Origin of the sequence: Sphaerisporangium sp. NBC_01403 (assembly GCF_045040145.1) — a bacterium.
Taxonomy (GTDB): Bacteria; Actinomycetota; Actinomycetes; order Streptosporangiales; family Streptosporangiaceae; genus Sphaerisporangium; species Sphaerisporangium viridialbum.
This window is the reverse complement of record NZ_CP109534.1, coordinates 1-230,686: the sequence shown is the minus strand read 5'-3', so window position 1 is coordinate 230,686 and position 230,686 is coordinate 1. Positions and strand designations below refer to the sequence as shown.

Sequence of the window (230,686 nt, the reverse complement as noted above, 5' to 3'; positions counted from 1 at the left end):
GAACGCCGTGGAGATCAGGTCGTTGGCGGTGTTGTCGTTGACGTTGAGCCAGTCGCCGTAGGTGTCCTGGTTGCGTATCAGATCGGCTCCGGCAGTGCTCCTGGAGTAGTCGACCCAGCGCTTCATCGCGGCGAAGTGCTCGTCGACGACCCGCACGTCGCCGTAGCGCTGCCAGAGGGTGTACGGGACGATGACGCCCGCGTCGGCCCAGCCCGCCTTGCCCGCCCCGCAGCAGACGTCGGGCGCCACGTCGGTGAACGCGCCGTCCGCGTGCTGGGCGTCGGCCAGGTCGTCGGCGAACTTGCCGAGAAGGCCCTGCACGTCGAAGTTGAAGGTCGAGGTTCCGGCGAAGATGCCGATGTCGCCGGTCCAGCCCAGCCGCTCGTCGCGCTGCGGGCAGTCGGTGGGGACCGAGAGCATGTTGGAGCGCGCTCCCCACAGGATGTTGTGCTGGAGCTGGTTGACCAGCGCGCTGGAGGTGGTGAAGCCACCGGTCGCCTGGCCGTTGGTCCACGCGGCGAGCCCGGTGACGCTGGCGGTCGTGGGCGTTCCGGGGAAGCCCGTGAGCTCGACGTAGCGGTAGCCGTGCACGGTGAACCTCGGCTCGTACACCTCGTCGGCCCCGGTGCCCGCGAGGGTGAAGCGGTCCGTCTGGCGGGCCGCGCGCAGGTTGGCGGTGTAGATGGTGCCGTCGGCGTTGAGCACCTCGGCGTGGCGCATCGTCACGGTGGTGCCCGCCGCGCCGCGCACGCGCAGGCGGTTCCAGCCCGCGAAGTTCTGCCCCATGTCGAGGACCCACACGCCGGGCTTGGGCTGGGTCACCGACACCGGAGTGATGCTCGCCTGCACGGCGACGCCGGGATCGACGGCGGCGACAAGGTGCGGCTTCACCCCGCCGCGGACGGTGACCGGGGCCCAGCCGGCGTCGTCGTACGCGGCGGTGTCCCAGCCCGCGCGGACGGCCCGCGCGTCGTACTCCTCGCCCTGGTAGAGATCGTCCGCGCCGATCGGGCTCGGCGCCGCCCGCCATGAGGAGTCGGTGCGCACGGTCTGCGTGCTGCCGTCGGTGAAGCGCACGCGGAGCTGGGCGGAGTACGACGGCCTGCTGCCGTACTTCTGGCTTCCCGCGAAGCCGATGGAGCCGGAGTACCAGCCGTTGCCGAGCAGCGCGCCGAGGGCGTTGTCACCCTGGCGGACCAGGGAGGTCACGTCGTAGGTGCGGTAGGCCAGGCGCTTGTTGTAGTCGGTCCAGCCCGGCGCCAGCGCCTCGGTGCCGACCTTCGTCCCGTTGACGCGGGTCTCGTGCAGGCCGAGCGCGGTGACCATCAGGCGCGCGGAGGCCACCGGCTTGCCGAGGACGAACCCCTTGCGGAGGTAGGGCGCGGGCTCGGCCACCGCGACGTTCGAGCTCCAGGGCCCGGAGCCGTAGGCGGCGGCGACGCGCGCGGCGGGCCACCCCGAGTCGTCGAACCCGGAGTCCTGCCAGCCGGACGGCCCGCTCTGCGCGGCCTTCCACCCGGCGTCGGTGACGAGCCTGGTGCTGCCCGCGCCCGCCACGTCGACCTCCAGCGCGGCGACCACCCCGGCCGGGGAGACGGTGGTGTTCTGCGCCGAGATCGCGAGGGTGTTGGCGCCCGCCCGCAGCCGGGCCGCGATGTCGACGACGGCGGCGGACTTCCACGAGTCGACGGCCCTCGGCGAGGAGCTGACCTGGATGCCGTTCACCCACACGTCGGCGGTGTCGTCACCGGTGACGGTGAGCCGTGCCCGGCCGATCGTGCCGGCGGGCAGCGTGAACTGCCGCCTGAGGAACCGGGTGCCCTGCGGCGCGCTGGACGCGGGGTCTCCCTCCGGATACCAGATCCAGCTCGCCCCCGCCAGGGCGGGCGCGCCGGCCGGGGCGCCGACGAAGTCGGCCTGCCACTCGGCCGACGGGTCGAGCAGGCCGGTCTCGAACCACGTGACCGGCCCCCAGGCGCCCGCCCTGCCCTGGGTGTCCCACACTCGCACCCGCCAGTAGTAGCGCGTGCCCGACGCCAGCGCCGCACCGCCGTAGACCGCGTCCACGGACCTGCCGGAGACCACCCGGCCGCTGTTCCAGAGGTCGCCGGTGCCGGACTGGGCGCCGCTCTCGGTTGAGGCGACGAGGACCTGGTACGCCGCCTGGACCTGCTCACCCGCGCCTCCGGTGAGCTGCCACCCGAAGCGGGGGGCGCGCGCGTCGATGCCGAGCGGGGTCGGCCGGTGCTCGGTGGTGGGGGCGGCCACGGTCAGCGGCGAGGCGGCGCCGAGGTCGGGAGCCGCCACACCGGTGCCCCAGGGAGCGGCCCCGTACGTGCCGGAGACCGCCGCCGCGGGCCAGGACCCGTCGGCGAACCCCGGCTCGATCCAGCCGGGGGTGACCGTGCTCGCGGCCTTCCACGCGCCGTCGGTGACCAGGTCGACCGTGCCTCCGGCGGTGGTCACCCTGAGCCTGGCGATCACGCCCGCCGGGCCCGCCGTGGTGTTGCGCGCCGCCAAGGCGATCGTGTTGGCGCCGGCGCGGACGGCGGACGCCAGGTCGACGTAGATCGCCTGCCGCCAGGAGTCGGTCCTCCGGGGCGAGCCGGCCAGCGGCACGCCGTTGAGCCAGACGTCGACCGTGTCGTCTCCGGTGACCACGAGCTGGGCGTCGGTGACCGCGCCCGCGGGGACGGTGAAGCCGCGCCGCAGGTAACGGGTGCCGACCGGCGCGGACTGGCTCGGGCTCCCCTCGGGATACCAGATCCAGGCGGCGCCGGACAGGTCGGGGACGGCGGCGGCCTGGGCGGCCGTCGACGCGGCGGGGATGGGGCCGAGCAGGAGTGCGACCAGGGCCAGGACGGCGGTCGCCAGCGTGCGTAGCCGGTGCGGACGAGCGGATGTGGGGGGCATGCCGACTCTCCTGGAGATCCGTGGGGGTACGGAACAGGTGGATCAGTGGCTGGTAAAACGGTTTAAGGCGATGCGACCTTCGTGGAATGCCGCGCCGGGGCTCCGGCCCGGCGGAAAGGATGCCGGGCGTTCCGGCTCTGACGTCGCGTCGCGGGCGCTTCCTGGGTTCTGACCACGGCGCCGGCAGGTGGCACGCGCATGCTCGACTCACCGACCATGAGCCCTCCAGAGGCAGCCCGCTCAAAAACGTTTTAAATTCGAGAGGACGATAAAACAGCCGGCCGCGAGCGTCAATAGCCGCTTGACGATTTCCCTTGACGACCCGAAGACAAGCCGGTGATTTTCCTGACACTCGCCCCGAATTCCGGGACTCCCGGCAGGGCCGGCCATCTCTGAGATCGCCGCGTCACTCCCTGTGCTATGTCACACAGCAGGAGCAAGGTGATGTCGAACCCATAAAGGGATCTTGTCGGCCATCTGGACATTAGCGGAGATTGTGGGTGTTCTCCCCATACCCTCCCAGGAGACTTCGCGTGCCAAAGTTAAGCGCAGTACTGGTCGCACTCGGCCTCGTCGCGGTCGGCGCGGTGGGCGTCACCCCGGCCCAGGCGAGTGCCGAGCCCTCCATCACCGTCCAGCAGGGCCGGACCCAGCCGGTCTTCTCCTACGCCGACGCCGTCCGCGAGCACGTCTATGTCGAATCCCCCGTCGACAGTGACTCCGACGGGAAGCTGGACCGTGTCCGCGTCGACATCATCAGGCCCAAGGAGTCGGGCCCCGGGCTCAAGGTGCCGGTGATCATCGACGAGAGCCCGTACTACGACAACTCCGGTCGTGGCAACGAGTCCGAGCGGAAGGTCTACGACGCAGAGGGGAACCTCGCCAAGTTCCCCCTGTTCTACGACAACTACTTCGTCCCGCGCGGTTACGCGGTGCTCAACGTCGACATGATCGGCACCACCAAGTCCGAGGGGTGCCCCGACGTCGGCGGGCGGGCCGACGTGCTGGGCGGCAAGGCCGTCATCGACTGGCTGAACGGCCGCGCCACCGCCTACCGTGAGGACGGCACGCCGGCGGTCGCCGACTGGACCACCGGCAAGTCCGCGATGATCGGCAAGTCCTACGACGGCACGCTCGCCAACGCCGTCGCGGCGACCGGCGTCAAGGGCCTCGAGACCATCGTCCCGATCTCGGCGATCAGCTCCTGGTACAAGTACCAGCGCTCCAACGGCGTGATCTACAACTTCGACTACATGTCGTACCTGGCGAGGGTCGTCGACACCGACCCCATCGCGAAGTGCGCCGCCGTGCGCGCGGGCATGGACGCGCAGGACGGCGACGACACCGGCAACTACAACGCCTTCTGGGCCGAGCGGGACTACATCGCGGGCACGCTGGGCGACGTCTCCAAGGTGCGCGCCAGCGTCTTCGTCGTGCACACGGTCAACGACCTCAACGTCAAGCCCGACAACTTCTCCACCTGGTGGAAGGGCCTGGCCGACAGGAACGTGCCCCGCAAGATCTGGGTCGGGCAGTACCAGCACGTGGACCCGTTCGACTTCGAGGGACGCCGCGACCTGTGGGTCGACACGCTGCACCGCTGGTTCGACTTCTGGCTGCTCGGCGTGAAGAACGGCATCATGAACGAGCCCCGCGCCGACGTGCAGACCGGGCCCACCAGCTGGACCACCCAGCGCGACTGGCCGGCCCCGCTCGGGGTGAAGCTCTCCCTGCGCCCCGGCGCGGACGGCTCGCTCGGCCTGCTCCCGGCCAAGAAGGACACGACGGCCACCTTCACCGACGTCCGCCAGTCCGAGGACGCGATGGTGGCCGACATCGGCACGGAGAAGCCGGGACGGGTGGCCTTCACCACCGGTGAGCTGCCGGCGAACCTGCGCCTGTCCGGCACTCCCGTCGTGGACCTGCGCGTCGCCCTCGACAAGCCCACCTCGAACCTGACCGCGCTGCTCGTCGACTTCGGCGAGGACAGCCGCGTCGACTGGCGTCGCGGCCAGGGCATCACGACCCTCACCGAGGAGACCTGCCACGGCGAGAGCACGGCCTCCGACGACGGCTGCTACAAGAAGGTCGTCGGCAACGTCGCCACCCGTCCGCTGGAGATCGTGGCCCGCGGCTGGATCGACGTGCAGAACCGCGACTCGCTCAGCACCTCCTCGCCGCTGCCCGAGGGCCAGTACGGCACGGTCAAGTGGGAGACCCTTCCGCAGGACTACACCTTCAAGAAGGGTCACAGGCTCGGCCTCGTCATCGCGGGCACCGACTCGACCTACTCCGGCGAGCGGGCCACCGGCGCGACGGTCACCGTCGACCTGAGCAAGAGCAAGGTGGAGTTCCCGCTCGCGCTCGGCTCCCTGATCTTCGACCTGGTCAAGGACAAGGTGAAGTGGCACGGGCCGAAGCAGCTCGACCTGCCGGTTCCTGAGGCTCGTCTCTACTGATCCCCGCTGACGCCGAGTTTCCCGGCGTCGACTCCGGGCCCGGCGGCCTCGCCGCCGGGCCCGTTGGTCTGTCCGGCCCGGTGACACCGCGTGAGCTTTCACGGGGTAATGGGATGGGTTCGGCGACCGTCCACTGAGTGCGCACCCAGGTAATCGCCACCCGAAGCATCCTCCGGCCCATATTGACAAGTGGCTGTAAATACCTCCGCCGTCCTCTTCGTCATGAAATATCCCGGCAATGGCGGTTCCTGAGGGCAACCGTCCCGTGCCGAATCCGTGTTCTGGAATCCAGTCATTCGATGGGGTTGAACCGTTCCAGAGCTGCCATCATCGCCGTGTGCTCGTGCCCCGCTCAGGCTCTGGAGACCACCGATGACGAAAAGACTGATCACCTTAGGCACCCTGATCGCGCTGAGTCTGGTGACGGCGCTCGTCGCCCCGGCCTCGGCCGCGCACGCCTCCTCGGCGAACGTCTACCGAGGCCGGGCCACCGTGACCCTGGAGAGCTACGACTACTGCGGCAGCGGCGGCGGGCGCCGGCTGACCGGCCGCACCTCCTACCGTGCCGCCGCGCAGTTCAGCACCGGCCCGCGCAAGACGTACGGCGGGTACGTCGAGCGCAATCCGTTCACCTGGCTGTTCTACGTCGGGAACATCGGCGCGACCGGATCGTTCCAGGTCGGGTCGGCGGCGGTGGCCAAGCCCCCGGGTGTGCTGCTCAACTACTGGACCAGTTCGTACAGCAGCGGCAGGTTCACCGGACGCCTCGTGGCCTCGCACTCGGACAAGGCCACCACCTACAACACCTTCTTCGGCCAGCAGGACCTGATTCCCTGCCGTTCCGGCCTCGGCACCATCCCCATGACCTACGCGCTCCAGGCCGGCACCCGCATCAGCGGCACGATCGGGAGCGGCGGGGCCCATCTGACGATGACCGGCGGGACGAACGAGGGCTTCTATGCGTTCCGCGTCGTCTTCTCGGCCTGACCTCGCGCGGCGGGCCGTCCCGATCGCCGGTCCGGCCCGCCGCGTACGAGGCGGTCTCCCGGCAGCCGCGCCCCTCGCGGGCCACCTCTCGTAGCGGGGCCGCACATGGCAGGCTCCCCGGACATCGTCGCCGTCTGGTCCCGGCGCGTCGCCGAGCGGGTCACCCCCGCCGAGGCCGCGTCCGCCGAGCGAGTCGGCGCCGCGTACGTCGCGGGCGGCGGGCGCCGCCGCGACCTGCTGCGGGCCGCGGCGGGCTCCGAGCCCGGAGGGTTCGGCGGCGGCCTCGGTCCGGGCGAGCTGCCGATCGTCCTGGACGGCCTCCGCCACCTGGCCGACCATCTGCTCGGACTGGCCTCCGGCCACCCGCTTGCCGACCTGCTCGCGCTGCTCGTCATGCGGGGGATCACCTCCGGGGCACCGGATGACGAGCAGCGCGAGCGGGCGGCCGCCGAGCCGGAGCTCGACCGGGTGATCGGCGCGTTCGGCGACCGCCTGCGCGTCCAGGGGGTCGCCCCCGAGCGGGCGCGGGAGCTCACCTACGACACTCTCAAGCTGGTCTTCCAGCACGACCGTGACACCCCCGAGATCGAGGCGTTCCTCCGGGCGCTCGCGGGCAGCCCTCCCGCCGCGCCGGTGCCGGGCGGCCCGCCGCCCGGGCACCCGCCCGCCGTCCGCGGCGACTCCACGGGATGGATGCCGCCTCCCTGGCTGTGGTTCTACTTCCTCGGGGTCACCGCCCCGTCCGTGCCCGGGCTCGTGGAGAGCTTCGAGGCCGACGCCGGCGGCGTCACCGCGCTCGCCGGGGCCCTGGCCGCCGGGGCGCGGCGAGCGGCCGTCGCCCTTCTCACCGGAGCCGGCCTGCTGGAGTTCTTCCCCGCCGCTCTCCTCCTCGCCGGCATCGCGGGAGTCCTGTTCCCCGGCGCGCGCGGGCGCTGGGCCGAGCGGCGGCACCACCTTTCGCCGAGCGGCGATCCGGTGATCGAGGAGATGTCCGCGTTCGTACACCGCCACGCCTCGGCGATCGAGCTGCGGCTCGGCGAGCGCCACGATCGGATGGCCCGCGTCTACCCCATGGGCTGGCGGGAGGCGCGCATCGCCGTCTATCCCCCGCTGCTGCGCCTGTGGCACGACGACCGGGAGGCGGCACGGGCCGTGCTGCTCCACGAGGTCGCCCACCTGCGGCAGGGCGACCACCTGATCGTCGGCCTCGCCGGCCCGTTCGGGTGGTTCGTCAGGGTGTGGAGCGTGATCCTCATCGCCCTCGCGGTGGTCGTGTTCGCGTTCTCGCTGTTCGCCGGGGGGCCGGAAAGCTCCGCGCTGCTCGCCTCCCTGCTCCACGACGCGGCCTCGATCCCGATCGGCCTGATCCTGCCCGTGGCGGGCCTGTGGGTCGCCGAGCTCAGCGCCGACCGCTTCGCGCTGCACGAGACGGCACCGGACGCGCTGCGCCGCGCCCTCGGCCCCGTCCGTGGCCGCCGCCCGGCCGCCAGGCTCCTGGACGGGCTCACCCACCCGCCCCTCCGGCTGCGGCTGTGGGCCACCCGCGCGGGGCCGGGCGGCATCGCGGCCCTCGCCGCCCTGTGGCCGGCGGCGGTCGTCGTGCGGGCCGGCGCCATAGCGCTGTTCGAGCTTGCCGCGTACCTGCTGACCGGGTTCTCCTTCGGCGACGCGCTCGGCGCCGTGGTCCACGACCTGCGGGCCGACCTGGCGTCCGCGCGGACGACGCTGATCGAGATGATCGTGCTGCTGGTCAACTGGCCGCTTCTCGCGCCGCTGTGGCTGCGCGTCTGGACGCCCGTGCGCGGCGTACGGCAGCGCTTCGCGCCCTATCTGCTGTCGGCCCTGATCCCGGGGGCTCTGGTCACAGGCGGTCTGACGAGCGGCGCCGTCGTCGGGGGCGAGATCCCCGCCGCCACGAGCACCCCCGCCCCTGCGGCGGCGCCGGCGGCCACACCTGAACGGACCGGCCTGGTCGATGACCGCCCATGGGACGGCCGGCCCCTGCCCGCCGAGATGCGGATCACCGCCTTCACCTCGCTCGCCCAGCAGGCCGGATCACCCGAGTGGAAGGGCGTCGCGGCGGGCTGGCTCGGAGGCGGCGTCTGGCGGGCCGAGAAGGACGGGCGGCTGACCTTCTCCACCATGGCGAGCCGCCCGGACCTGAGACCGGGCGAGGGCCACTGGCTGCGCGTGGGCGACAGGGTCACCTTCTGGCTGGCCGTCGAGTCGGACGTCCGGGGCGAGACCGTGACCACCGAGATCGGCGGCGACGTGGACCTCGGAAGGAGACCGGCCGTCATGAGCGCCCAGTGGGCCCCAAAGGTGGACGCCTCGCAGCTCACCGCGCTCATGTCGGCACCCGCCCTCGCGTTCACCGCCCCGCTGGACGTCTACCCCGCGCCCTAGCTCACCGGCACGTGGATCCAGCAGGGCTCGGCGAAGTCCTTGTCGGGGACCCTGGCGACGATCCGCTCGAAGCGCAGGCCGGGCTCGCCGGCGAAGGCGGTCTTCACCGAGCTGAGGTAGAGCCCTTCCGCGACGATCACGATGTGGTGTCCAGGGGCTCCGGCCAGCGCCGCCTTGGCCTCCGCGCAGTCACGCAGCCGGTGCGCCCGTATCACGCCGTCGCCGCCGAACCCGTTGACCTCCGGGTAGACCATGTCCTCGTCCAGCGCGACCCGCAACCGCACCGCGTACTCGGGGCGGACGTGGCGATTGGCCTCGGCGAGCGCGCTCGCCAGCTCGCGCAGGAACCGTCGGATCACCTGCGGCTCCTCGATGCCGGGGGGCATGACGATCAGGTGGCCGTCGCCCTGCCCCTGGCGGTCGCACTCCTGCGGGTCGACCCGCGCGGCGGACAGTGCCAGGTCGAGCACCCGCACGAGGACGGTCTGCACCCTCCCCTGCTCGCTCGCGTCGCGTTTGGCGGAACCCTCGACGTCGACCGTGACGCACATCCGCCTGGCGCCCCGGCGCGCCGGCTCCTCGCGCGCCGCGGGCGAGGCCGCCGAGAACGCGCCGTCCAGCAGGCTGAGCTCGAAAGACCGGGGCTCCCCGGTCGTGACGGGGACGTCGATACCCAGCTCGGTGTCCGCGAGCCTCGCCGACACCCCGATCGTCCCGGTCAGCGATGTGGTGTCCTTGGGCGCCTGCAGCAGCACTCTGGCCACGCGGCTCCCCTCGATCAGGGAGGCGCCGGGCTCGGGCCTGATGCGCCAGCGGAAGTCGCCTCGGCCGTCCCCGAACGTGGTCAGGGTGCCGAGCGCCTTGGGGTCGTCGTAGCGTACGGCGGTGAGCTGCCGCGCGACCACGTCGCCGTCGTCCAGGGCGACCTCGAAGACGGCCTCGACGTAGCTCAGGCCCGGCGCCGCCTCCTCCAGGTCGAAGGGGAACAGCACCTGCGTGTAGGCCCATCCCCCGGCGCCGCGCGACGCCGCCACCTCGGGCGGGAGGTCGCCGGGCGGCACGGCGACGACCATCGGACGGCCCAGCACGACCCCGGCCTCGCGGGTGAACCGCGTGCCCGCGCCCTGGAGGGTCTCCTCGGCCACCAGGTCGACTCGTGCCTCAATCGCGTAGCCAAGCTCGGTCACTCGGCACCTCCAGGATCATCAGGGTCAGTCGGGCAGCCCGAACAGCGTGAAGGCCGCCCAGTCCCGCGGGTCGTCGGAGCGGCCGGTGAACATCGAGCGCTGCGCCGCCCGCAGGGCCTGGGCGGTGCCGAGGCCGCCGTTCAGACGCAGGTCGCAGAAGCGCCGCAGCACGCGCAGGCTGTCGCGCTCGCGCACGGGCCACAGCGTCATGAGCACGGCGAGAGGCCCGGCCGCGAGGAAGGCCCGGCTGAGCCCGATGACGCCGTCGCCGGTCACCCGCCCCGCCCCGGTCTCGCAGGCGGCGAGGACGACCAGCCGCGCGGGCAGGTCGAGCTCGTGCACGGCGCGGGCCGTGAGCTCGCCTCCGGCCAGCGCGACGTAGGAGGCCATCGGATCGTCGGGCAGCGCCTGCGCGTGGGTGGCCAGGCAGAGCACCGAGGGCCGTACGGCCGCGCCCTCCACCATGGCCGCCAGCGTGGCGGCGGCACCGATATTGATCTCCGCGCCGGCGAAAAGGCCGGAGACCACGCCGAAGCGCTCGCGCAGGAGCGGAAGCGGCGGCAGGCCGCCGGGCATCGGCTCGGGGTCGACCAGCGCGCACAACCTCGGCGGCGCGGCCGGTGCGCCCGTACGCCGGGCCATGAGCGCGGGCAGGATCGAGGCGGCGGGCAGCACCGTCGTGGTGTGGCGCTCGGCGAGGTGAGGTCCCCCGGCGCCCACCAGCGCGTGGAACGGCACCCGCAGCAGCTCCTCATGGGGCACCAGCGCCACGGCCGTCTCGGGGTCACGGGGCAGCCACCTGGCCACCGGATCCCACAGGACGCCGCCGAGCAGGCGCAGCAGCTCACGCACCCGCGCCCGGTCGAGCGTCTCGGCCCTGAGGTGACGGTGCAGCTCGTCGACCCACCCCCGCAACGCGCCGCGGTCCACCCGCAGGTCGGCCGTCTCCATCCCGTGCGGCCCTGCCACGAAGACGACCAGCCGGTCACCGCGCAGGAAGTACTCCACGACCGGCCCGCCGTACTCCCCGAGCAGCGCCGACATCCGGGCCGGGGTGAGCACGGGAGCGGGCCGCCTTCCGCTCATCAGGTCGGCGAACGCGCGGGCGCGGGCCATCTCGGAGGCGACCAGGGCGGCCTCGCCGTCACCGAGGTCGAGGAAGAGGCCGGGCAGGTCCCCGAGGAAGGACCCGGCCTCCTCCATCATCTGGATGCGGTCCCAGTCGGTGCCGGCGCGCGCCCGCCACTGCTCGACGTACCTGGCCATCCGCGCCGTCGCCTCGGTGTTGCCCTCCCTCGTACGGCGCGCGTGCCCGACCGGGTCGAGCCTTTCGAGGTGGTCGCGATGATGTTCCAGCCGTTCGGCGGCACCCGTCAGGGCCACGGCTAGGTCGTCAACGGGGTCCACGAACCCGGCGGCCAGGGCCCGCTCCACGAGCGCGCGGAGCCGCACCGGGACGCGGGCCAGCGCCCCGGCCGCCTCGGCGACGCCGCCGGCCAGCCCGGCCGGGCCGTACGGCGCCGGGTCGAGGCGGCCGATCAGCCCGGCCGTGGACGCGATCTCGGAGTCCGCCGCCGCGACCAGGTCGCCGAGGTGCCCACGTGCCGCGATGGACGCGAGCACCTGCCGGTCGAAGGCGAGAGACTCCCGCACGCCGGCCAGGAAACGGCCCCACGCCCCGGTCACCGCGTCGCCGACGCTCAGCTCGCGGCGCAGACCGGCGGCCTCCCGCAGGTGGCCGACGAGCGCGCCGAGGTGGCCGGCGGCGAAGTCCAGCGAGATCTGCCCGGACAGGGCGTTGAGCCTGTTGATCGGTGACGAGGGGTCACCGGCCGGCTCCTCCTGGGCCTCCACCGGCGCCGCCGGAACCTCGCCGTGCCCGGCCGCGCGGCCGGTGACCGTGGCCTCGTAGCTCACCGGCCGGCCGTCGAGCGCCACTCCGGAGAACCGCACGATGCCGGAAAGCAGGTCACCATGCACGGACATGCGAGCCGTGCCCGCGCGGGCCTCGATCGGCAGGTCGAACCCGGCGCCCATCGGGCTCACGACGGCCGCCCACCAGATCGGAGGCGCCGTGGGGCCCTGCAACGGCCCGAGAGTCACCGTCACGCCCGCGTCGTCCGACGTCACCTGCGCGTCGTCGTCGCCGGCGACGACCCACAGCAGGCTGCCCGGAGCCTGGCCTGGAGAGGAGAGCATGAACAGCGGCGAATCGCCCCACTCCACGGAGACCTCGACGTCTGGGCAGGGCTCCCCGCCGATCAGAGGCGAGGCCGTGCCCGTGAATCGCCGCCACACACGGTCACCCGGCCGTTCCGCCACGATGAACGATGCTAGGGACTTCTGCCCGCCTCCGCCACAACGTGCGGAAGGGGCGTACCGCCTCGGATCAGGACGACGGGACGGTGATGATCAGCGCGTCTCCCTGGCCGCCGCCGACGCCGCCGCCCCGGAGGGCGGGGGCGGCCGGGGGCCGTTGGGTGATCAGGGGAGAATCAAGGATGTGGAGCGGATGAATCCGGACGAGCGGAGGCGGGGGTCCTCCTCCCGCGTACGGCTCCTGTCCGGGGAGCGTCCTGACGGCGAGGAGTCCACCGTCGAGCGCGCGGCATCCGCGAAGGCATCACGGGGTGAGGCCGCGGCGGCGGGTGGGCACGGCCGATGCTGAACCTGGACAGGCTGGTGAACGTCCTCGGCGGCTACGGGGCCCGCCTGTGCTGCGCCCCCGCGTCACGGAATGTGGAACTGCGCAGCGTGGTGGTGCACGATCCGACCGACACCCGCCCCGCGACCGGTGACGTGTTCCTGTCGGTCGGGGTGGAATCGGCGGCCGAGGCTGTACGGCTGGCGCGGTCGGCGCGTGCCGCCGCGGTGCTGGTGCGCGGGACCCCGCCACTCGACGAGACCGCGCGGGCGGACGCCGATGACGGCGGGATCGCCGTCCTGCTCGTGGAACCCGAGGTGTCCTGGAGCCAGCTCTTCGCCGTGGTGTACGGCCTGGTGCTCGAAGGCCGGGAGACCGAGGCGGGGCGTGGGCCGACCGACCTGTTGGCGTTCGCGGACACGCTCGCCGACGCACTCGGCTACGCGGTGACGATCGAGGATCAGATGTCGCGCGTCCTGGCCTACTCCGGCTCGCAGCACACCGCCGACCCGGCACGGCTGGAGACGATTCTGGGCAGGCGGGTGCCGGACACCATGCGCCCGCTGTTCGAGAAGCAGGGCGTCTTCGCGCATCTGGCGACCTCCGACGAGCCGCTGTTCGTCGAACCCTCACCCGAGCACGGCCTCAGGGGCCGCATGGTGGTCGCCGTGCGCGCCGGGCGTGAGCTGCTGGGGTCGATATGGGTCGAGTGCGAGCGCCCGCTGTCCGCCGAGCGCCGGACGGTCCTTGGTGACGGGGCGCAGGCGGTCGCGCTGCACCTGCTACGTTCCCGGGTCAGCGCGGACCTGGAGCGTCAGGTGGAATCCGATCTCGTCATCCGCCTGCTGGAGGGCACGGCCGACGCGCCCGCCGTGATCAGCAGGCTCGGCCTGCCCCAGGAGCGGTTCCGGGTGATCGCGCTCCAGGCGCACGTCGCCGAGGAGAGGCATGCCGCGATCCTGATGGCCTTCGAACGCGCGACCACGGGCTTCGGCTGGTCACGGCCGGGGCGCAGCGCCCTGTTCGGCAACACCCTGTACACCGTGCTGCCGTGCGACGACGTCACGCCTGCCCGCGCCTGGCTCACCGCGATCGCGAACGTCCTGCCACGACAGGTCACCGTGTACGCCGGCGTCGGCGGAGCCGCGGAGCCCGCCCAGCTGCCCGCGAGCAGGCAGGAGGCCGACGAGAGCCTCGCCCTTCGGACGGCACGGCCCGGCGACGCCCTCGCGGTCGTCTACGACGAGTCATGGGACGCGATCCTGCTGCAACGTCTCCGGGCGGCCGCCTCGGCGGGACGTACCCCCGCCCGCGGGCCGGTCGCCGAGCTGTCCCGGCGGGACGCCGAGCACGGCACCCGGTACATCGCGACGCTACGTGCCTGGCTGGAGGCACAGGGAGATCTGGCCGTCGCCGCGAACCGCCTCGACGTCCATCCGAACACCGTCCGCTACCGGCTCCGGAAGATGGCCGAGATCACCGACCTGCGGCTGGACGTACCGGAAAAACGGCTGGCCATGATCATCACGTTGGCCGTAAGCCAGGACACACAGCCTTGATCTCTCCGCCGTTGTCGTAAGCGGACAAAGCCCACCCTCGTGCTTGTCCGAACGCACAAACCGTCCTCAGGCCCCAGGGGCGATGCTCAGATGCAGGCGAGCGAGGCTCGCGACAGACAGAGCACGTCACAGGATGTCAGAGCGGAGATGTGGTCATGGGTATCGATGGTGGACCGCGCACGGCGGTGGTGATCGGCGCCGGCGTGGTGGGGCTGTCCACCGCGTGGTTCCTGCAGGAACGTGGCGTGGACGTCACCGTGGTCGACCGTGACGGTGTGGCCGCAGGCGCGTCGTGGGGCAACGCGGGCTGGCTCTCGCCGGGGCTCGCCATCCCGCTGAACGAGCCCGGAGTCCTGCGCTACGGCCTGCGCTCCCTGCTCGACCGGAGCGCCCCGCTGCACGTGCCGGCCACGCCCGACATCGGGCTGTGGTCGTTCCTCACGCGGTTCGCGATGAACTGCGGCTGGAAGTCCTGGGGCCGTGCCGTGAAGGCCAACCTCCCGTTGAACGAGGAATGCCTGGAAGCCTTCGACGTGCTCACCTCCAACGGCGTCGAGGCCCCCACGACGGAAGCCCCCATCATGGCCGCCTTCGAGAACCCGCGACAGGCCGTGGCACTCCTGCACGAGCTCGAGCGGATCAACCGGTCCGGGCTGGAGATCCAGTACAGCGCGTTCGAGGGCCACGACCTCAGCAGGCAGGCGCCGCAGCTCTCCGCCCAGGCGAAGGCCGGTATCCGGCTGGACGGGCAGCGCTACGTCGACCCCGGACGGTTCACGCACTCGCTGGCCGCCTCCGTCGTCGCCCGAGGCGGCACGATCCGGTCCGGTTTCCGGGTCACCGGGGTGGACACCGACTCCGGCGGGCTCTCCGTCCGGTCGAGTGAGGGAGACTCCGTCAGGGCCGACGCCGTGGTCCTGGCCACCGGCGCCTGGCTGAACCAGCTCGGCAAGGAGTGGGGGGTCCGCGTGCCGGTGCGCGCCGGACGCGGGTACTCGTTCACGGTGCCGACCGACCAGCCCGTGCCCGGGCCGATCTACCTGCCCGCCGTGCGCGTGGCCTGCACGCCGTATCAGGACAAGCTGCGCGTCGCGGGAACGATGGAGTTCCGCGACGCCGACGCCCCCCTGTACCAGAGGCGCGTCGACGCGATCATCGCGTCCGCCAGGCCGCTGCTGGCCGGCGTCTCTTGGGAGGAGCGCACCGATACCTGGGTCGGCCCCCGCCCCGTCACCCCGGACGGCCGGCCCCTCATCGGAGCCACCCGCGCCCCCGGAAGGTTCGTCGCAGGCGGACACGGCATGTGGGGCTTCACCCAGGGGCCGATCACCGGCCGCATGCTCGCCGAGCAGATCACCACCGGCAAGCAGCCCGCGGCCTTCCGGGACTTCGACCCCACCCGCTGACCCGCCACCCGCTGACCCGCCCACCGGCTCCGCCACGACGGGATCCGGCCTCCGGCGTGCCGCCTCGGGTCAGGAGGACGGGACGGTGATGATCAGGGCGTCGCCCTGACCTCCGCCACCGCAGAGGCCGGCGGCGCCCACGCCGCCGCCCCGGCGGCGGAGCTCGTGGGCGAGCGTCAGGACGATGCGCGCGCCGGAGACGCCGATGGGGTGCCCGAGCGCGATGCCGCCGCCGTTGACGTTGACCTTGTCCTGCGGCACCCCGAGCTCCTTGGACGACTGGAGCACGACCGCCGCGAACGCCTCGTTGATCTCGACCAGGTCGAGGTCCTCCACGCTCATGCCCTGCTTGCCGAGGGCCTGGAGGATGGCGTTGGCCGGCTGGGACTGCAGGGAGTTGTCCGGGCCCGCGACGTTGCCGTGGGCACCGATCTCGGCGAGCCAGGGGAGGCCGAGCTCCTCGGCCTTGGCCCTGGACATCACCACGACCGCGCAGGCGCCGTCGGAGATCTGGGAGGACGACCCCGCCGTGATCGTGCCGTCCTTGGCGAAGGCCGGCCGCAGCCTCGCCAGCGTCTCCACGGAGGTGTCGCCGCGGATGCCCTCATCGGCGGAGAACACGATGGGGTCGCCCTTGCGCTGCGGGATGGTCACCGGGACGATCTCGTCGTCGAACCTGCCGTCCTTGACCGCGGCGGCGGCGAGCTGGTGCGAGCGGGCGGAGAAGGCGTCCTGCTCCTCCCGCCCGAGGCCGAGGCGGGTGTTGTGCCGCTCGGTGGACTCGCCCATCGACACCTGGTCGAACACGTCGGTGAGCCCGTCGAAGGCCATCGAGTCGAGAATGTCGGACCCGCCGAACTTCACGCCCTTGCGCAGGCCGGGCAGCAGGTGGGGCGCGTTGGTCATCGACTCCATGCCGCCCGCGACGACGATGTCGAACTCGCCGGCGCGGATCAGCTGGTCGGCCAGGGCGATGGCGTCGAGCCCCGACAGGCAGACCTTGTTGATGGTGAGCGACGGCACGCTCATCGGGATGCCGGCCTTCACCGCGGCCTGCCGCGACGGGATCTGGCCGGCGCCGGCCTGGATGACCTGGCCCATGATGACGTACTCGACGAGCTCGGGCGCGACGCCGGAGCGCTCCAGGGCCGCCTTGATCGCGAGGCCGCCCAGCTCGGCGGCGGACAGGTCCGACAGCGAGCCGAGCAGGCGGCCGATGGGCGTGCGTGCCCCGGCGACGATGACGGAGCGCGACATGCCGGACGGGATGGCGGGAGAACTGGACACCAGGGCCTCCATGATGGGGTCTTCGGCGACTTTGCCACCATACCTAGGACGGGCCACACGACTTCAGAGAGGTCGCCGGGAACGCTCCCGGCCGGCGGTGGCCGCCGTACGACCAGGGAGGACACGCAATGCTGCTGAGAATCGACCATGTGGGCATCGCCTGCGAGAATCTCGACGAGAAGATCGCGTTCTACGAGGCGACCTTCGGCGTGACCGTGGTCAGCCGGGAGGTCAACGAGGAGCAGGGGGTGAAGGAAGCCATGCTGCACGTGGCGGACGGTGAGGGAGGCGGCTCCTATATCCAGCTGCTGGAGCCGCTGAGCGCGGACACCCCGGTGGGCAAGTTCCTCGCGAAGCGGGGTGAGGGCCTCCACCACGTCGCGTACGGGGTGACGGACGTCACCGAGGCGATCGAACAGATCGGCGGCGCGGGGGTGCGATTGATCGACAAACAGCCCCGCCACGGTGCAATGGGCACCTCAATCGCGTTTCTTCATCCGAAAGACGTGGGAGGAGTCTTGACAGAGCTGGTGGAGTCCCCCGTGCGCCAGTCGTAGCACCCGAAACTCAACAATGGCTTATTCGTAACAAGTCGCGCAGAAAGTCGGACGGGACCTCCAATTCGGCAACACCGGAGTACGCTGGCCTACCATCCGGACGTGGATCCCGCCATGGACGGGCGAGCCGAGCACGAGGATCCAGGGGTGAGCGAGAGCTCGCCCCTGCTAGCGAGTGCCCGAGCGAGCGCGACCGTTGGAAGCGGGTCCCCGCCTCGGATGTCCGCCCCCCGTCCGGCCCGTGTAGCCGTCTCGACAACCCAGGATCGAGCCTCATGCAGTCCGACATCGACGCCCAGCTGAACAATTTCTTTGAAGACGCCCCCACGCGGGAATTCGACGTGGTTCTCCGTGGCTACGACCGGCACCAGGTTCACGACCACTTGAAGCAGCTCGACACCGACCTGCGTCAGACCCGTGAGCAGCTCTCCGCGTTGCAGCGGGAGCTTTCCGACTCGCAGCGTCAACTGCAGGAGCAGGAGCGCCCGACCTACTCCGGGCTAGGTGCCCGCATTGAGCAGTTGCTGCGTCTGGCGGAGGAGCAGGCCACCGAGCTGGTGCAGGCCGCCAGGTCCGAGGCCAACGAGATAAAGGCCGCGGCGAAGGTTGACGCTGCGGATGTGCGGGCGGCCGCGGAGAACGAGGCCGCCGAGAAGCGCGCGCTCGCCACCCGCGAGACCGACGAGATGCGCACCATGGCCGAGCGGGAGGCCGAGGAGATCCGCTCGACCGCCAAGCGCGAGGCCGACGAGCTGACCTCCACCACCGAGCGCGAGGTCTCCAAGCTCCGGGCCACGGCCGACCACGAGGTGGCCGAGAAGCGCGCCGACGCCGAGCGCGAGATCGCCAAGCTGCGCACCACCACCGAGCGTGAGGTGGCCCAGCTCCGCGCCTCCACCAAGCGCGAGCGCGACGAGGTGCTCACCACCGCCAAGCGCCAGGCCGACGAGATGCGGGCCCAGGCCCAGCGTGTGCTGGAGGAGTCCGAGGCCAAGCGCGCCCAGGACGAGGCCGAGTTCGAGATCCAGCTCGCCGCCCGCCGCGAGGAGGCCGAGCGCCAGGAGTCCGAGCGCCACGCCACCGCCCAGGCCGCGACCCAGAAGCTCGTCGCCGAGGCCGAGCAGCGCGCCGCGACCGCCGAGCAGCGGGCCACCAAGGCCACCCAGCAGGCCGAGCAGAGCCGTCGCGAGGCGGACACCCACGCCAAGCAGCTGCTCGCGAACGCCCGCAAGAACGCCGACCAGCTGGTCGCCGAGGCCAAGACCAGCGCCGAGTCGATCGTGTCGGACGCCAAGTCCGAGGCCGAGCGCAACAGGACCGTCGCCCAGCGCCAGGTCGACGAGCTGACCCGCCAGCGCGACAGCATCACGAGCCACCTCGCGCAGCTTCGCCAGCTGCTCGGTGGCGCGGCCCTGCCGGGCATGGACGAGGCACCGGCGGTCGCCGCCGCGCCGCCGAAGCCCGCCCTCGCGGCCACGCCCGTCGCACCCGAGAAGCCCAGCCCCGCAGCGGCCCCGCAGCGGGCGGCCGCGTCGGCCGAGGACGAGTCCGAGTGGTGGCAGGAGTAGGCACCTCACCACATCAGGGGCGTTAGGGACGGCTACCAGGAGAGCCTGGCGATCACCATGGTCGCTAGGCTCTCCTCTGTTGTCCGCACCGTTTCCACCCCGTACGGCACGCAGACGGTTCCCGCAGTGGCAGCCCTCCCGCCGTCATCACCTCACCTCCCAACCCCTGACGCCGAGGAGCAGCCGTGCCAGAGCCCGCCACGGACGCGGTACCCGTACCCGATGTCCCCGGGAGGCCGGGAGCCGCGCGCGCCATGCCCGCGGACGCGGCGGAGGCGACCGACATCCTGCCCGCCGCCGTGCCCTACCCGTCCCGTACGGCCCCGCCGAGCCCGGGTCACCAGGCCGCGTCCAGGCCGGGCTCACCTGCCGGACGGGCGCCCGGGGCCCCCGCCAGGACCGCCGTCGATGGGTCGGCCGATCACGGTGAGGACGCCGTGCTGCCGTACGGCGTGCCGGGCAAGCCGCTGGCGCGGGGGCCGTTCCTCTGGGGCCTGACGGCGGCGCTCGGCGTGCTCACCGCGTGGGCGCTGGCCCAGGCGCTTATCAGCTCTCGCAGCGTGATCGTGCTGATCGTGGTGGCCGCGTTCCTCGCGGTCGGGCTCAACCCGGTCGTGGAGATCCTCCAGAGGCGGGGGCTCCCCCGGCGCTGGGCCATCTCGATCGTGTTCCTCGGGGTGATCGCGCTCTTCGTGCTGTTCGGGCTGGCGATCGTGCCGCCGGTCAGCCAGGAGTCCAGCGACTTCGTCAGCGCCGTGCCGGGATACGTCGAGTCCCTGATGGCGAACCCCACGATCAAGCAGCTGGACACCGACTACCAGATCATCGCCAACATCCAGACCTACATCACCAGCGGCGGCCTCGGCGCGACCGTGGCCGGCGGCATCCTGGGCGCGGGGGCGGTCGTGCTCGACGCGTTCTTCTCCGGGTTCACCCTGCTGGTGCTGACGCTCTACTTCCTCGGGTCGCTTCCCGTGATCAAGGAGTACCTGCTCCTGCTGGTGCCCGCCAGCCGCCGCCCCCGCACGCGGGCCATCGGCGACGAGATCCTCTCGGGCATCGGCGGCTACGTGGCGGGCAACGTGCTGATCTCGGTGATCGCGGGCGGCCTGTCCTGGCTGTTCCTGACGATCGCCGGGGCCAAGTACGCGCTGGCGCTGGCGCTGGTCGTGGCGGTCACCGACCTCATCCCGCTGGTGGGCGCGACGGTGGGCGCGGTGCTGGTGTCCGCCGTCGGGTTCCTCCAGTCGGGCACGCTGGGCATCGCCTGCGTCATCTTCTTCGTGGTCTACCAGCAGATCGAGAACTACGTGATCTACCCGCGCGTGATGAGCAGGTCGGTGGACGTGGCCCCGGCCGTGTCGGTGATCGCCGCCCTGTTCGGCGGCGCCCTGCTCGGAGCGGTGGGCGCGCTGCTGGCCATCCCGGTCGCCGCCGCGGTCGCGCTCATCGTCCGCGAGGTGGTCCTCCCCCGGCAGGCCCAGCTCTAGACGCCCGCGGATCAGGTGGCGGTGACGCCTCCGTCGATGAACAGCACCTGCCCGGTCATGTACGACGAAGCCGGACTGGCCAGGAAGACCGCCGGGTGGGCCATCTCCTCGGGGGTGCCCCAGCGGCCCATGGGCACCGACGAGATGGTGGCCCGGCTGGCGTTCTCGTCCTCCCAGAGGCTGCGGTTCAGGTCGGTGGCGGTCCAGCCCGGGCACAGGGCGTTGACGCGGACGCCGTTGCCGGCCCACTCCAGGGCGAGGCTCTTGGTGAGGGCGACCAGGCCGGCCTTGGCCGCGGCGTACGGGGCCATGAAGGGGGCGCCCTGGGCGGCGACGGACGCGACGTTGATCACCGAACCGCCCCCGCGCTCCAGCAGGTGCGGCGCGACGGCGTGGCACACCGCCATGGCCGAGTCGAGGTTGAGCCTCATGAGCTTGTCCCACCCGGACAGCCGCAGGTCCTTGAAGGGGACGATGAAGTTCGAGCCGCCCGCGTTGTTCACGACGATGTCGAGGTGGCCCAGGCTCTCGATCGCTTCCCGCACGGCCGCGCCCGCCGCCTCCCTGTCCGTGAGGTCGCAGGGGATGGCGTACGCCCGGCGGCCGAGGGCCTCGACCTCCTTGACCACCTCCGCCAGGGTCTCGGGCGACCGCGCGACCAGCGCGACATCGGCGCCCGCCTCAGCGTAGGCCAGGGCGATCGCCCGCCCGATGCCCCGGGACGCACCGGTGACGAGCGCGTTGCGCCCGGAAAGATCAAACGCCTGCACGGCGGCCTCCTCGCTAGAACCGAACAAGATTCTATGGGTCCGCGCCGCCCGGCGTCACGCTTCGGTGGGCAAGGGGCAGGCCGCCGGGTTCACCCGCTTGACGATCTCGTTCAGCACGATGCGCACGTAGGGCTCGCCGACCCACAGGTGCTTGGCGTTGTCCACGCCCACCACCTCGGCCTGCGGGACCCTGGCGAAGCGCCGCCGCGCCTCCTCGGGCCTGAGGTAGTCGTCGAACTCCGGCACCAGCGCGACCAGCGGGCGCCCGAACTCCGCCCAGGCGTCCAGGTCGGCGTCCCCGGCGCGGTTCAGGGGAGGCGAGAGCAGGACCGCGCCCTGCACGAGTGGATCGTGCCCCCACTTCAGCGCCAGCTCGGTGCCGAACGACCAGCCGAGCAGCCAGGGGTTCGGCAGGTCGTGGAACTCGGCGTACTCGAGGGCCGCCGCCACGTCGAACCGCTCCGCCTCGCCGTCGTCGAAGGCCCCCTCGGACTTGCCCCGGTCGGAGGCGGTGCCCCGGGTGTTGAAGCGCAGCACCGCGATGCCGGCGAGGGCGGGCAGCCGGTAGGCGGCCTTGCGCAGCACGTGGCTGTCCATCATGCCCTCGGCCGTCGGGAGCGGGTGGAGGCAGATGAGCGTGGCCACCGGGCGCCCCTCGGGAGGCAGCGCCAGCTCACCCACCAGCGTCAGCCCGTCGGCGGTGTGCAGCTCGATGTCCTCCCGTACGGCGGGCAGGACCGTCGACGAGCGAATCTCCAATGCCGGCTCCTCAAAATAGCGGTCTGTCGTTGGCGGCCCCGGGGCGTGAGCCGTTCAGTAGCGGGAGCGGCCGGGGCCCCGGTCGACGCGCTTGCTCCAGCAGGCGGTGTGCCAGTGACGGCGCTCACCCTCGCCACCGGTCCAGTTGGGCCAGCTGACGACGTGCGGCAGGCCCGGCCGGATCTCGTGGTCGCAGCCAGGGCACCTGTACACCTTCTCGGTGCTCGCGCCCGAGACCCTGCGCACCTTCCACTCGCCGTCCGGCCAGTCCTCTACCCGTTCCATCCCGCGGAGAACGCCGTCCAGGGGACGAGCGGGCTCGCCGCGCCGGCCCTTTCCCGAAGAGTCGATACGGCGGGCTCGGCGGGGGCTCATAACATCACAAACATCGATGTAAAGGGTGTTCTTCCGTCACCGGCCCCGAATGCTCGTCACCCCGGCGGTCACCAGGCGGTCGAGCAGCGGAGCTGGCGCGAAGGAGGGCTCGCGGTACTCGGCGTAGAGCGCCCGCAGACCGTCGCGCACGGTGGAGAGCCCGATGGCGTCCAGCGTCTCGAACGGCCCGGCGGGGTAACCGCAGCCGAGCCTCATCGCGGTGTCGATGTCCTCGATGGAGGCGTATCCCGAGTCGTACATGCGCACGGCGTCGTTGAGATAGGGATACAGCAGCGCGTCGACCACGAACCCGGCGCGGTCGGCGCACGGCACCGGGGTCAGCCCGAGCACCTTGACGAGGTCGTGCGCGGCCAGGGCCACCTCGGGCGAGGTGAGCGCCGTCGACACCAGCTCGGCCACGTCGCCCCCCACCAGGTGGAGCCCGACCAGGCGCTCGGGGCGCGGGAGCCCTGCGGCGTGCTCGACGACCGGGGTGCTGGACAGCGCGATCACCACGTCGGCGTCGTGCGCCTCACCCCGCTTGAACCCCGCGGCGGCGAGCCTGGACGACAGCTCCTCGGCGCCCTCCCCCATGACGCAGACCGACGCCACGCCCATCTTGACCGGGAACTCCGAGGCGGCCCGCGCGGGCGCCCCTTCGTAGTCGTGGAAGCCCCGCCCGCTCTTGCGCCCGAGCAGCCCGGCGGTGACCAGCTCGCGCAGGATGGGGGCCGGCGCGTGCACGCGGTCGCGGCTCTCCTGGAAGAGCACCTCGCAGACCTCGTGCGAGGTGTCCAGCCCGATGAGGTCGAGCAGCGCGAACGGCCCCATGGGAAGGCCGGCGCCGAGCTTCATCGCGGTGTCGATGTCGTCCCGCGATGCCACGCGGCGCTCCAGCAGCGTCGCGGCGTGGTTGAGGTAACCGAGGAGCAGCCGGTTGACCACGAACCCGGCCCGGTCGCCCACGGTCACCGGGGTCTTGCCGAGGCGCCGGGCGAGCGCGGCGACGTCGTCCGCGAGCCCGTCTTCCGTGACCACCGTGTGGACGACCTCGACGAGCTTCATCACCGGGGCGGGGTTGAAGAAGTGCATGCCGATGACCTGACCGGGGCGGGAGGTCGTGGCCGCGATCGCGGTGACCGAGAGGGACGAGGTGTTCGTCGCCAGCACGGTGCCGGGCCCGCAGATGCGGTCGAGGTCGGTGAACAGGGCGCGCTTGTAGTCCATGACCTCGGGGATCGCCTCGATCACCAGGTCGGCGCCGCCCAGGTCGTCCAGGGCGCCCGTGAAGGTCACCCGGCCGACGATCTCGTCGCGCTCGGCCGCGGTCAGCTTGCCCCGGCTCACCGCCCTGTCGGTGGACCTGCGGATGTGCCCCCGGCCGCGCTCCAGCGCCTCCGCGTCGACCTCCACGCCGATCACGCTCAGCCCGGCGCGGGCGAACACCTCGGCGATGCCCGCACCCATGGTGCCGAGCCCGACGACTCCGACGGTCTTGAACGCGCGCGCCATCCTGCCCTCCCTGTCCCGTTGCCCGCCAGTCTCCCAGAGGGCTCGCCGTCATCCCAAACGCCCCCCGCAGTACCCACGCAGGGCCTCCCGCCCGGCACCTTCGAAGACCGCCCGGCCCGGCCGGGGCGGGGGGGTTGGCGGTCATGCGGCTGGTCATCGCGCGATGCAGCGTGGATCACGTGGGGTTCTGGGAAGGGGCAGGAGGGCGGCGCACACATTCAGCGCGCTCTCGCCCTCGACCATAACCCCTGCTCATGGGGGGTAATGGGGGTAGTTAGTTCACAACCGCCGATCAGGTAGGTCTCACGAAAGGCCCCTTTGTGGGCCCTTCAGGTTGATCACCGCGAGGGTGCCCGCGGAGGCCGCCGCGATCCCCAGGGCGATCGACAGGCCGGACGCCAGTGAGTAGTACTCCAGCCATCCGGCGCTCCACGCGTAGAAGGGCGTCATGATCGCGTAGTAGGCGACGGCTGCGGTGGCCGTACCGATCGCCCAAACCCGCAGCCGGGTAGCGCCCCGCACCGCGCTCACGATCATGCTCGTCGCGCCGACGGGCACCAGCACTATGGCGAAGAGTACGGCGAACGGGTTGAACAAGATCGGCGTGTTCACCCCCGAATAAAACGACCAGACTCCCACCCACAGCATCAGCGCGGCCACGGCGAAGCCGAACCTTCGCACGCCGCATCCGAGCGCCACAAGTCCCGCCGCCAGGGCCGCCAGCAGCGCCGCCATGGGGACGGAGTCCTCGTATCTCCCCGGCGCCGTCAGTGACACCGCGCTCCCGGAATCGAACCCCTTCTCCGCCCAGCCCAGCCGGTGCCAGGCACCCGAGATGTCCCGCAGGGCGATCCCGTCCGCACCGTTGGCGACGACCACGACGTATCCGCCAGGGAGCTTCTGGATCGCGATCCCCAGGGACGCGACGGCCTCGGCGTCCTCAGGGCTCTCAGGTGCGTACGCTCTCGCCAGTCGATCTTGGTCGCTGGGAGAGATCTCCCACGCGGTCACCCACTGGCCATTCCTGGACTCCTCGACCTTGAGCTTGGCGGGGACGATCCGGTAACAGCGGTCCGGTTGGCCGGGCACGCAGGCCGACGTCCTCGGAAGGGGAGGCACTTGGACCACCCAGCTCAACCACGAACTCCCGGCATCGCTGGAGGCGTAGCCCCTCTCAGCGGGCCCCGCTGACAGGCCCCCGCGGGTCGCAACGACGATCATGCCGTCGATCACGTCGACCGCATAGGCGCTGTACGGCTTGACGATCTCCACCTGGCCTGTCGCCGCTACGGCCAGCACGGTGACGGGAATCACGACCACGGCCCGTGCCAGCCGTACGGCTCGCGCTTCGGGGTGGTTCCAGGTCCACCAGGTGACATACAGGGCGGGAAGGGCGATGAGGTCGGTGGGGTCGGCCAGGACCTGGGATGGGCCCCAGACGAGGGTCCAGGCTTCCGAGGCGAGGGCGGCGCCAATGGCGGTGGTCTTGACCAGGGTGAAGGCCGCGCCGGTGAGCAGTACGGATACGCGGGGGCGGCAGATGAACAGGTTGACCAGGAGCGGGGCGACGATCAGGCCGGCGACGTCGCTGAGCTTGCCGGTGACTGTGCCGGGCCACAGCGGCTTGAAGAGGTGGTCGTTGAGCAGCAGGAGTACCACGGCGATGACGGTCAGGGGGTGACCGAGCCAGGCCAGGGCCGAATTCCTCATGCCTGGAGAGATGAGACGAAGTCACGTGTTGTTCGCCCCGCTCCGCATTCGTGATCAAGCTGCCGCCGGGCCTAAATGTACGGCCCATCGGCTCGCCACAGCGGTGGCCGTGCCGAGGAGAGGGGCCCTGGGCATCCTCGTCACCCTGACCGCGGCGACGACCTCCCTCGGGGTCCCGAACAAGTACCCGCGCTGGTACGCCAACGACCTGGGCAAGGGGAGCCTCTTCCTCACCGCCCCCTGGTGCGCCACCTTCGTGGCCTGGGCCGCCGATGAGGCAGGTGTACGGGCCAAGGTTGGGACCGACGCCCGGCCCCCATAGGCAACAGCTAGGCTGGCTCGATGCGCCTAGTGATCGCTCGATGCTCAGTTGACTACGTCGGCCGCCTGTCTGCGCATTTGCCCTCCGCCCTCCGTTTGGTGATCTTGAAAGCGGACGGTTCGGTGTCCATCCATGCGGACGACCGGGCCTTCAAGCCGCTCAACTGGATGAACCCACCGTGCAAGGTGCGCGAGGAAGAAGGCACCTGGACCGTCACGCACGGCAAGACGGGCGAGAAGCTCATCCTGACGATGGAGGAGATCCTCCACGACTCCTCCCACGAGCTCGGCGTCGACCCCGGGCTGCAGAAGGACGGCGTCGAGGCTCACCTCCAGGAGCTGCTGGCGGAGCACATCCACACCCTCGGCGACGGCTGGAGCCTGATCCGCAGGGAGTACCCCACGGCGATCGGCCCGGTCGACATCCTCTGCCGCGACCAGCTCGGCGGCACCGTCGCCATCGAGATCAAGCGGCGCGGCGACATCGACGGGGTCGAGCAGCTCACGCGCTACCTGGAGCTGCTCAACCGCGACACGCTGCTCGCGCCGGTCAAGGGCATCTTCGCGGCCCAGGAGATCAGGCCGCAGGCGCGGGTGCTCGCCACCGACCGTGGCATCGGCTGCGTGACCCTCGACTACGACGCCCTCCGCGGCATCGAGCGCACCGACACGCTCTTCTGACCGCAGCGCTCACGGTTCGGGCGGCTCTCAGAGCCGAGCGCCGCGGTCCCCGCAGCGAAGATCATGGTGATTTCCTCCGGTTTGCCCCCGGAGTTCCCTCGTGCGCCACCAAAGTGCCACGTGGGACCAGCAGTGTGCTTGAGGTTTTCGGCAAGCCTTTGGAGTGCACACATGGATCATCATCCCGAACCCGGCGGAGTCGGGCGCCGCGCCCTGCTGCAGGCGGCGATCGCCGCCCCCGTCGCGGCGGCCGCCTCGACCACCGCGCTGGGCGCCACGCCGGCGTACGCCTCGTCGAACCGGCCCGGCCGCTTCGACGAGGACAGCCCTCGTTTCGCGGTCGCCGTGCTACCGGACACCCAGTACCTCTTCGACGAGGACAGTTCCGACCCGGCCCCGCTGCGGGAGACGTTCCGCTACCTGGTCGAGGAACGCAAGTCAGGAAATGTCGCTTTTATGACGCATCTTGGCGACGTGACCGAGCATGGCAGCGAGCACGAGATCGAACTCGCGGGCGACACGTTCCGGAGCATCGACGGAAAGGTGCCCTACAGCGTCCTCGCCGGCAACCACGACATCCGATCGTCCACGGACGACCAGCGTGGCGACTCGGCCTACCTGCGGGCCTTCGGTCCGCATCGCTTCGCCAAGGCGCCGACGTTCGGCGGCGCGTCTCCGGACGGCTACAACAGCTACCACGTCGTGCACGCCGCCGGTCGCCGATGGCTCGTGCTGGCGCTGGACTGGCGGATCTCGGACAGAGGGCTGGGATGGGCACAGGGCGTCATCGACGCCAACCGGACGCTTCCCGTCATCCTCACCACGCACGAGCTCGCCTGGGCGGACGACTCCGGACAGGCCTATCTCTCTGACTACGGGCAAAGACTGTGGGATCGGTTCGTCCGCCGCAATGACCAGATCTTCCTCACCCTCAACGGCCACTACTGGCCGCCGGGACGCACGGTCCTGAAGAACGACGCGGGCAACGAGGTCCACGTCCACATCACCAACTACCAGGACCGCTACTACGGCGGCGCCGCGATGATCCGTCTCTACACGTTCGACCTCGTACGCAAGGTGATCGACGTCGAGACGTTCTCGCCCTGGCTTCTGGCCCGCGACCCGGGGCGGCGGGCGCCGCTGGAGGCCGAGACGCTCGAACTGACCGGCCCCGCGGACCGGTTCAGCCTCGAGATCGACTTCGACGAGCGCTTCAAGGGCTTCGCCCCGCGCTTGCTCCCCGCGCCGCGGCCGGCCGCCGCGGTGATGCCGAAGGGCACCGTGGCGTACTGGCGATTCGACGAGTCCGGCATCCAGGGAACCGGGCGAGACGGCGGCGTGATCGCCGACGGCACCGTGGCGCGCGATCTCACCGGCAGGGGGAACGATCTCACCGTGGGCCGGCTGCATTCCAGCTCCCCTGAGGTCCTGACGTGGTCGTCCGGACATCACGAAGGGCAGCCGGCGCACGCGAGCCTTCGCTTCGACGGGGGGAAGAACCCTGATCGCGGCGCGGTGCTGAGAACGGCGGCGAACGCGCCGATCAACAGCACGAAGTTCGAGTCCGGCTACACGATCGAGGCGTTCGTCAAGCTTCCCGAGCCGTTCGAGGGCGACCACGCCTGGATGGGCATTCTGAGCTGGGAGGGACGCAACGGCGATGCGGGGAAGACGAGCGGCTGGTCACCGGACGAGCCGACCTGCAGCCTGAACCTCTCCCCCGAGCGGTTCCTGCAGTACGTCGTCTACCCCCTGCACCGTGACGCGGACCCAACCTCGTGGAGCCATGCCCTGCCCATCGGACGATGGATGCACATCGCGGTGGTCAACGACAAACGGCGCACCGTGATCTACGTCGACGGCTCGAAGATCGCCCGCAATCCGACCCAGGAGTCGAACGGCATCACCACGCTGGGCAAGCCCTTCACCATCGGCGGCACCCAGTTCGCGGAGCAGTACGGCCAGGGCTTCTACGGCTGGATCGGTGATGTGCGCATCATGTCGCGCGCGCTGAGCCCCCGCGAGTTCCTGGTGCCGTTCGCCTGAGCCCGCTCGGTCCGCGGCCGGCTCATCTGACGCCGCCCGCCGGCCTGCAGGGCGTGCCTTCCCGCGCGGAAGGCACGCCCGTACGGCCCGGCGGCGCCGATCGGCTACCAGTGCCGGCCCGTTTGGAGGTCACCGGCGTGCGGGGCCGACAGGTGCAGGACGGTGTAGCGGTCCGCGGCGGCGTCGTCGGGGACGGCGTCCCGCCAGAGGGTGAAGTGGACGAGCTCCCACCGCCGGGGATCGATCGCGAGCGCCGTCGAGTGCACCCCCGGGCTCCTCGCCTGATCCTTCAGGCCCGCGATCGCCCGGCCGAGGACGGCCGCGGGGTCGGCGCCGGGCGCGATGCGCTCGGCGGCGCGGGTGGCCGCGGACGGCGCCACCGCCCAGGCGGGCCCGCGCTCGAAGGCGACGCCCGTCCAGTGCTGGACGGCCGGCCGGCCGAAGTCGGCGCTGAGGCCCCGGAACCCGTCGCCCCACAGGAAGCCGTTCATGCCGGTCAGGGAGGTCCACAGATAGAACGGGGCGTACTGGTTGACCGGCGAGCCGCCGGCGCCGCGCTCGCGAACGGCGTACGCCTTCAGCCCGAGCCCGGGAAACGTGTCGAGAGCCGCTCCTTTGGTGGCTACCCGGTGGCGGATTATGGCCATGTCGTAATCGGCGGGCAGCGTTATCTCGTACTGCATGGCGTGCATGAGAACCTTCCGGTCGAATCCGCTTCAGCGGGCCTGCGAGGAGAGCAGCGCGAGCACACCCCTGATCGCCTGGTCGAACGGCTCCGCGGACCCGGCGGCCCGCGCCAGCACGTAACCTCCCTGCAGCACCGCCACGATCGTCGCGGCCGTCTCGGCGGGCACGAGCCCGCGCGGGAGCTCCCCGCGCGCCTGACCCTCGGCGAGCACCTCCGCGAGGCGCCCGCGCAACCACCCGAGGGTCTCGTCGAGCGGCGCGCGCAGGCTCTCGCTGGCGATCACGTCGGGATCCTGGGTCAGCCGCCCGATGGGGCAGCCGCGCAGCACCTCGCGCTCGCGGAGCAGGTAGGCGGAGACGCGCTCGACCGCGCCACCGGGAGCGGAGAGCTGCGCCTCCGCCTTCGCCCGCATCTCCTCGGCGCTGCGCCGCACCGCCGCCAGCGCGAGGCCGGGCTTGCCGCTGAAGTGGTGGTACATGCTGCCCTGCCCGACCCCGGCGCGCTGCTGGATCGCCTTCGGGCTGGTGCCCACGTAGCCGCGCTCCCAGAGAAGCTCCTGGGTGCTCTGGATCAACCGCTCCGCCGTGTCCATGATCCGAGTGTACATACTAGTAGGTACAATCCACCACGGCCTCCCGGTAAGTAGCTGTCCGACTACTCCGAGAATTTGTGGAAAACAAATGCAACGCTTCGGGTGCCGTCGATCGTCTAGATCATGAAAGCGGGGGCTGGTAAGGGGCGCTCTAACCGAATTCTTACCTGCCGAGGTGATGGGACTTACTACTCTCACCTCGAATTAAGCATGCTCCCGGCGATCCATGGCATATGACACACGAGGGGCATAACCATGACGTCACCCGGCAAGGAGTCTTCAGCGTGTTAGCGAGGGCACGGCAGGCTTTCGCCCGCGCGGCCCTAGGGCTGCTCGAGTTGGTCAACGGGAGGAGGGCACGCAGGGCGCCGGCACGCGGCACGGGGACCGTCCGGATCCTGCTGCTGCACGCCTACGGCATGGGAGGCACGATCCGCACCGTGCTCAATCTCGCCGCCTACCTGTCACGGGAGCGCGAGGTGGAGATCGTCAGCCTCGTCCGCACGGCCGAGGAGCCGTTCTTCGAGCTGCCTCCCGGGGTGAAGGTCTCCTTCCTGGACGACAGGACCGTCCCGCGCGGCCGGATCGCGGAGTTCCTCTCGCGCCGCCCCAGCAGGCTGGTGCCCGAGGAGGAGAAGGCCTATCTCAGCATGAGCCTGCTGACGGACCTGAGGCTGGTCCGCTTCCTGCGGTCACTGCGAGGTGGCGTGGTCATCGGGACGCGGCCGGGGTTCAACCTGATCATGAGCCTGTTCGCGCCGCCGGAGGTTCTCACCATCGGCCAGGAGCACGTCACCCTGGAGTCCCACGGGCCCGGCCTCCAGGCCCAGATCAAGAGGCGGTACGGCAGGCTAGACGCGTTCACCACGCTCACCGAGGCCGATCTGAAGCAGTACGCCAAGATGCTGAGGTCCCATCCGCCCAAGCGCCTGCTGCGCGTCCCGAACGCCATCCCCGACCTCGGGGGCGACATCTCGTCCCTGGACGAGAAGGTCGTCACCGGCATCGGCCGCATCGTGTGGGCCAAGGGATTCGACCGGCTGGTCAACGCCTGGAAGACCGTGGCGGAGGCGCATCCCGACTGGGTGCTGCGCATCTACGGAGGCGGCACGCCCGAGCGTGAGGAGAAGCTCCAGACCCGCATCGACAAGGCGGGGCTCTCGGACAAGGTCTTCCTGATGGGCAGCACCCCGGAGATCGGCGCCGAGCTGGCCAAGTCCTCGATCTACGCCGTGAGCTCGCGCTACGAGGGGTTCGGCATGACGATCCTGGAGGCGATGAGCAAGGGGGTGCCGGTGGTCAGCTTCGACTGCCCGCACGGCCCGAGGGAGATCATCACCCACGAGCACGACGGCCTGCTCGTCCGCTCCAAGAAGGCCGCCGCGCTCGGCGAGGGCATCCGCCGCCTCATCGAGGACGAGGAGCTCCGCCGCACGCTCGGCGCGAACGCCGTGGGCACCGCCGCCAACTACGACCTCGACGTCATCGGCGCCCAGTGGACGGCCCTGCTGGCGGACCTCGACGAGTCCGAGCCGAGGTCCCCGGACTGCTCCCTCGGCACCCCCGCGTAGCACGCGTGTCCACCGAACGGTGGACAGAGGGGTCGGCCCCTCGATGGTGCCGCGCGAGCCGTACGGGCACGATGATCGAGGCATGACGCAGACAGCGGTGATGGCCCGGGGCCTCACCAAGCGGTACGGCGACGTGCGGGCGGTGGACGGTGTCGACCTGGAGATCCAGGCGGGCGAGGTGTTCGCCATCCTTGGCCCGAACGGCGCCGGGAAGTCGACCACGGTCGAGATCCTGGAGGGCTACCGCAAGCGGGACGCCGGCGAGGTGAGCGTGCTCGGCATCGACCCCCAGCACCCGACCCGGCTCTGGCGCAGCCGGGTCGGCATCGTGCTCCAGACGGCGAACGACACGGCCGAGTTGACGGTCCGCGAGACCGTCCGCCACTTCGCCGGCTACTACCCGAACCCCAGGGACCCCGACGAGGTGATCGCCAGGGTGGGGCTGACGGAGAAGGCCGGCAATCGCGTCCGGCAGCTCTCCGGCGGTCAGCGACGGCGGGTGGACGTGGCCTTGGGCGTGGTCGGCAACCCTGAGCTGCTGTTCCTGGACGAGCCGACGACCGGCTTCGACCCCGAGGCACGGCGCGGGTTCTGGGACCTGGTCGAGAGCCTGGCGCACGACGGCACGACGATCGTGCTCACCACGCACTACCTCGACGAGGCCGAGGCCCTCGCCGACCGCGTCGCGGTCATCGCGGAGGGCCGCATCGTGGCCGAGGACCGGCCCGCCACATTAGGGGGACGCGCGACCGCCAAGGCCCGGGTGAGCTGGCTCGACGAGGGAGACCGCAAGCATCTCGACACCGGCACCCCCACGAAGACGGTCATGGAGCTGACCCGCCGGTTCGACGGCGAGGTGCCCGAGCTGACCGTCACCCGCCCTTCCCTGGAGGACATCTACCTGGAGCTGATCGGCTCCCCCCACCCCCAAGCGCCCTCCCCCGAGGTATCCCCATGAGCGACGTCGTCACCGCCTCCACGGCCACCGCCGCGGCCCCCCATCGCCTCCCCTCGGTCGTCGCCCTCGGCTGGTCGAGGGGCGTCGCCGAGACGAGGATGTTCTTCCGCGAGAAGGACGCGGTCATCTTCACCTTCGCCTTCCCGATCATCCTGCTAGTGATCTTCGGGTCGATCTTCCAGGGAACGTTCGAGGGCAGCCCGGTCACCGTCTCGCAGGTCTACACCGCCGGCCTCATCGGTGCGGGGGTCATGAGCGCCAGCTTCCAGAACCTCGGCATCGGCATCGCCGTCGACCGGGACGACGGCACGCTGAAGCGCCTCGCCGGAACCCCCCTCCCGCGCAGCGCGTACTTCATCGGGAAGATCCTGAATGTCCTGGTGGTGGCCGTGCTGGAGGTCGCGATCCTGCTGGCCATCGGCGTGGTGGCGTACGACCTGACGCTTCCCGCCGAGCTGTTCCGCTGGGCCACCTTCACCTGGGTGTTCCTGCTCGGCATCACCGGCTCGGCGCTGCTGGGCATCGCGGTCAGCAGCCTGCCCCGGTCCGCGAGGAGCGCGACGGCGGTGATCAGCATGCCGTTCGTGGTGCTCCAGTTCATATCGGGAGTGTTCATCCCGTCGACCGAGCTCCCCGGATGGCTGCTCAATATCGCCTCGTTCTTCCCGCTGAAGTGGATGTGCCAGGGCTTCAGGTCGGTGTTCCTGGGCGACGCGGGGACCGCCCTGGAGGTGACGAAGTCCTACGAACTGGACCGCGTGGCCCTCGTCCTGGCAGCGTGGGCGGTCGGAGGTCTTGTCCTGTGCCTGACGACGTTCCGCTGGAAGAGCCGCCGCGACGGATGACGTCCCGCACACCGCCGCGGGTGTTCCGGGGCCCGGCCGCGGCGGGCCCCGGAAGCGCGAGGATCCACGCCTGGGAGGCCTTCCGCGGCTGGGAGATCCTCTTCCTGGTGGCCTTCCTGGTCACCATCGTGTTCGTGGTGATCGACGGCGACACCGAGGTGGCCACCAAGGTGGTCGCGATCGTCCTGCTGACCGTCTGCGCCACCGCCTACCTCGCCGTCGGCCGCCCGGTGATCAAGGGAGACGAGTACGACCTCCGGTCCGGGCTGGTCTACGCCGGCTTCGTCGTCGTCGCGTTCGTCCCGGCCACGATCATCGTCCCCGCCTCCTCCTTCGCGCTCTTCGCGCTCTGCCCGCAGGCGTTCATGCTCCTGCCTCCCCGGTGGGCGCTCGGGGCCGTGCTGACCCTCAACATCTCACCGGCCGTCCGCTTCCTGGTGCGGCCGGACCTCGACCTGGCCGGGGTCCTCACCTTCATCGCGACCAGCGCGATGAGCCTCACGGTGGCGCTGGTGTTCGGGCCCTGGATCACGCGCATCATCCACCAGAGCGCCGACCGGGCCGATCTCATCGACGAGCTTTCTGCCAGCCGGGCGGAGATCGAACGGCTCTCCCGCGAGCGCGGGGCCCTCGCCGAGCGCGAACGGCTGGCCGGCGAGATCCACGACACGCTGGCCCAGGGTTTCACCAGCATCATCATGCTCATCCAGGCCGCAGAGGCGCAGGCCGACCCGTCCAGGCACCTCGCGCTCGCCGTGCGCACCGCGAGGGAGAACCTCGAGGAGGCGCGCGGCCTGATCGCCGCGCTCAGCCCCGCGCCCCTCGACGGATCCACCCTCGACGAGGCGCTGCGCAGGATCACGGCCCGGCTGGGCGAGGAGCTGGGCATGCCCGCGAGCTTCGCGACCGAGGGCGCCTCACGCGCGCTGCCGCCCGGCATCGAGGTCGTCCTGATCCGGGCCGCCCAGGAGGGCCTGGCGAACGTGCGCAAGCACGCGGCGGCGTCCTCCGCCGGCGTCCGCCTGGAGTACGGGGAGCACGAGGTGGTGCTTCGCGTCCGCGACGACGGCTCGGGCTTCGGCGGCCCGGCCACCACCACCGGGTACGGCCTGCGCGCCATGCGCAGCCGGGTGGAGCAGGCGGGGGGCACCCTTGAGGTGGACAGCGCACCGGGACGCGGCACCGAGCTGACCGTAAGGCTTCCCCACGAGGAGTGTCTCCAGTGATACGCGTGCTGATCGTCGACGACCATCCAGTGGTACGAGAGGGCCTGCGCGGCATGCTGGAGGCCGATCCCGGCATCAGCGTGGCCGGGGAGGCCGGATCGGGCGACGAGGCGGTGGCGCGCGCCCGCGAGCTGCGCCCCGAGGTGATCCTCATGGACCTGCGCATGCCGGGAGGCGACGGTGTGGGGGCCATCGCGCGCATCCTGGCCGACCGCGCCGAGAGCCGGGTGATCGTCCTCACCACGTACGAGACCGACCAGGACATCGTGCGCGCGGTCGAGGCCGGTGCCGCCGGCTACCTGCTGAAGGACACGTCGCGGGCCGACCTGGTGGCGGCGGTCTTCGGCGCCGCGCGCGGCGAGACCGTCCTGTCCCCCTCGGTGGCGACGAAGCTGGTCACCCGGATGCGCGCCCCGGCGGCCGAGTCGCTGTCCAGGCGCGAGACCGAGGTGCTGGCGCTGGTCGCGCGTGGCCTGACCAACGCCGAGGTGGGCAAGGAGCTGTTCATCAGCGAGACGACGGTCAAGACCCACCTGTTGCGGATCTTCGGCAAGCTGGGCGTCTCCGACCGTACGGCCGCCGTCACCACGGCGCTCGGCCGCGGCCTCCTGTGACCGCGCGGCCACGGGTTCCAGTACGCGAGAGATGGTTTGCCCCGCAACGAGGGGGCTATGGTGGCCCCAGATCCCCTGGCGGGAAGCAGTGTGGTCCGGGAAGCGCGGCCGCGAGGGCCGAGAAGGAGACGCCATGTCAACGGCTACCGAGCAGCGCACCTTCGACTCCGTGAACCCTGCCTCCGGGGTCGTCGTGGGCACCCATCCCCTCCATGACGCCGAAGCCGTGCGGGCCGCCGTGGAGAGCGCGCGGGAGGCGGCCGTCTGGTGGGCGGGCCTCGGGTTCGAGCGGCGCAAGCGGCGGCTGCTCGACTTCAAGGCCGTCCTCACCCAGAACCTCACCCGCGTCGCCACGCTGATCCACGAGGAGACGGGCAAGCCGATCGGCGACGCCACCCTTGAGACGGTGCTCGCCATCACCCACCTCGACTGGGCGGCGCGCAACGCGCGCAAGGTCCTCGGCCCGCGCCGGGTCTCCACGGGCATGATCGGCATCAATCTCGCCGCCACCCTGGAGTACCTCCCGCTGGGCGTCGTCGGGGTGATCGGGCCGTGGAACTACCCCGTCTTCACCCCGATGGGCTCGATCGCGTACGCGCTCGCCGCCGGGAACGCCGTGGTCTTCAAGCCCAGCGAGCTCACTCCCGGGGTCGGCGCGCTCCTGGCCGAGTTGTTCGCGCAGAGCGTCCCTGAGCGCCAGGTGTTCCAGGTGGTCACCGGCCTCGGCGAGACCGGGGCCGCGCTCGCCGCGCACCCGGGCATTCGCAAGATCGCCTTCACCGGCTCGACCGCCACGGCCAAGCGGGTCATGGCCGCCTGCGCCGCCAACCTCACGCCGATGGTGGCCGAGTGCGGGGGCAAGGACGCGCTGATCGTCGACGCGGACGCCGACCTCGCCGCCGCAGCCGACGCGGCCGTCTGGGGCGCGATGTCCAACGCCGGCCAGACCTGCGTGGGCGTCGAGCGCGTCTACGTGGTGGAGCGCGTCTACGACGACTTCCTGCGCGAGCTCACCGAGCGGGCGCGGGCCGTGCGCGGCGGGGAGGACTACGGGCCGATCACCATGCCCGCCCAGACCGACATCATCCGGCGCCACGTCGACGACGCCCTCGCCAAGGGGGCGAAGGCCGTGGTGGGCGGCGCGGAGTCCGTCCGGCCCCCGTACGTCGACCCGGTGGTCCTCACCGACGTCCCCGAGGACTCCAGCGCGGTGCGGGAGGAGACCTTCGGGCCGACGATCACGGTGCGGAAGGTCGCCACGGTGGAGGAGGCGCTGGAGAAGGCCAACGCCGTCGCCTACGGCCTGGGCGGCACCGTCTTCTCGGGCAACGCGCGCCGGGCCATGGAGCTCGCCCGGGCGATGCTCACGGGCATGACGGCGATCAACTCCGTCATCTCCTTCGCGGGCGTGCCCTCGCTGCCGTTCGGCGGGGTGGGAGAGTCGGGGTTCGGGCGCATCCACGGCGCGGACGGGCTGCGCGAGTTCGCCCGGCCGAAGGCGATCTCCAGGCAGCGTTTCGCCATACCGGGAATGAATCTGACGTCCTTCAGCCGCACCCCCGCTGACCTGGACCGACTCGTGAAGGTGGTCACCTTCCTGCACGGCAGGCGCAAGAGCTAGTTGTCCCGATACTTCCCGAAAAACGATCTTGCGTCCATAATGATGGGTTCCTACGGGGCCAGCAGGACGCGAGGTGTGCAGTGGCGACGGGACGCGACTACCGGGGAATGACGGCGGAGCAGCGATTAGCCGACCGCAGGGAGCGGTTGCTCACCGCCGCGTACACGCTGTTCGCCGGCGCGGGTTTCACCGCGACCACGATCGAACGATTGTGCGCGGCCGCACGCATCTCGAACCGTGCCTTCTATGAATGTTTCACCGGCCGTGAGGACCTGATGCGAGCGGTCTACGACCGCTGCGTCGGCGAGACCCTCCTCTCGGTCGCCAAGGCCATCGGCGAGGCGCCTCCCGACGCGGACAGCAGGATCCAGGCGGGCATCAGCGAGTACATCACCTTCGTCACCCGCGACACCCGGCGCGCCCGGATCATGCACCTCGAGGTGCGGCGGGCCGGCGACATCCTCACCGCCCACCGGCAGCGCGCGGTGACGGGCTTCACCCAGATGATCGAGGAGACCCTGGGAGACCTCCCCGGCGGCCTTCCGCACCGGACCCACCTGCTCGCCCTGGGGATGGTGGGCGCGATCCAGGAGCTTCTGATCGAATGGGTCCTGGCACCCACCCCGCCGCCCCTGGAGCACCTCATCGAGACGGCCGTGCACATCTTCCGGCGCTCCTTCGGCTCCTGACCACCCGGGCTCCTCAGAGCCCTGATGAGGCGGCGGTCAGGCCACGGCGGCGGCAGGAAGCTCGACCGTGAGCACCCGGTGCAGCCGGGTGACGGCGAGCAGCCGCATGACGCGCGGGGGCACTCCCCGCAGGACCAGGCGGCGCTCCGCGCGCAGTGCGCGGCGATGCGTGCCCACGAGCACGCCGAGCCCGGTGGCGTCGATCATCTCCAGGCCGGACAGGTCGACGATCATGTCACCGTCGCCGGTGTCGACCGCCTCGTGCAGGCGAGGACGCAGCCTCGCGACCGTCCCCACGTCCAGACGCGACCCGACGCGGACCACCTGGTATCCCGGAACACTCCGGCGTGGCATGCCGCCTCCTCCTGTCCGGCGACCTTGACAGGCCGCGTCAGATCCCTGCCCACCCTTCCGCGGCCTATGCCGATATCTGGCGGAATCCGGCCGAAGGCCGTCTCGGGGCGGCCCGTTACGCTGGGCGGCATGACGCGAGCTGACAACGACAAGCCGGTAGTGCTCTCCACGATCTACACCCGCACCGGGGACGACGGCACCACGACGCTCGGCGACATGAGCCGCACGCGCAAGACCGATTTCCGGCTGGCCGCGTACGCCGACGTCGAGGAGGCGAACGCCGCGATCGGCGTGGCGATGGCGCTGGGCGACCTGTCCCCCGAGATCGCCGAGGTGCTGGCCCGGGTGCAGAACGAACTGTTCGACGTCGGAGCCGACCTGTGCACCCCCGTGACGGAGAACCCGGAGTTCCCCCCGCTGCGGGTGGAGCCGTCCTACGTCGAGTGGCTGGAGACGCAGTGCGACCGGTTCAACGAGGAGCTGAAGCCGCTGCGCAGCTTCATCCTCCCGGGCGGCGCACCCGGCCCCGCGCTCCTGCACGTGGCCCGCACGGTCGTACGCCGCGCCGAGCGCACCACGTGGTCGGCGCTCGAGACCCATGACGACGTGAACCCGCTCACCGCGAAGTACCTCAACCGCCTCAGCGACCTGATGTTCATCATCTGCCGCACGGCCTCGAACGGCGAGGAGCTCCTCTGGAAGCCCGGCGGCACCCGTTAGCGCCGTGCCCCGAGCCCGCCGAGCGAAGCGAGGCAAGAAAACACATCTACGCCGCGTCGAGGTGGGCGCTGGGAGGGGCCGACTCGACCCAGGCCAGGAAGCCGGTGAGGGCGTCCTCGCTCATCGCGAGCGAGACGCCCGCGCAGTCGACGGTCCAGTAGCCGGCGGGGCCCTCCTCGCCGACGAGGGGGCGACGGGTGGAAACGGTGAGGCCGCGCCTCGCGATAGCGTGGCGCGGCCTCAGTCGCAGTCCAAGAAACGGGATCCAGTGGAGCTCTCCGCCCGCATAGCGGGCCACCCCACTCCTCCAGGCGCGGTCTTCCGTGCGGAGGCTACATACGACGTTGCCCCGCGAGCGTGCGAGCACGAGCCCGCGAAGGCAGAGGAGGACGGCGATCGCCACAACGCTTATCAGAATGTCCAGCGCCGCCATCGTCGCCCCCCACTTTCATGTTCGTTGTCGGTCAGACCTCTTCGCCGGCAGCACGCAGCCGGGCTCTGGCACGCTTGGCCTCGACCTGGGCGTCGGTGTCCTCACCGTCGGCGTCGACGGACGCGAGAGCACGCTGCAGCGCGTCACGGGCCGCGGCCACGTCGACCTCGGACCCGAGCTCGGCCGTCTCGGCCAGGACCGACACGTCGTTGTTGGCCACCGAGATGAACCCGCCGTGGACGGCGGCGACGATGTCGCCTCCCTCTGCGCGCTTCACGCGGAGGACACCGCCCTCCACGAGGACACCTAGCACGGGCGCATGATTCGGCATAATACCGATCTCGCCGTCCACGGTCTTGGCAATCACCATGTCGGCCTCGCCGGACCAGATCTCGCGTTCCGGCGACACGACGCCGATGCGGAGCTTTGCCATCACAAACCTTCCTCGAATGCCGGTACGGCCGGGCCGTACCGGCACCCAGTTGTCAGCGGGCCAGTTCCTTCGCCTTGGCGATGGCCTGGTCGATGCCGCCGACCATGAAGAACGCCTGCTCGGGCAGGTGGTCGTACTCGCCCTCGCACAGGCCCTTGAAGGAGCGGATGGTCTCCTCGACCGGCACGAACTCTCCCGGCTGGCCGGTGAACGCCTCGGCGGCGTACATCGGGTGGGACAGGAAACGCTCGATGCGGCGAGCACGCTGGACGACGACCTTGTCCTCTTCCGACAGCTCGTCGATGCCGAGGATCGCGATGATGTCCTGCAGCTCGCGGTACTTCTGCAAAATCCGCTTGGTCTCCTGGGCGACCCGGTAGTGCTCCTCGCCGACGATCTGCGGGTCGAGGATCCGGGAGCTGGAGTCGAGCGGGTCCACCGCGGGGTAGATGCCCTTCTCCGAGATCGGCCGCGACAGAACGGTCTGCGCGTCGAGGTGCGCGAACGCGTTGTGCGGGGCCGGGTCGGTGATGTCGTCCGCGGGGACGTAGATCGCCTGCATGGAGGTGATCGAGTGACCGCGGGTCGAGGTGATGCGCTCCTGGAGAACGCCCATCTCGTCGGCCAGGGTCGGCTGGTAACCCACCGCGGACGGCATGCGGCCGAGCAGGGTGGACACCTCGGAACCGGCCTGGGTGAAGCGGAAGATGTTGTCGATGAACAGCAGCACGTCCTGCTTCTGCTCGTCACGGAAGTACTCCGCCATGGTGAGCGCGGAGAGCGCGACGCGCAGACGCGTGCCCGGGGGCTCGTCCATCTGGCCGAACACCAGGGCGGTGTCCTTGAGGACGTCCGCCTCCTCCATCTCCAGCCAGAGGTCGTTGCCCTCACGGGTGCGCTCGCCGACGCCGGCGAAGACCGACGTACCGGAGAACTTCAGCGCGACCCGTCGGATCATCTCCTGGATGAGGACGGTCTTGCCGACGCCCGCGCCGCCGAACAGGCCGATCTTGCCACCCTTGACGTACGGGGTGAGCAGGTCGATGACCTTGATGCCGGTGGGCAGCATCTCGGTGCGCGACTCGAGCTGGTCGAACGCCGGGGACGGACGGTGGATGCCCCAGCGCTCGCTGATCTGCAGCGAGGAGGTGGGGGTGTCCAGCGCCTCGCCCAGGGTGTTCCACACGTGGCCCTTGACGACGTCGCCGACGGGCACCGAGATGGGGCCGCCGGTGTCGTTCACGACGGCGCCGCGCACGAGGCCGTCGGTGGGCTGCATGGAGATGGCGCGGACGAGGTTGTCGCCCAGGTGCTGGGCGACCTCCATGGTCAGCAGCTTGGTGTCCTCGCCGAGGGTGACCTCGGTGGTCAGCGCGTTGTAGATCTCCGGCATCGCCTCGACGGGGAACTCCACGTCGACGACGGGACCCGTGACGCGGGCCACACGACCTACGGCGGTCGCGACGGTCTCAACAGTCATTGTGGTTTCTCACTCTTTCCCCGCTGAGGCGTCGGCGAGCGCGTTGGCGCCGCCGACGATCTCACTGATTTCCTGGGTGATCTCGGCCTGGCGAGCCTGGTTCATCTGCTGGGTGAAGGTGCGGATGAGCTCGTTGGCGTTGTCAGTCGCCGACTTCATCGCCCTGCGGCGGGAGGCGTGCTCCGAGGCGGCCGACTGGAGGAGCGCGTTGTAGATGCGCGACTCGATGTAGCGGGGAAGGAGCTGGTTGAGCACCTCACCCGCGGTCGGCTCGAACTCGTAGTACGGCAGCGGACCCTCGGCCGGCTCTTCGGTGGTCTCCTCCACCTCGAGCGGCAGGATCCGCGTGACCTGCACCTCCTGCGTCAGCATCGAGACGAACCGGGTGTACACAACGTGGATCTCGTCGATGCCGTTCTCGTCCGCGAAGGCGCTGACCAGCGAGCCCGCGATTTCCTTGGCGTGGGCGTAGAGCGGGTTGTCGGAGAACCCCGACCACTCCCCGCTCATCTCCCGGCTGCGGAAGCGGTGCCATCCGATGCCCTTGCGGCCGACGACGAACGGCTTCATCGCCACGTTGCGGCCACGAAGGTGACCGGCCAGCGCCTCGGCCTCGCGCAGGATGTTGGCGTTGAAGCCACCGGCGAAGCCGCGGTCACTGGTCACGATCAGCACGCCGGCCGAGACCGGCTGGTCCTTCGCGACCGTCAGCGGGTGGTCGACGTCCGCCGTGTTGCTGAGGACGGCCGACACCGCGCGAGTGATCTCGCGCTCGTACGGTACGGCCGCCTCCATGCGCTGCTGCGCCTTGATGATGCGCGACGAGGCGATGAGCTCCTGGGCGCGGGTGATCTTCGCCGTGGACTTGACCGACCTGATCCGCCGCCGCAGCAGTCTTAGCTGGGCACCCATCGGCTACTTCTTCTCGGTCTTGCGGACGTGCTTCACGATCTTCTCCTGGCCGACCTCGTCCGCGCTGAGCGCCTCGACGGGCTCGTCCTGGATCAGCAGCTCGCCGGACGACGTCTGGAACGTCTTCTTGAACTCCGTGATCGCGTCCTTGAGGGTCGTGATCGTGTCGTCGTTCAGGTCCTTGGTCTCGCGGATGCTGTCGAGCACGCCCTTGTACTGCGAGGAGAGGTACTCGAGGAACTCGGCCTCGAAGCGGGCCACGTCCTCCAGCGGCACGTCGTCCAGCTCACCGCTGGTGCCGGCCCAGACCGAGACGACTTCCCTCTCCACAGGATACGGGGTGTACTGCGGCTGCTTGAGCAGCTCGACCAGGCGGGCACCGCGCTCCAGCTGGGCGCGGGAGGCCGCGTCCAGGTCGGAGGCGAAGGCCGCGAAGGCCTCCAGATCGCGGTACTGCGACAGGGACAGGCGCAGCGTGCCCGCGACCTTCCGCATCGCCTTGATCTGCGCCGATCCGCCGACTCGGGAGACCGAGACACCGACGTTGATCGCCGGACGGACACCCGCGTTGAACAGGTCGGTCTCCAGGAAGCACTGACCGTCGGTGATGGAGATGACGTTGGTCGGGATGAACGCCGACACGTCGTTGCCCTTGGTCTCGATGATCGGAAGACCGGTCATCGAGCCCGCGCCGAGGTCGTCGGAGAGCTTGGCGCAGCGCTCCAGCAGACGCGAGTGCAAGTAGAAGACGTCGCCGGGGAACGCCTCACGGCCCGGCGGACGGCGCAGCAGCAGGGAAACGGCGCGGTAGGCGTCGGCCTGCTTGGTCAGGTCGTCGAAGACGATGAGAACGTGCTTGCCCTGGTACATCCAGTGCTGGCCGATGGCCGAACCGGTGTAGGGCGCGAGGTACTTGTAACCGGCCGGGTCCGAGGCGGGGGCGGCGACGATGGTGGTGTACTCCATCGCGCCCGCCTCCTCCAGGCGGGCCCTGACCTGCGCGATCGTGGAACCCTTCTGGCCGACCGCGACGTAGACGCAGCGAACCTGCTTCGACGGGTCGCCGGTGGCCCAGTTCTCGCGCTGGTTGAGGATCGTGTCCACGGCGATCGCGGTCTTGCCCGTGCCGCGGTCACCGATGATCAGCTGGCGCTGGCCGCGGCCGATCGGCGTCATGGCGTCGATCGCCTTGAGGCCGGTCTGCAGCGGCTCCTTCACCGGCTGACGCTGGACGACCGAGGGCGCCTGCACTTCGAGGGGACGGCGCCCCTCGGCCTCGATGCCGCCCTTGCCGTCGAGCGGGTTGCCCAGCGGGTCGACCACGCGGCCGAGGAAGTTGTCCCCGACCGGCACGGACAGGACCTCGCCCGTCCTGCGGACCGACTGGCCCTCCTCGACTCCGCTGAAGTCGCCCAGGACGACGACACCGATCTCCCGGACGTCCAGGTTCAGCGCCAGTCCGCGCGTGCCGTCCTCGAACTCGAGCAACTCGTTCGCCATCGCCGAGGGAAGGCCCGAGATGTGGGCGATGCCGTCGCCGGCGTCGACGACGGTCCCGATCTCCTCACGCGCCCCGCCTTCCGGCTCGTACGCCTGAACGAACCGCTCAAGCGCGTCCCGGATCTCGTCCGGCCGGATCGTCAGCTCCGCCATCTCTACTCAGTCTCCCTATTCATCGGCCGCCTCGACACTCCTAGCCGGCCAACCGGCGGCGGACATCTTCAATACGTCCTGCGATCGTGGTGTCGATCAGCTCGTCGCCGAGCCTGACCGAGAATCCACCCAGCACCCGCGGATCCACCTCGGTGTTCAGGTGGATGTCACGACCGTACGTGGTGCGCAACCAGGTTGCGAGACGCTGCCTCTGGGCATCGCTCAGCGGAACCGCGCTGCGTACCACGGCGACAAGTTGCTGCCGCTGCTCCGCGACGAGCTGGATGTAGGTGTCCAGCCCCCGTTCCAAGCTACGCCCTCGCAGGTGCAGCACGAGCTGCGTGATCAGCCGCAGCGAGGCCGGCGCGACCCTGTCGCCCAGCAGCTCGGCGAGCAGCTGGCGCTTGGCCTCTCCTGGAATGGCCGGGTCGACCAGCGCCAGGCGCAGCGAGGGATTGGCCTCGACGATGCGGCCGAACCGGAAAAGCTCGTCCTCCACATCGTCGAGCCTGCCCTGCGACTCGGCCTCGGCGGCCGAGGCGATGACGCTGAGCCGCTCCAGCGCGTCCGAAAGGTCCGGGGACCTGGACCACTTGGCGGAGACGGCCGCGACGACCGTCTCCAGGGCGGCGTCACTGATCTTCCCGCCCAGCAGGGACCGCACGACCTCGGCCTTCTGCTCCGCGGAGCGGGCAGGGTCGGCGAGGTTGCGCCGGAGCCCGTGCTCACGGTCGAGCAGGACGGCGACGCCGTGCAGGTCCTCGGCCAGGCGGCCGAGGTCCGCCGTCGCGGCCACCGCGTTGAAACGCTCCTCGACTTCGGCGAACGAGGTGCGGCTCAGGCCCCTCATCAGCGCACCGCCGCCCCGCCTGCGGACTCGAGCTCCTCCAGGAACCGGTCCACGACACGGCTCTGCCGGGTTTCGTCCTCGAGCGACTCCCCGACGATGCGGCCCGCGAGCTCGGTCGCGAGGCGGCCGAGCTCGCCGCGCAGCTGGGCGAACGCCTGCTGGCGGTCGGCCTCGATCTGCGCGTGCGCGGCCTCGACCAGGCGCCTGGCCTCGGCCTGGGCCTCCTCGCGGAGCTCGACCTTGATCTGAGCGGCCTGCTCACGAGCCTCTTCCCGCATGCGGGCGGCCTCGTGACGAGCCTCGTTCAGCTTGGCCCTGTACTCCTCCAGCGTGCGCTGGGCCTCGGCCTGGGCATCTTCGGCCTTCTTGATGCCGCCTTCGATGGCCTCGGTCCGCTCCTCGAGAGTCTTCTGGATGCGCGGGGTGAGGATCCTGCCGACGACGAGGAAAACGACCAGGAACGCGAAGCCGCCGACGATGAGCTCATAAGCATGCGGGATGAGCGGGTTTTCCGCTTCCGCGAGGAGCCTGGCTCCCAGAGGCATGGCTGCAGCCTTTCGTCAGGGGTGTTCGCGTTACTTGATGCTCTGGAAGATGAACGGCGCGACCAGACCGATGAGGGCCAGCGCCTCGGTGAGGACGAAGCCCAGCAGCATGTTCTGGCGGATCAGGCCGTAAGCCTCAGGCTGGCGGGCGATGGCCTGCACACCCTGGCCGAAGATGATGCCGACGCCGATGCCGGGGCCGATGGCGGCGAGACCATAGCCGATGGCGGTGACGTTGCCGGAGACCTCAGCAAGAAGGCTCATTGTGATGCTTTCCTTTACTGTCGGCCGGTGAGGGGTTCACCGGTCTGGACTAGGTCAGTGGTGATCTCAGTGGTCGGGGTGCAGCGAACCGCCGATGTACATGGCGGCCAGCATCGTGAAGAGGAACGCCTGCAGGTACTCGATGAAGATCTCGAAGCCGGTCATCACGATCGTCATCAGCACGCCGAGGACGCCGACAGCGGCACCCGTGACGGTGAGCCTCTCGAACAGGAACCAGAAACCGACCGCGCTGAAGAACGCGAGCAGCATGTGACCGGCGAACATGTTCGCGAAGAGTCGGACGGCGTGCGTGAACGGCGCGATGATCATGTTCGAGAGGAACTCGATCGGGGCGAGCAGCACGTAGATGGGCTTGGGCAGCCCGGGGGGGAACATCATGTTCCTGAAGTAGCCGATGAACCCCTGGTGCTTGATCCCCAGGTAGATCTTGATCACGTAGATCGTGACCGCGAAGACGAGCGGGAAGGCGATGTGCGAGGCGATCGGGATCTGGACGAACGGCACGACACCGAAGACGTTCCAGAGGAGGATCAGGAAGAACAGGGAGAGCAGCAGCGGCATCCAGCGCTCGGCGTCCTTGCCCAGGAACGGGCGGGCCACCTGGTCGCGGACGAAGAGGTAGCCGAGCTCACCCATGTTCTGCAGGCCGCGGGGCACGAGTTTCGGCCTGGAGAAGGCGGCCCACCCGAGCGCGCACACGATAAGCGCGCCGACAACGGCGAGCAGCACGGGCTTGGACGCCCATTCCGGGGCGCCTGGCCAGAGCGGGGGGAAGTTGAAGATCGAAGGCCCGGGGGCCTCGAACTCTCCGTCGGCGAGGACCGTCAGCGCGCTCACGCGGCGTTCCCTCCAAGATGGTGGATCAACAGAAGACTGCGGGATGTGGTCGGCGCGCTCAGCGGCCGTACTTCACATAGACCAGGTAGACGGCGAGCACGACCCCGAGGATGACGCCTATCGGGAAAAACGCGCCCACGCCAGTCCAACGGTCCAGCAACCAGCCGATGCCGCCCCAGACCAGCATCCCGGCGATCAGAGTGCTCGGGATTGACCAGGCGGCATTGGCGAAGTCGCGGCCGTCTTCCTCGGGCTTGCGCTGCTCGCTCATCGCGGGCACGACGATAGCAGGCGTGCAGGGGACTAGTCATATCGGACCCCACACCGGCCCCGGGGAATCCTACGCTCATCGCCGGCCACCTTGTCCGGGGACCTTGGCATCCGGGTCGACGTAGAGCATTTTCAGTTTGAGGAAGGCGCGCACCTCGCCGATCGTCCACACGATCGTGCAGATGACGACGCTCCACCCGAAGGCCCCCGGCGCGAAGGCCGTGGCGTCCGAGAAGGAGCTCAGGAGCACCATCAGCAGGATGACCTTGACCAGGTAGCCCAGCACGGCGGCCAGCATCATCATCTGGGGCGAGACTCGGCCCGCCCAGGTGACGGCGACCAGGCCGGCGGTGAAGAACGCGGCGACCACGACGACTCCGATGGCCGCTCCCAGCGCACCCTTGGTTCCGGCCATCAGGGCGGCGACGACCACGACAACCAGCCCGACCGCGATGGTGGGTACAGCCGCGCCTTTGAGCGCGCGAACGTCGTTGGCCTGCATCGGTGCTCCAAGAAACAGTTGTCAAGCGAGCGATTGCTACCTTGCGAGGCGAGTCCTGCCCGCCCCTTGCTAGTGAAAGGTATCACAAGCTCAGGAATGGGCGCCTTTACCTGGGCTTTCGTGCAGGTAGACCGGCGAATCGATGATCCGCCGCCGAGTCTTGGCGAACCTGGTGGACCAACCTGTGGTCAGGAAGTGGACCAACCTGTGGTCGGCGGACCGCGAGATCAGCCCGTGGCCGCGGACGCGCGGGAACTGGTGGCCGCGCCCGGCACCGGCGGGTCCTCCGCTGCCGGCCCGGAGTCGGGCGCCGGCCCCCGCCGCGAGGCGTGGGTGCCCCCGCCTCGGCCTCCCCGGCCGGAACGCCAGAGCGGCAGGCCCATCATCACCAGCACGACCAGCGCGAGCAGCACGACGACGGGGAAGACGATCAACGGAACGCCGCCCACCGACAGGCCCACGACGGTCGCGGCGAACAGGAACGTCCACGCGTACATGATGAGGACGGTGCGCCGGTGCGAGTGGCCGACCTGCAGGAGCCGGTGGTGCAGGTGGCCCCGGTCGGGCGCGAACGGCGACTTCCCGTACGAGGTGCGCCGCACCACCGCCATGACGAGGTCCGCCAGCGGGAGCACCATCACCGCGAGGGGAAGCAGGATCGGCAGCACGACGGGGAAGCGGTTGATGTCGCCGGCGGCGCCGTTGTAGTCGACGGTGCCGGTGACCGTGACCACCGAGGTGGCGAGCACCAGGCCGATCAGCATCGCGCCCGTGTCGCCCATGAAGATCTTGGCGGGGTGGAAGTTGTGCGGCAGGAAGCCGAGGCACATGCCGATCAGGATGGCGGTGATGGCGGCCGTGACGCTGAGGCGGCCCTGGTCCATGCTGTCGGTGAGCGCGACGGTCCACGCGAACGTCGCAAGCGCGGCGATGCACACGATGCCGGCCGCCAGGCCGTCCAGGCCGTCCACGAAGTTCACCGCGTTGATGGCCACCACCACGATCAGGATGGTGATGGTCGTCTGCAGCGTGCTGTCGAGGCTGATGGTGTTGCCGTTGGGCAGGGGAACCCACAGAAGGGTGAGCTTGAACGCGACGAGCAGCCCGGCCGCGGCGATCTGCCCGCCGAGCTTGATGAAGGCGTCCATCCCCCACCAGTCGTCGAGGAAGCCGATCAGCACGATCACGCCGCCCGCGAGGGCCAGCGCGATGACGGTCTTGCCGTCGCCCATGCGGGGATCGGCCAGTTTGGGGCCGATGTGGTCCAACTGACTGGCGACGAACAGCCCTGCCAGCATGCCCGCGTACATCGCCAGGCCGCCGAGGCGTGGAGTGCGGACCGTGTGCACGTCTCTCTCGCGGATCTCCGGCGCGGCGCCGATGCGCAGCGCGAAAACCCTGACCAGCGGGACCAGCAGATAAGTGACCGCCGCTGCTACCAGCGCTATGAGAGTGTATTCGCGCACGAACCTAGTTTCCCGGATTGTCCGGTCAGATGTGACCGGAAAACTGCACAGAACAGCACATTAACCGCGTGGATACGCTGGATGACCCCGGGTGAGCTGCGTCACCCGCTCGGCCACCGACGCTACCGCACCCTGATCGCGCACCGCCTGCGCCACCATCGAGGCGATCTCCTTCATCTCGGTCACCCCCATGCCCTGCGTCGTGACGCACGGGGTGCCGATGCGGATGCCGGACGTCACCGTGGGCGGCTCGGGGTCGTACGGGATGGTGTTGCGGTTGAGGGTGATCCTCGCACGGGCGCAGCTCTGCTCGGCCATCGCTCCCGTCACCCCGAGGCCGCGCAGGTCGATGAGCGCGAGATGGGTGTCGGTGCCGCCGGAGACCGGGCGCATGCCCTCGCCCGCGAGCGCGTCGGTCAGCGCGCGGGCGTTGGCCACCACCTGCTCGGCGTACGCGCGGAACTCCGGGCGTCCCGCCTCGCCGAAGGCCACCGCCTTGGCCGCTATCGCGTGCATCAGCGGGCCGCCCTGGACGAACGGGAACACCGCTCGGTCGATCTTCGCGGCGAGCTCCGCCGTGCACAGGATGCCGCCGCCCCTCGGCCCGCGCAGGGCCTTGTGCGTCGTGAACGTCACCACGTCGGCGTGCGGCACGGGCGAGGGAGCCGCGCCGCCCGCCACCAGGCCGATCGTGTGCGCGACGTCCGCGAGCAGCCAGGCCCCCACCTCGTCGGCGATGCCGCGGAACACCGCGAAGTCGATGAACCGGGGGTAGGCCGTGGCGCCGCAGATGATCAGCTTGGGCTGGTGCCTGACCGCGAGCTCGCTGACCTCGTCGTAGTCGATCGTCTCGGTGTCGCGCCGCACCCCGTACGCCACGACGTCGAACCAGCGCCCGGAGAAGTTCACCTTGGAACCATGGGTCAGGTGGCCGCCGTGGGAGAGCTCCATCGCGAGCACGGTGTCCCCCGGCTGGAGCAGCGCCGCGTACGCGGCCAGGTTGGCCGACGCGCCCGAATGGGGCTGGACGTTGGCGTGGTCGGCCCCGAACAGCGCCTTCGCCCGGTCGATGGCGAGTTGCTCCGCGCGGTCGACCACCTCGCAGCCGCCGTAGTAGCGCCTGCCGGGATACCCCTCGGCGTACTTGTTGGTGAGCGTGGAGCCCAGCGCCGCGATCACCGCAGGGGAGGCGAAGTTCTCGCTGGCGATCAGCTGGAGGCCGCCGCGCTGCCGCGCGAGCTCGTCGAGCAAGATCTGGGCGATCTCCGGATCCTCCCGCTGAAGCTCGGAGAAATCGGGCCCGTAGAAGTCATCAGCGTGCTCGTGGTCGCGCCCTTTCGCGTGCATGGCTCGCTCACCACTCCTTTCGCGCGCGGAAACGCGTGCGTTGACATCCTCCCCGGCGTGAACGCCGGGGACTCCCCCACGTCGCCGTGGGGTTCTTACTGCTTCCGCTACGCCGCTTGCGCACCGTAGGTTCCGGGCGGTGCCAGGGTCGGAGTTGCCTTCCCTGGTCTTACCTGCCCTCCACAGTCGTTTATGCCGTGTCCAGCCAGCCCGGCGGCCACGGTCGTACCGGTGATGCGCTGCCCCTCAAGCAGAACGTTGATCGCCGCGGCGATGTCGCGGTCGTGGTGCTCACCGCAGGACCAACAGTCCCAATCTCGCACATCCAAAGGGAGTTTGCCGACCCCCCTCCCGCAGCACGGACACAGCTGAGAGGAGGGAAACCAGCGGTCGATCTTCACCAGGGCGCGCCCGTACCGGGCGGCCTTGCCCTCCACCAGGGTGACAAACGCCCCCCAACTCGCGTCATGCACCGACTTGGCCAACCGGCCCCGCGCCAGACCCCGCACCGACAGCGTCTCGACATGCACCACTTGGCTCTCGCGGATGATCGAGGTACTGGTCTGATGCAGGAAATCACGGCGCGCATCGGCCACCTTGGCATGCTGGCGCGCGACCCGCGCCCGCGCTCTGACCCGGTTGCTCGATCCCTTCTCCTTGCGTGACAGCGACCTCTGCAGCCGGGCGAGCTTCTTCTCCCTACGCCGCAACCACTTCGGGTTCGCGATCTTCTCCCCGTCACTGAGGACCGCATAATGGGTCAGCCCCAGATCGATCCCCGTCTCCGCATCGACCTCAGGCAGCACCTGAGCGGCATCGTCGACCTCCACCACGAACGAGGCGAAATACCGCCCCGCGGCGTCCCTGACGACCGTGACCGAGGAGGGAACCCCAGGCAGCCCGCGTGACCAGCGAACCTCCACCTGCCCGACCTTCGCCAGATACAGGCGGCCGTCGCCGGTCAATGAGAATGCGTTGGTGGTAAACCGGGCCGCCTGCCGGTGGTCGTGGCGGGACTTGAAAACCGGCAACCCCATCTTCGGGCCCCTGCGCCTACCCGACACCGAGTCGAAGAAGTTCTTGTAGGCGGTGTTCACATCGCGGACCGACTGCTGCAGCACGACCGAGGACACCTCGCCCAGCCACGCCCGCTCTGGGGTCTTCTTCGCTGCGGTGAGCACCAGACGCTGGATCTCGGCGTCCCCGATGAACGGCAGCCCGGCCTTGCGGGCAGCCCTGCGCGCCGCCAAAGCGTCGTTCCACACCACCCGGGCACACCCGAACGTCCTGGCCAGCATTTCCCGCTGAGGCGCGTCAGGGTAGAGCCGGTAGTTGTAACGCAGCTTCACCTCGACCCATCCCCAACCAGACCAGCAGCGACACCGCACCCACTAATCGAACACATTAACGTCTGGCCTATGACACTGGAGGCCGAATATCGACGCGGACGGAACGTAGTTACCGCGATGCATGTTCATCTGGTCTTCGTCACCAAGTACCGGCGCAACGTGTTCGACGACGCGATGCTGCGCCGCTGCGAAGAAATCATGATCGAGGTCTGTGACAGCTTCGAGACCGAACTGCGCGAGTTCAACGGCGAGCACGACCACGTCCACCTGCTCGTCCACTACCCACCCAAAGTCGCGATCTCCAAGCTGGTCAACTCACTGAAGGGCGTGTCCTCGCACTACCTGCGCAAAGAGTTCATCGGACAGGCCAACCGTGCCACCATGCACGGCCACTTCTGGTCGCCGTCCTATCTTGCCGCCTCCTGCGGCGGCGCGCCCCTCACGACCATCAAGCAGTACATCGAACACCAGCGCCGCCCCACCTGACATCACAGATCCCCGCCACGCGCTCCGGTTGTCCCGCCTGACGGCAGGCCATCCCCTAAAAGAAGCGGACCGCATCCATCCCCGCCCTGAAGCTGAAGGGACGGGGCCTTCTGCGGCTTCCCGGTAAAGACCACCGATCTCCCCACTTTATGCCTCGTGATGCCAGGTCACCGCACTTCCGCGGCGTGGATCAGCTGTAGGCGTGGGGAGCACTGGACGCGGTGGGCACCCAGCGGGGGGTGTCCGCCGCCTGGTCGCTGATCGCGGTCAGCACGGCCTGGCGGTACATGCCGAGCCGGTTGCGCCACTCGGTCATGTCCTGGACGTAGCGCTCGGCGACCGGCGCGTCCCAGACGTCCCGGCTGCGGGCCATCTGGTACGCCTTGTCGAGTGAGCTGGTGAGCCCTTCGAGCAGCGGTTGCGTCTGCTGCCAGAGGTCGACGAGCTTCTGGTACTCGGGGTTGAAGCGCCAGTTGCTCGCCTGGCCGTCCGGGCTGAACGGGTCGGGCGAGGACGACGCGGGCGGCGTCTCCCCTGGCTGGAGCGGCTGCGGCGCCGGCGGGTCGGCATACATCTCGGGCGGCCCTCCTCTACGAACCGGACGGCGACGTCACGCCGCCCCTACCCTCGGACAACGATCTCCCGCCTTCGGACGACGAACTCGTTCCCTCGGACGGCGAACTCGACCCCCACCCAGCCGGCGGCGACTCTCCATCACCCGAATACGCGCCCTCCGCCCGTCCCGCACCCTCCACATACGCCACATCCGCACTCCCCGGATACGCACCGTCCGCACTCCCCGGGTACGGGCCGTCCGCACTCCCCGGGTACGGGCCGTCCGCTTTGCCCGGGCTCACCGCTTCGGGGGAGCTCGCCTCGGCGTGGTGAGGGCCGTTGCCGCTGTAGTCGCCGTATCGGGCCCCGTCGCCGCCAGGGGCATAGACACCTGACTGAACGTGCTGACCGGCCTGAACAGCGCCCTGAGGAGCCGCCAGACCCTGCTCAGTCGCCTGCCCGCCCGAGTCCGGGGGCAGCGGTGCCGACGGCTTGGCCGAGCCGGACGGATCGCCGGGCTCGACATAGCCGACAGGCCCGTCCGCGTGGGGATGGCCGGGCGCGGCCCCGTCCGGAGGGACGACCACGGGCTGTTCCAACGGAGGGATCTTGTCCATGTTCTGCATCAGCCAGTGGAGGTGCTCCGCGCTCGGCGGTTTCATGGTGACCTCGACGACCCGCACGCCGTCGACGTCGATCACTCGCGTCCGCTCCTGCGTGGTGTCGACGTCGTGGGGATTGTCCTTGTTCAGCGTATCAAGCTGACCATCAGAACCCCCCTGCCCCCCGTCCCCAGCCGGAGGCACACCCTGCGACTCCCCACCATCGGGAACCCCCTCCCCAGTCGGACCCGCGTCAGCCCTCGGCACGCCATCAGCGTTAGGAACCGCGTCACCCGTCGGCGCCGGATCAGCCGTGGGAGCGGGGTCACCCGTAGGTGCGGGGCCGGCATTTGGAGCCGAGTCACTCGTCGGCACGGAATCAGCCCTGGGGGCGGGATCAGCGTTGGGAGCGGAGTCACCCGTCGGCGCGGAGTCAGCTCTGGGAGCGGAGTCAGCTCTGGGAGCCGAGTCAGCTCTGGGAGCCGAGTCGCCTGTGGGAGCCGGATCTGCCTTGGGGGCGGGATCGGACCTTTCGGCCTTCGGGCTGGGATCCGAGCCGTCGATCTTGTGGGCGTCCTGCTTGTCGGGCTTGTCCGCCTGAGGGGCACCCTGGTTGTCGGAATGCTGAGGCTTCGGAGCTGGATCTGATTTGTCGGCCTTCGGGCTGGGATCCGAGGTGTCACTCTTGGGCGCTTCGTGCTTCTCCGGCTTGTCGGCCTTCGGCGAAGGATCCGACTGATCGGACTTGGGAGACTCGTGCTTGTCGACCTTGTCCGCCTGCGGCGACTCGACCTTGTGCGTCTTGTCCTGCGGGTCGGCCTTGGGGCCATGGTCCTTGTCGGCCTTGGGCGCGGGATCCTTCTCAGCCTTGGGGGCGTGGTCCTTGTCGGGCTTCTCAGCCTTCGGGGTGTCGTGCTTGTCGGCCTTGGGGGTGTCGTCCTTGTCCGACTTCGGCGCGTGATCCTTTTCGGGCTTGTCGGCCTTGGGAGTGTGGTCCTTGTCGGACTTCGGGGGGTCCTGCTTGTGTGACTTGTCCTGGGTGTCGGCGGTGGGAGTGCCGTCCTTGTTGGCCTTGTCAGACTTGTCTGCCTTATCGGACTTGTCGTCCTTGGAGTTGGAGTCCTGCTTTTCGGCAGTGGTCTGCTTCATGCTCTTGGGACCGGTCGCCGGGTCGTTCTGCTTTTCCTTCTTCTCCAGAAGGACGAGCCGGGCGCCGACATCCTTGACCAGGGTTTCTCCCGCGTCCGCCACCTGGGCGGGCCGGTGGGTCGCCGGTACGGACAGACCGGCTCCGCTCGTCAGCTGGGTGATGCGGGACTCGACGGTGCGCATCTGCGCGCCCGCACGCCCGACCTCGGCCAACAGCTCACGGACCAGCTTCGGGTCCATTCCGTCCAGCTTGCCCATGGGCGTCTCCCGGTGCTCGTGGTCGCCGCTCCCCCTGGTCCGCTCTCTGGAGAGGGCTCGCGCCCGCTCGCAGCCATGCTCCCTCGCTCCCGCCCGTCGCTCAAGAGCACAGACGCACTTCACGGTACTGAGATCCACCGACCGTACGCCTCGGCGATAGCCATACGGCATGAGTCACGAGGGAAACGAGCGGCGCCTGAGCCGGAGCCCAGACGCCGCCATTCGCACTACCGCCCAGCGTCAGCCCTCATTCCACGCACAGACGACCGTCCTTCTCGGGAGACGACCGTGCTTCTCGTGGAGTCAGGGCCGACAGTCTTCCCAGCGTCAGCCGTCTTTTCTGGTGGCGTCGGCCGTGCCGGAGCCGTTGGACCTCGCCGAGTCGGCCACACCGGCTCCACCGACCTTGTCAACGGGGTCGACCGCAACAGGCTTGTCGCCCTTGTCGGCGGTCTCGGGCTTCTCGAGCTTCTCGGCGGTCTCGGCGGTCTCGGGCTTCTCGGCGTCCGCGAGCTTCTCGGGAGTCTCGGCGTCCGCGAGCTTCTCGGGGTTCTCGGAGGTTTCCGGCGCCCCGGATGGCCGGATGTCGTCGGCCGGAGCGGTCTTGACGATCGGGGCTTCCTCGACGACCTGGTCCGTCTCAGCAGGCTTGTCGGCCTGATCAGCCTTGTCAGCTAGGTCGGTCTTGTCCGAGAGATCCGTCTTGGCAGGAAGGTCGGTCTTGTCGGAGAGGTCGGTCTGGTCCGTCTCGGTGGCGGGGCCGGACTTCTTGAGGTCCAGTTCCTCCTCCGGGTCGGCGTCCGTCGCGACGTACCCGATCACACTCCGCAGCTTCTCGACCGAGATGGCGCCCTTGCGCAGCACCCGGGGCACGGGCGTCGTCAGGTCGATGATCGTGGAAGGCGTGCTGTCGGCGCACGCGCCGCCGTCGAGGTAGACCGCGACCGACTCCCCGAGCTGCTCCTCGGCGTTCGCCGCGGTCGTCGCGGGCGGCGCGCCCGACCGGTTGGCGCTGCTCACCGCCATCGGCCCGGTCTCCTTGAGAAGCTCCAGCGTGATCGCGTGCAGCGGCATCCGGACCGCGACGGTGCCCTTGGAGTCGCCGAGGTCCCAGTTGAGCGAGCGGCTCGCCCGGCAGACCAGCGTCAGCGGGCCCGGCCAGAACGAGTCGATGAGATCCTGCCCATGGGTGCCGAGATCCTCCACCAGGGCGCCCGCCGCGCGGACGGTGCCGACCAGCACGGGGACGGGCATGTCTCTGCCACGCCCCTTGGCCTCCAGCAGGGCCGCGACCGCCGACGGGGTGAAGGCGTCGGCTCCGATGCCGTAGACCGTGTCCGTCGGTATGACCACGAGCTCGCCGGCCCGGATGGCCGACGCCGCGTCGGCCAGCCCTGCGGCACGCTCCTCGATGTTCGAAGAGTCATAACGTCGACTCACGACTTTCATCCTCCCACGTGCGTGGGCCCCGACGCCGGGAGACCGGTGCGCGGGCCCTATTCCTGGCCGAATCGTGCCGTGACGAAACGATCGCGGTTGGCAAGATCGGCGTTGTTACGGGCGTCCCGCCAGCCGCGCTCCTCGGAGAACACGAGATAGACGGCCGAACCCTGCTGGTCGGCGTGCTCGACCGCGACGAGGCCGCCGGGACGGAGCAGCCGCCGGGCCGTACGTTCGACCGCGCGCACCTCGTCCAGACCGTCCTCCCCCGAGCCGTACAGGGCCCGGGACGGATCGTAGTCTCGAACCTCGGGATCGCGTGGCACGGCCCCCGGCGGGATGTACGGGGGGTTGGAGACGACGAGGTCAACCTGGCCGTCGAGCTCGGGAAGGCAGTCGGCGAGGTCCTCGGGGTGGAGGGAGACGCGGCCCTGGCCATGCTCCACGATGTTCTGCTTGGCCCAGCCGTACGCCACCGGATCGACCTCGACCGCGTGCACCTGGGCGAGCGCGACCTCCTGGGCGATCGACAGGGCGATGGCACCGGAGCCGGTGCCGAGATCGACCACGACCGGGGACGCGACGTCCATCTCGCGCAGCCGGTCGATCGCCCAGCCCGCGACCACCTCGGTCTCAGGACGCGGCACGAAGACGCCGGGGCCGACCTCCAGCGACAGATAGCGGAAGTAGGCGTGCCCGGTGATGTGCTGCAGCGGCTCCCGCGCCTCGCGACGAGCGATGCCCTCCCAGAACAGCGCGTCGAACTCGGAATCGGGCACCGTGTGGAGCTGGCCACGCCGCACACCATGGACGAACGCCGCGATCTCCTCAGCGTCGGTTCGCGGTGAGGGCACACCCGCCTCGGCCAGCCGGGCGGTGGCGAGCGCTATCTCGTCCATCAGCAGGGTCATGGGAGTTTTCGTCGATTGTGTCGTTACGAGTGGGAGGCGAGCTTGTCCGCCATCTCGGCGTCCGTCAGGGCCTGTATGACCGCGGACAGGTCGCCGTCGAGGACGTGGTCGAGGTTGTAGGCCTTGAACCCTACGCGGTGGTCGGAGATGCGGTTCTCCGGGAAGTTGTAGGTGCGGACGCGCTCGGAACGGTCGACCGTGCGCACCTGGGACTTGCGCTCGGCCGAGGCGGCGGCGTCGGCCTCCTCCTGGGCGATCGCGAGGAGCCGCGCGCGCAGGATCCGCAGAGCGGACTCCTTGTTCTGCAGCTGGCTCTTCTCGTTCTGGCAGGAGACGACCACACCGGTCGGCACGTGGGTGATGCGCACGGCCGAGTCGGTGGTGTTGACGCTCTGGCCGCCGGGGCCGGAGCTGCGGAACACGTCGATGCGGAGGTCGTTGGGGTCGATCTGCACGTCGACGTCCTCGGCCTCCGGGTACACCAGGACGCCGGCCGCCGAGGTGTGGATGCGGCCCTGTGACTCGGTGACCGGAACGCGCTGGACCCGGTGGACCCCGCCCTCGAACTTCAGGCGCGACCACACGCCGTCGGCGCCCTTGCCCTTCACCGCGACCGTGACGTCCTTGTAGCCGCCGAGGTCGGAGTGCTGCGCGTCGATGATCTCGGTCTTCCAGCCGACGCGCTCGGCGTACCGGAGATACATCCGGAGCAGGTCTCCGGCGAACAGGGCGGACTCCTCGCCGCCCTCGCCGGCCTTGATCTCCATGATGATGTCTTTGTCGTCGTTGGGGTCGCGCGGGACGAGCAGGTGCGTGAGCCGCCCCTCCAGCGCGGGGATGCGGCCTTCGAGCTCGGCGGCCTCCTCGGCGAAGGCGGCGTCCTCGCCGGCGAGCTCCTTGGCGGCCTGCAGGTCGTCGCGGACGCCTTCGAGCTCGCGGTAGGTGGAGACGATGGGCGTCAGCTGGGCGTAGCGCTTGCCGAGCGTTCGCGCCTGGTTCTGGTCGGCGTGCACGGCGGGGTCGGCGAGCTTCTGCTCAAGCTCCGCGTACTCGTTGAGCAACTCGTCGAGGTTCACCGTGCGTCCTTCTTCCTTCACCGACAGGCAAGAACCGGGGCCATCACCAAGAACGCCGACCCGGGCACGCCCCCCGGGAACGGGGGGCGATTCCGAGCCGGCGCTTCTTGCCGAGCTACTTGCTCGCGGGCTTCTTGCCGAAACGCTTCTCGAAGCGGGCGACCCGGCCACCGGTGTCCAGGATCTTCTGCTTGCCCGTGTAGAACGGGTGGCAGGCGGAGCACACGTCGGCGTGGATGACGCCGTTCTTGGCGGTGCTACGGGTGGTGAAGCTGCTGCCACAGCTACACGTCACCTGAGTGGTGTGGTACTCCGGGTGAATGTCGGGCTTCATGTCAATCCTCTCTGGCGCGGTCGCCGGGTCGCCTTCGTCTCTCGCGGTCAGGTGACGCGCGGGCGGGCGGGAACCGGAACCGCCGTGGTTCGGCTACCAGTGTGCCAGATCCTGTAACCACACCAGGCCATCGATCATTCCCGGGCGGGAGGGACCCGTTCCGGGGCGGGACAGGACCCTGACACGGCGCCGCCGGGGCGATCTCCGGCGGCCTGCCGAGCCTAGGTCAACGAACACCAATGTTTCCCCAAAATTACGCAGATGGACGCAAGGGCAGCGCAATGTAGGGGCCGCGCTTCCCTCACGACAGCTCGCGCGACGTACGACACCGGGGGCTGCGCCTGACCCGGGTGCGCCGGCCTAGGCGTGGCCGAGATAGGCCAGCACCGCGAGCACGCGGCGATGGTCGTCGGGCGTGGGGTCGAGGCCGAGCTTGCCGAAGATGCCGGAGATGTGCTTCTCGACCGCGCCCTCGGTGACGCGCAGACGCCCGGCGATCGCGTTGTTGGACCGGCCCTCCGCCATCAGCCCCAGCACTTCGGACTCCCTGGCGGTCAGGGAGTGCATCGGACGGTCGTGCCGGCGGCGGCTCAGCAACTGCACGACGACCTCGGGGTCGATGACCGTGCCGCCGGAGGCGACCCGGCGGACCGCGTCGAGGAACTCGGCGACGTCGGCGACCCGCTCCTTGAGCAGGTAGCCCACCGCCGCCGCGCCGCGCCCGATGAGCTCGGTGGCGTAGCGCTCCTCGACGTACTGCGACAGCACCAGCACGGGCAGGCCGGGCACCAGCGCGCGGGCCGCGAGCGCCGCCCGCAGACCCTCGTCGGTGTGGCTCGGCGGCATCCGCACGTCGACGACCGCGAGATCGGGCTCGTACGTTCGCACGGCCTCGACCAGGCCAGGACCGTCGCCCGTCGCGGCGACCGTGTCGATGCCTCCGTCGGCGAGCAGCCTGATCAGGCCTTCCCGCAGCAGGACGGAGTCCTCCGCGATCACCACCCGCACGGCGGCCGCCACATGAGGATCATCACCACTCGTACGGTAGCCGGGCGCGGACGAGCGTGGGGCCGCCCGGCGGGCTTTCGACGGTCAGCGCGCCGTCGATCGTCGCCGCGCGGTCGGCGAGCCCCGCGAGCCCGCCGCCCGGTCGCGCCTCCGCCCCGCCGATGCCGTTGTCCCGCACCTCGACCACGACCCGATCGTCCTGCCGGCTGACCCGGACCGACGCCTCGGTGGCCACCGAGTGCTTGGCGACGTTCGCGAGCGACTCGGCGACTATGAAGTACGCGATGCTCTCCACCGCCGCGGGCGGGCGTTCGGTGATCTCGACCGAGACGGCCACGCGCACCGGCGCCCGGGCGGCGAGCGCCGACAGCGCCGCGTCGAGGCCCCTGTCGGTGAGGATGGCGGGATAGATGCCGCGCGCGAGATCGCGTAACTCGGTGATCGCGGCCTTGGTGCCCGCGTGGGCCTGGGCGAGCAGCTCTCTGGCCTCCTCGGGATGGGAGTCGAGCTTCGCCTGGGCCCTTCCGAGGTCGAGGGCCACCGCGAGCAGCCGCTGCTGGGCCCCGTCGTGCAGGTCGCGCTCGATCCTGCGCCGCTCGGCCTCGGCGGCGTCCACGCCCCTGGCCCGGCTCGCCCGCAGGTGCATGACCCGCGCCTCGTCACCGGGACCGAGGAGCGCGGTGGCCAGCGTGCCGTGGAGCCAGGCCATGGCCCGGACGATGTAGAGCGTGGCGACCAGGAGGAGCAGGCCCACGAAGGCCCACGGCAGTGACCCGGGCACGCTTTCGATCACCAGGCGGTCGGTGAGCGTGGTCGTCTGACCCGACATCACGAGAAGCGGCTGGACCAGGAAGCCGATGGAGGACACCCACAGCGTCAGCGAGACGAGGAACTCGACCATGCCGAGCGGGAAAAGCAGCAGCAGGTAACCGAGGTCCCTCCAGGTGGCGGGATCGCCGAACAGCCACCCCAGATGGCTGCCCAGCCCCCGGCCCGGCCTCGGCCGGTACGGATCGGGGATGGTGACGCCCAGGGTGAGCCGCAGGAGGCGGCGCTCCAGCATGGCCCCAGCCCGCCAGAGCAGCATCGTCAGCACGAGCAGCGGCAGGCCGATCCAGATGATGATCATCGTGGCCGCGGCGGGCACGGCCGTGGCGAGGATCACGAACCAGGTGACGCCGGGGACCAGGCTGACCATCAGGTAGGGCGCGGCCCGCCAGGTCATGGGGTCGACGAGCAGGCCCAGAGGCCCACGCGGCCCCAGCGGCACGCGCTCGCGCAACGGCGGGCGCCCTGTCACCGCCGCCTCGGCAGTCATCCTGTGGCTCCTCCCGTCGGGCATCCTGTCGGGCATCGCGTCGGGCATCTGCCGGGCCGGGCCCGGGTGCCGTCACTCGACCGGATGGCACGAGCATGCCAAGCGCTCGGGCGCGACGCCATGTAGTGGGCCTGAGACCTCGGGTGGGGAAAACCCCCGCCTGGACGGGAGGCGCGCCGCCAAGCCCATCGTGCCTTCGGCGCCGCCAAGCCCATCATGCCTCGGCGAGGCCCAGGGGCGGGCGGTACGCGTTTCGGATCACGCGGACACGAAGAAGGGGCGGCGGGCCAGATGGCCCGCCGCCCCGACTCGGCGAAACGTGCTGGTCACCCGGGAGAACCGGGTGCCGTTGACGCTGGTGGTGCTAGTCGCGCTCGGAGCTGACCGTGGTCTTCTGGACCTGGAGCAGGAACTCCGCGTTGGACTGCGTCTCCCTCATCTTCTCCAGCAGGAGCTCCAGCGCCTGCTGCATGTCGAGGGCGTGAAGCACGCGACGCAGCTTCCAGACGATCTGCAGCTCGTCCCTGGACATGAGGATCTCTTCCTTACGGGTGCCGGACGCGTCGACGTCCACCGCGGGGAAGATGCGCTTGTCGGCCAACGAGCGGTTGAGCTTGAGCTCGGCGTTGCCGGTGCCCTTGAACTCCTCGAAGATGACCTCGTCCATCTTGGAGCCGGTCTCCACCAGCGCCGTGGCGAGGATCGTCAGCGAGCCGCCGTTCTCGATGTTGCGGGCGGCGCCGAAGAACCGCTTGGGCGGGTACAGCGCGGTCGAGTCGACACCACCGGACAGGATGCGCCCGGACGCCGGGGCCGCGAGGTTGTACGCGCGGCCGAGGCGGGTGATGGAGTCGAGGAGCACGACCACGTCGTGGCCCAGCTCCACCAGCCGCTTGGCGCGCTCGATGGCGAGCTCGGCGACGGTGGTGTGGTCCTCGGCGGGACGGTCGAAGGTCGAGTGGATGACCTCGCCCTTCACCGACCTCTGCATGTCGGTGACCTCTTCCGGACGCTCGTCCACGAGGACGACCATCAGGTGGCACTCGGGGTTGTTCCTGGTGATCGCGTTGGCGATCGCCTGGAGCACCATCGTCTTGCCGGCCTTGGGCGGGGAGACGATGAGACCGCGCTGGCCCTTGCCGATCGGCGCAACCAAGTCGATGATGCGGGTCGTCAGGATGCCCGGGTCGGTCTCCAGGCGCAGCCGCTCCTGCGGGTACAGCGGGGTCAGCTTGGAGAAGTCCGGCCGGTTGCGCCCCTGCTCGGGGTCCATGCCGTTGACGGTGTCGAGCCGCACGAGGGCATTGAACTTCTCGCGGCGCTCACCGTCGCGCGGCTGGCGCACCGCGCCGGTGATGACGTCGCCCTTGCGCAGGCCGTTGCGGCGGATCTGCGCCAGCGAGACGTACACGTCGTTGGAGCCCGGCAGGTAACCGCTGGTGCGCACGAACGCGTAGTTGTCGAGGATGTCGAGGATGCCGGCGATCGGGATGAGGACGTCGTCGTCACCGATCACGGGCTCGTTGCTGTCGAAGCGGTCGCGGCCACGACGGTTGCGCTCCCTGAACCGGCCACGGCGACCGCGGCGGTCGTCGTCGCCCTGCGGGTCGGGACCCTGGTCACGGCCCTGGCCACGGCTCTGGTCGCGCGTCTGCTCCCGGCCCTGGTCGCGGGACTGCTCACGGCCCTGATCGCGGGACTGCTCACGCCCCTGGTCACGAGACTGCTCGCGCCCCTGGTCGCGGCCCTGGTCGCGGGACTGCTCACGACGGCCCGGAGCGTCGCCCGCGTCGGCGGCGCGCTGCTCGGGACGGCTGTTGTCGTTGCGGTTGTCGGGGCGGTTGTCGCCACGGTCGCGCCGGTCGTTGCCACGGCCACGGCGCTCGCCGCGCTCGGCGCGGTCGCCGCGCTCACGGCGTGACTCGCCTCGCTCGGGGCGCGTCTCGGCCTGACCGGCCTCGACGGGCGCGGAAGCGGACGCGGACGCGGCGGCCACGGGGGCCGCCTGCTCGACGGGCTGCGCCTCCACGACGGGGGCCCGCTCTTCGCGGGTCTCGACGACGGCCTCGACCGGTGCCGGGCGGGAACGTTCCCTGCGGGTGCGGGCCGGGCGCTCGGCCACCGGCTCCGCGGTGACCGCGGGTGCCGCGGCGGCCGTGGGAGCCGCGGCGGCGGCGGGCTCGGCGGAGGTAGAGGCACCGTCAGCAGTTACGCCCTGCTTCTCCTGGATGGCCGCGATGAGCTGGCTCTTGCGCATCCGTCCGGTCCCGCTGATGCCCAGGCTCGACGCGAGAGCCTGCAACTCGGGCAGCACCATGGCGGACAGGCCGGTGCCGGAGCGACGGCGCGGCTTGGCCGCGGCGCGGGTGGGGGTGTCGCCGGCGACCGGCGCTGCGCCGGAGACGTCGGAGAGGAGTTCGGTGGTGTCGCTCAACTAAAAGGTCCTTCCCAGGGGTCGGGCGTCGGCCACGATCAGCCAGGCGTCCCGGTGGTGCGACCCGGCGGGACAGACCGGGTCGGGCTGTACGAATTTCTGAGGTGTCGGGAAGCCGGTGCGTCGAACCGGCACATGGCCGTCACCGTCGAGATTCGCGAGCCGTTGGGGGCCCGGGGGTCGCCCCCCGGCTGGTTACCGCCGACCAGATGTCGATGTCCGTCGAACGCGCATGTCCCCGATTACGCCGCTTCTCGACGCGCCAACCGGATGTGGACCAACCGGAGGTGATCAATTCGGGAAGCCCGCTGTGCGGCCCACGTCTTGCGACGGAAGGCGCGATCCAGCGATGTATGGCTGACAAGCACGCACCCGCAACGGGGGCATCTGGTGCGGCTATCAGCCTAACATCACCAGCGCACACTGCTATTCCCTGAAGGTCGAAGATGCATCAGCGTGTCTCGGGAAACTGAACGCTCGCGCCAGACTGGTCGACGTCCAATGGCTGGATGTGCCAGTCACTACCCACTTCCGACGCGATCAAATCATGGGTATCCGTCGTTCCGAACACGAGAACCGTCGGACCGGCTCCCGACACAACGGCGGGCATCCCTGCCACGCGGAGACGTTTTACCAGATCAGCCGTGCCCGGCATCGCAGGCGCGCGGTAGATCTGATGCAGACGGTCTTCGGTGGCGGCTAGCAACAACCCGCTCTCCGGCCGCTGGGTAAGCGCCGCGATGAGCAGGGCGGCGCGTCCGGCGTTCGCCGCTGCGTCGGCATGCGGCACGTCCTTCGGCAGAAGCCCGCGCGCCTCCTCGGTGGAGAGCCGGGTTCTCGGCACGCACACCACAGGTCGGACGCCCCCATGCGGGCTCAACTTCAGCTTACGCGGAGTTCCGTCCAGGTCGGTCCACGCGATGGTGAGACCTCCGGACAGGCACGGCGCGACGTTGTCGGGGTGGCCCTCGATCTCGGTGGCCAGCGCGAACACCTCGTCGTCCGGCATGCCGGGCGCGGCGAGCGCCCGGGCGGCCATGATGCCCGCGCAGATGGCGGCGGAGGACGAGCCCAGCCCCCGTGCGTGCGGGATGCGGTTGAGGCACCGCAGCCGGATGCCGCGCGGCTGCGGGACTCCCGCGCGGTCGAACGTGGCGCGCATCGCCCGCACGATCAGGTGACCCTCGCCGGTGTCGAGCTCCCCCGCGCCCTGGCCCTCGACCCGCACCTCGACGGCGCGGCCGCCCGAGGGCACCTGGTCGACGAGGCCGGCCTCGACCTCGTCGTACAGGGTGAGGGCGAGGCCCAGCGAGTCGAATCCCGGGCCGAGATTCGCGCTGGTGGCGGGCACGCGAACGACGACGGTGTTGCTCGTTGCCATGCGTTTCCTCGTTTTTCGTCGGTCTCGGGCGCTCTCGGACGCGTCAGGCGAGCTCGAGGGCGCCGGCGGCCGCGAAGGCGTCGACCGGGATCGTCAGCGGGGTGGGCGCTCCGGAGATCGCCCAGTCGGGGTCCTTCAGGCCGTTGCCCGTCACGGTGCACACGACGCGCTCGCCCTGGCGGAGAAGCCCCTGCTCGTGGGCCTGGAGCAGGCCTGCCACGCTCGCGGCCGAGGCCAGCTCGACGAACACGCCCTCCTCCTGCGCGAGGAGCTTGTACGCCGCGGCGATCTGCCGGTCGGTGACGGCCTGGATGGCTCCGCCCGACTCGTCGCGGGCGGCCTCGGCGAGCCTCCAGGAGGCCGGGTTGCCGATGCGGATCGCCGTGGCGATCGTGTGCGGGTGGGTGACCGGCGCGCCGTTGACGATGGGCGCCGACCCGCTGGCCTGGAAGCCGAGCATGCGCGGCGTCTTGGTGGCCATGCCGTCCGCGGCGTACTCGCGGTAGCCCATCCAGTACGCCGAGATGTTGCCGGCGTTGCCCACGGGGATGCAGTGCACGTCGGGCGCGTCGCCGAGGGCGTCGACGATCTCGAAGGCCCCGGTCTTCTGCCCCTGGAGCCGGTGGGGGTTGACCGAGTTGACCAGGGCGATCGGGTAGTTCTCCGCGAGCTTCCTCGTCATCTCGAGGCAGTCGTCGAAGGATCCGTCGACCTGGAGCAGCTTGGCGCCGTGGACGAGCGCCTGGGCGAGCTTGCCCATAGCGATCTTGCCACGCGGGACCAGGACCGCGCAGGTCAGCCCGGCCCGGACGGCGTAGGCCGCGGCGGAGGCGCTGGTGTTGCCGGTGGAGGCGCAGATGACCGCCTTGGCGCCCTCTTCGAGGGCCTTGCTGATCGCCACGGTCATGCCGCGGTCCTTGAAGCTGCCGGTGGGGTTGAGCCCCTCGACCTTGAGATGGACGTCGCACCCGGTGAGGGCCGACACGCGTCTCGCGGGGACCAGCGGCGTGCCGCCTTCGAGCAACGTGACCACGGGCGTCGTCGTGGTCACGGGGAGCCGGTCACGGTATTCCTCGATAAGGCCACGCCACGCCCTGAACATTTGTTGCTCCTCCCGCGCCCGGCCCAGCGCGAAGCGGGCCCGACAGCGCGTAACCATGGGTCCGCTGCCAGCGGTATCAAGCAATGAGTCTACGGGGGGCGCAAACCCCGCCGCGTCGCCCGTCCACAGGCTGGACCGCCTCGGCAAACCATTGACATCAATCCTCGGGCAGGCACCCTCGCGCCGGCCCCGAATGCGGCCAAGACCGCATCCCTGAAGAACCCTCGAAATCCTCACTGTCTCTTTAGCATCTTTTCCACCAGAATTGGGGAATCACCGTCCCCAAAATGGGGCCGACTACAGATGCCCGGAGGGGAAACGTCGCCGTGACCGACGACCAGATCTTCCACGCTTGTCACGGCACCGATGTGAACCCGGCCCGTCCTGACGCCGGGAACATCCATACGGCCCGCGAATCCGGGCACGCCGACCGCCTGCACTGGATTCTCGACCACCTGCCCGCGAGCCGACCCGGGCGTCCCGTCGCCGTGCTCGATCTGGGCTGCGACGACGGCGAGCTGTCACTGCTGCTCGCGGAGCGGGGCGACCGGGTGACCGGGATCGACGTGGAGCCGCCCGCCATCGCCCGCGCGCGCCGCCTGCGCGACCGGCTCCCGGCCGACGTGGCGTCGCGCACGGAGTTCGCGGTGGGCGACGGACACGGCCTGGACGGCGTCCCGGACGGGTCCTTCGACGCGGCCGTGGCCGGTGAGGTGCTCGACCGCGCCGGGGATCCCGTCCAGGTGCTCGGGGAGCTCCACCGGGCGCTCCGGCCGGGGGCCACGCTCGTGTTCACGGTGCCCTACGGCGTGAGCGAAGAGATCCTGCGGCTCGCCCAGGCCGGGAGCGCCGAGCCCGAGGACGACGGGCCGGCCGAGGTGCGCCCCGGGCCGGACGACGACGGCGAGCGCCGGCGGGTCTTCTACCACGGCAGCCTCCGCCACCTGGTCGAGCCGCTGTTCGAGATCCGCGAGCTGACCGTGCTGCGGCGGCACCTGGCCGGAGTGGCGGTACGCCGCGACGAGCAGCGCGGCACGCCCGGTTTCGCGCTGAGCCGTGCCGAGACGGCGTTCCTGCAGCGCGAGCGGCACCTGCACGGGGAGATCGGCGAACTGCGGGCGCGCTGCGCCGAGATGGCCGCGCGCGAGATCGCGCTCATGCGCGCCGGAGAGGACCTGCTCGGCCGCAACGCCGAACTGCGCGCCGAGGCCACCCGTCTCCGGCACCGCGTGGGCCACCTCGAAGGCCGCCTCGCCGAGTACCGCGAGCTGATCGCCCGGCTGCGCCGGTCGCGGGCGTGGCGGCTCATCACCGCCTACCGCCGCGTCCGCCACCCCTCCGGCGGGAAGGTCACGGGCCGGGACGCGGTCGCGCCGGTCGCCGCGAAGCTTCCCCTGGTGATCACGGCGTCCACAGGTGCCGCGCGGCCCGCCCTGCCGGCCCGTACGGAGGCGCCGGCGCCGGTGACCCCCGCGAAGTAGCGCGCTTCGGCCGCGAAGGCGCGCGCCAGGAAAAGGCTGTGCGTCAGGCGGGAAGGTGACCCGGGCAAGGTGGTCCGGAAAGGGTGTGCGCTCGGCGGGGAGGTGGCCCGGTAAAGGCGTGAGTAAAGCCCGCGTGGTTAGCGAGGGATCGCCGGGGGCATTGAAGGATCCGCAGGTGGCGGTCATCGTGAGCTGTCAGGGCCTCTTATGAAGCTCCCAGGTTCCTTGTATAGGGTCGGCTCCCGGCGGCCAACCGGAGCGACGAAGGAGCGATCATCTTGACCCGCCGCGTCGACCGCGCCACGACAGCACGTCACCGACGAACGCTTGAGGCAAGGGCTTCCTCCTCATGACTGATACCCCCAGAACCCCGAGACCCCCTGTTCCTGCCGGGGCGGGCGACCGGCCCGTCATCCGGCACAACGACTACTCTCCCCTGGTCCCGCCCTCGCTGGGCGAGTGGACGCCCCGCCTGCCGGTCAGCGTGGTCATCCCCGCCTACGGCGGCCGGCGGCGCCTCGACCTGACGCTCGCCGCGCTGGCCGCGCAGACGTACCCCTCGGGCCTGATGGAGGTCGTCGTCGTCGACGACGGCAGCGAGCCGCCGCTGCGGCTGCCCGACATCCGCCCGGAGAACACCCGCGTGGTCCCGAGCGCGCCCGGCGGCTGGGGTACGGCCCACGCGCTGAACACCGGGGTGCGCGCCGCGGAGGGGGAGATCGTCCAGCGCCTCGACGCCGACATGGTGACCTCCCGGGAGCACATCGAGGCGCTCATGCGCTGGCACCACCTCACCGACTACGTGGTGACGATCGGCGCCAAGGTCTTCGTGGAGGAGCCCGCCCTGACGGCGGCCGAAGTGCACGCGGCGGTGCGCGAGGGAGCGCTCGACACGCTTTTCGACCTGTCCAGGGCCGTCCCCAGCTCGACGGAGGCGACCATCCGCCGCCTGGACGGGCTGCGCGCCAGCAAGAACCCGTATCACGTCTGCACCGGGCCGACCGTCTCGTTCCGCCGTGCCCTGTTCTTCCAGGTGGGTGGCCTGGATCCCGAGGTGCTCAGGGGCGAGGACACCGAGTTCGCCTACCGGCTGGCGATGAGCGGCGCCGTGTTCGTCCCGGACATGGAGGCGCGGGCCGTCCATCTCGGGATGCCGGCGCAGCGCGTCGACAGGGAAGCGACCGTCCGGGTGGTGGCCCCCTTCCTGGCCCACCGGGTGCCGCTCCGCCGCGACCTGCGCAAGGAGCCCGGAAGGGGCTGGCTGGTGCCGTACGTCGAGGTGGTGCTCGACGCGGAGGGCTCCACCGAGCCTGAGGTGCGCGCGGCGGTGAGCGCGGCGCTGGGCGGGAGCCTGCCCGATGTGGCGGTCACGCTCGTCGGGCCGTGGGGGGAGCTGGCCCAGGGCCGCCACCCGGTGCTCGGTGATCCCGACTTCGAGCTGCGGCTGGTCCACGAGCAGTTCCGGTACGACAAGCACGTTCGCATCACCCCTGCGGCCGTCCCCGACCCGGCGCCCATCCCGTTCCGGTACACCGGACCGGTGGACGTGCCGCTGGGACGCCGTTCGCTGGAGCTGATGATCAAGGCCGTCACGGATGACCGGGCCGGGCTGCTGGTGGTGGAGTTCCCCGACGGCCGTACGGCCCGACTGGAACGCACCGACGCCCTCAACCGCGCCCGCCTGCTCACCGCACCGGGCGCGAATGTCCCCTCCGGGACTGGACCTCTCCCCCGGACGGACCATCTTCCCAGGGTCGGGGATCTCACCGGGGAGGATCTCGCCGGGGTGATCGAGCGGACCCACGGGGTGCGGCGCGGCCGGGCCGCCGAGTTCTGGCCACAGGCGACCGGCAGACCCAAGACGGTGCCGGCCGACGACGGCCGAGCCGGGGCCGGGCCGGGCACGCCCGGCGGAGGGGCCGCCGGAGGGGCCGCCGACCCCACTCCGGAGCGACCCCCTGGCGACAGGCCGGGAGCCTCGGAGCCGGCGGGCCACACGCGCCAGCCTGCCCGTACCGCCTCCGGGCCGGCCCGCGAGAAACTCACCAGCCGACTGCGTACAGCCCTCCGCGGACGCTGACAAGCGATCCACACGGCCCAAGGGGCCACCGGTTCAGACGGCCTAGCGGCTCAGACGGTCCAGCGGTTCAGGTGGTGAATCGCTAGGTGGTGGGCGTTGGGGAGGAGCCCTCGGGGGTCGGGGAGGTCGCCTGGCCGGTCTGCCCCTCGGGCGGCGTCACCGGGCCGGTCTCTCCCCCGGGCGGCGGGGACGACGGGGAGCCGTTGGCCGCGGGCGGCGACCCGGCTCGCCGGGCGGAGATGCGCTTGATCATGGTGCGCAGACGGCTCGCCTTGAGCGTGGCGACCTCCCTGCGCAGACCGCCGACCTCGCGGCGTAGATCGACGGCGGTCTTGCGCCACCGCCCGGACTCCTCGCGCCACTTGCCCACCTGGCCGCGCAGCCGCTCGACCTCCTTGGTGAGCCTGGCCACCTCGGCCTCGGTCTCCAGCCTGGCCCGGTAGGCCATCCTGCGGCCCCTGCCCGGGGAGGTCTCCGTGGACGGCACGAAGCCCAGCGTCTCGCCGTCGATCCACAGCGAGCCGAAGACGTCGTCGACCGCTTCGTCGTACCGCCCGGCGCCCGTTTCGGCGTACGGGCGGGAAGGGGGCTCGGGGGCCGTGACGAGGGCGGCGCGGGCGAAGGCGGCGCGGCGTTCCAGACGGGCCTCGGCCACGCCCTCGGCGGTCTCGGCGAGCAGCACGCTGACCAGCCCGTACCCGCCGTCCACCGCGAGGTCGAGCAGCCGGGCGAGGGTGTCCTCCCCCGGCACCCAGCCCGCGGGGAGGCGCAGCCGGAACGGTGCGAGGCGCTCGGCCTCGGACGCCGTGAGCCGCACCCGGCCCTCGTAGGCGTAGTGGCCGTGGACGAGGGTCAGGTCGAGACGGGAGTCGGTGAGGGGAGCCCGGCGCTCGGGGACCATGGAGTCCCAGGGGCCGGTCAGCAGCACCGAGACGTCGGGGACCGTGCCTGCGAGGACGGCGTCCACGGTGGCGCGGGTCTCCTCGTAGCCCTCGGCCTCGACCACGACTTCGAGGTACGGCACCTTCCACTGGCGCGTGGGATGACCGCGGAGCCAGCGGTACTGGGGGACGCGGTCGCCGATCAGGGCGTGGCTGACCCGGTCGATGGGCTGCTTGTCGCGCATGCGCATCGACGGCCCGAGGTGGAACCCGCGGGCCAGCGGCTCGGGGACGAACACCGCCCCCGCCTGCGCCAGGCGGTACCCCATTTCGGTGTCCTGGCCGAGGATGAGCTCCTCGTCCATGGGCCCCGCGTCGTCGATGAGCCGGCGGTTCACCGAGGTGGCGCCGCCCACGTGCAGGCTGAAGGCGCGGTTCGGGGTCTCGGTGAGGCCGTTGGTGCGCTCGACCAGGTCGACCAGCCACTCGTGCGGCTCGGCCGGCTCGAAGAGCTTCGCGAGGTCGTCCGCCGCCGCCACGACCTCCGGCGGGGGCAGCGCGGCCGTCGTGAACCGCAGGTAGCTGGTCACGACGAGGTACGGCGCGAGGTGGTGCCAGCGCATGTGCGCCTCGACCTCGTGCCGGTCGGCGACCACGTCGGAATCGAGCCAGTGGATCACCTCGCCGGTCGCGGCGGCGAGCCCGGCGTTGCGCGCGTTGGCCCTGCCGGGCGTGTCGCAGACGATCAGCCGGGTGCCGGGCGGGCGGATGCCGGGCAGGCGCAGGGCCGGGCTGCTGCCGTTGTCGACGACGACGACCTCGATCAGCTCCGCGGGGTAGCTCTGCGCGGAGAGCCCGGCGAGCACGAGGTCGAGCTTCTCCTGGCCGTTGTAGGCCGGCACCACGACGCTCACCCGGAGGCTCGGAGTCCAGGCGCCGAGCGCCGGAGGGTCGAGCACCGTGTAGTCGTTGCCGCGGATCCGCCGTGTCATGAGGCTTCCAGGATCAGGCTCGGGCGGAAGCCGCGCCACTGGTTCGCCGCCACCCGCAGGAAATGCGCGAGGGGAAGCTGCCAGGTGTGCCCGGCGGCGAGCGATCGGCGCAGGACGTACCCGAGGCCCTGGGTGCGGTAGATGCGGGCGCCGGCGGCGTGGGCGGCCTTCAGGAACTGGGCGTCCACCCCCCGCGGCACCCCCTCGAACCCGCCTATTTCCTGAAATTTCGCCCGAGCGAGGAAGATCGTACCGCCGGCGACGTGATCGGACCAGATCTCGCTGGTGTAGTCGGTGCGGCGGATCGTGACGTTCAGCGGCTCCAGGTAGAAGAACTCCGCCGTCGTGCCCACGATGTCGGCCCCGCTGTACGCCCGGGCCAGCAGCAGGTCGGAGAGATGCTCCGGGGAGTACCAGTCGTCGTCGTCCCACTTGGTGATCTCGTCGCCGCCCGCCCTGGCCGCCGCCTGGTTGAGCACCTCGCCGAACGGCGTGGCCTCGTCCGCCTCCACGACCGTGACCGGCAGCGGGAAGCCGTCGAGCGCCCGGCGCACCTCCTCGTGCGACGCGGGGACGCCGTGCAGCCCGAGCAGGACCTCCACCTCGACGTCGCGCTGGCGCGCGATCTGGGCGAGCGCGGACCCGAGCAGGTGCGGCCGTTTGCTGGACATCACCACGCTGACCTTCGGCACGGCGGCGCCGTGCGGGCGCGCGGGACGTGTCGCGTGGCGCCGCAGCCGCAGGCTGTGCTCCTCCCTGCGCAGGTCGCTCACCGAGCGGAGCGACGCGTCGCGCGGGCCGGGGGCCCAGGAGGTGAGCAACCCGGCGAGCCCGGCATCGGCCTCCTCGACCCAGGCGGGCACGTCGTCGGCGTACACCGGGACCCCGGCCGAGGCCAGGCCGAGGATCGTCTCCAGCACGTCGGCCCGGCCATGCGGCCAGCGGACGCGCAACCCGTCGAGGGGACGGAGCCGTACGATGTCGGCCGCGCTCAGGGGGAGGTTCGCGGCCTCACCGGCGAGCCGGGGCCGCCCGTCCTCGAAGGCCAGGTCGGCCGCGCCCGCCGACGGAGTGCGCACGTAGCCGAGCGGTGTGGGATCGCCCTCTCCCAACGCGCCACCTCTCATTCGAGCCCCGCGGGGGGCGGGGGAAGACGGCCGTCACCCAGGCCCGCCGTCGAGACCTTCACCCGAGCCCGGAGCCGGGGTCAGCGCGTGTCGTCGCCCTCGACGCGCATCACGCTGGTCACGCCTCTGACGATGTCGAGCTCGCGGAGGTCATCTATTGTCGCGGACAGCGCGGCGTCGTGGGCCCTGTGGGTGACGAGCACGAGCTGGGCGTCGTCGCCGTGGCCCTCCTGGCGCACGGTCTGTATCGACACGTCGTGCTTGGCGAAGATGTCGGCGACCCTGGCCAGCACGCCCGGCTTGTCGGCGACGTCCAGGGACACGTGGTAGCGCGTGATCGTCTCGCCCATCGGGTGCACGGGCAGGTCGGCGTAGGTGGACTCCTGGGGCCCGTGGGTGCCCGCGATGCGGTTGCGCGCCACGGCGACCAGGTCGCCCAGCACCGCCGAGGCGGTGGGGGCCCCGCCCGCGCCCTTGCCGTAGAACATCAGCTGCCCGGCGGACTCGGCCTCGACGAACACCGCGTTGTACGCCTCGCGGACCCCGGCCAGCGGGTGGCTCCTCGGGATCATCGCCGGGTGGACGCGGACGCCGACCGAGCGGCCGTCGTCGGACCTGGCGCAGATGGCCAGCAGCTTGATGACGTACCCCATGGCCTTGGCGCTGGACACGTCGGTGGCGGTGATCTCGGTGATGCCCTCGCGGTGCACGTCGGCGGCCGTCACCCGGCTGTGGAAGGCCAGCCCCGCGAGGATCGCCGCCTTGGCGGCGGCGTCGAAGCCCTCGACGTCGGCCGTCGGGTCGGCCTCGGCGTACCCGAGGGACTGGGCCTCGTCCAGCGCGTCGGTGAACGAGGCGCCCGAGGTGTCCATCTTGTCGAGGATGTAGTTGGTGGTGCCGTTGACGATGCCGAGCACGCGGTGGACGCGGTCGCCCGCCAGGGACTCGCGCAGCGGCCGGAGCAGCGGGATCGCCCCGGCCACGCTGGCCTCGAAGTACAGGTCGACGCCGTTCTCCTTGGCGGAGCCGTGGACCGTGGCGCCGTCCTCGGCGAGCAGGGCCTTGTTGGCGGTGACGATCGACTTGCCCGTGGACATGGCGGCCAGGATGAGCGACCTGGCCGGCTCGATGCCGCCGATCACCTCCACCACGATGTCGACGTCGTCCCTGGTCACCAGGGCCTCGGCGTCGGTGGTCAGCAGAGCGGGATCGATCTCGCTGTCGCGCTTGCGGCCGAGGCGCCTGACCGCCACCCCGGCGAGCTCCAGCGGGGCGCCGATCCGGGCGGCGAGGTCGTCGGCCTGCTCGTGCAGGAGCCTCACGACCTGCGAGCCGACGACTCCGCAGCCGAGCAGCGCGACCTTCAGCGGCTTGCCGGCCCCGCCGGGCTTCTCATGCCTTCCGCGCCTGTCGGAGGCCGGCTCGGGGGACTCCTGAGTGCCCTGAGGCCCTTCGGGTTCGACGGGTTTCACGCTTGCCCCCTCAACAGGTCGTCCTCGGTCTCCCTGTGCACGATCACGCGCGGCACGCCGTCCCTCACCGCGACCACCGCGGGCCTCGGGAGGTAGTTGTAGTTGTGCGCCAGCGACCGGCAGTAGGCCCCCGTAGCCGGGACGGCGAGCAGGTCGCCCGCCGCGATGTCCCTCGGCAGCCACACGTCGCGGACCACGATGTCACCGCTCTCGCAGTGCTTTCCGACCACCCGGGACAGCACGGGATGGGCGTCGCTGGTGCGGGACGCCAGCACGCAGGTGTAGTCGGCCCCGTACAGCGCGGTGCGGAGGTTGTCGCTCATGCCGCCGTCGACGCTGACGTACGACCGGAGGCCCTCGACGTCCTTGACCGTGCCGACCTCGTAGACGGTCACGCCGCCGGGGCCGGCGATGGCCCGCCCGGGCTCGACCGTGAGCCGGGGCACGGGAAGGCCGGCGTCCTCGCAGACCCTGGAGACGATCTCGCGGAGGCTGTCGGCGATCACCTTGATGTCGGGCGCGTCGTCGCCCTCGACGTAGGCGATGCCGTAGCCGCCGCCGAGGTCGAGCTCGGGCAGGACGACGCCGTGCTCCTGCTTGATCTGTGTCAGCAGCACCGCGAGGCGCCGGGCGGCGACCTCGAAGCCCGCCGTGTCGAAGATCTGGGACCCGATGTGGGAGTGCAGGCCGACCAGCTCCAGCTGGGGCAGGGCCAGGATGCGGCGCACGGCCTCGGCCGCCGCGCCGCTGTTGAGCGAGAGGCCGAACTTCTGGTCGTCGTGGGCCGTCGCGATGAACTCGTGCGTGTGCGCCTCGACGCCGGTGGTGACCCGGATCTGGATCTTGGGCCGCACGCCCAGCTCTTCCGCGAGGTAGCCGACGCGGGCGATCTCGTCGAAGGAGTCGACGACGATGTGGCCGACCCCTGCCCGCAGCGCCCTTTCGAGCTCGGCGTACGACTTGTTGTTGCCGTGCAGGGCGATGCGCTCGGGCGGGAAGCCGACGCTCAGCGCGACGGCGAGCTCGCCGCCGCTGCAGACGTCGAGCCCGAGGCCCTCCTGGTCGACCCAGCGGGCGACCTCCTTGCACAGGAACGCCTTGCCCGCGTAATAGACGTCGTCACCCTGGAAGGCGGCCTTGTAGTCGCGGCAGCGGGAACGGAAGTCGTCCTCGTCGACCACGTACAGAGGGGTGCCGTACTCTCGGGCGAGATCGCGGACGTCCACGCCGGCGATCGTGATCGCGCCGTCCACACGGCCGGACATCCGCGGCCAGATGGTGGGGACGAGCGTGTTGAGGTCGGCGGGGGCCTGCGGAGGACGCTCCTCGGGCAGCACCTCCGCGTGCCGGTCACCGGCGGGATGGGCGAATCGACTCACCCGCATGAGGCTATCCGACCCCGTGATCCCACCGCGCCCGATGCTCAACCAGCGAGACAACGAGGTGGAAGATCTCCAGAACGGCAGGCCGCCAGGCGTACCACTTCCGGCTTTTTGCCCGTTTTTGTCATATTTTCTCGGGAGGGGTCTCCCCCAGTTCTGTCAACCCCTCCCCGAGGACCTTCCGGACCGCTCGCGCCAACCAGACGCGGGCCGCATGAGCGCCGGTCGGCGCCTCGTCGCCCTTCGGGATCGCCGGGACGTGCTCGAACGCGTCGTGGTAGGCCCCGGCCAGCCGCTCCAGATACGCCGCCCGGCCCGCGTCCTGCCCCTCCCGCCTGCTCGGCGCCTCGGCCAGCACCCTCAGCACCGCCCGGTCGCAGGGATCGCCGAGCAACTCGGGCCGGAAGATCTGGACGTCCATGCCGAGGTCGCGGCACCACCGCTCGACGGCACCCGCCCGCACGTAGGCGTACCTCACGGCGAATCCGGGGTTGCCCCACGTGCGCGGCGCGTCCGGCCACGGCGCCTCCGCCCGGTCACGAAGCGCCGGCGCAGTCTCGGCGGGCACGGTGGGCTCAGCGGACACGGCGGGCTCGGCCAGGATCTCGCGGACGATCTCGCCCGGCTCGGCCACCTCGATCACCAGGAAGCCGTTCGGCCGCACATGGACCGCCCGCACTCCCGGCTCGGCGCGAAGCCGTACCGCCAGCTCCTCGGCGACCTCGCGCGCCGGCGCGCCCGCCCGCCTCAGCGCCGCCGTCGAGACGTACGCCGCTTCCCGCTCCCACGACCCCTGCGGGACGGGAGACGAGCCGAGGATGGCGCGCAGCCTCTCCACGTTCACCCCCTCGGCATGCCTGACGACCACAGGGCCCACGCTACGGTGCTTCCTCCGGCGGCGAGGTGACCGATGTCCGGCATCGAGCGGTACCGGCTGGATCGGGCGGCGATGCTCTACAAGCACATAGGCACCTTCATGAAGGACGAGTCGGGTGTGGCGCCCAACGTCAGCAATCCCATACCTATGGTGATCGACTGGTCGGAACTGCAGTTCTGATCACCCTGGGCTCGGCATACCCCACGGGCATCGCCTAACAGCGCCTTCTACAAGTGGTTTCCGGTACGCGCTTCGGCCGGCGGTTCTGTCGGTGGGGGCGGGCATACTGCGGGCCTCGAGTGCCGTGCCTCGTAGTCCGCGGGTTCCTGCTTCCCGGAAACACGAAGCACCCGAGAACGCCGCTCCCGCAGGAGAGGCCGGTTCCCGACATGTCCCGGCGTGCCCGCCGTCAGGCCGTCACATGGTCAGCTTGAGCAGTCCGCCGTCCACCACGGCCCGGCCGAATCCCCTGGCCAGTTCGGCCAGACGGGCGCACCCTTCCTCGCCCAGTGCGGCGTAGGCCGGCAGGGCGAGCGCGTCGGTGCGGCTCTCGATTCGCGCGCGAAGCTCCCGGCCCTGCTCGCTCAGCGTGAGCCCTTCACCCAGCAGGCCCCGCGAGCGCAGGCCGTCCTCACCTTCGGTCCACTCCTCCTCGGTCCAGCCTCGGCTGAGCTTGAGGAAGACGACCGGCAGGTCCCCGGTGGCCGCGTGCAGGATCAGCGCCTCGCGGCCGGTGAGACCCTCGTTCACCAGGGCCGCGATGTGGCCGTCGCCGCGATATTCGCGCAGCAGCGTCTGGGCGTGCCACAGCTCGAGAAGCGGATCCTCCGGCCAGGGAAGCGCCGCGTGCGCGGCGAACAGTGGACGGCCGTCGAGTCGCTCGCAGGCCGCCTCGGCCGCCCTACGGGCCAGCGCGAGCGTCTCCTCAAGATCGGGATGCGAGTCGATGCCCGCCCTGCGCAGGGCCGCTTCCGCCGCCTCCAGTCTTGCGGCACGCAGTTGCCCGGGGCTCGTCACCTCCCACGCGGCCGGGAGGGCCTGCCGGACGAGATGGGGGGAGAAGTTGTAGAAGGTCGCGATGACCACTTCGGGCGAGGCGGGCCCGAAGGCCGCGGCGCGGGACGCGAAGTACGCGTGTCGCGGATTGCCCAGGCCAAGGGTGGCGTACCGCTTGGCGGCCTCCGGCACAAAGTAGATCATGCCGTGCAGCGGTTCGAGGCGACGCCATGCCTGGCGAGCGACGTGAGGATCGACCATCTGCCGATCCTGCCACACACACCGACCAGTCGGTATGTGCAGGCCGATCACAGATTCCACACGGAACGGCCCGCGAGGTCGAGTGCGGCGGCCACCGGTAGCCGCACCGGATACGGCTTTCCCGGATTGCATTGTCATTGACGGACGAAACCCACAATAAGGCCATCCGATATATGTCATTAAGATGATTTTCCAGCGTAGATAACCTAGAAGGGACCGCCGTGCGGACGACGATCCTGATCACCTCTCCCGGCACATTCGAAGCCCCAGGACTCGAACTCCTCCACTTCTCCCCGATCTTCCCCGGCGGGCCGGAATGGCTCACCAAGCCGGTACTGATCGCCATGCTCAGCTCGGTCGTCATCATCGCCGTGTGCTGGGCCGCGTTCGCCAAACCGAAGATCGTGCCGCGAGGCTGGCAGAGCATCGGCGAGTACGCCTACGTGTTCGTGCGCGAACAGGTGGCCAAGCCCAACCTCGGCAAGGACGCCGACCGGTGGATGGGTCTCCTGCTCACCGTTTTCCTGACTGTACTGGTCTGGAACCTGATGGGCGTCATTCCCCTCATCCAATTCCCCGTGGCCGCGCACATCGCCTTCCCCCTCGTGCTGGCGATCAACGTGTACGGCATCAAGCTCTACATGGGCGTCAAGCACCACGGCGTGCGCGGCTACCTGAAAGGAATCGTGTACCTACCCGGCCTACCGGGCTGGGCGTACGGGCTCTACGCCCCGCTGATCCTCGCCGAGACCTTCATCAACTCGCTGTTCACGCATTTCATCCGGGTGTTCGCAAACATGTTCGCCGGTCACATGATTTTGGCCTTCTTCAGCTCGGTCGGCTTCTGGTTCCTGTTCGAGAAACTCAGCCCGCTCGGCGCGGGCGTCGGCGTGCTCGGCGTGCTGATGACGATCCTGATGACCGCGTTCGAGATGTTCATCCAGTTCCTGCAGGCATACCTCTTCGCCCTGCTCGCCGCGATGTTCATCGCCAGCGGCCTCCACGGCTCACACTGACCCCGCACCTTCAAGCCCCTCACGAATACGGAAAGCGACCCGAGCCCCGCCTCGGGTCGCCCCACCCCGCAGGTCACACCAAGGCCGGCACCCCCGCAGCGCCCCACCGCTCACGGAGCCAGGGCGCCGTCCTTCACTCCGGCGATGAACGCCTCCCACTCACCGCGAGGAAACTTCAGCACCGGCCCGTCCGGGCGCTTACTGTCCCGTACGGCTCGAACACCGTCCATTCGATCGGGCGCCGCGACCTCTACGCAGTCTTGTCCATTCCCGCTTCGAGAGCTTTTCCGCCACGCAGCAGAAGTCAGGTTCCTCGCGAACATCGCCGACTCCCGCAAGGCCATAGCCGCTGGAAAGGACAGGACCCCGAACGCGCCGAAGTACTGACCGGCGCGCTCGGAAGGCGAGGTTCTGTCGGAGGGACTCGGCATACTGCCGCCATGGAACCTCGCGTCTCGTTGATCACCCTGGGCGTGACCGATCTAGCTCGCTCCTACCGGTTCTACAAGGAGGGGCTCGGGTTACCGACGTCGCGCACCCCGGAGGACGGCATCGTGTTCTTCCAGACCTCAGGGGTCACGCTCGCGCTCTTCCCGTACGACCAGCTCGCCGAGGACGTCGGATCTGGCTGGGACATGCCGCGCTCAAGATTCACCGGGATCACGCTGGCGCACAACGTCCGCGAGAAGCACCAGGTCGACGAGGTGCTCGCGCTGGCGGCAGCCGCGGGGGCGGAGATCGTCAAACCGGCCGCGGACACCTCCTGGGGCGGATACTCCGGATACTTCTCAGACCCGGACGGGTACCTGTGGGAGGTCGCCCACGGTGCCTTCGACTTCAACGCAGACGGTTCACTACGCGTGACCTGACACGCGGTAGTAACAGGTGCGTGACGCCGGTGCCCTTGATGACCCGCGGCGTAGTGAGCGTCACCGGGGTTTTCGCCAGGTCGCCGAAGAACTGGACGCCGTTCTGGAGCAGACCGGCACCGGTCAACGATCATTGACGAATGCACCCGAGTTCCCTGGATCACGCGCGCAGGATGTGGGCGGGCCTGGCTCGCGTACCCATCGTGTTTCCGCCGCGTGGTGGTGTGAGTGTGGTCGCCTCACCTGAGTCGTGGTTGTGCCCACCCGGGTGGGCGGGGATCGTCGTACTGGGCGGGGCGACGATCGCGACGGTCCCCGACAGCCGCTCGGTCGAGTTCGTGCGTGATGCGCTGCTCGCGCAGTCCGGACAGGCGACGATCGACCTCGATCGGCTCCGGGCGACGTCGCGAATCAGCGATGTACTCGGCCCGGCGACCCTGGCCTATCTCGACGCCGGGGATTTCACGGCCGTGCATAGCACCGCTGATGTCGAGAAGCTACCGGCCGCTCATCGTGACCTTCGGTCATTCCTGGCGTCGGCGGGAGATGCCGACAGGGACGAGAGCGGCCTGGAGGAGATCATGTCGGCGGCCTTCGTCGTCCGTGACGGCCAAGACGTGATCGCCGCTGCCGGTTACCGCTCCTGGCCAGACTCGGTCGCGCACCTGTCCGTCCTCACTGCCGCCGGTCATCGAGGACGGGGCCTCGCGCGGCTCGCGGCCTCCGCGGCGATCGCGGAGGCGCTGGAGGACGGGATGCTCCCCCAGTGGAGAGCGCGCCCTGAGCCTTCACGGCGCGTCGCACGAGCGCTCGGCTTCCGGGAACTGGGAACGCAAGTCAGCATCCGGCTCACCACCTGACAATGGGCCTCGCTTCGCTCGGGCTCTGTTGACCAGGCTGTACGGAGGTAACGGTGGGAACCGTGTCACTCCGGGTTGGGGTCAGATCATGGCGAGGGGTTCGGCGGGGGTGTAGCCGTGCAGGTGGGAGGAGGACAGGAGGCGCGCCTCGGTGGAGGGGCGGCGGCAGACGTAGGAGTAGCGGTCGGCCGAGTAGACGCGGATGCCGTCGGTGCGGCACTGGCGCATCAGCACGTCGTCCCACTCCTCCGACACGTCGGCGATGCCCAGGTCGACCAGGGTCTGGCGGCGGCCCAGCAGCGTTCCGCCCCCGAGCTCGGGCACGAAGCGCTGCTCTGCGCCGGGCTGGCGCAGCAGTGTCGCCCCGGTGCCCTGGATGTGCGCGTAGAACGAGGCCTTGCCGAGGATCTCGGCCTCCACGGCCGAGAAGTACCGCACCAGGTCGGCCAGGTAGTGCTCGCCGTACAGGTCGCGGGGGTCCAGGACGGCGACCAGGTCTCCGTCGGCCAGCCGGAGCGCCCGGTCGAGCGCGGCGCCCCGGGTCACCGGCGCGCCGGTCTCGCGTACGACCACGTCGCCCCCGTGCACCGCTCGCGCGGCCTTCTCCACGACGGCGGCGTCCAGCCCCTCGGCGACGATCACGAGCTGGCCGGGAGCGTGGGCCTGCCCGCGGAGCTGGGCGAGCAGGTGGTCGAGCTCCATGGCACTCGTGACCGCCGTCACGGCCGTGATCGTGGCGGAGTTCCGCACCGAGGGCAGGCCCGCCACCTCGAGCAGCGGGTCGAGCAGCGGGGTGACCGGCGCCGTGGCGCGCCAGGCCACGTGGGCTTCCGAGGCGCATTGGAGGTCGGCCGCCAGGTACTCGCCGATCGAGTCCACGGCCCGCCGCAGCGAGGCCTCGTCTCCGGCGACGGGGGCGGCGAGCTGCATGATCGGGGTGCCGCAGGCGTACAGCTCCTCCACGGTGCGCGCGTCGGCGTCCGGCCCGGCGAGCACCATCGAGACCGAGCGGTAGGCGGTCAGCAGGTCGTCGTAGGTGGCCTTGTCGGTGATCAGCGGCCGCCATCCGGCGCCGGGCGGCGGGTCGCCCTGGACGGCCGTCCCGAGCAGTCCTACGCCGGCCCGTCCGTTGGCAATGGCCCCGTTGGTAACGGCCCCGGCACCGTTTCCGGGCTCTGTGCCGGGGACGGTGGGTACGGGGGCCGCCGGGATGAGGTTGTGGACGCGGGGTTGCACGGCGTGGGGGAGGATTCCGATGCGGTCGTGGCGCAGGGCGGCCCGCCACTCGCGCGCCCTGGCCTCCGAGGTCGCCAGCACGTGGTCGAAGAGCGAGGCCATGGGCACGCTGGTGGAGATCGGGCCGCCGGAGTGCCAGAACATCGTCCGGATGCCCCTGCGGGCGCACTCCTCGACCAGGTCGCGCAGGCCGCGGGACCGTCCAGCGAGCTCCTCCAGCCACCGCCCGCCGTTGCCCTGCCGGGGTCCGGGCCGTACGGACTCCACGAACAGCAGGTGGGGACGGTGCTCGTCCAGCATCGCCCGCCAGTTGTCGGGGCCGAAGTTGGTGACCTGGCGCCATTCGTAGCGGAACAGGGCCTCGGACTGCCGGTCGACGATGGCGGCCACGGTGAGGTACGGCCGCGCCAGGGGCCCCTTGGGGACCACGAAGCCCTCGGCCATGGCCGTGGACGCCGCCGGTCCCGCCGTCTCGGGGACGACGGGCGCCACGGGCGGGACCTCGGCGGCCGGGGGCACCGGCGAGAAGTCCGAGCGCTTCGGCGCCGAGCGCTTGCTGATCGGGGTGCGGAGGGTGCGGGCGACCTCGCCGGGGTTCTTGGTGTGGATGGCGTCGCCCAGCTTGGACCACCGGCTGGCCTGCACGGACTCCAGCCGCCACTGGGCGACCTCGGTCTGGTAGCGCTGCTCGGCGAGGCTCTTCGCGAGCTGCGCCGCCTGCCTCTCGGCGGCCTTCAGCCGGGCCTCCGCCTCCCGCATGCGGGTGACGGCCTCCGCCTCCGACACGGCGGCCCTCGCGAGCCGTTCCTGGTAGTCGGCCAGCAGGCGGGTGAGCTCGGCGGCGCCTGAAGCCGCCGCCACGGCCGCTTCGAGAGCCGACCGGGTGCTCTCCAACTCTTCACTCATGCCATCACCGTGTCCCCAGACGTCGAGCAAGAATAATCGCAGATCTGGGTCGACCATCTCGAACCACGACAAGTCCGTACACTCGGCAGGTATTCGCCGAGGGGGGGAGATCCAGTGCGCAAGGGGATGTGGCCGGAGTACGCGGCGCGGCCGTACGTCTGCGGCGCGATCGGGGCCTACGACCCGGCCAGGCTGGAACTGCTCCGCGACGCGGGCCCCCCGGTGCGAGAGGTCCACCGGGCGCAGGACGCGGCGCTGCTGAGCTCCTCGCCCCTGTCCTCGTACGGCGAGGACGCCGGGCGCTTCGCCTGGGCGGAGCGGGGGCCGGGCGGCGCGATGTCCTGGTGGGCGGCGGGCGAGACCTGGGAGACTCCCGGGCTGATCGACGAGCCGGACGCCGTCACCCTGCACACGGGCGCGTTCGGGCTGATCGACGTCTACTACCTGGCGGACGGCGACGCGATCTACTTCGCGGGCGGCATCGAGCCGCTGCTGGCGCTCGCGCGCAGGCCGTACGAGGTCAACTGGGACGCCTGGGCCGCCATACTCAAGCTGACCTACCCGCTGCTGGAGGACACGCCCTACCGGGAGGTCAGGCGGCTGCCCGGCTCGACCGCCCTCGTCTGGTCACGCCCGGCCCGCAGGATCACCGTCGAGAAGCGCACCCCCCGCTGGGTGCGGGAGGAGCCGTTCGACCGGGGTGTCACGGCCGGTGACATCGTCGCGCTGCTGCACGAGGCGCTCAAGCCCTTCGACGACCGGCCGCTGCTGGTGCCGGTGAGCGGCGGGTACGACTCGCGGCTGCTGGCCTCGGTGGCGACGGCCCGCAAGATGGACGTCGAGTCGTGGACGACCAGCCCGGACGACGGCCTGGACAACGACATCGACTTCGCCCGCTACATCACCCGCGAGCTGGGCATCTCCCACCGGATCGTCCCGCAGGACCCGGCGGCGTACCCCGACGAGGCGCGGTGGGCGGCACGCAGGCTGGAGTACCTGACCAGCCACCACGCGTGGTACTCCCCCTTCGCCCGCGAGGTCCACAAGGCGGGACGGGCGGTCGTGGACGGCCTCGCGGGCGGGCCGCTGATGAAGAACTTCCTGATCACCGCGGACGCGGTGGGCGCGGGATCCTCCGCCGACCGGCAGGCGGCCCTGCTCGCCGCCCTCGCGACCGGGGAGCCGCACCTGCCGATGCTGTCCGCGCCCGCGCTCGCGTTCGTGGACGACCGGGTCGGCGCGGCCTTCTCCCAGGCGACCTCGATGCTGCGCGGCCACAGGTCGGAGCTCCCGCTGAGCGTGCTGCACACCCGTACGGCCAGGGGCATCGCCCGCTCCCCGGTGAACCTCGTCGGCCCGGAGGCCACGCCGGTCTTCCCGTTCCTGTATCCGGACTTCTTCGACGCCACGCTGTCGGTGCCCGTGGACCGCAAGGAGGGCGGGAAGTTCTACCGCGAGATCCTCCGGGCCGCGAACCCGCGCGTGGCCGCCCTCCCCTCCACCAACGGCGCGCTGCCGCACCGCCGCGTGCCGCTCCGCTCGAACGGCCCGGCCGCGCGCGAGTGGAACCACCGAATGCTGCTGAAGGCCGCGACGGTCCAGGGCCTGATGTCGGAGCGGATGCTCGACGTGATCGCCCGCGGTCCGGACGCGCTGACCGCCTTCGGCTCGTGGAACTCCCGTTTCTGGCTGCGCGGGCTCGTGCTTTTCGGCTCCTGGCTGACCGACTACGAGGACGTACTGGGCGACCTCACGCCACCGTGGTCGGGCGCCTCGTGAACCGCTTCACAAACCGCCCGGAAACCACCCTCCGACCTGCGGAGACACGGAGGGTGCGCGGCACATTACGCGGGCGATCTCGGGAGTGTGACCGATTACGCGGTTGGCACGCTGGGCCACCCTGGCTGATCGTCTTCGGATGACCCTTATGGCCTGCTAGTCTTCCGCGAAACAGCGCCGAAACACGCTGCGCACCGAGCCACCCCTTCGGTGCCGGCGTCGGGCGGGAGCCGCAGGGATGACGGCTCCGACGGCGCGAGCCCCCTTGTGTTGCACCGCCCTACTCTCTTGATGCGAGCCATATCTATGAGCGCTTCACCATGCCCGGAATCAGTTTCCGAAGACTTCATCTCCTCCGACCCCCGGTGGTACAAGAGAGCCGTCTTCTACGAAGTGCTGGTGCGCGGCTTCCGTGACTCCAACGGCGACGGAACCGGCGACCTGCGAGGTTTGATCGAGAAGCTCGACTACCTGCAGTGGCTCGGCGTGGACTGCCTGTGGCTGCTCCCGCTGTACGAGTCGCCGCTGCGCGACGGCGGTTACGACATCGCCGACTACATGAAGATCCTCCAGGAGTTCGGCGATCTCGGGGACTTCGTGCAGCTGATCGAGCAGGCACACCAGCGGGGCATCCGCATCATCACCGACCTTGTGATGAATCACACAAGCGACCGGCACCCGTGGTTCCAGGCCTCCCGGCACGACCCGACCGGCCCGTACGGGGACTTCTACGTGTGGTCGGACGACCCGACGCGCTACCCGGACGCGCCCATCATCTTCGTCGGCGCCGAAGAGTCCAACTGGACCTACGACCCGGTGCGCGGCCAGTACTACTGGCACAGGTTCTTCCACCACCAGCCCGACCTGAACTACGAGAACCCGGCCGTTCAGGACGCCATGCTGGAGGTTCTGAGGTTCTGGCTCGACCTGGGCATCGACGGCTTCCGCCTGGACGCCGTGCCGTACCTCTTCGAGCGCGAGGGCACCGCCTGCTCCGGCCTGCCGGAGACCCACGCCTACCTCAAGCGGGTCAGGGCCGAGGTCGACCGCCTGTACCCCGACCGGGTGCTGCTCGCCGAGGCCAACGGCTGGCCCGAGGACGTCGTGGAGTACTTCGGCGACGCCACCACGGGCGGCGACGAGTGCCACATGGCGTTCCACTTCCCGCTCATGCCGCGCATCTTCATGGCGGTACGCCGGCAGTCGCGGGAGCCGATCTCGGAGATCATGTCCCGCACCCCCAAGCTCCCCGAGAGCGCCCAGTGGGGCATCTTCCTTCGCAACCACGACGAGCTGACGCTCGAGACGGTCACCGAGGAAGAGCGCGACTACATGCACGCGGAGTACGCCAAGGACCCGCGCATGCGGGCCTACCTCGGCATCCGGCGCAGGCTCGCCCCGCTGCTGGAGAACGACCGCGACCAGATCGAGCTGTTCACCGCGCTGCTGCTGTCCATGCCGGGCTCCCCGATCATGTACTACGGCGACGAGATCGGCATGGGCGACAACATCTGGCTGGAGGACCGCGACTCGGTGCGCACGCCGATGCAGTGGAGCCCCGACCGCAACGCCGGCTTCTCCAGCGGCGACCCCGGCCGCCTCTACCTGCCGGCCATCATGGACCCGATCTACGGCTACCAGGCCGTCAACGTCGAGGCCCAGATGAAGAGCGGCTCGTCGCTGCTGCACTTCACCAAGAAGATGCTGGAGGTGCGGAGGCAGCACCCGGTGTTCGGCACAGGCGCCTACACCGAGCTGTGGTCGCCGAACTACAGCGTGCTGGCGTTCGTCAGGGAAGAGGGCGGCGACCGCATGCTGTGCGTCAACAACCTCTCCAAGCACCCCCAGCCGGTGGAGCTTGACCTGCGGCGGTTCGCGGGCATGACCCCGGTGGAGTGCCGGGGCGACGTGGCCTTCCCCGTGATCGGCGAGCTTCCCTACCTGCTCACCCTGCCGGGGCACGGCTTCTACTGGTTCTCGCTCACCGAGCGCTGAGGCATCGCGTCCCGGTGACCCTCAGCGGGGGGTCACCGGGACGCGCGCTCTGGCGGCCCTGCGGGCGGGGATCAGCGCGACCAGCAGAGCCGCGCCGACGACCGTCACGACCGCGATGAGCAGGGTCAGGGGGGCGGGCGAGCGGCCGATGCCCGCGCCGATGCCGCTGGAGGCTCCCTGAAGGTCGATCAGTCCCGACGACACCAGGGCCCCCGCCACCGCGCCCGCGCCGACGCCGAGCACCGCGAGGAGCCCCGTGCCGGTCACCAGGGTGGCCATGACCTGGCGCGGGGTGAGCCCCATGGCCTTGAGCACGGCGAGGTCGAGCGCGTGGTCGCGCAGCCCCAGCGCGCTCGCGGTGAGCAGGTTGGCCAGTCCCAGCAGGGCCAGCACCACGACCAGCGCGACGATGATCGGCCTGATGACCGAGAGCCGGTCCGCGGGGTTCACCACCTGGGACACCTCCAGCGACTGCGCCTGGAGCCGCGACCGCACCACCGCCGGGTCGGCTCCCTGGCGCAGCACGAGGCCGTAGAACTGCGGCGGAAGGGCGTCCTTCGGGGCGAGGCTGTCCAGCGCCACAGAGAGCACCTCGCCGTCCTGCTCGGGCTCCAGGACGCGCCCGACGATGCGGACGATCAGCGGCGTGCCGCCGATCGTGAGCCGGGTGCGGTCGCCGATGCGCACGTTCAGCAGGTCGAGCAGGCCCTGGCCCGCCACGGCCTCGCCGCGGTCGCGGTACGGGCGCCCCTCGACGACCGAGAAGGGATAGGGGTCGGTGATGGTGCCGATCGCCCTGGTGCGCACGGTGCGGGTCTGCCCGGGGACCAGTGCGTCCACCTCCGCCCCGGGGTAGGAGGCCACCACGTCGGCGTCGGCGAGCGCCAGCCGGTTGGCCTCCTCGGAGGTGAGGCGCCCCTGGCGTACGGTCAGCGCGGCGGCCTGGCCGACCTGCTCAGGATGGCTCCTGAAGGCGTCCAGCGAGGCCCAGCAGCCCAGGCCGATGGTGATCATCATCATCGGGATCGCGAGGCCGAACGACGTCAGCAGGGCCGGGAGCCTGCGTGTGAAGGCGTCCCTGGCCCCGAGCACGAGCGCGGGCGGCAGCCGTACGAGAAGGGCCAGGCGGGCCATGCGCGACAGGTGGCCCCGGGGCGGCGCGGCCGGGGCCGCGGGGATCGGCGGCGTGCGGCCACCGCGCCACGCGGGCAGCCAGACGGCGACCAGGACCACCAGGGCGGTGCCGAGGGCGATGGCCAGCAGCGGCGCCGAGGAGAGCGGGACCACGACGGTCTCCGCCAGCGCGTACACCGTGATCAGCCGCCCGCAGACCACCCCGAGCGCGATGCCGGCGAGGCCGAGGGTGCCGTGCTCGGCGAGCAGCATGCGGACGACCTGGCGCCGGGTGAAGCCCAGGGACTTCAGCGTGGCGATGTCGCGCTGCTGAGTGAGCACCCGGCCGCCGGTCGCGTTGGCGATGGCGAGTGCCGCGGCCACGAGCCCGGCGATGCCGAAGAGCGCGAGCAGCACCCCGAGCAGCCGGTTGTCCAGGGCCATGGAGGCCTGGACCTCGCGCCAGGTGGACACCCGCTGCACCTGGCCCGCGAGCTTGGTGATCGTGCGCTGGACGATCAGTGAGGTGGCCCCGGGGTCGGCCAGCCGCAGCCCGGTCACCGACTCGCTGCGGCCGAGCGCGGGCTCGACCTGGTCGAGGGTGCCGGCGAGCGTCCAGGCGAGGCCGGGGGTCCACTCGGGGTAGAAGCCCTGGTCGCCGCTCTCGGCGAGCCCGACCACCGTGAGCGCGTGCGTGGCGCCGTTGAGGCCGATGACCGAGAACGATCCGCCGGGGCGCAGGCCCGTGGCCTGGGCGAACGACCGCTCCACGACCACGCCCTCCGGCTCGCCCGGGTCGAGCCAGCGGCCCTCGCGCACGAGGGGACGGCCCACGGCGGGAAGCACGGGCGCCATCTCCTGCAGCGCGACCGGGGTCTTCTTCCCGCCCTGGGCCAGGGTCGCGGGGGCACTGCGGTACGGCCCGGCGACGTCGGTGACGCCGTCGAGGGCCCTGAGCGTCGCGGGGTCGGGCGCGTCCTTGGTGTGGATCCACACGTGGGCGCCGTTGCCCCGCTCGAACAGGCCCCGCCAGGGGTTGGTGCCGTCCTCAAGGAGGGTGGCCGCGGTGATGAGCGCGCTGACGATGCCGGTGACCGCGAGCACCGTGAGCAGCGCCTGGGCCCGCCTGGCCCGCAGGTCGGCACGGATCCAGCGGAACTCGGCCCTGGTCGTGCTGTGGCTCATCGGGCCCCGTCCCCGTGCGCCGGCCGGCCCCTGCGGTGTCTCATCGCGCGCTATCCCCGCAGCTCGACCACGTCGCCCGCGCCGCCTTTGGGGCGGCGGCGGGTGTGGCCGACGGCTCCGTCGTCGACGATCTGGCCGTCGAGGAGGGTCACCACCCGGTCGGCCAGCCCAGCCACCCGGGCGTCGTGGGTGACCATGACGATCGTCTGGCCCTGCCTGTGCACCTCTCCGATGAGGCGGAGCACGTCGCGGGTGTTGCGGCTGTCGAGGTTGCCGGTGGGCTCGTCCGCCAGCAGCACGTGGGGGTGGTTGGCGAGCGCCCTGGCCAGCGCGACCCGCTGCTGCTCGCCGCCGGAGAGCTGCGCGGGGGCGGTGTCGGCCTTGTCGGCCAGCCCGAGCTCGCCGAGGAGGTACTCCCTGCGCTCGCGCGCGTGCTTGGGGGACGCGCCGCCCAGCAGCGCGGGAAGCTCGACGTTGTCGGCGGCGGTCATGTTGTCGACCAGGTTGAAGAACTGGAAGACGAAGCCGATCTTCTGGCGGCGCAGGATCGCCCACGCGCTCTCGTTGAGGGTGTCCGCGCGCCTGCCCTCCACCCAGATCTCGCCGCTCGTGCGCGTGTCGAGGCCGCCGAGCATGTGGACGAGCGTGGACTTGCCCGAGCCGGACGGGCCCATGATGGCCACGAACTCCCCTGGCTCGACCCGCAGATCGATGCCGCGCACCGCGGGCACGGGCAGGCCGCCGGTCTGGTAGATCTTCACCAGGTTCACCGTCTGGATGGCACTCGGCGCGGTCACTGGGGTCGTTCCGTCTTCATGGCGCTCGCTCCGCTCACGCGGCGTGAGGGCGCCCTTGCCCTCACCCGCAGGTTCACTCAAGTCAGGCCAGGTCCTCCTGGCAGCGTTCGAGCCAGTCCAGGTCCGCTTGGAGATGGAGCATGGCACCTTCGATCAGCAGCTGCGCGGGACGGTTCTCCCGGTCGGTCTGCTGGGCGAGTTCTACCAGATCGCGCATGATAGCGAGATAATGCCGGCGCTGCCGGTTGATCAGCGCCATGCGGTCGGCGATGCCGGTCAGCGGCGCCAGCACGAGCTTCATGAAGAACTCGTCCCGCACCCTCGGCCCCTCGGTGGGCGAGTCGACCCACTCGTCGAGGGCCTCACGGCCCTGTGCCGTGCAGTAGTAGACCTTCTTGTTCGGGCGGTTGGACTGCTCGACGTCGACGCTGCGGACCAGGCCGTCCTTCTCGAGCCTGCCAAGCGTGACGTAGATCTGCCCGATGTTGGGGGAGGGGTACGCGGAGCCGAAGAGCTGCTCGAGAGCCTGTTTCAGCTCATACCCGTGGGCAGGTTCCTTCGACAGGAGCGCCAGCAAATGGAGCCGCACGCCCCACCTCCCTCGGGCTTCACGTTACCTGAGTGTTACGGGGTGATCCGTTGACGTTCACATTATCGCTATGCATAACATGCATGCATCTACATAACACGCATGTAACCCAATCAACATTCGGAGGACACGTGCGACGTCTGGCCCCCCTACTGCTGGCGGCGCTGCTGCTCGGCGGCTGCGCGGGGCTCGGCGAGCGCGCGGAGGTCCAGAGCGCGGTCACGGACGGAACAGGTCCGATGACCTTCGCCACCGGGCGTGACACGACCGGCTACATGCAGCCGCTGATCGACCGATGGAACCGCGCGCACCCCAGGGAGCAGGTCACCCTCCTGGAGCTCCCCGAGGCCGCGGACGAGCAGCGCGCGCAGATGGTCGCCAACCTGCAGGCCAGGAGCGAGCGCTACGACGTGCTCGGCCTGGACGTCGTCTGGACGGCGGAGTTCGCCGACGCCGGGTGGATCGTGCCCCTCGACCGGAGCATGTTCCCGCTCGACAAGTTCCTGCAGCCGGTCGTGGACACGGCTCTCTACCAGGGCAAGCTCTACGCGGTGCCGTACACCAGCAACGCGGGGCTCCTTTACTACCGCAAGGACATCCTGGATGCCGAGCACCTCAGGCCGCCCAAGACCTGGGCCGAGCTGCGCGACCAGGCCACCCGCCTCGGCAAGAAGTACAAGCTGGACGGCTACGCCGGCCAGTTCCTCCCTTACGAGGGCCTGACCGTCAACTTCGCGGAGGCCGTGCAGTCCGCGGGCGGCCAGATCCTCAGCCCGGACGGCACCAGGGTCACCCTCGACCTCGGCAGCGCGAGGACCGGGCTCGACTTCCTGGTCGACGGCGTGCGCCAGGGCTGGATCCCGCAGGACGCGCTCACCTTCAAGGAGGAGGAGTCGCGCCTGGCGTTCCAGCAGGGCGAGCTGCTGTTCGCCCGCAACTGGCCGCACGCGTACGGCCCGGCCACGCGGTCGGCCATCGCGGGCAAGTTCGCGGTGACGCGGCTGCCCGGCCTCAACGGGCCCGGGTCCAGCACGCTCGGCGGCCTGAACCTCGCCATAAGCGCGTACTCCAAGCACCAGAAGTCGGCGCTGGAGTTCATCCGCTACTTCACGGGCCTGGAGAACGAGCGAAGCGTGCTCACCGACGGCTCCTTCCCCCCTGTGTGGTCGGAGCTGTACGACGACCCGGCCCTCATCAAGCGTTATCCATATCTCCCGGTGCTCAAGCAGAGCATCATGTCTGCCCGGCCGAGACCGGTCAGCTCCAAATACGACCAGGTCAGCCTGGTTATCTCGAGTGCCGTCTCCGACGCGCTCAATCTCAGGAAACCGAGCGACGAGACCGTCGCCTCCCTGAAGCAGGAACTCAGCGAGATCATCCGCACCCAATAGGCGAGGGCGATCCCCCCGCCCATCATCCCGAATCACCTCATCCCAAAACTCATCCTTCATTTCGGGGCCTTCAACAGGAGGTAGCACCATGCGTGTCAAGACGACTGCGGTGGTGGCCGGGCTCATGCTCGCGGCCACCGCGTGCGGCGGTCAGTCCAGCGACACCACCACGCCCTCGGCGAGCGGCAGCGCTCCGGCTGCCAAGTCCCTGGCGGGGACGACGATCGAGATCGCCGCCAAGTGGACGGGCGACGAGCAGAAGAGCTTCCAGAAGGTCCTGACGGCCTTCGAGGAGAAGACCGGCGCCAAGGTCACCTACGCCTCCACGGGTGAGGACACCGGCGCCTACCTCGGCCCGCGCATCCAGGGCGGCAACCCGCCGGACGTCGCGGTCCTGCCGCAGCCCGGCCTCGTGCAGCAGTACGCCGACCAGAGCGCCCTCAAGCCCCTGTCCAGCGAGGTCCAGGCGCAGATCGACCAGAACTACACCCCGTACTGGAAGGGCCTCGGCTCGGCCAGCGGCCAGGTGTACGGCGTGCTGGTCAAGGCCGCGCACAAGTCCCTGATCTGGTACCGCGCCCCCGCGTTCGACGACGCGGGCACCCAGCCCGCCACCACGTGGGACGAGCTGATCGGCAAGACCGCGCAGTCCCTGGCCGACTCCGGCACCGCCCCGTTCGCCCTCTGCGGCGCCTCCGGCTGGACGCTGACCGACCTGTTCGAGAACGTCTACCTGTCCACCGCGGGCCCGGAGAACTACGACAAGCTCTCCAAGCACGAGATCCCGTGGACCGACCCCTCCGTGACCACGGCGCTGGAGAAGATCGGCCAGATCTTCGGCAAGAAGGAGTTCATGCTGGGCGGCTCCTCCGGCGCCCTGCAGACCGACTTCCCGACCTGCGCCACCCAGGTCTACGGCGAGAAGAAGGCCGCCATGGTCATCGAGGCCGACTTCGTCGGCGTCACGGCCGTCCAGTCCGGCGCCAAGGTCGGCGAGGACGCCAAGATCATGCCGTTCCCGAAGGCCGGCGACACCGCCCCCGTCATCCTCGGCGGTGACGTCGCGGTGGCGATGAAGGACTCCAAGGGAGCCATGGCCCTGCTGGAGTACCTCGCCTCCGCCGAGGGCGGCTCGGTCTGGGCGAAGAACCCCGGCTACCTCTCGCCGAACCGCAACGTCTCCCCCGACAACTACCCGGACGACCTGACCAAGCAGCTCGCGCAGACGATCATCTCCGCCGGCGAGTCGGTGCGGTATGACATGTCCGACCTGGCGCCGAGTGCCTTCGGCGGCACCGACGGCAAGGGCGAGTGGAAGGACCTCCAGGACTTCCTGCGCAACCCCAAGGACATCAAGGGCACGCAGGAGAAGCTCGAGGCTGACGCCGCCAAGGCCTGGAAGAAGTAGGGGCGAAGGCCGTGACCGAACGGTTGGACGGCCCGCAGACCCCGCGTGGCGACGGCGATGCCGCCGTCGCCCGCGGGGCCTCCCCCGGACCAGACGAGACCACCGAGACGACGGGCGGCACCACCTCCGTCCAGGAAGAGCCCGCCGGCACCACGCACCCGGCCCTTGAGGACGTCGCCACCGGCGAGGACGGCGCCACCACCGGCGCTCCCCCTGAGCTCGCCACCGGCGGGCCCGCCGCGGCGAAGGTCAGCTACGGCGGCTCGGGCAACCTCGGCCCCTCCCCCAAGATCGCCGTGTTCTTCCTGCTCCCGGCGTTCATCCTGCTCGGGGCCTGGGTGGTCTACCCGATCATCTACTCGATCATCCGCAGCCTGTACGACGCAACCGGCGGCACCTTCGTCGGCCTCGGCAACTACGGGGCCATCTTCAGCGACTCCGGCACGCTGAGCACGATCAGGAACAACCTGATCTGGGTCGTCGTGGCCCCGAGCCTGGTGACGGTGCTCGGCCTGATCTTCGCGGTGCTGACCGAGCGGATCCGCTGGGCCACCGCCTTCAAGCTGATCGTGTTCATGCCCATGGCGGTGTCGCTGCTGGCCTCCGGAGTCATCTTCCGGCTGGTCTACGAGCAGGACCCCGACAAGGGCGTAGCGAACGCCATCATCACCTCGGTGCACGACGCGTTCGCGGCGAGCAGCGGCTACCCCGGCGCGCGGCCCCGCGAGAACGACCAGGCGCCGGTGGTGGCCGAGAAGGGCGCGGTCGTCAGCCGGCAGCCCGCCCAGGCCGGACAGCAGGTGCTCATCCCGCTGGTCGGCATGAAGCCGGAGGCGCTTCCCTCCGGCGCCGCCGCCGCCAAGCCCGCGTCCGCGGCCCCGGGCGAGCTCGCCGGCACGGTGTGGCTCGACTTCACCCCTGGCGGCGGCACGGTCAACCAGATGGACGGCAACGAGAAGGGCATGCCGGACGTGACCGTCGAGGCGGTCTCCGGCGGCGCGGTCAAGGCGACCACCACGACCGCCGCCGACGGGAGCTTCCACTTCGCCGGGCTGCCCTCGGGCTCCTACCAGGTGCGGCTGCCGCAGTCGAACTTCACCCAGCCGTTCTCCGGGGTCACCTGGCTCGGCCCCGCGCTCATCACCCCGGCCATCATCGGCGCGTTCATCTGGGTGTGGGCGGGGTTCGCCATGGTGCTGATCGCGGCAGGCCTGTCGGCCATCCCGCGTGACGCGCTGGAGGCGGCCCGCATCGACGGCGCGACGGAATGGCAGGTGTTCCGCCGCATCACCATCCCGCTGCTCTCCCCGGTGCTCCTCGTCGTCCTCGTCACGATGATCATCAATACGTTGAAGGTCTTCGACCTGGTCTTCGTCATCGCCCCGGGATCGGTGCAACCCAACGCCAACGTGATCGCGCTGGAGATGTGGCGCGTGTCGTTCGGCGGCGGCGGGAACCAGGGGCTGGGCAGCGCACTGGCGATCTTCCTGCTCGTGCTGGTGCTGCCGTTCATGGCCATCAACATTCGGCGGTTCCGGAGGGACCAGGCATGACGACTCTCACCGCGTCCCAGCCGGCCACGGCCGGCAGCGCGGGCGCACCACAGCGGGGAGTGCTCTCCCGGGTCGTCGACAGGCTCGGCGGCGGGCTGGTCCAGGTCGTCCTGATCGTGCTGGCCCTGTTCTGGCTGCTCCCCACGCTCGGCCTGCTGGTGGTGTCGCTGCGCGGCGACACCGACAACAACTCCAGCGGGTGGTGGACCTTCTTCACCAAGCCCGCGCAGCTCACGTTCGAGAACTACAGCAACCTGCTGGCGAGCGGGTTCACCTCGTCGTTCTGGAACACCGTGGCCATCACGGTGCCGGCGACCGTCCTGGTCATCGGCATCGCGGCCATGGCGGGGTACGCGTTCGCGTGGATGGAGTTCCCCGGGCGTGACGGGCTGTTCCTGGTGGTCATCGCGCTGCTGGTGGTGCCGATCCAGATCGCCCTGATCCCCATCGCCAAGATGTACGGATTTCTCGGGATTTTTGGGTCGATTCCCGGTGTGGTGTTGTTCCACGTGGCCTTCGGACTGCCCTTCGCCATCTTCCTGCTGCGCAACTTCTTCGTCGGCATCCCCAAGGAGCTGCTCGAAGCCGCGCGCATGGACGGGGCGGCGGAGTGGAAGATCTTCGCGACGGTGGTGTTCCCGCTGGCCAAGCCCGCGGTCGCCTCGCTCGGCATCTTCCAGTTCCTGTGGGTGTGGAACGACCTGCTCGTCGCCCTGGTCTTCGCCGACACCGGCGCCCAGCCGATGACCAAGGCGCTGCAGTCGCAGATGCGCCAGTTCGGTACCAACGTGGACATCCTCGCGCCTGGCGCCTTCCTGTCGCTGATCATCCCGCTGGTGCTGTTCTTCTCCTTCCAGCGCTACTTCGTCCAGGGCCTGCTCGCCGGCTCGGTGAAGTAGACGATCTTCCCGGGTGCCTGTCTCTCGGGGGCAGGCGGGCGCCCGGGAGCCCGCCCGGCCGGGCGCGGGGCTTGGCCGGTTCCCGTCCGCCGTGCTCGGCGGCGCGGCTAAGATCCGGACATGACCGGTCGTCCATTGAACGAAGTCGTCGAATCCGGGTGGGCAACCGCCCTGGAGCCCGTCGCCGAGCGCATCGCCGCGCTCGGCGACTTCCTCCGGCAGGAGATCGCCGAGGGCAGGCAGTACCTCCCCGCGGGGGCCAACGTGCTGAGGGCGTTCCAGCAGCCCCTCGAGCAGGTGCGCGTGCTCATCGTCGGGCAGGATCCCTACCCCACGCCCGGCCACCCCGTCGGCCTGAGCTTCTCCGTCGCCCCGGACGTGCGCCCGCTGCCGGGCAGCCTGGTCAACATCTTCAAGGAGTACTCCGCCGACCTCGGCTACCCCCCGCCGGGCAACGGCGACCTCACCCCGTGGACCGAGCAGGGCGTGCTGCTGCTCAACAGGGTGCTCACCGTGGCCCCCGGCAAGCCCGCCTCCCATCGCGGCAAGGGCTGGGAGGAGGTCACCGAGCAGGCCATCCACGCGCTCGTCGCCCGGGGCGGCCCGCTGGTCGCCATCCTCTGGGGGCGCGACGCCCGGTCGCTCAAGCCGATGCTCGGGCAGGTGCCGTGCATCGAGTCCGCGCACCCGAGCCCGCTGTCGGCGCGTAACGGCTTCTTCGGCACCCGCCCGTTCAGCCGGGCGAACCAGCTCCTCGAGAAGCAGGGCGCGGGCCCCGTCGAGTGGAAGCTCCCCTGATCCGTGCCCCCCGCGCTCGCTCACCGCGGTGAGCGAGCGCGTCGTCCGGGCAGCGCGAGCCGTGCCCGGCGCGCGGCCCGCCTAGGCCGGGCCGCCGGCCCGCCGGAGCGTCGCGCCGACCAGGGCGCGCGCCTCCTCCTGCACCTGGGCCAGGTGCTCCGGCCCCTTGAACGACTCCGCGTAGATCTTGTACACGTCCTCCGTGCCGGACGGGCGGGCCGCGAACCAGGCGTTCTCCGTGGAGACCTTGATCCCGCCGAGCGGGGCGCCGTTCCCCGGCGCGGAGTTCTGGACCGCGCTCACCGGCTCCCCGGCGAGCGTGCCCGCCGTGACGTCCCCGGCCGACAGCCGCGCGAGCGCCGCCTTCTCCTCCCGCGTGGCCGGGGCGTCGACGCGGGCGTACGCCGGTTCGCCGAACCTGTCCACCAGCCCGGCGTAGTGCTCGCTGGGCGACTTTCCGGTCACCGCGACGATCTCCGACGCCAGCAGGGCCAGGATGATGCCGTCCTTGTCGGTGGTCCAGATCGACCCGTCGCGGCGGAGGAACGAGGCCCCCGCGCTCTCCTCTCCGCCGAAGCCCAGTGACCCGTCGAGCAGGCCGCCGACGAACCACTTGAACCCGACCGGGACCTCGTACAGCTCGCGGCCGAGGTCGGCGACCACCCGGTCGATCATGCCGCTGCTGACCATGGTCTTGCCGACGCGGGCGCCGTCCGGCCACCCGGGGCGGTGGCTCCACAGGTAGGAGATCGCGACGGCCAGGTAGTGGTTGGGGTTCATCAGCCCGGCGTCCGGGGTCACGATGCCGTGCCTGTCGGCGTCCGCGTCGTTGCCCGTGGACACCTGGAAGGCGGACCGGTTCGCGATGAGGGAGGCCATGGCGTACGGGGACGAGCAGTCCATGCGGATCTTGCCGTCCCAGTCGAGCGTCATGAACCGCCAGGTGGGGTCGACCGCGGGGTTCACCACGGTGAGGTCCAGCCCGTGCCGCTCGGCGATCTCCCCCCAGTACGCAACGCTCGCGCCGCCCAGCGGATCGGCTCCGATGCGCACCGAGGCGCCGCGGATCGCCGCCACGTCGATCACCGAGGGCAGGTCGTCCACGTACGAGCCGAGGAAGTCGTACCGGCCGGTGGTCTCGGCCGTCACCGCGCGCTCGTACGGGATGCGCAGGACCTCCTTCAGCCCCCCGGCGATCAGCGCGTTGGCGCGGTCCTGGATCCAGGAGGTGGCGTCGGTCTCGGCCGGGCCGCCGTTCGGCGGGTTGTACTTGTACCCGCCGTCGCCCGGCGGGTTGTGCGAGGGGGTCACCACGACGCCGTCCGCGAGGCCGGTGGCGCGTCCGCGGTTGTGGGCGAGGATGGCGTGCGACACCGCCGGGGTGGGCGTGTAGCCGTCCCGGCTGTCGATCAGCACGGTGACGCCGTTGGCGGCGAAGACCTCCAGCGCGGTGACGCGCGCGGGCTCCGACAGCGCGTGCGTGTCCACTCCGAGGAACAGCGGCCCGTCGACGCCCTGCCGCGCGCGGTACTCGCAGACGGCCTGGCTGGTGGCGAGGATGTGCTCCTCGTTGAACGCGGTGGCGAGGGACGATCCCCGATGGCCGGAGGTCCCGAAGGAGACGCGCTGTTCCGGGCGGCCCGGGTCGGGGTGCAGGGCGTAGTACGCCGTCACGAGACGGGGCACATCCACCAGATCGGACGCCTGCGCCGGCTTCCCAGCGCGCTCGTGCACCATGAGAACTCCTCGTCACGCTCGTTCAGGTCAGAGGGGCACTACCCCCGCGACGTCCGGTTCATACAGATATCAAACCTCCCGAGGGGGCGCCACGGCCGATGGTACTCAGCCCTTCCGAGCGCGAGCCGTCGCGTCCACGTACCCCTGGTGTCCGGAGCCATACGTTCCGAGCATTTGGGCCGATTTGAAAGGACTCTTTCCGGTACGCTCGAAGGTGCTGGACCACACGCATCCGGGGGGCCCGTGCGGACGGCGTCGGCGCGAGTCTGGAGGACGCGGTGATCGGTGAGGCCCCGGGCGGTGTCGACGTCCACACGGCGAACGCGTCCCGTATCTACGACTACATGCTCGGCGGCAAGGACAACTTCGCCGCGGACCGCGAGGCGGCAGAGCAGATCGTCAGGGTGTTCCCCGAGTCCCGCGACGGCGTCCGGCGCAACCGCGAGTTCCTCGGCAAGGTCGTCCGCTACCTGGCCGCCGAGGTCGGCATCCGCCAGTTCGTCGACATCGGCGCGGGCCTGCCCACCGCGAACAACGTCCACCAGGTGGCCCACTCCGTGGCTCCCGACGCCCGCACGGTGTACGTCGACAACGACCCGGTGGTGTGCGTGCACGGCCGGGCGCTGCTCGCGAAGACCGCCACCGTCGCCATGGTCAACGGCGACGTCCGCAAGCCGGAGGACATCCACGCGAAGGTCACCCAGACCGGGCTCGTCGACTGGAGCAGGCCGGTCGGCCTGCTGATGATGGCCGTGCTCCACTTCGTGGACGAGCCACAGGAGCACGTGGCCAAGCTGCGCGAGATGGTCGCGCCGGGCAGCTACCTGGGGATCACGCACCTCACCGTGACCGGCGAGCGCGGCGGCGACACCGAGCGGCTGCGCCAGATCTACTCCCGGGCGAACATGCCCGTGACGCCGCGGCCCGCCGAGGAGATCGCCCGCCTCTTCGGCGACTTCGAACCCGTGCCCAGCGCCCTGTTCATCCCGCCCTACCTGGTCGAACGATTCGGTTCCCTCGGCTCGGGCGGCGTGGCCCGCAAGCCCTGACCGGCGGCGACCTTCGCGGCCGCCTCCCGCGCCTCGGCGACGGCGGCCGGGATGTCGAGCACCGGGTAGATCACGTGGCGGATCACCCGTGCGGGATCCACGACCAGGATCAGGCGCTTGAGCCTGAGCGCCTGGCCCGCCCGGAACGTGGGCAGCCTTAGCGCCGCCGCCATGCGCAGGTCCATGTCCGAGAGCAGCGGAAACGTGATGCCCTCCGCCGTCGCGAAGGCGGCCTGCTCGTCGGGGCGCTGGGTGCTGACGCCGTGGATCGCGACGCCTTCGGCGGCGAAGCCGGGGGCGGCGTCACGGAACAGCCGGTTCTCCAGGGTGCAGCCGACCGCGCCCGGCACCTGCCCCCAGTAGGGGGGCAGCGGCGCGGGAATCCCCGTCGCCGGGTAGGTGAACAGCACGGTCGCCCGCGAGCTCCCCACCACGTCCATGGGCGAGCCGGTCACGGCGTCACCGCCCGCGGGGCCTGCCGAGGGCAGGACGAGCGGAGCGGGGATCTCCATCCCTCGCAGGGCCTGGACCCGCCCGGCCTCGGCGCTCTCAGGGGCCGCGCTTCCGGTGAGCGAGCCGTCGGCCAGCAGCCACCGGTCGGCCCAGTCCTGCATGGAGATCAGCACGGGGGCGAGCGCCCATCCGGTCTCGGTGAGCACGTACTCGTGCCGTACGGGCCCCGTCTGGTACGGCTGCCGCCTGAGGACATCATGCTCGACCAGGTGCCCGAGCCGCTCGGTGAGCACCTTGCGCGAGATGCCCAGCTCGGCGAGCAGCTCCTCGAAGCGGTGGTGGCCGCGCGTGACCTCGCGCACGACGAGCAGGCTCCACCAGTCGCCGATGACGGCCGCGGCCTGCGCGATCGCGCACTGGAGGTCCCGCTCGCGAAGTTCCCGTGCCATGGGCTCACTTTACGCTCGTGTCCGTCTCTGATAGAAACTTGTCAGTCCCTAAAGGAGACTTACATGCTCACCTCCACACTTTCCGTGAACGTCGCCTGGTCGACCTTCCACAGGACCTGGTCGGTCACCCGGCGCGCCTACCCCTGGTCGTACTTCGTCGGCACCCTGATGCTCGGCGTCTTCACCGTCGGCCTGGCGTACCTCGGGCTTGCGGCCATCGGCGGGGGCCGGGTGGCGGGTGACTTCGTCGCCGCGACCGGGTCGGCGGACTACCTCGGCTACATCACCGTCGGCGCGGCGGCGTTCATGTTCACCACCCACGGCATCCTGTGGGTCGCCAAGGCGCTCATCCAGGAGCAGCGGGAGGGCACGCTCGGGGCGCTGCTCGTCGCGCCCGCGAGCCGCCTGCCCTACCTGCTGGGCTTCGCCGCGTTCGCCTTCACCGCCATCGCCCTGGAGGTCGCGGTCCTGCTCGTGTGCGCCTACGCCCTCGGGGTACGTCCGGCGGCTTCCGGCGCGCCGGAAGCCGAGGCGGCCGTCCTCGCCCTGGGCGTGGCGGTGTTCGGGATGTCGATGGTGCTGAGCGCCCTCATGATCACGGCAGGCGAGGCCCACATCACGCAGAACACCGTGTTCCTCGCCATCGCCCTGCTGTCGGGGTTCACCTTTCCCCGCCAGTACCTGCCCGGCGTCTTCCAGTGGCTCGGCGAGCTGGTGCCCACGACGGCGGCCATGGACGTCATCAGGGGAGTCTTCACCACGGGCGGCGGCCTCGTACCCGGCCGGCTGGCCGTCGCCCTCGGCCTCGGCCTGATCTACACCGTCGCGGGCCTGTTGTGGCTGCCCCGCGCCGAGCGGCACGCGATGGAGAGGAGCTACTGACGATGATCAGGACAGCGGGACTGCGCAAGGAATTCCGCGCCGGCCGCGCCACCAAGGTGGCGGTGGACGGGCTCACGCTGGAGATCCCGCCCGGGCGGGTGACGGGCCTGCTCGGCCTGAACGGCGCGGGCAAGACCACCACGATCAAGATCCTGGCCACGCTGCTGCGCCAGACCGGCGGCACCGTGCGGGTGGACGGCCTCGACCCGCTGAAGGACCCGAACGCCGTGCGCAGGAGGATCAACCTCATCGCGGGCGGCGAGCGCATGGTCTACGCCCGGATGACCGGCCGGGAGAACCTCTGGTACTTCGGCCAGCTCTACGACGTCCCGCGTACCGCGCTCGACGCCCGCATCGCCGAGCTCCTCGCCCTGGTCGGCCTGACCGGCGCGGCGGACACGATGGTGGAGCGCTACTCGCGAGGCATGGCCCAGCGGCTGTCCATCGCCCGGGGGCTGATCAACGATCCGGCCTACCTGCTGCTCGACGAGCCCACCCTCGGCCTGGACGCGCCGATCGCCCGTGACCTGCGGCGCGTGGTCGCCCGGCTCGCCGCGGAGGGCAAGGGCGTCCTGCTCACCTCCCACTACCTGGCCGAGGTGGAGGAGCTGTGCGAGCACGTGTACGTGATCGGCGACGGCAGGCACCTCACCTCGGGAAGCCCGGCCGAGCTGACGGCCCAGACCGGCTGCCACCGCACCGTACGGGTCACGGTGTCCGACCCGTCGCCGGAGGTGGAGAGCGCCGTCAGGTCCTTCGCCGACCGGCTCGGCGCGGTCGCCGGGCTGGAACGGGCCGAGGACGGGGCCCTGGTCGTCTCCCTCAGCCATCCCGGCGACATCGCCGGTCCGCTCACCATGGCCATCGTCGGCGCGGGCGGCACCCTGGGCGGTCTGGAGGTCGCCGACCCCTCACTGGAGGACGCGATCCTCGCCCTCAACGACGCCGCTGGGCTGGTCACCGCGTGAGGTCGCCGAAGCCGCACGAAGTCCTGCTGTACGGCATGCACCGCGAAGGCGTGAACCGGCCCGGCCGGGTGCCCCTGCCTCCTGACCTGCCGGCGAACGACGGCTCCACGCGGCGCGTCCCAAGGAAGGACGGGGCCATGCGGCACGCGGCCAAGGTGTTCAGGGCTGAGGCGCTCAAGCAGCACCGCCGGGTCTTCGGCAGCAAGCTGGTCGTCTTCTCGATGGTGCTCTGGCCGCTGATGCAGCTCGCGGCGACGTACTACACCGTCCGCCCGCTCGCCGCCACACCGGGCATCGCCGAACGCTGGCCGCTGGCGGCCGACCCGCAGCGCCTGCTGGCGTTCCTGGCCACCGGCGCGCTCGGGTTCACGTTCTTCTTCTCGCTCGTGCAGTCGGCCTGGCATTTCTCCTTCGAGCGGGTGACCGGCACGCTGGAGCTGCTGTTCCTCTCGCCCGCCAACCGGTTCGCGATCGTCGTCGCCAACGGGTTCGGCGCGCTGGTGCCGAACGCCTGGCTGTTCGCCTGCTTCATGGTCGCCCTGTTCACCGCGCTGGACGTCGTGCACGTCGCCCACCCGGCGATGTACGCCGTGGTCTTCCTCGCCCTGCTGGTGCCCGCCGTCGCCTGGGGCGCGTTCCTCAACAGCCTGCTGATCTTCTCGAGGGACTCCGCGTTCCTCTACACGCTGCTGGACGACCCGATGTGGTTCGCCAGCGGAGTGCGGCTGCCGCTGTTCGCGCTGCCAGGCTGGGTACGGGCGTTCGGCTCGGCCCTCCCGCTCACCGGCAGCCTGGTCGTGGTCAGGGGCGCGCTCCTCGACGGGCGGACGCTCGGCGAACTCACCCCCGACCTGCTGGGGCTGGCCGTGCTGACGGGGCTCCTGGTGCTCGCGTCCGTCGCGGCCCTGCGGCTCGGCGAGGCCAGGGCACAGCGCACAGGACAGCTCCGGCTTTTCTGACGACGGCGGCTCTTCCGTCGGCGGAGGTCAGGGCTGGGGGTTGGCGAGGTGGCGTTCGAGGGACTCGACCTTGGAGGTCATGGCGTCGTCCACGCCCTCGCGCAGGTCGGCCTTGAGCACCAGGCTGACGCGGGGGGCGACCTCGGCGACGGCCTCGACGGCGCGCTTCACGACGTCCATGACCTCGTCCCACCCGCCCTCGACCGTGGTGAACATGGCGTCGGTGCTGTTCGGCAGGCCGCTCTCGCGGACCACGCGGACCGCTCTTGCCACGGGCTCGGCCACGGCCTCGCCCACGCCGAGCGGGGTGACGGAGAATGCGACGATCATCTGTCCATTGTCCACGAGGGGACGAGCGGGGGTGGATAGCCCGGCACCTTCGGCGAGGCCTTCCACGGCTCGTGGATCAGCGGGGCCGGCAGCCCGGCCAGCTCGGGGACGTACCTGCGCACGTACGCGCCGTCCGCGTCGAACCTGTGCGCCTGGCGCAGGGGGTTGAGCACGCGGTTCGGCCTGGTGTCGTTGCCCGTGCCCGCGACCCACTGCCAGTTGCCCCAGTTGTTCGGGATGTCCCCGTCCAGCAGCAGCTCGGCGAAGTGCTCCCCGCCCACCCGCCAGTGGATCATCAGCCGCTTGGTCAGGAAGGAGCCGACGATCATGCGGGCGCGGTTGTGCATCCAGCCCTCGGCGAGGAGCTGGCGCATCCCGGCGTCCACGATCGGCACCCCGGTCATGCCCTCCCGCCAGGCCTGGGCGGCGTCCTCGTCGTCGTTCCAGTGGGTCCTCCTCGGCCGGTAGTCGCGTCGCGGCAGGTCGGGGAAGGCCAGCGCGACCTGATGGTAGAAGTCGCGCCAGCAGAGCTGCCTGACGAAGTCGTCGGCGCCGACGTGGTCCATGGCCCGGGCGGCCACCTCGGACGGCGACACGCAGCCGAACCGGAGATACGGGCTCAGCATGGAGGTCTGGTCCTCCGCCAGCGCGTCGTGCCCCTCGGCGTAGTCGGCCAGGCAGAGCTTCAGCCACAGGTCCAGGCGCCGCCGGGCCGCGGTCTCGCCGCCGCGCAGGTTCCCGTACGGCTTGCGCGGCCGTACGGGCAGCTCCCCCGGTTCGATGCCGTCGGGCAGCGGGACCAGCTTCGGCGGCCCGAGCACCGGCCGGTGACGCGCGCTCGACCAGGCCCGCCAGTAGGGGGTGAACACGCGGTAGTGATCCCCACCGGCGGGCACCAGCTCGCCGGACGGCACGACGGTCACGCCCGGAAACAGCCGGAAGTCCAGCCGGTGGGCCTCGCACTCCTTCGCGAGGCGCCGCTCGCGCGCGCGGGCGTACGCGCTGACGTCCGCCGAGGCGTAGATCGCCGACGCCCGGAGCCCGGTCGCGAGCCGGACGGCCTCGGCCACGGGGTCGCCCCGGCGGACCACCAGGTCGCCTCCGAGATCGCGGAGTGACGACCTCAGGTCCGCAAGGGCCTCGGCCAGGAAGCCCTGGCGGTGGTGTCCGCGTATCGCGGTGTCCAGGACGAACAGGGGGACGACCGAGCGTGCGCGGGCGCACGCCTCGGCCAGCGCCGGGTGGTCGTGCACCCGCAGATCCCTGGTGAGCAGCACGATGACGGTGTCCACACCTAGGTCTTCGAAGGTCGCGGGCGAGCGGTTGCGTCCGGCGGCGGGTAGCTTGCGAAGAAATCAGCGAGAGGGGAAGCGCGGCCGGACGTACGAGCCGAGGCGTGATCGTCCGGGGCGGTCCGGGCGGGTGCCGTCACCTGGCAGGCTGTTACCTCGACGGGCGGGCCCGCGAGCAGGGGCCGGAGCAGAGCGAGATGGACGAGCGCACAGGTGAGATGACCGGCGAGCCGGTCGACGAGGGGCCGAGTTACGGCATCGGCGCCGTCGCCCGGCGGCTCGGCGTGCCCGCTCCCACCCTGCGCACCTGGAACCTCCGCTACGGCATCGGGCCGAGCCACCGCAGCCCCGGCGGGCACCGGCGCTACGACGCGGCCGACCTGCTGCGCCTTGAGGAGATGAACCGCCTGATCAGGGCCGGGCTGCCGCCCGCCGAGGCCGCCCAGGCGGCCCTGAGGCCGCGGGCCGAGGCCACGGAGGTGACGGTCTCGGGGCGGGCGAGGCCGGAGGAGCCTGGAGGGCCCGCCGAGGCGCCGGTCCTCGCGCGACCTTCGCAAAGAGTGGACCAGGCGGTGCCCGAGACGGGCGCCGGGCGGGTTCCGAGCGCCGCGGTCCTCGCCAGGGCGGCGCTGAACCTCGACGGTGACGCCGTGGTCACCGGCCTCACCTCGGCCTTCGATGAGCGTGGGGTCGCCTGGACGTGGGAGCGGCTGGTCCTGCCGGTTTTCGACACGATCACCAGGCGGCAGGAGGCGACGGGCTTCGGCGTCGAGATCGAGCACCTGTTCTCCGAGCGGCTGCTGAGCGCGCTGAGCGAGCGCACCGGCAGGCCCGCCCGTCCCTCGCATCCCCGCGTCGTCCTGCTGGCCTGCGCGGAGGACGAGCAGCACAGCCTGCCGGTGTACGCGCTCGCCGCGACGCTGACCACGACCGAGGGCCTTGAGACGCGCGTCCTCGGTCCGCGCACGCCCCACGCCGCGCTGGCGGACGCCATGCGCCGCCTCGGGCCGCTGGTGGTCTTCGTCTGGTCGCAGCTCGACGCCACGGGCGATCCCGCGCCGCTCCGGGCGCTGCCGGCGCTCCGGCCGGCGAGCCGGATCATCGTGGGCGGCCCCGGCTGGTGGGACGAGCGCCTTCCCGCCGGGGTAGGCCGGGTGACCTCCCTTCAGGACGCCGTGGCCCAGGTACGCGCCACGCTTCGCTAGATCCTTACTCCCTGCCGCCGGCTCCGTTCGCCGATCGTTCTTGACCCGGCCCGGCCCTCGTTTTGGACGTCCTTGGGTTGCACTGTGCCCGCTCACCGGGCTATGAATAGGTTTTGAGTAAGTTTTCTAGCCCCGAGGAGGGTCCAATGACGGGCACACTGGGCATCCGTCTGGCGAGCGGTGATGACACCGCCCTCGCGGAGTGCTACCGGACGTACGGGTCACTGGTCGCGGCCTACCTGCGCAGGCTCGTCCCCGCGCAGGACATCGAGGACGTGCGGCAGGTGGTCTTCTCAGAGGTGTGGCGCTCGCGGCACCGCTACGATCCGAGCCGGAGCCTTCCGGCCTGGCTGCTCGGCATCACCCGCAAGCGCGCCATCGACCACCTGCGGGTGCGGGTGCTCACGACCGTCCCGCTGGACAGCGTGTCGGAGCCCAGGGGCGGCGACGGCCGCGATCTGGCTGACGTGCTCGGCAGGCGTGACCAGGTCCAGCGGGCGCTGGCGGTGCTGCCCGAGCCGCAGCGCGAGGCGATCGAGCTCGCCTACTACGGCGAGCTCACCCAGCGGGAGATCGCCGAGCGGCTCGACGTGCCGCTCGGCACCGTGAAGGCCCGCACCGCACGCGGCCTGCACCGCCTGTCGACGATGCTGTCCCCGATCGCGGCGTGAACGGCGTCGAAGGCGTGTGAGACGGGAACGGTGTGAGCCCGCGGGCTCACGCCGTATGGTCCGTGACGGTCAGGCCGGCCGGATCACGGCCAGCGAGTGCGGCGGCAGGGACAGGCCGTCGCCGGTCAGCGCGACCTTCGGGTCGGAGGCGATCAGCACCGTGCCCGGCGCGAGCTCCACGGTCACCGGCGAGTCGCCGAGGTTGGCGGCCACGCGGAACGAGCCCCGGTGGACGACGATCCAGCGGTCCTCCTCGCCGAAGTCGACGGACACGCGGTCGAGCCGGGGGTCGGCGAGGTCGGGGATGGTCTTCCTGAGCCTGATCAGGTCGCGGTACCAGCCGAGCAGCTCCTCGTGGACCGGCGACGACAGCTCGCTCCAGTCGAGCTTCGAGCGGTGGAACGTCGCCTCGTCCTGCGGGTCGGGCGCCGTCGTACCCCAGTCGTCGTAGCCGAAGCCGACGAACTCCCGCTCCCTGCGCTCGCTCTCGCCCTGCGCGAGGTGCGGCTCCACGTGGTCGGTGAAGAACAGGAACGGCGTGCTCGCCCCCCACTCCTCCCCCATGAACAGCATCGGGGTGAACGGCGAGGTCAGCAGCAGGCCGGCCCCGACCTTGAGCGCCTCGGGCGAGAGCCGGTCGCCCATCGCCCGGTTGCCGATCTGGTCGTGGTTCTGCAGCGAGCACACGAAGCGGTAGCCGGGGACGCGGTGCCGGTCGACCGGGCGTCCGTGCGTGCGCCCCCGGAACGTGGAGTACGTGCCGTCGTGCAGGTAGGCCGAGGTGAGGACCTTGGCGAGCACCTCCATCGGCCCGAAGTCGCAGTAGTACCCGTGCCGCTCGCCGGTCAGGGCGGAGTGCAGGGCGTGGTGCACGTCGTCGTCCCAGGTGCCGGCCAGGCCGTAGCCCCCGGCCTCGCGCGGGGTGATCAGCCGGGGGTCGTTCATGTCGGACTCGGCGATCAGCGTCAGCGGCCGGCCGAGCGCGGCCGACAGCGCGTCCGTCTCCTCCGCCAGCTCCTCCAGGAAGTGCAGGGCCCGCTTGTCGTGCAGGGCGTGCACGGCGTCCAGGCGCAGCCCGTCGACGTGGTAGTCGCGCAGCCACTGCATGGCGTTGCCGATGAAGTAGCGGCGCACCTCGTCGGAGAGCTTGCCGTCCAGGTTGACCGCCTGCCCCCAGAACGAGGACGCGGACTCGTGGAGGTAGGGGCCGAACTGGGCGAGGAAGTTGCCGGACGGTCCGAGGTGGTTGTAGACCACGTCCAGCAGCACGCCGATGCCCGCACGGTGGCAGGCGTCCACGAACCGCTTGAGCCCGTCGGGCCCCCCGTACTCCTCGTGCACCGCGTAGAGGTCGACCCCGTCGTACCCCCAGTTGTGGCGGCCCGGCACCGGCGGCACGGGGAGCAGCTCCACGAAGTCGACGCCGAGCCCGGCGAGGTGGCCGAGCCTGCCCGCCGCCGCGTCGAAGGTGCCCTCCTTGGTGAACGTGCCGACGTGCAACTCGTAGATCACCGAGCCGGCCAGGTCGCGCCCGCGCCAGGCCTGGTCGCTCCAGGTGAAGCGGTCGTGCTCGTAGACCCGGCTCGGCCCGAAGACGCCGTACGGCTGCCGGCGCGTCCTCGGGTCGGGGAACGCCTCTCCGCCGTCGACGCTGAAGGCGTAGTCGGTGTCATGGGAGGCGCCGGGCACCTCCGCCGTCCACCAGCCGTCCTCCCGGCGGGCCATCTCGTGCCGGTGGGTCTTGTCGATCTCCACCTCGACATGGCCTGCCTTCGGTGCCCAGACCTCGAACATGTTCCTCCCCGCAGTGCTCCAGAACGGAGTGTCCCCGACCGACGTGGTGCCGATGACGGCCGCCCGCTATTCCCTTTCCAGCAACGCCACCGGATAACGCGCGAGCAGGTGGGCGAACGGGATGCGCCCGGTGTGCCGCGTGCCGGTGAGCACGTCGCGCCACCTGCCGGGAGGCAGGGTCAGCGTCTCGGCGCCCCAGCCGCCGCGCCGCTCCAGGCCGGCCGGGAACCGCGTGGCCACCGCCACGGCCTGGTCGCCCCTGGCGAACGCGATGACATGCTCGCGCCCCGCGCCCGCCTCGTCGGCTTCGAGCGGGATGTACGGCGCGGCGGGGTCGAGCTCGGCGCGCAACCGCAGCGCCGACGTGGTGACCTGGAGCTTGGCCGCGTCCCAGCTGTCGCCGCCCGGGGCCGTGAGGAGCGACCGCCGGTAGGCGAAGTCCACCGGCCGCCGGTTGTCGGGGTCGACCAGCGAGAAGTCGGTGGTCTCGCTGCCCTGGTAGACGTCGGGGATGCCCGGCATCATCAGCTGCACGAGCTTCTGGCCGAGGGAGTTCACCCGGGCGTACTTGTCGAGCCGCTCGGTGAACGCGGCGACCGAGGGCCCGCAGACGTCGATCGCCCGCGCGGCGAAGTCGCGGACGCCCTTCTCGTACGCGGTGTCCGGCGTCATCCAGGAGATGGTGGTCTTGGCCTCTCTGGCCGCCTTGTACAGGTAGTCGCTGAAGCGCTCGACGCTGATCGGCCAGGCCGCCATGAGGTTCTGCCAGGCGAGGTAGTCGAGCTTGGGGTCGAAGGAGACCTGCTCCGACCAGCCCGCCACCGCCTCCGCCCACTCGCCGGGAAGCTCGGACAGGACGGCGAGGCGGGCGCGGACGTCCTCCGAGCGCTTGGTGTCGTGCGTGGAGAGCGTGGTCATCGTGTACGGCGCCATGCCGGCGCAGAACGCGTGGAACTCCGCCGCCGAGACGCCGAAGCGGTCGGGCTCGCCGCCGACCTCGTTCAGGCAGGCCAGCGGGTACCAGCGGTACAGCGCGGTGTCCTCCACGCCCTTGGCCATGACCGGACCGCAGGTCTGCTGGAAGCGGGTGACGGTCTCGGCGGGGCCGGACAGGACCAGCTCGGCCGCCCTGGCCACCGCGTCGGGATCGGCGTGCCGGGCCGCCTCCGCGGCGGCCGCGCGGATCAGCCTCAGGGTCTCGGCCGCAGGCTCCTCGCCGGGGACCGTGTAGGCCCGGTAGACCGGCATCGCCGCGAGCAGCTCGACCATGGCCTCGCGCAGCTCGGGCACGTCCCGGGTGAGCCGGTCGACCTCCCCGCCAAAGAACTGCGCCAAGACCTGCTTTTTCGCCTCATAACGCACGATGTCGTAATCGGCGGGGAAAGCGGTGTGCTGGAGGAACGTGCCGACCAGCGGCCCGGCACCCGCCGGATCGACGAACAGCCGGGTGACCATGTTGAGCGCGTCGTACCCGGTCGTGCCGTCGCACGCCCAGTCGTCCGGCAGCCGCTCGTCGTCGATGAGGATCTTCTCCGCGACCGTCCACACCGGGGCCAGCTCGCGCAGCCGGGCCAGGTAGGCGCGCGGATCGGCCAGCCCGTCGGGATGGTCGACCCGCAGCCCGGTGATGACCCCCTCCGCCACCAGCGACAGGATCACCCGGTGGGTGGCGTCGAAGACCTCGGGGTCCTCGACGCGGAGCCCGATGAGGGACGACACGTCGAAGAACCGCCGGTAGCCGGGGCTCTCACGCCACGGCACCAGCCGGTAGAACTGGTCGTCCAGCCGCCCGCCGCTGCCCTGCCGTACGGGGAACTCGTGGTCGTAGTAGCGCAGCACGTCACCGTCGGCCACCACCTCGGCCTCGACGTCGGTGTCGCCGCCGAGCACGGGCATCGCGACCTTGCCGCCGGACCAGTCGAGGTCGAACCACCGCGCCGAGGGCGACTCGGGGCCGTCCTTCAGGACCTCCCAGAGCCGGGCGTTGGCCGACTCGGGGACGGGCACGGTCATGTGGTTCGGCACGATGTCGGCGATCAGGGGGAGTCCCCTGGCCGCGAGCTCGCGCAGGCCCGCGATGCCGCCGAACTCCTCCCTGACCTTCGAGTGGTCGGTCACGTCGTAGCCGTGGAGCGAGGCCGGCACCGCCTGCAGGATCGGCGAGAGGTAGAGGTGGCTCACCCCCAGCTCGGCGAGGTAGCCGACCAGGCCGGCCGCCTCCCCGAACCCGAAGTCCGGGGTGAGCTGCAGCCGGTAGGTCGCCGTGGGCTTCGCGGGAGCCGTGGGTTCGGCCGCCCCGGGCCCCACGGACGCCGCGGGCTTCACGGATTCGGTCACGTCGTGTCCTCCGAATGTCAGACGGGCATGCCCTGGAGCCGCTCAGGCACGGCGTAGCACCCGGACCGACCTACCCGCGACGGGCACCTCCTCACCCGCCCGGTACAGCTTGGAGTCGATCGTGATCGGCACCGCGGTGTCGATCTCGGGCACCCACACCTCGCCGAAGTCCTTCGGGATGGTGAACCGGATGATGTCGTGGTGGGCGTTGAACATCAGCAGGAACGAGTCGTCGACGACGCGGCGTCCCCGCCGGTCGGGCTCGGTGATGGCCTCGCCGTTGAGGAAGACGCAGAGCGACCTGGCGTAGCCGTTGTGCCAGTCGGCGTCGGCCATCTCCTGGCCGGACGGGGTGAGCCAGGCGATGTCGGTCAGCTCGTCGCCCGAGCCGCGCACCGCGCGCCCGAAGAAGAATCTCCTGCGCCGGAACACCGGGTGGTCGCGGCGGAGCCTGGCGAGCCGCTGGGTGAACTCCAGGAGCAGCCAGTTCTCGCGGACGTCCGACCAGTCGACCCAGCTGATCTCGTTGTCCTGGCAGTAGGCGTTGTTGTTGCCATCCTGCGTGCGGCCCAGCTCGTCGCCGTGGGAGAGCATCGGCACGCCCTGCGACAGGAACAGCGTGGCCAGGAAGTTGCGCTTCTGCTGCTCGCGCAACGCCTCGATCGCGCCGCCGGCCGGGCCCTCCTCGCCGCAGTTCCACGACCGGTTGTCGTCCGTGCCGTCGCGGTTGCCCTCGCCGTTCGCCTCGTTGTGCTTGTTGTTGTACGACACGAGGTCGCGCAGCGTGAAGCCGTCGTGGCAGGTGACGAAGTTGATCGACGCGGCGGGACGGCGGCTGTCGTCCTGGTAGAGGTCGCTGGATCCGGTGAGGCGCGAGGCGAACTCCGGCAGCGCGGCGGGTTCGCCCCGCCACATGTCGCGGATCGTGTCGCGGTAGCGGCCGTTCCACTCGGTCCACCTGGGCGGGAAGTTGCCCACCTGGTAGCCGCCCGGCCCGACGTCCCACGGCTCGGCGATGAGCTTGACCTGGCTGAGCACGGGGTCCTGCTGGACGAGGTCGAAGAAGGCCGACAGCCTGTCGACCTCGTGCAGCTCCCTGGCCAGGGTCGAGGCGAGGTCGAAGCGGAACCCGTCGACGTGCATCTCGATGACCCAGTAGCGCAGCGAGTCCATGATCATCTGGAGCGTGTGCGGCGAGCGCATCAGCAGGCTGTTGCCGGTGCCCGTCGTGTCCATGTAGTAGCGCTGGTCGTCGTCCACGAGCCGGTAGTAGGCCTCGTTGTCGATGCCGCGCATGCTGAGAGTGGGCCCGAGGTGGTTGCCCTCGGCCGTGTGGTTGTAGACGACGTCGAGGATGACCTCGATGTTCGCCTCGTGCAGGGCCTTCACCATGGCCTTGAACTCCAGCACCTGCCCGCCCCGCTCGCCCGAGCTGGAGTAGGCGTTGTGCGGCGCGAAGAAGCCGATGGTGTTGTAGCCCCAGTAGTTGGTCAGCCCGCGCTGCTCCAGCGTGTCGTCGGTGACGAACTGGTGCACCGGCATCAGCTCGACCGCCGTCACCCCGAGCCCCGTCAGGTGATCGATGATCTCGGGGTGCCCGAGCGCGGCGTAGGTGCCGCGGATGCGCTCGGGGATCCGGGGGTGCTGGATGGTCAGCCCCCGGACGTGCGCCTCGTAGATCACCGTGTCGTGGTACGGCGTCGCGGGCGGCCTGTCGTGCCCCCATCCGAAGAAGGGGTTGACCACGATGGACTTCGGCACGTACGCGGCCGAGTCGGTGTCCTCACGGCTGTCGGGGTCGCCGAAGCGGTAGCCGTAGACGGCCTGGTCCCACCGCACGCCGCCCTCGATCGCCTTGGCGTACGGGTCGAGGAGCAGCTTGTTCGGGTTGCAGCGCTGCCCGCGCGAGGGGTCGTACGGGCCGTGCACGCGGTAGCCGTACCGCTGGCCGGGCCCTATGCCCGGCAGGTATCCATGCCAGACGAACCCCTCGCACTCGGTGAGCGCGACGCGTTCCTCCTTGTGGTCGTCGTCGAAGAGGCAGAGCTCCACGCGCTCGCCGACCTCGGTATAGAGCGCGAAGTTCGTTCCCGCGCCGTCGTATGTAGCCCCGAGCGGATAGGGGTCGCCGGGCCAAGTTTCGATCATGTCACCACCCGGATAGGGATTTGCCCCATGTTCCCCCGACCATGCCACTCAGCGCAGCTCGGTGAGTCAATCACTTGTCCAAGGGGGACATTGTGCGTCTGTGTCAAGGACCTTCTGTCACGGCGCCACTCCCCACGTACTGCCACGTGATCGTGCGGCACGAGCCAGGCTACTCGACATCGCCAGGTCAGCCCGCACCGGACACTCGCCTCTCGGCGGCTCGCGCCGCCTCCTCGCCGATCTCCTCGTCCCCGGTCACCTCGGCGAGCAGAGCCAGCACCGGCGCCTCGTAAAGCAGGGCGCCCGAGCTCCTGACGAAGTCCAGCCCTTCCCTCAGATGCCGCTCGGCGAGGGCCACGTCGCCGAGGGCCACGGCCAGCCTGCCGAGGCACAGCTCGGCCAGCGACCAGCCGAACAGGCCGTTCTTGAGGGTGATCCGGTCGTACAGCGCACGCGCGGCGGCCGGGTCGCCCACGGCCAGGCAGATCTCGCTCAGCGCGTCGGCGATGAACCGGTAGTAGAGGTCGTGACCGACCGCCTCGAACCCGTCGGCGGACAGCTCTGCGAGGACCGCCCGCACCTCGCCGCGCCGGTCGAGGTGCGCACCGGCCGCGTCCGGGGCCGCCGCGCCGAGGTCGAGCAGGGCGAGGCAGCGCACGAGCCGCCTGCTCAGGTCGTCGGGACGTCCGGCGGGCATCAGGTCGGCCATCGCGAGCGCCTCCGCCGCGCGACCGCGGGACCGCAGGACGAGCGCCCTGAACAGCTGGGTGCGGGCGTCTGGGTCGCCCCGGCCGAGCGCCCCCTCGGGGTGGGCGAGACCCGACTCCTCCGCGCGGGCGAGCGCCTCGCCGAACCGGCCGCGCAGGTAGGCCGTGATGGCCGTCTGCCAGGCCGCGAGGCTCACCATCGCGGGCTGGCGAAGGCTCAGGGCGGTCTCGTACAGCCAGGCCAGGAGCTCGTCGGCCCGGTCGAAGTCGCCCGCCGAGACGCGCATGATGTAGTCGGCCTCGCGCCCGAGCCACTCGTAGGGAAGGTCCCCGATCCTGACGCCGACCTCGATGATCTCGTCGACCAGGGCCTGCCGCTCGCGGGGGTCGGCGTCGCCGCGCAGCAGCATCTCGTGGGCGACGAGCGCGCGAAGCAGCGACCGGTCGTCCCCTGACCGTCTGGCCCGCCGTACGGCCTCCATGGCGAGGTCGCCGCTCTCCTCGATCGACCGCCGGTAGTAACCGGCCACCGCCAGCGCCGCCAGGAGTTGCGGCGCCCAGGGCGAGTCGCCGGGATGGTCGCGCAGGACCCGCTCGATGCGGGCGGCGAACCTGTCCATGCCGGCCCATTCCTCGAACATGAGCCAGTAGATCAGGTCGGAGAAGCCGAGAGCGGCGCGGGCGAGCCGGTCGATGTCGCCCATCTCCTCGGCGAGCGCGGCGGCCTCGTCCAGCGTGGCCCGCACCGCCGTGCTCATCCCCGCGGCCGCCTGCGCCTCCGCGAGGTCGAGGAGCAGGTCACAGCGCAAAGCCCGGCCCGCGGGGGGCGCGGTCAGCCGGACGGCCTGCCCGAGGTGCTCCACCGCGTCCTCGTAGGCGAACTGCCCCATGGCGTGGGCCGCCGCGCGGCGGGCGTAGTCGATCGCCTTGGCGGCCGTCCCCGAGAGGACCAGCCCCTCGCGGTAGTGGTGGGCGATCTCGGCCAGGGACGCGTCGCCGCGGCGCTCCAGCACGACGGCCACCCGCGCGTGCAGGCGGCGCCTGCGCAGCGGGGCGAGCCCGGAGCGCAGCACATCCCTGACGATGTCGTGGACGAACCGGTGGGCGATCGGCGGCTCGGCCCGCTCGGCGAGCAGCCCGGCGCGCACCGCCGCGTCGAGGATGTCGAGCACCTGGTCCTGCGGCACGTCGGCGATCTCGGCCAGCACGTCGAGCAGCACGTCCAGCCGGGCCTCCCTGCCGAGGAGCGCGGCCGAGGTCAGGACGTCGCCGGTGTGCGGCGGCAGTGCGGCGATGCGACCCATGACGACGTCGGAGACGGCCTCGGGCGCGGGGACGTCCTCGCCCAGCCGCACGACCTCGCCCAGGAAGAAGGGGTTCCCCGCCGTCAGCCGCGCCATCCGGCCCGCGAGCGCCGGATCGGCGCCCGCCCGGCCGAGGTACTCGCCGATGGCGGTCTCCGACAGGCCGCGCAGGGCGATCCGCTCGACGTGCGGCAGCCGTACGAGGGCCGAGAGGGGGCGGGACAGCGGCCGGCCGGCGTCGGTGTCCCGGTAGGTCGCCACGATGGTCAGCGCCGGGCACGCGCGGGTCGTCGCCAGGAACTCCAGCAGCCCGAGCGAGGAGACGTCCGCCCACTGGAGGTCGTCGAGGACGACGAGCACGCGGCCGTGCCCGTTCACCAGCCGGACGACCGCCTCGTAGAGCGGGAAGCCCTCCCCCGCGCCCGCCAGCTCGGCCAGCTCGCCCTCGCGCCCGGTGAGCTCGCGCACGGCCTGCGCCCACGGCCAGAACGGCGGGGCGCCGCTGCCGTCCCAGCACCGGCCGAACACCACCGTACGGCCGGCGGCGCGGGCGGCCCGCGCGGCCTGCTCGGCGAGGCTCGTCTTGCCGATCCCCGGCTCTCCCGCGATCAGCACGACCCTGTGGTCCGCCGCGGCGACGGCGTCCGACAGCAGGGCGGACTCCCGCGCCCTGCCCACCAGCGGCGACGGCTCCGGCACGGGCAGGGCGGGTGCGGCGGGTGCGGCGGGTGCGGCGGGTGCGGCGGTGATCGTGCCGCGAGGGATCAGCGAGGGATCCTGGGCGAGTATCGCCCTCTCCATCTCGCGGGAGCCAGGGTCGGGGTCGAGGCCCAGCTCCTCGACCAGCAACCGCCTTCCCTCGGCGAGCGTGGCCAGGGCGTCGGCCTGCCGTCCTGCCTGGTAGAGCGCGTGGGCGCGCAGGCGGCGCAGGCGCTCGCGCAAGGGAAACCCGGCGAGGAGCCGGGTCAGCTCGGGCACCATCCCGGCCCCGATGCCAAGGCCGAGCTCCGCCTCGGCGGTGTCCTCCACCAGCGTCAGCCTCAGCTCGCCAAGGTGGGAGATCTCCGCACGCGCCCAGGAGTCCTCCTCGAAGCCCGAGAGCGGGTCTCCCCGCCACTCGGCGAGCGCGCGGCGCAGCTCGTCCCTCGCCCCGGCCAGCTCGCCGCGGCCGAGCAGCCGCGCCCCCTTCGCCGCGTGCGCCCTGGCCCGCGCGAGGTCGAGGCTCTCGTCGGGAACGACCAGGGCGTAGCCCCCGAGCTTGCTCACGAGGATGCTGGGGGCCACCGCGCGGACGCGTCCGGGCTCCAGGATGCGGCGGAGCTTGGAGACGTACGCCTGGACGGTGTTGAGCGCGCCCGCGGGCGGCTCGTCCTCCCAGAGCGCCTCGATGATCCTCGCGGGGCTCATCGGGCGCGGCGCGGCCAGCATGCACATGGCCAGGACGGCCTGTTGCTGGTGCGGTCCGAGGTCAAGGGGGCTCTCGCCGTCGGCGAGCACGCAGACAGGACCAAGCAGGCGAAACTCCACGCAGCTCCCTTGGATGCCCGAGCAGGACTGCGCCGATATTAACCAGTGCCAACCCGGTCGCATACGGCATACCTGGCACGGTCCATCCAGTGTGCCGGAATTCCACTCAAGTGGCGAAACATGGTGGTAACACTCAGCTGACGTGCAGGAAGGCTCAGTGGATTCCCAGAAACGCTGGGTAGCGTGCACCGGCATGGATTGGAAGCGCAAAGCCAACGAGACCCTGGGCGGGTTCACGGGATTCCAGCTCAGCAGGGTCGGCCAGGCGGGGCCGTCCGGACCGGGGGTTGCTCCCGCGACCACCAGCCCTGTTAACACAGTTGAAACAATCAGGCCGCCAGTGGACCCGAAGACGGACCGCCTGCTGGTCGCGCCGGTCTTCGTCCTGTCGCCCGTGCGCTCCGGGTCCACGCTGCTCCGGGCGCTGCTCGACAGCCACTCGATGCTGCACGCCCCCCATGAGCTGCATGTACGGCGGCTGACCGTCGGCTTCGGCACGTCGCTGGCCGAGAAGGCGATGGACGCGCTCGGCCACAACCAGGCCGACCTGGAGCACCTGCTGTGGGACCGCGTGCTCCACCGCGAGCTGGCCAGGAGCGGCAAGCAGACCATCGTCGACAAGACGCCGGCCAACGCATTCGCCTACAAGCGCATCGCCACCTGCTGGCCGGACGCCCGGTTCGTCTTCCTGCTGCGCCACCCGGTGTCCATCGCGCGGTCGTGGTACGAGGCGGGCGGGGAGAAGAGGTCGCCGGAGGACGCGGCGCTGGACGCCCTGCGCTACATGAAGGCGGTCCAGAAGGCCAGGACGGCCCTCACCGGGCTCACCGTGCGCTACGAGGACCTGACCCGGGACCCCGAGAGCGAGACGCGGCGCGTCTGCGAATTCCTGGGCGTCCCCTGGGAGCGGGAGATGCTGTCCTACGGCGACCGCCTGCTGCTGGAGAAGGGCCTCGGCGACTGGAAGGACAAGATCCGTACCGGGACCGTGCAGCCGGGACGCGAACTGCCCGGCGCGGACGAGATACCGGAGTCGCTGCGGCCGATCTGCGCCTGCTGGGGCTACACCGCGGACAAAGCGGAGGGCCCATGAGGATCCGCTACCTGCTCCTGCACGCGTACGGCATGGGCGGCACGATCCGCACCGTGATCAACCAGGCCGGCCACATGGCCGCCGCCGGGCACGACGTCCAGATCGTCAGCGTCGTGCGGCGCAGGAAGAAGCCGCAGTTCCCCGTAGACCCCCGCGTGGAGATCGTGACGCTGGCCGACCAGCGGGACGGCGTGCGGCGCGACTCGGTGGCGCGCCGGGCGTGGCGGAGGATGCGCGGCAAGGTCGTCCCCGCCGGCGAGTTCGCGGCGTCGTACTTCACCGAGCGCGTCGAGAAGGCGGTCATCGACTACGTCTCCTCCCTCGACTCCGGGGTGCTCGTGACAACCCGGCCGGCGCTGAACCTCATCTCCGCGCGCCACGCCCCAGAGCACGTGGTACGGGTCGCGCAGGAGCACATGAACCTCGCCACCCACAGGGACGACGTGCGCGAGGAGATCGTGCGCCACTACGGCGGGCTCGACGCCGTGGTCGTGCTCACCGAGACCGACCGGGCGGACTACCAGCGGGTGCTGCCGGAGGCGCGGGTCCACCGCATCCCCAACGCGGTCCACACGCTCGGCCCCGCGACCTCCGGGGACGGCGGGCGCATCGTGGTCGCGGCCGGTCGCCTGTACGCGCAGAAGGGGTTCGACCTCCTCATCCCCGCCTTCGAGTGGGTGGCGCGCGCGCATCCCGACTGGCGGCTGCGCATCTACGGCACCGGCCCGAAGAAGGCGGAGCTGCAGGAGCTGATCGACCAGCGGCAGCTCGGGGACAACGTCTTCCTGATGGGACGCAGCGACCACCTCGACCAGGAGCTGGCGAAGGCTTCGATCTTCGTGCTCAGCTCCAGGTTCGAGGGGCTGCCCATGGTGATGATCGAGGCCATGACCCACGCGCTGGCGATCGTGAGCTTCGACTGCCCCACGGGGCCGGGGGACGTCATCACGCACGGGTCCGACGGGTTGCTCGTCGCTCCCGAGGATGCCGGGGGGCTGGCCGAGGCCATGAACCGGCTGGTGGAGGACGCCGAACTCCGGAGGCGCCTCGGCGCCGAGGCCAGGAGGACGGTGCGGCGGTACTCGCCGGACGAGGTCATGCCGGCCTGGGAGAGCCTGTTCACCGAGCTTCTGCGGGCCAAGCAGGACGGCGACCACCGGACGCGCATGCCGAACGGCTAGCGCTTCACACCGGGGCACGCCGCCCGGCCGGGGGGGGGCCGGGCGGCGCGGGGGTCAGGGCACCCAGTAGTTGCCGCTCGCGATGATCATCACCTGGAGCTGGATGCTGGTCGAGTAGTAGTCGCTCGACGTGAACGAGGTGTTGAGCATCTTGGTCCACAGGGCGTCGAGCCATGCCTGGCTGCCGGGGTCGGTCATCGCCGCGACCGTGAACGGCGCGAAGAACGCCGGCTCGCTGCCGCTCTCGATCTGCGACCCCGCGAGCGAGTAGCCGACCGCGATCTTGGCGGGGTCGCCGCCCGTCTTGCCCTTGATCCAGGTGTTCAGCTTGCGCGCCGAGGCGAGCGAGGCGCTGTCGCCGCTGGTCACGGCGTCGGCGCCGATCCGCCACGGGTCACGGCAGGCGTTCCACCAGTACTTCCCGTCGTTGGGGTCCTCCAGCACCTGCCCGGGGGCGGGCTTCGGCGTGGAGTTGGTGTTCACCACGAAGTCCGCGAGCAGGCCGGTCGAGGAGGCGTAGGTGGCCTGCTGGGAGGTGATCAGGTTCTGGTGGGCGGTCCTGATGGTGTCCCAGGCGGTGTCGCCCGTCGCCTTCCTGAACGCCCTGAAGTGGTCGATCAGCCAGTCGGACGACCGGGTGATGTAGTAGGTGGAGTCCCCGGAGGTGCTCCAGTCACCGAGCCGCATCAGGTGGGTGGCCGGGTTCACCTCGCTCGCCTTGATGGCGTTGATGTGCCTGGTCGCGAGGTCCTTGTAGTTGTAGGTGCCCGCGCTCCCCCACTGCCGGTCGGCGAGCAGGAGGCCGTAGGCCACGTCGAGGTCGCCGTCGGTCGCCGAGTCCGAGCCGTTCACGCTCTTGCAGGAGGTGTCCTGCTCGGCCGCCAGCAGGTTCGCGTTGTTCACCGAGGGGTGCGCGAGCATGTACTTCACCATGCCGTCGAACGCGGTCTTGGCGTTCGGGTCCGCCCCGGCCATCGTCGCGAGGACCACCATGCCGTAGCCCTGGCCCTCGGCGACGTAGGGGTGGTCGGCGTCCGGCGAGATGACCTCGTACCAGCCGTTCCCGCAGTTCTGCTTCAGGAAGGCCGCCTTCCACTTGTTGTAGTAGGTGATGACGGCCTGGTCCAGCGTCGCCTGCGAGCCGGACGGCCTGAGGGTTCCCGAGGCGTACGGGAACAGGTGGCTTCCGAACGGCACGGCGGGGCCGCCACCGTCCGCCTGCGTCGTGACGGTCAGGTAGTCGACGTTGGGGCCGCCGTTGGCGGTCGTGGCCGTCGCCCGGATCGTGTTGGCGCCCGCGTTCAGCGTCGCGGTCACCGTGCCGTCGGCCCAGGTGTCCCAGGAACCCGTCCCTGCGAACGCCTTGGCGGCGGCGACGACCGTGCCGTTCACGCTGATGTCCATCGGGCGGTTGACGGCGGTCCCGTTGGCGTAGCGCACCACCAGGCCGGCGCTGCCGGCAGTGGGCGCGTTGACCGACCACTGCACATAGCTACCGGAGACGTTGGTGTAGTCGACGAAACCCGAGCCGGAGTACCCGGAGTGGTCTGCCGCCACCGAGCCCTGCGAGATCGTGGCGGCCTCCGCCTCGTACCGCGTGGAGGCGGCCGAGGCGCCGACCTGGGCCGTGGCGGCCAGCGTGAGGGTGAGCGTGACGAGGATGGTGGAGACGGTGCGTGGAAGGCGATGCACCTTGGCTGTCCTCTCCCTAGGGGGTGTTCGGGCGATGGGGCCAGGAGAGTTAAGAAAGCTTCTTAACAATTCTTGACCATAGGAACACCGTCAACTGGGCGCCGTCAAGCACCTGCGGGAGCGTATTCGGCGAGACTTGTCCGCGCAGTTCAGAGCAGCGGAAGGCCCCCGATGCGGCCCTGCCGCACCGGGTCGGCACTGTCAGGGCCGTCTTGTCAGGACGCGTCGTGGCGCGCCCGCCAAGGCGGTCCGGCAGCGCGGGCTCATGTGGTCGGAACGGTCGCACCGAGCCTTCGAGGCGTTTGTTAGTAAGGTTTCCTTACCTGCCTCTGCGGAGGACCGTAAGGCCGTCACGGCCGATCGTCAAGGTTCTCGTCACGCGCATACGGCGGGGGCGCCGCCGATCGGGCGGAACGGCTCAGGCGCTCTTCCTGGCGAGCGGGACGGCTCGAATGCTTTCCAGCCGAGCGGGACGGCTCAGGCGCTCTTCCTGGCGGCCGGAGGCTCGAAGAAGTTGAGCAGGCCGTCGCCCTTGCAGGTGCGGCACGCGCGGCCGCCTTCCCCCCTGCCGTCTCCCCCGCATGTGCAGCACACGACCACCCGGTCGAACCGGGGATCGCGGTAGGTGTGCCTGGTCCGGTACCGGCTGATCGCCCAGCCCTGCACCCACGCGAACCCGTCGATCTCAGCGAAAAAGGCGTCGCTGAGCTCCCAGTGGCGGGCCATCGCCTGCTCGCGTATGAGGGTCCATAGGTTGACTGCGATCCCGGTGGGGCTGACATTCATAGAGGATCGTCCTCTCGTCCGGGTGACGCGGGTGTTCCGGACCGGACCGATGCCCCACCACCGATCCAGCCTTGAGTCGGCTCCGAACCGGCCGTCCGGCTCGTCGCACGGCCGTCCCCGTCCCGCAGGGGCGCCACCCCGCCATGGCGCGACTTCACAGGGGTGGTATCAGCTGCGTTAGGGGCTACCCTTCTCTTTACCCTGGTTCATGCCAAGTGCAACCGCCAATGGCAATTGCCACAGGAAAGTGTCGTCGGCGTATACCTTCGGCGTCCACCCCGGGCGAATAGTGTTAGCTGTTAGCAACGGGAGCTGCCTGGGCAAACTTGGGGGCACGCGGCGATGGCCGCATCAGGAAGAGGTGAGCGTCGATGGCCGGGGCGAATCCGACCCTACGGCGCCGGCAGCTCGCCACCCGCCTCCGCGAACTGAGAAAGGGCGCGGGGCTGAGCCTCGAAGAAGCCGCCCAGAGGCTCGAATGCTCGACGGCCAAGATCAGCCGCATAGAGACCGCCCAGCGGAGCGTCATTCCCCGGGACGTGCGCGACCTGTGCCAGATCTACGGGATCGACCAGGCGGAGGCCGACGCCCTCATCTCCATGGCCAGGGAAGCGCGCCAGGCCGGCTGGTGGCAGGAATACGAAGACCTGGACCTCGATCCGTATATCGGCCTCGAAAGCGAGGCGTCCTCCATCACGATGTACGAGACGACCACCGTTCCGAGCCTCCTGCAGACGGAGGACTACGCGCGGGAAGTGATCCGCGGATGCCTTCCGCGGATCAAGCAGGAGGTTCTCGAGGAGCGCGTCGACGCCCGCCTGAAGCGGCAGCGGCTCCACACCGAGGACGACCCGCCCAATTGCTGGGTGCTTCTCGACGAATCGGTCCTCCACCGTCACGTCGGCGGTCACTCCGTTATGCACGCCCAGCTTGAACGCGTCATCGAGCTCTCCGGCCTTCCCCATGTGATCATCCAGGTGATTCCCTTCACGGTCGGGGCGCACATCGGCTTCGACAGCATGTTCATCCTTCTGGAATTCCCCGACAACATGGTTCCGGACACCGTTTATGTCGAGTCTTTGATGGGCGATTTCTATCTCGAGAAGCCGCGCGAGCTGGAGCGCTTCCGCGAGGTCATCACCCACCTGCGGGCCGCGGCGCTGAATCCGCGCGACTCGGTTTCCCTGATCGCCGACATGCGCATGCGGTACGCGCCGTAGCGGGTGGGGCCTGGCGCACGGTGGGAGCCTCTCCCCCTTTCGCCGCGCTATACCCCATACAGGCCAAACCACGCTTCATGTTCGAACGGGTACCGCAACGACACTTCGGACTATTCGCTCATATCGGACATGTAGCTATGGGAACTACGGGAGGAAGCTCCCGAGTAAATACAGATCTCTCCAACTTCGACCAGCTCAACCCCTTGATCGTATTGACATGTCCCCAGTAGCTGCGATAAATGATCACCAGGAGCCCCCGCAAGCAGAGAGCCTGCCCTTCCACGGCCAGGTCTCAGCGGGGGCTCATGCCTATTTATCCGGCCCGATCATGTCGGTCGCGCCCGTCCGGGGGACGCCATCGTCCGGATGGACGCACGGCGAGGGATCATCAGTGACATCAGGAGAGACGATGACGTCGCATCACCCTTTCGGGTATTCCGGCCCGCAGTGGCGGACCGCAAGCGGATGTAACAACGGAACCTGCGTGGAGGTCGCCGAGCTTCCGCACGGCGGCGTCGGGATCCGCGACAACAAGGACGGCAACAGCCCCGTCCTCGAATTCACCCTCGACGAGTTCCGCACCTTCGTGCGCGGCGTCAAGGCCGGCGAATTCGATATCTGATCCGGAGACCCCGCTTCGCGGCCCGCTTTCGGGCCCCGGCGGATCCGGTGAGAGACAGTGCGACCGAGGACGCCGGCATCGGCGCTCCGGCCGCTGAGAAAGCAACCAGATCCTTCACCTAAAGGCCGACGGTCGCGGAAAGGCCCGGACGTTACGAGCGTCGGGCAGGCCCGCGGGAGCACCGCTCCCAATATGATGCGTGACAGTGGAATCCAGATGAAACGCGGGCGAGCAGGCGGCGCCGGACAGCTCTACCGGCGCCGTTTTCGAAGTCCGCCGCCGCACCCACCGGCCCATCATGACCTGGCTTAACGCGATTCTTCAAGTTATTTCCGGCATTCTCGCCATTCGTACCCCCCGGCCGCCCGCGAAGCCCGTTCGCCATGCCCGGCCCCGCCGCGGGGAGTGGATCAGGGGAGATGGCCGTCGCATCTGGGATGGTTATTGACCCCAATGGTCACATCACTCGCTCGGACGCCTGGAACACCAGCGTGACGGCACCGTTTTTCCGAGCGGCGATCAACTATAATTTCGCCGAGCGCAATGCCCTGAGCGGAAATACGGCGAAGGTTTCATGGAGAGGGAGGCGCATGTCAGGCGAACCTGCGTTCCATGGGGTGACGTGGTACGCGGCTTGCAACAACGGCAGTTGTGTCGAGGTGGCGTACGACGACGGGTGGATCGGCGTGCGTGACGGCAAGGATGACGGAAGCCCGATCCTCGTCTACTCCGGCACCGAGTGGGAGTCCTTCATCGAGGCCGCCAAAGAGGGGCGGTTCGACCTCGACCGGCTTGTGACCGACAGCCGCTGAGCATGCCGCGAGCGCCCGCGCCTCTTCTACCTCGACCGGGTTTGCGGAGGAACGTATGGGTAGCCGGAGACCTTTCCCCTTGCAGCATTCCCCCCGGAGGATACGCAGATGGGCGGATTCAAGAAGTTCTTGATGCGCGGCAATCTGGTGGAGCTCGCCGTCGCGGTCGTCGTCGGCGCCACCTTCAGCGGGCTGGTCCAGGCGCTGGTGGCCGACCTGGTGACACCGCTGATCGGCGCGATCACCGGCGGCAGGCAGCCCGACTTCTCGAAGTACTCCTTCAAGCTCAACGGTTCTGAGTTCAAGTACGGCGACTTCATCAATCACCTGCTGACCTTCCTCATCATCGCCGCGGTGATCTACTGGCTGGTGGTCATGCCGATGACGCGGCTGATCGGCTTCTTCGACCGCGACAAGAAGGCGACCGAGAAGCAGTGCCCCGAGTGCCTGAGCGACATCCCGATCGACGCCCGCCGTTGCGCCTTCTGCACCGTCGAGCTCACCGCGGTGCCGGCCGGCGACCGGCCGCCCGCCTGACCCGGGGCCACCGGCACCTCGCGGGGGCACACCCCTGGTGACCGCCCCCGCGGTGCCTCCTGGACGTCCCGGCGAGCGGCTGTACCGATCTTCACCGGTCTGCTATAGCTCCGGCATAGCCCCGGTGTCTTTTCGGCAAGAACCTTTACGAATCCACCTCTTCTGGGTGACCATGGGTGCGTTCCGCCCCTGCCGCGTCGCCGCATCGGCGAGACCCGCGATGTGACCTGCGGGTCGGCAGGCCCGATAGATCCAGCCTTTCGGTGATCTAGGAGGACGCATGCGCACACGGAACCCGCGGTTACGCGACTTCGGCCGCGTCGCCGCCGTACTCGCCGGGCTGCTGGTGACGGCCGCCGCGCCGCCTCAGATGCCGACCACGCCGGGCCGGCCGTCGTGCTCGGCCATCACCCCCAGGGGCCTGACGCTGTCGTGGGGCGCCTCGACCGACGACGTGGGCGTCGCCGCGTACGACATCTACAACGACGGCAACAAGCTGGGCGAGGCCCCGGGAAACGCCACCTCCAAGGCGCTGACCGGGCTGTCGCCCGCCACCCGGTACCACCTGTCGGTGTTCGCCCGTGACGCGGCCGGCAACGTGTCGCCGAGCAGCGCCCAGGCCGTCTGCACCACGCGGTCCGGCTCGGACACCCAGGCTCCGACGGCACCCTCCGGGCTCGGCTCCTCCAGCGTGGCCTCCACCAGCGCGCGCCTGTCCTGGACTGCCTCCACCGACAACACCGGCGTCACCGCGTACGAGGTCAGGAGCGGTTCCAACGTCTACGCCACCGTGACCGGCACCCCGCCGGCCACCTCCGTCACCGTCACCGGCCTGGCGTGCGACAGCCCGTACACGCTGACCGTGGTCGCCAAGGACGCCGCGCTGAACGTCTCGGCGCCCAGCAACCCGGTGTCGTTCACCACGACGTCGTGCGCGGGCGACGGGGGCACCCCCTCCGGGATCACCACCATCTCCACCGGCTGGTCGATCCCCTGGGGCACCTACTGGATGCCGGACGGGCGGACGGCCCTGGTGACCGAGCGAGACACGTTCAAGGTCTTCAAGGTCACGCCCGCCGGGGCGCGCACGCAGGTCGGCACGGTGCCAAACACGGTCACCACCGATGGCGAGGGCGGCCTGCTCGGAGTGGCGGTCGACCCAGCCTGGGCGAGCAACCACTACGTCTACTTCATGCACACGGCCTCTGAGGGCAACCGCGTCGTCCGGATGACCTACAACGGCACGACCCTGACCGGCTACACGATCCTGGTGCAGGGGATCAAGAAGAACCGCTACCACAACGGCGGCCGCCTGGCCTTCGGCCCCGACGGCCACCTCTACGCCACCACCGGCGACGCGCAGACCCCCAGCCTGGCCCAGGACAGGAACTCGCTCAACGGCAAGATCCTCAGGATGACCACCACCGGAGCGCCCGCCCCCGGCAACCCCTTCGGCACGCTGGTCTACTCCTACGGGCACCGCAACCCGCAGGGCCTGGCCTTCGACCGCAACGGCCGGCTCTGGGAGGCGGAGTTCGGCAACAACTACGTCGACGAGCTCAACCTGATCAAACCCGGTGCCAACTACGGCTGGCCCACCTGCGAGGGCACCTGCGGCGTCTCGGGGATGACCAACCCCAAGGCGACGTGGCCGGTGTCCACCGCCTCCCCGAGCGGCATCGCGATCGTCCGCAACGTGGTCTACATGGCGGCCCTGCGGGGCGAGCGCCTCTGGAGGATCCCGATCAACGGCGACACCGAGGCCGTCGGCACCCCCACCGCCTACTACGTCGGCACGTACGGGCGCCTGCGGACCGTCACCAAGGTGCCGGGCGGCGACCAGCTCTGGCTGTCGACCACGAACGCCGACAACAACGGCGGCGCCGCCCCCGGCTCGGACCAGATCTTCCGCGTCACGATCTCCTAGCGCCTTCCCGGGTACGGCCGATGGCCGTACCCGATGGGAAGAGGCAGGAATAGCGGCTGTTGAGGGTGGGTTGTTCGGGCTGTGAGTGATCTGATCCGTGGTGTCGCCCGTGGCGAGTCGAGCGTCCCGCTCTCCATCCTCGACCTGGCCACCGTCGGCCACGGCGACACCCCAGCCGACGCCCTGCGGACGACCACCGAGCTCGCGCAGCGGGCCGAGGACTGGGGATACCACCGGTTCTGGGTGGCCGAGCACCACGGGATGCCGAGCGTCGCCAGCTCCTCCCCCGCCGTGCTCCTCGCCCACCTCGGCGCGAGCACCCGCGAGATCCGGCTGGGCTCGGGTGGCGTCATGCTGCCCAACCACGCCCCGCTCATCATCGCCGAGCAGTTCGGCACCCTGCACGCGCTGCATCCAGGACGTGTCGACCTCGGGCTCGGGCGCGCGCCCGGCACCGACCAGGCGACCGCCCGGGCGCTGCGCCGTACGGCCACCCCGGACGCCGACGACTTCCCCCAGCAGCTCGCCGAGCTCATCGCCTTCCTGGACGACAGCTACCCGGCCGGGCACCAGTACGAGCACATCAGGGCCGTCCCCGGCGAGGCGAGCGCGCCCGGCTCCGGACGCCCTCCGATCTGGCTGCTCGGCTCAAGCGGCTTCAGCGCCCAGCTCGCGGGGCTGCTCGGACTGCCGTTCGCCTTCGCTCACCACTTCAGCGCGGCCAACACGCTGCCCGCCCTGGAGATCTACCGCTCGGCGTTCACCCCGTCCGACGTGCTCGACCGGCCGTACGCGATGATCGGCGTCGGCGCGGTGGCGGCGGACACGGCCGAGGAGGCGCTGCGCAGGGCGCGCACGGGCGCGCTCGGCATGCTGCGGCTGCGGCGCGGGCAGCCCGCCCCGCTGCCCACACCGGAGGAGGCCGAGGCGTATCCCTACAGCCCGGTCGAGCAGCAGTTCGTCAGCGACTGGCTGTCGAACCTCATCTACGGCGACCCGGCCACCGTGCGCGCCGGCCTCGAGACGCTGCGCGAGCGTACCGGCGCGGATGAGCTCATGATCACCACCGGGGTCCACGGGGGCGAGGCGCGGCTCCGCTCGTACGAGCTGATCGCCGACGCGTACGGCATGAACAAGCCGGCGCACTAACCGGCCGAACGGGCTGTAATCCGGCAGACGTCACGAAGAACGTCCAGGACGGGCATACCGCCCAGGCCACTGTCGACCGGATCGACCGGCCCCACGGGAGGCCTCGGTAACATCCCGGTAACACGAGCGGCCGGCGACCGCCGGTCATCTCGCCCCGCCCGGCGGAGCTGAGCAGGCAGACCGGGGTCCGCCGCTTCCGCCCGCCGCCCCGGCTCGCGGGCCCCGGCCCCCCGACTTCACCAGGAAACTCTGACTGGGACCTTTCTTCGACTGGAATATGTCCGTAACATCGCCTCCAGATCGGCGTGGAACATTTATCGGAAACATCTGTTGACACGCAAGAAACACTGTTATTGTAATGGGAGCGCTCCCACGCCTTCGCGATATACCTTGAAAGCGGAGGAAGCCGGATGGCTGACCAGCCCACGCTTGCCCAGGTAGCAGCCGAAGCAGGGGTCTCCCCCGCCACGGCCTCACGCGTTCTCACCGGATCCGTCCGTGTGAGCACCTCCACCCGCCGCCAGGTCCATGACGCCATGTCACGTCTGGGTTACGTGCGGCACCGCGCGCCCCGCGGGACTTCGGCCCGGCGGTCCGACCAGCTTGTCGCGGCGGTGATCTGCGAGCACACCCAGCGCATGTTCTCCGAACCGTTCTACGCACGACTGCTGTCCGCCGCGGACGAGGTCTTCACCAGCTACGGCGTGCCCTTCGTCGTCATGACCGCCACACCGGCGACGTCGACGATCGCCGCGCCGCCGCTGGTGACGGGATCCTTCGACGGCGTCCTGCTCGCGGGGGCCAGGGAGCGACATCCCCTCGCGGTCACCCTGGCCGCCTCGGGCATCGCCGTACGGAGCGCGGGCCGCCCGCCGGACGGCATCGACCTGCCCTTCGTCGACATGGACAACTTCGACGGAGCCCGCCAGGCGGCGGAGCACCTCCTGCTGACGAACCGGCGGGCGATCACGGTGATCGCGGGGCCGCCGACGCTGCCCGGTGCCCGAGATCGCCTCGACGGGTTCCTCAAGACGCTCAACGCGGCCGGGATGACCGACGTCCCTGTGGCGTACGGCGACTTCACCCACGCGTCGGGCGCGCACGCCATGCAGTGGCTCCTGCAGCGCTCGCCGCACCTCGACGCGGTCTTCGCCGCCTCCGACCCCATGGCGGCGGGGGCGATGCAGGCCCTGCGGCGCGCGGGACGCCGGGTGCCCGACGACGTGGCCGTGGTCGGGTTCGACGACGCCCCGCTCGCCAGGCACACCTCGCCCACGCTGACCACCGTCCGCCAGCCCGTCGAGGAGCTCGCGGTGCTGGCGGCCAGGATGCTGCTCATGTCGATCACCTCGGAGGACGAGGTGCCGCACGGCAACCCGATTCTGCCCACGGAGCTGGTGGTCCGTGAATCAACTTGATTCGGGAGGCATGCGGGAAGGCGATGTGCTCACGCGCAGATACCGGCTCGTCGAGCAGATCGCGTCGGGAGGGATGTCCGCCATCTGGCGGGCGTTCGACCAGTCGCTTCACCGTACTGTCGCGATCAAGGTGCTGGACGGCAGCGTCGGCGGCGACCACGGTGGCCGCGACCTCATCCGGAGGGAGGCGCGGGCGACCGCCCGCCTGATCCATCCGGACGCGATCGAGGTCTACGACTACGGCGAGACGGTCACCGCCCGGGGCAGGCTCGCCGCGTACGTCGTGATGCGCCTGCTGGACGGCCGCCCGCTCTCCGAGAGGATCGCCGAGGGGCCCCTGCCCTGGCGGGAGGCCGCGGTCATCGGGGCGCGGGTGGCCCTGGTGCTCGCGGCCGCTCACCAGCGCGGCATCGTCCACCGCGACGTCACGGCCGAGAACGTGCTGCTCACGCCCGAGGGCGCCAAGCTGCTCGACTTCGGGATAGCGGCGTTCGTGGGCGAGCAGGTCGACAAGCGGCTGGCCGACTTCGGCACCCCGCCGTACGTGGCGCCCGAGCGCCTGACCTGCGCCAGCGTGCATCCCGCCGTCGACGTGTACGCGCTCGGCGTACTGCTGTTCGAGATGCTCACCGCCGCCCTCCCCTACCCCGAGACCACCTGGGAGGGGCTGGAGGCGGCCCGCCGCACCGGCCCGCCGCCGGCGCCGAGCGGGGTGCCCGGCCTGCCGCCCGAGGTGGCCGAGCTGTGCAGGAGCTGCCTGTCCCAGGAGCCTGGCGACCGGCCGAGCGCGCAGCACGTGGCCGAGACGCTCACCGCGTCGCTCAGCGCTTCGGTCGCCGCCGTCCGCGAGACGGCCGTGTGGATGCGGCGGGCGCGGATGGCCTCCGTGGCGGTCGCCGCGCTGGCCACCTGGACCGCCGCCCTGCTGTGGATACAACCTGACCTGCCGGGGCCGGTCGCGGCGGCGGTGAGCAGCCGGTCCACCGAGGCGGAGCCGAGCGGCACCCCGGCGCCGGAGAGCTCCGACCGGCACTCGGGCGCGCTCGCCGAGCCGATCTCGGAAGGGAGCGAGTCCGAGGCGCCGGACCGGTCCCCCGCCACCGCCGCGTCCCAGCCGGAGGCGTCCTCCCCGCCGAGGTCGCCAGGACCCTCGGGGCCACCGCGCTCGCCGGACCCGCCAGCCGCCGAGCCGGAGCATACGGCGGCCCCGGCCGGCACGCGCGCCCTTCCGACGCTCACCCAGGCCGTGGGCCGGTTCGACGCGGCCCTCACGGCGGGCGAGACGACCGGGGAGATCCGCGCCGACGTCGCGCTCGACCTGCGGCAGGTGGTGCACAACCTCCTGCAGTCGCTCGGCGACCCCGGAGAGGGGCTGAAGGGCGTGCGCAGGAAGCTGGACGACCGGGCGCGGGAGGGAGGCCTGACACCCGGGGTCCACGCCGAGCTGGATCGGGGGCTCACCCTGATCGGCGCGGCGCTCCAGAAGGCGGCCTGATAAATCGACGCTTCATTCGAATACTTTTCCGCCGCATTCCACTTGAGGTCGCGGGACCCCTTTTCATGAATAGGGGTCCCGCGACCTTCTGAATGTTCTTGACTACGGCTTCCTGACTACGATCTTGCCCATCCGGCAGGCGGCGCCCCGTTGGTGGGAGCGCTCCCAGCCTCTGGGCCCTCCAGTGCCCGCCCCGGCACCGGTCGCCGGCATGAAAGTTACATACGTCCGCGCAGGTCATCGGAGGAACGGCTCCGGTCGCGGTTGACGTGCCGGAAAAGCGCGCCGAAGCATGACGAGCGCGGCCCGGCCGTACCCGGCCACCCGCCGGCGGCCCCGGCCGTACCCGGTCGCGACCACCACCCCTCCCGGCGGTGCCGTCGCGCCTCGCCTCATTGATGAAGGGCACCCGATGAAATCTGCATGGAGCGGCAGGAGGTGGCAGGCCGCGCTCACCGTGGTCGCCACCACCGCCGCCACCACCGCGCTGGCGGTCACGCTCGGCTCGGCCCCCGCCCAGGCGGCGGGCGGCACCGGCACGGGCTACCTGCACACCAGCGGCAACAAGATCGTCGACAGCACCGGCGCCACCGTCCGGCTGACCGGCATCAACTGGTTCGGCATGGAGACCGACAACAAGACCTTCCACGGCCTGTGGGCGAACAATCCCTGGAAGAGCCAGCTCGACCTCATGGCGAGCCTCGGCTACAACACGATCCGGGTGCCGTTCTCCGACGACGCCATCAAGCCCGGCGCGGTCGCGACCAGCGTGAACACCTACAGCAACCCCGATCTCGTCGGGCTGTCGCCCATGCAGATCCTCGACAAGGTCGTGGAGTACTCCGGGACCAAGGGGATGCGCATCATCCTCGACCGGCACCGGCCCACCTCGGCGGGGCAGACCGCGCTCTGGTACACCTCAGGGGTCCCCGAGAGCACCTGGATCAACGACTGGAAGTCGCTCGCGCAGCACTACGCGGGGAACACCACCGTCATCGGCGCCGACCTGCACAACGAGCCGCACGCCGACGGCACCGAGCCGCAGAGCACCGGCTCCTGCTGGGGCTGCGGCGACACCGCCCGCGACTGGCGGCTCGCCGCCGAGCGCGCGGGGAACGCGATCCTGTCGGTGCAGCCCAACTGGCTCATCTTCGTGGAGGGCGTGAGCTGCCCGAGCGGCGGCAACGCCAACACCTGGGACAACATCCCCGACGAGCCCTGCGGCTGGTGGGGCGGCAACCTCTCCAAGGCCGGGGAATTCCCGGTGCGGCTGAACGTGGCCAACCGGCTCGTCTACTCCCCCCACGAGTACGCCACCTCGGTCTTCCACCAGACGTGGTTCGACGACCCGGCGTACCCGGCGAACATGCCCGCCATCTGGGACCGGTTCTGGGGCTACCTGTACAAGCAGAACATCGCGCCCATCATGATGGGCGAGTTCGGCACCACGCTGGCCAGCAACACCGACAAGATCTGGCTCCAGGAGCTGATGAAGTACACCGGAACCGGCGTGAACGGCATGTCCTTCACCTACTGGTCCTGGAACCCCAACTCTGGTGACACCGGCGGCATCCTGAAGGACGACTGGACGACCGTCGACCAGGCCAAGCAGAGCATCCTGCAGCCGTACCTCATCCCGCCGACGGGCGGAGGCGGCGGAGGCGGCGGGGGCGGCACCCCCTCGCCCACGCCGACGCCGACGCCCACCCCGCCCCCGACCACCACCTGCGGGACGACGTACGCGGTGACGAACTCCTGGTCGGGCGGGTTCCAGGCCGGGCTCACCGTGAAGAACAACGGCACGGCGAGCTGGAACAACTGGTCGGTGAGGTGGACGATGCCGTCCGGGGTGACCCTCAGCAGCGGATGGAACGCCACGGTCACGCAGAGCGGGACCACCTTCACCGCGAAGGCCCCGACCTACGCGGCGAACCTCGCGCCCGGGCAGTCGGTCGTCGTGGGCTTCAACGCCAACGGGCCCTCGACCCCCGGACCGTCCAACATCATCTGCTCGTAGACCGTCAGGGTCCAGCGGACCCGCCGACGCCGACGAGGGCGTGCCGACACCCGGCACGCCCTCGTTTCATTACCAGAGCCGGACGAAAAACACTTCACCGGAATAACGCTCATGTCACCCGACGGCGGGTGACATTTCCTTTTTATCCGCAGATGAGCCCGGATTTAAATCTTCCGCATGTCGCATGACGATAGTGACGCCAACGGTAAGTACGGTGGATCTCGAGACGCATCATCGGCAATGCGTTTTCACATAGCAATACTAGAAGCAAAGGACCGCTTTATGAAAGATGCCAGTCGGCCTCGCGTCGGGCCACGACATTTCGTCCGTTCCTTGCTGGCAGCGGCTCTCCCAGCGATGGTCGCGATGGGAGTCGTCATCGCGACACCACATACGGCGAGCGCGGCCGTAGCGCCGGTCCCGCTCGGCACGGCCGGGAACTTCGCGGTTCTGGCCGGAACGGGCGTCACGAACTCCGGGGCCACGTCCGTCACCGGAGACCTCGGTGAGAGCCCCAGCGCGACGGTGGCGGGCTTCCCGCCCGGCATCATCGCCGGAACGATGCACGCGGGCGACGCGACCGCCGGGCAGGCTCAGAAGGACCTGACCGCCGCCTACAACAACGCCTCCACCCGTACGGCCACCGCCACCGTGGCGAGTGAGCTGGGAGGCACCACGAAGACGCCGGGTGTCTACAACTCCGCTTCGACCTTCTTCACCATCAACGGGAACCTGGTCCTCGACGCGCAGGGAGACCCGAACGCGGTCTTCATCTTCCAGTCGGCCTCGACGCTCGTCACCGGGCCCGGCAGCACGGTGACCCTCACCGGCGGCGCCCAGGCGTGCAACGTCATCTGGGCGGTCGCGGGCACGGCCACGCTGGGCGCGACGTCCAGGTTCGCCGGAAGCCTCCTCGGGCTGGCCTCCATCGCCGTCGGCACCGGCGCCACCGTGAACGGCCGCCTTCTCGCCAAGACCACCGTCACCCTGGACACCGACGCCGTCACCCGGCCCGTCTGCCAGAGCGCCAGGTCGACCACGACGACGCTGGTCTCGTCGTGCACGGCCAAGGGGGCCCAGGGCCCGCTGACCCTGACCGCGACGGTGCGAAGCGGGAGCGGCACCGTTCCGACCGGCCAGGTCATCTTCACCAGCGACGGCGTCAGCCTGGGCACGGCGCACATCGACGGGAACGGACGCGCCACGCTGACCTCGCCGAACCTGGCGGAAGGCGTGCGCCGGATCATCGCCGCCTACCCGGGCACGACGCTGATGGACCCCAGCACCTCGTCGGTCCTGCTGCTGCGCGTCGGCCCGAACCACACCTGCCCCGCCGAGAAGAAGTGCGACGAGGACGAGAAGGGCAAGGAGGATAAAGAGGACAAGGAGGTCAGCACCACCGACCGTGACGAGAACCGGCTCCTCAGGAACCACCGCAGGGACCGGTTCCACCACCACCGGCACCATGGCCGCCTCGTCACCGTCCAGACCCTGCACACGCTGCACGGCGTGGTCCACGAGGGCGGGGGCGGCGGGCACCACTCCAGCTACCACGCCGGGTCCGGGCACCACCCCGTTCACCACCACAAGGTGTACTACAAGGCTCACAAGAAGCCGCGCATGCACCATCACTACCATCACCGGCACTATTACCGGCCGCGTCCGCACGTCGGCGTCACCGGATGACGTGAGGTCCTGAAATAACCGCGGGGCCCGTCCGATCCCATCGGACGGGCCCCCATTTCATGAGCGGCATCGATTCTCCGGTGCGGCGGCGCTGTTTTTCTCCTGCCATTCGGCCGGAGCCGCCGGCCACCGGATTTCCACCTATTTCTCGTGCTCGGTTTTACCGGACTTCATCCGTGCCCGGCTGGGATCAGGTGCCGTTCTCGCCGGGGAGGCCGCCCGGCCCCCATGGCGCGGGGCCGCTGGACGGTTCCCGCGTGGCGGTCTTCCACGGAGACGCGGCGGGCTCGTCCCCGGGCGTCCGATCGGAGGCGGCCCGCTCCGGAGCCGTCTCCCCCGGGACGGCCGGCTCGTCGTCCCGCTTACGGCGGTCGAACTCCTCCTCCAGTTCGCGAGTGCGGGACGCGAAGTCGTCCAGGGCGTCCTCGGAACCGCGCAGCAGCGTCTCCATCCATGACTCCTCGAGCTCTCTCAGCTCGTCGCGCAGATCTCGCACGCTCAGGTTTCTCGGATCGACTCTGTTCATGACTCCACCCTGTACCCAGTGACCCGAATCAGTCACCTCCCTACAAAGCGGCATATCTCACACTCGCTGGGTAGCCGGACCGGCCGCCGGGCGCCGGTTCCCCGCCGTCACCTGGGAGCCCGGCATGATCCACTGACCTGCGGCCGGACCCCGCCCGGCCCCCTCGGCCGACCTGAAAGTTTCAGGAGCCGACCGGCGGACGGCGTAAGGCCCGCGTAAGAACAGGCTGGCTGGCGATGCCGCGCGCGTCCACGCGCTGAAATCTGCCTGACACGTCATTGACATCTTCGTTGTACTCACCAGAATCCGATGTGGGAGCGCTCCCATATCACACCACCTTCCTCACCCGGTACGAGACCGACGCTGTGCCAACTTCTGTACCATCCATCGCCTTTCATCACCTTGGAGTACGTTCAGAATGTCAACACCATCGTTAGGGGCGGGAGCGCTCCCACGTTCACGGATGAAAAGACGTGGCGTGTGGGTCGCGCTCACCAGCCTGGCGGCCGGCCTCTTCACCGTCCTGGCCTCCGTACCGGCTTCCGCGGCCGTCGCCTGTACGGTCGACTACGTCGACAACAACTGGGGTGGCGGCGGCTTCGGCGCCAGCCTTAAGGTCACCAACAAGGGCGACGCCTGGACCAACTGGACCCTGACCTTCACCCTCCCGGGGAACGAGAAGGTCGCCCAGGGGTGGAGCGCCGACTGGACACAGAGTGGCCAGAACGTGACGGCCAAGAGCCTGAGCTGGAACGGCGCCCTCAGCAACGGCCAGTCGACGGACATCGGCTTCAACGGCTCCTACACCGGCACCTACGCCGGCAAGCCGACCTCGTTCACCGTCAACGGCGTCACCTGCAACGGGGGCACCCCGGTCAACCAGGCGCCCACCGTGAGCCTGACCTCGCCGACCGCCGGCCAGACCTTCACCGCGCCCGCCACGGTCAACCTGGCCGCCACGGCCGCCGACAGCGACGGCACGGTCTCCAAGGTCGACTTCTACAACGGCACCACGCTGCTCGGCACGGACACCACCGCCCCTTACACCTACAGCTGGACGGGCGTCGCGGCGGGCAGCTACTCGCTCACCGCGAAGGCGACCGACAACCTCGGCGCCACGACCACGTCGAGCCCGGTGGGGATCACGGTGTCCGGCACCACGGCGTCCACCATCGTCGTGAGCCCGACGACTTTGGTCGTCCCGAGAGGCGGCACCGCGACGTACGCGGTGAGCCTGTCGAAGGCACCCACCGCCAACGTGACCGTGGCCACCACCAAGGCCACCGGCGGCAGCGCCGACCTCAGCGTGCAGTCCGGGGCGTCGCTGACGTTCACGCCTTCCAACTGGAACACGGCGCAGAACGTCACCATCGCCGCCGCCAACACGACCGGCACCGGCACCGCGACGTTCAACTCGGCCGCCTCCGGCTGGACCACCGGCTCGGTCACCGCCACCAAGGCGGACGACGGCGGCACGGGCAACGAGTACATCACCCGCTTCACCACGCTGTACAACAAGCTGCACGACCCGGCCAACGGGTACTTCTCACCGCAGGGCGTGCCGTACCACTCGGTCGAGACCCTGATGGTCGAGGCACCCGACCAGGGCCACGAGACGACCTCCGAGGCGTTCAGCTACATGCTGTGGCTGGAGGCGGTGTACGGGCAGGTCACCGGCACGTGGACCAGGTTCAACGACGCCTGGGCGACGATGGAGAAGTACATCATCCCCGCCACGGCCGACCAGCCGACCAACTCCTTCTACAACGCCAGCAAGCCGGCCACCTACGCCGGTGAGTGGGACGACATCAAGCAGTACCCCTCGAAGCTGGACGGCAACGTCTCGGTCGGCGTCGACCCCATCGCGGGCGAGCTGAAGACCGCGTACGGCAACAGCGACGTGTACGGCATGCACTGGCTGCTCGACGTCGACAACACCTACGGGTTCGGCCGCTGCGGCGACGGCACCACCAAGCCCGCCTACATCAACACCTACCAGCGCGGGCCGGAGGAGTCGGTCTTCGAGACCGTGCCCCAGCCGTCCTGCGACACCTTCAAGTTCGGCGGCCCGAACGGCTACCTGGACCTGTTCACCGGTGACAGCTCCTACGCCAAGCAGTGGAAGTACACCAACGCCCCCGACGCCGACGCGCGCGCCGTCCAGGCCGCCTACTGGGCGTACACCTGGGCCACCGCGCAGGGCAAGGGCTCGCAGGTCTCGGCGACCGTCGCCAAGGCCGCGAAGATGGGCGACTACCTCCGCTACGCGATGTACGACAAGTACTTCAAGAAGGAGGGCTGCACCAGCACCTCCTGCGCGGCGGGCACCGGCAAGGACAGCTCGGCCTACCTGCTCTCCTGGTACTACGCCTGGGGCGGCGCGTCCGACTCCTCCGCCGGCTGGGCATGGCGCATCGGCTCCAGCCACAACCACTCCGGCTACCAGAACCCGCTCGCGGCCTGGGCCCTGTCGAACGTGGACGCGCTCAAGCCCAAGGGCACGACCGCCGTGGCCGACTGGAGCACCAGCCTGACGCGGCAGCTGGAGTTCTACCGCTGGCTGCAGTCGACCGAGGGCGCGATCGCGGGCGGCGCGACCAACAGCTGGCAGGGTCACTACGCGGCCCCGCCGGCCGGCACGCCGACCTTCTACGGCATGGCGTACGACTGGCAGCCCGTCTACCACGACCCGCCGTCGAACCAGTGGTTCGGTTTCCAGGCGTGGTCGATGGAGCGGGTGGCGGAGTACTACTACGCCAGCGGCAACGCCACCGCCAAGGCCCTCCTCGACAAGTGGGTCGCCTGGGCCAGCGCCAACACCAGGGTCAACGCCGACGGCACCTTCCAGATCCCGTCGACGCTGAGGTGGACCGGCCAGCCGGACACCTGGAACGCCTCGAGCCCCGGCTCGAACGCGAGCCTGCACGTGAGCATCGCGGACTACACCAACGACGTCGGCGTCGCCGGCTCCTACGCCAAGGTCCTGATGTACTACGCCGCCAAGGCCAACAACACGGCGGCGAAGAACCTCGCCAAGTCGCTGCTCGACGGCATCTGGAAGAACAACCAGGACGCCAAGGGCGTGTCGGTGCCGGAGACCAAGGCCGACTACAACCGCCTCGACGACCCGATCTACATCCCCGCCGGCTGGTCCGGCAAGATGCCGAACGGCGACCCGATCAACTCCAGCTCCACCTTCATCTCGATCAGGTCCTGGTACAAGAACGACCCGGACTGGCCGAAGGTGCAGAACTACCTGAACGGCACGGCTCCGGCCCCGACGTTCAACTACCACCGGTTCTGGGCGCAGGCCGACGTCGCCATCGCCCTCGCCGAGTACGGGCGGCTCTTCCCCTGATCCGACCGGCCCGGGTGCGGTGGTGCCTGACACACCACCGCACCCCCTGAAGGGCGGAGTGCGGTGGCGCCTGACACGTCACCACACCCTCTCGATGGGCGGGGTGCGGTGGGCCTGACCCCCACCGCACCCCGCTCGCCCCCATCTCACGACCGTTCCGGTCAGCTCCACCAGCGTTCCCAGCTCGAGAGGCGATCGATGTCCCTCAGACGCACCCTCACCGGCCTGGCGATCCTCGTCGCGTCGGCCACGATCTTCCCCGTGCTCACGTCCTCCGCGGCGGCGGCACCCGCTTTCAACTACGGCGAGGCGCTGCAGAAGTCGCTGTTCTTCTACGAGGCCCAGCGCTCGGGCGACCTTCCCGCGGCCAACCGCGTCACGTGGCGGGGCGACTCGGGACTCAACGACGGCAAGGACGCCGGCCTCGACCTCACCGGGGGCTGGTACGACGCGGGCGACCACGTCAAGTTCGGCCTGCCGATGGCGGCCAGCACCACCATGCTCGCCTGGGGCGGCGTCGAGTACCGCGACGCGTACCAGAGCTCCGGGCAACTCCCGTACCTGCTCGACAACCTGAAGTGGGTCAACGACTACTTCATCAAGGCGCACCCCTCGCCGAACGTGCTGTACGGCCAGGTGGGCAACGGCGGCACCGACCACGCGTGGTGGGGCCCGGCCGAGGTGATGCCGATGAACCGCCCCTCATACAAGATCGACGCGACGTGCGGCGGATCGGACCTCGCGGGCGAGACGGCGGCGGCGATGGCGGCCTCCTCGATGGTCTTCCGCCCGACGAACCCGGCCTACGCCGACACGCTGGTCTCCCACGCACGACAGCTCTACACCTTCGCCGACACGGTGCGGAAGAAGTACAGCGACTGCATCACCGACGCGGCGGGGTACTACCAGTCGTGGAGCGGCTACAACGACGAGCTGGTCTGGGGCGCGATCTGGCTCTACCGGGCGACCGGCGAGGCGTCGTACCTGACCAAGGCCGAGACGTACTACGACAACCTCGGCACCGAGCCGCAGAGCACGACCCGCTCCTACAAGTGGACGATCGCCTGGGACGACAAGTCGTACGGCGCTTACGTCCTGCTGGCCAGGCTCACCGGCAAGCAGAAGTACGTGGACGACGCCAACCGCTGGCTCGACTGGTGGACCGTCGGCGTGAACGGCGCCAAGGTCAACTACTCGCCGGGCGGCGAGGCCGTGCTCGACCAGTGGGGGTCGCTGCGCTACGCCGCCAACACCGCGTTCACCGCGCTCGTCTACAGCGACTGGCTGACCGACGCCACCCGTAAGGCGAGATATCACGACTTCGGGGTCAGGCAGATCAACTACGCGCTGGGCGACAACCCGCGCAAGTCGTCGTACATGATCGGCTTTGGCGCCAACCCGCCGCGGAACCCGCACCACCGCACGGCGCACGGCTCCTGGTCCAACAACCTCAACGAGCCGGCCGACAGCAGGCACATTCTGTACGGCGCGCTGGTCGGCGGGCCGACGACCGCCAACGACGCCTATACCGACAGCCGCAGCGACTACGTGATGAACGAGGTCGCGACCGACTACAACGCCGCCTTCACCGGCGCGCTCGCGCGGCTCTACAAGGAGTACGGCGGCGCTCCGCTCTCGAACTTCCCCGTCGCCGAGACGCCCGACGGGCCGGAGATCTACCTCCAGGCCTCGGTCAACTCGACCGGCTCCACCTACACCGAGATCAAGGCGCTGGTGGTGAACCACTCGGCGTGGCCCGCACGCGCGCTGACGGACGGCACCTTCCGCTACTACTTCACGCTGGACGGCGACACCACGCCGGGCCAGATCACGCTGTCCTCCGCGTACACCCAGTGCAAGCCTCCGACGGGTCCGACCCCGGTGTCCGGCAAGGTGTACTACGTCACGATCGACTGTTCAGGCACGGCGATCGCGCCCGCCGGCCAGTCGGAGTCGCGGCGTGAGGTGCAGTTCCGCATCGCCAGCTCGTCGGGGTCCTGGGACCCGTCCAACGACTGGTCGTACACGGGCGTGGCGACCACTCCCGGCGCGACCCCGGTCACCGTGCGGAACATCCCGCTGTACTCGGGCGGCACCAAGATCTGGGGCGACCCGCCCGGCACGCAGCCCACCCCGACTCCGACACCGACCCCCACACCCACACCGACTCCCACGCCAACCCCAACCCCGACCCCGACGCCCACTCCGACACCGACACGGACGCCGACGCCGACGCCGACGCCGACGCCGACGGTGGGCGCGGCGTGCGCGGCGACGTACCAGGTCACCAGCTCCTGGCAGGGCGGCTTCCAGGCCGACGTGGCGGTGCGGAACAGCGGCAGCACGGCGATCAACGGCTGGACCGTCGCGTGGGCCTTCCCCAGCGGCCAGACGATCACACAGATCTGGGGAGCCACCTACACGCAGACCGGAGCCGGCGTGTCGGCGAGGAACCTCAACTGGAACGGCGGCCTGGCGGCCGGCGGGTCCGCGTCGTTCGGCTTCATCGCGAACGGAGCCAACGGAGTCCCGACCTCCGTGACCTGCACGCCCGCCTAGCCCCTCATCCGTGGTCTCGATTTGCCCTGGGAGCGCGAGACCACGGCCCGGCCGGGCCCCGCAAAGGCCCGGCCGGGCACTCCCCACGCTCCCTGAGGGGAGGGAGGGAAGCTGGGAAACCCCTGAGACGGGACGCCCATAACGTACATATCGGTACTCTCGGAGGCCACGCAGCCGAGTCGGGAGAGTGCCGGTGATCAGATCCGTCGCGCGGAACCACGTGATCTTCGGCCTCGCGCTCGTGGCCGCGGCGCTCGTACGGCTGTGCGCCATGCTGGGCTACCGGCGGGCGATCTGGTTCGACGGCGACTCCTACACCTACATCTCAGGAGCGCTGGAGCTGTGGCCGAGCCGGTCGCGCAGCTCGGGATACTCACTGTTCCTCTGGGTGCTGGAGCCGTTCCACAGCACCACGCTGGTCGTCGCGATCCAGCACCTGCTCGGGCTGCTGTGCGCCGTCGTGGTCTACGCCCTCCTGCGGAGGTACGGCCTGCCGGGCTGGGGCGCGACCCTGCTGGCGGTTCCCCTGCTCTTCGACGCGTACCAGATCCAGCTCGAACACATGATCATGGCCGACGTGCTGTTCGCGACGCTCCTGGTGGTGGCCGCCGCGATCCTGCTGTGGCGCCGGGTGCTCACCGTCCCCTGGGGCGTGACGGCCGGGCTGCTCCTCGGGTGCGCGGCGGTCATGCGCACGGTCGGGGTCCCCTTGCTGGTCGTGGTGGTGGCCTGCCTGCTCCTGCGCAGGGCGGGATGGCGGGGCGTGGTGGCGGCGGCCGTCGCCATGGTGGTCCCCCTCGGCGCCTACGCCACCTGGTACCGCGCCGAACAGGGCAGCTTCGCGCTGAGCAGCGCCGACGGCACGTTCCTGTGGGCGCGGACGATGACCTTCGCCGACTGCTCCGAGATCAGGCCGCCCGCGGCGGTCAGGTGGCTGTGCCCGACCGTTCCCGTGGACCAGCGGATCGCCGCCTCCCGCTACATCTGGACGCCGGGCTCGCCGGTGCGCCGGCTGCCGATGTTCAGCGACGAGGCCAACGATCTGACCCGCCAGTTCGCGCTCCGCGCCATCGAGGCGCAGCCGCTGGACTACGCGACGACGGTGTTCGGCGACGCGGTCAAGGCCTTCTCCTGGACGCGGCTGCCGCACCCGTCCGCGAGCCTCGTGAAGTCGTACGAGTTCGCCGGCACGTCGACGACCATGCCAACCTTCGAGGTGAAGGAGGGCATGAGCGCCGCCGAGGCCGCGCGGGAGTACGAGAACGGGCCGGCGCAGACCCGCCTCGTGCAGCCGTTCGCGGACGCGATGGTGGCCTACCAGCGGTGGGTGCACGTGCCGGGGCCGCTGCTGGGGCTCCTGCTGGCCGTGGGGCTCGCGGGAGTGGTCCTGCAGGCGCGGCGGCGGTGCGCCGACGCCCTGCTCGCCCTGGCCAGCGGGCTCGCCCTGCTGGTCCTTCCCGCGATGACCGCCGACTTCGACCACCGTTACGTGCTCATGGTGCTGCCCTTCGCCGTGCTCGCGACCGGCTTCGCCTTCTCCCGTACGCGGGCGCCGGTGGGCAGACGCCGCCCTCGCCTGGTGGGTCAGGCGGTGATTCCGTCGCGGGACGCGTGACGGCGGAGAAGCAGCATCGCCGCGTCGTCCGGCAGGGGCCCGCCGACATGGTTGATCAGATCCGTGCGCAGCTCGTCGAGTGCGGTCTGCGGATCGGCGTTGGCGAGCAGGCCGGCCCGTTCGAACAGGGGATAGAAGGCTCTTGTGGCATCACGGGCCTCGATCACCCCGTCGGTGTACAGCAGGATCTGGTCGCCGTTCTCGAAGCGGATCCGGTGCGGTTCGGGTGGGATGCGGGCAAGCGACGCGAGGCCGAGTGGAGGGGCTTCCACATCCGGGCCGGCGAAGGAGACGTGGCCGTCGCGGCGCATGATCAGGGGTGCCGGGTGGCCGAAGTTCAGCAGGGAGATCTCGTCCTGGTGGACCTCGGCGAGGATGGCTGTGACGAATTTCTCCCCACTCAGGTGCCGGGCGAGGCTTGATTCCAGTCGCTCTCCAACGCCGGGCAGGTCGGGTTCTTCGTAGGCGGCCTCCCGGAACGCGCCGAGTACCCACGCCGCTGTCTCTACGGCTTCCAGGCCTTTGCCCTGGACGTCGCCGATGAGCAGCCGGACGCCGTCCGGCGTGGTGACCACCTCGTACAGGTCGCCGCCGATCTGGGCCTCCGCCGCCGCGGAGGTGTAGGACAGGGCGATACGAAGGTCTCCTGCCCGGCGCGGGACCGGGCGCAGGAGCACGCGCTGGGCGGCTTCCGCGACCATTCGCACGTTGGCGAGTTCACGCTCACGCCGGATGCGCAGGTGGCTGGCGAGCACGCTGGCCCCGGTGACACCGATGATCGTGGCGATGGTGAGGTTGTTCTGCGGGGTGAGCAGGAGCTTGCTGTAGTAGGCGAGGGGCACACATATGCCGAGCGCCAGCGCGCCCACCGCCGCCGTCCGCCGGATGCTGCCGGACACCGAGGCGAACGTCGGGCCCAGTGTCAGGAGCGGCAGGAAGCCCAGCCTGGGGCCGGCGAGCAGGTCGGTCACGGCGACGGCCACCAAGGCGACGAACGGCAGCGACCTGAGCACTGCCTGTGACTCACGGTGATGGTTCGTCGCGGACGAGTGCAGGGCGGACCTCCAATGATCTACGGCCAGGTTATCGGCAAGTGCTACATCCGGCTCATATGTCCCGGATACGGATATGTGCCGTTCTTCTCCGACGCGAGTGCCCGCTTCTCAAGCTCGAGCGCGAAGCCGGGCGACAGGATGTCGGGGGCGTTTCCGTCGTTGCCGACCACGGGCGTTCTCCTATGCACGTGTGGGCGGGTGCGCCACCGTCCGGCCTGGCCCCCGCGCGTACGGTCGTACTGACGGTAGGCCGGGGGGTCTGCGGAGAGATATGCGGAAAACTACGTAGGTCCGGGATGCCCGAGCCCCGGCGAGGGACCGCTGGGAAAACCGCCCACATCCGCCGAAAGTTAAACAGAATGGTTGAGTCGCATACCGAGCGGAACGGGGGGTTTCGATGGCACGGGCTGTCCGGCTGGCGATCGCCGCGGGCGTGCTGGCCCTCGCGGCGGGATCGGCGCCCCTGCTGCACGGTGAGCCCGACCGGGTGCTGGAGATCGCCCAGGCCATCCAGCGCGGCCAGGAGCAGTCACGGTGGCCGGGCGGGGAGATCCCGTACGTCTGGGGCGGCGGCCACGGGGCGAGACCCGGGCCCTCGCTCGGCACCTGCCAGGGCTACCACGGCTCCGTCAAGCCGTGCCCGGCCGCGACCACCCGCGGTCTGGACTGCTCTGGCCTGGCCCGCTGGGTGTACCAGCTCGCCTTCCAGAGGGACGTGCTGGGCAACGGCACCACCGACGACCACGTCCGCCGCCTGCGCAAGATCGCCCCTGCGACGGCCCGCCCCGGCGACCTGGTCTTCTACGGCAAGATCCGCAAGAAGACGGTCAGAACCCACCACGTCGGCATCTACATCGGCGGCGGAAAGATGATCAACGCTCTCCGCACCGGCACGACCGTCCGCACCGACCGGGTGACCATCCTCCCCGACCTCGCCGGCTACTACAGATACGACGGCTGACACCGGCCGTGAGGGCCGGCGTCTCAGGCCGGGACGGGGGCCACCGGCCTCCCGGCGGGCACGCGGGCCGCCGTGCCCCCCGGTGTCCCCGGCTTCCCGGCCTCGGCGCGGGCCGTCTCCTTCATCCGCTGCACCGCCACGCCGAGGAGCGTCGCGGCGGCGGCGCTGCCGAGGGCGATGGCCCAGCCCACCGGTCCGAGAGGCCGGCTGCCGAAGAACCTGCTCACACCCGGCAGGGTGACGACCAGCCACAGCACGGCGACCGACACCAGCGAGGCGAGCACGACCACCTTGTCCCGTCCGCCGCCCGCCACGGTCTGGAAGAGCTGGGCCGACACGAGCGCGACCAGCCCGATCGTGTCCGCCCGTCCTCGCGTGCCGGTCAGCCGCCCGACGAGCCAGGCCGCGGTGGCGGCGCTCGCGGTGACGACCGCGCGCAGGTAGATGTCCCTGGTCAGCGACGCGCCGAGCGACGCCTCCGGGCCCTCGGCGAGCAGCTTCTCCGGATCGGTCGACGCGGGCGGCCGTACGGCGACCGCCAGGGCGGGCACCATGTCGGTGAGGAGGTTCACCAGCAGGAGCTGGCGGGCGTTCAGCGCGCTCCCGCCCGCGAGGAGGCCGGACCCCACCGTGAACACGATCTCCCCGACGTTGCCGCCGAGAAGGATGCTCAGCGAGTCGCGCACCGAGCTCCACATGGCCCTGCCCTCGACGATCGCGTCCACGATCGTCTCGATGCGGTCGTCGGTCACCACGAGGTCGGCGGCGGCGCGGGCGGCAGGGGTGGCGCGGGAGCCGAGGGCGATCCCCACGTCGGCCATGCGGATCGCGGGGGCGTCGTTGGCGCCGTCGCCCGTGACGGCCACGACCTCGCCCGCCCGGCGAAGGCAGGTGACGATCCGCGCCTTGTGCGCGGGGGTCGTGCGCGCGAAGACGGCCACCTCCGGCAGCACCTTGGTCAGCGTGTCGTCGTCGAGCGCGTCGAGCTCGGGGCCGGTCATGACGCGCCCGCCGTTCAGGACGTCCAGCTCCGCGGCGATGGCCTCGGCGGTGCTGGGGTGGTCGCCGGTGACCATCACGATCCGCACCCCGGCGCGGAACAGCCGGTCGACGCTCTCCTTGGCCGTCGGGCGCACCGGGTCGGCGAGGCCGAGGAAGCCCAGGAAGCACAGGTCGTCGATGCGCGACTCGTCGAGGTCGCCCCGGTCGGAGGCGGGACGCTCGGCGACGGCCAGCACCCGGTAGCCCTGGTGCGCCAGCCTGTCGACCTCGCGTTCGAGCTCCCGCCGCACGGTCTCGGTGAGTGGAACGACCTTTCCGTCCCTGAGAACCTTGTCGCAGTGCGTGACCACGATCTCGGGGGCGCCCTTGACGCTCAGCAGGTGCCCCTGCTCGGTACGGCCCAGAACGGCGTGGTAGCCCCGCCCCGGCTCGAAGGGCATCTCGTCCACGCGTTCCCAGGTGCGCAACCCCTCCTGGGGCGTGACGCCCAGCCGCTGGGCCCCGTCGAGGACGGCGCGGTCGGTGGGATGCGCGATCACGCGCCCCCCGCCGGACAGGGGGCTCGCCCGGACGGCCGCGGCGAGGATGCGCCTGAGCTGTTCCGTGGCCTCCTCCACGGGCCGCCCGGCATGCCCGTCCGACAGGTACCGCAGGCTGATATGCCCTTCGGTCAGCGTCCCCGTCTTGTCGAAGCAGAGCACGTTCACCCGCCCGAGCGCCTCGATGGTGGACGGGTTCCGTACGAGCGCGGCACGCTTCGACAGCCGCCGCGCCGCCGCGAGCTCGGCCACGGTGGCGACGAACGGAAGCCCCTCGGGCACCGCGGCCACGGTCAGGCTGACGGCGGGCGCGAGAGCCGAGGCCAGCGGCCGGCCGCGGAGCACATCGGTGAGCAGCAGGACGGCCCCCGCGCCGATCGACAGCGGCAGGATCCGCCGGCTCAGCTCGCGGAGCCGCAGCTCCACCCCGGTCGGCGGGCTCGGCTCCGCGGCGAGCCTGGCGCTGCGGCCCGCCTCGGTCATGTCGCCCGTCGCCACGATCACCGCCCGCCCGCTGCCCGCCGCGACCGTGGTGCCCTGGTAGACCATGGAGCTCCGGTCGGCGATGGCCGCGGCGACGGTGGGCGCCGCCGTCTTGGTGACGAGCTGCGACTCGCCGGTCAGCGTCGACTCGTCCATCTCCAGGCCGACCGCCTTGATGACGCGCGCGTCGGCGGGCACGGCGTCGCCCGCGCGCAGCTCCACCACGTCGCCGGGGGCAAGGTCCTCCCTGGTCGCGGCCACGGTGCCCTCGGGACGGCGCAGCCGTACGTGGACCTGGGTGGCCTCGGTCAGGCGGTGCAGCGCCTTGTCCGCCCTGAACCGCTGCACGCCGCCGAGGAAGGCGTTGATCACCATCACCCCGCTGATCATCACCGCGTCGAGCACCGAGCCCACCAGCGCCGAGATGCCGGCCCCGGCGGCGAGCGCGGGGGTGAGCGGGTTCGCCAGCTCCTCCACGGTCGTGTGCGCCAGCGAGTGCGGCTCCTCGCCCTCTGTGGTCCCCGTCTCGCGCCTGCGCCGCACCGCGTCTGCGTCGGGTATCCCGTCGGACGACGAGCCGAGCCGCGAGAGGACCTCCTTGACCGACATCGCGTGCCAGGGGGTGGTGTCCGCGCGCAGCGGGGTCGGTACGCGCGCGGCGGACCGGCCCGACCACTCGCCCAGGATGACGGCGACGAGCGAGACGAAGGCGTTCACGAAGTACGCGCGGCGAAGCGAGGTCACCTCGGGCCCGGCCATCGCCAGCAGGCTGCCCACCACCGCCCCCGTGGCGCCGAGATGCACGCCGTTACGGCTGACGCCCACCGCCCGCGGCAGGCAGGTGAGGAACAGGTGGACGCCGGGGGGCTCGGCGGCGATGTCGGCGTCCCACGGCAGGTCCGCCTGTCCCAGGTCGGCGACGCCGACGCCGATGTCCGCCTGGGCGAGCGCCTCCCGCGCCTCCCGTGACACCACGACCACGCCGTGGCCCCGCGCCTGGAGGTCGTACACCCGGTCGGCCAGCTCGGCGCCGCCCGGGAGCACCTGCCCGATCGCCAGCCGCTGGGCGAGCCCGTCGTCTCCCGCCAGCATCACCGTGCCCGCGGCCTTGGCCGCCGCGACGATGGCCACGGCCAGCGGGTCGATCTCCCGCGCCAGGCCCACGACCGCGATCGGCGTGCCGTTCCTGCGCACCTCGATGGCCCGCAGACCGCGTTCTCGCCACGCGGGCGCGTGCGCGGGGAGCAGGGTGGCGAGGTCGTGGAGCGGCGCGGTGGACCAGCCGTCGCCGCTCCGGCCGCTGCCGGGGTCGGCGAAGTCGACGAGCGAGTACAGCCGGGCGTACAGCTCGCCGGTCTTCACGCCCTCCGCGAGCGGCTCGACCCGGTCGATGCTCCAGGAGCCGGTGGTCAGCGAGCCGGCGTCGAGGATCACCGTGTCGACCCGGTCCATCGCGCGCAGGGCCCCGGCGTCGAGGACGACCGAGTCGCGCGTGCACAGCGCACGGCCGATGGCCCCGGCGAAGGCCTCACGCGTCAGATTCCCGACCCTCGGCGTGGCGGACACGAGGATCGGCAGCGCGCGCCGGGTGTGGGGCGCGATGAGCCGCGCGCCCACGTAGGCGGAGACCGCCACCGGGCTCGCGACGACCGCGTACCGCTCGACGGGCCCGTGCGGCAGGTGCCCGCGGCGCGGCCGGGAGGCCGCCCTGATGTGCTGGTAGCCACCCGGCTTCTCCGCCAGCCGCTCCTCCAGGCGTTCCCAGGTGCGCCGCTCGGCCGTCGCCTCCACGTACCGGCACAGCGACGCGGCGGCCTGCGCGACCAGCCCGAGCGGTCGCAACGTGAGCGTCTGGGCGACCAGGTTGACCGTGGTGAACAGGGAGTTCGCGGGCCCGCGCCCGAGAACGGCGTCGAGCGGTTCACGCAGGAACGGCGTGGAGTTCACCAGGTGCGTCACGGCGGGCACGGCCGGGGGAAGCGGCCGTATCCCCGCCATCCTCGCGGCGGCCACCAGGCCGAGGGCGCCGGCAGCGGCCGTGAGCCGGATGGTCGAGCGCACGTGCTCCTCGACCAGGCGGACCGGCGACTGGTGTGCCCTCTCCTCCTGGGAGTCGAGCTCCGCGACGATCGCCATCAGCTCGTCCTGGTCGACCTCGTCCGGGTCGCACCGTACGAAGACCCAGCCGAGACGGCCGTTGACCTCCGCCCGCTCGACGCCGGGCAGCGCGGTCAGGCGCTCCTCCAGCGCCCGCGCGGCGTCCTCGGTGCCCGGCGCGCCGATGGCGTGCAGGTCGACGCGCAGCCCTCCGGGGCAGGCGGCGAGCCTGCGAGGGGTCGGGACGAGGTCCCGGAGCGGATCGGGCAGGACGCCCCGCAGCAACGACGCGGACGAGCCCAGCACCCGGGTCAGGAACATCCGGCCCTCCAGCAGGCGCAACCCATCATCCCTCCAGGCGGGAGCGGGGGGCCCTTCCACCGGAACCACCCGCTGTGCCCAGGTCGGACGCGGTGTCCCGATGGCCGTAATGCCGTCCCCGACACTGTTCCGCCATCCATCCCCCCATAAACCCAGCCCACCCCCCGGCCTCCCCGACCGGACGCCACGCGGGCGGGCGGGGTGTGAAAGTTTCCGGGGTTCGGGCTGGTGGGTGGAGGGGTGGGGGCGGGTTGGTTGACCTCGGGGGTGGGGGGTTCTTACGGTCGCGGCGACATCCAGGAGGAGCCGATGACCGCCGTGCCCCGCTCGCGCCACCTGATGAGGGCGTTGAGGATACCCGTTCTGGTGATGCTGGCCCTCGCGGCGTTCGGTGTCGTGGAACAGCCGCACCCGGCCAAGGCGCTCGACACGCCGCCGTACAAGGATCCGAGCCTGAGCGTGGCGGCCAGGGTGAACGATCTGCTGTCGCGCATGTCGCTGGACGACAAGGTGGGGCAGATGACGCAGGCCGAGCGGGCGGCGCTCAACCCGGTGTCGGACCTCGCGACGTACCGGATCGGGTCGGTGCTGTCGGGCGGCGGGTCCGTGCCGTCGCCCAACACGGCCACGGGCTGGGCCGACATGTACGACAACTTCCAGCGGCAGTCGCTGTCCACGCCGCTGGGCATCCCGATGATCTACGGGGTGGACGCCGTGCACGGCGACAACAACGTGGGCGGGGCGACGATCTTCCCGCACAACATCGGGCTCGGAGCGGCGCGTGATCCCGACCTGGTCCAGCGGGTGGGCCGGGCCACGGCCGAGGAGGTGTCGGGGACCGGGGTCGACTGGACCTTCGCGCCCTGTCTCTGCGTGGCCCGCGACGACCGCTGGGGGCGCACCTACGAGTCGTTCAGCGAGAACCCGGCGCTGGTCAGCCAGATGGCGACCATCGTCACCGGGTTCCAGGGCTCGTCGCTGAACGGGCCCGCCTCCATCCTCGCCACGGCGAAGCACTACATGGGCGACGGGGGCACCACGGGAGGCAAGGACCAGGGCGACACCCAGCTCAGCGAGGCCGACCTGCGCGCCATCCACCTGCCGCCGTTCAGGGCCGCCGTCGAGCGGGGCGTGGGCTCTGTGATGATCTCCTTCAGCAGCTGGAACGGGCAGAAGATGCACGGCAACCGCTACCTCATCACCGACGTGCTGAAGGGCGAGCTCGGGTTCGGCGGCTTCGTGGTGACCGACTGGGCCGCCATCGACCAGCTCGACGGCCAGCCCGGCTTCACGGCGGACGAGGTCAGGACCGCGATCAACGCGGGCGTCGACATGGTGATGGTGCCGAACGACTACAAGAAGTTCATCTCCCTGCTGAAGTCGGAGGTACAGGCCGGGCGGGTCACGACGGCGCGCGTCGACGACGCGAACCGGCGGATCCTCACCAAGAAGTTCGAACTGGGGCTGTTCGAGAAGCCGCTGACGGACCGGTCGTACACGCCGACGGTGGGCAACGCCGCGCACCGGGCGGTGGCGCGTGAGGCCGTACGCAAGTCGCAGGTGCTGCTGAAGAACGACGGCAACCTGCTGCCGCTCGCGAAGGCGGGCGGGAAGATCTTCGTGGCCGGCAAGAGCGCCGACGACATCGGCAACCAGAGCGGCGGCTGGACCATCACCTGGCAGGGCTCGTCCGGGGCGATCACCACGGGCACGACCATCCTGCAGGGCATCCGCGACAAGGTGGGCTCCGGCGCGACCGTCACCTACAGCCGCGACGGGACGGGCATCGACTCCTCGTACCGGGCCGCGATCGCCGTGGTCGGCGAGACACCGTACGCCGAGGGGCAGGGCGACCGGCCCTCGTCCCTCAGCCTGGACGCGACCGACCTCGCCACGCTCTCGCGGCTGCGGGCGTCCGGCGTGCCGGTGGTCGTCGTGCTGGTGTCCGGCAGGCCGATGGACATCGCCTCGCAGGTCGGCGGATGGAACGCGCTGGTGGCCGCCTGGCTGCCCGGCACCGAGGGCGGCGGCGTGGCGGACGTGCTGTTCGGCGACTACGCGCCGACCGGGAAGCTGCCGATGACCTGGATGCGCGAGTTCGCCCAGCAACCGATCAACACCGGGGACGGCAAGCCGGCGCTGTACGACTACGGCTACGGGCTGACGTACTCGACGTCCACTCCCAGCCCGACTCCCACCCCCACCCCGACCCCCACGCCCACGCCCACGCCCACCCCGACACCGACACCGACACCGACACCGACACCGACACCCACCGTGGACGCGACACCGACCCCTACGTCTACGCCGGGCGGGCTCGGGTGCAAGGTGGCCTACAAGGTCAGCAGCCAGTGGCAGGGCGGGTTCAACGCGGACGTGACCATCAACGTCACCGGGGTCGCGGTGAACGGCTGGACCCTCACCTTCGCCTTCGCGGGGGACCAGCGCGTCACCAACGCCTGGAACGCCACGGTCACGCAGAGCGGGACGCGGGCCACCGCGGCCGACGGCGGGTGGAACGCGCGCATCCCCGCGGGCGGCAGCGCCTCGTTCGGCTTCACCGCCTCGGTCGGCGGGACCAACGCCCCGCCCACGGCGTTCTCCCTGAACGGGGTGCCCTGCTCGGCCGCCTGACGGGCACGACAGGCCTTCGCCGGGTGGTCCTCGGAAGCGGCGCCGTTCCCGGCGCCCTGGAGGATCGGCCCGGCGAAGGCGCCTGACCGTTATGACATTTGTCCCAGCCAACTGTGGAACATCCACACTGCGCCGATCGGTGACGGTACTGACAGAGTGGAGAGGTGGAAAACGCTGACCTCTCCCTCCGGCCGCCACGGCACCGTGTCAGCCGCACCGCGATCTGGTTCTGGGGTGTGCGAGCCGCCATGGGATGGCTCGCACTGATCGCCGCGCAGGTCGTGTGGGCCGTGGCCGACGACGGCAACCGCGCCGTCCACCTCACCGTCCTCGCCGTCACCGTCGTCCTCGGCCTGGCCCACGTGACCGTGATGCCGTGGTGGAGGTACCGGGTCCACCGCTGGGAGACCACGGCCGACGCCGTCTACACCCAGTCGGGATGGCTCCAGCAGGAGTGGCGCATCGCGCCGATCTCCCGCATCCAGACCGTGGACAGCGAGCGCGGGCCGCTTGAGCAGCTCTTCGGACTGGCCAACGTCACGGTCACCACCGCGTCGGCCGCGGGACCGCTGCGCGTCAACGGCCTCGATCGCGGTACGGCGCAGCGCCTCGTGGACGAGCTGACCGCGAACACCCAGGCGACGACCGGTGATGCCACGTGACCGGCACGGCAGGCACAGAGGATGCGGGCCGGTGGCGGCGGCTCAGCAGGCGCATGCTGGTGATCCATCCCTTCCAGGAGGTCGTGCGCAGCGCCCCCGCGCTGATCGGCCTGCTGTTCGCCGGATCCACCCAGGGCGGGCGCGGGCACCTGTGGAGCCTGGCCGGCCTCGGCATCATGCTCGTCGTGGGCACCCTGCGGTGGTTCACCACGACCTACCGCGTCACGCCGCAGTACGTCCAGGTGCGCAAGGGCCTGTTCCGCAGGCAGGTGCTGACCGCTCCGCGCGACCGGATCAGGACGGTCGACGTCACCTCCCACGTGCTTCACCGCCTCCTCGGGCTGGCCAGGGTCGAGATCGGCACCGGCCGGTCCGACAGGAAGGACGGCGGCACGCTCAAGCTCGACGCGCTCCACGCGACCGAGGTGGAACGGCTGCGCGACGAGCTGCTGCACCGCCGTCCCGCCGCCCCGGGCGCCGTCGTCCCGGCTCCGTCCACGGCGCCCGTCACCTCGGGCGGCCCGGTCACCCCCGACGACGCGGCGCCGTCCGGTGGCCCGGCCACGGCCGGTGGGGCCGTCTCCCCGGCAGAGGACGCGTACGCCCGCAGGTCCGCCGAGACCGAGCTGGCCGCGCTGCGACCGGCCTGGATCCGCTTCGGCCCGTTCACCCTGTCGGGGCTGGTCACGGTGGGCGTGCTCGCGGGTTTCGTCTCGCGCATCGCGTCCGAGGGCAACGTCGACCTGCTGTCGATAGGGCCGGTGCGGCAGGTGGCCGACTGGTTCGGCCGGGGAGCGCTCTGGCTGCAGGTCGCCGGCTCGGTGGCGCTGCTCGCGGTGTTCGTCGCCGTCGCCTCCACGCTCGGGTACGTGCTCGCGTTCTGGCGGTTCCGGCTCACCCGTACGGCCGGCGGCACCCTGCACGTGACCCGTGGCCTCATCACCACGCGGGCCACCACGCTGGAGGAGCGCCGCCTCCGCGGCGTCGAGCTCAGCGAGCCACTGCTCCTGCGCGCGGCGAGCGGGGCCCGGGTCATCGCCGTGGCCACCGGCCTGCGGGTCGGGCGCGGCGCCCAGCGCGGCGGGTCGATGCTGCTGCCGCCCGCGCCGCGGGCCGAGGCCCAGGCCGTGGCCGCCCGCGTGCTCGGCACCGCCGGGCCGCTGGCGGCGGAGCTCGTCCCCCACGGCCCCGCGGCCCTGCGCCGCCGCTTCACCCGCGCCCTGGCCTGCTGCGGAAGCCTCACCTTGGTGCTCCTGGCCCTGTGGCACTGGACGGGACTGCCCGCCTGGACCTGGCAGGCGGCCATCGTGGTCACGGTCGCGGCCATGCCCCTGGCGGCCGACCGCTACCGGAGCCTCGGCCACACGGTCGCGGAAGGCCATCTCGTCACGCGCTGGGGCTCGGTCGTACGGCGGCACGTGGCACTGAAGAACGACGGCATCATCGGGTGGAACCTCAGCAGGTCGTTCTTCCAGCGGCGCGCCGGTCTCGCCACGCTGACGGCGACCACCGCGGCGGGCCGCCAGGGGTACGGCGTCTGGGACGTCGACCTCGCCGAGGCGCTGCGCGTCGCGGACCAGGGGATCCCCGGGCTGCTCACCCCGTTCCTCGTGAACGCCGGCACGGCGGGCCCTCAGCCCGCGGAAACGCGCCCGCGCGCGTAGTTCCCCAGATCGAGGGCACTTGACCCCCGGCCGCGGGTGACGCGGCCGCCGATCGGCTCCGATGGCGGGCGGACCGGCGTGGAACGAGAGGGAACGAGCCTCATGGGTCTGGCTAGAAGGTTCGGCGACCGGTTCGGACGCAAGGGTCGGCGGCTGCGCACGGTGGCCCGGGAGGCGTTCGGGTGGCAGGATCTCCGGCCGGGGCAGCAGGAGGCGATGGAGCACCTGCTGGCCGGGCGTGACGTGCTCGTCGTCATGCCGACCGGCAGCGGCAAGTCGGCGGTGTACCAAATACCGGCCCTGCTGCTCGACGGCCCCACGGTCGTGGTCTCGCCGCTGATCGCCCTGCAGCGCGACCAGGTGGCCGGGCTCGCCGAGGCGAACGCCGGGGGCGCCGTCGCGGTGAACTCCGCGCAGTCCGACGGCACCAGCGACGCGTCGTTCGACCAGATTCGCGCGGGCGCCGCCGAGTTCGTCTTCCTGTCCCCCGAGCAGCTCGCCAAGCCCGAGGTGATCGACCGGCTGCGCGCGGCGCGGCCTTCGCTGATCGCCATCGACGAGGCGCACTGCGTGTCGGCGTGGGGCCACGACTTCCGGCCCGACTACCTGCGGCTGGGCCAGGCCATCGAGCGGCTCGGCCACCCTCCCGTGGTCGCCCTGACCGCCACCGCCGCCCCGCTGGTCCGCGACGACATCCTCACCTCCCTCGGGCTGCCGGACGCGCGGCAGGTCGTCCGGGGCTTCGACCGGCCAAACATCGATCTGGAGGTGCGCCGGTTCGTCGGCAAGGAGGCCAAGCGGCGCGCCCTCATCGAGGACGCCGCCTCCCGCCCCGGCCTTGGCCTGGTGTACGTGGCCACGCGCCGCGCCGCCGACGACTACGCCGCCGCACTGCGGGACGCGGGACGGCGGGCGGAGGCGTACCACGCGGGGATGAAGGCGGCCGACCGCCACCGCGTCCACGAACTGTTCCGCGACGACGGGCTGGACGTGGTCGTCGCGACCTCGGCGTTCGGCATGGGCATCGACAAGCCCGACGTCAGGTACGTGCTGCACTCCGACCCGCCCGAGTCGCCGGACTCCTACTACCAGGAGATCGGCCGCGCGGGCCGCGACCGGGAGCCGGCCTCCGCCGTGCTGTTCTACCGGCCGGAGGACCTCGGCATCCGCAGGTTCTTCGCCGGTGGACGCGTCGACGAGGAGCTGCTGAAGCGGGTGGCGACGCTCGTCCACGAGCACGGCGGCACCGTACCCGCGCCCGAGCTGAGGAACCTGCTGGACGTGGGCCCGTCCAAGCTGACGGGGGTGGTCAACCTGCTGGAGCGGGTCGGAGCCGTCACGGTCACCGAGAGCGGCGACCTGCGCTCGATCGCCGGCGGGCCCTCGCCGGACCGTGCCGCGGCCGAGGCCGCCGGGCTGGACGACACCCGGCGCCGGGTCGACGAGTCGCGCATCGAGATGATGCGCGGCTACGCCGAGACGACGGGCTGCCGGCGAAGGGCGCTGCTGGAGTACTTCGGCGAGCCGTACGAGCGGGTCTGCGGGAACTGCGACACCTGCCGCTCGGGCGCGACGGCCCCCGCCGCCCCGGCCGAGCAGGCGGGCGACGGGCCCTTCCCGATGCACGCCAAGGTACGGCACAGCGCGTGGGGACCCGGGGTGGTCATGAGCCGGGAGCCCGACCGGGTCACCGTGCTCTTCGAGGACGTGGGCTACAAGACCCTCTCCCTGGAGGCCGTCGAACGCGACAACCTCCTCGTACTCGCGGGCTAGGGCTGGAAGCGGTAGCCCATGCCCGGTTCTGTGAGCAGGTGGCGGGGGTGGGCGGGGTCGGCTTCGAGCTTGCGCCGGAGCTGCACCATGTACTGCCGCAGGTAGTGGGTCTCCTTGACGTAACCGCCGCCCCAGACCTCGGTGAGGAGGCGGCGCTGGCTGATCAGCTTGCCCGGGTTGCGGAGCAGGATCGACAGCAGGTGCCACTCGGTCGGGGTGAGCCGCACCCCGCCTGAGACGGTCATTCCGACCAGGTCGACCACGTGGTCCCCGATCGGGATCTCGGCGAGCTCCTCCTCGTGGGTGGCCGCGCGCCTGGTCACGGCCCGGATCCTGGCCAGGAGCTCGTCGATGCCGAAGGGCTTGGTGACGTAGTCGTCCGCCCCGGCGTCGAGCGCGTCCACCTTGTCGGCGCTGCCGGCCCGGCCCGACAGGACGATGATCGGAACGCTGGTCCAGCCCCGCAGGCCGTGGATGACCTCCACACCGTCGATGTCCGGCAGCCCGAGGTCGAGCACGACCAGGTCCGGGTGCCATCCCGCGGCGTGGCGGAGCGCGGTGCTCCCGTCGCGGGCCACCTCGACGTCGTAGTGCCGTGCGACGAGGTTGATGCGCAACGCCCGCAGCAGCTGGGGTTCGTCGTCGACAACGAGGATCTTGGTCATACGGCGCCCGCTCTGGAGATGGGGAGGGTGAGGATCATGGTGAGGCCGCCTCCGGGGGTCTCCTCCGGCACGAGGCTGCCGCCCATGGCCTCGGTGAGTCCCCGGGCGAGCGCCAGGCCGAGGCCGACCCCGGTGTGGTTGTCGCGGTCGCCGAGACGCTGGAACGGCAGGAAGACCTGGTCGTGCTGGGAGACGGGGATGCCGGGCCCTCTGTCGATGATCCGGATCTCGACGTGCCGGCCGTACGAGCTGGCCGTGACCAGCACCTTCTCCCCCGGCGGGCTGTATCTGACCGCGTTGGCGATGAGGTTCACCAGCACGCGCTCCAGCAGCGCCGGGTCGGCGACGACCTCGGGCAGCTCGTCGGAGATCTCGTCGACGACCCGCTCGCGGTGCGGCCCGAGGTCGTCCAGCGCGCGGGGCATGACATCCTCCACGCCGACCGGCCCGGAGGCCACGCCGAGGACCCCGGCCTGCAGGCGGCTCATGTCCAGCAGGTTCGCGACCAGGCGGTCGAGCTTCTCCAGCGACTCGTCGGCGGTGGCCAGGAGCTCGCGGTAGTCCTCCCGGCTCCACTCGATGTCGCCGCGGAGGCTGTCCACCGCGGCCTTGGCCGAGGCGAGCGGGGAGCGCAGGTCGTGGCTGACGGCGGCGAGCAGGGCCGTACGCATCTTGTCGGCCTCCTCCAGCGGCCGCGCCCGCTCGGCCTCCTCGGCGAGGCGCTCCTGGCGGAGGGCGACGGCCGCCTCGGCCGCGAACGCCTCGACCACCCTGCGGTCGGCGGCGTCCAGCAGCCGCCCGCACAGCGCCATGACCAGGTCGTCGTCGATCACCACGTCGGTGTCCCCCTCGGCGGGGCAGCCGCACGGGCCGCCCCCCGCCGTCGCGACGACGCGCCAGGCGCGCGGATCGGACCGGTCGCCGGGGGTCGGCTCGACCTCGGGCCGCCGCTCCAGCAGGGTGACGGCCGTCAGCCCGAAGGTCTCCCGCAGCCGGGCGAGCAGCGAGGGAAGGGCGGCGTCGCCGCGCAGCACATGCCCGGCCAGGGTGGACAGCACCTCGGCGTCGGCGCCCGCCCGCGCGGCCTCGCGCGTACGGCGGGCCGCGACGTCGACCACGGCGCTGACCATCACCGCCACCAGCACGTACACGGTGAGAGCAAGGAGGTTCTCCGCCCGGGCGACGGTCAGCGTGTGGACCGGCGGGGTGAAGAAGAAGTTGAGCAGCCCGAACCCCAGCACCGCCGCCGTGACGGCCGGCCACATGCCGCCCACCAGTGCCACGGAGACGACCATGAGCAGGAACAGCAGGATCTCGGTCGGCAGCATGACGTGGGGGCGGAGCCCGTGGAGCACGAACGTCAGGACGGGCAGCCCGGCCAGCGTGAGCGCCCACCCGGCGCCGCGTCGCCGCCCCGTGAGCGCCGCCCCGGGCCGCGACGGCCGGGCCTGGCCCCTGCCGGCCACCTCGTGACTGATCATGTGGACGTCGATCGACCCGGAGAGCGCCGTCGTGGTCACGCCGACGCCCCGGGAGAAGACCTGCGCGAGCCGCCCGCGCCGTGATGCCCCGAGGACGAGCTGGGTGGCGTTCACGCCCCTGGCGAAGTCGAGCAGCGCGCGGGCGACGTCGTCGCCGACGACCTGGTGATAGCTGCCTCCCAGGCTCTCGATCAGGGCGCGCTGCCGCGCGAGGTGCGCGGGATCGGCCCCGGTCAGCCCGTCGGACCTGGTGACGTGCACGCCCATCAGGTCGGCGGCGCGGTTCCTGTCGGCGATCCTGGCGGCCCTGCGGATGAGCGTCTCGCCCTCCGGGCCTCCGGTGAGCGCCACCACCACGCGTTCCCTGGTCTCCCAGGTGCCCGCGATGCCGTGCTCCGCGCGGTAGCGGTCGAGCTGGTCCTCGACCTTGCCGGCGACCCAGAGCAGGGCCAGCTCGCGCAGGGCGGTGAGGTTCCCCACCCGGAAGTAGTTCGACAGCGCCGCGTCGATCTTCTCCGGCGCGTAGACATTGCCGTGGGCCATGCGGCGGCGCAGCGCCTCAGGGGCCATGTCGATCAGCTCGACCTGGTCGGCCCGCCGTACCACCTCGTCCGGGATCGTCTCGCGCTGGGGCACTCCCGTGATCTCCTGCACCACGTCGTTGATCGACTCCAGGTGCTGGATGTTGACCGTGGTGATCACGTCGATGCCCGCTTCGAGGATGTCCTCCACGTCCTGCCAGCGCTTGACGTTCCGCGAGCCTGGAACGTTGGTGTGCGCGATCTCGTCGACCAGCGCGACCTTCGGCCGCCGCCTGATCACCGCGTCGGGATCGAGCTCGGTGAAGACCGCGTCCCGGTACACCAGCGTGCACCGCGGCACGGCCTCCAGCCCTTCGAGCAGCTCGGCGGTATGGGCGCGGCCATGGGTCTCCACCAGGCCCACGACGACGTCCGTGCCCCGTCCGGCCCGGCGGTGCGCCTCCGCGAGCATCGCGAAGGTCTTCCCCACACCGGGCGCCGCGCCCAGATAGACCCGCAGCCGGCCCCTGTCGGGTTCCCCCATGAGTCCCAGGCTACGACCCCGCGCGTGGTCCCTTGATCAGGGCGGCCACGCGCGGGGCCGCGCGGCTACGCGGCGGCGGCGCGGGGCTCGGATCCCCTGCCCGGGATGAGCGGTGTGCCGAGGATGGCGTGGCCGACCACGGCGAGGCAGACGAAGCCGAGCACGAGGCCCCAGCTCACGTCGGTCAGGTGGTGCATGCCCCTGTACAGGCGGGAGATGCCGACGATCAGCGGGGCCGCGATGCCGAGCACCCACCACAGCACCTTGAGCGCGGTGTGGCGATGGGTGTGCAGGGCGAGCACGAGCGCCATCCCGCAGTAGAAGCCGACCGCGGCGCTGGTGTGCCCCGAGGGGAAGCTTGAGGTCGGCGGCGCGGGGTCGAGGTGGTGGACCGTCGGCCTTGGGCGCTGGATGAAGACCGTGGCCAGCAGGAACACCGCCGACTGCGTCCAGACGGACAGGATGATGAAGATCGACTCGCGCCACCGCCTGAAGACCAGCCGGAACGCGATCGCCGCGATGGCCGTCAGGACGATGATCACCGGTGTGTCCGAAAGCATCGAGCCGAAGTGTGTGAGCGTGTTGAACAGCGGGGTGCGGTCCTCAGCGAGCCCCTGGTTCACCGCCACCTCGCCCGCGACCTCGGCGTGCAGCGGCTTGATGATCAGCCACCCGACGCCGAGCGTGACCGCGGCGAGTAACACGAGGGGAAGCAGGATGAGGCGCAGCACCCATGCGACGGTCTCCGACGCCCGCGTGCCGCTCGCCGTCACCCTAGTGTCCGTGACCATACGTACTTCCCTTCGGGGAGATGTCTTCCTTGGCCTCCGGCTCGACACCCTCTCGGTGCGGCTCGGAGGGACGGCGTCCCATTTCACGACGCCAGGTCTCGAACGCGGCCGTCGTCGCCGCGACGACCGCCATGCCGAACACGACACCCGCCACCACGTCGCTGACCCAGTGCACGCCGAGGGCCACCCGCGTGTACGCGACCCCGACGACGATCACCGTCCCGACGATCCAGGCGATCACCCTCAGGCGGCGGCCGAGGACGGGCAGGAGCAGGAGGATCAGCACGCCGACGCCGAGCGTCACGTTCACCGCGTGCCCTGAGGGGAACGACGAGCCGGGCGCCAGGTCGACGGGGTTCGGCAGGTGGGGACGGGCGCGGGCCACGAGCACCTTGAGCCCCAGCCCGAGCAGCCCGCCGACCGCGATGGTCGTCACCGCCCAGGCCGCGAGCCGGGGGGCACGCCGGTAGACCAGCCAGGCCGCCGCCACCCCGATCAGCACCCGCCAGGTCCCGGGGCCGAAGACGTTGGTCCAGAGCCGCAGGAAGCTCACCCAGGCCGGATGCGCCAGCGCGTAGGTGTGCAGCGTGTCGGCCGCGCCCTCGTCGAGCCGGTTGAGCGGCCCGAACGAGGTCTCCACCAGGACCAGCAGGAGCGTGAACGGAATCAGGACGAGGATCACCGCGCCCGACGCGAGCGTGAGCCGCAGGCCCAGCCGCTTGTCGGGGTCGAACCGCTTCCCGAACCATCCGTCCCTGCCGCCGAACCACGATCCGCGCGTGCCGGCCTTCTGTGTTCCCTTCACGAACGACATTCCCTTCCCGTACCGGCGCCGCTTCCCCGAGCGGTTCCCGAACGTGCTCGTCACTGCCCGCATCCCGCCGGATCGGGCTTCGTGCCTCCCTCGGCTCCGGTACGGCTGCCCGCGGGACCGGGGTCGGCCTTGATCGGGCCGCCCGCGCCCCCTCGGCACGCCTCAAGCTGTGCCGCGAAGGACAGTCCGAGGAACAGCGCCACGGAGCTGAGCAGCGACCACAGAAGCAGCGCCATCACGGCGGTCAGCGGCCCGTAGGTCGCGCCGAAGGAGCCGGTGTTCTCGATATAGAAGGCCAGTGCCCAGGTGAACAGGGTCCAAAGCGCGAGAGCGACGATCGCCCCCGCCGCGAGCCAGGTGTGCCCCGGCTGCTTGCGCCGGGGCGCGGCGCGGAACAGCACCGAGGCCGACAGCACCGCGAGCAGGAAGCCGACCGGCCACCGCAGCACCGTCCAGGCCATGGTCGCCGTGTCCCCCCAGTCGTACACCCGCGCGATCGCGCGGCCGATGGCCTTGCCGCCCACCATGATCACGAACCCTAGGGTCATCAGGGAGCCGGCCGTGAGGGCCATCAGCACGGCCTTGGTGTACTTGCGGCGGAAGGGGCTGTCGCGCTCGACACCGTAGATGCGGTTGGCGCCGCGCTCGATCTGGGCCATGGCGGTCGTCAGCCCGACCACGGCGGTCACGAGGCCGAACCACAGGGCGATGGCACCGCCGTCACCGGCGTGGCGCTCGTTCACCGCGAGGGCGTCCTTGATGACCTCCTCGCCCGAGCCCGAGGCGAACTGGCGGATGATGAGCTGCATCACCTGCCCGAGCTCCTCCTGGTGGACCACCGAGCTGAGCCCGACGGCGGCGATGGCGCCGGGGATGATCGCCAGGCAGATCTGGAAGGCCAGCGCCCGCGAGTGGCTGAAGCCGTCGCCGTACCTGAACCGGACGAACGAGTCGCGGACGAGGTGCCACCCGCCGTACCGGCGCAGGGTCGCCCACGCGTCGTCGGCGCTGAGCTCCTCGCCGCTCATCGACCTGGTCTGCGGGACCGTGGTGGCCGTGCCCATGGGTCAGCGCTCCGTTCCGCGGGGCGTCCGCAGCAGCAGCGCCTTGGGGCTCGTCTCGACGGACATGGTGGTGCCGTAGCCGATGGGGTCGCCGTCGCACTCGTGCAGGACGGCCGGCTCGACGTCGATCTTGATCCGGGCGGCGGTGTACCGCTCCGCCCGCCGGTCGTAGCGCTGCGACCGCGTCAGCACGTGGCCCACCACGCGCAGCCAGTCCATCGGGGTGCGCGGGGCGAGGATGAGGATGTCGAGGTGCCCGTCGTCCGGCTGGGCGTCGGGCAGCAGGCGCAGGCCGCCCTGGAGCCGGCCGACGTTGCCGATCAGGACCATCATCGCCCGCCTGCGCAGCGTCGTGCGCCCGTCCAGGCAGAGCGTGACCTGGAACGGCCGGTCGCGCAGGTGCTTGACCAGGCCGCCCACGTAGGCGAGCCAGCCGATCTTGGCCTTGGCGCCGTCGCTCGTGCTGTGCGCCATGGACGCGTCGAGGCCGATGCCCGCCATGACGACGAACGGGCGGCCGTCGATCGCGCCGACGTCGATCGCCCGCGTCTCGCCTTCCACCCCGGTGCGGACGGCCTCCGCCAGCGTGGCGGGGAGCCCGAGATTGCGGGCCAGGAGGTTGCCGGTGCCGACGGACAGGATGGCCAAGGGCACCCCTGTGCCCATCAGTCCCTGGACGCACGCGCGCACGGTGCCGTCGCCGCCGGAGGCGAAGACCAGCTCGGCCCCCTCGGAAACGGCCCGCTCGGCCATGCTCACGCCGGGGTCCTCGGCCGTCGTCTCGATCCACAGCGGCTCGTCCCAGCCGTAACGCGCAAGCTCGGCCGTCACCTCGGCGCGGTGGCGGTCCATCTCGGACACCTTGGTCGGGTTCACAATCACTGCAGCTTGGGGCACGGCAGTGCTTGCTACCCGGATTGCGGTGCTTTGAACGGCCGTTGCCGGGCGCCGGGGCTCAGGTGCCGGTCAGCACCTCGGCCACGACGCAGGTGATGTTGTCGGGCCCCCCGCCCTCCTTGGCGAGATCGATGAGCCGCTGGGCGGCCTCGCCCAGGTCGGTCATCGTGGTCAGGGTCTCGTGCAGCGCCTGCGGCCCGACCACGCCGCTGAGCCCGTCGGAGCAGATCAGGTAGCGGTCGCCCGCGCGGGCCTCGCGCATGGAGAGGTCGGGCTCGACGGACCCGCTCCCGCCGAGCGCCCGCATGAGCAGGGAGCGGCGCGGATGCGCGGCGGCCTGCTCGGGGGTCATCTGCCCGTCGTCCACGAGCGACTGGACCAGGGTGTGGTCACGCGTGATCTGGTAGAGGTACCCCTCGCGGAGCATGTAGGCACGGGAGTCGCCGATGTGGGCGAGCGCGAACCTCAGGCCGTCCCACAGCATGGCGGTGAGGGTCGTGCCCATGCCGGTGAGCTTGGGATCGCGCCCGGCCATGTCCTTCAGCCGCCGGTCGGCCTCGGAGATCGTGGTCTCCAGCGTTCCGAGCAGGTCGGCGCTGGGAGGGTCGCTGTCCAGGGCGGACATCGTGGCGATGACGGTCGCGCTGGCCACCTCGCCGTGGCTGTGCCCGCCCATCCCGTCGGCGACGGCGAGAAGCCTCGGACCGGCGTACACCGAGTCTTCGTTCTGCTGGCGGCGCAGGCCGACGTCGGTGCGAGCCGCGTAACGCAGCGTGAACGACGCGTTGTTCGACATGACCTCAGTAAATCATTGGTTGAAACACTTCACAACCATATAATTGGTGGATTGGAGCGGCATGGTCGACTAATCTGACCGTGGGGCGCCTGGGTAGACCCCGAGCAGGGAGATGCGACGCGAATGGGACACGACGCCATGTTGAACGCAGGCGACATCGCCCGGCTCGCCGATGTCGGGCGCGCGGCGGTGAGCAACTGGCGGCGCCGCTACGACGACTTCCCCCAGCCTGTGGGCGGCACGGCCGCGAGCCCGTTGTTCTCCCTCCCCGAGGTCGAGGACTGGCTGCGCCGTAATGGCAAATCCTATGAGATGTCGCTGGGCGACCGGGTCTGGCAGCGGTTACGGGCCTCCGGTGACGACCTGCGGCTCGGCGACCTGGTCGGCTGCGCGGGAGCCTTCCTGCTCTACCTGCGGCGCGAGCCCGACGGCTGGAAGGCGATCGCCCGGAGCCCCGAGCCCGCCAAGCGGCTCCACCAGGCCGCCGCCACCGCGACGGCCGACCTTCCCGTCCCGGTCGACTGGGGCCTGATCGACGCCCGGCTCTACCGGCTGATCGCCGACCTGGCCGCGGAGAACGGGCCGCTCGCCGCCTTCGAGCTGCTCTGCGAGCGCTACGCCGAGGCCCATTCCCGGCAGCTCTCCGTCACGCGGTCCGACGTCGCCGAGCAGGTGGCGCGGCTCGCCCGCCTGGAGGCCGCGACCGGCGGCACCTTCACCGTCTTCGACCCGGCGTGCGGCGTCGGGGGCCTCCTGCTGCCCTTCGCGGACACGCGGGTGCGCGGGCAGGAGAGCGGCGAGACCTCGGCGCTGCTCACGGCCGTACGGCTGCTGCTGCGCGACGCGCGCGCGGAGGTCGTCGCCGGCGACTCGCTCCGGCTCGACGGGTTCCCCGACGTGCGCGCCGACATCGTGGTCTGCGACCCGCCGTTCAACGAGCGCGCGTGGGGGTACGAGGAGCTGACCGGCGACCCCCGGTGGGAGTACGGCCTGCCGCCGCGCGGGGAGTCCGAGCTCGCCTGGGTGCAGCACTGCCTGGCCCACGCGCGCCCCGGCGGGCTGGTCGCCATCCTCATGCCCGCCGCCGCCGCGAGCCGCCGCCCCGGCAAGCGCATCCGGGGCAACCTGCTGCGGGCCGGCGCGCTGCGCGCGGTGGTCACGCTGTCGGCGGGAGGCCCTGACCTGTGGCTGCTGCGCCGCCCTGAGGCCGGCGAGCGCCCGCCGTCGCTGGTGCTGATGATGGACGCCACCGACAACCTCTCGACCGTAGAGGCCGCCTGGCGCGCGTTCACGGCCGATCCCGAGTCCGAGCCGCCCGGCACCGCGCGGGCCGTCCGCATCATCGACCTGCTGGACGACGAGGTCGACCTCAGCCCCGCGCGGCACCGCCCGCACCCGCCCCAGGAGGACCCGGCCCTCGGGTTCGGCGCGGTGGAGCACCGCTTCCGCGCGGCGGTGGCCGCGCTGCCCGAGGCGCTGCCCGGCATCGCGCCGCTCGCCGAGGCGCGCGACCTGCCGAGCACCACCGTCGGCGAGCTGGTCAGGGCGGGGCTGGTGACGATCCAGCAAGGGCCGCCGAGGATGCCTTCCGGCACCGGCGACCTGCCCGTGCTGACCGCCGCCGACCTCGCCACCGGGGGCGGGCCCTCCGGCCGCACCGGAAGCCACCAGGGTCACGTCGTCCTCGCGGCCGGGGACGTCGTCGCCACGAACACCACCGCGGAGACCGCCGTCCGCACCGTCGCCGAGGGCGGCGCCGTGCTCGGGCCCCAGCTCCACCTCTACCGGGTCGACCGCGAGCGGATGGATCCCGACTTCCTGGCCGGATACCTCCGCTACGCCGGCACGTCCGGCGCGGCTCGGGCGTATTCCGGGGCGAGCCGGGTCGACGCCCGCCGGGTGCGCATCCCAAGGCTCTCCCTTTCCGAGCAGCAGGTGTACGGCCGCGCCTTCCGCGAGCTGCTCGCCCTGGAGGACCGGCTGCGCGAGACGACCGCCCTGGGAGAGACGCTCGTCCGGCTAGGCTTTGACGGTCTGGTCGGCGGCCGCCTGCGGCCCAACGGTTAAGGGTGTATTTTTCCCCGATAGATCATCAGGAGGGGCGAATGGTCATCGGCGACCGGTACGTGCTCGACGACCTGCCCCTCGGCCAGGGCGGCATGGGCGCCGTCTACGGCGGCCACGACAGGCACCTCGACCGCAAGGTGGCCGTGAAGTTCCTGCGGTTCCCCGGCGGGCACGACGAGGAGCTGGAGCAGCGCTTCATGCGCGAGGCGCGCATCCTGGCCAGGCTGGAGCACGCGGGGGCGCCGATCCTCTACGACTTCGGCACCTTCGACCGGCGGCTGTTCCAGGTCATGCAGTTCATCGACGGCGTCACCGTCGCCGATCTCGTGAGCGAGCACGGGCCGCTCCCGGTGCCCTGGGCCGCCGCGATCACCGCCCAGGCGTGCGCGGTGCTGTCCGCCGCCCACGCCCTGTCCATCTGCCATCGCGACCTCAAGCCGACCAACCTCATGCTCTGTCCCGACGGCAGCGTCAAGGTGCTCGACTTCGGGCTCGCGATGCTGCGGGAGGCGGACGTCGCGCAGTTCACCCGCATCGGCCAGATCCTCGGCACCCCGGCGTACATGTCACCCGAGCAGATCCAGCGCGGGCTGGCGGGCCCGCGCAGCGACCTCTACGCCCTCGGCTGCGTCCTGCACGAGATGCTGACCGGACGGCAGCTCTTCGCCGGGCCCACGGAGTACGCCGTGTTCGAGAAGCAGGTGAACGAGACGCCTCCGGAGGTGCCCGGCGTGCCGGAGGAGCTGAACCGGCTGATCGCCGGCCTGCTGGAGAAGACGCCTGAGAACCGTCCCGCCGACGCGAACACGCTGTACGAGCGCCTGCAGCCCTTCGCGGTCGACCTTCCCATGCTCCCCGGGTTCCTCACCCCGCCCTCGGTGCCGAGCCCCGGCCGCATGTACGCCCGCGTGGTCGGCCGCGTCCTTCCCTGACCGTCTCAGCCTGGCCGGGCCCCGCCCGTCGCCCGGCTCTGGTCAGCAGCCGTCCGTCGTGTTCAGGTTGGTGAGCACGGCACCGAAGATGTCGTGTAGTTGCCGTACCTGCTCCGGGGTGAGCCGGTCGAACAGCACGCGACGCACCTCCTCGACATGCCCGGGGGCCGCCTCGGCCAGCGCGGCGAAGCCCTCGCCGGTGAGCGTGGCCACGGTCGTGCGGCCGTCGCCGGGGCGCTTGCGCCTTCGCACCCAGCCCTGCGCCTCCAGCTTGGCCACCGCGTGCGACAGCCTGCTGGCCGACGAGCGCACCAGCTGCGCCAGCTCGGTCATCGTCATCGAGCGCTCGGGCGCCTCCGACAGCATCGCCAGGATCATGTAGTACGTGTGCGGCATCGCGGCGTCCCGCTGGAGCTGCCGGTCGAGGGACTCGTGCAGGAGCTGCGAGGCCCAGAGAAAGGTACGCCAGGTCCTCTGCTCACCCTCGTCCAGCCACCGCGTCTCGCTCACGCCCCCAGTTTACCGGTTCACTTGAGCGCTCAATTGTGACGACCTGCCGCGCCGCCCCCGATGCGCGATCAGTATTCGATATCGTGCCGGATCATCCCGTATCGGCAGAGAGGTCGTCGTGTCGAGCTCCCCCTGGTTATCCCGGCTCTCGCTCCTGCTCTGGACCGGCGCTCTGGCGCTGGCCGTGTTCCCGACCTGGCACAGCGGGCTTCCCTGGGACGCCTGGCGCCTCTGGGACGACACGGTCGCCGGCCGGATCCCCGGCAACCCTTACGGGGAGCCGTTCCCGGTGTCGGTGGCCAGAGGCGACGCCGGCACGATCGTGCGGACGGCGCAGCAGTGGGGGGTCCCCGCCATCCTCGTGCTCGCCGGGTTCCTCGCGTGCGTCAGGTGGGGAAGGCCCCAGGCCACCGGGCGGCGCATCGCCTGCGTCCTGGCCCTGCTGGCGGTCGGCGGGCCGCTCGCCCGCCAGTACTTCTCCCCGGAAGCCTGCCTGATCTTCGGATTCGGCAGCGGCCGCTGGTCCGCGGCCTTGCTGGACGAGCTGGGCTGGACCCAGGCGGCCTACCTGGGAGCCGCCGTACTCGTCGTGCTCACGGCGCGCGCCATGGGCACCGGCGAACCCGAGCAGGATCAGCGGAGCGGCCCGCGGCCCGCGGTGGAGTGGCGGCGACCGGTCGCGGCCCTCGCCGACTACCTGCTCGTGCTGGTCATCGCCACCGTCGCCACCACGGGCCTCGACATGCTCGCGCTGCCGGGCTTCTCCCGCGACGTCGACCACGGGCTGCTGGGCGGCTACAAGCTCTGGGGCACCGGCCCCGCCTGGCCCCTGCTGGTGATCGCGGTCTTCATCTACTTCTGGGCACAGCACGCACGCTGGGGCCAGACGGTGGGCAAGCGGCTGCTGGGTGTGCGAGTCGTGTCGCTCCAGACGGACGCGCCGCCGTCCGTCGCCAGGGCCGCGCTGCGGGCCGTGGTGTTCCCCGCTCTCGCCATGGTCCCCGAGTACGGCGTGCTCATCATGCTCGCCGACGTGCTGTGGATGCTCGTCGACCCCCGGGCGCGCTGCCTGCACGACCGGCTCGCGGGGACGTTCGTCACCGCCGCGCGGCAGTACGTGCCCCAGCCGTGAGCGGGCTCGGCCGCCCCGGTGACGCCCCTTCGGCGGCCCCTCAGCGGGTGCCGGTGGGGGTGTGGCGGAGGGCTCTGCCGGGGAGGGCGCCGGTGGGGCGGCCGTCGGCGATGACGGGGACGCCGCCGACGAAGACGTACGGGATGCCGGTGGGCTGCCGGCGGGGGTCGTCGAAGGTGGCCGCGTCGCCGACCGTGAGCGGGTCGAACAGCACCAGGTCGGCGTGGTACCCCGGCCTGACCAGCCCGCGCTCGACGAGCCTCAGCCGCCTGGCGGCGTTGCCGGTGAGGTGGGCGACGCACTCCTCCAGCGTGAGCACGCCCTCGGCCCGCGCGTAGTGACCGAGGTAGCGGGGAAAGGAGCCCCACGCGCGGGGATGCGGCCGCGCGCCGGTGAGCAGGCCGTCGCTCCCGCACGTGTGCGCGGGGTGCCGCATGATGGCGCGCACGTTCTCCTCGTTGCCCACGAGCTGAAGGATCGTGGTGCCGAGCTCGTCGTCGAGCAGCTGCTCGCGGTACACCTCGAAGGGCGCGCGGCCTGAGTCGGCGGCCAGCCGGGCGATCGTACGGCCGACGCGGCCGGCGAGGGCGGGCGAGCGGGTGCCGGAGATCTGGATGGTGTCCCAGTCGACGGGCACGCCGTGGCAGCCGTCGGAGCCGTCCTCCTCCATGACCCGCCTGACGCGCTCTGCCGTCGCGGGGTCGCGGAGCCGCGCGAGGGTGTGGTCGGGACCGCCCTCGGACGCCCAGCTCGGCAGCAGCGCGGCCAGCGTGGTGGAGCCGGGCAGGTAGGGATAGGTGTCCAGGGTGATGTCGCAGCCGCCGTCGATCGCGGTGTCGAGCAGGCGCAGGAGCTCCCCCGCCCGGCCGGCGTTGACGGCGAAGTTCATCGTCGCGTGGGCCAGGTGCAGCGGGCAGCCCGACGCGCGCGACACCTCGACCATCTCGGCGTACGCCTCCAGCGCGCCCGCGCCGTACGAGCGGTGGTGCGGGGAGTAGTAGCCGCCGAGCCGGGCGACGACCCGGCACAGCTCCACCAGCTCATCGGTGCCCGCGTACATGCCGGGGGTGTAGGTGAGCCCGCTGGACATGCCGATCGCGCCCTCGGCCATGGCCTCGGCGACCAGCGTCTTCTGCCGCTCCAGCTCGGCCTCGGTGGGGGGCCGCGCGTCCCAGCCCATGGCCACCGCCCGCACTGTGCCCTGCGGCACGAGGTAGCAGGCGTTGACGGCGATGCCCCGGTCGAGCCGCGCGAGGTACTCGCCGACCGACCGCCAGTCCCAGTCGAACCCCTCGGGGTCGCCGTTCCATCCGGCGAGCTGCCTGCGGAGCTGCGCGAGCGTGGTGTCGTCGACGGGCGCGTACGACAGCCCGTCCTGCCCGAGGACCTCGCAGGTGACGCCCTGGCCGACCTTGGCCAGATGGCCGGGGTCCGACAGCAGGGCCAGGTCGGAGTGGGCGTGCATGTCGACGAAGCCGGGCGCGAGCACGAGCCCGTGCGCGTCGAGGCTCCGGCCGGGGCCGCCCTCCCCCGGCGGGGCGATCGCGGCGATCCGGCCGCCGCTCACGGTGACGTCCGCGGCGTAGGCGGGCGCGCCCGTGCCGTCGGCCACGCTCGCCCCCCGGACGACCAGCCCGTCCGTCACCCGGTCACCTCCCCGCCGATCTCCCTCAGGAGTACACCAGAGTGGGCGCCCCCGGCGTGAACTCGGTGTGGATGAGACGGGACGGCACGCCGAGGTGCAGCAGGCGGGAGGTCGTCACCTGCACCATGTCGGGCGAGCCGCAGACGAAGATGTCCCCGTCCAGGGCGACGCGGTGGTTGAGCAGCGCGTCCACCGCGCTCTCCCTGCGCCACTCCTGGGGGTCGTCGGAGACCGCCTTGACCACCCGCAGGCGCCGGTGATGGGAGCGCAGGGTGCGCAGGTCGGCGAGGTCGTAGGCGTCGCCGGCGTACCGGACGCCGTGGAAGAGGTCGATGCTCGGCCGGTCGGGCAGCCACATCGACTCCTCGATGAGCGCCTTGAGCGGCGAGAGCCCGGTGCCCCCCGCGATGAAGATCAGATGGGAGGTGCTCGCGCGTTCGAGGAGCAGGGAGCCGCGCGGCGGCCCGAGCTTGACGGTGTCGCCCGGGCGCGTGTGGTGGGCCAGCGCGGTGCTGACCCATCCCCCCGGCACGACCCGCACGTGGAAGGTCAACCGGTTGTCACGTCGCTGCGCGTTGGCGATCGAGTACGGCCGCCACACCTTGGGCCAGTAGGGCGTCTGCAGGGTGGCGTACTGGCCCGCCTTGTACGGGTAGGGCTGGTCGGGCTCGACGGTGATCACGGCGATCTCGCGCGTGCGCATCTCGTGCCCCACCACGACCCCGGTCCACGCGGGCGGCGTGTACGCGGCCTCCTGCTCGGCGGCCTGCACCATCACGTCGGCGATGAACTGGTAGGCGTCGATCCACGCCGAGTCGTACACGGCCCGCCAGGCGTCCCCGGCGTTGGCCCGCATGGCGATGACCAGGCACCGCCCCACGGCGGGATAGTGCTCCGGCACGACCCCGTACTTGCGGTGGTCGCGCGCGAGCTGGCCGAGGTACTCCCCGAGCCCCTCGATGTTCTCCAGGTTGAGCACGACCTGCGTGAGCGCCCGCAGCAGGCGGTCGCGCTGGCTGTCCATCGCTGGCGGGAACATCTCGCGGATGTGGGGATAGTCCGCGAAGAGCTTCGCGTAGAAGTGCATGGCGACCTTGTCGGCCACCGGCTCGACCAGAGCCCAGCTCTGGCGGATCAGTCCGATGTCGATGCTCATGGCGTTACTCGGCCGACCGGCCCGCTTCCTGTCGCTCGCGTTCACGGCCCCGCGTGGCGGCGACGCCGAAGTGGTCGTCGCCCGAGGGCCTGCGGCCCTCGGCGTCGCGGCGCCTGCGGTCCTGCCTGGCCAGGAGCGGGATGTGCTTGGAGCAGTGGATGTAGGCCTCCTCGACCTCGACCATGACCCACCGGTCGGCCCGGCGTCCGGGGGCGGTCTGGTCCTCGTCGGTCAGCCCATGGCGGCGGGCCGCGTCGTACGCGGTGGTGATGGTCGCCGCGCCGTTCACGTGCAGCCCCACCAGGTCGTCGAAGAAGTCGACGAACAGCAGGCTGAGGTGCGCGTTCTCCATGATGTTGCCCATGCTCGCGAGCACGCCGTTGCCCCGGAACTCCGGGTAGATCAGCCTGCCGGGGTCGAGCACCCGGACGAATCCCGGCGGGCCCGCGCGGAAGGAGGTGTCGCAGTTGCCCGCCGCGTCGGAGGTGCCGATGAAGGCCATCTCCTGGCGGGCGACGAACTCCTGCATCTCGGGCGTCAGGCGGTCGACCACCTGCCGGTCGTAGAAGCGGAGCGCCCGCTCTCGCGTGGAGAACAGGCTCTGGAGGAGGTGCTCGCCCCTCGACCCAGGCAGCCCTTCGCCCTCCCGACCGTCGTACGGCCCGTGCTCCATCTACGCTCCCATCACCGTCGCGTCCACCACTGCCCGAGGTGTGCAACGAAGCCGACCAATCGCCACAAAAACCCCATAGGCAACATCCGCCACAATAACGGGGGAATCACACACGTGCCCACGAACTACCGAAATAATCCTGACTTGCCCAAGTCATGCGCGGCGCCAGGCTTCCATGATCCCGGGGCACGCGTCAACCATGCCTGGTCCGGCGGGATGGATCAGAAGTACGTCCTCACGAGATCGACGACCGCGGGGTCCGGTGCGTCGATGTCGTCGACCACGGGGATCAGCGTCCACTTGTCGAACGCCGTGCACGGGTGGGAGAGCCCGAGGCGCACCACGTCGCCGCAGCCGACGCCGGAGCCGTCGCCGAGCGCCAGGAAGGTGAGCTGGTCGTTGAGCGCGGTGACCCGGGCCTCACCGAGGATCGAGCCGCTCCCGCCGCGCACGGCCTGCGGCTCGGGCAGCCCCTCGTCGAACGGCAGGTCGCGCTTGCCCGCGTCGAGCAGCGCGAGCCCCGGTTCCGGCCGCGACACGACCCGGGCCCACCCGTGCATCGCAGGACGCAGCGGCCCGGGCCCGGCGCCGCGCGAGAACGGGGAGATCGCGCGGTAGAAGCCGTCGTCGTGCACGACGTACGCGCCCGACCGCAGCACCACGCGCGCGCCGAGCCCGCCGAGGACCTCCACCACCTGGTCGAAGTACGCGCTGCCGCCCGCGGTGACGACGGGCTCGTCGACCTCGTACGCGAGCCTGCCGTGGAGCGTGGCCATCCGCCTCAGGAAGCCGTCCACCGCGGCGAGGCTCGCCGCGGAGGCGTCGTGGCCGAGCGCGCCCTCGTACCCGGCGACACCGGCCAGGCGCAGCGTGGGAGCGGCCCGCACCGCGCCGGCGATCGCGACCGCCTCGGCCACGTCCCGCACGCCGGTACGGCCGCCCGGCGCGCCCAGCTCGACGCACACGTCCACCGGCCGATCGGTGCCCGCCTCGCGCAGGGCGGCGTCCATGATGGCGACGGAACGGGCGGAGTCCACCCAGCAGGAGAACGAGAAGCCGGGGTCCCCGTCGAGCTGGGCGCCGATCCACGCCAGCCCCGCGGGGTCGAGCAGGCTGCCGGCGAGCATCAGGCGGCTCACCCCGAAGGCCCGGGCGACGCGGAGCTGCGGCAGGTTCGCGAGCGTGAGACCCCAGGCCCCGGCGGCGAGCTGGCGCTGCCAGAGGGCGGGCGCCATCGTGCTCTTGCCGTGCGGGGCCAGGGAGACCCCCGCGGCCGCGACCCAGGCGGCCATCGTCTCGATGTTGTGGTCCAGGGCCCGGCGTTCCAGGGTGAGCAACGGCGTCCCGAAGTCCGCGAGCGAGGGCCGCCGGGAGAGGTACTCCCCGGCCGTGACCCCGGAGGCGTCCAGGGGCGCGGCCTTGAACCGCCAGTCGAGCCGCTCCTCGCGCAGTGCGGCGACAGCGGCGGCGTCGATGGGCACCGGGCCTCCTCTTTTGCGTGGATTGCGCTAGTTTCTACCCGCGTTATCACTGCCGGTCAACGTGACCGGGAAGCCTGGAAGCCGATCTTCGGAGCCGCAATGAGTGACAAGACCGCCGTCCGCACCGACGGCGCTCCCGCGCCCGCGTGGGTCTTCTCCCAGGGCGTGCGCAAGGGCCCGCTCCTGCAGGTCTCCGGCCAGGGACCCCAGGACCCGGGGACGTCGGAGTACGTCCACCCGGGCGACGTGCGCGCCCAGACCCGCAGGACCCTGGAGAACGTCAAGGCCATCCTCACGGCCGGCGGCGCGACCGTGGAGGACGTGATGATGTTCCGGGTCTACCTCACCAAAAGGGAGGATTTCGCCCCGATGAACGAGGCCTACGGCGACTTCGTCAGGGAGAACTGCCCGAGCGGGGTACTGCCCTGCCGCACCACGGTCTTCACCGGACTGCCCAACGAGGCGATGCTCGTGGAGATCGACGCCCTGGCCTACGTCGGCTGACCGCGCCTGACGTCCGCTCAGCCGGTCGACCTCGCCTCAGGTCAGCTCGGCGAAGCGCTCCACCTTCTCGATCGTCCCCGACACGATGATGACGTCTCCGTACATCAGGACGGTGTCCGCCGTGGCGTAGGTGAACTCCTGGCCCTGGCTCTTGACGCCCACGATCGTGACGCCGTGCTTCTTGCGCAGCCTGGACTCCCCGAGGGAAACGCCCACCAGATCCTTCGGGGGGCGGGTCTTGACCAGGGCGAAGTTCTCGTCGACCTCGATGTAGTCGAGCATCCGGCCGGTGACCAGGTGGGCCACCCGCTCGCCCATGTCGTGCTCGGGCAGCACGACGTGCCGGATGCCGATCTGCTCCAGGATGCGGGCGTGCTGGCGGCTGACCGCCTTGGCCCAGATGTTCTCCACCTCCAGCTCGACGAGCAGCGAGGCGGTCAGGATGCTCGCCTCCAGGTCGCCGCCGATCGCCACCACGGCCTGGTAGAAGTCGGGCACGCCGAGCTGCCTGAGCGCCTCCATGTCGGTGGAGTCGGCGGCGACGACGTGGGTGAGGCTCCCCGCGAGGTTCTGCACCACCTTCGGCCGGTTGTCGATGGCCAGGACCTCGGTGCCCCGGCGTACGAGCTCAAGCGCGAGCGAGGTGCCGAAACGGCCCAGCCCGATCACCACCACGGGACTGTCTCTGCTGTACTCAGCCAACGATGGGTCGCTCCTCCGGCAACTCGTAACGGGTGGTGCGCTCGCGCAGCGCGAGCGCGGAACCGAGGGTGAGCGGGCCGACGCGCCCCACGAACATCAGCAGCAGGATCAGCACGTGCCCGGCGGCGGGCAGGTCGGCGGTGATGCCGGTGGACATGCCGGCCGTGCCGAACGCCGACACCGCTTCGAACAGCACCCTGTCCAGGCTGTGCGGCGTCAGCGCGAGCAGCGCGTACGTCGCGACGGCGACCAGGCCCACCCCGAGCAGCGCGATCGCCAGTGCCTGGCGCTGGATGGTCTCGGGGATGCGGCGGCGCCCGACGTTCACCCGCGTCTCGCCGCGCAGCTCGGCCCACAGGACGAAGGCCAGCAGCCCGAACGTGGTCACCTTGATGCCGCCGCCGGTGCCGGCGCTGCCTCCGCCGATGAACATCAGCACGTCGGTGGCCAGCCAGCTTGAGGGGTACATCTGCGTGATGTCGATACTGTTGAAGCCCGCGCTGCGAGGCATGACGCCGGTGAAGAACGCGGCCAGCAGCTTGGCCGGGTCGGACAGCGGGCCGAGCGTCCTGGGGTTGGACCATTCGGTCAACAGGAACACCACCGTGCCGAACACGACCAGCACGGCCGACACCGCGAGCGTGATCCGGGTGAGGATCGACCACCTGCTCGGACGCCGCCACGACCGGAGCAGCTCGAACCACACGGGGAAGCCGAGCCCGCCGATGATGACGGCGACCGCGATGGTGACGCAGATCCAGGGATCGGAGACGAACCTCATCAGGCTGTCGGGCCAGAGCGCGAACCCCGAGTTGTTGAACGCCGCGACGGCGTGGAAGGCGCCGAAGTAGGCCGCCCTCCCGACGGGCTCGCCGTACCCGATCATGAACCGGGCGGTGAGCACGGCCGTGAGGATCACCTCCGACACCAGGCTGAAGACGACCACCTTGCGGACGACCCTGCGAAGGTCGATCATGCTGAGCGCCTTGGTCTCCGCCTGGGCCAGCAGGCTGGCCCGCAGCCCCAGCCGGCCGGAGACCATCACGGCGAAGACCGTGGCCAGGGTCATGATGCCGAGGCCGCCCACCTGGACCAGCCCCACGATGACGACCTCCCCGAACATCGACCAGTGCGTGCCGGTGTCCACGATCACCAGCCCGGTGACGCACACGGCGGAGGTGGCGGTGAACAGCGCCTCCAGCAGGTCGGCCCGCTGCCCGGTGGTCGTGGCGAGCGGCAGGGAGAGCAGCGCCGTGCCGAGGAGGGCCACCAGGCCGAATCCGCCCACGATCACCTGCGCGGGGTGCTGGAAGCGGCCCAGCATGGCTCCGGCGAACCCGGTGCCGCCGCTCAGCTGTGTCATGGGACCGCCGATACGCGGGCACGCCGGGAAACGGGATCGGCGAATGTCACGATCATGGAGCCCCCGGCCGGAACAGTGAGGCGGCGGCATCCGCGGACCGGACACCCCAGCGCATCGATGCACAGTAACAAGCACCTGAAAGCCTGACCAACCGCGCGGCAACCCTCGCGCCCGGCCGGCCGGGCCCGTTTGCCCGGTGCCTCTGGGGTAGGGCCTCCTTCGCACAGGCGAAGCGATGACAAGGAGGCCACGATGACCACCTTCGGATACTTCCTCTCCAGCGAGGAGCACGGTCCCCGGGAGCTGGTGCGGCAGGCCAAGCTGGCCGAGCGAGCGGGATTCGAGGGGCTGTGGATCTCCGACCACTACCACCCGTGGCTGGACGAGCAGGGGCAGAGCCCGTTCGTCTGGTCGGTGATCGGGGCCGTCGCCGAGGCCACCTCGCTGCCGATCACCACCGCCGTGACCTGCCCGCTCGTCCGCATCCACCCCGCGGTCATCGCCCAGGCCGCGGCGACCAGCGCCGTGATCTCGGAGGGCCGGTTCAGGCTCGGCGTCGGCACCGGGGAGGCGCTCAACGAGCACATCATCGACACGCGGTGGCCCCCGGCGGCCGAACGGCTGGAGATGCTGGAAGAGGCCGTCGAGCTGATGCGCAGGCTGTGGACCGGCGAGCTGGTCACCCATCGTGGCACGCACTACAAGGTCGACACGGCCCGCCTCTACACCCTTCCCGACCAGCCGCCGGTCTACATCTCCGGCTTCGGCGACAAGTCGGTCGAGCTGGCCGGGCGCATCGCCGACGGCTACATCTGCACCGGCCCCGACGCCGAGCTGGTGAACAGGTTCCACTCCTCCGGCGGCGAGGGCAAGCCCGTCCAGGGCGGCCTCAAGGTCTGCTACGCCGAGGACGCCGCGCAGGCGCGCAAGACCGTCCACCGCCTGTGGCCGACGCAGGGCATCAAGGGAGAGGCGTCCCAGCTGCTGCCGCTCCCCCGGCACTTCGAGCAGCTCGCCGAGATCGTCTCCGAGGAGGACGCGACCGCGTCCACCCCGTGCGGCCCGGACCCCGAGGCGCACCTCAAGGCGATCAAGCAGTACGTCGACGCCGGATTCGACGAGCTCTACATCAGCCAGATCGGCCCTGACCAGGATGCCTTCTTCGACTTCTACGCACGGGAGGTGCTCCCGCACGTCCGCTAGGCCGATAATGGGCCCGCTGATCCACTCGCCGGCCGCCGGCGCCGTCCGGTCGTCCTCCACGCCCGAGGAGAATCGGATCCCATGAACCAGCACATCACCGTGATCGGTGAGGCCGTCGCGGACGCGTTCGTGATCCCCGGGGACGGCATGCTGGACCTCCAGGTGCGCCCCGGGGGCGGCCCGGTGAACACCGCCGTCGCCCTCGGGCGCCTGGGCACGCCGGTACGGTTCCTCGGCCGCCTGGCGGACGACACCCTCGGGCGGCTCATCCGCGACCACCTCGCCGGCTCGGGGGTCGACCTGAGCGCGTGCGTCACCGCCCCGGAGCGCGCCACGCTGGCGATCACGGCGGTGAACGAGGCCGGGCAGGCCTCGTACGACTTCTACACCGAGGGCACCGCCGACTGGCTCTGGACCGCGGAGGAGCTGGCCGAGCGGGCGCCGTACGACGCCCGCTGCGTGCACGCCGGCTCGCTCGCGCTGGCGCTCGCGCCCGGCGGGCCGCACATCGAGCGGCTGCTGGAGGCCGTGCGAGCCCAGGCCACGATCTCCATCGACCCGAACGTGCGCACGGCCCTGGTGCCGGTCTCCACCTACCTCGAAGCCCTCCCCCGGTGGGCGCGGATCGCCGACATCCTCAGGCTCAGCGACGAGGACCTGGCCCACCTTGGGCTGTCGGCGGAGGAGGCCTTCACCACCTGGCACGGGCACGGCGTCCGTCTGGTCGTCGTGACCGGCGGCACCGGCGACGTGCACGCCTCGCTCGACGGCGTGCGGATCACGGTCCCGGCCGTCGAGGTGGAGGCCGTCGACACCGTGGGCGCGGGCGACACGTTCACGGCGGGGCTGCTGCACGTGCTGGAGCACCGAGGACGGCTGGGCGGGCGCCTGCCCGACCTCACCCCGGCGGACGTCGAGGCCGCCATCGCCTTCGCCGTACGAGCCGCCGCCGAGACCTGCAAGGTCCCCGGCGCCAACCCCCCATGGGCCCACCAGCTCACCTGAACGCCCGGCCAGGTCCATTCCGCCCGACTTAGGCGGATGCCGTGCCGCGGTCATGGAGCGGTGAGACGCGAGATGCCACCTCCCGGCTTGGACCGCTGTAAGGGAGGCGGATGCCGCCGCCCGGGCTGGAGCGGTGAAGCGGCGGGTCGGTACGCTCGCACGGAGCAGGACCGTGAAAGGGAGTGGGCATGGCCACCGAATCCCCCCAGCCGCTGGACATCCCCGTCGACGGAGGCGAGCTGCGCGCGCTCCGGTGGGGCACCGGGGACGCCGTCATACTGGCGGCTCACGGGATCACCGGCTCCGCCGCCTCCTGGCAGGCGGTCGCCGGGCACCTTCCCGCCGGATGGTCACTGATCGCCGTCGACCTGCGCGGCCGGGGCGGCAGCACCGACCTGCCGGGGCCGTTCGGCTTCGACCGCCACAGCGCCGACCTGAACGCCGCCGCCCACCACATCGGCGCCGGGCAGTACGTGCTGACGGGCCACTCCATGGGCGCGTACGTCGCGCTGCTCGCCGCCGTGCGAAGCCCGGAACCGTACCGCCGTCTGGTGCTCGTCGACGGCGGGATCCCGCTGCCCGTACCCGAGGGCCTCGACCCGGACGTGGTGATGCGGGCGACGCTCGGCCCCGCACTGGCCAGGCTCAGCCGGACCTTCGACTCCGTCGAGGAGTACTTCGACTTCTGGCGCGCCCACCCGGCGTTCAAGGACTCCTGGAGCGACGACCTGGAGTTCTACCTGCGGTACGACCTCACCGGCGAGCCGGGTGCCCTGCGTTCACGCGCCCAGCCCTCAGCGGTGCGCGCCGACGGGCACGACCTGCTGAGCAGCGGCCAGAAGATCAACGAGGCGCTGCGCGCGCTGAAGCTCCCCACCGTGCTCCTCACGGCCCCCAACGGCATGATGGGCGACCCCCCGCCGTTCCTGCCCCCCGCCCTGGTCGCCGAGGCCCAAGCCCAGTCCCCCAGCCTGGACGCCGAAGTCGTCCCCGACACCAACCACTACACCATCCTCTTCAACCCCCCAGCGGCCCAAACCGTCATGAGCCACCTGACCACCTGACACCAGCGACCGGCGGCAGCTCACGTACCCCAGCGCCGCCGGAGCCATCCGATCGCGGCCCGACGAGAAAGCTCCCGCCGTTCCCGCAGGTGCGGCGCGTGCGGGAGCCCGGGCCGCGCGGCCGTTCGCGACAGCCCTACCCACGCCGGTCAGCCGTGGGTCCATTCATGGGCGAGGAGGCTCATGGTCAGGGATGACCACCACTCGCCGTTCACCAGCGTGACCTCGCGCTGGACGCCTTCGCGCTGGAAGCCGAGGCGCTCGTACAGGCGGATGGCGCTCGCGTTGTGGGTGTACACGCCGAGGTCGACGCGGTGGACCTTCATCTCCTCGAAGGCGACCCGGAGCGCGGCCTGGAACATCGCCGCGCCGTATCCGCGGCCACGAGCCTGCGGCGAGACCAGGACCATGCCCAGGCGGGCGGACCAGCGTCGAGCGTCCGGCTTGAGCGAGATCTGGCCGACCGGCGTACCGTCCGCCTCGGTCGCGACCAGCGTGTGCCGGTCAGGGTCGGCGGCATGGAAGGCGACTAGCTGATCGGGGTCGAACGGCCAGGAGAACCCCGCGTTCCCCGACCACGTGGTCAGCGCCTCTGCTCCGTCAACCCAGGACGCGACGGTCACCGCGTCACCCGCCTCGAACGCACGCACATCGATCATCCGCCCATGTCTACCAGCCCCCAATACAACCCGGCGAACCCCACCACCCCGATGCTTACCCTGGCCTCGCCGGACCTCTCGTCATCGCCAATTTCGACGGAGGCGAGGTCGTCCATGTGGACAATGCGCTGAGCGGCGATGTCATCGAACGTGCCGCCGATGTGGCAGCCCTCAAACGCCTGTGGGAGTCCCTGCGGGCCGAGGCATGGCCTGAAGCCGGGCGGGTTCGACCGCGCGGTCGGCGACCCGGTACCGGGTGGGCGCCCAGCCCGCCGGGGCGGGCCGCGGCTTGGAGGGGACGGTCAGGTGCAGCAGGACGGGGACGGCCTGGTGGTAGATGGCCGGGAGGTGCGGGAAGGATCCGGCGTGTTCTGCGCTATTCAGGCGCGAGCCGTGGCACACGCTGAGCGTTTCGCACCTGCCCGCCCAGCGCGGCGAGCAGGGGGCCGATCGCTTCGTCCGGGTCGACGTCCGCGCGGCAGGTGAAGACGTCCAGGTGCGCGAGTCCGCTTTCTGGCCATGTCGACACGAGGATGTGTGATTCGGCCAGGACCAGTACGCAGGTGGCGCCGTGCGGCTGGAAGGGTTCGATGAGCTGGGTTCGGATCGTGCAGCCCAGCAGCAGCGCGGTGTCGCGCATCGCTGCCATGAGCTGCTCGCCCGACAGCGTGGCGAGGTCGCAGCCGGTCATGTCGTAGACGGCGTGGATCATTGTCAGCTTCCGTTCACGCGCGGCTGAGCGGCGGTGAGCAGCGTACGCAGGTAGTCGACGGTGTAGGACCGGTGCAGCCGGCGGGGTTCGGCGGCCCAGCGGGTGACCTCGTCCCAGATGGTGAGCAGGACGTCCTCGCCGTAGGTGTCGAGCAGCACGTTCAGGTCAAGGAACAGCTCGGGCAGGTCGGCGTAGGCGCCGTGGGTGACGTACAGGGTTTTGGACAGCTTGCCGCCGGTGTAGTCCACGATGAGCGGCGTGAAGATCGAGATCGGCCAGTCGCGGGGCGGGACGCCGAGCGTGGCCAGGGCGGGGGCCAGCACGTGCGCGTGCCAGGCGCCTCCCCAGTCGGCGCCGTCGACCGACACCGAGCACGCGTCGTAGAGGTCGCGTTCGGCCGCCAGCAGAAAACCCTTCTGGATCGAGCGGACGGGGGTGTTGGCGTCGTACCAGCCGCCGCCGTCGATGTGCACCAGTTCGCTGTAGGGCCCATGGACGGGGCATCGGCTGTCCAGGCGGACCGCGCCGGACAGGGCGGTGATGCGCAGGCTGGCCGCGGACTTCTCCAGCAGCCGGCAGGACGGGCAGCGTGGCCGGATCCGCACGACGCCGTCGCGTGGGGCGACGATGGGAGCGAAGTCGCCGAGCTGGTAGGCGATGCGGTGCAGGCATTCCCGTACCGGGCGCAGCCCCTGGTAGACCTGATAGGCGCGGAACTCATAAGCGATCCCGGAGCGTTTGCTCGCCCAGGTCAGCAGCCGTTCGAATCCCGAGAGGCGCTCTGCGGGGTCCAGGGCGCCGGTGTCGATGAGGTCGCCGACGCTGCGCGTGTAGACCTCGCCGTCGATCCGCACGTGTTCGGCCGGTGCGTTCTCCAGGCTGTCGAACACCACGACCGCGGGCAGGCCGAGAACGTCGGCGGCGTGGGCGGTGAACGCGAACACCGTGAGCATGGTCACGACGGTGCCGAAGTGGGGGACGCCGTTGAGTTGCGCGGCGGTGGTGACACGCAGCCGGGAGCGGCCGGAGGCGGCGGCGCGCAGCAGGTCGGCGTTGTCGCCGGTGAGGTGGGCGATCCCGACCGGGGCGAAGATCAGGCTGTCGCTGGGGTGCTGGCGGGTCACGCTGTCCTCCCTGTGTAGATCCAAACGGCGCAGAAATCCGGGTCGGCAATGATCGGCTCACAGGTGAGCAGGTGCGGCGTGATGCCGCACGCCTGGAACGCCTGCCGGTAGAGCTCCTCGGTGAGCTCGACGCGGTCTGCGGCCGAGGTGCTCACCCAGTTGGCGCCCGCGCACCACCCGCCCAGCTGAAGCGGCGCATGCACGGTCTCCCAGGCGGCCAGGAACGCCTCGGGGGTGGCTGCCAGGCCGAGCAGGCCGAATTGCGTGACTAGCTCGACGCTGCCCTCGGCGATGGGCAGTGGCCGCCCGGTCAGGCAGTCGGCGCGCAGCGTCGCGGCGAGCGACCGGCAGCGGGCGGTGAAATCGTGCTCGGTGCGGCCGCACATCTCCAGCACCGTCCGGTAGGCGGGCCGTGGCCGGCGCGCAGCCGCGTACGCGCGCAGCCGCGCGAGCCGGTCGGTGTCGAGGTCGACGGCGATCAGGTGCTCGGCTGCCAGGGGGATCGACCACAGCAGCGATTCGGAGCCGGCGCCCGCGTCCATCCACGTTCCGACCGGCGGGAGCGTATGCAGGGCCGCGACGATGGTCTCGGTGCCCAGCCCCGTGACGAACTCGTCGTTGTAGTACCGGTCCCAGTATTCGCCCGCCTCGGCGACCGTCCGCGTTCTCCACGGGATCCTGGTGGCGGGGAGGCGGGCCAGGACCTCCGCCGACCGCTGCGCGCCGTTGTCGGCCGGTAACCGGTGCGCCACCTGGAACCCGGCGGCGGTCAGCGCGTCGTGCAGTTCCTCGGCGGTGAACAGCCTGAGGGCGACCTGGTGATCGTAGAGGTGTTCGTCGCCGCGGGTGAGGGAGAAGTCGATGAGCACCCGGTCTCCCTGGTGGTGCTGGCGGCGCAGCCGCACCAGCTCGCGACCCTCGGCGTCGCGCAGGCGCCGGTCGGGTTTCCACTGCCCGTCGGGCAGGTCCGGGTCGTAGAACCCGCAGCCGCCGCTCACCCGATCGCCGTCCACGAGCAGGACCTGGGCCAGTAGCAGCCCACCGGCGGGCAGTACGCTCGCCGCCGCGGCGAGCACCCGCCCCAGGTCTGCGTCGGCGGCGAGCTGGTTGAGCGCGGCGTTGGGCATAACGACCACATCGACCGGGCCGACCTGCTCGGCGGGCAGGTCTTCGATGCGGGCGCACACGGTGCGCAGCGACTGCCCGGCCGCGACCGGCCGGGCGGCGGCCAGCATGGCGCGACTGGCGTCGACGAGCACCACCCGGGCGTCCGCGGCGGCGTAGACGCGCAGGAAATGACCCGTGCCGCTGGGGATCTCCGCGACGGTCGTCCCGGAGTGCAGCAACCCGCCCAGCAGCCGCGGCGGAGCCACGCCGGCGATCTCGGCGGGGTAGGTGGCGGCGCGCTGCTGGTAGCCGCGGGCGGTCACGGCCGGTTCCGGTAGAACTCGGTGTGCTGGAGCAGCGCCGGGTGGACGAGCTTGCCGTCCTGGACGATGACGGCGGCCTGCAGCGCGGGGTCCTGGTGACCGAGTAGCGCGGCGCGGGCCAGGCGCACCAGGTAGGGGGCGGCGTTGCCGGTGTAGGCGGCCGTGGCGGTCACCGGCACCAGCGCGGGCCAGATGTCGACCTTGACGTGCAGGATGCCGCCGACCAGGCGCGGCGGATCGCCGGGCCGTTGCACGGGCCCGGCGGCCGGCAGGTAGCCGGGGCCGTACCCGCAGGTGGCGTCCACGATGACCGCGCCGGGCCGCATCAGCGCCAGGTCGTCGGCGCTGATCATGGCAGGGGTGTCGTAGGTCGACACCAGGATCGCGCCGATGACCAGGTCGGCGTCTCTCAGGCAGCCGAGCAGCGTCTGGCGGGTGTTGACCAGCACGCGAACGTCGGCCGGGGCGGATCGGGCGTAGGCGTTGCGGGAGGCTTCGCCGCTGGTCAGCACGACCACGTCGGCGCCGAGCGCCGCAGAGGCCCGCGCGGCCGCGGCGCCCACGTTGCCCGAGCCGATGACCACGACGGTGGCCGGGGTCGCGCCGTCGATCCGGCCGAGCAGCACCCCGCGGCCGCCGGGGTCCTGTAAGGCCTGTGCGCCTGCGAGGACCGCCTGCACGCCGGCGATCTGCCCGCCCGGCCGGCCCAGCGGGAAGTGGCCGTCTTCCTGGACGAACTCGTAGCTCCACGCCGTCGCCCCGCACGCCTGGAGCGCGGCCATGAGCTCGGCGTCGCCCTCGGCGTGGAACAGCGCGCCGATGTGCTGCCCGGCCGATAGGCGGCCCAGGTCGGTCGGGTCGGGGGACTTGTAGCGCAGCACCAGCGGCGCCGCCCACGTTTCCTCTGGGCGGGTGAAGCGGACCCCGGCCGCAGCGTAGGCGTGGTCGTCGATGAACACCCCCTGGCCCAGGCCCGGCTCGGCGATGACGCCGAACCCGGCGCCGGTCAGCGCGCGGGCGACGTCGGGGGTGCAGATGGTGCGGCGTTCGGGTCCGCTTTCGCGGGGGAACCCGACGGTCAGGTCGGACGGGCGAGACTCCATGGGTGGTGCCTCCCAGACGGGTGTTGGCTTGCCGTAGGGGAACCATCACTCACAGGCACGGGGTCCGGCCAGCGGCCGAGCTGTCACGCTTTTGTCCACCCGTTGTCGACGCGCTACCGACGCAACCGCGGTTCCCGCAGGTCAGTGCGCTCCGAGCAGGGTGAGTAGCGCGTGGTGATAAGCCGCGTGAACCGCCGGGATCGAGGCGATGCGGATCCGCTCGTCGGTGCCGTGCAGCCCGGCGTAGTCGACGCCGAACCCGGCGGTCGCCTCGATCCCGAGCCCGGCCAGGTAGTTCCCGATGTTCGACGGTCCCGCGATCTTCGCCGTCGTGTTCAATCCGACCGCGTGCGCGGCCTCCAGCAACGCCGTCTTCAACGCCGAGCCGGGGCCCAGCCGGTAGGCGGGCCACCGCGTGGTGATCTCCACGTGCGTCGGCTCGGTCCCCGGCCAGAGCGCGTCCACCCCGGTGACGCAGCCGCGCAGTAGTTTCTCGGCGGCCTGCTCGTCCAATGCCGGGGTGAGACGGATATCGACGTTGAGCGTGCACAGGTCGGGGACGACCGAGAAGCCCTCGCCGCCGTGGATCGCCGTCACGGTCAGCTTGGCCGGCAGCGGGAAGTCCTCCCCACCGGTCGACGGGAGAGGAACCTCGCCCAGGGCGCCGATGAGGACGGCGGCCTTGGCGATGGCGTTGGCGGTGGTCTTGCTGGCGCCCGAGTGGCCGGCCACGCCGTACACGTGCACCCGGGCCCGCAGCACCCCCCGCCCGCCGGTCACCACGTGCTCGCTGCCGGGGTAGCCGATCATCACCCCGTCCACACGGTCAGGCGCCTGCGGGCCCTGGAAGTAGGCCTTTGCGCCGCCGAACGCCCCGGTGTGCTCGTCGACGTCCAGCAGCAGCACCACGCCGCCCCGCAGCCGGTCCCGCTGCGCGTGCAGCCGGGCGAGCACATGCGCGAAGATCGCCACCCCGGCTTTGGAGTCCGACGCGCCGCGCCCACGCAACCAGCCGTCGGCGAGTTCCCCCGACAGCGGCGAATAGGACCAGGCGGCCTCATCACCGAAGGGGGCGGTGTCCAGGCAGGCATCCAGCACGTACCGCGGCCCGGGACGCCCGCCCGTCACCTCACATGTCAGCGCGACCGTGGTTCCGCCCGGTTCGGCGAGCCGCCGCACCGCAATCCCCCGCTCCGCCAGCCATGCGGCCACGCGGTCAAGGATCGGGTCATAGGCATCGATGCCGCCCCGGCTCGGAATGCGCACCAGGTCACGCGCGAACTCCACCACCGACCCAAGGTCCCGCTCCGCCGCCGCCAGGACCGAGGCGGCATCCGGCCGACCGGCGCTCACGCCCGCTCCTGCCCGGCGCGTACAACCGCCAGGTCGCCGATCTGCTGGAGCGTCTCGATCCGCCGGGACGCCGCATACGCCTGACGGCCATGATCCAGCAGCCGAAGCGCCTCACCCGCGCCCAGCATCACCCCCGAGTCGAACGCCTCAAGAGAGGTCAGCGAAGGAATCGGCACGACGGCCTGCCGTTCGCTCGCGCAGAAGAACCGCTCCGGCATCCCCTGACCCTCCTCCACGATCCCCACGTGCAGCGTCTTGACTGCCAGACTACGATCATGGGGATCGCGCAGCGCCAGCAGCCGCAGCAGGTGATCCATCAGGACCTGGTGGTGCGGCGGCCCGAACAGCACCCGGTAGTAGACCAACGCCGGCCGCCGCTCAAGGGCGGACTCGACCGCCCGCAGGTACGCCTCGTTCCGAGATCGGGACCCCATGATGACCAGGCAGTCCCGGGCCCCCTCCACCGTGGCCACCATCGCCCGGTGAAGATGCGGCGGGCCCACCACAAGCTGAGGCGCCGCCCGCTTGCCCAGGTCCTCATCCTGGTAGGCGAACAGCACCGTGGCCGACATCTGGTAGATGTCGCACAGCGTCTTGCGGTGAGCGAGGCTGGTGGCATGCCGGCCGAGCTCCCAGCCGCTGACCATGCTCGGTGTCACCCCCGAGTGACCGCCGGGCGCGCGCAGATCCATCTGCTCGACGACGTCTTCCAGGGTCCAGGTGCGCGCCAGGCGGGCCCTGCGCAGCGGGGTCGGCTCCCTGGGGTCTTCCAGACGGCGGGCCACTACCCATCATCTCCTGGCTGGACGGCGCACGCGCGGCAGCCCGTGTCACGGTGTCACGGATGCTGTATCGACATCTCCCGAATCGGCGCCCCCGAGGTGACCTTCTCGCAGATGCGCAGCAGGTCCAGATTGGCGGGGTTGCGCAGCCTCAGGTATCCCTGCGGAGGATGCCACGCCCCGAGCTCGGCGCGAAGCACCTGCGCCGACACACCCGTGTACTCACGCACCCGCAGGATCGGAATCGCGTACGCCTGTTCCAGATCCCGGACGTACTCCAGCACGCTCACGCCGTTGCCCGGCCGGGCCTGGTCTGCGATCGCGGCGATCGCCTCGGGGCTGTCCACCACGGCAGGGCCCAGGTCGATGACCGCCCCCAGGCGCGACGCCGGCGCGTTCAGGTACACGTACCATCTCGTGGCCCTGCCGGCGACGAACCGCCGGCGGAACTCATGTCGCTTCAGCCCCTGCCAGATCAGCGCGTAATACTCCTCGTACAGCGCCATCAGAACGGGCTCGGCATCCAGGGTGTCGTCGGTGTCGAACAGGGTTGCCTGCACCAGGTCCTCCAAGCTGAGCGGGGCCAGCATCATGGTGCCGCCTGGCCGGCAGCCCGGCAGGCGAATCTGAAAAGCCTTGCCGAACACGCGGGGGCCGAACCACGGCTGGGCGCCGGGCCTCACCCCGAACAACCCCATTTCTTGGGACAATAGACGCAAGGGACTCCCCACTCGCCCCGATCCTTCCCAAGGTGAACATCTCCAAGACCGCGCACCTGCCCGTGTCGCTCGCCGCCGACGAGCTGCTCCGCGACATCACCTACGTTTGGCCGATCGCCCAGTCGGTGCCTGACGACGAGCGGTGTCGCCAGCCGGGCTCCGCGTTCCGGCATGGCCTGGCGGCACCCGAGGGCGCGACCCGTTTCGACCAGATCCTCGCCATGCTCGGCCGCTCCCCCGCCTAAGGCGGGGATGGACAGCGGGACAGCAGGAGGGCGGACGGCGGGACGGTTGTCCGCTTGGGTGGTGCCGTGGAGACCTTGCTGGGATGGGTATCGGTAATGTCGGTGAAACTTATAACGGGATAGGCAGGTCAGAGCTTCCTTCATAAATCGGAGCACGGTCTGGAAGGTGAACCGCTCGGGTCCGTGCCACCAGCCCCAACGAAGGCGTGCATGATCCCCCAAGCTGACTTGCGAGCAATTCAGGGATTACGTGAACCTGGTCCACACCGAGGCGACCAATAGAATTCGGCCGGTCACGCAGTGATCATCTGCACAGGCCGGCAGGGTAACGGCTTGAGCAATCGATTGAGATACCGGTGATATACCGAATAACGGCACCTTCACGGTGTAGTGAGATCGCTCAGAGCTATTTTGGGGCCGGTGGCACGGACCCGAGCGGAGTCCGTCAATACGGGGGTCCGGTCCGGCGTCCCGATGCCGGGAGCCGGGGGTCCGGTTCCGCCGCCGACTGGCGGCGGGGTACGAGTGGCTTACAGGCCGAGGCTCGGCCGGGTCCCGGAGACCGCCGACCAGGCACGATACCGAACGCCAGGGATCACCGGCGCAGACCTGCCGTGAGCTTCGCCGCTCGTCCTGGCCTGGCTAGAGACCCTTGTGGGCGTGAGTTCCGTGTCGGCGCCTCGTCACTGAAAGTGTCAGCTCAGGCCACGTGGGCGGGGGCGATGTCCCAGCTGATGTCACCAGACGGAGCAGCGTCCCAACTGATGTCGTCCGCGCTGGCGGCCGACGCCATCGTCAGGCTCGCGCCGAAGAATGCCCCGGCGGCGGCCAGGGACGTAACGGTTCTCTTGAATTTCGCGAGTGCCTCCATGACTGTTAGTGAATGGAAAACACCACAACGCGTTCCCCTAAACGGTTGTACATCACGAAGGATATGGATCTTTACTTATGTCCGGCAACACCAAGATAGGCGACCCTTAATCGTTAGGTGGCTTCAGAACCGGGAGCGAGGAGACCCGCCGGAATAGTTAGGCGGCTTCGGAAAGCCGGGGACATGCTGGTTCATGCTTGACCCTGACACTGTGTGAGGGCGTAGATCTGGGAGCGTCATGTTCAATATTGGAGAATTCGCCAGGCACGGTCGTGTGTCGGTGCGCATGTTGCGGCACTACGACGCGATCGGGCTCCTGCGGCCCGTCCACGTGGACCAGGCCACCGGCTACCGCTCGTACGAGGCGCGGCAGCTCGCGCGGCTGAACCGCATCGTCGCGTTGAAGGACCTCGGGTTCACCCTCCAGCAGGTGCGGTCCATCCTGGACGACAAGGTGAACGTCGAGGAGCTGCGCGGCATGTTGCGGCTGCGCCGGGCCGAGCTGCAGTCGCAGATCGCGAGCGACACCGCGCGGCTGGCCCAGGTCGAGGCGAGACTCCAGATCATCGAAAGGGAGGGCGCCATGCCGGCCGAGGACATCCAGATCAAGCGGATCCCCGGAGTGCGGGTGGCCGAGCTCACGGGCATCGCGGCGGGCTTCGAGCCCGAGTCGATCGGCCCGGTCATCCAGCCCCTGTACGAGGAGCTGTGCCGCAGGCTCGACCGGGCCGGGGTGACGCTGAGCGGTCCGGCCATCGCCTACTACGAGGACTCGCCGGACGGCGAGGGGATCCTGGTCCACGCCGCCATGCCGGTCGGCGTCGAGCCCGGTGGCGACCACGACTTCGCGATCGTGGACCTGCCCGAGATCGAGGAGGCGGCCACGATCGTGCACCGCGGCCCCATGGACGACGTCATGCCGACCGTCCAGACCCTGGCTCGCTGGATCGACGCCAACGGCTACCGCTCGGCCGGTTACAACCGCGAGCTCTACATCGAGTACGGCGAAGACAGAGACGCCTGGGCCACGGAGCTCCAGGAACCGATCACCCGGACCTGAACGGTAGTCCCGCCGGCTCCCACGCTCACCCTGCTTCAGGCGTTCGCTCTTGTCCTGCGGCTCCGGGGATCCGCGCACCTTACCCGGCCGGCAAGGCGTCCGAAAAGGACCCCGCGGAGGGCTCGCGCCCCCCGCGGGGTCCTCGATCATTCGCGGTCCGGAAGAAGGCCCACGATCACCCGCGGTCCGGAAGAAGGCCCACGATCACCCGCGGGTCAGGAGAAGGCCCACGCGAAGATGTGCAGCGAGCCGCCCTCGACCGGTGAGAACTTCACGCTCTTCACCTTCTTGCCCGCGGTCAGCGCGATCGGCTGGGCGGCGAAGACGAACGTGCTGAGCGGCTGAATCTGCCAGGAGCCGGAGTACAACTGGTAGGGCGCCTGGGCCACGATCTCGTTCCCGTAGCTGGGCGGGCTACCTCCGTAGTTCAGCATCCAGTCGCTGAAGCCCAGCTTGGCCGTGCTCGTCGAGCCGTCGGTGTAGGTGATCGTCGTGTCCACCAGCGGCGCGGTGTTGGTGCCCGACCCGAGGAAGGCGAGCTTGGTGGCCCCGTCGGGCGCCGCCATCTCGATCGCCTGGCTCCCCGTCACCAGGTTGTCCCACTCGCCGAGCCTGCGGTTCGGCCAGGTGAACTGGAAGCCCTTCCAGTCGACCTTGCCGCCCGGCCGCAGCCCGGCTCCCGCGAGCGCCTGCGCCGGGTAGCCGAATCCGGCTCCGTCGAGGTTGGCCTGGCCAGGTTCGGCCTCGTCGCCGATGCCGGCGTTGTTCACGTACCAGTCGATCGTCCCGCGCTTGGCCACGTTGAGCCGCACGCCGGTGGTCTGCGCCGTGGAGACCGAACCCGAGGACGTCGGCTCGGTCGCCGTGATCGGCACGGTCTGGAACCCGACGCCCACGCCGGCGCCCACGGTGATCCTGAGCTTCACCGTTGCCCTGCCTCCGGCCGGCACCTGGAAGGTCCCACTGGCGGGTGAGACGGTGATGCCCGCCGGCGGCTTCGCCTCCCACTTCAGCGACACGGCCTTGGTCGCGGACTGCGCGGCGAACAGCGCCTCGAAGGTGCCGCCCGGCTCGACCGGGCCGCTGCCCGGGTCGGCGCCGATGAGGTACGGCTTCGCGCCGTCGTTGAACGACGGCGGCGCGTCCTTCGCGTCGGCTCCGAAGGTGGTGTTCGGCGCGGTGCCGAGCGTGAAGTCCAGCCGGCCGCCACCGGTGGCGAACGACTCCGGCAGCCACGCCTTGGTCGTCCGCACCCCGTTCACCTTGAGCGTCTGGACGTACCTGCTGGCGGAGCCGGGCGCGTTGATCTCAATGGCGCCCCCGTCCCTGCTAATGGTGATCTTGTCGAACAGCGGGGTGTTGACCAGCAGTTCCGCCCTGCCGGGGATGGCGGGGAAGATGCCCATCGCCGACCACACGTACCAGGAGCCCATGGCCCCGAGGTCGTCGTTCCCCGCCAGCCCGTCCGGGCCCGGCTTGAACAGCTCCTGCTGCACCCGCCGCACGAGGTCCTGGGTCTTGTACGGCTGCCCGGCCCACGCGTACAGCCACGGCGCCGGCATGGCCGGCTCGTTGCCCATGTAGGCGTAGGGCTCCTTCGGACCGGCGTTGAGCTTCTTGAAGTATCCGTCGAGCCGGCCGGCCGCCTTGGCGTTGCCGCCCATGACGTCGAACAGCCCGCGCGGGTTGTGCGGCACCAGCCAGTGGTACTGCGCGCCGTTGCCCTCGATGTAGAGGTCGGGGTTCGCGGGGTCGAAGGGGGAGGTGAACGACCCTTCGGCCATGCGCGGCTGGATCCAGGAGTTGGCCGGGTTGTAGATGTTCTGCCAGGCCTGCGAGCGCTTCATGAACTCGCCGGACGTCGTCGCGTCGCCGAGACGGGAGGCGAGCTGGGCGAGCCCGAAGTCCGCGACGCCGTACTCCAGGGTCGAGGAGGGGTCCGCCGGGACGTACCCCTTCGCCATGAACGCGGCGTTGCCCGGCCGCTCGTCGTACTTGGCCTGCGGGTGGCCGATGTCCATCGGGCCGACGCGCTTGGCCGCCGCGATCATGGCCTTCAGGACCGTGGGTGCGTCGTAACCGCGCGCCCCGAAGGCGTACATGCTGGAGATGATCGAGTGGAACGGGTCGCCCACCATGACACCGGTGACCGCGCTCTGGTGCGACCACCGGTCCCACACGTTTCCGATCGACTGCGCGTTGTCGTACATCGACTGCGCGATGTCGCTGCCCACGTCGGGCGCGAGCAGGGCGAGGAGCTGCACCTCGCTGCGGTAGATGTCCCACCCGGAGAACGTCGCGTAGTGGTGACGGCCCGCGGCGACCTTGTGCGGCTTGTTGTCCATCCCGGTGTACGTGCCGTCGTTGTCCTCGGCGACGTACGGCTGCAGCAGGGAGTGGTAGAGGTTGCTGTAGAAGGTGCGGCGCTGGTCCAGGGTGCCGCCGGTGACCCGCACCTGGCCGAGCCGCTTGCTCCAGGTGGCCCGGGCCTTCTGCGTCACCTGGTCGAGCCCGTCGGTGCCGATCTCGGTCCTGACGTTGTTCCGGGCCCCGTCGACGCTCACGTACGACAGTCCCACGCGCATCTGCACCGGCCTGGCGGAGTCGAACTGCAGGTAGGCGCCCGACCCGGGGCCGTTCACGACCACATCCTGGGCCGTCACGGTCTCGCCCGTGACCTTGGCCTTGGAGGCGTTCCTGACCGTCTGGACGCCGGGGAGCACGGCGTCGTCCTTCCACGTGCCGGAACCGGTGACCGGCTGGTCGAAGGTGGCGGAGAAGTAGACCCTGTAGCGCATCGGGGGCCCGCAGAACCCGCCGGTCTGCACCCAGCCCTCGACGGTGTTCCCCGTGATCCGGGTCTCACCGTCGTCGATGCCGTTGACCGAGCCGCTGGTGTTCAGCAGCAGCGTGCCGGGCTTGCCCGGTGGGAAGGTGAACCGCCCCACACCGGCGCGCGTGCTCACCGACAGCTCGGCCTTGACCCCAGTGTCCAGGGTGGTGCCGTAGAAGCCGGGCGACGACTTCTCGTTCTCATGCTTGAACGTCGGCACGTAGTCGTCGCCATGGGTGGCCGGCGACCTGCCGATCGTCCCGGAGATCGGCATCACGGGGAAGTCCTGCGCGCCCGTGCATCCGGGCCCCGAGATGTGGGTCATGGAGAACCCGCGCAGGCGGTTGTCCTCCCATTTGTAGCCGCCGCCGGCGTTCGCCACCGTGTCGGGGCTCCACTGCATCATCCCGAACGGCAGGACGGCACCGGGGAAGTTCATGCCCGCCCCGCCGCCGTGACCGAAGTCGGGGCCTCCCTCCTTGGTCCCCAGAAAGGTGTTGACCAAGGCGGCCGGATCTTCGTCGGGGGTGGACTGGACGACCGCGCCCCCCGGAAATGCCGTCGCGGCCAGAACGGCGGCGACTATCGGTAACGACCATATGGACAAGGCACGTCCTCCAGGCAGTGAGTTCACGTCATAGAAACATGAACGCGAATCACCAGAGGGCGTCAACCTGCAGAAGTTCCGGCCACAAGTTGCCACCGCGGCACGCGGCGGCCTGTGAGGACGGCCTTCCCGCGCACCCGGGGCCACCCGTCGCACCCCATCCCACCTGGTACGACGTCCCATCCGCCCTCCGGAGAGAACGTGGGGCGAACCCCCGGGCGAGGGCCGGGAAAACGGGGCCAGGGGCATCGGTCAACACGATTCCTACACGAACAGGGGTTGGCTCGCATCGATAACTGCGGCAAATTCGGCACTATTACCGGTTGACTCCATACAGCAGGGGAATTCAGCGATGACTGTCCTGTCCACCATTGCGGTCGAGAAATCCCCGGCTCAGGAGATCGACGGCCGGGCACCGTCGGTACGCCTCGCGCGGCTGCTCGACCCCGGCTCCCCCGTGCCCCTCCACGGCGACGACGACAGCGGTGTGAGCGCCGTACGCGGGCTGGTGGACGGAGCCCCGGTGGTCGCCTACTGCACCGACGCGACGCGCATGGGCGGCGCGCTCGGGGCCGCCGGCGCGACGCACATCGTGGCGGCGATCGAGGCGGCCGAGCGCATGGGGTGCCCGGTGGTCGGCCTGTGGCACTCCGGAGGCGCCCGGCTGGCCGACGGGGTCGAGTCGATGCACGGCGTCGGGCTGATGTTCGCCGCCATGACCAGGGCCTCCGGCGTGATCCCGCAGATCTCCGTCGTCCTCGGGCCCGCGGCGGGAGCCGCCGCCTACGGCCCGGCGCTCACCGACATCGTCATGATGGCCGACGCCGCCCGCGTCTTCGTGACGGGTCCCGACATCGTGCGAAGCGTCACGGGCGAGACCATCGACATGGCGGGGCTCGGCGGCCCCGAGACGCACGGCCCCAAGTCCGGGGTGGCCCATGTGACGGTCGGCGGCGAGGACGAGGCGTACGTACGGGCCCGCCGCCTCGTCGGGTTCTTCTCCCGGCCGGGCACCTTCGACCTCACGCGCCTGCGGGAGCACCGGGACCACCGGGACCACCGGGACCTCGGAGCGTTCCTCCCCGAGTCGCCCCGCCGGGCGTACGACGTGCGGCCGCTCGTCCACGCCATCATGGACGCCGACGAGGCCGGGGTGGTCTTCGAGGAGCTGCAGCCGCGCTGGGCCGCCAACCTCCTGGTGGGGCTCGGCAGGCTCGGCGGCAGGTCGGTCGGCGTGCTCGCCAACAACCCCATCCGCAAGGGCGGCTGCCTGGACTCGCTGTCCGCCGAGAAGGGCTCGCGCTTCGTCCGCATGTGCGACTCGCTCGGCGTCCCCCTCGTCGTGCTGGTGGACGTGCCGGGCTACCTCCCCGGAGTCGGGCAGGAGTGGGGCGGTGTCGTCAGGCGTGGCGCCAAGCTCCTGCACGCCTTCGCCGAGGCCGTCGTGCCCCGGGTCACCCTGATCACCCGCAAGTCCTACGGCGGGGCCTACATCGCCATGAACTCCCGCTCGCTCGGCGCCACGGCGGTCTTCGCCTGGCCCGGCGCGGAGGTGGCGGTGATGGGCGCCGAGGCGGCGGTCGGCGTCCTGCACAAGAAGGCGCTCGCCGCGGCCCCCGAGGACGAACGGGACGCGTTGCGGGCGCGCCTGGTCGAGGAGCACCGGCGGGTGGCCGGCGGCGTCGAGCGGGCGATGTCCCTCGGGGTCGTCGACGAGGTGATCGCGCCCGCGACCACGCGGCTCCGGCTGGCGGAGGCCCTGGCGGGGGCGCCGCATTCCCGGGGACGCCATTCCAACATTCCGCTGTGAATATCGAGCGGCGGAAACACACCCGAAGGAGGTGCCACCGTGTTTCAGATCGGAGTGGTCCTGGTAGGCGGCCCGTCATACCTGCCCACCGATCAGCGAATTCAACGGGTCACGACCGTCGCCGAGACCTTGAAATTGCCCGTCGGCGGAGGATACGAACACTTCAGCCATCAGGGCGAGAGCACGGAAATCGACGGCGTCGATTTCCCGGTGTTCCGCTGGTTCATGCGCACCGCCATAGCCGAATGACGTTCGGCCGCTGGTTCGCGCGCACGACAATAGCCGAATGACGTTCGGCCGTTGACGGCGGTAATACCGGAATCCCCACCGCGGAGAACGGCCACGTCAGAACATGACGTGGCCGTTCGCTAGAAGTGGCGGAGCATGGGCCACAGGGTGGACCAGGGGGCGTGCGGGCCCGAGCACAGCTGGACGACGTCGTCCTGCAGCTCGTTGCCCAGCTCGAACCCGAGGTCGACGCGCTCCGCCGGCCGGCACTCGCCGAAGAGCCGGGGAAGCCGCAGGTTGTCCTTGTAGTAGACGAGCACCACAGGCCCGTCGGCGGAGTCCGGCGGCGGGCCCCACTCGTAGTAGCTCATGTGGGCGGAGTACGCGGGCGGCAGGCCGTGGCCGGGCCCGTACCGTGCGATCGCCGCGGCCTCGCCGTAGTTCTGGGCGAAGACGACGGCCCGCGAGCGCTGCTCGGACGGGATCCGCCCCCAGACGCCCGCGACGGTGGACGCCAGCGTGGGCCAGCCCACCTGCTCGCCCTGCTCCCTGTACATCGCGCTGACCACGCGCACGGTGTCAGGGGGCAGCACCGGCAGCACCACGACGATGTTGACCAGGGCGGCGACGGCGATCACGGCCGCGAGCACCCGGCTCCGCCGCCCGGCGGCCGCCCAGCGGACGACGCTCGTGGCGCCGGCCGCCATCGCCACGATCAGCAGCGGCAGCACGTAGTAGGACTTGCCACCGAAGATCGGCACGACCACCACGAGCAGCGGGACGGCCACCGCGAACGGCCGCGCCCACCGGATCGCCGGGTCGCGCCACAGCCGTACGAGCCCGGCCGCCCAGATCGGCACGAACAGCGGGGAGAGCTGCACGAGCAGGAGTGGCACGAACATCAGGCGGTTCTCGCCGCCCTCGCGGTCGCTGATGCCGGCCGCGACGGTGAACTGGGGCCAGCCGTGCGCCGCCGCCCACAGAAGGTTCGGCGACGCCAGGACCAGCGCGACGACCGCCCCGGCGAGGAGCCACCAGGTGCGCAGCACCCGCCTCGGCCCGGCCGCCAGCACCGAGACCAGCAGCGCCACCACCACCAGGGCGACGAGCTGCTTGTTGAGCAGGCCGACGCCGATGGCGGCGCCGATCGCCAGATACCAGCGGCCGTCTCCTGTGCGCAGCAGCCTCAGCACCAGCCAGCTGATGACGAGCCACGCGAGCATGTCGAACGTGGCCGTGGCGACCAAGTGGCCGAGCCCGAGGACGATGCCGGAGGTGGCGGTGAAGACGGCCGCGAGCAACTGGGCGCGCCGGCCTCCCCCGAGCTCCCTGGCGACCAGCGCGACGACCACGACGGTCAGGATGCTCAGCAGGGTGCCGACGACGCGTAGCCCGACGGGAGTCTCGCCGAACAGGGCGGTGCTCGCCCGGGCCAGCAGCGGGGTCAGCGGCGGCTGGTCGATGTATCCCCAGGCCGGACGGTCTCCGGCGACCATGAAGTACAGCTCGTCACGGTGGAACCCGTAACGGCCGGACAGAGCTGTGAGCAGCGCGGCGAGCGCTGCGGCGACGACCGCGACCGGCCCAGCCGCGAACGGCGGCAGTCCCCCGGGACGGTCGTCGTCTTCGTCCGACACCGATGTGTCGGAGTGCGCGATAGTCATGACAATTGAGCATGACAGCAGACCGGTGGGTTGTCGTCAAGCTCGGGTGCCGAATCGTGGCCCAACCGATGGCCGGTTCTTTCAGGCCACTTCTTGCCACAAGCGGGCCCATCATCTCCAGGGACCGTGGCGGTAACCTCGATTTCACCGGGTCAGCCGTATTCAGCCGTCGGATGGCGCGAGGTATTCAGTGCGCCGGCCGAATATGCGGCGGACATGCCGCATGAATGGAAGTCGCAACGATAACACCCTACAGCGCGGATGCCACAGTCGGCGTGAATGGTTAAGGAGGTGGCACGTTGCTGGAAGCAATCGATCTGGTCAAGCGCTATGGCTCGGTCCAGGCTCTCGACGGGTTCAACCTGAGCGTGGCGGCCGGTGAGATCGTCGGGCTCGTCGGGCACAACGGCGCGGGGAAGACGACCTTCGTCGAGATCGTGTCACACCTGATCCGCCCGGACAGCGGCCACGTGACCATCGACGGCAGGCCGCCCTCCGCCACCAGCGGCCGGGTGGGGGTCGCGCCCCAGCACATCGCGCTCTACCCCTCCATCACCGTCCGCGAGCACCTGGAGCTCTTCGGCAAGCTCGCCGGCCTGCGCCGGGCGGCTCTGCAAAGCGCCATCGACGATCTCGTCGTCGCGCTGCGGCTCAACGACTTCATCGACCGGCACACGGCCGGCCTGTCCGGCGGCCAGCAGCGCCGCACCCAGGCGGCCACCGCGCTCGTCCACCGGCCGGGGCTTCTGCTGCTCGACGAGCCCACCGCGGGAGCCGACCTGGAGACCAGGGAGGCGATGCTCGACGTGGTGAAGCAGCGTGCCGGCGAGGGCGCCGCCGTCGTCTACACCACCCACTACCTCCCCGAGCTCACCGAGCTCCAGGCCACGATCGCGGTCGCGCGCAACGGCCGCGTCATCGCCAGAGGCACCTATGAGGAGCTGGTGGACGGGCTGCCGGGCGAGGTGAGGCTCCTCCTGGACAACGGGGAGGAGCTCACGGTCTCGACGACGGACCCGGCGGCCACCCTGATCGACATGCTCGGCCGCGCCGAGCACCCGATCAGCGCGGTCGACGTGCGCAACCCCTCCCTCGACGACCTCTACAGATCCCTGGCGGTCAGCGATGCTTCTTGATGCCGCACCCCTGGAAACCTCCCACCGGGCCGGCGCGCTCGACACCCTGCGTGACGCCGCGTACCGGATCGGCGCGCTGGCAAAGCACAACACGACCATCCGCCTGCGCGACCCGGGGCAGATGATCAGCTACGTCGTCATGCCGATGGTGCTCATGCTGGTGCTGAAGCCGCTGTACGTCAGGGCGGTCGACGGCGGCGCCACCAAGGTGGTCACCGGCCTGCTGGTGATGTTCTCGGTGTTCGCCATCTCCATCGCGGGCAACGCGATCCTCGTCGAGCGGACCTGGCGCACCTGGGACCGCCTGCGCGTGAGCAGGGCCTCGGCGACCGAGCTGCTGCTCGGCAAGACCATACCGATCTTCGTCGTGATGGTCGTGCAGCAGACGATCCTGCTCATCTACGGCTGCCTGGTCATCGGGCTGCCGGTGCCGCGTTCCCTCGGGTTCGTCGCCCTGGCGATGGCGCTCTGGGCCTTCACGCTGCTCTCGATCGGCGCGGCGCTCGCCACGATCGTCCGCAGCCACGGCGAGCTCAGCGTGATCTCCGACGTGGGCGCCCTCACCCTCAGCTCGCTCGGCGGCGCGCTGGTGCCGCTGAGCATCATGCCCGAGTGGGCGCAGATCGCCGCCCACGTGTCACCCGGGTACTGGGCCCTGACGATGCTGCAGGCCGCCGTGCGCGGCGACGCCGCGAGCATGCTGGCCCCGGCCGGGGTCCTGCTGGCGATCGGCCTGGTGTCCGGCACGTTCGCCGTCCGCCGGCTGACGCGCGGATGGGGCCGCAGCCGTTTGCTTTGACGCACATTTCGATCACACAGGCACATAAGGGGCATGTTGATGAAGCAACATTCACCTGGCGACTCGAAACACTCGACGGACGAGTCCGATATTGCGATCATCGGCATGGCCGGTCGATTTCCGGGCGCGGACGACGTCGAGACGTTCTGGCGCAACATCAGCACCGGGGTCGAGTCCTTCACCCGGTTCTCCGACGAGGACCTCACGCTCGCGGGCGTCCACCCGACGACCTTCCAGCAGCCGAACTACGTCAGAAGCCGCCCGATCCTCGACGACATCCGCGGGTTCGACGCCGGGTTCTTCGGCTACAACCCCCGCGAGGCCACCCTCGCCGACCCGCAGCAGCGCGTCTTCCTGGAGTGCGTGTGGGAGGTCCTCGAGACCGCCGGCTACGCCTCGCCGGGCGACCGGGGCAGCGTCGGCGTGTTCGCGGGAATGAACATCAGCGCCTACCTGCTGACCCGCCTCAAGGCGTTCGACATGGGCATCGACCCGTCCGCGCTGATGATCGGCAACGACAAGGACTCGCTCGCCACGAACGTGTCCTTCCGGCTCGACCTCTCGGGCCCGAGCGTGACGGTGCAGACCTTCTGCTCGACCTCGCTGGTCGCCGTGCACCTCGCCAGCGAGAGCCTGCGCCGCGACGAGTGCGACATGGCCCTGGCCGGTGGCGTGTCGATCCGCATCCCCGACAGGATCGGCTACCTGTGGGAGGAGGGCGGCCAGGAGTCGCCCGACGGCCACGTGCGCACCTTCGACGCCGAAGGCAAGGGAAGCATGTTCGGCGACGGCGCCGCCGTCGTCATGCTCAAGCGCCTCGACCGCGCGCTGGCCGACCGGGACACCGTGCTCGCCGTCATCCGCGCCTCCCACATCAACAATGACGGCGCGATGAAGTTCAGCTATCTGGCGCCGAGCATCGACGGCCAGCGCAGGTGCGTCTCCAGGGCCATCGAGAAGGCGGGGGTGGACCCGTCGGCCATCTCCTACGTCGAGGCCCACGGCACCGCGACCGAGGTCGGCGACCCGATGGAGGTCGCCGCCCTGACCCGCGCCTTCGGCCCGACCGAGGCGAAGCAGTACTGCGTGCTCGGATCGATCAAGCCCAACGTCGGCCACCTCGACCGGGCGTCCGGCGTGACCGGGCTGATCAAGGTGATCCAGTCGCTGCGCCACGAGCTGATCCCGGGGACCCTGCACTACCGATCCCCGAACCCCGAGATCGACTTCGACAACAGCCCCTTCCGGGTGACCTCCGAGCCCACGCCGTGGCCGCGCAGCTCCGACCGGCCGAGGATCGCCGGCATCAGCTCCCTCGGCATGGGCGGCACGAACGCCCACGCCATCGTCACCGAGGCTCCGGCGGTCGCGCCGCGCCGCGAGCGCCCGCGCCGCTGGCAGGTCCTGCCGGTGTCGGCCCGCTCCGCGGCCGCCGCCGAGCGGTCGTGCGCCAGGCTGGCCGAGCGGCTGGAGTCTGCGCCGGATCTCGACCTCGGCGACGTCGCCTACACGCTCCAGGTCGGCCGCAAGCTCTTCGGCCACCGCAAGGTCGTCATCGCCGACTCCACCGGGCGCGCGGCCGAGCTGCTCGCCGACGTGGCCGGGCCGCTGGGCCGTACGGACGCCACGATCGGCCGCAAGGTCGGGTTCCTGATCGCCGGGGTCGGCGAGCAGTACCCGGGCATGGTGGCGGCGCTGTACGCCGACGACCCGGCCTTCCGCGAGGACGTCGACGAGTGCGTGGCCATCCTCGGCCTCACCGAGGCGGCGCAGCTGTCCGACATGTTCGTGCCCGCGAAAGCGGACGCGAGCGAGGCCGGTGACCTCGCCCGGCTCCTCGGGCGTGCGGGCGACACCGCGCCCCGGCCCACCTCCGACGCGCACCTGATCCAGCCCGCCGTCTTCGTCGCCGAGTACGCGCTGGCGCGGCAGTTCACGCGCTGGGGCATCAAGCCCGAGATCATGGTGGGCTACAGCCTCGGCGAGTACGTGGCCGCCTGCCTGTCGGGCGTGCTGTCGCTCCCCGACGCGCTCCGGCTGGTCGCCTACCGCGCCAAGCTGATCACCTCGCAGCCCGAGGGCGCCATGCTCGCCGTCGCGGCCGACGAGCGGCGGCTGCGCGCGGTGCTCGGCGAGCTGTTCACCCGCGACCTGGACGTGGCGGTGCGCACCGGCTCGCAGGTCGTGCTGGCCGGCCCCGTCGAGGCGGTCGAGGAGGCCGCCGCCCTGCTGCTGAAGGCGGAGATCGGAAGCAGGCGCCTCGCGACCACCCACGCGTACCACTCGCGGATGCTGGCGCCGGTGGCCGCCGAGCTCACCGCCTGGATCACCGACAACGTCACCCTCAACGCGCCGGCCATCCCGTACATCAGCAACGTCACCGGACAGCCCGCCACCGAGGAGGTCGTCACCGACCCCGGCTACTGGGCCCGGCACCTGTGCGAGACGGTGGAGTTCGGGGCGGCGCTGGCCCACGTGCTGGACGGCGGCGAGACGGCCCTCGCCGAGATCGGCCCGGGGCAGTCCCTCGGCGCGCTGACCCGCGGCCACCCCGACTGCCAGCGGACGCAGTGGCCGCTTATCGTCACGACCCTGCCGGCCGCGAACGACAAGCTGGACGCCCACGCCGCGGGCGCCACGGCGGTCGGCAAGCTCTGGCTGACCGGGGTCACGGTCGACTGGCCGGCGCTGCACGAGGTCTCCCCCGCCGACGTCGCGCCGGGCGACCGCTGGGCTCCCGGACGCGTACCGCTGCCGACGTACCCGTTCGAGCACCAGGAGTACTGGCTCGAGATCGACCAGACCGCGGCCGGCAGCGGCGCGCCCCTGCTCGACGAGAACGACCCGACCAGCATCGCCAAGGCGCTCCCCCGGCTGCCCGAGGAGCAGTGGGTCAACGTGCCGGTATGGCACCAGACCACGCCCCGGCCGGCCCGCGCCGAGGAGGCGGGCCGGTGGCTGATCTACACCGACACCGGCCTGGCGGACACGCTCGCCGCGTCGCTGCGCGAGCACCTTTCGTCGGCGGGCCGCGAGGTCGTGCTGGTACGGCCGGGCGACGGGTTCGTCGACGGGCCGGACGGCATGGTGGTGCGGCCGGGCTCGCAGGAGGACGCCATCGCCGTGCTGCGGGAGCTGGGCGACCAGGACCGCCGGCCCGAGCGCATCGTCCACCTGTGGACCGCGGGCGCGGCACGAACCGACGGAGACGCGACGGAGGACTGCCTCCAGCGCGGCCTGCACACCCTGGTCGCGTTCGCCCGCGCCGCGGGTGACGTCGGGCTCTCGCCGTGGTCTCTCGACATCGTCACCGTCGGCAGCCAGCGCGTGCTCCCGGGCGACGTGGTCCACGCCGAGCGCGGCACCCTGCTCGGCCCGTGCCGGCTGATCCCGGTCGAGTACCCGCGCGTCCAGACCAGGCTCATCGACCTCGACGCCGCCACGGCCGAGCAGTGGCCGCGCGCGGTGCTGGCCGAGCTACGCGCCGAGCCCGCCGACCAGGTCGTGGCGCTGCGCGACGGCCGGCGCTGGGTCCCCGGCTACGAGGTGCTCGACGCGTCCTGCATCGAGGACGCCGCTCCCGCCGCCGGCGTCCGCCCCGGCGGCACGTACCTGGTGACCGGCGGCCTCGGCGGCATCGGCCTGGCCATGGCCGAGCGGCTCGCCGAGCAGTACCAGGCGCGCCTGGTGCTGATGGGCAGGACACCGGTGCCTCCCCGGGAGCAGTGGGGCCAGATCCTGGCCTCCCCGAGCACGGCCGACGAGGTGCGCAGGCGGCTCGACGGCCTCCAGCGGCTGGTGACGGCCGGCACCGAGGTCGTCACGGTGGCCGGCGACGTCTCGCAGCTCACCGACGTGCGCCGCGCGGTCGGCACCGCGATCGAGCGGTTCGGCGAGCTCAACGGCGTGCTGCACTGCGCGGCGGTGCCCGCCGTCGGGCTGATGCAGTTCAAGACGGCCGCCGACATCGAACGGGTGCTCGCGCCGAAGGTCGCGGGCACGCTGGCCATCGCCGAGGCGCTGCGGGAGGTGCCGGTCGACTTCGTCGCGCTGTTCTCCTCGACCACCTCGGCGACGGGTGGCGGCGCGGGCCAGGTCGACTACTGCGCGGCCAACGCCTACCTCGACGCGTTCGCGCTCAGCGACGCGCTCCCCGGGTGCACCGTCGCCTCGATCGACTGGGGCGAGTGGACCTGGAACGGCTGGACCGAGGGCCTCGACAACTACGACGAGGGGTCGCGGCAGTACTTCGAGTGGTACCGCGAGACGTTCGGCATCAGCTTCGACCAGGGGTTCCAGACGCTGCTCCGGGTGCTCGCCAGCGGCGAGCCGCACACGATCGCGTCCACGCAGGACTTCGCGCCCCTGGTGGCGATGAGCCGCCGCTCGTCGATCGAGAGCCACCAGGCGACGGTCAAGAAGATCAGGGACGCGTTCGGCCGGCATCCGCGGCCGGACCTGTCGACGGCGTACGTCGAGCCGCAGTCGCCGGCCGAGGAGACCATCGCCGGGGTGTGGTCCGAGGCGCTCGGCCTGGAACAGGTCGGCGTGCACGACAACTTCTTCGAGCTCGGCGGCAACTCCCTGCTCGGCATGGAGATCATCGCGGAGGTCCGCAAGGCGCTCGAACTCTCCTACCTGCCGCCGCACCTCCTGTACCAGGCGCCCACGGTCGCCTCGCTCGCCGAGGCAGCCACCGCCGGCGAGGAGAAGGACGAACAGGCCGCCGGGGCCCGCGACCAGCAGCGGTCCCGCATCGAACAGCGACGCAACATGCTCCGGAGCGGAAGGACGTCATGACGGTAACCGACTACGACTCGGCGGTCGCACTGATCGGAATGTCCGGGCGCTTCCCCGGAGCCGGCAGCGTCGCGGAGCTATGGCGCAACGTGCTGGCCGGGGTCAAGGGCCTGCGGGAGATCACCGACGAGGAGCTGCGCGAGACCGGCGTGGAGCCCGGTCAGCTGGCCGACCCGCGCTACGTCCGCATCGGCGGCCCCCTGGACGGGCTGGACCAGTTCGACGCCACGGTCTTCGGGATCAACCCCCGCGAGGCCGAGACGATGGACCCCCAGCACAAGCTGTTCCTGGAGTGCTCCTGGGAGGCCCTGGAGAGCGCGGGATACTGCCCGACCGACGTGCCGGGGCAGGTCGCGGTCTTCGCCGGCTGCGGCTTCCCCGACTACATCGTGCAGAACATCCAGCACCTCGCCGGGCAGCCGGGCGGCGCCCTGCTCATGGCCGTCGGCAACGAGCGCGACTCGCTCGCCTCGCTGGTCTCCTACAAGCTCGGCCTGCGCGGCCCGGCCGTGACGGTGCAGACCTTCTGCTCGACGTCGCTGGTGTCGGTGCACCTGGCCTGCCAGAGCCTGCTGACGTACGAATGCGACATCGCGCTCGCCGGCGGGGCCTTCACCCCGCTCCCCCAGCCGTCCGGCTACCTGTACGAGCAGGGCGGCATCATGTCGCCGGACGGGAAGGTCCGCAGCTTCGACGCCGAGGCGAGCGGCACCGTCATGGGCAGCGGCGTGGGCACGGTCGCGCTCAAGCGCATGTCCGACGCGATCAACGACGGCGACGTCATCCACGCGGTGATCCTCGGGTCCGCGGCGAACAACGACGGGCGGATGCGGGCCGGATACACGGCGCCCGGCGTCGACGGCCAGGCCGAGGTGATCGAGTCCGCCCTCGGCGTGGCCGGGGTCAAGCCCGACACCGTCGGCTACGTCGAGTGCCACGCGACGGGCACCATGCTGGGCGACTCCATCGAGCTGGCCGCCATGAACCGGGCGTTCGCCCAACCGCGCGAGACGCCCTGCGTGCTCGGCTCGCTCAAGCCGAGCATCGGCCACCTCGACCGCGCCTCCGGGGTCACCGGCCTGATGCGCGCGGCGCTCACCCTCAAGCACGAGCTGCTCCCGGGCACGCCCGACTACGAGACCCCGAACCCGGCGCTGGCGACGGCGCAGGACCGCTTCACCGTGCTCACCGAGCACCGTCCGTGGCCCGAGGGCCCGCACCCGCGCCGCGCCGGGGTCAACTCCTTCGGCCTCGGGGGCACCAACGCCCACGTCGTCCTGGAGCAGGCGCCGCCGAGGCCCGAGCGGGCCGAGCGGCCGGGCCCGCACCTGCTGGTGTACTCGGGAACCGACGAGCAGGCCCTGTCCGACCTGACCGAGCGCCTGCGGGAGCACCTCGACGGCAACCGCGACGAGGACCTCGCCGACGTGGCCTTCACGCTCCAGGTGTCCCGCGGCGGTTTCGCCCGGCGGCGGGCCGTCGTTTGCCGTGACCGCGACGACGCGCTCGCCGCGCTCGCCGACCCGGCACGCTGGATCGACGGCAAGACCCAGCGGCGCAACCCCAAGGTCCTGCTGGTCGAGCCGGCCGAGGACGTACCGTCCACCTGGTGGCCCGAGCTGCACGCGGCGGTCGCCGAGGTGCTGCGTCCCGGCGGCGAGGCCCGCGGCTCGTCCCGTCCCGCCGGCCCCGGCCGCGACGAGGCGCTGAGCGCGCTCGCCGACGCCCTGAGCGGGCTCGGGGTGCACGTGCTCCGCGACGGGTCCACCCCGCCGTCCGGAGTGGAGGAGGTCACCGTCGCGCCGAGCGGCGGCGCGACGGCGGCCGAGTGGCTGCTCGCCACCGTGGCCCGGCTGTGGCAGGCCGGCAGTTCCATCGACTGGGCGGCGCTGCACCGGGGCGCCGGGCGCCGGGTCGAGCTGCCCACCTACCCGTTCCAGCGGCGCAGGTTCTGGGTCAAGCCCAGGCCCGGCCAGGCGGCGGCGCCCCCGTCCGAGGGGAAGAACTTCGACCGCTCGCGGTGGACGTACCTGCCGACGTGGCAGCAGCACCCGCTGCCGGTCGCCGGCCTCGACGAGCGGCTCAGGCTGGCCGGACCCTGGCTGGTCTTCACCGACGACGAGCGGGGCGAGGCGCTGGTCGAGCGCCTCAACCACGCCGGCGCCGAGGTGACCGCCGTGCGCGGCGGCGACCGGTTCCACCAGGACGACGCGGGCGACTTCACCGTGCGGGTCGACAAGGCCGACGACATGGCCGAGCTGCTCTACTCGCTGGCGGCCGGCCCCCGCGCGATCATCCACGGGTTCAGCCTGGCGGGCGCCGAGGCGGGCCAGGGGGACGACCCCGTGGCGCACTTCGACGGCGAGCAGTACCGGGGCTTCTACTCGGCCCTGGCGCTCGCGCGGGAGCTGGTCGACAACACCGGCTCCGCGCCGCGCGCCGAGCTGGCCCTGCTGACCTCCGAGGCGGTGGGGGTGCTCGGCTCCGATCTGCGTCACCCGGAGCACTCCACCCTCGCGGCGCTCGCGCCGAGCCTCGCCCAGGAGAACCCCCGGCTGCGCTGCCGCCACATCGACAGCGACGTCGTGCCGTCGGGCAACCCCGGCGCGTTGCAGACGCTGGCCACGCAGATCCTGGCCGCGGTCGTGTGCCCGCACGAGGGGCCGGTCGCGGTGCGCGCGGGCGAGACCTGGCTGCGGCGGTACGAGCCGTTCCCCGTGCAGGAGCTCACCGAGGAGGACCGTCCGATCCGCGACGGCGACACGGTGCTGATCACCGGTGGCCTCGGCGACGTCGGGCTCGTGCTCTCCCGCCACCTGGCGAGCAAGTACGGATGCCGGCTGGTGCTCACCGCGCGCTCCCCGCTGCCGCCCCGGGAGGAGTGGGAGGGGTACCTTTCGGCGGTGCCCGAGCGCGGCGAGCGGACCGCGCGGCACATCCGCAACATCCTCGACCTGGAGGCCCGGGGCGCCACGGTGCTCGCCATGTCGGCCGACGCGTCCGACGAGGCGCAGATGCGGGCGGTCGTCGAGGCGGCGGTCGAGCGCTTCGGCGAGATCGACGTGGCCGTCCACGGCGCGGGAGTGCAGGAGGGCGGCTTCTTCAACTTCGCCCACCTCATGGACCGCGACCAGTGCGACGCGCACATGGCCGCCAAGGTCAAGGGCTTCCACGTCCTGCAGGCGGTGCTCAAGGACCAGGCCCCCGACCGGCGCATCACCCTGTCCTCCATCGCCGCCGTCCTCGGCGGGATGACGCTGGCCCCGTACGCGGCGGCCAACGCCGCGCTGGACGCCTACATCCGCGTCGCCCGCACCTCCGACGCCGGCCGGTGGATCACCGTCGACTGGGACACCTGGAGCATCGACCCCGACCGCCTGGAAGGGCACAGCTCGGCCGTGCTCGACTACGCGATGGCGCCCGCCGAGGCCGTCGACGTGTTCGAGCGGGCCCTGTCCGCCGGGGACCGGGTGGGGCACCTGGTCATCTCGACCGGCTCGCTGGACGCCCGCATCGCCCAGTGGGTCACCGGGGACATCCACGAGGCCAACGACGAGTACGACGACCAGGAACGCCACCCCCGGCCCGACCTGAGCACCCCGTACGTGGAGCCGCGCGAGGGCACCGAGGCCACGCTGTCCGAGATCTGGTCGCGGGTGCTGAGCATCGAGCCGATCGGCGCCACGGACAACTTCTTCGAGCTGGGCGGCCACTCGCTGCTGGCGATCGAGCTGACCACGCGGATCCGCAAGGCCCTGAACGCCTCGGTGCCGGTCACCGGGCTGCTGGAATGCCCGACGGTCCGCCAGCTCGCCGCGCTGCTCGACTCCCGGGACCAGGTGGACGGGGTGGAGGAGGAGTGAAGCAGCCCGAATACCTGCGCAGGGTGCAGGGCTTCGCCCGGCGCGAGCTGCTGGGCAAGGACGCCTACCTCGACTCGCTCGCCGACGCTCCGCTGCCGCTCTACGAGCGCTTCGCCGAGACCGGCCTGGCGAACTGGTGGCTGCCCAAGGAACACGGCGGGCTCGGGCTCGGCCTCCAGGAGAGCGTGCGCATCGTCTCCGAGCTGGCCTATGGCGACGCGGGAGTGGCGTTCACGCTGTTCATCCCGGTCCTGACGACCAGCATGGTCGCGTGGTACGGCAGCGAGGAGCTCAAGGAGCGCCACCTCGGCCGCATGGTGGCCGAGAACGGATCCTGCGCGACGCTCGGCAGCGAGCACGCGGCGGGCAGCGAGCTGGCCCGCATCACCACCATGGCCGCCCGCGACGGCGACTCCATCGTGCTCAACGGGCAGAAGGCCTTCTCCACCAACGCCGGCTTCGCGCAGTTCCTCGTCGTGATCGCCCGCTCGCAGGAGGACCCGTCGGGGTACCTCGCCGTCCTGGTGCCCAGGGACACCCCGGGCGTGCGGATCGACAAGCGGTGGGACGTGATCGGGCTGCGCTCGTCGGCGACCTACCAGGTCACGTTCACCGACTGCCGCGTCCCCGCGGGCAACGTCCTGCGGGGCAACGGGCTGCGGCTGCTGGAAGTCGGGCTGAACGCCAGCCGGATCCTCATCGCCGCGACGGGGCTCGGCATCGCACGCAGGGTGCGGGACGTGTGCATGGAGTACGGCAAGTCCAAGTCGGTGAAGGGCTCCCCGCTGGCCGGCAACGCGGTGTTCGCCGGCCGGCTGGGCCAGTTCGAGATGCAGATCGACGTGATGGTCAACCAGTGCCTGGCCGCGGCGCGCGCGTACGACGCCGTCGCGGTCCGGCCGGACGCGGGCGAGGAGTTCCTGCGCATCGGGACCCTGAAGTCCGCCCTCACCACGAAGATGTTCTGCGGCCAGACCGGCTGGCAGATCGCCTCCACGGCCTCCGAGATGTTCGGCGGCCTCGGCTACACCCACGAGTCGGTCATCGGCAAACTGCTGCGCGACGTGCGGTACGTCTCGATCGTCGAGGGCGGTGACGACGTGCTGCGCGACCTGGTGTTCAGCCGGTACGTGGTCCCGGTCTCGAAGCGGTCGTGAGACCGCGACCGGTAACGAGACGCCGGCGGTTCAACCCCCTTCCCTGACCACACCACCGGAACAGCCCGAACGCCCCGCGCTGACCTGCGCGGGGCGTTCTTTTCGTGTTCGACGACAGCCGGAGGGCATCGGCCAGCCCGTCGAAGAGGTCGGCCACACCTTCCAGAGCGTCGTGGAACGGGCGCGCACGCCGATCAGCCTTTACCGCGGACCTGGCGAGCCGTTCCCTGAGGATCTCCGAATATGGTACTGCGATCTATCTCGCAGGGCTCCGAATTACTTTTGCGCGAGATCGATCTTCACGTGGCATTCCATTATGCTTTCTTCCGTTGCACAAACTTTTAGCGGAAGGATAACCAATATGGTCGGCCGGCCCTCTGGTCCGCACGTGCCGGGGATCCAGGAGGATTGGCGCTCACCGTCGAGAGAGACACCTGTGTTTATCGATCGCAGGCGGGGGGATAGCTGTCGTCGTAATCGCCCATTTCGGGCGAATCGACAGATCCGGGAGGCTGACATGAATGGCTACCTACCGTATCGCGATAGCACTCCGGCGGCCCGCATTGGGGGCGTCCGCGGCTGGCAGGCGGAGATTCTTCGCGGCGAGTCGTAGCTGAGTGAACCGAGGTACTGCGGTGCGTCAAGGCCGCAGTGCCTCTACCCATGGCAGGCGGGGCGACGCATCGGGGGGCGTTTGTGGCGCGATTTTTCTACCCTGCCGCTTGGCGCGGCGATGTGGTGGAGGATCTCTTCGGTTTCCCGGTTTCCGATCCCTACCGGTGGTTGGAAGACGGCAGTGATCCGCGCGTGCTGGACTGGGCCGCGGCCCAGGATCGTCTCTTCGGCGCGTATCGCGCCGGATGGAGTGACAGGCAATCGTGGGCGTCTTTGGTGGATCAGGTGTCATCCTTCGGCGTGTCAGAGCCGCCGATGGCGCGTGGTTCGGTCATGTTCCTTGCCGAGCAGCTACGTGGGGATGAGCAACGGCGCCTGCTCGTCGTTGACGCCGGAGGGAACAGGCGGGTGCTGGTCGATCCGATAGAGATCGATCCGTCCGGCCGTACCGGGCTGTACGCCTGGTGGCCATCGCGCGAAGGCGAACGCGTGGCTGTCCAGATGGAGGTCGCCGAGCAGCCCGGCAGCGACATCATGGTGCTGGACGTGCGTACCGGCGAGGCGGTGGACGGGCCGTTGCCACGCGCCCGTAACACCTCGCTCGCCTGGCTGCCGGGAGGGGACGCGTTCTACTACGTCAGCCGTGTTCCCGATGAGGAACTGGCCCCCGGCGACATACGTCTGCAGCGGCGGGTGAGGTTGCATCGGATCGGTTCGCCCTGGCGGACCGACGCGGTGGTGCTCGGCGGCGACGATGCCCCAGACCACTATTACGGGCTCACGGTCAGCGCCGACGGCCGTCATCTGGCGATCACCGCGATGGTCGGGCCCGCCTCACACAACGATGTGTACGTGGCCGAGCTCATCGACCCGGAGGCCCCGCGTTTCATCAAGATCGTGGACGGAAGCACCATACGCGCCCGTGTTCTCCCGCGCTTCCTCCCGGACGACAATCTGCTGCTGGTCACCGACTACCAGGCCCCGTGTGGCCGCATCTGCATGGCGCACCGGGACGATACCGATCCGGCCGCATGGCGCACGCTGGTGGCCGAAGATCCCGAGGCCCCCTTGGACGAGTGTCTGGTCCTGGACGACCCGGCACTTCCGCGGCCCCTCCTGCTGGTGGCACGCGCCCGCCACGGCACCTCCGCCGTGACACTGCACGACCTGGCCAGTGGCCGGCCGCTCAGCGGTCTGCCCCTTCCCGGCGCGGGCATCGTGTCATCCCTGCGCGCAAAGATCCCACACGGACATCACGCATGGTTCAGCTACTGCGACGCGACCGCACCCCCCACCATCTACCGCTACGACGCCGCCAGCGGGAAGATGGAACAGGAAACCGGCGCCACGATAGCGGGACACACTCCAGAGATCCGCAGCCGCAGCGTTCGCTACCACGCCGGCGACGGCACCGAGATCATGCTGTTCCTGTTCACCCCAGCTGAGGAACACCAGGGCCCGCGCCCCACCCTCCTTTACGGCTACGGCAGCTTCGGCATGCCGATGCGCCCATGGTTCTTCCCCCTGGCAGCCGCATGGGTCGGCGCCGGCGGCACCTACGCGGTCGCCTGCGTGCGCGGAGGCGGCGAAGAAGGCCAACGCTGGCACGACGCCGGCCGCGGACCACACAAACACCGCGCGATCAGCGACTTCAACGACGCCGCGACCTGGCTCATCAACACCGGTCGAACCACCCGCGACCAACTGGCGATCTATGGCCAGTCCGCCGGCGGACTACTGGTCACCGCCGCCGCCACACAGCGACCAGACCTGTACGCCGCGGTCATCGCCGAGGGCCCGCTATGTGACATGGTGCGCTACGAACACTTCGGCCTGGGATGCACATGGACCGACGAATTCGGTACCGCCTCCCAACCCGAACAACTCCAATGGCTACTCACCTACTCCCCCTACCACAACGTCACGCCCGGAGCCCGCTATCCCGCATTCCTCCTCACCGGCGCGGTAACCGATCTGCAGACCGGAGAGGCCCACGTCACCAAAATGTGCGCGGCCCTCCAACACGCCACCAGCGGTGACCGACCGATCCTCATGCGTCGAGAACCCGACACCGCCCACGCCGCCTCCCCCGCGAGCAAAGAACGCGCCCTGACCGCGGACATCCTGGCCTTCGCCGGAAAATACACCGGCCTATCACCGAAAACGACAACCCTGCGTCTTCCCGAGACCGCCGCAGAACCACACTGAGAACGGCCCGACCATAGCTACCGGAATTAGGCGGCGTATAGCGAAATACCCCTCAGCCCGTTTGTTCGAAGCGGGCGGCACCTCACGGTGTGGGGGCGTTTCAAGGGTCAGGGACGGGTGGAGGCTTCCGCTGCCTGAGGAGGTAGATGCCAGCGGGCCCATGTCAACCGACTGGCGGAGGCGCAGGAGGCCCCGTCTCGGCGCGAGCCGTACGGCGGGGCGTGGCAGTGCCTGGCGCGGCGGCGGTTGGCTGCGGCCAATTCGCCGGCCGGCGCGCGGTTACGTCGGCAAGTCCAACTGGCAGGGGCGGTCTCCGGCAGCCGATGCGTACCAAGCCGGAGAAACCGGGCATCGCATCGTGCCTACAGGAGGCGGGGGCCGAGAGCCTTGAAGGCTTTCAAGAGGGCGTGAACGGCGCCACGCCGGTCGGTGCGCCGGCATGCGACATGGAAGACCACAGGGGGGGCAGCGCCGGTCAGCGTCACCGCCCTCAAGCGAGAGCCCAGGAGCGGAGCGATCGCCGCGAAGGCGGCTATCACGGCTGTGCCATCGGCGGTTTGGCGCAGGACGCGGGTGAGGTCCCCGGCGTCGGTCTCGACCAGGCGCGCCTCGCGGCGTGGCCGTACGTCTCCGAGCCAGAACTGGTTCATCCACTCGTCGGCGACGGCCGGGTTGTACAGGATCGGGTGCTCGCTGAAGTCCTCGACGTTCATCGTCTCGGCGTCGGCGAGGGGATGCCGGGCGGCGACCACGCCGATACGCGCGGTGGTGATGGCCAGGGGGAACGAGGCCACGGCGGGATGTCGCACGGGCGCCATGGTCCACAGGACGTCTACCTGATGCTCGGGCAGGCAGCGGGTGAGCGCGGGAAAGGGAATGTCCTGACACACCAGCCGGGTCTCGGGGAAGCTGCGGCGGACCTCTCGTGCGATGCCGGTCATATCGGTTTGTCCAAGGATCGCGCCGGTGCCGGCGGGGACGCCGACCCGCAGCGTGTAGCGAGCGGGTGTGGCCCGGGCACTTTCGCGGGCGGCGTTGGCCTGAGCGATCAAGGGTTCGGCGGCGATCGCGAACCGCCGGCCTGCGGAGTTCACGGCGAGCACACCCGCAGGGCCCCGCTCGACGAGGGCGACCCCGAGTTGTCCTTCCAGACGTTGGATGCGCTTCGTCAACGCCGATGAGGTCAGGTGCAGCCGCACGGCCGCACGCCCATAGTGCCGCTCCTGCACGAGCACCAAGAAGTCGGCGACCAAACCGAGATCCAGATCCATGCGCACCCCTGCGTGGTGGATGAGCCGGGCGACCGATTCAAGATGCCGATAGCGGACCAAGGAGCAGTGCTCTTCTTCTCGACATGGTGTCTCGGTCAGGTCGTCATGCGGTTACGGGTAGATGGACCCCGGCGCGGCCTTGGCCGCACCGGGGAGTGCCCGGCGGGCCAGCTCGCGGATCCCGGCTACGCCTCGCGAGTGGCCGTACTCGCGGCTCGACGGCGCAGGAGCAGCCCGGTGCCCGCGGCCATCGCCCAGACCGCGATGCCGGCGGCGGTTGGGAACAGGAAGTCGAGCTTGTCGGTCACCAGGAACGTCGCGCCTGCCAGGCCGTACCCCACGCCGCCGAGGACGCCGGGGATGGCGGTGACGAGGTTGCCGAGGGTACGGGTCGCGGCGCCGACGAAGGCGAGGGCGGCGATGCTGAAGCCGAACGCGGGAACGGTGATGGTCTCCACGATGACCTGGACATCGGTGATCGGCGTGCTGTGGTGGGCGGCGATGCGGTCGGCGTCGGCCGCGGCGACCAGGTGCAGCAGCATGGCCGGCGCCGCCACCGCGGTGGCGATCGCCGCGATGACGGCCACGACCGGCATGCGCGGAACGTCGGCGAGGCTGCGGCCCCGGACCAGTGCGACGAGCGATAAGGCGAGCAGAGCCATCCCGATGAGAAGGACGGTATGGGACGGATACCACGAGGGATCCTCGAACATGATCCGCATGTGTTCCTTCACGGTGACATTGGGCGGGTCCTGCTTGGGATGCATCGGACCGCCCGCGAAGAAGAACACTCCGCCGGCTAGTAGTCCCCACGCCACCAGCGGGCTCGTACGGTGGGCGACCTCGATCGTGGTCACGGTTGGCATGGCGGTGCCTCTCAGCCGGTCGACTTTGGCATCACGCTAGGAAGCCGGACTGTCCCGTTCATCAGGGCCGACCCTCAAGATTTCTGAGGGTTTGCCCTCATGTGAGGGCCGGAATGCTGTGACAGCATTGGCGGATGGCACGAACCGCCGTGATCGTCGACGACCACGCCGACTTCCGCGCCCAGGCCGCCGAACTGCTGGAGGCGGCGGGCTACGAGGTCGTGGGATCGTGCCCGAACGGCGAGTCGGCGCTCCACGCCATCGCCGCGCTGCGCCCCGACGTGGTGCTGCTCGACGTCCAACTGCCTGACATCGACGGCTTCCATGTGCTGGCCCAGCTCGCCGAGGGCTCGACCGTCGTGTTGATCTCCACCCGGGAGGCGGCCGACTACGGCGGCCGCGTCGCGCGCAGTGGCGCGGCCGGGTTCATCACCAAAGCGGAGCTGTCGGTGCAGTCGCTGGCCCAGGTCGTCGCCCTGCCATGACGACCGCACCGACCGCGAGGCGCCGTGCCCTCTTCGCCCTGGGTCTGCTCTCGACCGTGCTCGTGGTGGGCGGGTTCAGCCTCGGCGTGTACCTGCCGAACCTCCACAACGGTCTGATCGCCGCGACGTTCACGGCCGTTGGTGTGTTCCTCCTGGACCGGCGTCCGGGCCACCGCGAAGGCCGGCTCATCTTCGCCACCGGGCTGGTCCATGCGGTGATGTTCTTCGGCCGCCAGTACGGCCTCTCCGCGGCCGGCCACCCAGACGCCGCCCGGCCCGGCGCCGAATGGGTGATGTGGCTGGGCGTGTGGCCGCTCGCGCTGGTGCTCGTGCTCACCGGCGTCATGCTGATGTGCTTCCCCGACGGGCGGCTCCCGTCGCCCCGCTGGCGGCCGGTGGTGGCCGCGATGGTGGCGGTGGGCTCGCTGCTGGCACTCGCCTCGGCGCTGTGGCCCGTCGAGTACGCCGACAACGCCCTCTCCCTGCCGCATCCCCTGGCGGTCGGCGGCTACGACCTGGCGCAGCGGCTCTGGAACATCATCGGTCCGGCGAGCTACCTGCTGTTCCAGGTCGTTTGGTTGGCCGCCGTCGTCGTGCGCCTGCGGCGCGCCCGGGGCGACGAGGCGCGGCAGCTCCGGTGGTTCGTCTACGCGGTGTCCGTGGGCGCGGCGGCCATGGCCGGGGGTCTGATCGTCTTCGGGTCCCCCACGCTCGGTGTGCTGGCCGTGCCGGTGATCCCTCTCGCGGCCGGGGTCGCGATCGCCAAGTACCGGCTCTACGACATCGACCTGGTGATCAACAAGACTCTCGTCGTGGGGGCCATGGCGGCGCTCATCACGGCCGGTTACGTCGCAGTGGTATTCGGTGTCGGGCGCCTCGTGGGCGAGTCGGCCAGCCGGAACCCCGTACTGTCCGTGGTGGCCACCGCCCTCGTCGCGGTCGCGTTCGAGCCGGTACGGCGGCGCGTCCGCGCCGTCGCGGACCGCCTCGTCTACGGTCGGCGGCCCTCGCCCTACGAGGCCCTGGCGCGGCTGTCGACCCAGCTCAGTTGGGGCGATCAGCACGCCGACCTGTTCACCGGACTGGCCTCCACCATCGCCGACGGCGTGGGGGCGGCCGAGGTGACGCTCTGGGTCGGCGGGGACGAAGAGCTCGTCGCGGTGGCGTCGTGGCCCCCGTCGGTCGAGCCGGGCACCGCCCCCCGAGAGTTCGCATCGCTGGCGGACGGGGGGCGGACCCACGTGCGCCCGATCGTGCACCAGGGGTCAGTGCGGGGCGCGGTCACGCTCACCAAGACGCCCGGCGAGGTGCTCACCGCGTCCGAGGACCGGCTGCTGCACGACCTCGTCGCCCAGGCAGGCCTCGTGGTCGAGCTGCAGCAACGCCTGCACCAGATCTCGGTGCAGACGGCCGACCTGCGAGCCGCCGCGAAGCGCATCGTGGCCGCCCAGGACGAGGCCCGGCGGCGCATCGAGCGCGACCTGCACGATGGCGCCCAGCAGCGGCTGGTCACCCTGGCACTCAGCCTGCAGGCGGTCTCCGGGCGCGCCGCGTCGAACGGCGACCACGACCTCTCCGCTCGGATCGAGGAGGCCCGGCTTCACCTGTCCAAGGCGCTGACCGAACTGCGGGAGATGGCCCGCGGCATCCACCCGGCCATCCTGACCCAGGAGGGCCTCGCCGCCGCCCTGGGGTTCCTCGCCGAGCGCGCACCGCTGCCCGTACAGGTCGACATCTGCCTAGACCGGCGTCTCCCCCAGGAGGTGGAGGCCACGGCCTACTTCGTCGTGAGCGAGGCCTTGACGAACGCCGCCAAGCACTCGGGCGCGTCGAGCATCGCGGTCGCCGGGCAGCTCCGCGACGGCCGTCTGTGGCTCGAGGTGACCGACAACGGCCAGGGCGGGGCCGATGGCCAGTGGGGAAGCGGCCTGCAGGGCCTGGTCGACCGACTGGCGATGTTGAACGGACGGCTTACGGTGCACAGCCCGGCCGACGGCGGTACCCGGCTGGGGGCGGAGATCCCATGCGGGTGATGCTCGCCGACGACGCGGTGCTGTTCCGGGAGGGGACGGCCCGCATCCTCGCGGAGGCCGGGTTCGAGGTCGCCGGCCAGGCCGGCAACGCCGCGGAGCTACTCGACCTCGTGCGCCGCGACCCGCCCGCCGCGGCGATCATCGACATCCGGATGCCGCCAGGCCATTCCGCCGAAGGGATCGAGGCGGCGGCCGAGATTCGGCGGACGGCCCCCGAGGTCGGGCTGCTGCTGCTCTCCCAGCACGTCGAGACCCATTACGCGGTGCGGCTGATGACCGAGTTCCAGGGCGGCGTGGGCTACCTCCTCAAGGACCGGGTCTCCGACCTGGCCACCTTCGCAGGCGACGTACGGCGGGTCGCCCAAGGCGGCTGCGTCATCGATCCCGAACTGGTCGCCCGGCTCGTGGCGAAGAAACGAGTCGGCGACCCCCTCGCCGCCCTGACCGAGCGCGAGCGCCGAGTCCTCGCGCTGATGGCCCAGGGCCGGTCCAACAGCGCGCTCTGCCTGGAACTGCATCTCAGCGCCAAGACGGTGGAGGCCCACGTCCGCAGCATCTTCACCAAGCTGGACCTGCCCCCGGACGCCGGCGGCCATCGGCGCGTCCTGGCGGTGCTCGCCTTCCTTCGCTCATGATCCCAACCGGCGCGAGATCTACGTCGAGGGCGCGCTGCGGTGGCGAAACCCCGACGACGACTTGCCCGGCGACTTCGAGGCCGCCCGCACCGTGCACTACGCCGCGATCCGCCAGCCCATGGATCCCAGTGAGTTCATCACGGACCTGAAGCAGCGGATGTAGGGGCAGGATCGACAACTCGGCCGTTGCGGCGAGCGCCCCAGACGAACTCCCGTTCCAAAGCCTTTCGTTGTCAGTGCCATGTCTCATCATGTTCGCTATGACTGACTACGCCCTCACCAACCCTGGGCCGCACCGGTTCGAAGAACTGTCCCAGGCTCTTGCCCTCAAGGAGTTCGGGCCATCCGTGGAGATCTTCGGAGACGGCCCTGACGGTGGGCGCGAAGCCTCATTTCAGCGCCTGAGCCACTTTCCCACACCGGATGGATAGTCACCTATGCCGATTGACTCAGCAATCCTTGCGAAGGCGATATCAGCCTTCGAGGCTTTCACCTGGACTCCTTTTCCCGACAAGCCAGAAGGGGATGAATTTGGCGATCGCGTGATGGATCTCCTGTTGCTCGACCCCAGCGTCGCAGCCAAACTTATTGCTGCACGCAACGGTAATGCAGATGGGGTTGATTTCGATGACCTCCGGAAAGATCTCGATGAATTATCGCTACTCGAATCCAAGATCAGTCACATGTCCGTCGATCCGGTCGACGCACACCTTCGGGGTAAGTACATCGAATATATTCATCTGCTATATCGGGCGGGTGACCTGCTCTTTCAGTCTCGGCTTAAGTGCGGCGAGGGCAATTAACTTGGCGGCTGTAGCTCCAGCTCTGTATTCCGTACGCGCCGAATATGGCGCACCCGCCTACCAGATGGAAGGGTGCATTGCGATCGCCTCGGACATGCTCGACGCGCGCCACGGCCAGAACTGACCGCTCACCCCGGGCCCCCGCTTCGGCGGGGGCTTTCGCGCGGGGACCGGCGGGGCGGCCGGAGTCGCAGGCAACCCGCCGGTCCTCGTCCACCGAGAAGGGGACCACGACCGTCCTGGCGCTGCCGTGCTACCCACCGTCGCGCGGTGTCCTATTTGTCAGCCTCCAGCCGCCGCCCTTACATCCGTCAGGGAGCGGTGGGAAGGTATGCCCGCACACGTTGGTGCTGTGTCCGCACCCGCCGTCGCAATCGTAGGTCCGGACTCCTCAACGCGCGTCCCGGGATGCGGGATGGGGATGGTGAGACTCTCCGGCATTGACCTCCTCCCCGACCTGAAGGACTTTGTTGCCCGATTCGGTTCACGCTGCCAACCCGAGATCAGCGCCAAGTCGTGCCAGGTGAGAGGCTCGGGTGCCGCGGATGGGGGTGTCGGTCCACCAGGCGTCCAGGCGGATGAGGTTGAGGGCGGAGGCGGTGAGAACGTGGGCGAGCCGGGTCTTGGTCAGGCCCCGGTAGCGGGTGGTGCGGATCCGTCCGGTGCGGATGGCCTGGGAGATGGTGCCCTCTACTCCGGCGCGGATGTTGTAGCGCTGCTTCCAGGCGTCGGTCTGTTGTTCGGCTCGTTGCTGGTCCAGGGCTTGTTGCGACGGCTGGGACAGCAGGGTCAGGCTGCGTCCGTAGCGATGCCCCCTCGCGCGTGTGCACTGTTCGCGGACCGGGCACGGGCCGCAGTCGCGGGCGTCGAAGTGGACCTGGGTGATCGGGGTGCCGCTGGGTTTGTGCTGGTCGGACCAGCTGATGCTGGTGGCACCGCGCGGGCAGATCGCGATCTTTGCGGTCCAGTCGATGGTGAAGGCGTCCTGGCCCAGCCCGGTGGCAGCCTGCCAACTGGTGTCGGCCCCGACCGGCCCCACCAGGTCGATGCCATCGCGGTCACGGGCGTTGACCAGCAGGGCGATGCTGATATATCCGGCATCGACCACATGCTCACGGGGCCGGAGCCCGCGAGCGTCCAACGCTTGGTGGATCTCTTCGGTCATCTCCGCATCGCCGCTCGCTGCGTCTGTGGTGAGCACACCAGTGATCAGGTGCGGGGCGTCGGGGTCGCAGGTTTCGCTCAGATGGACCTTGTAGCCGACCCAGCCCGAGCCGCGTTTCTCGCCGTAGCGGGCATCGGTGTCATACGGCGTGGCCAGGCGGATTTTCCCTGGCGGGAGGTCTTTGCCCTCCCGCCAGCGCACCCCCTTCTCGTCGCGGTGATACTGCTGGATCCAGGCCAGGCGCAGGATGTTCACCGCCGGGATACGGCGCAGCCAGACCGGGGCGCCGGCGGCGTGAACCGCCTCCAGCAGGGCGAATCCGTCGGTCCCGACGGTGAGGGCCCAGCGGGTGCGGGCATCGGCGCCTTTGGGGAAGCGGTAGCCATCTATCCGCGCTCCGTAGCGTTCGATCCACTCCGGCGCCACCACCCCCGCCAGCCAGTCCGGCGCAGCGGCGGCCAGCGCCTCCAGCGCAGCTCGCAGGCTCTCCCCGACGAACTCCATCCGGTTCAGCATCCGCGCCGAGGCGATGACGTGGGTGGAATCGGTCCGCTGACGGCCCCCGGCGCTCAGCAGTCCCGCCTCCTGGCAGCGGGCCAGCAGTTCATCCAGCAGGCGCTGCCCTTGCCCATGCTCGATCAGCCGGTCGCGGAACTGCGACAGCACCGAGAAGTCGAAGCCCGGGTCGGTCAACTCCAGAGCCAGAGCGTACTTCCACGAGATCTTGTCCCGCACCGCGTCAGCAGCCTGCCGGTCGGTCAGGTTCTCGGCGAACGCCAGGACCGAGACCAGCGCCAGCATGCCCGGCGACAGCCCGGGTCCACCGCGCACGGAGAACGCCTCGGCGAACTGCGCGTCGTCGAACAGCGAGCCCAGCTCATCACGGACCCGCATCGCCAGGCATCCCTTGGGGAACGCGGCGCGCGCGACCTGGGCGGTTGCCTCGGGTACCGGACGGGCAGGTTGGGGGCGCAGAGACATGGCAGATCTTCCTCCACCTTCTCCGCGGCCCAAGTAACCCCAGACTGCGTCAGCAATCAACGATCATCAACCGAATCGGGCAACAAAGTCCTGAAGGCCGGAGATTCTCCCGTCGCGTCGCGGTTAAGCGGCGCGCGGGGGTTGACGCTTCACAGACCGGGCAGCCCCGAGGTCTCCACGTCCTGACACCGGCATTCCGACGGCGTTCTCGATATTGATCGCGGCGTTGGTGTCGGCATGCCCGACCCAACCGCACGCGGGGTTGGCGCAGGCGTACCTGTTCCGGTCCCGGGCGGCCGGGTCACGGTGGCCGCACTGGTGACAGGTCTGCGAGGTCCCCCGTGCGGGGACCTTCACGACGTGGCCGCCCCGGTCGGAGGTCTTGTATTCCAGCAGGGTGACCGTCCGGCCCCACGCTTGCCCAGCGATCGAGCGGTTCAGCCCGGCCTTCTGCGCGACGTTCACGCCGGGGTTCTCGACCGTGCCCGTGGCCGAACGGACCATGTTCGTAACCTTCAGGTCTTCCACCACGACCACGCTGAAGGTGCCGGCGAGTTCGGTGGTGGTCTGGTGCTGCCAGTCGACGGCTCTGCGCTTGGCTTTCGCGCGGAGCCGGGCGATCTGGTCGTAGGTGCGCTGTTCGCGTCCCGAGGGGCGGGTCTTGCTGGGCCGGGCCGCGCGCTGACGGGCCGACTTCTTCTCCAGGCGGCGCAGGTGTTCGGCCTCGCCGTCGGTGAGCCAGGGGCCGTGCTCGCGCATGGTCCCATCGGACAGGGCCACCGCGACCGTGATGCCCCGGTCGATCCCGACTGGCTCGCCCTGGTGCGGGGCAGCGGGTTCGACCAGGGTTTCGGTGCGGAACACGATGCTCCACCCGAACGCGTCTTTGACCAGGCGGGCTCCGGTCACCTTCCCTGCAGGGGAATTCTTTCCGACGCCGGGTAGGTTTCTGGTCCACCGGAACCGGACCCGGCCCACCATCGGGAGGGTGAGCTGTCCCCACTTGGCCGACAGGCGGACGATCCGCATGTTGCGGACCTGCGGCACGTCGACCGCCAACCGAGGCCGGTTCTTCTTGGACTTGAAGGTGGGCCGTTTGGCAGGGTGGTCGGGGTTGAAGAAGTTCTCCCACGCCTGCCGATACGTTTTCAGGACGGCTTGGGCTGCCTGGGCGGGCAGGGCCGCCAGGAACGGGAAATCCGTGCGGGCTTGGCGGATCGCCTGATCGGCCTGGGCCAGGGTCGGCCTTCTGCCGGGGAAATGTGTCCAGTAGGCGTGCAGGCAGTTCCATATGGTGATCGCGGCGGACGCCTGCTGGTCCAGGAGCGCGGACTGGTCGCAGGTCAGCTCCAGGCAGGCTTTATGCCCGCGCTGCTGCTTGACCAACTCCTGCCCGCTCATGACCATAATCTTACCCGATCTAGTATTGGGTTATGGCCGAATACAGCGACATAAGGACTGGCAGGCACTGTGTCTTCCTGCTGCACGCTCACTTGGTTTTCGTGACCAAATTCCGGCACCGGGTGTTCACCGACACCCACCTGACCCGCATGGAAGAGATCATGCGGGTCGTGTGCGCGGACTTCGAAACCGAACTGACCGAGTTCAACGGCGGGGACAACCACGTCCACCTGCTGGTCAACTTCCCGCCCAAGGTCGCCCTGTCCAAGCTGGTCAACTCACTGAAGGGGGTGGCGTCCCGGCGGATGCGCCAAGAGTTCCCCGACCTGGCCGCCCACTACTACCGGGCCAACAAGCTGTGGTCGGGGTCCTACTTCGCCGGGAGCGTCGGGGTGCGCCGTTGTCGATCGTGCGCCAGTACATCGAGCAGCAAGCCCGCCCGGCCTAGAGCACGCTCGGGCCTGGCGGCCCTCCCGCGCGGGCCTTCACCCCCGGCCTGAAGGCCGGAGCACTAGCCCGCATTCCGGTAGCCATGCAAGCCGCCTACCCGGACCCATCCGCGAGGACTCGGGACGTTGCGAATCCTCGAAAGCCAGCACCATGTGGACTACCGCGGTGCCGGGGAGGGAACAGCACGGTCCCGTGCGGCGCGTTCCCTTCCCTGCGTACCAGCACGTCCCTGAGCCCGGCGAACCCGACGCCGACCGCCCTTGACATACGCCTCCTTCGCGCTCCACAGCCCGAAGTACTCGCTGCGGCGCGCCGCCGGATCGGCGTGGCCCAGGCGGTCGACCTCCGCCGGCTGGTACATGCGCCTGGCCATCTCCAGGCAGTCGAGGTCCGGGCGGATCAACTCGACGTCGACACCCACCCGCGACCCCCGCGGCGTCACCGCCACGCCCCGGCACCTGGTGAGTTCCAGGGCGCGAGCGCGTTGACCAGTGTGACCGTGCGATCTGCCGGGGTTAGTGGCATATCGGCGGGTTGTGTGGCATGTCGACGTCTTAGTGGCATTTGCCCAACGTTCGGCTGCGTGCCTCCCCAAGGCAAACCGCGATCTCTAGGTTCCTCTTGCTGGGGATCAAGCTAAGGGAGACCGATATGCAGAAGAGCCCCGCAGTCCGGGGTCGCGGGATCACCAAGTCCTTCGGTGAGGTGATGGCACTCGACGGCGTCGACCTCGACGTGGCGAGCGGGCAGGTCCACGGCCTGGTCGGCCCGAACGGCGCGGGCAAGACGACGCTCCTCGGTCTGCTGCTGGGCCTGGCGCTCTCGGACAGCGGCCGCCTCGAGATCCTGGGTACGCCGGTCGGGCGGACGCTCGCCGTACCCGACGGTGTCGCGGGCTTCGTGGACGGACCCGGGCTCTATCCCTCGCTCACCGCTCGGCAGAACCTCTCGGCCCTGGCCTCACTGCGCCGGTACGAGGCCGGAGGCACCGCCGGCGTCGACGACGCGCTGGAGCAGGTCGGGCTCACCGACGTCGCCGACGACCGTGTCCGGGGCTTCTCACTGGGGATGCGCCAGCGGCTCGGGCTGGCCGCCGCGCTGCTCACCAAGCCGCGACTGCTCGTCCTCGACGAGCCGGCCAACGGCCTGGACCCCGCCGGTAAGCACCACGTGCACCGCGTGATCACGGGACTCGCCGCGGAGGGGGCCGCGGTGGTCCTCTCCAGCCACCGGATGGACGACCTCGCCGCGCTGTGCTCCGAGGTCACCATCCTCGCCACCGGACGGGTCGTCTTCTCCGGGCCGGTGAGCAAACTCGCCGCCGAGAGCGGCGAGCTCGACTACCGGCTGCTCACCTCCGACCCGGCGGAGGCCAACCGGCTGGCGTCGGAGACGCCCGGGCTCAGCGTCGTGACCGGCCGCGACCCCGGTCAACGGACGGACGCCGACGTCGTCGTCCGCGGGCCGGTGCCGGCCCTCGACGAGCTTGTCGTGCGGCTCGTGCGAGCCGGCGTGGCGCTCCGAGAGCTGGGGCCCGTGGTGGCGCCGCTGGAGGCCGCGTTCCTGGCCCTGACCGGGACCGGCACCGTGCCCGCGCAGACCGACCAGGAGGACCTGTGATGACCGCGACCGTCACCCAACCCCGGGCCGGCGCCCGGCCGGCGCCCGTGCTGCACGGCTACCGGTTCGAGTTGGTCAAGCTGCTCTCCCAGTGGCGGATCCGCCTGCTGATCGCGGCCTGCTGGCTCGGCCCGGCGGCCTTCGTGGCCGCGGTGAGCCTGCAGAGCTCGCTCCCCGCCGACACGGTCTTCGGCCGCTGGATGAACGCGACCGGCTGGGCGGGGGCGCTGGTCGTGCTGGACTTCTCGTGCAGCTGGGCGCTCCCGCTGCTGACGGCGCTGGTCGCCGGCGACGTCTTCGCTGTCGAGGACCGGCTGGGCACCTGGCGCCACCTCCTCGTGGCGGTGCGCTCCCCGCAGCGGATCTTCGTGGCGAAGACCCTTGCCAGCCTCACCGTGATCCTGCTGCTCGTGGCCGGACTGGCCGCGTCGGGAATCGCCGGCGGCCTGGCCGCGGTGGGCAACCAACCGCTCGCCGGCCTGGACGGCCATCTTCTCGCCCCGGCGGAGGCGGCCGGCACGGTCCTGCTCGCGTGGACCTGCGCGCTGGCGCCGACGCTGGCGTTCGCCGCGGTCGGCCTCCTCGGCTCGGTCGCCCTGGGCCGCTCCCCGATGGGGCTGCTGATGCCCGCGCTCCTCGCCTTCGCGTTGCAGCTCGCGCAGTTGCTCCCGCTGCCGGTAGCCCTGCGGCTGGCCCTGCCGAGCCACGCCTTCCTCGCCTGGCGCGGGCTTTTCACCAGCCCCGCGCAGGCGGGCCCCCTCCTCGTCGGCCTCGCGGTGAGCCTCGCGTGGGCGGTCATCGCCACCGCGCTGGCCTACCGCCTGTTCCTGCGCCGAGACTTCACCGACCTGACATACGACGGCTCGGGCCGGCAGGTCCTCGTGGCGGCGGTCCTGCCGCTGGCCGCACTGGTCGCCCTCACCGTCGGTGTGATCGCCGGCGCGACCCCGGCCACGGGCTCGGGGATCGAGAAGGAGAAGCTGCAGGACTCCCTCGCCACGGCGTACGCCCACCTCTACCGGCTGCAGACGCGGGAGCTCAATCGCCCGGACGTCACCGAGGCCCAGCTGCAGGCCACCGCGTCCTGCGACAAGGGCGGCTCCCGGGTCCTCGACGAGGGACCGGGCAACGACTGGCGGTGTGTCGTGTCCTGGCACCTCCCCGGCGCGACCGCCGTGGGCACCGCCATCTACCAGCTCGACGTCACCGCAGACGGGCGGTACGTCGCCGACGGAGACGGTCCGAAGGAGGTCAACGGCTACTTCCAGGTGCGCACCCCGACCGGGGACGCGCCCAACCCCCTGTGGCAGTTCGACGGGAACGTCGACCTGCTCACAAGCACTCCGAAGGAATGATTCATGCACGTCACGCGCCAGCGCGTCGCGAAGGTCCGTCTCGGGCTCTTCGGTGGACGCACCGGCCGCCGGATCCGCCTGGTGGCGGCCGGCACCGTAGCTCTCGCCGTCGCCGGCGGGGGCATCGCCTACGCCTCCACCGAGGTGTTCGGCAGCAACCAGGTCGGCTCCACGTACAAGGCCGGCCTGCAGCTCGCCAGCGACCAGGTCATCAAGCCGATCGGCGACCGCCTGCTCGTCGACAACGGCAAGCTGCTCGCCTCGACGGTCAGCCCGGACGGCCGCTTCCTCGCGGCGCTCACCAACGACCGGTCGATCGCCCTGACCATCGTCGACCTACAGAACTACAAGGTGCTGCAGCAGGCCGGGACCGCCTCGACCGCCGGTGTGCGCATCTCTAACAACAACGTCGGGCAGGAGGGGCCGGCCTACTCTCCGGACGGCAAGACCCTGTGGCTGCCGCAGATCGACGGCTTCAACCGCTTCCCGGTGAACGCCGACGGCACCCTCGGCACCCCGACGTTCGCCACCATCGCCGCGCAGGGCTCGAAGAAGGCGCTGCCGGCCCAGGCGGTCTTCTCCGCTGACGGCAAGACCGTGTACGCCGCCGTCAACGGCCAGAACCGTGTCGTGGCGATGGACGCCGCGACCGGCGCGATTCAGCAGAGCTGGACCGTGGGCACCGCGCCGCGTGGTCTGGCGCTGGTCGGCGACAAGCTCTACGTCAGCAACGAGGGCGGCCGCCCGGCCAAGCCCGGCGAGACGACGATCAACTCCTACGGCACCCAGGTGCCGGCCGACCCGGTCACGGGCGCGACGACCACCGGCACCGTGAGCGTGATCAACGTCGCCAACACGGCCGCTCCGGTGACCTCCATCGAGGTCGGTCTGCACCCGACCGCGATGCACGCCGCCAGCGGCGTGCTCTTCGTCACCGACACGTTCGACGACCAGGTCTCGGTCATCGACACGAACCGCGACCAGGTCGTCCAGACGATCGCCACCCAGCCGTGGCCGGAGTCCAAGGTCGGCTACGCCCCGAACGGCGTGACCCTGACCGAGGACGGCCACCTGCTGGTCACCCTCGGACGGGCGAACGCGGTCGCCGTCTACCGCTACACCAGGCCACAGGAGCCGGTCAGCTTCATCGGCCTGCTCCCGACGGACTACTACCCGGAGGAAGTGACCACCGTCGGAGACGACGTGGTCGTCACCAACACCCGCGGCATCGGCGAGCGCGGCCCGACGCGCACGATCAACAAGGGGACCGGCACCACGCCGGCCACGGGCCACAACACCCACGACTCGACCGGCTCGCTGCTTCGGTTCAAGCTGCCGAACGACCGGGAGATCGCCAAGTCGACGGCCACGGTTTTCGCCCAGAACGGCTGGGACAAGAACGACGTCAAGCAGGCCCAGGGCAAGTCCGAGCACGCCGTGCCGGTGCCGAAGCGCCTCGGTGACCCGTCGACCATCAAGCACGTCTTCCTGCTGGTCAAGGAGAACCGCTCCTACGACCAGATGTTCGGCGACGACCCGCGCGGCAACGGCGACCCGTCGCTGGCGCAGTTCGGTGAGAAGGTGACCCCGAACCAGCACGCTCTCGAGCGTCAGTTCGGTCTCTACGACAACACCTACGACATCGGCACCAACTCCGCCGAGGGCCACAACTGGCTGATGCAGGCCGACAACCCCGAGTACACCGAGTCCACCGCCGGCGAGTACCAGCGCAGCTACGACACGGAGGACGACGCGCTGGGCCACCAGCGCACCGGCTTCCTGTGGACCGGTGCCCAGGCCGCCGGCAAGACCGCTCGCAACTTCGGGGAATTCACGCAGTTCCTGACCGTCCCCCCCGGCTCCTCGTGGCAGAAGTTCTACTGCGAAGCCCGGAACATGGCGGCGACCGGTCAGGACACCACCATCAAGACGGACACCCAGTCGCCGATCCCGTCGCTCAACGACATCACCGTGCACTCCTACCCGAAGTACGACACCAACATCCCGGACCTCTACCGGTACGAGATCTGGAAGCGTGACTTCGAGGCCAACGGCCCGGCCAACCTCAACATGTTCTGGCTCTCCAGCGACCACACCGGTGGGGCGCCGAACGCGATCGCCCAGGTCGCCGACAACGACCTGGCCGTCGGCAAGATCGTTGACACCATCTCGCACAGCAAGTGGTGGAAGGACTCCGCGATCTTCGTGATCGAGGACGACACCCAGGACGGCGTCGACCACGTCGACGGCGCGCGCGGCCCCGTGCAGATCATCAGCCCCTGGGCCCAGCACGGCACCGTGGACAGCCACTACTACACGCAGATCACCATGATCCGCACCATCGAGCAGATCCTCGGGATCCAGCCGATGAACCAGAAGGACAGCGCCGCCACCCCGATGAGCCGGGCCTTCACCAACAAGCCCAACTACACGCCGTTCAATGTGGTGCCCAACCAGGTCCCGCTCACCGACGGCCTGGCCACCCCGCCGGCCTGCGGCAACGACACCCCGGCTGCGGCGGGCGCCTCGGCGGCTCCCGCGCAGACCACGGCGTCGGCCGTGCCCGCCGAGACGCAGCACATCATCGACGTCTGGACCGCCTGGCAGAAGGAGCAGCACCTGAGCGGGGCGAACGCGGTCCCGGACTACGCCAACCCCGCGCTCATGAACCACTTCACCTGGTACCAGGCGCACAACTGGACCACCCCCTACCCGGGTGAGGACAAGATCTTCACCCCGGCCGAAGTGCCCGGTGGCTACCTGCCGTCGCCGGAGTCCGACGGCTGACCTCCGCACAACTCACACGACGGCCCACCGGGATCCCGGCGGGCCGTCTCAGCATGCCCAGGCGGCGCTGGATGCCTGCACCCTGAGGGGCACCGGGTCCCTAGGGTTTGTCAGTTCCTGTCTGTACTCTCCCCTCGGCTCACTCTTACCTCGGGAGCCTTCTGGTCACGCGAGGTCTGACGAGTTCGGGACAGGTCAAGACAGCAAGGAGAGCACGGCATGAGCGATCTCGTACTGCGTGACACGATCCAGGACGACCTTCAGGTGTTCTACCGGCATCAGCTGGACCCGGTGGCCAACCGGATGGCGGCCTTCACCGTCGAGGACCCAGCGGACCTGGACGCCTTCACCACCCGCTGGACCAAAATTCTCAATGACGATGGCAGCGCCAAAGAGACGATCACGCTCGACGGCGAGGTGGTGGGTCATGTCCTGACCTACGGCCAGGCCGACGAACTGGAAGTCACCTACTGGATCGACCCGGAGCACTGGGGTCATGGCATCGCCACCCGAGCACTTGCGGAGTTCCTTGCCCGTCATCCGGTGCGGCCGCTGTTCGCCCGGGTCGCGAAGGACAATCTGGGATCCTTGCGGGTCCTGCACAAGTGCGGGTTCAGCATCTACGGCGAGGACAGCGGATTCTCCAACGCACGTAGGGAAACCGTCGAGGAGTTCCTCCTCAAACTCACTTCGTAGCCGCCGGTCACCATCACCGAAGACGAGCCCGTGATGGGCCATCGTTGCGACGGCCCATCACCCGGTCACGAGCCGGTCACCCGTATTCCGCCAAATACCGGGCGTGCAAAAGTTGGACCTCCACTGCTCCCAGATGAGCGTTCCGTCGGCGTCGAATCCAACGGGCAGGATTGGGGAGATCCAGCGACCCGCACCGAATGATAGGCCGAACTGGAGCAAAGACAGGAAATGTGAGCCTCCGCAGGCTCGAATGTGTTGCCGTCCGCGCGAAGTACCTCCATCGCATGCGTGATGGCGATGGACGATTGCTCGTCGATCACGGAAAGGACGCCTGGAAGATCTGGCCGTTCGGAAACCGTCAGCCTTCAAATTCCTGAACCCAGGGGTCGTCAGTGAACTACAGTAGCGGCATGTACGAGTTGAAAACGGTGCCCGACGCAGGCCAGGTGTGGTGTGTTGGAGCTGTGATCATCGATGCCCGTAGACGGGCTTTTCTGCAACGGCGTGGGCCGAACCGGTCGCTGTTTCCTGGGTGCTGGGACATTGTGGCCGGTCACGTGGAATCTGGTGAGACATTGCACGAGGCGCTCGCGCGGGAGATTCTCGAGGAGACCGGGTGGACACTCGAACGGGTCGTTCGCGATCTCGGCTTGGTGATCTGGACAGGCAACGACGGGGTGCAGCGCCACGAGGTCAGTTTCGTAGTCGCGGTTGGCGGCGACCTGACTGATCCAAAGCTGGAGTGGGACAAGCACACCGAATACGCTTGGTTCGATCGAGCGGAGCTGTCCCAGATCTTGCAGAACCGTCCGCCTTTTGACGAAATGATTCACGACACCGTGTCACGGGCTTTAGGTCAATAACGGCCAGGTCGTGCGCCAGTCGCGGCGACAGCGGCGATCAAGTCACGGTCGCCGACGAGGGTCGCAAGCCATCGACGAGTTCGGCACCGGCATGACACAGGGAGTGTCATGCGCCGACGGTGAGCGTCACTAGCCCGAACAAAACCGCCGCGGATACCAGCAACTTGAAACGCATCTGGCCCTCGGCCAGGAACTTTCCGCTGGCGAGCACCACCAGTACCACGCTGACTTCGCGTACCGGCGACACGACGTTGGTCGGCGCCAGTCGCAGTGCGTACAGAAAGAGGAGGTAGGGCAGCGGCATCAGGGTCCCTGAAGCCACGATCAACAGTCGGCACTCACTCCACAATTTCCGCACTTCATGTCGGCTTCGGAAGACCACTGGCCCGAGCAGAACGACGCGGCCGGCATCATCCACCGCGTTGAGTAGCAATGGGGAGATTGCCAGCGGCCCGACCGCATGTTGGTCCCACAGCGTGTAGCTGGCGATCGCCACCCCAGACAACAGGGCGTAGGTGAAGACAAAAGGGGGGCCAATCCGGGCGACCCCTTGCCGATCAGCGGACTTGCCGAATAGGCCGATTGCCATTACGCCCGTAGCCACAGCAAGCAAGCCAACAACACCAAGGACGCTGGGCATCTCACCGAGAAAAAGCATGCCACCAAGAGTTGCCAGGATCGGACCGGTTCCGCGGGCGATGGGATAGACGAAGGAAAGGTCGCCAATGCGGTACCCGTATTGAGTGATCACGAAATACGCGAGGTTGATCAAGATGCTGCCGGCCAAAAAAGCGGCCTGCATGCCGGACGGATGAAACGTCGAGCTCTCGGTCAGGAAGATCACTATCGGGGCGTACGCAAGCAGTGAGCCGAGTGATGCCAGCCCGACAAACGCCGTGGGGCCGTACTGCGATAGGCGCTTACTCAACAGGCTCCAGCACGCATGGATGAATGCCGCTAATAGCGCCAATGAAATAGGAAGAAGATGCACTGCGCCCTTTCTCGCGAGCAGCACGCGCAGCCGCCTCGATCACCACCGCCGGGGCTTGAGCTGCTGCATCGTCGAGCGCGCGCCACAATGGGGGTCGTCAGGAAGGTTTGGCATGTTGACCCAGTGAGCAATGACCCGCGCAAGTCGGGGATCGGCCACGCTGACCGGTTGTTGACTCGTGTGAGATGCCCCGGCGGCCCGACTGGTACACCCCTCGTCCTACGCCGCGGACGCAATGGCGCTGCTCACCTCCTCCATCGAGGTGACCACGGCGTCAGCCGCGCCGAAGGCCGCGACCTTCCACGGCCGGTTGACGTAACCTCCGCAGCAGACACGCAAAGACCTCGGAGTCGTCTGATGACGCCCGAGGGGTATCACTCCCTGCACACCTGGAGAAATACCCCTCGGCTCGTTTGTTCGAAGCGGGCAGCTACTCGAGGTCACCTCACGGCATGGGGGGCGTTCGAGGGTCAGGGACCGATGGACGGGTGGAGGCTTCCGCTGCTTGAGGAGGTAGATGCCAGCGGGCCCAGACGGTCTTGCCGGGGGCGTCGGGGAGCTGGGTGATGCCCGTTTCGTGGGCGAGTGCGTCGACGATGGTCAGGCCGCGGCCATGGTCGGCGTCGACCCCGAGGTCCAGGCGGCGGGGCTGTTCGGGGCCGTGGTCGGTGACCCGGATGCACAGTTCCCTGGTGTCCGCCCACAGAGAGAGCCTGACCGGGGGCTTGCCGTAGCCGATGGCATTGGCGAGCAACTCGCTAGTAAGTCGTAAAAATGTACTTCTTCTGTTACTGATCGCGCCTGGTTAGAGCAGGGATTTAGGCGGTGCGGTCCTGCACATAGGTCGGTCAGTAGCCGTCCCGTCTGCCGTCGTCCACCCTTCGGGGTGCGGGCCGGTTGCGGGGGGTCAAGGCCCTTAGATCGCTTTGGAGTAACCCGTCTCGCCTTGACCCCTCGTGGCCGGTCTGCTCGGCTTGCCCTGGACGTCGGCAGGCGGGACGGCGACCCTACGCCAGCCACGATGTTTCGGCCTGTACGTGTGATCGAACCGCTCCCGGAGCCGGAGTCCCCGCCGGAGGCATTTGTACTTCAAGCGCCGTGCATATGATCGCTGCCGCCTAAGGGCTAGCGGTCATGAATCTCAGCGATGGTTGATGAGGAGTTCTCGCACTTGTGGTAAGTCACGGTAGGGCTTCAGTCGCGCGAGGACTACACGTGCACGTTGAGCGGTTCGATCGCTGGCCACATCTGCGGACAGACTGAGCATCCGTCCGGCTGCTAGCGCTGCCTCCTCCGGCTCGTTGGCATCTGCCAGCGCAACGGCAAGCCACGACAGGTAAAGGGCGAGTTCCCGTGTGTGCGTGGCGTTGTAGCGGCTGAGTACGTCGGTGAGGAGTGGGACGGCGCGCAGAGGCCGCCGCAGCTCGGTGTAGGCGCGCGCTTTCATGATCTGTAGCTCGCCAGCATCTACCCAGTAAAGATACGAGGGCTCGTCCCTCCCGTTGTCGTCGGCGAGAGCATCGTCGGCTTCGCCAAGTGCTCGCATGGTCGCTTGTGCTTCTCCGTTACGTGCGTGCGCCCACGCCACGCGGTCCCAGCACAACGCGCGTGCACGGGGAGGTGCGTCCGGCCCTGCCACCTCTAGCGCCGTATGGGCAAGTTCTACGCCTTCGCTTGGGTCTCCAGAGTTGGAAATCTGGTACGCCAACGATCCGACAAGGTTCGATTCGAGGGTGCCATCACCGGCTTCATGTGCTGCGCTGATGCCGAGCCGGTATGTACGCGCTGCCTGATCACGCTGTCCTGCGTCACTGGCCACCCATCCTGCGATCTGAGCAAACTCGCCGATCGCCACCAACAAGCCCTGACCTACGTCTTCGGTGTGGATGCCTTCCCGGTAAATACGGACGGCCGCTTCAAGCTCACGAAACGCGGGCTGGATCAGATCGCCCCCGGCGAGTACATCATCGGCGAGTCGCAAGCTATGGACCCGCGACGACAGATCCGCCACGGTCTCGGTACTGACACGCCGGCCGTTGCGGTTAGCGATCGGGGAAAGAGGATCCCCCTGACGATGCAGCTCTTTCAGAACGTCAGCAGGGGCGCGGCGGGGCGCGGCTCCTCCATCGCTGAACAGCTCATGCTCATTCATACCGAACACACGGCTATAAAGCACGCCATAAGGGTCTTTCGGCCGGTGCCTGCCTGCTTCCCAATCCTTGATCATGCGAGTCAGGGACTCCCGCCCTGGAAGACGCGCACGGGCTTGTCCGTCGGCGGCATCGACAAGTTGCTTCGCCATCTCCCGCTGCGTCCACAGTCTGTTGCGCCGTTCGGCACGCAGCCGTGCGGCCCAAACCGGAACGTCGTCCATCGCTGCTCCTCGGGGGAGAACTTCCGGATCCGCCTGTCTCCCCCAGTCTCCTCTATTCGCACTGTTGCCGCATGCGTACGGAGCGGTGTGATGGGAGGTGACGCCAGAAATGGCAGGACCCGCAGGCGCGGTCAACGCCGTACGGGTCCCTGAACCGCACTCTGGAGGTGCGATCTGTGACAGATCCTAAGACCATCCTGCCTCGCCGCAAACACTCCACCGCAGGCAGCCTGTTAGGCGTTAAGGATCTAGTTGGTTCTCCTGAATCGGTCTCGCAGGCGCGAGCTTATGTGAGAGGAAAACTCGGGGAGGATCATCCGGCCTTGGATGATGTGACGCTGCTGGTTTCCGAAGTCGTCACCAACGCCGTCATTCACTCAAACTCGCGAAATGGCGGAAGAGTCACACTCGCACTCGCCGACTGCTATGACTTCATACACGTTGACGTGGTGGATGAGGGAGGGGAGATGATCCCGCAGGTTGGCGCGGGCATCTTCGCGGAAAGCGGGAGAGGTCTCATGCTCGTTGAGCAGATCTCCGACCACTGGGACGTCTATGAGGATTCCGCCGGGCGAACGGTCTGGTTTCAGGTGAGGTACGAGCGCGTGGCGTCGTGCTGCCCAATGCAGCGCACATCAGCCGAACCCTCAGACCCGCACGAGAGCGCTACGCGCAGGACGGCAAAACAGGCTGCACGGACGGTAGCGGAGAGCGCTCAGCAAGAACAGGCGCTACGCCTAGTCGAACGCTGGGGTCTTGACCGTGACGGCCTGGACATGGCGGCCGAAACGCTAGGCGTAGAGCCCTTCGGTCACGAGGGGACGCGCCTCTAGAGCGGGGCGGCGGCGCGGATGAACTTCCCCCGCAAAGGAGCCGGGGGCGGTTTTGCTCCCCTATAGCCCGTGCTGTCGCCCATCCATCTCGGGGACACCTAGCGATTCGAAGGGAGGCCGACTCTGACACTTAAGCAGAATCTCTGATGTTATGCCCGAGCCTATACACAAGAGGAAATGATGATACGAAAGTACATCGCTTCGTACGCTGCCGGCGTGGTGTGCGCGACGGTCTTTCTTGTCGTTTGTAGCGGTAAGATACCGTCGTTCACTGGCCTTACCTCGCTTGACCTTGCCGTTAGCGGTGGTGTCTGTCTCTTGCTCGGCTGGACTGCGTGGCTGGGAGAGCGTAAGTCCTTCCCGGGAAATCCCGATAGCAGGGATAGGGCCGGCTACTGAGGTAAGTCAACGTCTGAGAGTTCTCGCAGGGCTCGTGTGACCCGCCCTGCGGTCTTGCGTTCCGATTTAGCGTCGGTCGGGGACCGTAGATGTTTGTCGAATGGTGTACGGCATCCGTGGAAAGCCCTCGTCCGGTTGGTTGTGGTCGGGGGCTTTCCCATGTTGCCGTTCGCGTCGCCCGAGTACCGCTGGAAGCACAGTTCCGTGCGCTTACGGCTCGTCTGGCAGAGACGAACTTGGGCGGGGTGAGCCGAGCAGGGTAGGTGATCGTGCGACCTGCGGAGCCAGATTGCCAGGGTCGTGACCGTGACGGTGCCGAG

General features: G+C 70.4%; 182 protein-coding genes and 1 pseudogene (1 of these 183 cut by a window edge). 88 read left to right on the top strand and 95 right to left on the bottom strand.

Translation table 11 applies throughout. The annotated features are described in order from the left end of the window. Positions 1-2,913 carry the 5' portion of a family 78 glycoside hydrolase catalytic domain gene (locus OG589_RS00915; RefSeq protein ID WP_405145261.1) on the bottom strand. It extends 825 nt beyond the left edge of the window, so only the first 2,913 of its 3,738 coding nucleotides appear in the window; the start codon lies at positions 2,911-2,913; its stop codon lies beyond the left edge, outside the window. A 533-nt stretch (positions 2,914-3,446) separates the two neighbouring features. Here OG589_RS00915 and OG589_RS00910 point away from each other — a divergent pair. The 3 genes from OG589_RS00910 to OG589_RS00900 all read left to right on the top strand — a co-directional run bounded on the left by OG589_RS00910 (position 3,447) and on the right by OG589_RS00900 (position 8,765). After that, the gene (locus OG589_RS00910) at positions 3,447-5,372 is read left to right on the top strand and encodes a Xaa-Pro dipeptidyl-peptidase (protein ID WP_405145260.1); all 1,926 of its coding nucleotides are present in this window, start codon (positions 3,447-3,449) and stop codon (positions 5,370-5,372) included. Between the two features lie 372 nt (positions 5,373-5,744). Next, positions 5,745-6,359, top strand: a complete 615-nt coding sequence (locus OG589_RS00905) for a hypothetical protein (RefSeq protein WP_405145259.1) — start codon at positions 5,745-5,747, stop codon at positions 6,357-6,359. 105 nt (positions 6,360-6,464) lie between these two features. Next, positions 6,465-8,765: a M48 family metalloprotease gene (locus tag OG589_RS00900; protein WP_405145258.1), complete on the top strand. Its 2,301-nt coding sequence runs from the start codon at positions 6,465-6,467 to the stop codon at positions 8,763-8,765. On the opposite strand, the gene OG589_RS00895 is transcribed toward OG589_RS00900, so the two are convergent. Both OG589_RS00895 and OG589_RS00890 read right to left on the bottom strand, forming a co-directional pair. Beyond that, positions 8,762-9,952 carry a hypothetical protein gene (locus tag OG589_RS00895; RefSeq protein WP_405145257.1) on the bottom strand — a complete coding sequence of 397 codons (1,191 nt, stop codon included), beginning with the start codon at positions 9,950-9,952 and terminating at the stop codon, positions 8,762-8,764. The two genes, OG589_RS00900 and OG589_RS00895, sit on opposite strands and share 4 nt — an antisense overlap. 24 nt (positions 9,953-9,976) lie before the next feature. Beyond that, positions 9,977-12,274, bottom strand: coding sequence for a CHAT domain-containing protein (locus tag OG589_RS00890; protein ID WP_405145256.1), 2,298 nt, complete (start codon positions 12,272-12,274; stop codon positions 9,977-9,979). 339 nt (positions 12,275-12,613) lie between these two features. On the opposite strand from OG589_RS00890, the gene OG589_RS00885 reads away from it, so the two are divergent. Together OG589_RS00885 and OG589_RS00880 are read left to right on the top strand one after the other, a co-directional pair. Continuing rightward, positions 12,614-14,155, top strand: coding sequence for a PucR family transcriptional regulator (locus OG589_RS00885; RefSeq protein WP_405145255.1), 1,542 nt, complete (start codon positions 12,614-12,616; stop codon positions 14,153-14,155). A 155-nt stretch (positions 14,156-14,310) separates the two neighbouring features. Further along, positions 14,311-15,561 (top strand): NAD(P)/FAD-dependent oxidoreductase, encoded by a 1,251-nt coding sequence (locus tag OG589_RS00880; RefSeq protein ID WP_405145254.1) that lies wholly within the window; start codon positions 14,311-14,313, stop codon positions 15,559-15,561. Positions 15,562-15,630: 69 nt separating this feature from the next. On the opposite strand, the gene OG589_RS00875 is transcribed toward OG589_RS00880, so the two are convergent. Beyond that, positions 15,631-16,818 (bottom strand): acetyl-CoA C-acetyltransferase, encoded by a 1,188-nt coding sequence (locus OG589_RS00875; protein ID WP_405152250.1) that lies wholly within the window; start codon positions 16,816-16,818, stop codon positions 15,631-15,633. 158 nt (positions 16,819-16,976) lie between these two features. On the opposite strand from OG589_RS00875, the gene mce reads away from it, so the two are divergent. From mce to OG589_RS00860, 3 genes are all read left to right on the top strand, one after another. After that, on the top strand, positions 16,977-17,405 hold the full coding sequence (gene mce, locus OG589_RS00870; protein WP_405145253.1) for a methylmalonyl-CoA epimerase: 429 nt from the start codon (positions 16,977-16,979) through the stop codon (positions 17,403-17,405). Between the two features lie 275 nt (positions 17,406-17,680). Then, positions 17,681-18,973: a DivIVA domain-containing protein gene (locus OG589_RS00865; RefSeq protein WP_405145252.1), complete on the top strand. Its 1,293-nt coding sequence runs from the start codon at positions 17,681-17,683 to the stop codon at positions 18,971-18,973. 185 nt (positions 18,974-19,158) lie between these two features. After that, on the top strand, positions 19,159-20,463 hold the full coding sequence (locus tag OG589_RS00860; RefSeq protein WP_405145251.1) for an AI-2E family transporter: 1,305 nt from the start codon (positions 19,159-19,161) through the stop codon (positions 20,461-20,463). Between the two features lie 11 nt (positions 20,464-20,474). Here OG589_RS00860 and OG589_RS00855 read toward each other — a convergent pair whose 3' ends face one another. The 5 genes from OG589_RS00855 to OG589_RS00835 all read right to left on the bottom strand — a co-directional run bounded on the left by OG589_RS00855 (position 20,475) and on the right by OG589_RS00835 (position 25,589). Further along, positions 20,475-21,233, bottom strand: coding sequence for an SDR family NAD(P)-dependent oxidoreductase (locus OG589_RS00855; RefSeq protein WP_405145250.1), 759 nt, complete (start codon positions 21,231-21,233; stop codon positions 20,475-20,477). Between the two features lie 54 nt (positions 21,234-21,287). Beyond that, positions 21,288-21,992, bottom strand: a complete 705-nt coding sequence (locus OG589_RS00850) for an alpha/beta hydrolase (RefSeq protein ID WP_405145249.1) — start codon at positions 21,990-21,992, stop codon at positions 21,288-21,290. A gap of 54 nt (positions 21,993-22,046) precedes the next feature. Further along, positions 22,047-22,277, bottom strand: coding sequence for an ATP/GTP-binding protein (locus tag OG589_RS00845; RefSeq protein WP_405145248.1), 231 nt, complete (start codon positions 22,275-22,277; stop codon positions 22,047-22,049). Positions 22,278-22,403: 126 nt separating this feature from the next. Beyond that, entirely contained in the window at positions 22,404-23,879 is a 1,476-nt protein-coding gene (locus OG589_RS00840) for a 3-hydroxyacyl-CoA dehydrogenase family protein (protein WP_405145247.1), read from the bottom strand. Between the two features lie 303 nt (positions 23,880-24,182). Beyond that, on the bottom strand, positions 24,183-25,589 hold the full coding sequence (locus OG589_RS00835; protein ID WP_405145246.1) for a hypothetical protein: 1,407 nt from the start codon (positions 25,587-25,589) through the stop codon (positions 24,183-24,185). A 109-nt stretch (positions 25,590-25,698) separates the two neighbouring features. On the opposite strand from OG589_RS00835, the gene OG589_RS00830 reads away from it, so the two are divergent. The 3 genes from OG589_RS00830 to OG589_RS00820 all read left to right on the top strand — a co-directional run bounded on the left by OG589_RS00830 (position 25,699) and on the right by OG589_RS00820 (position 28,637). Then, complete coding sequence (locus OG589_RS00830; RefSeq protein ID WP_405145245.1) at positions 25,699-25,911, top strand: hypothetical protein; 213 nt, start codon at positions 25,699-25,701, stop codon at positions 25,909-25,911. A 20-nt stretch (positions 25,912-25,931) separates the two neighbouring features. Further along, entirely contained in the window at positions 25,932-26,591 is a 660-nt protein-coding gene (gene nucS / locus OG589_RS00825) for an endonuclease NucS (protein ID WP_405145244.1), read from the top strand. Between the two features lie 171 nt (positions 26,592-26,762). Continuing rightward, entirely contained in the window at positions 26,763-28,637 is a 1,875-nt protein-coding gene (locus OG589_RS00820; protein WP_405145243.1) for a LamG-like jellyroll fold domain-containing protein, read from the top strand. Positions 28,638-28,741: 104 nt separating this feature from the next. Here OG589_RS00820 and OG589_RS00815 read toward each other — a convergent pair whose 3' ends face one another. After that, entirely contained in the window at positions 28,742-29,320 is a 579-nt protein-coding gene (locus tag OG589_RS00815) for a DUF4865 family protein (protein WP_405145242.1), read from the bottom strand. A gap of 33 nt (positions 29,321-29,353) precedes the next feature. Then, positions 29,354-29,917 (bottom strand): TetR/AcrR family transcriptional regulator, encoded by a 564-nt coding sequence (locus OG589_RS00810; protein ID WP_405145241.1) that lies wholly within the window; start codon positions 29,915-29,917, stop codon positions 29,354-29,356. A gap of 284 nt (positions 29,918-30,201) precedes the next feature. On the opposite strand from OG589_RS00810, the gene OG589_RS00805 reads away from it, so the two are divergent. From OG589_RS00805 to OG589_RS00775, 7 genes are all read left to right on the top strand, one after another. Further along, positions 30,202-31,488: a glycosyltransferase family 4 protein gene (locus OG589_RS00805; RefSeq protein ID WP_405145240.1), complete on the top strand. Its 1,287-nt coding sequence runs from the start codon at positions 30,202-30,204 to the stop codon at positions 31,486-31,488. Between the two features lie 82 nt (positions 31,489-31,570). Then, positions 31,571-32,446, top strand: a complete 876-nt coding sequence (locus OG589_RS00800; protein WP_405145239.1) for an ABC transporter ATP-binding protein — start codon at positions 31,571-31,573, stop codon at positions 32,444-32,446. After that, positions 32,443-33,291: an ABC transporter permease gene (locus tag OG589_RS00795; RefSeq protein WP_405145238.1), complete on the top strand. Its 849-nt coding sequence runs from the start codon at positions 32,443-32,445 to the stop codon at positions 33,289-33,291. The genes OG589_RS00800 and OG589_RS00795 overlap by 4 nt, the downstream gene beginning before the upstream one ends. Further along, positions 33,288-34,517 carry a sensor histidine kinase gene (locus tag OG589_RS00790; RefSeq protein WP_405145237.1) on the top strand — a complete coding sequence of 410 codons (1,230 nt, stop codon included), beginning with the start codon at positions 33,288-33,290 and terminating at the stop codon, positions 34,515-34,517. Before OG589_RS00795 ends, OG589_RS00790 begins: the two co-directional genes overlap by 4 nt. Further along, positions 34,514-35,131 (top strand): response regulator, encoded by a 618-nt coding sequence (locus tag OG589_RS00785; RefSeq protein WP_405145236.1) that lies wholly within the window; start codon positions 34,514-34,516, stop codon positions 35,129-35,131. The genes OG589_RS00790 and OG589_RS00785 overlap by 4 nt, the downstream gene beginning before the upstream one ends. A gap of 133 nt (positions 35,132-35,264) precedes the next feature. After that, a complete protein-coding gene (locus OG589_RS00780; RefSeq protein ID WP_405145235.1) occupies positions 35,265-36,752 on the top strand; it encodes an aldehyde dehydrogenase family protein in 1,488 nt (495 codons plus the stop codon). An 80-nt stretch (positions 36,753-36,832) separates the two neighbouring features. Continuing rightward, on the top strand, positions 36,833-37,441 hold the full coding sequence (locus OG589_RS00775; protein ID WP_405145234.1) for a TetR/AcrR family transcriptional regulator: 609 nt from the start codon (positions 36,833-36,835) through the stop codon (positions 37,439-37,441). 36 nt (positions 37,442-37,477) lie between these two features. Here OG589_RS00775 and OG589_RS00770 read toward each other — a convergent pair whose 3' ends face one another. After that, the gene (locus OG589_RS00770) at positions 37,478-37,795 is read right to left on the bottom strand and encodes an STAS domain-containing protein (RefSeq protein ID WP_405145233.1); all 318 of its coding nucleotides are present in this window, start codon (positions 37,793-37,795) and stop codon (positions 37,478-37,480) included. A 129-nt stretch (positions 37,796-37,924) separates the two neighbouring features. On the opposite strand from OG589_RS00770, the gene OG589_RS00765 reads away from it, so the two are divergent. Then, positions 37,925-38,515, top strand: coding sequence for a cob(I)yrinic acid a,c-diamide adenosyltransferase (locus OG589_RS00765; RefSeq protein WP_405145232.1), 591 nt, complete (start codon positions 37,925-37,927; stop codon positions 38,513-38,515). Positions 38,516-38,561: 46 nt separating this feature from the next. Here the strand turns inward: OG589_RS00765 and OG589_RS00760 are convergent, their stop codons facing one another. The 14 genes from OG589_RS00760 to OG589_RS00695 form a co-directional block, all read right to left on the bottom strand. Continuing rightward, positions 38,562-38,948 carry a DUF2550 domain-containing protein gene (locus tag OG589_RS00760; RefSeq protein ID WP_405145231.1) on the bottom strand — a complete coding sequence of 129 codons (387 nt, stop codon included), beginning with the start codon at positions 38,946-38,948 and terminating at the stop codon, positions 38,562-38,564. Positions 38,949-38,979: 31 nt separating this feature from the next. Further along, positions 38,980-39,381 (bottom strand): F0F1 ATP synthase subunit epsilon, encoded by a 402-nt coding sequence (locus OG589_RS00755; RefSeq protein WP_405145230.1) that lies wholly within the window; start codon positions 39,379-39,381, stop codon positions 38,980-38,982. 52 nt (positions 39,382-39,433) lie between these two features. Beyond that, the gene (gene atpD, locus OG589_RS00750) at positions 39,434-40,861 is read right to left on the bottom strand and encodes a F0F1 ATP synthase subunit beta (RefSeq protein ID WP_405145229.1); all 1,428 of its coding nucleotides are present in this window, start codon (positions 40,859-40,861) and stop codon (positions 39,434-39,436) included. Between the two features lie 9 nt (positions 40,862-40,870). Continuing rightward, on the bottom strand, positions 40,871-41,773 hold the full coding sequence (locus OG589_RS00745) for a F0F1 ATP synthase subunit gamma (protein WP_405145228.1): 903 nt from the start codon (positions 41,771-41,773) through the stop codon (positions 40,871-40,873). A gap of 3 nt (positions 41,774-41,776) precedes the next feature. Then, a complete protein-coding gene (gene atpA, locus OG589_RS00740; protein ID WP_405145227.1) occupies positions 41,777-43,426 on the bottom strand; it encodes a F0F1 ATP synthase subunit alpha in 1,650 nt (549 codons plus the stop codon). A gap of 40 nt (positions 43,427-43,466) precedes the next feature. Then, positions 43,467-44,276 carry a F0F1 ATP synthase subunit delta gene (locus OG589_RS00735; protein ID WP_405145226.1) on the bottom strand — a complete coding sequence of 270 codons (810 nt, stop codon included), beginning with the start codon at positions 44,274-44,276 and terminating at the stop codon, positions 43,467-43,469. Then, positions 44,276-44,821, bottom strand: a complete 546-nt coding sequence (locus tag OG589_RS00730; RefSeq protein WP_405145225.1) for a F0F1 ATP synthase subunit B — start codon at positions 44,819-44,821, stop codon at positions 44,276-44,278. Before OG589_RS00730 ends, OG589_RS00735 begins: the two co-directional genes overlap by 1 nt. Before the next feature lie 30 nt (positions 44,822-44,851). Further along, complete coding sequence (atpE, locus tag OG589_RS00725; protein ID WP_405145224.1) at positions 44,852-45,085, bottom strand: ATP synthase F0 subunit C; 234 nt, start codon at positions 45,083-45,085, stop codon at positions 44,852-44,854. Positions 45,086-45,151: 66 nt separating this feature from the next. Then, entirely contained in the window at positions 45,152-45,943 is a 792-nt protein-coding gene (gene atpB, locus OG589_RS00720; protein WP_405145223.1) for a F0F1 ATP synthase subunit A, read from the bottom strand. A 58-nt stretch (positions 45,944-46,001) separates the two neighbouring features. Continuing rightward, positions 46,002-46,214, bottom strand: a complete 213-nt coding sequence (locus OG589_RS00715) for an AtpZ/AtpI family protein (RefSeq protein ID WP_405145222.1) — start codon at positions 46,212-46,214, stop codon at positions 46,002-46,004. 75 nt (positions 46,215-46,289) lie between these two features. Next, positions 46,290-46,715 carry a hypothetical protein gene (locus OG589_RS00710; RefSeq protein WP_405145221.1) on the bottom strand — a complete coding sequence of 142 codons (426 nt, stop codon included), beginning with the start codon at positions 46,713-46,715 and terminating at the stop codon, positions 46,290-46,292. 227 nt (positions 46,716-46,942) lie between these two features. Beyond that, positions 46,943-48,181, bottom strand: coding sequence for a glycosyltransferase family 4 protein (locus OG589_RS00705; RefSeq protein WP_405145220.1), 1,239 nt, complete (start codon positions 48,179-48,181; stop codon positions 46,943-46,945). A 60-nt stretch (positions 48,182-48,241) separates the two neighbouring features. After that, positions 48,242-49,528: a serine hydroxymethyltransferase gene (gene glyA / locus OG589_RS00700; RefSeq protein WP_405145219.1), complete on the bottom strand. Its 1,287-nt coding sequence runs from the start codon at positions 49,526-49,528 to the stop codon at positions 48,242-48,244. Between the two features lie 107 nt (positions 49,529-49,635). After that, complete coding sequence (locus OG589_RS00695; RefSeq protein WP_405145218.1) at positions 49,636-50,877, bottom strand: RNA-guided endonuclease InsQ/TnpB family protein; 1,242 nt, start codon at positions 50,875-50,877, stop codon at positions 49,636-49,638. A gap of 69 nt (positions 50,878-50,946) precedes the next feature. Between OG589_RS00695 and tnpA (OG589_RS00690) the strand changes: the two genes are divergently transcribed. Next, positions 50,947-51,363, top strand: coding sequence for an IS200/IS605 family transposase (tnpA, locus tag OG589_RS00690; RefSeq protein WP_405145217.1), 417 nt, complete (start codon positions 50,947-50,949; stop codon positions 51,361-51,363). Between the two features lie 190 nt (positions 51,364-51,553). Here tnpA (OG589_RS00690) and OG589_RS00685 read toward each other — a convergent pair whose 3' ends face one another. The 11 genes from OG589_RS00685 to thrC all read right to left on the bottom strand — a co-directional run bounded on the left by OG589_RS00685 (position 51,554) and on the right by thrC (position 64,931). Continuing rightward, on the bottom strand, positions 51,554-51,937 hold the full coding sequence (locus OG589_RS00685) for a hypothetical protein (RefSeq protein WP_405145216.1): 384 nt from the start codon (positions 51,935-51,937) through the stop codon (positions 51,554-51,556). Positions 51,938-51,953: 16 nt separating this feature from the next. Beyond that, entirely contained in the window at positions 51,954-53,927 is a 1,974-nt protein-coding gene (locus OG589_RS00680) for a hypothetical protein (RefSeq protein WP_405145215.1), read from the bottom strand. Positions 53,928-54,254: 327 nt separating this feature from the next. Next, on the bottom strand, positions 54,255-55,367 hold the full coding sequence (locus OG589_RS00675; protein ID WP_405145214.1) for an L-threonylcarbamoyladenylate synthase: 1,113 nt from the start codon (positions 55,365-55,367) through the stop codon (positions 54,255-54,257). A 56-nt stretch (positions 55,368-55,423) separates the two neighbouring features. Continuing rightward, positions 55,424-56,278, bottom strand: coding sequence for a peptide chain release factor N(5)-glutamine methyltransferase (gene prmC / locus OG589_RS00670; RefSeq protein WP_405145213.1), 855 nt, complete (start codon positions 56,276-56,278; stop codon positions 55,424-55,426). A gap of 23 nt (positions 56,279-56,301) precedes the next feature. After that, positions 56,302-57,354 carry a peptide chain release factor 1 gene (prfA, locus tag OG589_RS00665; RefSeq protein ID WP_405145212.1) on the bottom strand — a complete coding sequence of 351 codons (1,053 nt, stop codon included), beginning with the start codon at positions 57,352-57,354 and terminating at the stop codon, positions 56,302-56,304. A 115-nt stretch (positions 57,355-57,469) separates the two neighbouring features. Continuing rightward, the gene (rpmE, locus tag OG589_RS00660) at positions 57,470-57,688 is read right to left on the bottom strand and encodes a 50S ribosomal protein L31 (protein ID WP_405145211.1); all 219 of its coding nucleotides are present in this window, start codon (positions 57,686-57,688) and stop codon (positions 57,470-57,472) included. Positions 57,689-58,048: 360 nt separating this feature from the next. Further along, positions 58,049-58,696, bottom strand: coding sequence for a response regulator (locus OG589_RS00655; protein WP_405152249.1), 648 nt, complete (start codon positions 58,694-58,696; stop codon positions 58,049-58,051). Between the two features lie 22 nt (positions 58,697-58,718). Further along, positions 58,719-60,014 (bottom strand): sensor histidine kinase, encoded by a 1,296-nt coding sequence (locus OG589_RS00650; RefSeq protein WP_405145210.1) that lies wholly within the window; start codon positions 60,012-60,014, stop codon positions 58,719-58,721. Positions 60,015-60,378: 364 nt separating this feature from the next. After that, positions 60,379-62,448, bottom strand: a complete 2,070-nt coding sequence (gene rho, locus OG589_RS00645) for a transcription termination factor Rho (RefSeq protein WP_405145209.1) — start codon at positions 62,446-62,448, stop codon at positions 60,379-60,381. Between the two features lie 451 nt (positions 62,449-62,899). Continuing rightward, positions 62,900-63,829 (bottom strand): homoserine kinase, encoded by a 930-nt coding sequence (thrB, locus tag OG589_RS00640; protein WP_405145208.1) that lies wholly within the window; start codon positions 63,827-63,829, stop codon positions 62,900-62,902. Positions 63,830-63,872: 43 nt separating this feature from the next. Next, a complete protein-coding gene (gene thrC / locus OG589_RS00635; protein ID WP_405145207.1) occupies positions 63,873-64,931 on the bottom strand; it encodes a threonine synthase in 1,059 nt (352 codons plus the stop codon). Positions 64,932-65,257: 326 nt separating this feature from the next. On the opposite strand from thrC, the gene OG589_RS00630 reads away from it, so the two are divergent. Beyond that, entirely contained in the window at positions 65,258-66,412 is a 1,155-nt protein-coding gene (locus OG589_RS00630; RefSeq protein ID WP_405145206.1) for a class I SAM-dependent methyltransferase, read from the top strand. A gap of 349 nt (positions 66,413-66,761) precedes the next feature. Further along, positions 66,762-68,492 (top strand): glycosyltransferase, encoded by a 1,731-nt coding sequence (locus tag OG589_RS00625; RefSeq protein WP_405145205.1) that lies wholly within the window; start codon positions 66,762-66,764, stop codon positions 68,490-68,492. 82 nt (positions 68,493-68,574) lie between these two features. On the opposite strand, the gene OG589_RS00620 is transcribed toward OG589_RS00625, so the two are convergent. The 5 genes from OG589_RS00620 to OG589_RS00600 all read right to left on the bottom strand — a co-directional run bounded on the left by OG589_RS00620 (position 68,575) and on the right by OG589_RS00600 (position 75,214). Next, the gene (locus OG589_RS00620; RefSeq protein WP_405145204.1) at positions 68,575-70,365 is read right to left on the bottom strand and encodes a glycosyltransferase; all 1,791 of its coding nucleotides are present in this window, start codon (positions 70,363-70,365) and stop codon (positions 68,575-68,577) included. Beyond that, entirely contained in the window at positions 70,362-71,477 is a 1,116-nt protein-coding gene (locus OG589_RS00615) for a glycosyltransferase family 2 protein (protein WP_405145203.1), read from the bottom strand. Before OG589_RS00615 ends, OG589_RS00620 begins: the two co-directional genes overlap by 4 nt. 95 nt (positions 71,478-71,572) lie before the next feature. Then, positions 71,573-72,859: a homoserine dehydrogenase gene (locus OG589_RS00610; protein WP_405152248.1), complete on the bottom strand. Its 1,287-nt coding sequence runs from the start codon at positions 72,857-72,859 to the stop codon at positions 71,573-71,575. Positions 72,860-72,960: 101 nt separating this feature from the next. Beyond that, the gene (gene lysA / locus OG589_RS00605) at positions 72,961-74,343 is read right to left on the bottom strand and encodes a diaminopimelate decarboxylase (RefSeq protein ID WP_405145202.1); all 1,383 of its coding nucleotides are present in this window, start codon (positions 74,341-74,343) and stop codon (positions 72,961-72,963) included. A 127-nt stretch (positions 74,344-74,470) separates the two neighbouring features. After that, positions 74,471-75,214, bottom strand: coding sequence for a DALR anticodon-binding domain-containing protein (locus OG589_RS00600; RefSeq protein WP_405145201.1), 744 nt, complete (start codon positions 75,212-75,214; stop codon positions 74,471-74,473). Positions 75,215-75,256: 42 nt separating this feature from the next. Here OG589_RS00600 and OG589_RS00595 point away from each other — a divergent pair, with 42 nt between their 5' ends. Then, positions 75,257-75,403, top strand: a complete 147-nt coding sequence (locus OG589_RS00595; RefSeq protein WP_405145200.1) for a hypothetical protein — start codon at positions 75,257-75,259, stop codon at positions 75,401-75,403. 237 nt (positions 75,404-75,640) lie between these two features. Here OG589_RS00595 and OG589_RS00590 read toward each other — a convergent pair whose 3' ends face one another. Further along, on the bottom strand, positions 75,641-76,480 hold the full coding sequence (locus OG589_RS00590) for an SCO6745 family protein (protein WP_405145199.1): 840 nt from the start codon (positions 76,478-76,480) through the stop codon (positions 75,641-75,643). Positions 76,481-76,701: 221 nt separating this feature from the next. Between OG589_RS00590 and OG589_RS00585 the strand changes: the two genes are divergently transcribed. Then, positions 76,702-77,496, top strand: coding sequence for a F0F1 ATP synthase subunit A (locus tag OG589_RS00585; protein WP_405145198.1), 795 nt, complete (start codon positions 76,702-76,704; stop codon positions 77,494-77,496). Between the two features lie 110 nt (positions 77,497-77,606). Here the strand turns inward: OG589_RS00585 and OG589_RS00580 are convergent, their stop codons facing one another. Beyond that, complete coding sequence (locus tag OG589_RS00580; protein WP_405145197.1) at positions 77,607-77,819, bottom strand: DUF397 domain-containing protein; 213 nt, start codon at positions 77,817-77,819, stop codon at positions 77,607-77,609. A 117-nt stretch (positions 77,820-77,936) separates the two neighbouring features. On the opposite strand from OG589_RS00580, the gene OG589_RS00575 reads away from it, so the two are divergent. After that, positions 77,937-78,365, top strand: a complete 429-nt coding sequence (locus OG589_RS00575) for a VOC family protein (protein ID WP_405145196.1) — start codon at positions 77,937-77,939, stop codon at positions 78,363-78,365. A gap of 140 nt (positions 78,366-78,505) precedes the next feature. Further along, on the top strand, positions 78,506-79,225 hold the full coding sequence (locus OG589_RS00570; protein WP_405145195.1) for a GNAT family N-acetyltransferase: 720 nt from the start codon (positions 78,506-78,508) through the stop codon (positions 79,223-79,225). Between the two features lie 81 nt (positions 79,226-79,306). Here the strand turns inward: OG589_RS00570 and OG589_RS00565 are convergent, their stop codons facing one another. Beyond that, the gene (locus OG589_RS00565) at positions 79,307-81,367 is read right to left on the bottom strand and encodes a hypothetical protein (protein WP_405145194.1); all 2,061 of its coding nucleotides are present in this window, start codon (positions 81,365-81,367) and stop codon (positions 79,307-79,309) included. Between the two features lie 114 nt (positions 81,368-81,481). Between OG589_RS00565 and OG589_RS00560 the strand changes: the two genes are divergently transcribed. Both OG589_RS00560 and treS read left to right on the top strand, forming a co-directional pair. Further along, the gene (locus OG589_RS00560; protein WP_405145193.1) at positions 81,482-83,146 is read left to right on the top strand and encodes an asparagine synthetase B family protein; all 1,665 of its coding nucleotides are present in this window, start codon (positions 81,482-81,484) and stop codon (positions 83,144-83,146) included. A gap of 306 nt (positions 83,147-83,452) precedes the next feature. Then, positions 83,453-85,141, top strand: coding sequence for a maltose alpha-D-glucosyltransferase (gene treS, locus OG589_RS00555; protein WP_405145192.1), 1,689 nt, complete (start codon positions 83,453-83,455; stop codon positions 85,139-85,141). Between the two features lie 21 nt (positions 85,142-85,162). Here treS and OG589_RS00550 read toward each other — a convergent pair whose 3' ends face one another. From OG589_RS00550 to OG589_RS00540, 3 genes are all read right to left on the bottom strand, one after another. Next, positions 85,163-87,439, bottom strand: a complete 2,277-nt coding sequence (locus OG589_RS00550) for an ABC transporter permease (RefSeq protein WP_405145191.1) — start codon at positions 87,437-87,439, stop codon at positions 85,163-85,165. A gap of 50 nt (positions 87,440-87,489) precedes the next feature. Next, entirely contained in the window at positions 87,490-88,236 is a 747-nt protein-coding gene (locus OG589_RS00545) for an ABC transporter ATP-binding protein (RefSeq protein ID WP_405145190.1), read from the bottom strand. Between the two features lie 82 nt (positions 88,237-88,318). Then, on the bottom strand, positions 88,319-88,825 hold the full coding sequence (locus OG589_RS00540) for a PadR family transcriptional regulator (RefSeq protein ID WP_405145189.1): 507 nt from the start codon (positions 88,823-88,825) through the stop codon (positions 88,319-88,321). A 131-nt stretch (positions 88,826-88,956) separates the two neighbouring features. Between OG589_RS00540 and OG589_RS00535 the strand changes: the two genes are divergently transcribed. The 5 genes from OG589_RS00535 (at position 88,957) to OG589_RS00515 (ending at position 94,874) form a co-directional block, all read left to right on the top strand. Continuing rightward, a complete protein-coding gene (locus OG589_RS00535) occupies positions 88,957-90,216 on the top strand; it encodes an ABC transporter substrate-binding protein (RefSeq protein ID WP_405145188.1) in 1,260 nt (419 codons plus the stop codon). Between the two features lie 88 nt (positions 90,217-90,304). Next, on the top strand, positions 90,305-91,624 hold the full coding sequence (locus OG589_RS00530; RefSeq protein WP_405145187.1) for an ABC transporter substrate-binding protein: 1,320 nt from the start codon (positions 90,305-90,307) through the stop codon (positions 91,622-91,624). An 11-nt stretch (positions 91,625-91,635) separates the two neighbouring features. Beyond that, positions 91,636-93,177 carry a carbohydrate ABC transporter permease gene (locus OG589_RS00525; protein WP_405145186.1) on the top strand — a complete coding sequence of 514 codons (1,542 nt, stop codon included), beginning with the start codon at positions 91,636-91,638 and terminating at the stop codon, positions 93,175-93,177. Next, positions 93,174-94,076 carry a carbohydrate ABC transporter permease gene (locus OG589_RS00520; RefSeq protein WP_405145185.1) on the top strand — a complete coding sequence of 301 codons (903 nt, stop codon included), beginning with the start codon at positions 93,174-93,176 and terminating at the stop codon, positions 94,074-94,076. Before OG589_RS00525 ends, OG589_RS00520 begins: the two co-directional genes overlap by 4 nt. A gap of 120 nt (positions 94,077-94,196) precedes the next feature. Continuing rightward, a complete protein-coding gene (locus tag OG589_RS00515) occupies positions 94,197-94,874 on the top strand; it encodes a uracil-DNA glycosylase (RefSeq protein WP_405145184.1) in 678 nt (225 codons plus the stop codon). 81 nt (positions 94,875-94,955) lie between these two features. Here OG589_RS00515 and pgm read toward each other — a convergent pair whose 3' ends face one another. Next, entirely contained in the window at positions 94,956-96,611 is a 1,656-nt protein-coding gene (gene pgm / locus OG589_RS00510; protein WP_405145183.1) for a phosphoglucomutase (alpha-D-glucose-1,6-bisphosphate-dependent), read from the bottom strand. Between the two features lie 278 nt (positions 96,612-96,889). Between pgm and OG589_RS00505 the strand changes: the two genes are divergently transcribed. Continuing rightward, positions 96,890-97,660 (top strand): SAM-dependent methyltransferase, encoded by a 771-nt coding sequence (locus OG589_RS00505; RefSeq protein ID WP_405145182.1) that lies wholly within the window; start codon positions 96,890-96,892, stop codon positions 97,658-97,660. Here OG589_RS00505 and OG589_RS00500 read toward each other — a convergent pair. Further along, positions 97,603-98,562, bottom strand: coding sequence for a winged helix-turn-helix transcriptional regulator (locus tag OG589_RS00500; RefSeq protein ID WP_405145181.1), 960 nt, complete (start codon positions 98,560-98,562; stop codon positions 97,603-97,605). The two genes, OG589_RS00505 and OG589_RS00500, sit on opposite strands and share 58 nt — an antisense overlap. A gap of 63 nt (positions 98,563-98,625) precedes the next feature. Here OG589_RS00500 and OG589_RS00495 point away from each other — a divergent pair, with 63 nt between their 5' ends. The 3 genes from OG589_RS00495 to OG589_RS00485 are packed head-to-tail and all read left to right on the top strand — an operon-like array spanning position 98,626 to position 101,371. Next, positions 98,626-99,444, top strand: a complete 819-nt coding sequence (locus OG589_RS00495) for an ABC transporter permease (RefSeq protein ID WP_405145180.1) — start codon at positions 98,626-98,628, stop codon at positions 99,442-99,444. A 2-nt stretch (positions 99,445-99,446) separates the two neighbouring features. Beyond that, entirely contained in the window at positions 99,447-100,412 is a 966-nt protein-coding gene (locus tag OG589_RS00490; RefSeq protein ID WP_405145179.1) for an ABC transporter ATP-binding protein, read from the top strand. Continuing rightward, on the top strand, positions 100,409-101,371 hold the full coding sequence (locus OG589_RS00485; protein WP_405145178.1) for an ABC transporter permease: 963 nt from the start codon (positions 100,409-100,411) through the stop codon (positions 101,369-101,371). Before OG589_RS00490 ends, OG589_RS00485 begins: the two co-directional genes overlap by 4 nt. Before the next feature lie 27 nt (positions 101,372-101,398). Here the strand turns inward: OG589_RS00485 and OG589_RS00480 are convergent, their stop codons facing one another. Continuing rightward, positions 101,399-101,701 (bottom strand): MTH1187 family thiamine-binding protein, encoded by a 303-nt coding sequence (locus tag OG589_RS00480; protein WP_405145177.1) that lies wholly within the window; start codon positions 101,699-101,701, stop codon positions 101,399-101,401. Next, complete coding sequence (locus OG589_RS00475) at positions 101,698-102,993, bottom strand: cryptochrome/photolyase family protein (protein WP_405145176.1); 1,296 nt, start codon at positions 102,991-102,993, stop codon at positions 101,698-101,700. Before OG589_RS00475 ends, OG589_RS00480 begins: the two co-directional genes overlap by 4 nt. A 104-nt stretch (positions 102,994-103,097) precedes the next feature. On the opposite strand from OG589_RS00475, the gene OG589_RS00470 reads away from it, so the two are divergent. Beyond that, positions 103,098-104,198, top strand: coding sequence for a MerR family transcriptional regulator (locus OG589_RS00470; RefSeq protein WP_405145175.1), 1,101 nt, complete (start codon positions 103,098-103,100; stop codon positions 104,196-104,198). 146 nt (positions 104,199-104,344) lie between these two features. Continuing rightward, on the top strand, positions 104,345-104,869 hold the full coding sequence (locus OG589_RS00465) for an RNA polymerase sigma factor (protein WP_405145174.1): 525 nt from the start codon (positions 104,345-104,347) through the stop codon (positions 104,867-104,869). A gap of 69 nt (positions 104,870-104,938) precedes the next feature. On the opposite strand, the gene treZ is transcribed toward OG589_RS00465, so the two are convergent. The 4 genes from treZ to OG589_RS00445 all read right to left on the bottom strand — a co-directional run bounded on the left by treZ (position 104,939) and on the right by OG589_RS00445 (position 114,686). Further along, positions 104,939-106,663, bottom strand: a complete 1,725-nt coding sequence (treZ, locus tag OG589_RS00460; protein ID WP_405145173.1) for a malto-oligosyltrehalose trehalohydrolase — start codon at positions 106,661-106,663, stop codon at positions 104,939-104,941. Positions 106,664-106,729: 66 nt separating this feature from the next. Then, positions 106,730-109,000 (bottom strand): malto-oligosyltrehalose synthase, encoded by a 2,271-nt coding sequence (gene treY, locus OG589_RS00455; protein ID WP_405145172.1) that lies wholly within the window; start codon positions 108,998-109,000, stop codon positions 106,730-106,732. Between the two features lie 42 nt (positions 109,001-109,042). Continuing rightward, positions 109,043-111,148 carry a glycogen debranching protein GlgX gene (gene glgX / locus OG589_RS00450; RefSeq protein ID WP_405145171.1) on the bottom strand — a complete coding sequence of 702 codons (2,106 nt, stop codon included), beginning with the start codon at positions 111,146-111,148 and terminating at the stop codon, positions 109,043-109,045. A 187-nt stretch (positions 111,149-111,335) separates the two neighbouring features. Then, complete coding sequence (locus OG589_RS00445) at positions 111,336-114,686, bottom strand: BTAD domain-containing putative transcriptional regulator (protein WP_405145170.1); 3,351 nt, start codon at positions 114,684-114,686, stop codon at positions 111,336-111,338. A gap of 340 nt (positions 114,687-115,026) precedes the next feature. Here OG589_RS00445 and OG589_RS00440 point away from each other — a divergent pair, with 340 nt between their 5' ends. Both OG589_RS00440 and OG589_RS00435 read left to right on the top strand, forming a co-directional pair. Beyond that, positions 115,027-115,779: a sulfotransferase family protein gene (locus tag OG589_RS00440; RefSeq protein ID WP_405145169.1), complete on the top strand. Its 753-nt coding sequence runs from the start codon at positions 115,027-115,029 to the stop codon at positions 115,777-115,779. Next, entirely contained in the window at positions 115,776-116,960 is a 1,185-nt protein-coding gene (locus OG589_RS00435; RefSeq protein WP_405145168.1) for a glycosyltransferase family 4 protein, read from the top strand. Before OG589_RS00440 ends, OG589_RS00435 begins: the two co-directional genes overlap by 4 nt. A gap of 54 nt (positions 116,961-117,014) precedes the next feature. Here the strand turns inward: OG589_RS00435 and OG589_RS00430 are convergent, their stop codons facing one another. Continuing rightward, a complete protein-coding gene (locus OG589_RS00430; RefSeq protein WP_405145167.1) occupies positions 117,015-118,652 on the bottom strand; it encodes a glycosyl hydrolase family 8 in 1,638 nt (545 codons plus the stop codon). A gap of 477 nt (positions 118,653-119,129) precedes the next feature. After that, positions 119,130-119,438 carry a hypothetical protein gene (locus OG589_RS00425; RefSeq protein ID WP_405145166.1) on the bottom strand — a complete coding sequence of 103 codons (309 nt, stop codon included), beginning with the start codon at positions 119,436-119,438 and terminating at the stop codon, positions 119,130-119,132. A gap of 371 nt (positions 119,439-119,809) precedes the next feature. Here OG589_RS00425 and OG589_RS00420 point away from each other — a divergent pair, with 371 nt between their 5' ends. The 10 genes from OG589_RS00420 to OG589_RS00375 all read left to right on the top strand — a co-directional run bounded on the left by OG589_RS00420 (position 119,810) and on the right by OG589_RS00375 (position 132,321). Continuing rightward, the gene (locus OG589_RS00420; protein ID WP_405145165.1) at positions 119,810-120,658 is read left to right on the top strand and encodes a helix-turn-helix domain-containing protein; all 849 of its coding nucleotides are present in this window, start codon (positions 119,810-119,812) and stop codon (positions 120,656-120,658) included. 217 nt (positions 120,659-120,875) lie between these two features. After that, positions 120,876-121,280: a DUF397 domain-containing protein gene (locus OG589_RS00415; RefSeq protein WP_405145164.1), complete on the top strand. Its 405-nt coding sequence runs from the start codon at positions 120,876-120,878 to the stop codon at positions 121,278-121,280. 590 nt (positions 121,281-121,870) lie between these two features. Next, a complete protein-coding gene (locus tag OG589_RS00410) occupies positions 121,871-122,092 on the top strand; it encodes a DUF397 domain-containing protein (RefSeq protein ID WP_405145163.1) in 222 nt (73 codons plus the stop codon). A 108-nt stretch (positions 122,093-122,200) separates the two neighbouring features. Next, a complete protein-coding gene (gene mscL, locus OG589_RS00405; RefSeq protein ID WP_405145162.1) occupies positions 122,201-122,629 on the top strand; it encodes a large conductance mechanosensitive channel protein MscL in 429 nt (142 codons plus the stop codon). Positions 122,630-122,909: 280 nt separating this feature from the next. Further along, on the top strand, positions 122,910-124,556 hold the full coding sequence (locus OG589_RS00400; RefSeq protein ID WP_405145161.1) for a PQQ-dependent sugar dehydrogenase: 1,647 nt from the start codon (positions 122,910-122,912) through the stop codon (positions 124,554-124,556). Positions 124,557-124,637: 81 nt separating this feature from the next. Beyond that, the gene (locus OG589_RS00395; RefSeq protein ID WP_405145160.1) at positions 124,638-125,705 is read left to right on the top strand and encodes an LLM class flavin-dependent oxidoreductase; all 1,068 of its coding nucleotides are present in this window, start codon (positions 124,638-124,640) and stop codon (positions 125,703-125,705) included. Between the two features lie 410 nt (positions 125,706-126,115). Continuing rightward, positions 126,116-127,123, top strand: coding sequence for a LacI family DNA-binding transcriptional regulator (locus tag OG589_RS00390; protein WP_405145159.1), 1,008 nt, complete (start codon positions 126,116-126,118; stop codon positions 127,121-127,123). Between the two features lie 10 nt (positions 127,124-127,133). Then, entirely contained in the window at positions 127,134-128,618 is a 1,485-nt protein-coding gene (locus OG589_RS00385) for a protein kinase domain-containing protein (RefSeq protein ID WP_405145158.1), read from the top strand. A 412-nt stretch (positions 128,619-129,030) separates the two neighbouring features. Continuing rightward, positions 129,031-130,635, top strand: coding sequence for a cellulase family glycosylhydrolase (locus OG589_RS00380; protein ID WP_405145157.1), 1,605 nt, complete (start codon positions 129,031-129,033; stop codon positions 130,633-130,635). 366 nt (positions 130,636-131,001) lie between these two features. Then, complete coding sequence (locus tag OG589_RS00375; protein WP_405145156.1) at positions 131,002-132,321, top strand: ice-binding family protein; 1,320 nt, start codon at positions 131,002-131,004, stop codon at positions 132,319-132,321. A gap of 190 nt (positions 132,322-132,511) precedes the next feature. Here the strand turns inward: OG589_RS00375 and OG589_RS00370 are convergent, their stop codons facing one another. Then, entirely contained in the window at positions 132,512-132,847 is a 336-nt protein-coding gene (locus OG589_RS00370) for a DUF6158 family protein (RefSeq protein ID WP_405145155.1), read from the bottom strand. Between the two features lie 463 nt (positions 132,848-133,310). On the opposite strand from OG589_RS00370, the gene OG589_RS00365 reads away from it, so the two are divergent. From OG589_RS00365 to OG589_RS00355, 3 genes are all read left to right on the top strand, one after another. After that, the gene (locus OG589_RS00365; protein WP_405145154.1) at positions 133,311-136,205 is read left to right on the top strand and encodes a glycoside hydrolase family 48 protein; all 2,895 of its coding nucleotides are present in this window, start codon (positions 133,311-133,313) and stop codon (positions 136,203-136,205) included. 198 nt (positions 136,206-136,403) lie between these two features. Next, a complete protein-coding gene (locus tag OG589_RS00360; RefSeq protein WP_405145153.1) occupies positions 136,404-138,764 on the top strand; it encodes a glycoside hydrolase family 9 protein in 2,361 nt (786 codons plus the stop codon). A 193-nt stretch (positions 138,765-138,957) separates the two neighbouring features. Continuing rightward, the gene (locus OG589_RS00355) at positions 138,958-140,379 is read left to right on the top strand and encodes a hypothetical protein (RefSeq protein ID WP_405145152.1); all 1,422 of its coding nucleotides are present in this window, start codon (positions 138,958-138,960) and stop codon (positions 140,377-140,379) included. Here the strand turns inward: OG589_RS00355 and OG589_RS00350 are convergent. Then, positions 140,349-141,392, bottom strand: coding sequence for a PP2C family protein-serine/threonine phosphatase (locus tag OG589_RS00350; protein WP_405145151.1), 1,044 nt, complete (start codon positions 141,390-141,392; stop codon positions 140,349-140,351). The two genes, OG589_RS00355 and OG589_RS00350, sit on opposite strands and share 31 nt — an antisense overlap. Before the next feature lie 83 nt (positions 141,393-141,475). Then, positions 141,476-141,604 carry a hypothetical protein gene (locus tag OG589_RS00345; protein ID WP_405145150.1) on the bottom strand — a complete coding sequence of 43 codons (129 nt, stop codon included), beginning with the start codon at positions 141,602-141,604 and terminating at the stop codon, positions 141,476-141,478. 227 nt (positions 141,605-141,831) lie between these two features. Here OG589_RS00345 and OG589_RS00340 point away from each other — a divergent pair, with 227 nt between their 5' ends. Beyond that, the gene (locus OG589_RS00340; protein ID WP_405145149.1) at positions 141,832-142,395 is read left to right on the top strand and encodes a C40 family peptidase; all 564 of its coding nucleotides are present in this window, start codon (positions 141,832-141,834) and stop codon (positions 142,393-142,395) included. Between the two features lie 23 nt (positions 142,396-142,418). Here OG589_RS00340 and OG589_RS00335 read toward each other — a convergent pair whose 3' ends face one another. Beyond that, a complete protein-coding gene (locus OG589_RS00335; RefSeq protein ID WP_405145148.1) occupies positions 142,419-146,858 on the bottom strand; it encodes an HAD-IC family P-type ATPase in 4,440 nt (1,479 codons plus the stop codon). Positions 146,859-147,146: 288 nt separating this feature from the next. On the opposite strand from OG589_RS00335, the gene OG589_RS00330 reads away from it, so the two are divergent. From OG589_RS00330 to OG589_RS00315, 4 genes are all read left to right on the top strand, one after another. After that, the gene (locus OG589_RS00330) at positions 147,147-149,471 is read left to right on the top strand and encodes a glycoside hydrolase family 3 N-terminal domain-containing protein (protein WP_405145147.1); all 2,325 of its coding nucleotides are present in this window, start codon (positions 147,147-147,149) and stop codon (positions 149,469-149,471) included. A 164-nt stretch (positions 149,472-149,635) separates the two neighbouring features. Continuing rightward, positions 149,636-150,133: a PH domain-containing protein gene (locus OG589_RS00325; RefSeq protein ID WP_405145146.1), complete on the top strand. Its 498-nt coding sequence runs from the start codon at positions 149,636-149,638 to the stop codon at positions 150,131-150,133. Continuing rightward, positions 150,130-151,797: a PH domain-containing protein gene (locus OG589_RS00320; protein WP_405145145.1), complete on the top strand. Its 1,668-nt coding sequence runs from the start codon at positions 150,130-150,132 to the stop codon at positions 151,795-151,797. Before OG589_RS00325 ends, OG589_RS00320 begins: the two co-directional genes overlap by 4 nt. A gap of 102 nt (positions 151,798-151,899) precedes the next feature. Beyond that, positions 151,900-153,570 (top strand): RecQ family ATP-dependent DNA helicase, encoded by a 1,671-nt coding sequence (locus OG589_RS00315; protein ID WP_405145144.1) that lies wholly within the window; start codon positions 151,900-151,902, stop codon positions 153,568-153,570. Here OG589_RS00315 and OG589_RS00310 read toward each other — a convergent pair. The 7 genes from OG589_RS00310 to OG589_RS00280 form a co-directional block, all read right to left on the bottom strand. Next, positions 153,567-154,235: a response regulator gene (locus OG589_RS00310; protein ID WP_405145143.1), complete on the bottom strand. Its 669-nt coding sequence runs from the start codon at positions 154,233-154,235 to the stop codon at positions 153,567-153,569. The two genes, OG589_RS00315 and OG589_RS00310, sit on opposite strands and share 4 nt — an antisense overlap. Beyond that, on the bottom strand, positions 154,232-156,781 hold the full coding sequence (locus OG589_RS00305; RefSeq protein ID WP_405145142.1) for a DUF4118 domain-containing protein: 2,550 nt from the start codon (positions 156,779-156,781) through the stop codon (positions 154,232-154,234). The genes OG589_RS00310 and OG589_RS00305 overlap by 4 nt, the downstream gene beginning before the upstream one ends. A gap of 65 nt (positions 156,782-156,846) precedes the next feature. Next, the gene (locus OG589_RS00300) at positions 156,847-157,572 is read right to left on the bottom strand and encodes a phosphatase PAP2 family protein (RefSeq protein WP_405145141.1); all 726 of its coding nucleotides are present in this window, start codon (positions 157,570-157,572) and stop codon (positions 156,847-156,849) included. After that, positions 157,556-158,377, bottom strand: coding sequence for a phosphatase PAP2 family protein (locus OG589_RS00295; RefSeq protein ID WP_405145140.1), 822 nt, complete (start codon positions 158,375-158,377; stop codon positions 157,556-157,558). Before OG589_RS00295 ends, OG589_RS00300 begins: the two co-directional genes overlap by 17 nt. Before the next feature lie 59 nt (positions 158,378-158,436). Next, on the bottom strand, positions 158,437-159,450 hold the full coding sequence (locus OG589_RS00290) for a YihY/virulence factor BrkB family protein (protein ID WP_405145139.1): 1,014 nt from the start codon (positions 159,448-159,450) through the stop codon (positions 158,437-158,439). Between the two features lie 3 nt (positions 159,451-159,453). Continuing rightward, positions 159,454-160,326 carry a diacylglycerol/lipid kinase family protein gene (locus tag OG589_RS00285; protein ID WP_405145138.1) on the bottom strand — a complete coding sequence of 291 codons (873 nt, stop codon included), beginning with the start codon at positions 160,324-160,326 and terminating at the stop codon, positions 159,454-159,456. 79 nt (positions 160,327-160,405) lie between these two features. Further along, the gene (locus OG589_RS00280; RefSeq protein ID WP_405145137.1) at positions 160,406-161,143 is read right to left on the bottom strand and encodes a PP2C family protein-serine/threonine phosphatase; all 738 of its coding nucleotides are present in this window, start codon (positions 161,141-161,143) and stop codon (positions 160,406-160,408) included. 123 nt (positions 161,144-161,266) lie between these two features. On the opposite strand from OG589_RS00280, the gene OG589_RS00275 reads away from it, so the two are divergent. Further along, on the top strand, positions 161,267-163,210 hold the full coding sequence (locus tag OG589_RS00275; RefSeq protein ID WP_405145136.1) for an N-6 DNA methylase: 1,944 nt from the start codon (positions 161,267-161,269) through the stop codon (positions 163,208-163,210). A gap of 38 nt (positions 163,211-163,248) precedes the next feature. Beyond that, positions 163,249-164,142 carry a serine/threonine-protein kinase gene (locus tag OG589_RS00270; protein ID WP_405145135.1) on the top strand — a complete coding sequence of 298 codons (894 nt, stop codon included), beginning with the start codon at positions 163,249-163,251 and terminating at the stop codon, positions 164,140-164,142. A 42-nt stretch (positions 164,143-164,184) separates the two neighbouring features. On the opposite strand, the gene OG589_RS00265 is transcribed toward OG589_RS00270, so the two are convergent. After that, the gene (locus tag OG589_RS00265; RefSeq protein WP_405145134.1) at positions 164,185-164,652 is read right to left on the bottom strand and encodes a MarR family winged helix-turn-helix transcriptional regulator; all 468 of its coding nucleotides are present in this window, start codon (positions 164,650-164,652) and stop codon (positions 164,185-164,187) included. Positions 164,653-164,770: 118 nt separating this feature from the next. Between OG589_RS00265 and OG589_RS00260 the strand changes: the two genes are divergently transcribed. Beyond that, the gene (locus OG589_RS00260) at positions 164,771-165,784 is read left to right on the top strand and encodes an RDD family protein (RefSeq protein ID WP_405145133.1); all 1,014 of its coding nucleotides are present in this window, start codon (positions 164,771-164,773) and stop codon (positions 165,782-165,784) included. 40 nt (positions 165,785-165,824) lie between these two features. On the opposite strand, the gene OG589_RS00255 is transcribed toward OG589_RS00260, so the two are convergent. From OG589_RS00255 to OG589_RS00240, 4 genes are all read right to left on the bottom strand, one after another. Then, on the bottom strand, positions 165,825-167,429 hold the full coding sequence (locus tag OG589_RS00255) for an amidohydrolase family protein (RefSeq protein WP_405145132.1): 1,605 nt from the start codon (positions 167,427-167,429) through the stop codon (positions 165,825-165,827). A gap of 25 nt (positions 167,430-167,454) precedes the next feature. Further along, on the bottom strand, positions 167,455-168,585 hold the full coding sequence (locus tag OG589_RS00250) for a globin domain-containing protein (protein WP_405145131.1): 1,131 nt from the start codon (positions 168,583-168,585) through the stop codon (positions 167,455-167,457). A 4-nt stretch (positions 168,586-168,589) separates the two neighbouring features. Further along, entirely contained in the window at positions 168,590-169,258 is a 669-nt protein-coding gene (locus OG589_RS00245; protein ID WP_405145130.1) for a pyridoxamine 5'-phosphate oxidase family protein, read from the bottom strand. A 221-nt stretch (positions 169,259-169,479) separates the two neighbouring features. Then, on the bottom strand, positions 169,480-170,739 hold the full coding sequence (locus OG589_RS00240; protein ID WP_405145129.1) for an amino acid deaminase: 1,260 nt from the start codon (positions 170,737-170,739) through the stop codon (positions 169,480-169,482). Positions 170,740-170,838: 99 nt separating this feature from the next. Between OG589_RS00240 and OG589_RS00235 the strand changes: the two genes are divergently transcribed. Next, positions 170,839-171,243 carry a RidA family protein gene (locus tag OG589_RS00235; protein ID WP_405145128.1) on the top strand — a complete coding sequence of 135 codons (405 nt, stop codon included), beginning with the start codon at positions 170,839-170,841 and terminating at the stop codon, positions 171,241-171,243. Between the two features lie 36 nt (positions 171,244-171,279). Here OG589_RS00235 and OG589_RS00230 read toward each other — a convergent pair whose 3' ends face one another. Continuing rightward, positions 171,280-171,945: a potassium channel family protein gene (locus tag OG589_RS00230; RefSeq protein WP_405145127.1), complete on the bottom strand. Its 666-nt coding sequence runs from the start codon at positions 171,943-171,945 to the stop codon at positions 171,280-171,282. Then, a complete protein-coding gene (locus OG589_RS00225) occupies positions 171,938-173,308 on the bottom strand; it encodes a TrkH family potassium uptake protein (RefSeq protein ID WP_405145126.1) in 1,371 nt (456 codons plus the stop codon). Before OG589_RS00225 ends, OG589_RS00230 begins: the two co-directional genes overlap by 8 nt. A gap of 252 nt (positions 173,309-173,560) precedes the next feature. Between OG589_RS00225 and OG589_RS00220 the strand changes: the two genes are divergently transcribed. From OG589_RS00220 to OG589_RS00210, 3 genes are all read left to right on the top strand, one after another. Then, positions 173,561-174,511, top strand: a complete 951-nt coding sequence (locus tag OG589_RS00220) for an LLM class F420-dependent oxidoreductase (protein ID WP_405145125.1) — start codon at positions 173,561-173,563, stop codon at positions 174,509-174,511. 81 nt (positions 174,512-174,592) lie between these two features. After that, complete coding sequence (locus OG589_RS00215) at positions 174,593-175,516, top strand: carbohydrate kinase (protein WP_405145124.1); 924 nt, start codon at positions 174,593-174,595, stop codon at positions 175,514-175,516. Between the two features lie 188 nt (positions 175,517-175,704). Beyond that, a complete protein-coding gene (locus OG589_RS00210) occupies positions 175,705-176,580 on the top strand; it encodes an alpha/beta fold hydrolase (protein WP_405145123.1) in 876 nt (291 codons plus the stop codon). 149 nt (positions 176,581-176,729) lie between these two features. On the opposite strand, the gene OG589_RS00205 is transcribed toward OG589_RS00210, so the two are convergent. Then, on the bottom strand, positions 176,730-177,239 hold the full coding sequence (locus OG589_RS00205) for a GNAT family N-acetyltransferase (RefSeq protein ID WP_405145122.1): 510 nt from the start codon (positions 177,237-177,239) through the stop codon (positions 176,730-176,732). On the opposite strand from OG589_RS00205, the gene OG589_RS00200 reads away from it, so the two are divergent. Further along, entirely contained in the window at positions 177,173-177,646 is a 474-nt protein-coding gene (locus OG589_RS00200; RefSeq protein WP_405152247.1) for a Scr1 family TA system antitoxin-like transcriptional regulator, read from the top strand. The two genes, OG589_RS00205 and OG589_RS00200, sit on opposite strands and share 67 nt — an antisense overlap. On the opposite strand, the gene speD is transcribed toward OG589_RS00200, so the two are convergent. The 7 genes from speD to OG589_RS00165 form a co-directional block, all read right to left on the bottom strand. Then, positions 177,616-177,951 carry an adenosylmethionine decarboxylase gene (gene speD / locus OG589_RS00195; RefSeq protein ID WP_405145121.1) on the bottom strand — a complete coding sequence of 112 codons (336 nt, stop codon included), beginning with the start codon at positions 177,949-177,951 and terminating at the stop codon, positions 177,616-177,618. The genes OG589_RS00200 and speD overlap by 31 nt on opposite strands. 2 nt (positions 177,952-177,953) lie before the next feature. Beyond that, a complete protein-coding gene (locus tag OG589_RS00190) occupies positions 177,954-179,075 on the bottom strand; it encodes a hypothetical protein (RefSeq protein ID WP_405145120.1) in 1,122 nt (373 codons plus the stop codon). After that, a complete protein-coding gene (locus OG589_RS00185; RefSeq protein WP_405145119.1) occupies positions 179,072-180,505 on the bottom strand; it encodes a class I SAM-dependent methyltransferase in 1,434 nt (477 codons plus the stop codon). The genes OG589_RS00190 and OG589_RS00185 overlap by 4 nt, the downstream gene beginning before the upstream one ends. Beyond that, on the bottom strand, positions 180,502-181,608 hold the full coding sequence (locus OG589_RS00180; protein WP_405145118.1) for an NAD(P)-dependent oxidoreductase: 1,107 nt from the start codon (positions 181,606-181,608) through the stop codon (positions 180,502-180,504). The genes OG589_RS00185 and OG589_RS00180 overlap by 4 nt, the downstream gene beginning before the upstream one ends. A 141-nt stretch (positions 181,609-181,749) precedes the next feature. Further along, complete coding sequence (locus OG589_RS00175) at positions 181,750-182,961, bottom strand: M20 family metallopeptidase (protein WP_405145117.1); 1,212 nt, start codon at positions 182,959-182,961, stop codon at positions 181,750-181,752. Further along, positions 182,958-183,746 carry a helix-turn-helix domain-containing protein gene (locus tag OG589_RS00170; RefSeq protein WP_405145116.1) on the bottom strand — a complete coding sequence of 263 codons (789 nt, stop codon included), beginning with the start codon at positions 183,744-183,746 and terminating at the stop codon, positions 182,958-182,960. The genes OG589_RS00175 and OG589_RS00170 overlap by 4 nt, the downstream gene beginning before the upstream one ends. A gap of 53 nt (positions 183,747-183,799) precedes the next feature. Next, complete coding sequence (locus tag OG589_RS00165; protein WP_405145115.1) at positions 183,800-184,390, bottom strand: hypothetical protein; 591 nt, start codon at positions 184,388-184,390, stop codon at positions 183,800-183,802. A gap of 104 nt (positions 184,391-184,494) precedes the next feature. On the opposite strand from OG589_RS00165, the gene OG589_RS00160 reads away from it, so the two are divergent. After that, positions 184,495-184,707 carry a hypothetical protein gene (locus OG589_RS00160; protein ID WP_405145114.1) on the top strand — a complete coding sequence of 71 codons (213 nt, stop codon included), beginning with the start codon at positions 184,495-184,497 and terminating at the stop codon, positions 184,705-184,707. Positions 184,708-185,407: 700 nt separating this feature from the next. On the opposite strand, the gene OG589_RS00155 is transcribed toward OG589_RS00160, so the two are convergent. Then, on the bottom strand, positions 185,408-185,578 hold the full coding sequence (locus OG589_RS00155) for a hypothetical protein (RefSeq protein WP_405145113.1): 171 nt from the start codon (positions 185,576-185,578) through the stop codon (positions 185,408-185,410). 238 nt (positions 185,579-185,816) lie between these two features. Here OG589_RS00155 and OG589_RS00150 point away from each other — a divergent pair, with 238 nt between their 5' ends. Further along, the gene (locus OG589_RS00150) at positions 185,817-186,638 is read left to right on the top strand and encodes a MerR family transcriptional regulator (RefSeq protein ID WP_405145112.1); all 822 of its coding nucleotides are present in this window, start codon (positions 185,817-185,819) and stop codon (positions 186,636-186,638) included. 215 nt (positions 186,639-186,853) lie between these two features. Here OG589_RS00150 and OG589_RS00145 read toward each other — a convergent pair whose 3' ends face one another. Further along, positions 186,854-190,078 carry a GH92 family glycosyl hydrolase gene (locus tag OG589_RS00145; RefSeq protein WP_405145111.1) on the bottom strand — a complete coding sequence of 1,075 codons (3,225 nt, stop codon included), beginning with the start codon at positions 190,076-190,078 and terminating at the stop codon, positions 186,854-186,856. 352 nt (positions 190,079-190,430) lie between these two features. Here OG589_RS00145 and OG589_RS00140 point away from each other — a divergent pair, with 352 nt between their 5' ends. Both OG589_RS00140 and OG589_RS00135 read left to right on the top strand, forming a co-directional pair. Further along, entirely contained in the window at positions 190,431-191,888 is a 1,458-nt protein-coding gene (locus tag OG589_RS00140; protein ID WP_405145110.1) for an acyl-CoA carboxylase subunit beta, read from the top strand. Between the two features lie 39 nt (positions 191,889-191,927). After that, complete coding sequence (locus OG589_RS00135) at positions 191,928-192,137, top strand: DUF5988 family protein (protein ID WP_405145109.1); 210 nt, start codon at positions 191,928-191,930, stop codon at positions 192,135-192,137. 119 nt (positions 192,138-192,256) lie between these two features. Here OG589_RS00135 and OG589_RS00130 read toward each other — a convergent pair whose 3' ends face one another. After that, positions 192,257-193,780, bottom strand: coding sequence for an ArnT family glycosyltransferase (locus tag OG589_RS00130; RefSeq protein WP_405145108.1), 1,524 nt, complete (start codon positions 193,778-193,780; stop codon positions 192,257-192,259). Between the two features lie 299 nt (positions 193,781-194,079). Here OG589_RS00130 and OG589_RS00125 point away from each other — a divergent pair, with 299 nt between their 5' ends. From OG589_RS00125 to OG589_RS00100, 6 genes are all read left to right on the top strand, one after another. Beyond that, positions 194,080-194,916, top strand: a complete 837-nt coding sequence (locus tag OG589_RS00125; RefSeq protein WP_405145107.1) for an ABC transporter ATP-binding protein — start codon at positions 194,080-194,082, stop codon at positions 194,914-194,916. Continuing rightward, complete coding sequence (locus OG589_RS00120; protein WP_405145106.1) at positions 194,906-195,715, top strand: ABC transporter permease; 810 nt, start codon at positions 194,906-194,908, stop codon at positions 195,713-195,715. Before OG589_RS00125 ends, OG589_RS00120 begins: the two co-directional genes overlap by 11 nt. Before the next feature lie 33 nt (positions 195,716-195,748). After that, complete coding sequence (locus tag OG589_RS00115) at positions 195,749-200,515, top strand: SDR family NAD(P)-dependent oxidoreductase (RefSeq protein ID WP_405145105.1); 4,767 nt, start codon at positions 195,749-195,751, stop codon at positions 200,513-200,515. Beyond that, entirely contained in the window at positions 200,512-204,378 is a 3,867-nt protein-coding gene (locus OG589_RS00110) for an SDR family NAD(P)-dependent oxidoreductase (protein ID WP_405145104.1), read from the top strand. The genes OG589_RS00115 and OG589_RS00110 overlap by 4 nt, the downstream gene beginning before the upstream one ends. Continuing rightward, positions 204,375-205,535 (top strand): acyl-CoA dehydrogenase family protein, encoded by a 1,161-nt coding sequence (locus OG589_RS00105; protein ID WP_405145103.1) that lies wholly within the window; start codon positions 204,375-204,377, stop codon positions 205,533-205,535. Before OG589_RS00110 ends, OG589_RS00105 begins: the two co-directional genes overlap by 4 nt. A gap of 696 nt (positions 205,536-206,231) precedes the next feature. Beyond that, positions 206,232-208,358, top strand: coding sequence for a prolyl oligopeptidase family serine peptidase (locus OG589_RS00100; RefSeq protein WP_405145102.1), 2,127 nt, complete (start codon positions 206,232-206,234; stop codon positions 208,356-208,358). Positions 208,359-208,720: 362 nt separating this feature from the next. Here the strand turns inward: OG589_RS00100 and OG589_RS00095 are convergent, their stop codons facing one another. Next, positions 208,721-209,629: a LysR family transcriptional regulator gene (locus tag OG589_RS00095; protein ID WP_405152246.1), complete on the bottom strand. Its 909-nt coding sequence runs from the start codon at positions 209,627-209,629 to the stop codon at positions 208,721-208,723. A gap of 185 nt (positions 209,630-209,814) precedes the next feature. After that, positions 209,815-210,495 (bottom strand): hypothetical protein, encoded by a 681-nt coding sequence (locus OG589_RS00090; RefSeq protein ID WP_405145101.1) that lies wholly within the window; start codon positions 210,493-210,495, stop codon positions 209,815-209,817. Positions 210,496-210,629: 134 nt separating this feature from the next. Between OG589_RS00090 and OG589_RS00085 the strand changes: the two genes are divergently transcribed. From OG589_RS00085 to OG589_RS00070, 4 genes are all read left to right on the top strand, one after another. Further along, positions 210,630-210,980, top strand: coding sequence for a response regulator transcription factor (locus OG589_RS00085; RefSeq protein ID WP_405145100.1), 351 nt, complete (start codon positions 210,630-210,632; stop codon positions 210,978-210,980). Then, the gene (locus tag OG589_RS00080; RefSeq protein WP_405145099.1) at positions 210,977-213,013 is read left to right on the top strand and encodes a sensor histidine kinase; all 2,037 of its coding nucleotides are present in this window, start codon (positions 210,977-210,979) and stop codon (positions 213,011-213,013) included. Before OG589_RS00085 ends, OG589_RS00080 begins: the two co-directional genes overlap by 4 nt. After that, complete coding sequence (locus tag OG589_RS00075; RefSeq protein ID WP_405145098.1) at positions 213,004-213,648, top strand: response regulator; 645 nt, start codon at positions 213,004-213,006, stop codon at positions 213,646-213,648. The genes OG589_RS00080 and OG589_RS00075 overlap by 10 nt, the downstream gene beginning before the upstream one ends. A 437-nt stretch (positions 213,649-214,085) precedes the next feature. Further along, the gene (locus OG589_RS00070; RefSeq protein ID WP_405145097.1) at positions 214,086-214,451 is read left to right on the top strand and encodes a hypothetical protein; all 366 of its coding nucleotides are present in this window, start codon (positions 214,086-214,088) and stop codon (positions 214,449-214,451) included. A 484-nt stretch (positions 214,452-214,935) separates the two neighbouring features. On the opposite strand, the gene OG589_RS00065 is transcribed toward OG589_RS00070, so the two are convergent. Together OG589_RS00065 and OG589_RS00060 are read right to left on the bottom strand one after the other, a co-directional pair. Then, complete coding sequence (locus OG589_RS00065; RefSeq protein WP_405145096.1) at positions 214,936-216,597, bottom strand: IS1182 family transposase; 1,662 nt, start codon at positions 216,595-216,597, stop codon at positions 214,936-214,938. Between the two features lie 123 nt (positions 216,598-216,720). Beyond that, positions 216,721-217,998 (bottom strand): RNA-guided endonuclease InsQ/TnpB family protein, encoded by a 1,278-nt coding sequence (locus tag OG589_RS00060; protein WP_405145095.1) that lies wholly within the window; start codon positions 217,996-217,998, stop codon positions 216,721-216,723. Between the two features lie 32 nt (positions 217,999-218,030). Between OG589_RS00060 and tnpA (OG589_RS00055) the strand changes: the two are divergent. Next, positions 218,031-218,446: pseudogene (tnpA, locus tag OG589_RS00055) on the top strand (IS200/IS605 family transposase). A gap of 159 nt (positions 218,447-218,605) precedes the next feature. Here tnpA (OG589_RS00055) and OG589_RS00050 read toward each other — a convergent pair. Continuing rightward, a complete protein-coding gene (locus tag OG589_RS00050) occupies positions 218,606-218,896 on the bottom strand; it encodes a 4'-phosphopantetheinyl transferase superfamily protein (RefSeq protein ID WP_405145094.1) in 291 nt (96 codons plus the stop codon). A gap of 203 nt (positions 218,897-219,099) precedes the next feature. On the opposite strand from OG589_RS00050, the gene OG589_RS00045 reads away from it, so the two are divergent. The 5 genes from OG589_RS00045 (at position 219,100) to OG589_RS00025 (ending at position 225,769) form a co-directional block, all read left to right on the top strand. Beyond that, positions 219,100-220,068 carry an ABC transporter ATP-binding protein gene (locus OG589_RS00045; protein ID WP_405145093.1) on the top strand — a complete coding sequence of 323 codons (969 nt, stop codon included), beginning with the start codon at positions 219,100-219,102 and terminating at the stop codon, positions 220,066-220,068. Beyond that, positions 220,068-221,423 (top strand): ABC transporter permease, encoded by a 1,356-nt coding sequence (locus OG589_RS00040; protein WP_405145092.1) that lies wholly within the window; start codon positions 220,068-220,070, stop codon positions 221,421-221,423. Before OG589_RS00045 ends, OG589_RS00040 begins: the two co-directional genes overlap by 1 nt. Positions 221,424-221,426: 3 nt before the next feature. After that, positions 221,427-224,210, top strand: coding sequence for a phosphoesterase (locus tag OG589_RS00035; protein WP_405145091.1), 2,784 nt, complete (start codon positions 221,427-221,429; stop codon positions 224,208-224,210). A gap of 219 nt (positions 224,211-224,429) precedes the next feature. Then, positions 224,430-224,906, top strand: coding sequence for a GNAT family N-acetyltransferase (locus tag OG589_RS00030; protein ID WP_405145090.1), 477 nt, complete (start codon positions 224,430-224,432; stop codon positions 224,904-224,906). 410 nt (positions 224,907-225,316) lie between these two features. Further along, the gene (locus OG589_RS00025; protein WP_405145089.1) at positions 225,317-225,769 is read left to right on the top strand and encodes an NUDIX hydrolase; all 453 of its coding nucleotides are present in this window, start codon (positions 225,317-225,319) and stop codon (positions 225,767-225,769) included. A 106-nt stretch (positions 225,770-225,875) separates the two neighbouring features. Here the strand turns inward: OG589_RS00025 and OG589_RS00020 are convergent, their stop codons facing one another. From OG589_RS00020 to OG589_RS00010, 3 genes are all read right to left on the bottom strand, one after another. Continuing rightward, positions 225,876-226,784, bottom strand: coding sequence for an EamA family transporter (locus OG589_RS00020; RefSeq protein ID WP_405145088.1), 909 nt, complete (start codon positions 226,782-226,784; stop codon positions 225,876-225,878). Positions 226,785-227,205: 421 nt separating this feature from the next. Beyond that, the gene (locus OG589_RS00015) at positions 227,206-227,556 is read right to left on the bottom strand and encodes an ATP-binding protein (protein WP_405152245.1); all 351 of its coding nucleotides are present in this window, start codon (positions 227,554-227,556) and stop codon (positions 227,206-227,208) included. A 345-nt stretch (positions 227,557-227,901) separates the two neighbouring features. Beyond that, the gene (locus OG589_RS00010) at positions 227,902-229,134 is read right to left on the bottom strand and encodes a transcriptional regulator (RefSeq protein ID WP_405145087.1); all 1,233 of its coding nucleotides are present in this window, start codon (positions 229,132-229,134) and stop codon (positions 227,902-227,904) included. Between the two features lie 176 nt (positions 229,135-229,310). On the opposite strand from OG589_RS00010, the gene OG589_RS00005 reads away from it, so the two are divergent. Continuing rightward, positions 229,311-229,967, top strand: a complete 657-nt coding sequence (locus OG589_RS00005; protein ID WP_405145086.1) for an ATP-binding protein — start codon at positions 229,311-229,313, stop codon at positions 229,965-229,967. Positions 229,968-230,686 lie beyond the last annotated feature (719 nt).

What these genes read in the sequence shown, in the direction of transcription:
- OG589_RS00905 (WP_405145259.1), top strand. Translation starts at nt 5,745, where the DNA reads ATGACGAAAAGACTGATCACCTTAGGCACCCTGATCGCGCTGAGTCTG.
- OG589_RS00900 (WP_405145258.1), top strand. Translation starts at nt 6,465, where the DNA reads ATGGCAGGCTCCCCGGACATCGTCGCCGTCTGGTCCCGGCGCGTCGCC.
- OG589_RS00885 (WP_405145255.1), top strand. Translation starts at nt 12,614, where the DNA reads ATGCTGAACCTGGACAGGCTGGTGAACGTCCTCGGCGGCTACGGGGCC.
- OG589_RS00880 (WP_405145254.1), top strand. Translation starts at nt 14,311, where the DNA reads ATGGGTATCGATGGTGGACCGCGCACGGCGGTGGTGATCGGCGCCGGC.
- OG589_RS00875 (WP_405152250.1), bottom strand. Translation starts at nt 16,818, where the DNA reads ATGTCGCGCTCCGTCATCGTCGCCGGGGCACGCACGCCCATCGGCCGC.
- mce (WP_405145253.1), top strand. Translation starts at nt 16,977, where the DNA reads ATGCTGCTGAGAATCGACCATGTGGGCATCGCCTGCGAGAATCTCGAC.
- OG589_RS00865 (WP_405145252.1), top strand. Translation starts at nt 17,681, where the DNA reads ATGCAGTCCGACATCGACGCCCAGCTGAACAATTTCTTTGAAGACGCC.
- OG589_RS00845 (WP_405145248.1), bottom strand. Translation starts at nt 22,277, where the DNA reads ATGGAACGGGTAGAGGACTGGCCGGACGGCGAGTGGAAGGTGCGCAGG.
- OG589_RS00840 (WP_405145247.1), bottom strand. Translation starts at nt 23,879, where the DNA reads ATGGCGCGCGCGTTCAAGACCGTCGGAGTCGTCGGGCTCGGCACCATG.
- OG589_RS00835 (WP_405145246.1), bottom strand. Translation starts at nt 25,589, where the DNA reads ATGAGGAATTCGGCCCTGGCCTGGCTCGGTCACCCCCTGACCGTCATC.
- nucS (WP_405145244.1), top strand. Translation starts at nt 25,932, where the DNA reads ATGCGCCTAGTGATCGCTCGATGCTCAGTTGACTACGTCGGCCGCCTG.
- OG589_RS00820 (WP_405145243.1), top strand. Translation starts at nt 26,763, where the DNA reads ATGGATCATCATCCCGAACCCGGCGGAGTCGGGCGCCGCGCCCTGCTG.
- OG589_RS00815 (WP_405145242.1), bottom strand. Translation starts at nt 29,320, where the DNA reads ATGCAGTACGAGATAACGCTGCCCGCCGATTACGACATGGCCATAATC.
- OG589_RS00810 (WP_405145241.1), bottom strand. Translation starts at nt 29,917, where the DNA reads ATGGACACGGCGGAGCGGTTGATCCAGAGCACCCAGGAGCTTCTCTGG.
- OG589_RS00800 (WP_405145239.1), top strand. Translation starts at nt 31,571, where the DNA reads ATGACGCAGACAGCGGTGATGGCCCGGGGCCTCACCAAGCGGTACGGC.
- OG589_RS00795 (WP_405145238.1), top strand. Translation starts at nt 32,443, where the DNA reads ATGAGCGACGTCGTCACCGCCTCCACGGCCACCGCCGCGGCCCCCCAT.
- OG589_RS00790 (WP_405145237.1), top strand. Translation starts at nt 33,288, where the DNA reads ATGACGTCCCGCACACCGCCGCGGGTGTTCCGGGGCCCGGCCGCGGCG.
- OG589_RS00780 (WP_405145235.1), top strand. Translation starts at nt 35,265, where the DNA reads ATGTCAACGGCTACCGAGCAGCGCACCTTCGACTCCGTGAACCCTGCC.
- OG589_RS00770 (WP_405145233.1), bottom strand. Translation starts at nt 37,795, where the DNA reads ATGCCACGCCGGAGTGTTCCGGGATACCAGGTGGTCCGCGTCGGGTCG.
- OG589_RS00765 (WP_405145232.1), top strand. Translation starts at nt 37,925, where the DNA reads ATGACGCGAGCTGACAACGACAAGCCGGTAGTGCTCTCCACGATCTAC.
- OG589_RS00760 (WP_405145231.1), bottom strand. Translation starts at nt 38,948, where the DNA reads ATGGCGGCGCTGGACATTCTGATAAGCGTTGTGGCGATCGCCGTCCTC.
- OG589_RS00755 (WP_405145230.1), bottom strand. Translation starts at nt 39,381, where the DNA reads ATGGCAAAGCTCCGCATCGGCGTCGTGTCGCCGGAACGCGAGATCTGG.
- atpD (WP_405145229.1), bottom strand. Translation starts at nt 40,861, where the DNA reads ATGACTGTTGAGACCGTCGCGACCGCCGTAGGTCGTGTGGCCCGCGTC.
- OG589_RS00745 (WP_405145228.1), bottom strand. Translation starts at nt 41,773, where the DNA reads ATGGGTGCCCAGCTAAGACTGCTGCGGCGGCGGATCAGGTCGGTCAAG.
- atpA (WP_405145227.1), bottom strand. Translation starts at nt 43,426, where the DNA reads ATGGCGGAGCTGACGATCCGGCCGGACGAGATCCGGGACGCGCTTGAG.
- OG589_RS00735 (WP_405145226.1), bottom strand. Translation starts at nt 44,276, where the DNA reads ATGAGGGGCCTGAGCCGCACCTCGTTCGCCGAAGTCGAGGAGCGTTTC.
- OG589_RS00730 (WP_405145225.1), bottom strand. Translation starts at nt 44,821, where the DNA reads ATGCCTCTGGGAGCCAGGCTCCTCGCGGAAGCGGAAAACCCGCTCATC.
- atpE (WP_405145224.1), bottom strand. Translation starts at nt 45,085, where the DNA reads ATGAGCCTTCTTGCTGAGGTCTCCGGCAACGTCACCGCCATCGGCTAT.
- OG589_RS00715 (WP_405145222.1), bottom strand. Translation starts at nt 46,214, where the DNA reads ATGAGCGAGCAGCGCAAGCCCGAGGAAGACGGCCGCGACTTCGCCAAT.
- OG589_RS00710 (WP_405145221.1), bottom strand. Translation starts at nt 46,715, where the DNA reads ATGCAGGCCAACGACGTTCGCGCGCTCAAAGGCGCGGCTGTACCCACC.
- glyA (WP_405145219.1), bottom strand. Translation starts at nt 49,528, where the DNA reads ATGCACGCGAAAGGGCGCGACCACGAGCACGCTGATGACTTCTACGGG.
- tnpA (WP_405145217.1), top strand. Translation starts at nt 50,947, where the DNA reads ATGACACTGGAGGCCGAATATCGACGCGGACGGAACGTAGTTACCGCG.
- OG589_RS00685 (WP_405145216.1), bottom strand. Translation starts at nt 51,937, where the DNA reads ATGTATGCCGACCCGCCGGCGCCGCAGCCGCTCCAGCCAGGGGAGACG.
- OG589_RS00680 (WP_405145215.1), bottom strand. Translation starts at nt 53,927, where the DNA reads ATGGGCAAGCTGGACGGAATGGACCCGAAGCTGGTCCGTGAGCTGTTG.
- prmC (WP_405145213.1), bottom strand. Translation starts at nt 56,278, where the DNA reads ATGACCCTGCTGATGGACGAGATAGCGCTCGCCACCGCCCGGCTGGCC.
- rpmE (WP_405145211.1), bottom strand. Translation starts at nt 57,688, where the DNA reads ATGAAGCCCGACATTCACCCGGAGTACCACACCACTCAGGTGACGTGT.
- OG589_RS00650 (WP_405145210.1), bottom strand. Translation starts at nt 60,014, where the DNA reads ATGACTGCCGAGGCGGCGGTGACAGGGCGCCCGCCGTTGCGCGAGCGC.
- thrB (WP_405145208.1), bottom strand. Translation starts at nt 63,829, where the DNA reads ATGGCAACGAGCAACACCGTCGTCGTTCGCGTGCCCGCCACCAGCGCG.
- thrC (WP_405145207.1), bottom strand. Translation starts at nt 64,931, where the DNA reads ATGTTCAGGGCGTGGCGTGGCCTTATCGAGGAATACCGTGACCGGCTC.
- OG589_RS00625 (WP_405145205.1), top strand. Translation starts at nt 66,762, where the DNA reads ATGACTGATACCCCCAGAACCCCGAGACCCCCTGTTCCTGCCGGGGCG.
- OG589_RS00620 (WP_405145204.1), bottom strand. Translation starts at nt 70,365, where the DNA reads ATGACACGGCGGATCCGCGGCAACGACTACACGGTGCTCGACCCTCCG.
- OG589_RS00595 (WP_405145200.1), top strand. Translation starts at nt 75,257, where the DNA reads ATGTCCGGCATCGAGCGGTACCGGCTGGATCGGGCGGCGATGCTCTAC.
- OG589_RS00590 (WP_405145199.1), bottom strand. Translation starts at nt 76,480, where the DNA reads ATGGTCGATCCTCACGTCGCTCGCCAGGCATGGCGTCGCCTCGAACCG.
- OG589_RS00580 (WP_405145197.1), bottom strand. Translation starts at nt 77,819, where the DNA reads ATGTTCGCGAGGAACCTGACTTCTGCTGCGTGGCGGAAAAGCTCTCGA.
- OG589_RS00575 (WP_405145196.1), top strand. Translation starts at nt 77,937, where the DNA reads ATGGAACCTCGCGTCTCGTTGATCACCCTGGGCGTGACCGATCTAGCT.
- OG589_RS00570 (WP_405145195.1), top strand. Translation starts at nt 78,506, where the DNA reads ATGCACCCGAGTTCCCTGGATCACGCGCGCAGGATGTGGGCGGGCCTG.
- OG589_RS00565 (WP_405145194.1), bottom strand. Translation starts at nt 81,367, where the DNA reads ATGAGTGAAGAGTTGGAGAGCACCCGGTCGGCTCTCGAAGCGGCCGTG.
- treS (WP_405145192.1), top strand. Translation starts at nt 83,453, where the DNA reads ATGAGCGCTTCACCATGCCCGGAATCAGTTTCCGAAGACTTCATCTCC.
- OG589_RS00550 (WP_405145191.1), bottom strand. Translation starts at nt 87,439, where the DNA reads ATGAGCCACAGCACGACCAGGGCCGAGTTCCGCTGGATCCGTGCCGAC.
- OG589_RS00530 (WP_405145187.1), top strand. Translation starts at nt 90,305, where the DNA reads ATGCGTGTCAAGACGACTGCGGTGGTGGCCGGGCTCATGCTCGCGGCC.
- OG589_RS00520 (WP_405145185.1), top strand. Translation starts at nt 93,174, where the DNA reads ATGACGACTCTCACCGCGTCCCAGCCGGCCACGGCCGGCAGCGCGGGC.
- OG589_RS00515 (WP_405145184.1), top strand. Translation starts at nt 94,197, where the DNA reads ATGACCGGTCGTCCATTGAACGAAGTCGTCGAATCCGGGTGGGCAACC.
- pgm (WP_405145183.1), bottom strand. Translation starts at nt 96,611, where the DNA reads ATGGTGCACGAGCGCGCTGGGAAGCCGGCGCAGGCGTCCGATCTGGTG.
- OG589_RS00500 (WP_405145181.1), bottom strand. Translation starts at nt 98,562, where the DNA reads ATGGCACGGGAACTTCGCGAGCGGGACCTCCAGTGCGCGATCGCGCAG.
- OG589_RS00495 (WP_405145180.1), top strand. Translation starts at nt 98,626, where the DNA reads ATGCTCACCTCCACACTTTCCGTGAACGTCGCCTGGTCGACCTTCCAC.
- OG589_RS00490 (WP_405145179.1), top strand. Translation starts at nt 99,447, where the DNA reads ATGATCAGGACAGCGGGACTGCGCAAGGAATTCCGCGCCGGCCGCGCC.
- OG589_RS00480 (WP_405145177.1), bottom strand. Translation starts at nt 101,701, where the DNA reads ATGATCGTCGCATTCTCCGTCACCCCGCTCGGCGTGGGCGAGGCCGTG.
- OG589_RS00465 (WP_405145174.1), top strand. Translation starts at nt 104,345, where the DNA reads ATGACGGGCACACTGGGCATCCGTCTGGCGAGCGGTGATGACACCGCC.
- treZ (WP_405145173.1), bottom strand. Translation starts at nt 106,663, where the DNA reads ATGTTCGAGGTCTGGGCACCGAAGGCAGGCCATGTCGAGGTGGAGATC.
- glgX (WP_405145171.1), bottom strand. Translation starts at nt 111,148, where the DNA reads ATGATCGAAACTTGGCCCGGCGACCCCTATCCGCTCGGGGCTACATAC.
- OG589_RS00435 (WP_405145168.1), top strand. Translation starts at nt 115,776, where the DNA reads ATGAGGATCCGCTACCTGCTCCTGCACGCGTACGGCATGGGCGGCACG.
- OG589_RS00425 (WP_405145166.1), bottom strand. Translation starts at nt 119,438, where the DNA reads ATGAATGTCAGCCCCACCGGGATCGCAGTCAACCTATGGACCCTCATA.
- OG589_RS00420 (WP_405145165.1), top strand. Translation starts at nt 119,810, where the DNA reads ATGGCCGGGGCGAATCCGACCCTACGGCGCCGGCAGCTCGCCACCCGC.
- OG589_RS00415 (WP_405145164.1), top strand. Translation starts at nt 120,876, where the DNA reads ATGTCCCCAGTAGCTGCGATAAATGATCACCAGGAGCCCCCGCAAGCA.
- OG589_RS00410 (WP_405145163.1), top strand. Translation starts at nt 121,871, where the DNA reads ATGTCAGGCGAACCTGCGTTCCATGGGGTGACGTGGTACGCGGCTTGC.
- mscL (WP_405145162.1), top strand. Translation starts at nt 122,201, where the DNA reads ATGGGCGGATTCAAGAAGTTCTTGATGCGCGGCAATCTGGTGGAGCTC.
- OG589_RS00400 (WP_405145161.1), top strand. Translation starts at nt 122,910, where the DNA reads ATGCGCACACGGAACCCGCGGTTACGCGACTTCGGCCGCGTCGCCGCC.
- OG589_RS00390 (WP_405145159.1), top strand. Translation starts at nt 126,116, where the DNA reads ATGGCTGACCAGCCCACGCTTGCCCAGGTAGCAGCCGAAGCAGGGGTC.
- OG589_RS00385 (WP_405145158.1), top strand. Translation starts at nt 127,134, where the DNA reads ATGCGGGAAGGCGATGTGCTCACGCGCAGATACCGGCTCGTCGAGCAG.
- OG589_RS00380 (WP_405145157.1), top strand. Translation starts at nt 129,031, where the DNA reads ATGAAATCTGCATGGAGCGGCAGGAGGTGGCAGGCCGCGCTCACCGTG.
- OG589_RS00375 (WP_405145156.1), top strand. Translation starts at nt 131,002, where the DNA reads ATGGGAGTCGTCATCGCGACACCACATACGGCGAGCGCGGCCGTAGCG.
- OG589_RS00370 (WP_405145155.1), bottom strand. Translation starts at nt 132,847, where the DNA reads ATGAACAGAGTCGATCCGAGAAACCTGAGCGTGCGAGATCTGCGCGAC.
- OG589_RS00365 (WP_405145154.1), top strand. Translation starts at nt 133,311, where the DNA reads ATGAAAAGACGTGGCGTGTGGGTCGCGCTCACCAGCCTGGCGGCCGGC.
- OG589_RS00360 (WP_405145153.1), top strand. Translation starts at nt 136,404, where the DNA reads ATGTCCCTCAGACGCACCCTCACCGGCCTGGCGATCCTCGTCGCGTCG.
- OG589_RS00340 (WP_405145149.1), top strand. Translation starts at nt 141,832, where the DNA reads ATGGCACGGGCTGTCCGGCTGGCGATCGCCGCGGGCGTGCTGGCCCTC.
- OG589_RS00330 (WP_405145147.1), top strand. Translation starts at nt 147,147, where the DNA reads ATGACCGCCGTGCCCCGCTCGCGCCACCTGATGAGGGCGTTGAGGATA.
- OG589_RS00315 (WP_405145144.1), top strand. Translation starts at nt 151,900, where the DNA reads ATGGGTCTGGCTAGAAGGTTCGGCGACCGGTTCGGACGCAAGGGTCGG.
- OG589_RS00310 (WP_405145143.1), bottom strand. Translation starts at nt 154,235, where the DNA reads ATGACCAAGATCCTCGTTGTCGACGACGAACCCCAGCTGCTGCGGGCG.
- OG589_RS00305 (WP_405145142.1), bottom strand. Translation starts at nt 156,781, where the DNA reads ATGGGGGAACCCGACAGGGGCCGGCTGCGGGTCTATCTGGGCGCGGCG.
- OG589_RS00300 (WP_405145141.1), bottom strand. Translation starts at nt 157,572, where the DNA reads ATGGTCACGGACACTAGGGTGACGGCGAGCGGCACGCGGGCGTCGGAG.
- OG589_RS00290 (WP_405145139.1), bottom strand. Translation starts at nt 159,450, where the DNA reads ATGGGCACGGCCACCACGGTCCCGCAGACCAGGTCGATGAGCGGCGAG.
- OG589_RS00280 (WP_405145137.1), bottom strand. Translation starts at nt 161,143, where the DNA reads ATGTCGAACAACGCGTCGTTCACGCTGCGTTACGCGGCTCGCACCGAC.
- OG589_RS00275 (WP_405145136.1), top strand. Translation starts at nt 161,267, where the DNA reads ATGGGACACGACGCCATGTTGAACGCAGGCGACATCGCCCGGCTCGCC.
- OG589_RS00270 (WP_405145135.1), top strand. Translation starts at nt 163,249, where the DNA reads ATGGTCATCGGCGACCGGTACGTGCTCGACGACCTGCCCCTCGGCCAG.
- OG589_RS00250 (WP_405145131.1), bottom strand. Translation starts at nt 168,585, where the DNA reads ATGAGCATCGACATCGGACTGATCCGCCAGAGCTGGGCTCTGGTCGAG.
- OG589_RS00245 (WP_405145130.1), bottom strand. Translation starts at nt 169,258, where the DNA reads ATGGAGCACGGGCCGTACGACGGTCGGGAGGGCGAAGGGCTGCCTGGG.
- OG589_RS00235 (WP_405145128.1), top strand. Translation starts at nt 170,839, where the DNA reads ATGAGTGACAAGACCGCCGTCCGCACCGACGGCGCTCCCGCGCCCGCG.
- OG589_RS00225 (WP_405145126.1), bottom strand. Translation starts at nt 173,308, where the DNA reads ATGACACAGCTGAGCGGCGGCACCGGGTTCGCCGGAGCCATGCTGGGC.
- OG589_RS00220 (WP_405145125.1), top strand. Translation starts at nt 173,561, where the DNA reads ATGACCACCTTCGGATACTTCCTCTCCAGCGAGGAGCACGGTCCCCGG.
- OG589_RS00215 (WP_405145124.1), top strand. Translation starts at nt 174,593, where the DNA reads ATGAACCAGCACATCACCGTGATCGGTGAGGCCGTCGCGGACGCGTTC.
- OG589_RS00210 (WP_405145123.1), top strand. Translation starts at nt 175,705, where the DNA reads ATGGCCACCGAATCCCCCCAGCCGCTGGACATCCCCGTCGACGGAGGC.
- OG589_RS00205 (WP_405145122.1), bottom strand. Translation starts at nt 177,239, where the DNA reads ATGATCGATGTGCGTGCGTTCGAGGCGGGTGACGCGGTGACCGTCGCG.
- speD (WP_405145121.1), bottom strand. Translation starts at nt 177,951, where the DNA reads ATGATCCACGCCGTCTACGACATGACCGGCTGCGACCTCGCCACGCTG.
- OG589_RS00180 (WP_405145118.1), bottom strand. Translation starts at nt 181,608, where the DNA reads ATGGAGTCTCGCCCGTCCGACCTGACCGTCGGGTTCCCCCGCGAAAGC.
- OG589_RS00155 (WP_405145113.1), bottom strand. Translation starts at nt 185,578, where the DNA reads ATGGAGGCACTCGCGAAATTCAAGAGAACCGTTACGTCCCTGGCCGCC.
- OG589_RS00150 (WP_405145112.1), top strand. Translation starts at nt 185,817, where the DNA reads ATGTTCAATATTGGAGAATTCGCCAGGCACGGTCGTGTGTCGGTGCGC.
- OG589_RS00140 (WP_405145110.1), top strand. Translation starts at nt 190,431, where the DNA reads ATGACTGTCCTGTCCACCATTGCGGTCGAGAAATCCCCGGCTCAGGAG.
- OG589_RS00130 (WP_405145108.1), bottom strand. Translation starts at nt 193,780, where the DNA reads ATGACTATCGCGCACTCCGACACATCGGTGTCGGACGAAGACGACGAC.
- OG589_RS00120 (WP_405145106.1), top strand. Translation starts at nt 194,906, where the DNA reads ATGCTTCTTGATGCCGCACCCCTGGAAACCTCCCACCGGGCCGGCGCG.
- OG589_RS00115 (WP_405145105.1), top strand. Translation starts at nt 195,749, where the DNA reads ATGTTGATGAAGCAACATTCACCTGGCGACTCGAAACACTCGACGGAC.
- OG589_RS00110 (WP_405145104.1), top strand. Translation starts at nt 200,512, where the DNA reads ATGACGGTAACCGACTACGACTCGGCGGTCGCACTGATCGGAATGTCC.
- OG589_RS00095 (WP_405152246.1), bottom strand. Translation starts at nt 209,629, where the DNA reads ATGGATCTGGATCTCGGTTTGGTCGCCGACTTCTTGGTGCTCGTGCAG.
- OG589_RS00090 (WP_405145101.1), bottom strand. Translation starts at nt 210,495, where the DNA reads ATGCCAACCGTGACCACGATCGAGGTCGCCCACCGTACGAGCCCGCTG.
- OG589_RS00085 (WP_405145100.1), top strand. Translation starts at nt 210,630, where the DNA reads ATGGCACGAACCGCCGTGATCGTCGACGACCACGCCGACTTCCGCGCC.
- OG589_RS00080 (WP_405145099.1), top strand. Translation starts at nt 210,977, where the DNA reads ATGACGACCGCACCGACCGCGAGGCGCCGTGCCCTCTTCGCCCTGGGT.
- OG589_RS00075 (WP_405145098.1), top strand. Translation starts at nt 213,004, where the DNA reads ATGCGGGTGATGCTCGCCGACGACGCGGTGCTGTTCCGGGAGGGGACG.
- OG589_RS00070 (WP_405145097.1), top strand. Translation starts at nt 214,086, where the DNA reads ATGCCGATTGACTCAGCAATCCTTGCGAAGGCGATATCAGCCTTCGAG.
- OG589_RS00065 (WP_405145096.1), bottom strand. Translation starts at nt 216,597, where the DNA reads ATGTCTCTGCGCCCCCAACCTGCCCGTCCGGTACCCGAGGCAACCGCC.
- OG589_RS00060 (WP_405145095.1), bottom strand. Translation starts at nt 217,998, where the DNA reads ATGAGCGGGCAGGAGTTGGTCAAGCAGCAGCGCGGGCATAAAGCCTGC.
- OG589_RS00045 (WP_405145093.1), top strand. Translation starts at nt 219,100, where the DNA reads ATGCAGAAGAGCCCCGCAGTCCGGGGTCGCGGGATCACCAAGTCCTTC.
- OG589_RS00040 (WP_405145092.1), top strand. Translation starts at nt 220,068, where the DNA reads ATGACCGCGACCGTCACCCAACCCCGGGCCGGCGCCCGGCCGGCGCCC.
- OG589_RS00035 (WP_405145091.1), top strand. Translation starts at nt 221,427, where the DNA reads ATGCACGTCACGCGCCAGCGCGTCGCGAAGGTCCGTCTCGGGCTCTTC.
- OG589_RS00030 (WP_405145090.1), top strand. Translation starts at nt 224,430, where the DNA reads ATGAGCGATCTCGTACTGCGTGACACGATCCAGGACGACCTTCAGGTG.
- OG589_RS00025 (WP_405145089.1), top strand. Translation starts at nt 225,317, where the DNA reads ATGTACGAGTTGAAAACGGTGCCCGACGCAGGCCAGGTGTGGTGTGTT.
- OG589_RS00010 (WP_405145087.1), bottom strand. Translation starts at nt 229,134, where the DNA reads ATGGACGACGTTCCGGTTTGGGCCGCACGGCTGCGTGCCGAACGGCGC.